Here is a 230,686-nt window from a genome sequence, read left to right as displayed (position 1 = left end):
TACCGGAAGTGGTTGTTTCACGTGAAACAGCGGCCATCGTTGCAAGTTCAGCAACCGGATTCGGGTGAATTCCGCCCCGTCCTGGTGCGTATCCCGGCCCAGCAACTGATCGTGCTGACCCCAAAGACACAAACGGGGGAATCCGTTGTGTGGAGGCTTCGCTACTGGTCACTGGGACACACTCACTCTCGTTCAGCTTTTTGCTGCCGTTGTCTAGCCTAACCGCTTCGCCCTGTAGACCAAGGTTACCGGGGCCCGGCGCTAGGCAATCTTTTGGGACTTATTTACAACGATGCGGACCACGGTGGTGGGCTCCTCCAGGAGATGCTCACCCACCGTGACCACGGACGTCTGGACGCCACCGAGTTTCCTGATGACCTTAGCGGCTTTTTCAATTTCCTCGCCCGCGCTGCGGCCCTTGATAGCCACAACCTCACCCTTGCCGCCAAGCAGGGGAATAGTGAGTCCAGCCAGGTTACTCAGTGCTGACACCGCACGGGCGGTCACCACATCGGCATTCACATGCCCCACGGCGAGCTCCGCCCGCGTTCGCATGACCGTCACGTTAGCCAAGCCAAGGTCATCCACCACTTCCTGGAGCCAGATCACCCTGCGCTCGAGAGGCTCAATCAGGGTCAGTTCCAGGTCCGGACGGGCGATGGCGAGGCACAGTCCGGGGAGGCCTGCACCGCTTCCGACGTCGGCAACATGGCTCCCGTGGGCGATCTCACTTTCGATGACTGCGCAGTTCAGGACGTGCCGGCTCCACAGCCGCGGGATCTCACGCGGGCCGATGAGCCCACGCTCCGTTCCAGAGGTAGCCAGGTGCTCAACGTATCGCTTAGCGAGGTCCAGCCGGTCGCCGAAGATCTTCTCTGCGGCCAGCAGTTCAGCTGCCGTGATATCAACCATGATTAGCTGTTCAGCAATTCTCTAGTCAGCGGATACAACGATGTGGCGGCCAGCGCCTTCACCTTCGGATTCACTGACCAGACCAAGGTCAGCTACGGCGTCGTGGACAATTTTGCGTTCGTAGGCGCTCATCGGCTCGAGGGCCACGGCTTTGCCGGTCTCCTTGACCGAAGCGGCGGCATCCTCAGCGATTTTCTGAAGGTGTCCGGCACGCTGCTGGCGGTAGCCATTGATGTCCAGCACCAGGCGCGAACGGTTCTCGGTGGCAGACAGGACAGAAAGGCGGGTCAGTTCCTGCAGCGCTTCCAAGACCTCTCCGTCTTCGCCCACGAGGCTGTCCAGGCTGTCCGATTCCTCTTCGGCCACGATGGAGATGTAGGTGCGGCCGTTGCGGACCTCAATGTCAATGTCGCCATCGATGTCAGCGATATCCAGAAGTTCTTCGAGGTAGTCGGCAGCAACATCGCCCTCTTCTTCCAGGCGGCTGGCCGTTGAGCCCTTCGTGGAAGTGGCATCACTCACGGACTCGTCGCGGTCTTCGGTGACCTCGTCGGAAAGGGCGTGTTCGGTGCTCTCGGCTGACATTACTTCTTCTTCCTGTTCTTGCGTTGTGGCTGAATGCGCTGACCCTTGGCCTCGATGATTGCAGCGGCAGCGGCGGCCTCTGCTTCGGCGTCGGCCTTCTTCCCGCCCAGGATGGGCAGGGCCGGCAGGCCCTTGGCCGCACGGCGCTCGGCCAGTGCCTTGGCGGCAGGGGATCCCGGCGTCGGCATCCGTCGGATGACAAAGAATTGCTGTGCCATGGTCCACAGGTTGGTGGTGGTCCAGTAAATCAGCACACCGATGGGGAAGTTGATGCCGCCCACGCCGAACACGATCGGCAGGATGTACAGCATCATTTTCTGCTGGCGCATGAACGGGCTGGCCATGGCTTCTTCAGACATGTTCTTGGCCATGATCTGCTTCTGCGTGATGAACTGCGAGGCCGTCATGGCCAGGATCATCACGATCGACAGGACATAAACGGCAACTACGTTGCCCTCGGGGTTGTGCAGCAACGTAGCTGACAGCGGCGCTCCGAAGATGGTGGAGTCATCAAACTGCAACACCTGTTCGTGGCTCATCGCGCCGATGCTCTTGCCCTGGTCACGGGCCGTGCTGATGCCGGAGAGAACCTGGAACAGCGCGAAGAAGAACGGCATCTGAATCAGCATGGGCAAGCAGGCGGAGAACGGGTTGGTGCCGTGCTTCTTGTACATGGCCATCTGTTCCTGCGCCATTGCCTGGCGGGAGAGCTGGTCGGTCTTGCCCTTGTACTTGTCCTGGAGTTTCTTCAGGTCCGGCTGCAGCAGCTGCATGCCGCGCTGGGCTTTAATCTGCTTGACGAACACCGGGATCAAAGCGGCACGGATCACCAGCACCAGGCCGATGATGGAGAGCGTCCATGTCCAGCCGGAGGCCTCCGGCATGCCGATGGAACTCAGGCCCTCATGAAAACCCACCATGATGATGGACACAAGCCACTTGAACGGAAACATGATTGTTTCAAAGAAGTCCATACGATATCCCTATTCGTCAGGCCGCAAGGCGGCCTTCTCCATCAGTCTGAGCAGCCAGGTACTTGTCCGGGTTGTTCAGCACAACAATTGTGGGGGTCCGGTTTTCAGGCCATTCCCGGTGGCCGGCGGGGACATGGTCCACGCCGCCGGCATTCCACGGGTGGCAGCGGGCGAGGCGCCGGACGGCAAGCCAACTCCCTTTGACTGCACCATGGACAGTGATTGCTTCAAGGGCGTATGCCGAGCATGAAGGGAAGAAGCGGCAAACCTGGCCGTACAAGGGGGAAATCACCTTGCGGTAGGCCTTGAGCAGCAGAATGAGGATGTTGCGGGGCAGGTTCCAGATGACCTTGCCCAGGGTGACGGCAACAGGCTGCAGGAAATGGACGACGGCGGCAGTCACGTTATGCACGCTGTGTCCCTTCCTGTGTTGTACCGGTAGAACCGTTAACAGCAGCCCGCGGAAGGCGGCTGCCCAACCGGCTCACCGTCGATTCCAGCGCGGCGTTGTAGTCCGCCAACAACTGATCCCAGCTGGCGGCCGCGGACGCAGGCAGAGCCCGGACCACTATGGCGAACCCGGTACCGTACTCGCGTAGCGAGGCAGCACCGGCTTCCCTCAGTCTCCTCTTAACGAGGTTCCTGACCACAGCGTTCCCGACACCTTTGGAAACGATAAACCCGATCCGGCTGGGTTCGTCGGCAGCGATAGCTGCCGTATATAACACTACGTTCCGGCGCCCATTGCGGACACCGGAACGTACGGTTGTTGAAAAATCGGATGCAGTCCTCAAACGGTTACGGGTGGCCAGCACCTTAAACTCGCAAAGAAATGTAAACCGACGAGTCAGTTATTTAGGCCGACAGTTCGGTGCGGCCCTTGCCACGACGGGCTGCCAGGATGGCACGGCCGGCACGGGTACGCATACGAAGGCGGAAGCCGTGCTTCTTGGCTCGACGGCGGTTATTCGGCTGAAAAGTCCGCTTGCTCACGTTAGTTACTCCAGTGGATCAAAGGTGCGCCCACCCGATCAGTAAAGGGGAAGAACTGGCCGACGCTAAGTTTTGTAATGCACGCTTCCCCCGGCTGCTCGAACGCGGTGCGTCTGAGAGATTCAGATGGGGCCAAAAAGCGGACACAAAGGACTTCACAACGTTAGGGCAAATTACGCCCGAGAGTCAAACCGGGATGGCCCGCGGTCCTTGTCCCCAGCTGTGGTTAACCATCCACAACAGCCTGTGGATGAACTGGCTCACAGGGCCCTTTTTAGAACCACACTGGTGTAATTATCCACAAGCTACTTCCCAGCTATCTTCTGGCGTTTTGATCCCCTAGAGTGGCTCAGTAGCCGATTATCCACGGACTGTGCATAACCCTGTGGATGAAGCTGGACCAGCATCCTGGTTCCGGACTTGGGGCTGCAGGTAATGCAGGCAAAGCAAGTTTTGAGGAACTGATTGATGACAGTAGACGAAGCCAACCACGCCAATACTGTCGGAAGTTCCTGGCGGCGCGTTGTCAGCCTGCTGGAGCAGGACGACCGCGTTTCACCACGGCAGCGGGGCTTTGTCATCCTGGCCCAGGCCCAGGGCCTGATCGGTTCAACCCTTCTGGTGGCCGTCCCCAACGAACTCACCCGCGAGGTCCTGCAGACGCAGGTCAAGGATGCGCTGGACGACGCACTGCACAACGTTTTCTCCGAGGACATCCGCTGTGCCATCGACGTGGACACCGATCTGGTGCCCATCCATGAGGAGCCGGAACTCGTCGTCGAGCCGTCCTTCACGTCCGACCAGCTGATCGAGCAGAAGCCGCAACCCATGCTGCCGAGCACCTCCCACGAATTCGGGCGGCTGAATCCCAAGTACGTGTTCGATACTTTTGTCATCGGCTCGTCCAACCGTTTTGCCCACGCGGCCGCGGTGGCCGTTGCCGAAGCGCCGGCCAAGGCCTACAACCCGCTCTTCATCTATGGTGACTCGGGGCTGGGCAAAACCCACCTCCTGCACGCCATCGGCCATTACGCCCGCCGCCTCTACAGCGGCATTCGTGTCCGGTACGTGAACTCTGAAGAATTCACCAACGACTTCATCAACTCCATCCGCGACGACGAGGGTGCGAGTTTCAAGACCACGTACCGCAACGTGGACGTGCTGCTGATCGACGACATCCAGTTCCTGGCAGGCAAGGACCGGACGTTGGAAGAGTTCTTCCACACGTTCAATTCCCTGCACAACAACAACAAACAGGTGGTCATCACCTCGGACCAGCCGCCCAAGCTCCTGGCAGGGTTCGAAGACAGGATGAAGTCCCGCTTCGAGTGGGGCCTGCTCACGGACATCCAGCCGCCGGAACTTGAAACCCGAATCGCCATTCTCCGGAAGAAGGCGCTCAGTGAGGGCCTCTCCGCGCCGGACGACGCCCTCGAGTACATCGCTTCCAAGATCTCCAGCAACATCCGCGAACTCGAAGGCGCCCTCATCCGCGTCACGGCGTTCGCGAGCCTGAACCGGCAGCCGGTTGACGTTGCCCTGGCAGAGATGGTCCTCAAGGACCTCATCACCGATGACGGCGCCCAGGAGATCACCTCCAGCCAGATCCTCACGCAGACCGCCGAGTACTTCAAGCTCAGCATGGAGGAACTCTGCAGCAAATCACGCACCCGAACACTGGTGACGGCCCGCCAGATCGCGATGTACCTGTGCCGCGAGCTCACGGACATGTCGCTGCCCAAGATCGGCCAGGAGCTCGGCGGCCGCGACCACACCACGGTGATCCATGCGGACCGCAAGATCCGCGAACTCATGGCCGAGCGCCGTGTGATCTACAACCAGGTCACCGAGCTCACCAACAGGATCAAACAGCAGCAGCGCGACTCCTGACCCTCCGCCTCTATACCTTATTAACAGGTGCATGTGGATAACCCTGTGGACAGTTAAGGGGACAAGTGCGGTTAATGGGCTTAAAACCCTTAACCCATCTGTGGATCAGCGAAACCGCCAAAATTCTTATCCCCATCCACACCCTGTTTAAAACCTGCTTCACCCACAGTCCATGAACAGGGCTTAACCGCCGGATCCTGCGGCGAGACGGGGTTATCCACAGTTTCCACAGCAGTTATTAACACTACTAATCCCAAAAAATTGATTTCCCTCAAACAACAATCTGGATCCACACGACGAACCTGCCAGGGCCTGGCGGCCCAGGACAACCGGGATCCTTGCCGGGGATGGGTTAATCCCGGATCTTCCGGCTAAGCTGTCAGCAGCGCTCCCATCCTCGGGTTTCTTTGTGGTTCAGCAAGCGCGGACCATGCAGGTTCAGGAGTTTGGGGCACCCACTTTTGGAACTCCACGATGGAGTTCCCGGTTCAGACATGGCAGCAGCAATGAAAGGCGGCACCCTTCCGTGAAGTTCAGAGTCGATCGGGACGTCCTGGCAGAAGCCGTCACATGGACAGCCCGCTCGTTGTCTCCGCGGCCGCCAGTACCGGTCCTTTCAGGCCTGCTCCTCAAGGCTGAGTCCGGCACCGTAAGCCTTTCGAGTTTCGACTACGAAACCTCTGCCCGGCTTGAGATCCCGGCTGACATCGCGGTGGAAGGCACCATCCTGGTATCGGGCCGTCTCCTGGCAGACATCTGCCGCAGCCTGCCTTCGGCCCCGGTTGACGTGGAAACGGACGGCAACAAAGTCACGCTTACTTGCCGCCGCAGCAGTTTCCACCTGGCCACCATGCCGGAAGCCGAGTACCCGCCGCTGCCGTCGTTGCCCACGATCAGCGGTACAGTTCCCGGCGATGCCTTCGCCCAAGCTGTTTCCCAGGTCATCATCGCGGCCAGCAAGGATGACACCCTCCCCATCCTGACCGGCGTCAGGATGGAAATTGAGGATGATCTCATTACTCTCCTGGCCACCGACAGGTACCGGCTGGCCATGCGCGAAGTCCCATGGAAGCCCGTCACCCCGGGAATTTCCACCAGCGCGCTGGTCAAGGCGAAGACCCTGAATGAAGTTGCCAAGACACTGGGCAACAGCGGTGACATCAACCTGGCCTTGGCGGACGACGACAGCCGGCTCATCGGCTTCGAAAGCGGCGGCCGCACCACCACATCTCTGCTGGTGGATGGCGACTACCCCAAAATCCGTTCGCTTTTCCCCGACACGACACCCATCCACGCCACCGTGCAGACCCAGGAACTGGTCGAAGCCGTGCGTCGTGTGTCCCTGGTGGCCGAACGCAACACCCCGGTGCGCCTGGCCTTCACCGAAGGCCAGCTGCACCTCGACGCCGGAACCGGCGAGGATGCGCAGGCCTCTGAAGAGCTCGAGGCACAGTTGTCCGGTGAAGACATCACTGTTGCCTTCAATCCCCACTACTTGGTGGAAGGGCTGAGCGTCATTGAAACCAAGTACGTCCGGTTCTCCTTCACCACCGCGCCCAAACCAGCGATGATCACGGCCCAGGCGGATGTCGACGGCGAAGACCAGGACGACTACCGCTACCTGGTCATGCCGGTCCGCCTCCCCAACTAGCAGCCTCCCACCCAACTAGGTAGCAGTAGATGTCGTTATGAGGGTTCAAAACGACATCTACTGCTACCTAGTTGGGATGACGTCCCCGCAGCCACACCACCAGCGCAGAAAAGAGATCCACCGTGCATATCGGACTGATCGGCCTTGGCAAAATGGGTTTCAACATGCGCGAACGCCTGCGCAAGGGTGGAATTGACGTCACCGGCTTCGACCGCAATCCGGACGTCACCGATGTTTCCTCGCTGGACGAACTCATTGCCGCCGTCCCGACACCCCGGATTATCTGGGTCATGGTCCCGGCCGGCGATATCACCGATGCAGTCGTCACCGAACTCGGGGCCAAGCTCGACGCCGGCGACCTGGTGATCGACGGCGGCAACTCCCGGTTCACCGAGGACCAGAAACATGGTGCCGCGCTGGCCGAAAAGGGCATCCGGTTTGCCGACTGTGGTGTCTCCGGGGGCGTGTGGGGCCTCCAGAACGGCTACGGCTTGATGGCCGGCGGTGACGCGGCCGACATCGAACGGGCCCTCCCGGTCTTCGACGCACTCCGCCCGGAAGGCGAACGGGCCGACAGCTTTGTGCATGTGGGCGGGGTCGGCGCCGGACACTACGCGAAGATGGTCCACAATGGCATCGAGTACGGCCTGATGCAGGCCTACGCCGAGGGCTATGAACTGCTCGCGGCCAAGGACATCGTCAACGATCTTCCCGGGACCTTCCGCGCCTGGCAAAAGGGAACCGTTGTCCGGTCCTGGCTGCTGGACCTCATGGTGAAGGCCCTTGACGAAGATCCAGGCCTTGCCTCCATCGATGATTACGTAGAAGATTCCGGCGAGGGCCGCTGGACCGTCGAAGAGGCGATCGCCAACGCAGTGCCTGCCCCTGCCATCACGGCAGCACTTTTTGCCCGTTTCTCCTCGCGGGAAGACAATTCCCCCGCCATGAAGATGGTTTCGGCGCTGCGCCACCAGTTCGGCGGGCATGCCACCCGCCCTGCCAAATAGCTCCAATCCCCGGGACCCGAGGGTTTCGAGAATCCTGAAGACCGCGTGTACCTAGAACACCTCTCACTGACTGACTTCCGCAGTTACGCCCAGGTTGACCTTGCCCTGGAACCTGGCGTCACGGTGCTGGTGGGATCCAACGGGATTGGCAAGACCAACCTGATGGAAGCCATCGGCTACCTCGCCACCCTCAGCTCGCACCGTGTCAGCGCAGACGGTCCGCTGCTGAGGTTCGGTACGGAGCGTGCCCTGGTCCGGGCCCGGCTGGTCCGCGAAGGCCAGATCACCGTGCTCGAACTGGAAATCAATGCCAGCCGTGCAAACCGTGGCCGCATCAACCGCAGCAATCCCGTGCGTGCGCGGGACATCCTCGGGATCTGCCAGACCGTGCTCTTCGCCCCCGAAGACCTGGCGCTGGTCAAAGGTGATCCGTCCAACCGGCGCCGGTTCCTCGATGAGCTGCTGGTCAGCCTGGTTCCGCGGCACGCGGCAACCCGCAGCGACTATGACCGTGTGCTGAAGCAACGCAATGCGTTGCTGAAATCTGCGAGGGCCGGCAAGTTCACCGCCGGCCACGAAGCCACTCTTGACGTGTGGGACCAGCACATGGCCAGGGCCGGCGCCGAGCTGCTGCATGCCCGGCTGGAACTGGTAGAGCGGCTTCGTCCGCACTTGGCCAGTGCCTATGCGCAACTCACGGACGGTTCAAAGGTTGCCGACGCCGCCTACCGCTCAAGCCTGCAAAACATGATGGACGACGACGGCGGCGCAGCACCGGGTGCTGCCTTTCCGTCCGCTACGGGCGGACCGGTTCAGGAAGACCTCCGGACGCTGACGGTGGAAGAACTCACCGAAGCGTACGTCCGGGCGTTCGCCGCGTCCCGCCGCAAGGAACTTGAGCGTGGCATTTCACTGGTGGGCCCGCACCGCGACGAGCTGGAACTTGTCCTGGGCGAGGCTCCGGCCAAGGGGTACGCCTCGCACGGCGAAACATGGTCCATGTGCCTCTCCCTCCGGCTGGCGTCCTACTATGTGATGCTCGACGACGCCCGAACGGGCGGGTCCGCTCCCATCCTGATCCTCGATGATGTTTTTGCCGAACTCGATGTCCAGCGGCGGCGTAAACTGGCGGCAATAGTCTCCGGTGCGGAACAGGTGCTGGTGACTGCCGCCGTCGACGCCGATATTCCGGAAGAACTCTCCGGCCGGCGGGTGAAGGTCATCCCGGGAGGAATCGATGAATAAGGATGAAAACGGCGGCCTCCAGCCCGGCCGGGATCCCGACAACATCGACGCGCCGCAGGCGGCGCTGAATCGGATGCGCGAAGCAGCAGCGGCACGCGGCGAGATCCGCCGCAAGGCACCACCCGCCGCCGGTGCCGGCAAGACAAAACGTGGCGGCATCCGGGACACCCGAGGTTTTAGCCAGTTCCACTCCACCGGCCGTGATCCGCTGGGCCTCGGCAAGGTGGTGGGACGCCTGGTGGCCGAACGCGGCTGGACCTCGCCCGTTGCTGTCGGGTCGGTGATGGCCGAATGGGCCACCCTTGTGGGGCCGGAAATCTCCGCGCACTGCACACCGGAGAGCTTTACGGACACCACTTTGCACGTTCGCTGCGACTCAACGGCCTGGGCCACCCAGCTTCGCCTTCTCAGCATCAGCCTGCTCGAGAAGTTCCGCACCGAACTTGGTGACGGCGTGGTGACCAGCATCCACGTCCTGGGCCCGTCGGCGCCCAGTTGGCGCAAGGGAGGGCGAAGCGTTAACGGCCGCGGCCCCCGCGATACTTACGGGTGAGCCTGCGAGTTCCGTGCCGCCGTCGTCGACTATTGAATATTCGCCCAAGGGCGTGTAGGGCGATGCAACGGCCGTGGGGTGTATAGGCACCCGGAGACCGGACCGCTGGGGCGCCCAAGGCGGGGTCAACGGCCTGACAAAGGCACATTGCCTGCCGCCGAGGCCCTCCGAATGCGGGTGAACGCCGCGATCCACGATAGAATCGCAACAGATAACTGGGCGCCGGTGAAACGTTGACTGAGTCCGTTTTCCGCACGCTTCCCGCTGGCGGATCGCGGTTCCGCATGTCAGCTAACTCGCCAGCGCCATCAGTTTGTGCCTGTTGGCCGAAGCTTTCCCTGGGGGAAGGACTCCGGCCGGCCATCATCGAAAACAGAGGAGTCGACAGCGCCTGTGGCTAACGACAATACAGATATCCAGGCAGTGGAACCCGCAGTTGAGGATGCCCGTACCCCCGACACCCCGGCAGACGCTGTGACCCCCCGTGAATACGGTGCAAGTGACATTACCGTCCTTGAAGGCCTCGAAGCCGTGCGCAAACGCCCCGGCATGTACATCGGCTCGACCGGTCCGCGCGGCCTCCACCACCTGGTCTATGAAGTGGTGGACAACTCTGTAGATGAGGCTTTGGCCGGTTACTGCACGCACATCGAGGTAGTCCTTCAGGCCGATGGCGGCGTCAAGGTGGTGGACGATGGCCGTGGAATCCCCGTGGACATGCACCCCACCGAACACAAGCCCACCGTTGAAGTTGTGATGACAATCCTGCACGCGGGCGGCAAGTTCGGCGGCGGTGGTTACGCGGTATCCGGCGGCCTGCACGGTGTGGGCATCTCCGTAGTGAACGCACTTTCCAGCCGTGTTGACACCGAAGTTCGGCGCCAGGGACACGTCTGGCGGATGTCTTTCGCCGACGGCGGCAAGCCCCAGGGCGGCCTTGTCCAGGGCGAGGAGACGGACCACACCGGAACCACGCAGACCTTCTACCCGGATGCCGGCATTTTCGAAAGCACTGAGTTCGATTTTGAGACGCTTCGGGCCCGCTTCCAGCAGATGGCCTTCCTGAACAAAGGCCTGCGCATTACGCTGACCGACGAGCGCACTTCCCCGGAGGACAACGACGGCGACCTGGACCTGGACGCCGTGGTCACCGAGGGCGAAGTCACCGCAGAGCACCGCACCGTGGTCTACCAGTACGACGACGGCCTGCTGGACTACGTCAAGCACCTGAACTCCGGGAAGAAGGTCGACGTCGTCCACGAGGACGTGATTGCCTTCGAAACCGAGGACAAGGATCGGCGTATCGCGCTGGAAATGGCTATGCAGTGGACCAACGCGTATTCCGAAAGCGTCCACACCTACGCCAACACCATCAACACCCACGAGGGCGGAACGCACGAAGAGGGCTTCCGCGCCGCCATGACCTCGCTCATCAACCGCTACGCGCGGGAGAAGGGCATCATCAAGGAAAAGGACGACAACCTCACCGGCGATGACATCCGTGAGGGCCTGACTGCCGTTATTTCAGTCAAGCTTGCCGAGCCGCAATTCGAGGGACAGACAAAGACCAAGCTGGGCAACTCCGAGGTCAAGGGCTTCGTCCAGCGCGTTGTCACAGACGGACTCGGCGACTGGCTGGAGCGCAATCCGGGTCCGGCCCGTGACGTTATCCGTAAGGCAATTTCCGCGGCCCAGGCCCGTATGGCGGCCCGCAAGGCACGCGACAACGCCCGCCGCAAGAGCCCGCTCGAGTCCTTCGGCATGCCTGGAAAACTTTCGGACTGCTCCTCGAAGGACCCGGCAAGGTGCGAGGTCTACATCGTGGAGGGTGACTCCGCGGGTGGTTCCGCCAAGCGCGGCCGCAACCCGGAAACCCAGGCGATCCTGCCGCTCCGCGGCAAGATCCTGAACGTTGAGCGGGCACGCCTGGACAAGGCCCTGGGCAACGCCGAGGTCCAGTCCATGATTACTGCCTTTGGCACCGGCATCGGCGAGGACTTCGACCTCAGCAAGCTCCGGTACCACAAGATCGTGCTGATGGCCGATGCCGACGTCGACGGACAGCACATCACCACGCTGCTGATGACGCTCCTTTTCCGGTACATGCGTCCCCTCATCGAGAACGGTTACGTCTACCTGGCCCAGCCGCCGCTGTACCGCATCAAGTGGTCCAATGCGCCGCACGACTACGTCTTCAGCGATAAACAGCGCGATGCCAAGCTGCTGTCGGGGCAGGCAGCCGGACGCCGCATTCCGAAGGACAACGGCATCCAGCGCTACAAGGGCTTGGGCGAAATGGACTACACCGAGCTCTGGGACACCACCATGGACCCGGACAACCGGACCCTCCTGCAGGTCACCATGGACGATGCCCTGGCTGCGGACCAGATCTTCTCCACCCTGATGGGCGAGGACGTTGAATCACGCCGAAACTTCATCCAGCAGAACGCCAAGGACGTCAGGTTCCTGGATATCTAGCGGTACTCCCGACTGATATTCCAGAACTGACATATACCTGAAACGGAAAATATAGACGATGAGTGACGAGACACCCGAGAACCAGGCGGAATCCGCCGATCTTCCGGAAACCGTGCTTGAAGGCGATGTGCTGATCGACCGCGTAGAGCAGGTGGACCTGCAGACCGAAATGCAGCGGTCCTATCTCGACTACGCGATGGCCGTTATTGTGGGCCGCGCCCTTCCTGACGTGCGCGACGGCCTGAAGCCGGTACACCGCCGCGTGCTGTACGCGATGTTTGACGGCGGGTACCGCCCGGACCGCTCGTTCAACAAGTGCGCGCGTGTGGTGGGCGAGGTCATGGGCCAGTACCACCCCCACGGCGACACCGCCATTTACGACGCCTTGGTCCGCCTGATCCAGGACTGGACCATGCGCTACCCGCTGGCGCTTGGGCAGGGAAACTTCGGTTCCCCTGGCAATGACGGTGCTGCCGCCCCGCGGTACACCGAAACCAAGATGGCGCAGCTGGCCATGGAGATGGTCCGGGACATCGATGAGGAAACCGTCGATTTCCAGGACAACTACGACGGCAAGAACCAGGAACCAACCATCCTGCCGGCGCGTTTCCCCAACCTGCTGGTCAACGGTTCCTCAGGCATCGCCGTCGGCATGGCCACCAACATCCCGCCGCACAACCTGCGAGAGGTCGCCGACGGCGTCCAATGGTACTTGGCGAATCCGACCGCCAGCCGCGAGGAACTGCTCGAAGAGCTGCTGCTGCGGGTTAAGGGACCCGACTTCCCCACCGGGGCCACGATCCTGGGGCACAAGGGTATCGAGGACGCTTACCGCACCGGCCGCGGATCTGTCACGATGCGGGCTGTGGTCAACGTTGAGGAACTCCAAGGCCGTACTTGCCTGGTGGTTACCGAGCTGCCCTACCAGGCCAACCCGGACAACCTGGCCATCAAGATCGCCGAACTGGTCAAGGACGGCAAGATCTCCGGCATCGCGGACCTCCGCGATGAGACGTCCGGCCGTACGGGCCAGCGCCTGGTCATCGTGCTTAAGCGCGATGCCGTTGCCAAGGTAGTGCTGAACAACCTTTACAAGCACACCGAACTGCAAAGCAACTTCTCCGCGAACATGCTGGCCATCGTGGACGGAGTGCCGCGCACGCTCAGCCTGGATGCCTTCATCCGGCACTGGGTGACCCACCAGCTGGACGTTATCGCCCGGCGCACGAAGTACCGCCTGCGCAAGGCCGAGGAAGAAGCACATATCCTGCGGGCGCTGCTCAAGGCCCTGGACATGCTGGACGAGGTCATCGCTCTCATCCGGGCCTCGAACACCACGGAGGCGGCCCGCGACGGGCTGATGCAACTGCTGGACATCGACGAACTGCAGGCACGGGCCATCCTGGACATGCAGTTGCGCCGCCTGGCAGCCCTGGAACGCCAGAAGATCCAGGACCGGCACTCAGAACTCGAAGCGCTGATTGCTGAGTACAACTCGATCCTGGCCTCGGAGGAGCGTCAGCGCGAGATCATCAGCACCGAATTGGCTGAGATCGTGGCCAAGCACGGTGATGACCGCCGCACGAAGATCCTGATGGGCTTCGACGGCGACATGTCCATGGAGGACCTGATCCCCGAAGAGGAAATGGTTGTCACCATTACCCGTGGCGGCTACGTCAAGCGGACCCGCAGCGACAACTACCGTTCGCAGCAGCGCGGCGGCAAGGGCATCAAGGGCGCCCAGCTGCGCGGCGACGACGTGGTGGAGCACTTCTTTGTAACCACCACGCACCACTGGCTGCTGTTCTTCACCAACCTCGGCAGGGTTTACCGGGCCAAGGCTTACGAACTGGTGGAGGCGGGCCGCGATGCCAAGGGCCAGCACGTCGCCAACCTGATGGCTTTCCAGCCGGACGAACACATCGCCCAGGTACTGGACCTCAAGGACTACCAGCACGCGCCCTACCTGGTCCTCGCAACCAAACGTGGACTGGTCAAGAAGACCCGGCTGGAGGATTACGACACCAACCGTTCTGCCGGCGTCATTGCCATCAACCTCCGGGACGAGGACGAACTGGTGTCCGCCCAGCTGGTCTCCGAATCGGACGACCTCCTGCTCGTCTCACGCAAGGGCCAGTCCATCCGGTTCACGGCCACCGATGACGCACTGCGGCCGATGGGGCGTGCCACGTCCGGCGTCACCGGCATGAAGTTCCGGGAGGACGACGAACTGCTGGCCGCCAACGTGGTCACGGACGGCTCCTTTGTGTTCATCGTGACCGAGGGCGGCTACGCCAAACGCACGGCCGTGGAGGAATACAGGCTCCAGGGCCGCGGCGGCCTGGGAATCAAGGTTGCCAAGCTGGCCGAGGAACGCGGTGACCTCGTGGGAGCCCTGATTGTCCAGGAGGAAGACGAAGTCCTGGTAGTCATGGAAGGCGGCAAGGTGGTCCGTTCCTCCGTGGCTGGCGTCCCTGCCAAGGGCCGCGACACCATGGGAGTGATCTTCGCCAAACCTGACAAGAATGACCGCATCATCGAAGTGGCCCGGAACAGCGAACGCGGTCTTGAGGGCGATGAATCCTTGGAGGATGACGTAACGTTGGCTGAAGAGGACGGATCCCCCGAGGGGTCCGCAGGGTCAGCAGCAGTGGCAGAGACAGCACCGGCCGTTGAGTCAGAGGACGCCTCCGGCGACGCTGAGCCGAACGAAGACTACACCGGAGGTAACGAGTGAGTAATCCCGACTCATATCCCAAGCAGAACAGCAATGTTCCCGGCGGAACGGGGCAGCCCGCGGCTGCCCCCCGAGTAAACGCCCCCGTTCGTCCCCAGCAGCGCCCTGCGGCTCCGGCAGGCCTGCCCGGCCAGCGCCCCGCGGCAGCAGGCCAGCGTCCGCAGGCCCAGCCCGGGCAGGCCCAGCCTGGACAGGGCCAGCGCCCGGCTCAGCGTCCCGCCACGGCAGGGCAGCGACCCGCGCCTGGCGGTCCGGGACTGGTAAAGCCGGCCCCCAAAGCCAAGGTCAGGCGTGCGCGCCTGCTGGTCAGCAAAGTTGATCCCTGGTCCGTCCTGAAAATGGCGTTCCTGCTCTCTGTGGCCTTGGGAATCGTTACGGTCGTTGCGGCCATCGTGCTCTGGACGGTCCTGGACCTGACCGGCATCTTCGACCAGGTGGACAGTCTCTTGGGCACCCTCGCCGGGTCCGAAGGCGGGGGCTTCGAATTGAAGAAGGTTGCGTCGCTGGGGCAGGTTGCCTCCTTTGCCACCATCATCGCCGTAGTGAACGTGGTCCTGCTGACCGCGTTGTCCATGTTGTCTGCAGTGCTGTACAACATCTCCGCCACCCTGGTGGGCGGTATCGGCGTTACCCTCACGGACGACTGAAAATCCCATAATTCCGGCGGACTTTTTGCTCGGAATGCCTCGATTTGAGATCGGGCCGGGATGTGCTGTACAGTCATATCTCGGCCCGATGAGGCATCGGGGCGTATAGCTCAGGCGGTTAGAGCGCTTCGCTGATAACGAAGAGGTCCCAGGTTCAAGTCCTGGTACGCCCACGGAACCTGTGCAGGTTTCAGGAAAGGTTCAGTCCTCCGGTTGGTGGACTGAGTCGGAACGGGGTGCATGTGAAGAAGTTGCTGGTTCTTGCAGCTGCGATCGCAGGCGTCCTGCTCTACCGGAAATCACAGGAATCCGAGGCCCGGAAAACGGTCTGGAGCGAATCAACCGATACGGTTGATTAGCACGGATTCCCGGATCGGGAGCTGGCAAGAGGCTCTCAGGTTCTAGGGTATGATTGACGGGTTGCTTCTTATGGGGGCATGGCGCAATTGGTAGCGCACCTGCTTTGCAAGCAGGGGGTTCGGGGTTCGAGTCCCCGTGCCTCCACCATATGGAAAGTCCCGGACAGCGGAAACGCTGTCCGGGACTTTTTGGTTAACTCGAAAAAGTAGGGTTGGACAGTGAACTTCTTCATCGCGGCACTCGGCGTGCTGGGCGTTGCCTCGTCCGGTCCGCTGATCGCGGCCACCCTCGGTGCCACCACTGTCAGCGCCCTGGCCATCGCGTTCTGGCGCAATGCCATAGGCGCGGTGGTGATGGCCACACCCACCCTCGTGCGCGAACCGCGGCAGTTCGGGGCCATTTCCGGCCGGGAGTTCCGCTGGTCGCTGCTTGCCGCCGTCGCCCTGGCCCTGCACTTCGCGTGCTTCATCACCTCACTGCAGCTGACCTCCGTGGCCGCCGCGACTGCCCTCGTGTGCCTTCAATCCGGTTGGATTGCTGTCTTCCAGCTATTTCGTGGCACGAAACACCGCTGGCCCGTCCTGGCCGGCCTGGGCATAGCTTTCGGCGGCGTCGTTGCCATCACGGGTTTTGATATGGGCAGCTCCCCCGAGGCGCTCTTGGGCGACCTGCTGGCGGTGGCCGGCGGGGCCCTGGCCGGGCTGTACACGCTGGCGGGCGGCAAGGCGCGGCAAAGCATGACCACAGGGACGTACACGACGCTCTGCTACGGCATGTGCGCCGCACTGGTGGCCGTCCTCGCCCTGTTCAGCGGACAACCCCTGACAGGGTTCGACGCCGGCGGCTGGCTGGGGATTATCGCCATCACCGTGTGTGCGCAATTGGTGGGCCACACAGCCTTCAACCACCTGCTGGCCACGATGAGCCCGTTGCTGGTCTCGATGATCATCCTGTTGGAAATCCCCGGCGCTGCGGTGCTGGCGGCCGTCTTCCTGGACGAAACCCTCCCGGCCGGAACCTATGCAGGGTTGGCGCTGATCCTGGTAGGACTGGCCGTCGTGGTCCTGGGACAGCGGTCCGGGAACGCCCGACGGCGGCGCCTGGATTCAGAGGACGGCACCCGGGACGGCGAACCGCCGCCGGACCGCCTCGCGGAGCTCGGAACGGACTGACCGTTAGGACCGTACCGAAGGTGCTTACTGGCCGCCGCGGCGGACCGGCTGAGCCGTGTTGACGGTGTGGATGGCACGCAGCAGCTTGGCCGGGAAGTAAACGGAGAAGAAGACCACCATGGGGGCCTTGAGAGCCATTTTCTTCACGTTGTGGGCCTTGTACGTCCGGTCGAAACGCGTCACGTAGTAGCGGTAGTCGCGGGGTGAATCTTCCAGCCGGCGGGCAGACATTCCGGACACCATCTGCGGCCAGTACTGCACTTTAAGTTCGTGGTCGGCAAGATGCAGGGACAGATCGATGTCCTCATGCATCTCATCCTTCTCATCACGGCAGGTCTCGGACCGAATGGTTTCCCACGCCGAGGCCCGAAGCGCCATGTTTGAGCCAAAGAGAAAGTGGTATTGGTGCTTGGCGAGCTTAAGCATCAGCTGGCGCATTTTGTCGTCGGCTTTGAGGCCGAACCGGCGCATTGGCATGTCGTAGTAGACCACCGGGCCCGTGGCCGCTTGGACTGAGGGGTCCTGGAACGCCTTCTGGACCTGCTCCACCCAGTCCGGCTCCACGACCGAGTCGGCGTCGATCCGGCCCAGAATGTCACCGGTTGCATGGTCCAGGCCAAAGTTGCGGGTGGGAATCAGCCCCTGGTCGCGGTCTTGGCTCAGCAGGATGATGGGGCTTTCCGGATATTCCAGCTGCATCTGCTGCACGATTGCCGCGGTCCGGTCTGTGGAGAGGTTGTCCACCACGATGATCTCGTGCGCCGGGACCGATTGGTAAACGGCAGCGATGAGGCACTGCCGGATCACACTTTCCTCGTTGTAAGCCGGGATGACAATGGACACGCGGGGCAGCTGTGCTGCGTCGTTCAAGGCATCCCCAGAGGATTTATCGGCTGACATCAGTTCAAATTTAGCATCGATCGGTGACCGCCCCACGGGCTGAAGGCTCAAGTCCGGACAAACACTGGGAAAACACTGAAGGGGCCCCGCACCAGGCGGGACCCCTTCAGCTGACGGCGCAAAGCGCCGGGAACTGCTAGACGGTGTCCTTGTCCGCGGATCCGTTCATGTTGGAGGCGATGTTCTTCATCGCGGTCTTGGCATCGGTTGTTGCCTTCGCGGCAGCGTCCTTGGCGTCCTCGGCGACGTGCTTGGCTTTGTCGGCTGCATCTTCAGCAGCCTCCTTGGCATCTTCCGCGACATCCTTGGCCTTTTCCGCAACGGCCCCTGCAGCTGAGGCAGCAGCGGCTGCCACGTTGCCGACGGCGTCGGCTGCGGTTTCCTTGAGGTCGTTGACCGTGGTGGCGGGTACCGGGGCGGGAGTGGGCGTCACCGGAGAAGGGGTTTTCCACGGATCTTCAACCGGCTTGGAAGCCTTCCACGCGGCAACACCAGCGGCCACGGCGGCGGCGATGATGCCAAAGACCAGCCAACCGCGTTTCTTGGGCTTCTCAGGCTGGGCGATCTGCACGCCTACCACCTTGCCGGCTTCATGCGCGGCTGCCCTGAGCTGGGTCCCTGCCGTGTGGGCCTGCTCCTGGATGGAGTGCACAACTCCGGAATCGGCAAGACGCTGGGCTACGGCGTCCACGTGCAACGGAGCATTCTCCAGCGTGCGGTGAACAGCTTCGGACGCCTGGCCGATCTGGTCCGAGAGGCGTGGCAGGTACTCCACCACTACGCGGTCGCGGGCGTTCAGGATCACTGGTGTGGCTTTGTCCAGCGCTTCGTGAAGGCGCGGAGTGGTGCCTTCAACAGCATCGTGGATCTTTGGGGCCAGGTGGGCGAGCCCGTCCTGGATCCGCGGCGTTACTGTTGCTACGCCGTCGGCAAGGTTGTGGGCGGCTGTCTTAAGCCCTTCCTGGATCTTGGGAGATGCGGTATCCAGGCCATGCTGCAGGCGGGGAACGGCCCAGTCCACTGCTGCTTCCACGCGGGGGGCTGCCCAGTCCTTGGCGTTCTCTACCGCGCTGTTGACTGACTGCTCAAGGTCACGGGCAATACGATCCGATTTCTTCACAACTACCTCCCGATTAATGTGACGGTTCTGTTGTTAGCCTACGTGGATTGACCTTCACCGGCTATTCTTGGCCCGGAATTCAGGCTGATTTCACCCAGCGCGGAACTGCCGTCCACACCCGTGCCGCTTTGGCGGGCCGTGAAAGAATAAGCGTTATGACTGCCATCGCAACCGCAAAAGCAACCATCCACACCAGCCTCGGCGACATCGTCGTGAACCTCTTCGGGAACCACGCCCCCAAGACGGTCAAGAACTTCATCGGCCTCGCCACGGGCGAGCAGGCCTGGACCCACCCGGAAACCGGTGAGGACAAGACCGGTACCCCGCTGTACAACGGCACCATCTTCCACCGCATCATCAAAGATTTCATGATCCAGGCCGGCGATCCCCTGGGCCGTGGTGTGGGCGGACCCGGCTACAAGTTCGACGACGAAATCCACCCCGAGCTCAGCTTCAACCAGCCCTACAAGCTGGCCATGGCCAACGCAGGCATCCAGATGGGCAAGGGCACCAACGGATCCCAGTTCTTCATCACCACGATCCCCACCGACTGGCTGCAGGGCAAGCACAGCATCTTCGGCGAGGTGGCTGACGAGGACTCCAAGAAGGTCGTCGACGCCATCGAGGGTGTCCGCACCGGCATGGGCGACCGCCCGGTCGAGGACGTCACCATCAACAGCATTGACATCGAACAGCTCTAACAAGCACCAATGAGTTACGGAATCCCGGCGGCGGAGCCGTCAGCGCAAGTTCCGGTCTGCCCCCGGCACCCGGACCGGCCCTCCTATGTGCGGTGCCAGCGCTGCGGGCGCCCCGCGTGCCCTGACTGCCAGCGCGCGGCCGCCGTCGGGTTCCAATGTGTTGACTGCGTCAACGAAACAGCACGTTCGACGCCGGCCGTCAGGACCGTCTACGGCGGTACGGTGACAACCGGCAAGCCCATCGTCACGTACGGAATTATCGCCGTCTGTGCGCTGATGTACGTCCTGCAGTGGATAGTGCCCGGCGGCGCCGTATACGAACAGTTCGCGTACAACAATGTGTTCGCGACGCCCGCCTACGGCGCGTTTGAGCCCTGGCGCATGCTGACGGCCGCGTTCCTGCACTCTCCAGATTCAGTCCTCCACATCGTGCTGAACATGTATACGCTGTGGATTTTCGGGCAGGCCCTCGAACCGCTTCTGGGCAGGGTCCGCTTTCTGGCGGTTTACCTGATCTCAGCCGTCGGCGGTTCGGTGGGCTATCTGCTCCTCAATCCGCTGCTGGTCCCAGGCCAGCAGCTCGCCGGAGTGGTCGGGGCATCCGGTGCCATTTTCGGACTCTTCGGGGCGATGCTCCTGGTCCAGCGGCATCGGGGCGGGGAAACGCGACAGCTATGGGTGCTGATAGCCATCAACGGCGTCATCGGCTTCCTGATCCCCCAGATCGCCTGGCAGGCCCACTTGGGCGGCCTCATCACCGGGGCGTTGTGCGCTGCAGTGGTAGCGTACACGCCGCGCGGCCCGCGTCAGGGCCTGCTCCAGGCAGCTGGCCTGGTGGCCGTTTTTGGGCTGCTGATTCTCGTGAGCTGGGTCCGCGTCACGGCGGGCTGATTTTGGCGCTGTAGCCGCTCTTACCGAAGACCCCGGTGTCCCTTGGACACCGGGGTCTTTTTGTGTCCGGAATGCCGACGGAGGTTTTCCACAGGGTTTATCCACATTGTTGGTAACTTACACGGGTGTAGTTCAAGGCCGGATCCTGCCAGAAGCCTGCAACGGCGCACTGGCTGGCACGCAAGGGTCGGCGTACGTCCACAGTTGTGGATAACTGCTGGGGATGTCCCTGTGGTTAAGTGGACAATCACGCTCTTTGGAGCTGCATCTGTGGATATCGCTGGCTTTCTTGGGCTGGAGAGGCGCTGAGCAAGCATAAACGGCGGGATTTCAACATGGTTATTCACAGTGTTAATAACTCACACGCGTGTAGTTCATGGTCGACGCGAGGCTCTGCGGAGCCTCTGCGGGGAAATAACCGTGTGTACTCATGCATGTTGTCCACATCTGTGGATAAGTTGTGGGTAGTCGTGTGTTAGCAAGTGGATAACCACGCGGATCGGCGCACCGGTAAGTTCCGCCGCCGACGCAACCCAGAATCAGGAGGGCCCATGGGCCGCAACACCGCAAACATCTTCCTAGACAAGCAGCACCCGGCCGTGTGGCGATCGTTGAACGGCCTGGGACTCAAGGCACGCGAGGCAGCGGCCACCGCCGGAGTGGATGAAAAGATCATTGAACTGATGTACGTGCGCATTTCGCAGATCAACGGTTGCGCGTTCTGCCTGGACATGCACGTCGGCGATGCCGTGGAAAACGGCGAATCCCCCCAACGGCTTGCGGTACTTCCCGCGTGGCGGGACACGGCCCTGTTCACAGACCGGGAGCGTGCTGCCCTGGCGCTGGCCGAGAGCATCACGGAACTCCCGGATCCGCGCTCACGGGAGGTAGAGGAAGGCTATGCCCGGCGACACCTCACCGCGGATGAGTTCTCAGCGGTCAGCTGGCTGGCGATCACCATGAACGCGTTCAACCGGGTCTCCATAACTAGCCATCATCCAGTACGCCGCCAGGAGTAAGGGTTCCAGCGCGGAAGCGGACTTGCTGCGGCCACGGTGTCCCGCCCCGTCTGTGGGGAGAGCCGAGTCTTATCCACAGCTAATCCACACTGTTAATAACTGCCTCGCCAAAGGCACTGTTCGCATAAACCTTGATTGAGGGCATCTGCGGGCCCTTTCGGCAAATCGCCGGGCGTCAGTTATTCACATTGTGGATAACTTTAGGAACAGCTGGGGAGAACTCGCAGGCACGGACTTATTCGCGGGCATCCAGCCATACCCCGGATGATCCTCGGCGGTGGCTGTCCAGCAGGTGCGTGTCCACCATGCCGATCGCCTCCATCAGCGCGTACATCGTAGTAGGCCCCACGAAGGAGAAGCCCTTCTTGCGGAGCGCCTTGGAGAGCGCAACCGATTCCGGGGACTGGGTGGGGATATCGGAATGTGTGAGCGGCTGCGGCGTCTCAGGGGGCTGGAAGCTCCAGACGAAGTTCACGAGCCCGCCTTCGCTGCGCAGGGCGATGACCGCCTTCGCGTTCGTGATGGCGGCCCGGATTTTGAGCCGGTTCCGGATAATCCCGGGGTCCTGCAGCAGCCGCTCCACATCGTCTTCAGTGAAAGTGGCTACGATATCCGGGTCGAAGTGGTGGAACGCGGCGCGGAAAGCCGGGCGTTTCCGCAGGATAGTGGCCCAGGACAGGCCGGCTTGGAAACCCTCCAGGCTGATGCGTTCGTAGAGGCCCTGTTCGTCCCGGACCGGCAGGCCCCACTCGGTGTCGTAGTACTCCCGGAGGAGGGGATCAACGGCGGCCCAGGGCGGACGGAAGAGTCCGTCGTCGCCAAGAACGGTGCCGCCAGGGCCGGGGATCATACTCCGGACGCTACGAACGCCAGCGGGTGGTCATCAGGAAGCCAACGATGGCGATGCCGAACCCGGCGACGATATTCCATGATTCCCAGGCCTTGACCGGAAGCTGGCCTTCGCTGATATAGAACGTGATGATCCAGAGCAGCCCGATGATCATGAGGCCGAACATGACAGGCTTGAACCACACGGGGTTCGGCTTGTACGCCTGCGTGGACGAAGCCGCCTGGGCCGGGGTGGAAGTCTTCTTGCGTGGCTTGGACTCGGGCACGTGCTCTCCTTGCGGCTGAGGCAAGCTCGGCGACCCGGGCTTGATATCCTGCAAGAAGGAAATTGCCAGCGGTCTGCGCGATCTTGGTCAAATCTGGATTCTTACTAGCAGCCAATTCTAGCCGTAGTTCAGGGCCAACCAGCGCCCGTGGTGACCGCCCGGAGGAGAACGCGTGGTATTGCAGGAGAAGGCGAGGACCGGCACTGCGCCGGGGCCCGGCGTCGTGATTCTGCGTGGGACTGTCCAGGTGCTGGGCGAGCTGCTCATTACGGCGGGCATCGTCCTGCTGCTTTTTGTGGGCTGGCAGCTGTGGTGGACCAACGTGGAATCGGACGCCAGGCAGAGCGCCATCATCAAGGAATTCGCACAGGATTTCGGCGCGGATGCGCCCACCAGTTCGCCCTCGGCACCCGGCGCCGTGAATTACGGAGCACCCGTAGTCTCTGCGGCCCCCGGACACGCCGGAACCATCGGCATCATGTACATTCCGCGCTTCGGTGCGAACTACACCCGGCCCATTGTCCAAGGCACTACCGGTGATGTGCTGGATACCCTGGGGCTGGGCCACTACAGCAACACTGCAATGCCCGGGGCCGTGGGGAATTTTGCGGTGGCCGGCCACCGGCAGACACACGGCGCAGTCCTGGACAGCATCCACACCCTGGTACCCGGGGACAAAATCTACGTCCAGACCAAGGATGGCTACTACGTGTATGTCTTCCGCAACAACCAGATTGTGCTGCCATCCCGGACCGATGTACTGGAACCGGTGCCCACTAGGCCCGGCCTCACACCCACCGAAAGCTTCCTCACCATGACAAGCTGCAACCCGCGCTTCGGCTCCCAGGAACGCATTATCGCCTATGCGCTCCTGGACAGCTGGCGGCCTGCCTCGGCGGGCCCCCCGGCTGAGATAGCGGCCCAGGTGGCCGCCGCGATCGGAGAGGGCTGATTATGTACGCCTGGATTTTCCGGCACCTGCCGGGCCCCCTGTGGCTGCGGATCGCCACTTCGGTGCTGCTTGTCTTCGCCGCCCTGGTCCTGATGGCCCAGTTCCTGTTCCCCTGGATGTCCACTTTCACCCCATTCACCGACTCAACGATTGGTTCTGCAACCCAGCCATGACCACAACCAAGATCCTGGTCGTAGACAACTACGACAGCTTTGTATACACCCTGGTGGGATACCTCCAGGAGCTCGGCGCCGAGACCACCGTGGTGCGCAACGACGATGTCACGCTGGCAGAAGCCATCGAAATGGCAGGAACGCGCGACGGTGTCCTCATATCGCCCGGCCCAGGCAACCCGGCGGAAGCCGGAGTCTGCATCGAACTGATCAAGTGGTGCGGGGACAACAACAAGCCCATGTTCGGTGTCTGCCTGGGCCACCAGGCTTTGGCCGAGGCTTACGGCGGCAAAGTAACCCATGCCCCTGAGCTGATGCACGGCAAGACCTCTTTGGTGGAGCACCACGGAACGAGTGTTTTTGAAGGGCTCCCCTCCCCCGTGACCGCCACCCGGTATCACTCGCTGGCAGCCGTCCGCGACACCATCCCGGACGTCCTGGAGATCACTGCGGAAACTTCTACCGGCGTGGTTATGGGCTTGCAACACCGTACGGCGCCGCTGTGCGGCGTGCAGTTCCACCCTGAGTCCGTGCTGACGGAGGGCGGCTACCAGATGTTGGGCAACTGGCTCGAATCGCTGGGCATGGCCGGTGCTGCATCACGGGCCGCCAAACTGAGTCCGCTCATCCAGCACTGACCAATAGGCGCTGCTGACCGGCGCAGTGCAGCCGGACTGGCACATCTGGCCCCGCGTTCCATGAAGGGACGCGGGGTCAGCCTTTTTTGGTGGCTGACGGGGTGGGAGTCGGCGTCGGTGTGGGGGTTACCGGCGGTGGCGGCTCCTTGGCCACCACGATGTTGATGGTCTTCCCCTGTTCGACAGCGGCGTTGACGGGATCGCTCTGGTCCGTCACCCGGCCGGCTTCGACCTGGGAGTTTTCCACTTCCTGCACATTCGGAACAAGGCCCAGTTCCTTCAAGGCAGTTTCGGCCTCGGCACGGGTACGGCCGCGCAGTTCCGGCATGGCCACCTTCCCGGTGGAGACCACAATCTCCACGGTGCTGCCGACGGCCACCGATTGTCCGGGGGCGGGGCTGGTGGTGATCACAATGCCGGCCGGTACGGTGGCGCTGTTGGCCATAGTGGTGGTCGGGGCGCCCACCAGGCCGCTTTGCCGCAGGACGTCCCGGGCTGCTGCCTCAGTCTTCCCGGGCAGGTTCTCTGGCACCTTGACCGCGCTGGGGCCATCGGAGATGTTCAGGATTACTTCGGAATTGGGATCAAGCGATGTTCCGGCTGCCGGGTCCGTTCCGATTGCTGTCCCCTTGGGAACGGTATCGTGCTGGGCCCGTTTGATCTGTGGGCGCAGGTTGGCCCCGTAGAGCTCTTGCAGGGCCGCGGACTCTGTCATGGCGGCCACTACGGGGATCTCCACCTTGGGGGCTGCTGGGGCTGGCCTGTTTACGGTGTTGTAGAGCCACAGGCCGCCGCCGGCAAGGACCAGCAGTGTGAAGATCACCAGGGTGACTATCCAGGCACGACGACGGGACTTCTGCCGCGGACTCCGCTCCCGTTCCGGCGGGAGGCCGAGAGGAAGCTCATCCGCGTCCGGCGGCTCGTAGGCTCCGGCAGCTCCGGCCGCTCCGGCCGCTCCGGCGGCCAGGGAGTTCCCGTTGGAGTGGTTGTTGGACGTTGCCCGCAGCCGGCCGGTGGGGGCGTCGTCCAGGAAACTGGCGCCAGTGAAAGCGAAGGCCTCGGTGGCGGGCGTACGTTCCGGCGTCGGAACGTGGTCGTTCGGATCCGTCGGCGCCTCGGTTGCCGAAACGTCCGGAACCGGCACTCCAGCCCGGGCGGCGCGAAGGGCACGCCGGAATGCCGCCGCGTCCTGGAACCTGTCAGCCCTGTTCTTGAGCAGGGCCTTGGCCAGGACACTGTCCAGCGCCGGCGACACCTCGGGATTAACGCTGCTCGCAGGTTCCGGGATCTCCCGGACGTGCTGGTAGGCGACTGAAACCGGACTGTCCCCAATGAAGGGCGGGCGGCCCGTGAGCATTTCGTACAGCAGGCAGCCGGCGGAATAGAGGTCGCTGCGGGCGTCCACGGTTTCACCACGGGCCTGCTCCGGCGAAAGGTACTGCGCCGTGCCCACTACGGCCTGTGTCTGGGTCATGGTGGCCGACGAATCGGCGATAGCCCGGGCGATGCCGAAGTCCATCACCTTGACGGAGTTGGTGCCCTCGCAGCACATCACGTTGGCCGGTTTGATGTCCCGGTGCACGATGCCGGCCTTGTGGCTGTACTCCAGTGCCGCGAGCACGCCCAAGGCGAACTCGATGGCCTGGTCAATGCTGACTTCCTTGGCCCTGATGAGGTCCCGGATGGTCTTGCCTTCCACAAACTCCATCACGATGTAGGGAACGCGGATGCTGTCTTCCGTTCCGTCCGGAACCGTGTGCTCGCCGGTGTCGTAGATGGCAACGATGGAGGGATGGTTCAATGCGGCGACGGCCTGCGCCTCGCGCTTGAACCGTGCCTGGAATTGCGGATCCCGGGCCATGTCGGGGCGGAGCAGCTTGATGGCAACGGTCCGGCCCAGCCTGGTGTCCACCCCCCTGTGGACATCCGCCATTCCGCCGCGCCCGATCAGCCCGCCGAGTTCGTAGCGGCCGCTCAGGACACGCTGGTTATCCACCGGGAGGCTGTCCTCACGGTGCGACGGCGTACGGGGCGTGTCAGTCACTGGGCGTCCCGGAGGCTACGGCTTGCAGGTGGCGGGCACGCCCGGCAGCTGGCCAGTGGTGCAGTCGGGCAGGGCGGTCTCGCTGGCGGTAGCCTTCGGCGTCGTGGTTGGAACCGGAGTGGCCGTCGGGAGCGGTACGGCGTAGATGATGGTGACAGCCGTGCCCTTGGGAACGGTTCCGGTCGGGTTGATTTCCAGTACCGTTCCGGCCGTCTCAGCACTCTGCTGCGGAAGGACGGTCACCGAGAGGCCCAACGCTTCCAAGGAGGACTGGACCTGGCGGTAGTCCTTGCCCAGGTAGGCCGCGGAAATGATGTTTACGGTTTCGGGCGTCGGGGTGGGCGTGGGCGTTGGCGGTGGCGTCGTCAAGGTGGGAGTGGGCGATGCGGACGTTGTTGTCGGACTTGGGCTACTGGATGTCGTGCTGGGCGCGGAGCTGGTGGGATTGCTCGGAGGGAACAGGATGCCTTGCTGGGACAGGAAGAAACCGACCAGCGCGAAGAGCACCAGCAGGATCAGGGCGATCAGGGGCCAAGTCCAAGGGCTCCGGCCCCGCCGCTGGGGCTCGTCGGCAGGTTCGTCGTCGTACGTCTCTTCTTCCTGGACCCAGGAGCGTTCTGCAGCAAGCGCATCGGCCCGCGACAGCGTACCGGCGGCTCCAGTGCCGGCGGCGTTGGCAGCAGCAGCGCCTGCTGCGGCACCGCCTGCCGCACCTGCGGCAGCGGCACCCAGTACCGGCAGTGCGGAGGTGGACGTGGTGGAGCTGTCCTTCTGCCCGCCGATGATGCCCGTGGGCGCGGTGGCAACATTCACCGGGGCCGTGATGGGGCCGGTGGCAGCTTCGAACAACAGCATTCCGGGGACGGCGGCGTGTGCGGCGCTGATGTCGCCGTTGCGGATAGCCTCGGCGGCCTCGGACAGCTTGATGGCGTTGGCCGGCCGGTTCTTGGGATCCTTGGCCAACATGGACATCAGGAGGGCACGGACCGGTTTGGGCAGCGTATCGGGCAGCGGCGGCGGGGCATCGTTGACCTGCGCCAGGGCAATGGCGATCTGGGATTCGCCGGAGAACGGCCGGTGCCCGGTAAGGCACTCGTAGCCGATCACTCCGAGCGAATAGATGTCCGAGGCACCAGTGGCGGTCTGGCCTGTTGCCTGCTCCGGGGCGAGGTACTGGGCCGTGCCCATTACCTGCCCGGTCTGGGTCAGCGGGACCTGGTCGGCCAGGCGGGCAATGCCGAAGTCGGTGACCTTGACCCGGCCGTCGGGAGTGATCAGCAGGTTGCCCGGCTTGATGTCGCGGTGGACCAGTCCCTGGGCGTGGGCGACGGACAAAGCCCGGGCGGTCTGCGCGATCATGGACAGGGTCCGGTCCGGGGACAGCACCTGCTCGTGCTCGATGATGCTGCTCAGCGGCTGGCCCGGGACGAGTTCCATCACGAGGTAGGCGGAGCCCTCTTCCTCGCCGTAGTCAAAGACATTTGCGATGCCCACGTGGTTCAGGAGCGCGGTGTGGCGTGCCTCAGCACGGAACCTCTGCAGGAAGCCGGGGTCGCCGGTGTATTCCTCCTTGAGCACCTTAATGGCGACGATTCGGCCCAGGACCTGGTCCTTGGCTTTCCAAACCTCTCCCATGCCGCCGATCGCAATCCGCGTGGTCAGCTGGAATCTGCCGCCGAGGGTGATTCCTGTTGTAGGCCTCACTTATTCAACACCGCCTCAAAAATCTTCTTCGCGTTCGGACTGGTTAGCTGTGCGCCGGTGGTGATGTCTACGCCTTCCATGACGATCGTGACACCCACCTGCGGGTTGTTCGCGGGGGCAAAGCCCGTGAACCAGGAGTTGTTCAGGCCATTGCCCAATTCCGCCGTACCTGTCTTGCCGGCCACCTGAACGCCGGGAACGGCCGCGCCGCGGGCGATGCCCTCGCTCACCGCACTGGTCATCCATTCGGTGATCTGGTTGGCGATGTCGGGCGTGGTTGACGTGCGCAGAGGCGTCGGCTGGGGTTCTTCCAGGACGCGGAGGTCCGGTGAGCGAAGGGTCTTGACCAGGCTTGGGCTCATCTGGACGCCATCGTTCGCTATTGCCGCCGTCATCAGCGCAATCTGGAGCGGCGTTGCCCGGACGTCCTTTTGGCCGATAGCGGACTGGGCCAGCCCCGGTTCGTCCAAGTTATCGGGGAAGCCCTGCAGAGCGTAATCAAGTTTCAGCTGGTCCCCCAGACTCTCGCCAAAGCCGAACTTCTTCGCCTGTTCGGCGATGGCGTCGCGCCCCAGGTCCAGGGCGATGCTGGCGAAAGGCGTGTTGCATGACTGCTGCAGGGCGAAGGCGAAGGAAGCCGTGTCCCTGGTGTAGCAGTTGCCCCCCGCGTAGTTGGGGAGCTTGTACGAGATGCCGGTGAAGGGCATCTCCGCAGGGTTGGGTAGCTGGCTGTCCTTGTTGTACTTGCCCGAATTCAGGGCCGCGGCGGTGTCAACGAGCTTGAAGACAGAGCCGGGGGCGAGGAGCTCGCCGGTCGGGCCGCTGACGGACTGGTTCAGGTTGATACCGGGGACCTTGACGAGCTCGTTGATATTCGTGCTCTCAGCAGTGGGGTCCTGGGTGGCGATGAGGTTGGGGTTGTAGGAGGGCTTCGACACCATGGCCAGGATGGCACCGGTCTTGGGGTTGGTCACCACAATGGAACCGCGCTGTCCGTCCGGAATGAGGTCGTAGGCGAGCTGTTGGATCCGAGGATCGATGGTCAGCTCCACCGATGCGCCCTTGGGCTGGTTTCCGAGGAACAGTTGGCCTATCCGGTCCAGGAACTGCTGGTCGGAGCTGCCGGCCAGCTGGTCATTCATCGCAATTTCCAGCCCTGTGGCTCCATAGTTTTGAGAGAAATAGCCGGTGATGCCTGCATAGAGTTCGGGCTGGGAATAGGTGCGCTGGAACTTGCACGTCTCCGAGCCTTCAACCGACTCGGCTATCGGCGTGCCGCCCACAATGATGGCACCCCGGTCATTGCAGTAGTCCTGCAGGATGGCGCGCTTGTTCCAGGCGTTGGCCTTGAGGTCGTCCGCCCCGATCACTTGCACGTAGCTCAGAGCACCGAAAATCAGTGCGAACATCGCGATCGCGGCGACCCATGAGTTTCGTATTGCCTGGTTCACAGGTGCTTCACCGCCTCGGTTGGTGTGTCAATGCCGTTGGATTCTGCGCCCTTGGCAGGCGGCAGCGGTGTGGTGTCCACTGGCCCCCTTGCCGTGTGCGAAATCATGAGCAACAGGCCCACGATGATCCAGTTGGCGAGCAACGAGGAACCGCCTGCGGCCAGGAAGGGCGTGGTTAGGCCGGTGAGTGGAATGAGGCGCGTGACGCCGCCTATCACCACGAAGCACTGCAGCGCGATGGCAAACGACAGGCCGCAGGCGAGGAGCTTACCGAAGGCGTCGCGGGTGCCCAGGGCTGCCCGGAAGCCGCGCGTGAAGAGCAGCAGGAACATCATGACGATGGCGAACAGCCCGATGAGTCCGAGCTCTTCACCGAACGAGGCGATGATCATGTCGCTGTTGGAAAAGGGCACGAGGTTGGGCCGGCCCTGTCCGAGACCCGTCCCTACGAGGCCACCGTTGGCCATGCCAAAGAGGCCTTCAACAATCTGGAAGCTGCCGCCGAACTGCCGTCCATAGACCTCGTCGGTGAAGGCGTTGAGCCAGCCATCAATGCGCAGGCCAACGTGGGAGAACACCTTCGAAGCCACAAAGCCGCCGCCCAGGATGAGTGCTACGCCGATCACTACCCAGCTGATCCGGCTGGTGGCCACGTAGATCATCACGATGAACAGGCCGAAGAACAGGACAGAGGAACCAAGGTCCCGCTGGAAGATGAGCACGCCGATGCTCACCAGCCAGGCGGTGATCATCGGACCCATGTCCTTGAACCGAGGGAATTGCAGCGGGCCGATCTTCCGCCCCGCCAGCAGGATCAGGTCCCTGTTTGACGAAAGGTAACCTGCGAAGAAGATGGCAAGCGTAATCTTGGCAATTTCGCCCGGCTGAAAGGTCCATGGGCCGAGTCTGATCCACACACGGGCGCCCAGGATTTCGCCGGCTGTGATTCCCGGTACCAGCGGCAAGACGAGCAAGAGTGCGCTGGCTGCCAGGGAAATATAAGTGAAGCGACGGAGGACCCGGTGGTCCTTGAGGAACCAAATGACGGCGATCGCCACGGCCATAGCGACCAATGTCCAGCGGAGCTGGTCGTTGCCGGTGTCGTCGCCGGGCCCGTCCAGTCGGTGGATCATGGCGAGGCCGAGACCGTTTAGCGCTACAACAAGGGGAAGTATCACCGGATCGGCATATTTCGCCCGGATCCGCAGGACCACGTGGAACGCCAGTGCGGCAGCGGCGAGCAGGCTGGACTGGAACCAGAAATCGGTATCAAACGCCTTTTCCTGATCCACACCGACCAACATGTTGGCGCCGATTCCCACCGACAGGGCAAGCAACAACAACAGCAGTTCGACGTTCCGCCTGGGTTTGGGGATAGTACTTAGCTGGCTCATGGGGTGCCCTCGCAGGTGACGGTAGGACTTGGTGAGGGCGACGTGGGAGCCGGCGCTGCTGCCGGATCCGACGGAGAGGGTGCGGGCGCTGCCGTTTCTGTGGGTGCCGGTGCGGGCGGGGTCGTTGTGGCGCCGGTAGTCGGCGACGGGCATTCGTCAGCCGGGGAGGTAGTGCCCGTCCGCTCAAGGTTCTTAACGATCCGCTGGGCGTCGTAAAGGTCCCGCGCCGGGACGGTCTGGCGGACTCGCTGCTGCGAGAACGGCGGCAGCGAGTCCATCCGGATTTCCGTCACGGCTTCAAGGCTGGAGAGCTGGATAGGGCCGAGGCGCTGGGAGACTCCGTTGTAAATGGCGACCCGGGAATCGTATTCGCCGATGTAGTAGCGCGTCTGTGTCCACGCGTAGCCGAGCCAGAGCCCGACTGTGAGGACCACCAGGACCGAGGCCGCGATGGACCATGTGACCCAGCGGCGAGGCCTCGGCTGAAGGAAGGATTCATCTGCATCGACGGACTGCTGGTCGGCTTTGTGCGTCAGCACCGTGGCCGCGCGTCGGGCCACCGTACGGCCGGCGATAGTGGGAATGGAGCCGGACTCTGCCGCTGCGGCTGCGGCGCCCACAAGTTCGTGCGGGCGGGAGGCCAGTTCCTCCCGGAGGACTTCGGCGGAGAGATGTTCGCCGAGGTGCGGGTCTGTGGAATCGGCGCTTTCGCCCTTGCCGGACTGCCCCGCATCAGCTTTGGCTTCGTCCGGGTTTTCGGCGTCGGCCCTTCCTGCATCAGGCTTTTCTTCGTCAGATTTCCCTGAGGGGAGCGCTTCTGCCGGTTTGGGCTCGGCCGCGTCCCCGGCAGCAGGTGGCTGCTGTGCCGCCGGACCGGCGGGCTCGCTGGGTGTGACGACTGCGGTGACTGACGCGGGAGGGATGATTTCCACGGCGGCGGTACTGACGTCGTCGCGCGTTTCCTCCGCTATTTCCACCATCACCACCGTGACGTTGTCAGGTGAGCCGGCTTCCAGCGTCAGGTTAACGAGGGTCTCGACGCATTCGCGGAGGTCCTTCGTCTCCCGGACCGTCCGTTCCACTACGTGCCCGGCAACGTAGTTGAGGCCGTCCGAGCAGAGGAGCCAGCGTTCCCCGGGCTTGACGTCCAAGGTGTCGAGGTCGAGTTCCGGGCTGGCGTCGACGTCGCCGAGAACGCGCATCAGGACGTTTTTGTGCGGATGCGTCTCGGCTTCCTCGGGCCGGAGCCGGCCCTCATCGATGAGCCGCTGCACAAACGTGTGGTCGACGCTCACCTGCTCGAAAACGCCGTCGCGAAGGCGGTAGGCGCGGGAGTCCCCGATATGGGCGAAGTGCAGTTTGCCTTCGGCAAGGAGCAGGGCGGTGACGGTGGTTCCCATGCCGGCGAGCTTGGGATTGATGTGGACCAGCTCGGACAGGAGGGAATTCGCTGTTTGGATTTCATCCGCAAGCACGGTCCCGGCGTCGCCGTCGTAATCTCCGTGATCCAGGTGCAGCATGTCCAGGACGGTTGCGGCGGAGGCAACGTCACCGCCGGCGTGGCCACCCATGCCATCAGCGACGACGGCAAGGTGGCGGCCCACGTAGGCGGAGTCGTCATTCTTGGCGCGGATGCGGCCCACGTCCGAGCGGGCTGCATAACGCATGATGAGGGGCCGCTGCGCGGGCTGTGCCTCGTCTGCGGGAATTTCTGGATCGGCCATGGCTATGGCCTCAATTCGATGACCGTCTTGCCGATCCTCACAGGTACGCCAGGCTCAACGGGCAGGGCGCGGGTAAGTTGCTGGTCCGCCAGGTACGTGCCGTTGGTGGAGCCCAGGTCCTCTATGAACCATCTACTGCCCTGCGGGAAGAGCCGGGCGTGACGGCCGGAGGCGTAGTCGTCTTCAAGCACCAAGGTGGCTTCCTGGGCCCGGCCGAGGAGGATGGGACTGGCCGCCAGGGGGATGGTGGTGCCTTTGAGGGGTCCTTCGGTGACCACGAGCTGGTGTGCCTGCTGCTTCACGGGCTGCGGCGGGGCATCGGCCAGTTCAGGGTTCTTCCGGACCTGGCGGGCAGTGGGAGTTCCAACGGCGGCCTTGCGGCCCACCATCAGGTCCCGGCGCATTGCCGACACGATACTGAAAATCAGCACCCAGAGCAGGAGCAGGAAGCCGAAGCGGAGGGCGGTAATGGTCAGTTCGCTCATGGGCGGCCACCAGAGGTGGCGGGGAGCAAGCGGAAGATGATCTTTGTCCGTCCCATCGTGATGGTGGAGCCGTCGGTAAGTTCGGTGCTGCCTGCGACCTTGTGCCCGTTAACATAGCTGCCGTTGGTGGAACCCATGTCCACGGCGCTGGTAACCCCGTTCGCCGTGCGGATCTCGAGGTGGCGGCGGGACACGCCGGTGTCGTCAACCAGGATGTCGGCCTCGGAGGACCGGCCCAGGATGATCGAAGGGGCATTGAGCGAGTAGCGCTGGCCATCGATGTCCAGGACTGGCTGCAGGCGGGTGGGCTGGCGGCTGGGGGCGGCCGGGAGATTAGGCCGGGGCGCTGGGCTGGCAGGTGCCCCGCTTGATTTTTCGGTGGAGGACTTGATCTCGAAATCGCCGGCCCGCAGCTCTTCGAAGCGGCGGAATGAGATCCGCACGGAGCCCTGGAGCGTGTAGCCCTGACTGCGGACATGGTTGATGACGACGTCGCACAGTTCCTCAGCCAGCGGAGTGCCCCATTCCTGCGCCCGCTTGAAATCGTCCTCGCTGAGCAGGACGTCGAAAACGTTGGGGGCGAGGGTCCGGCCGGCGGCAATGGTGATCGCCTTGTGGTCCACCTCGCGGCGAAGCCGGCTTGCGATCTCAACTGGCTCGACCTGCGCCCGGGAACCAGTGGAGAAGACACCGCGAACGGCCTTTTCGATGCCGCGCTCGACCTTGTCCAGCAAACCCATGGTCCTCCTCCTTTCCCCCCGACTGCGGGGCAGTTTTCGTTCCGGAACTCAACCAGCAACACAGATCACTGCGTATCGGCAGGCCCGCCGACGGCAGGCACTACTACATCAGATACTACTGGGCAGGCCTGTGAATGACCTTAATCCACAACGGCCCGGCCTGCGGAAAAGTTCGTTCCGGGCGATCTGCGCGCGGTCAGAAAGGGTTCATTGCCGGTGGCTCCCGTGGCCTTGATACATGCCTGGATCGGCCGCGTAGGCCAGGCTGCCGACCTCAATTGGTGTTTTGCCGCCGATGTCCGTTATGCTTGATCTCGCTGCTTTTACATGGTGCGGAACCGGGAAACCGGTCGCAATTCATGGAAAAGAAGTTGCGCGCGAGTGGCGGAACGGCAGACGCGCTGGCTTCAGGTGCCAGTGTCCGAAAGGGCGTGGGGGTTCAAATCCCCCCTCGCGCACGCAAATAAAAGAGCCCCGGTCTTAGGACCGGGGCTCTTTTGCGTTCAGAGAACGGCAGCGCGACGACTTATCCCCGCCGCACGGTCATTTCCCCTGGAATCGCGTGGGGGATTGGACCGCGGGGCGGGGATAAGCCGAAGGACAGGTTTCTAGCGGGCTGTGGCCGGCTCCATAAGCTCTTCGCCGGAGGTTGCCTTGCGGGACTCCTGCTCAGGTGCCTTCCCAGGCGAGGACGGGGTGCGGCGTTCCTTGAGGAAGTAGACGAGTCCGGCCGCCAGGGTGGAGGCTGCGGCAAGTGCGAACAGGCCGGGCACAACACTGCCCGTGGTCTCCTTGATGATGCCGAACCCGAACGGGGCTACAAAACCACCCAGGTTGCCCAGCGAGTTAATGATCGCGATGGCGGGAGCAAGGACCAGAGGGTGCAGACCAGACTGCGGGATGGTCCAGAACAGCGGCGACGCGCTCTTGAAGCCCATGGCGGCGATGGCCAGGAACACGAGGGCCAGGGCCGGGCTGGCGATCGCGGCGGCCAGCGTTCCGACGGCGGCGACCAGCAGCGCGGCCACCAGCAGCGGCTTTTTGGACCTGGCCTTGTCCTGCCATTTGGCGGCGAAATACATCGCGAAGACGGCGCACACCCACGGTATGGAGGACAGGAAGCCAACACTCAGGTCCGTTGTTCCGGGAATCTGTTTGACGATGGTGGGCAGCCAGAAAGTGTTGGCGTAGATGGAGAGCTGCACGGAGAAGTAGATGCCGCAAAGCAGCAGGATCTGCGGGTTGAGCAGCATCTTCCAGCGGTTGATCTTCGCCCCGGAAGTGCTGGCGTGCTGGGCGTCCTCGTCAGCGATGGCGTTGGCCAGGGCGGACTTTTCGCCGACCGAGAGCCACTTGGCGTCCTGGATCTTGGCATCCAACAGGAAGAACACGATGATGCCCACCACCACGGAGAGCAGGCCCTCGAAGCCGAACAGCCACTGCCAGCCGCGGATTCCCAGGACGTCGTGAAGGCTCAGCAGCATGCCGGCGATGGGCCCGGACAGTGCTGCGGCGATGGAGGAGCCCGCGATGAAGATGGCGGTCGCCTTGCCGCGCTGGCCGGCCGGTACCCACCGGGCGAAGTAGAAGATTACTGCCGGGAAGAAGCCGGCTTCGGCGGCCCCCAGCAGGAACCGCAACACATAGAACATCATTTCGTTCTGCACGAACGCCATCAGAAAGGAGACAATGCCCCAGCTGACCATGATCCGTGCCAGCCACACCTTGGCGCCGTACTTCTCCATCATGACGTTGCTGGGGAGTTCAAAGATCGCATAGGCGATGAAGAAGAGTCCTGCCCCGAAACCATAGGCGGCGGCGCCAATTCCCACGTCCGCTTCGAGGTGTTCGTGGGCATAACCGATGTTGGACCGGTTCAGCTGGTTGCACACGAGCATGACAAGCATGATGGGCAGGACCCGCTTGAAAAACTTCTTCGTGGCCAGGGCCACATCCGTGACAGCGGTGTCTACAGACTGCATGGGGAAATTCCTTAGGTATTGCGGTGGGGGCCCGTCCATGGACCCGTTCAACTCCTGTGGTATGAAACACAGCGACTTGGTCCACTGTATTCAGGGAATTCGATGCGCGTCCAAGACACATATCGCATTGTTTGATGCCCTGAGGGCATCGCCACACGTGGACTCCATTTGCGCTCACGGAGACGGACGTACGGAAGCCTTAAACCGGCGTCGGGAATTTGCCAGATGGCTGCGCATCGCGGCGGCGGCGGCGGTTTCATCTCCGTCAGCGATGGCCGCGGCGATGGACCGGTGCTCGTGGATCACTTGGTCAAAGTGGTCACGCGCGTAGTGTTCGACGCCGGTCATCAGCCGGGTGCGCGGCATCGCGATCATGGTCTGGCCCAAGGCCGTCAGGCAGTCCGAGTAGAACGGGTTTCCGGAGGCGGCAGCGATGGCCCGGTGGAATTCGAAGTCGTACTTCATTGCATGGCCGGGGTGGTCCGGGCTGGCGGTGAACTGTTCCAGGGCGGCATTGATGGCCCGGAGTTGGCGTTCGGTATGGTTCCGGGCGGCCAAAGCGGCGGCTTCAGCCTCCACACCCATTCGGAATTCGAGCAGATGGAGGCGGTCCTCCACGCTGGCTACCGGTCGGCTGCCCGGGACTGGAAGAGGGCCGTCGTCGGGCGGGGTGAGTGCGAAGCTGCCCCGCCCGCGTTCGGTTTCCACGAGACCTTCAGCCTGGAGGTGGGTCAAGGCCGAGCGCACCACGGTGCGGCTGACGCCGAATTCGCCCATCAGCGCGTTCTCGCTGGGAAGCTTGTCGCCGGGCTGGATGACGCCGTCCACAATGCGGGTGCGAAGGTCGGCGGCGAGGTCCGCGGTCAGGTTCCGGCTCATGCGTTCAAGGTTACGCGCCGAACTCCACGGTCTCGGTGGTCCAGGCCCGGGCCTGGTCACTCAGGGTCACGCCGAGGCCCGGGCGGTCCGGAACGATCATGCGCCCGTCCTTCGTTTCGAGGCGTTCGTTGAACAGCGGGTCTAGCCAGTCGAAGTGCTCCACCCAGGGCTCGCGGGGGTAGGCGGCGGCCAGGTGCAGGTGGATCTCCATGGCGAAGTGCGGGGCCAGCCCTAGCCCGCGTTCATCGGCGAGGGCGGCGAGGCGCAGGAACTGGGTGATACCGCCGACGCGGGGTGCATCCGGCTGGATGATGTCGCAGCCGTTGGCGTTGATCAGGCCCTTGTGCTCAGCAACGGAGGCCAACATCTCGCCGGTGGCGATGGGGGTATCCAGCACATTGGCCAGGTGGGCGTGGCCCTCGAAATCGTAGGCGTCCAGGGGTTCTTCGATCCAGACAAGGTTGAATTCCTCCAGCTGGCGGCCCAGGCGCAGAGCGGTGGCGCGGTCCCACTGCTGGTTGGCGTCCACCATGAGCGGGACGTCCCAGCCGATGTGCTCGCGGATGCCGGCAACCCGGCGCAGGTCTTCCTTGCTGTCGGGCAGGCCCACTTTGATCTTGATGCCGCCGATGCCCTCGTCGAGGGACTGCGTGGCACGGGCCTTGACCTCTTCCAGGGAGGCGTTGAGGAAGCCGCCCGAGGTGTTGTAGGTCTGGACGGAGTCGCGGTAGGAGCCCAACAGCTTCGCCAGCGGAAGTCCAGCGCGCTTGGCCTTGAGGTCGTAGAGGGCGATGTCGATGGCGGCCAACGCTTGGGTGGCAACGCCCGAGCGGCCCACGGAGGCGCCGGCCCAGAGGAGCTTGGTGTAGAGCTTGCCGATGTCGTTGGGGTCCTCGCCGATGATGCCTTCGGCGACCTCCTTGGCGTGGGCGTACTGGGCGGGGCCGCCGGCGCGCTTGGAGTAGCTGAAGCCGATGCCGCTGTGGCCCTGCTCCGTGGTGATCTCGGCAAAGAGGAAGGCGACCTCCGTCATGGGCTTCTGGCGCCCGGTGAAGACCTTGGCATCACTGATCGGGACAGCGAGCGGAAGTCTTGCAGTGGAGAGTTTTACATGGCGGATGAGGTCGACGGTACTCATTGGTGCTCCTCGAAAGCTGGCTGTCAGGGCTGCATTGCCCGCCTACTTAGAATACAAGTATAAAACTTGTATTACAAGTAGCTGACGGGTGGCAGCTACACCAGCCAGGCGACAACCAGCAGCGCGCCAACGCTCAATACCGTGGTGCACAGGATGACATCCCGGGCTACGCTCATTCCGCGGCCATAGGGGGAGGCGAAGAGGAACACGTTCTGGGCCGTGGGCAGCGCGGCCATGATCACGCTTGCAAGCAGGTGCTGGCCGTCCAGTCCAAAGACAAAGCGGCCCAAGGCCCACACAACGAGTGGCATCCCGGCGATCTTCAGGAACGTTGCAACGAGGGTTTCTACCCGGCCATCGCCCTTCTGCAGTGGAGCGCGGCCCGCAAGGGAGAGGCCGAAGGCCAGCAGCACCATGGGCACGGCACCTCCGGCCAGCATGTCGATTGGCTTCTGCAGCAGGTCCGGCGCGGTCCAGCCGGTGAGGGCGACGACGACACCCAGTCCGGAGGCGATGATCATGGGACTTGCGAACGGCTGTAACAGCACCTTTTTCCACGAGACCTTGGAGCCTGAGGCAAGCCCCAGGACAGTGAGGTAGAACGGCGCCAGAACCAGGAGCTGGACCAGGAGCACGGGGGCCACATGCTGCGCAGTCCCCACTGCATAGAGGGACACCGGAATGCCGATATTGTTGGCATTCGCATAGCTGCTCGCCATGGCCCCGACGGCGGTCTCCGCCGCCGGACGGCGGAAGAACAGGAAACTCGCCAGCCAATAGAGAAGCCCCACTATCGTTGCTGAGAGCAACGCGAGCGGGGCATCTGTTCCCAAGGCGGCGCGGATGTCGCTTCCGGCCACAACGGTAAACAGCAAGGCCGGATTTGTGATGTAGAAGGCCGTCCGGGTCAGCGCGCCCTGGACTTCGGGCCCCAGGATCCGCAGCCGGGCGGCGAAATAGCCTACGGCAATGACAGCGGAGACGATCAGTATTCCGGAGACAACGCCACCCAAGAGTGCGCCCTTCTATTTAAGAGGTGATTCCGCACGGCCGCCTCCTGTTGCGAAAAGAGGGCCGGCCGTGCGGAAGCTTGGTGGTTGAAACGTCCTACCGGACCAGGCAGGGGCGCTTCGGGTCGAAGGACCAGCCTTCGATGTAGTACTGCATGCCGATGCTGTCGTCGCGGGCATCGAGCCCGTGCTGCAGGTACAGCTCGTGCGCCTTGTCCAGGGCCTCGCGGTCCAGCTCGATGCCCAGGCCCGGGGCGTCCGGAACCTCGATGGCGCCGTCGCGGATCTGCAGCGGGTTTTTGGTCAGTCCCTGCCCGTCCTGCCAGATCCAGTGCGTGTCCAGTGCGGTGATTTCGCCCGGGGCAGCTGCGCCGGTGTGCGTGAACATTGCCAGTGAGATATCGAAGTGGTTGTTCGAGTGCGATCCCCAGGTCAGGCCAAACTCGTTGCACAGTTGCGCCACGCGGACGGAACCGGACATGGTCCAGAAGTGCGGGTCCGCGAGCGGGATGTCGACGGCATTGCTGCGGATGGCGTGCGACATCTCCCGCCAGTCCGTGGCGATCATGTTGGTAGCGGTCTTCAGGCCGGTGGCACGCCGGAATTCAGCCATGACCTCGCGGCCGGAGAAGCGTCCCTCGGCTCCGCACGGATCCTCCGCATACGCAACGACACCCTGCATCCGCTTGCCGAGGCGAATGGCGTCTTCCAGGAGCCAGCCCCCGTTCGGATCAAGGGTCACGCGCGCCTCGGGGAAGCGCTTGGCGAGGGCGGTGACCACATCCACTTCGTCGTCGCCGGAGAGTACGCCGCCCTTGAGCTTGAAGTCGCTGAAGCCGTAGCGCTCCTGGGCGGCTTCGGCCAGGGCAACAACAGCCTCCGGCGTCATGGCCTCCTGACGGCGCAGCTTCTCCCAGCGATCCGACGGCGCCTCCTCCACGAGATACGGAAGGTCAGTCCGGGCGGTGTCTCCTATAAAGAAGAGGTATCCGAGCGTCGGCACAGAGGCGCGCTGCTGGCCGTCGCCGAGCAGTTCAGCGACGGGGATGCCGAGGAACTGGCCGTGAAGGTCCAGCAGGGCGGATTCGACGGCGGTGACGGCGTGCACGGTGGTCCGCAGGTCAAAGGTCTGCAGGCCGCGGCCTCCGGCGTCACGGTGGGCGAACTCTGCCGCAATCTCCCGTAGCAAGGACCGGTAGCGGGCCACCGGTTGGCCGGTGATGAGCGTCCCGGCTTCCTCGATGGTGCCCTTGATCTTCTCGCCGCCGGGAACCTCGCCGAGGCCGGTCCGGCCCTCCGAATCGGTAACGATGACCACGTTGCGGGTAAAGAACGGTCCGTGGGTGCCGCTGAGGTTCATCAGCATGCTGTCGTGGCCGGCCACCGGGACCACTTCAATCCTTGCGATGGTTGGCTGGGTGCTCATGCGTTGACCTCTGCATCTGCCGCAACCACGGTGCCGTCGATACGGCGGTTCAGGTGCCAGGGGTTGGTGTCCTGCAGGGATGCGGGGAGGAGTTCCTGCGGGAGGTTCTGGTAGGAGACCGGGCGGAGGAAGCGGTTGATCGCGAGGGTGCCTACTGAGGTGGTGCGGGTGTCCGAGGTAGCCGGGAAGGGGCCGCCGTGGACCATGGCATGGCCTACTTCGACGCCGGTGGGCCAGCCGTTGACGATGATGCGTCCCACTTTCTGCTCGAGGGCTGGAAGCAGGCGTGCCGCCGTCGGGTAGTCCTCTTCCGTGAGTTGCAGGGAGGCGGTGAGCTGGCCTTCGAGCCGGCCGATGGCCTCAATGAGTTCCTCGGTGGAGGAGTATCGGATCACCAGGGACGCGGCGCCGAAGATCTCGGCGTGCAGCACGTGGTTGGAGACGAACTCGCCGATGTGGGTGCCGAAGATGGTGGGGGCAGGCGCGTTTTCGGTGGGACCCTTTGTGCCCTGCCCGACGACGGTGACCCCGTCCGCGGAACCGAGGGCTTCGGCGCCGGCATTCCAGGATCCGGCGATGCCTTCGGTGAGCATCGTCTGGCCGGCGCAGGCGGAGATCGCGCGGCCGACGGCGGCAGCCAGTTTGTCACCGAGCTCACCTTCGGGCGCGAACAGGAGTCCGGGGGAGGTGCAGAGCTGGCCTGAGCTGCCGGTGACGGCAGTGACGTACTGCTGTGCCAGCGCGTCAATTTGTTCCGCGGAGCCGCTGAGCGCGCCGTCGAAGACGAAGACCGGGTTCAGCGAGGACATTTCGGCGTAGACGGGGATCGGTTCGGGCCGGGCTGCGGCGGTGCGCATCAGCGCGATGCCGGCGGCCTGGGAGCCGGTGAAGCCGACGGCCTTGATCGCGGGGTCGGCCACGAGGGCCTGGCCGATGCTGGATCCGGGGCCGTAGATCAGGGAGAACACGCCCGGGTGCAGGCCGGCGTCCGCAACGGCTTTGGCGATGGCCTGGCCGACGAGTTCGCTGGTGCCGGGGTGGGCGTTGTGGGCCTTGAAGACGACCGGGCAGCCGGCTGCGAGGGCGGATGCGGTGTCGCCTCCCGCCGTCGAGAATGCGAGCGGGAAGTTGCTCGCGCCGAAGACGGCGACCGGGCCGAGCGGGATCTGGCGCTGGCGGATGTCGGCCCGGGGCAGGGGCGTGCGGTCCGGGATGGCCGGGTCAATGCGGACGCCGCGGAAGTCGCCCTGGCGGACCACAGTGGCGAAGAGCCGGAGCTGGCCGGTGGTGCGTGCGCGTTCGCCGCTCAGTCTCGCGGCGGGCAGGCCGGTTTCCTGGCCGGCGCGGGTGATGAGTTCCTCGCCGATGGCCTCGATGTTGTCCGCGATTGCGTCCAGGAACGCGGCGTGCGTCTCCGGGTCCAGGGTGCTGAAGGACGGGTAGGCCGCCGCCGCGGCGGAGGTCGCCGTCGTCAGCTGCTCTTCGGTGATCAGCGTGTAGGTCGGTTCGAGTGCCTCGTTCGTGGCGGGGTTGAAGCCAAAGGTTGTCTTGCCGGCGCCGACGACGGGCTGGCCGGCAATCAGGGAATGTCCGGTGAGTGTCACTGTGGTTACTCCTCAGGAGAAGGTGTTCAGGAGACGGTTGATCAGGAGACGGTGGCGATGAGGGCTTTCAGGTCCGCGAAGTCCTGCGGAGCCAGGTTCTGCAGTGGCGGGCGGACACCGCCGGCCGAGCGGCCAATGGCGTCCAGGCCACCCTTGACGATGGAGACGGAGTAGCCCTTCACTCGGTCGCGGATGTCCAGGTATGGGATCACGAAGTCATTGAGCTTCTTGTTCACGGCCGCGCGGTTGTTATTACGGACGTCCTGGTAGAAGTCCAGGGCAAACTGCGGAACGAAGTTGTACATGGCGGAAGAGTAAGTGCTCATGCCCAGTTGGAGCAGCGGGAGCGCGAAGGTTTCTGCCGTGGGCAGGCCGCCGAGGTAGAAGAGGCGGTCGCCGAGCTTGGCGTAAACCCGGGCATCGTGTTCAAGGTCGCCCACGCCATCCTTGAAACCGATCAGGTTCTCGTGGCGGTCCGCGAGGGTGGCCACGGTGGTGTCTTTGTAGATGGCGTTGGCTCGGTTGTAGATGATCACACCCAGCGACGTTGCGCCGCAGATGGCGCTGACGTGGTCAATCAGGCCGCCCTGGTCAGCCTCGGTGAGGTACGGCGGGAGGAGCAGGAGGCCATCGGCGCCCGCTGCCTCGGCAGCCTTGGCGTTCTCGATGGCTTGGGCGGTGGAACCGCCAGCGGATGCGAGCACGGGAACCTGGCCACCTACCTCTTCAACGGCGGTGCGGACCACGCGCTCCGATTCCGACGGCGTCAGGGAGAACCCTTCGCCGGTGCCGCCCGCTGCGAAGAGGCCAGCCACAGGGAAACTCGCCTGCCAGGCAAGGTGCTTGCGGTAGTTTTCCTCATCGAACCGCAGTTGGGCATCAAACGACGTCACCGGGAAGGACAGCAGGCCTTCCTTGAGGGTGTCTGCCAGTTCCTGCGGGGTGTACTTTGCCACGATGTTGTCCTCTGTGTGAATGCCGCTGCCGGCTAAGGGGTGTTGGTTCGTGTCAAGAGTAGGCAGGGTAACTGATGCCTGTCTAAGTGCCTTTTCGTATTGATTGATACCCAAAATGTATCGTCGATCGGTTTGCCGGATCCCCGCGCTACTCTGTCCGGAATTCTAGGTCCTGGAGGAGGCGCCGGAGTGCCGGGTTGGCGACTTTACGGTTCCAGATGGCGTGCAGTTCCACCGGGTCCTCGCTGCTGGGCCCGGCGAGGGGCAGGAATTCGACGCCCTTGATGGCGAGCAGCGTGGCCGAGTGTGGCACAAAAGCCACCCCCCGCCGTGCTGCCACGAGGGAGACCATGGTCAGGATCTGGCTCACGGTGTGGAGGACATTCCCGTGCTGGATGTCATGCATGCGTATCACCAGGTCGTAGAAATAGGCGGCCTGGGTGGGTGAATGCATGATCAGGGGTTCGTCCCGGAGGTCTGCGTCCTCCACGGGCCGGGAAAGCTCCGTCAACCGGTGCCCGGCCGGGACGGCCAGCATCATGGACTCGCGGTAGAGCAGGTGTGAATCAAAGACTTCGCGGTCGAACGGCGGCCGGGCCAGGCCCATATCCAGCTCTCCCGTCAGCAGCCCCTGGATCTGCTCACCCGTGACGAGTTCCTGGAGGTCGATGTCCACCTCTGGAAGGATCGCGGCGATTTCTTCCAGCAAAGGTCCAAGGATGCTGAACCCGCTGGCCGCGGTAAACCCGACGCGCAAGACGCCTGCGCGCCCCGTGGCGATCCTGCGTGCGGTAATCGGCGCCCGGTTGGCCAGTGCCATAAGGCGCTTGGCTTCGTCCAGGAAGGCGATGCCGGCGGGAGTGAGTTGCACCTTCCGGTTGTCGCGTTCCAGCAGTTCCGTGCCGATGCTTTTCTCCAGTTTCTGGATCTGGCGGCTCAGCGGAGGCTGGGTCATGTTCAGTCTTTCCGCGGCGCGTCCGAAGTGGAGTTCCTCCGCGACGGCAATGAATCCGGCCAGTTGGTCAAAAGTAAACATGATGCCTTTCCGGTATCACCCGATGCATTTTAGGGCTTAGACAGGCATCATAGCGGCTCCCTATAGTCGTCACAGCGAGCCAGTGATTCGGTTCACATCACATGCCGGACCCCCGTCCGGAGATTTCCTCAAGGAGTTCCAATGATGCACTTCCCCACCCGCCGCACAATTCTCGGTGCGGCCTCTGCCGTGACGCTGCTGGCGCTGACGGCCTGCGGCAATGTCGCCGGCGGCGCAACAGACTCCGCCAAGTACCCTTCCGGGCCCGTCAACCTCTCGGTAGGCCAGGCTGCAGGTGGCAGCACGGACCTGATCGCCCGCGCCCTTGCCGAAGGCGCCTCCAAGACCCTGGGCCAGCCGATGCCCGTTGTGAATAAGCCCGGTGCCAACGGCGCCCTCGCCACCAAGGAAGTGGCAGGCAAGCCCGCCGATGGACAGGAACTGGTCCTCCTCACAGCATCCCTGATCACCATCACTCCGTTGGCCGTCACCCCGGACGAAGCCGTGAAAATCGACGACCTGGACATCATCGCCGGCTTGTCGCAGGACGATTACGTGCTGGTTGCAAGCACCCAGTCCGGGTTTAAGACGTTCGACGACGTATCCGGCGCCGGCCGCAACGTCACCTTTGGCACCACGGGCGTTGGCACCGGAAGCCAGCTTGCCCAGACCGTTCTCTTAAAGCAGGCGGACGTAAAGGGTACGGATATCCCCTTTGACAGCGGCAAACCGGCCCTGACGGCTGTGCTCGGCAACCAGGTGGAGCTCGCCACTATCCAACTCGGCGAAGCGATGCCGCAGATCGAAGCCGGAAAGGTGGCACCGCTCCTCGTCTTCTCGGAGGAACGCAACAGCTTCCTGCCGGACACCCCCACTGCCAAGGAAGCCGGCTACGACGTACCGGTAGCCCAGTATCGCGCCGTCGCCGCCCCCAAGGGCACGCCCGCGGACGTCAAGGAGAAACTGCTCGCGGCCTTCCAGGAGACCTTCAAGTCGGATGCCTACAAGGAGTTCAACAAGAAGAACATGCTGACCCCGAAGGAGATTTCCGGTGAGGAAGTAGTCGCCGACTGGAAGGGATACGCAACTAAGTACAAGGAACTGGTGGAGAAGTACGACATCAGCCTCAGCGGAACTAAGTGATTCCTGTGAAAGGAACCCCCGCAGTGCCCGCCGGAGGCAGCACGTCAGCTGCCTCCGGCGGGGACACCCCGAGCACCCTCCCCAGCGAAGTTCCCGATGACCTGACGCCAGAGCAACTCGCAGCCCAGTGGGAAGAGGAAAAGCCTCCCGCGGCCGGCGCCCTCGCCAACGCGGCGTCATCGCTGGTGGTCCTTGGCGTCGGAATCGGCGCGGTCATCCTCTCGGTCTCCATGGGGCTGGGAACGCCAGACAAGCCCCAGCCTGGCCTGTGGCCGTTCATCATCAGTTGCGTCATGGCAGCCCTTGGACTCTTCCAACTAATCCTGGGCCGGCACAACCGGGATGCGGAGAAATTCACCCGGATGTCCGCGGCCCCGCTGACCGGCCTGGTGACGCTCGCCGCCATGGTGGCCCTGATGCCGCTGATCGGTTTTGAGCTGCCGGCCCTGGTCCTGTGCGTTATCTGGATGCGCTTCCTGGGCGGCGAAACGTGGCGCTCCACGCTGGTAGTCAGTGCCGCCGTCGTTATTGCCTTCTACGCAATCTTCGTCCTGGCGCTCAACACCTCCATTCCCCACCTCTTCTAGGAGACCCCCGTGGATTTTCTGAATCCCGTTATCAACGGATTTGCGGTTGTCCTGGAGCCGACCAACCTCCTCTACTGCCTGATCGGCGTCGTGATCGGCATGCTGATCGGTGTGCTGCCCGGCCTTGGACCGGCGGCAACCATCGCAATCCTGCTTCCGCTCACGTACAACGTGGAGCCGGTCACCGCCATCATCATGCTGGCCGGCATCTTTTACGGCGCGCAGTACGGCGGCACCATCACCTCCGTGCTCCTGCGGCTTCCCGGAGAAGCGTCCTCGGTGGTCACCGTCTTCGACGGCTACCAGATGGCAAAACAGGGCAGGGCAGGAACGGCACTGGGGCTGGCCTCCATTGGATCCTTCATCGGCGGCACCGCAGCCATCATCGGCCTGACGTTCCTGGCGCCCATCGTGGCAAGTTTCGCCCTGGACTTCGGTGCACCCGAGTACACCGCCCTGGCCATGCTCGGTATCCTCCTTGTGGCCACCATCAGCAGCGGTTCGAAGGCCAAGGCACTCATCGCCGCGGCTCTTGGGCTCCTGCTAGCCACCGTGGGCCGCGACATTTTCACCGGTGAAAGCCGGTTCACGTTCGGCAGCCTGCAACTGGCCGACGGCCTGGACTTTGTGCCGATCGCCATGGGCATCTTCGGACTCGGCGAAATCCTCTACAACCTTGAGGAACGCCACCGGGCCGCCAAGGCGCCGTCGAAAGTCACCAACGTCTGGCCTTCACGCAAGGATCTCAAGCAGGCCTCCGGCGCGATCGGCCGAGGTTCAGTCCTGGGCTTCTTCCTGGGCATCCTGCCCGGCGGCGGTGCCACGATCGCGTCCATGGCCTCCTACGCCATGGAGAAAAAGCGGGCCAAGCAGCCCGAGCGTTTCGGAAAGGGCGCACCCGAAGGTGTGGCCGGGCCGGAAACTGCCAACAACGCTGCCGCGACGTCTTCCTTTATCCCGCTGCTGACCCTTGGCATCCCCGCCAACGCCACCATGGCGCTGATGTTCGGTGCGCTGCTGATCCAGGGCGTCACGCCCGGACCGCAGCTGGTGGAGCAGAACCCGGAACTCTTCTGGGGCGTGGTGAACTCCATGTACATCGGCAACGTCCTGTTGCTGATCATGAGCCTGCCGCTGGTGGGAATCTTCGTGAAGATCCTCCGCGTCCGGGCTGCCATTCTGGCACCCGTCACGGCCCTGATCACCCTGCTGGGTGCCTACACCATCAACAACAGCATGTTCGACGTCACCCTCGTCGTTGTGTTCGGCATCATCGGCTACCTCATGAAGAAGTTCGGTTTCGAGCCGGGACCCCTGGTGCTGGCCTTCGTGCTGGGCGAACTGCTGGAAAGCTCTATGCGCCGCTCGCTGCTAATGTTCGGCGGCGACTCCCTGGGCTTCTTTGGCCGTCCGATCTCCGCAACCCTTCTGGCAGTCTTCGTCCTGGTAGCCGTCCTTCCGGTCATCCGCGGTGCTATCGCCAAGCGCAAATCAATTGCCCCTACGGCTGTCACGCCGGAAATCAAGGAGAAGGTATGAGCATCATCGTCGGATTCGTCCCCACGCCGGCAGGAGAGGCCGCGCTGACGGCAGGCATTGCCGAAGCCAAGCTCCGCAACGAGGACCTGGTGATCGTCAACTCGGCCAGGGAAGGCGCGCTGGTGGACAAGTCAGTGGCACCGGACAATGTCCTGGCACGGGCGGCCAGTCGCGCGGCAGAAGCCGGCGTCATGGCCACCGTGATCCAGCCCCCCTACCAGCACGACCTTGCCGATGAGTTCCTCGACGTCGCCCGTGAGGCCAATGCATCACTGATCGTCATCGGGCTCAGGCACCGGACCCAAGTAGGAAAGTTCATCCTGGGAAGCCATGCCCAGCGGATCTTGATGCAGGCCGACCGTCCCGTCCTCGCCGTCAAGGCGGCCGGCGCCTGGGAAGTACCTCGTTCAGCGCGCCCTTAGCCCCGCAGCGCCCCGAGTCCAGTGATGAGTGCATCGAGCCCCAGGCCGAAGGCTACGTCCGCGGGGCGCTCGTCGCCCCGCGCCGCCAGGCTGCGTACGGCCGCAGTGAAGTGCGGAGTCGCCTCGGCCATGCTGCCGGCGTCGAAAATGTCCGCCGGCGCCGTGACGTCATAGGCCGAGCCGAAAATGAATGACTCCAGGGCCACGATCGCCGACACGATCCGCTCTTCGGGAAAGCCTGCCGCCACGAAACCGGCGCTCACGGTCTCGTACATGGCCAGGGTCTGCGGTGCGTCCGTCACGGGCAGGACCGCGATGACCGGGATCAGCGGAGTGTGCTGGGCAAAAACATCGCGGTAGCTCCACGCCCACGTCCGCACGGCGTCTTCCCACGGCCGCGCCCCGAATCCCGAAACATCCACCAGGGCCGCGAGGTGGTCCTCCACGAGCAGGAGGACATCACGTTTGGAGGCCACATGGTTGTAAAGGGCCGACGGCGCCACGTCCAGTTGGCGTGCCAAGGCAGCCATCGTGAGGCCGTCGTAGCCCTTCTTGCCGATGAGTTCCAGGGCGGCTGCCGTAATGCCGGCTTGGTCCAGCAGGGCCGCCGAGGGGCGGCCGGCCCGGCGTCGTGCGCCCTTTGCCCCGTCAGCGGGTCCCGTGGCGACGCCGGGGGCGGTACTGGTGCCGGCTTTTCCGGCGGTGGTTCCTGGTGCGGCGGCAGCCGGCATGGTGCGGGCCCTTTCGTGGGGGTTCCCCAGCATTATTCCACCCACGTCTTCCCGAGCGCGGCGTGAACCGCTATAGTTCTAATAAATGAATGGCATTCATTTAGTGGCGCGTATCACTGGCGCAGCCACAGAGAGGACATCATGCTGAACCTAAACCGCGACGTCGTAGTCGTTGGAGCGGGACCCTCGGGGTTGACCGCAGCCCGTGAACTGAAGAAAGCGGGACTGACCGTGGCCGTGCTGGAAGCCCGGGACCGCGTGGGTGGCCGCACCTGGACGGACACCGTGGACGGGGCCATGCTGGAGATCGGCGGCCAATGGGTCTCGCCGGACCAGACGGTGCTCCTGGACCTGCTGGATGAACTGGGCCTGAAGACCTATTCCCGCTACCGCAGTGGCGAGTCCGTCTACATCGGAGCGGACGGCAAACCTGTTCGCTACACCGGCGACTCCTTCCCGGTGGACCCGGCCACCGCCGTCGAAATGGACAAACTCATTGCCCTGCTGGACGGACTGGCCGCCGAAATCGGTGCTACCGAACCCTGGGCGCATCCCAAAGCCCGGGACCTGGACACGGTTTCCTTCCACCACTGGCTGCGCGCCAACTCCGACAACGAGGAAGCGTGCAACAATATCGGCCTGTTCATCGCCGGCGGCATGCTCACCAAGCCCGCGCACGCCTTCTCCGCGCTCCAGGCCGTACTGATGGCAGCCTCTGCCGGGTCCTTCACCCACCTCACCGACGAGGACTTCATCCTGGACAAGCGCGTGGTGGGCGGAATGCAGCAGGTCTCCCTGCTGCAGGCGCGGGAGTTGGGCGACGACGTCGTCCTCGACAGTCCGGTGCGAACCATCAACTGGGAGCATGATGAGGACGGCCACCGCGTCACCGTCGTATCCGAGCGGGCAACCGTGAATGCGCGGTTTGTGATCATGGCCGTGCCGCCCAACCTTTATTCGCGTGTTTCCTTCAACCCGCCGCTGCCGCGCCGCCAGCACCAGATGCACCAGCACCAGTCGCTGGGCCTGGTCATCAAGGTCCATGCCGTCTACCGCACGCCGTTCTGGCGCGAGGAGGGCCTTTCCGGGACCGGATTCGGCGCCGGCTCGCTGGTCCAGGAGGTCTACGACAACACCAACCACGGCGATGCACGCGGGACTTTGGTGGGCTTTATCTCGGATGAAAAGGCCGACGCCGTCTTCGAGTTGGGTGCCGACGAACGCAAGCGCCTGGTGCTTGAGTCGATCGCCGGGTTCCTGGGGGACAGGGCGCTGGACCCTGAGGTGTACTACGAATCGGATTGGGGCTCCGAGGAGTGGACCCGGGGCGCATACGCGTCCAGCTACGACCTGGGCGGGCTCCACCGCTACGGAAAAGACCAGCACACCCCCGTCGGCCCCATCTACTGGTGCTCCTCGGACCTCGCCGCGGAAGGCTACCAGCACGTGGACGGAGCCATCCGAATGGGCCGGCTCACTGCCGCCCGAATTGCCGAAGTTGCCCGTGTGGCCGAGCCGGCCGGGGTGTAGCTGTCAGCCCAGTCAGGACTCGGCGGCCCGATTCCAGGGTGGGCGGCCTCGATGAAGGCGGCATACCCTGGGGTGGGCCGACCCCTCGCCTATACGGTCGAAAAGTAGCCGTTCGTGCCAGTCAGGTAGTAGAAAGGGGTGAACCCGGTTCTTTCGCCAGCCGGGATATTGCACCGAACAATTGATGCGTCCTCCAGCCTCAATAAGTGATATTGCACACTTGCCCGGGGTGAGCCGACGGCGTCGCAAATGTCCGATAACCGGCTTGCTCCGCGCAGTGCCAGATGGTCAATTATTTGGGTGCGGACAGGATTGGTGCGGAGCTCGATTGTTTCCCTTGTGATGGGATCTGCAATTCTTGTGCCCGTCATGGTGCCGTTCATCCTGCCGCCTTTCAAAAGTTGAATCGCAATTACACCCCAGCAGTGTTGCGGGCACATGTCATCCGGGTTATTCATGCCGTTCGACTCACGATGGAACCGAGTATGATGGTTAAGCTCGTCGACAGCGGGGGTAGCCCGTAAGAAGGAAACGCCTATGAGTTCGGCGAAGCAGTCCAGCATGCAGCAAACGGGGGCCCTTCGGCAGAAACCGTTGATGAACATGCGGCAGATCCTCTTGATGAATATCGGGTTTTTCGGGATCCAGTACAGTTTCGGGATGCAGCAGACCGCGATTAACCCGGTCTACGAGTTCCTCGGCGCAGACCCCGCCGATCTGCCCATCCTCAACTTGGCAGGGCCGATCACCGGCCTCCTCATCCAGCCCCTCATTGGTGCCCTCTCGGACCGCACCTGGAGCCCTCGGTGGGGGCGCCGCAAGCCGTTCTTCCTCATTGGCGCAATCGGCTGCGCCCTGTGCCTGTTCCTATTCCCCTTCGTCACCGCGGTCTGGATGGCGGTGATGTTGTTGCGGCTCCTGGATGCGAGCAACAACACGGCCATGGAGCCGTACCGTGCGTTCATCGCCGATAAACTGCCTCCTTCCCAGCTCGGTAAGGGCTTCCTGGCCCAGGCGTTCTTCACCGGCCTCGGCATCACCCTGGCCAACATCTCCCTGTTCGTCTTCCAGCAATTCATCCAGGGGGCCACCGAAGCCGGCATCCCGTACTGGGTGGTCGGCTCATTCATGGTTGGTGCCGTGTGCTCGATCGCCACAGTGCTCGTCTCCGTCCTGACCACGCCGGAGATCCCGCCATCCAAAGAGGAGCTCGCGGCATTGCGAGCGAAGAAGGGCGGCCTCGTTCCCGCGGTCAAGGAGATCGCCGAGGCGATTCGCGTGATGCCACGCCAGCTGCGCAAGCTCGCAGTCGTGTACCTGTTCCAGTGGTACGGCATGGTCTGCTACTGGCAGTTCGTGGCTCTGTCCGTTGCCAAGTCAGTGTTCCCGGACAACCTGCAAGGCAAGGAAGATGCTGTCGCCTGGACCGGCCTCGTCAACGGCTGGTACAACATCATCACCTTCAGCGTCGCCTTTGCCCTGGTTGCCTTCGCACGGCGTCGCGGCGCCAAAATGGTCCACTGCGTGTGCCTGTTGCTGGCGGCTGCCGGGCTGGTGATCTTCCCGTTCATCGACAACAAGTTCCTGATCTTCCTCCCGATCATCGGCCTCGGGATCGCCTGGGCCTCCATCATGGGAGTGCCCTACATCATGGCAGTCCGGATGATCCCCTCAAGCAGGTACGGCGTCTACATGGGCATCATCAACATGATGATCGTGGTGCCAATGATGATTCAGTCGGTGACGTTCGGTTGGATCTACGAGCATCTGCTGGGAGCCAACCCGAACAATGCGATCGTGTTCGCCGGTGTGCTCCTCGGTCTGGCCGCGGTCACCATGCTGTGGATCAAGGAACCGCCGATCATCGACGACGTCGACGACGTCACCCACGTCCCGGCGTCCGCGCATTGAGAGAGGCAGCCATGCAATTCTTGGTGGGGGACAAGGTAGTTAGAAGCCGCCATAGTCGGGCTGGAGGAAGCAAGTTGACTACGATGGTCGTAATCCTTCTTTTGAAACGATGCAACCACAGGGGAACTCAATGACGAACGCTCCAGTAACGCTCAACGACAACGGTGCCTGGTGCTGGTTCCAGGATGAACGGGCGCTGATCGATCCCGTGAACAACACCCTGCTGGTGGGCTCCGTCGCCGCACCCGAGGGGCCGGGCGGTGAACACCGCGGCGGCAACATCGAAGTGGCGGTCCTGGACCTGGCCACGGGTGTAAGCCAAGTCCACGTCCTCCACGAGCAGCTCGAATCGGACGACCACAACGCGCCGGCGCTGCTGATCCGTCCGGACGGGCGCTACCTGGCGATGTACGCCAAGCACAAGACGGATAATTACTCCCGCTGGCGCGTTTCGGTCCGGCCGCATGACGCCAGCGAGTGGGAGGCCGAACAGGCCTTCGACTGGACAGAACTCGCAGACGGCCGCGGCGCCACCTATTCCAACCTGCACCGCCTCGCCAACGAGTCACGGACCTACAACTTCGTCCGTGCCATCAACGATGACCCCACCCTGATGGTTTCCGACGACGACGGCGCCACCTGGAGCTACGGCGGAAAGCTCTTTACCCGTCCAAAGGTGGGCTACGTCAACGGCTACACCCGGTACAGCTCCAACGGCACGGACCGGATCGACCTCATCACCACCGACCACCACCCCCGGGACTATAACAACAGCATCTACCACGGCTATGTCCAGGGGGATGCCCTGCACGATGCGGCCGGGCAGGTCATCAGCAAGCCAGTGATCGGGTCCGCCGGCGTCAGCCAGGTGGGGTTGACCACCATCTTCGAGGCGGGCACCGAGCTCGACGGCGATGTCCTCACCCACGGATGGACCGCCGACCTACGTAGGCAGGGAGGCCAGCTTGCCGCGATCATCACCTGCCGCGCCAACGACATCAACGGTGTGCTGAAGCGGGAGCAACGCCTCGACGTCGACGATCACCGCCTGCTGTACGCACGCTTTGACGGCTCGGCCTGGAGCCTCCACCCGCTCGCCGTCGCGGGGCCCGCCCTGCTCCCGCACGAACAGGACTACACCGGGCTGGGTGCCGTGGATCCTCACGACCTTGACCACGTTTACATCTCCGCGCCGGTGGATCCGCGCTCCGGAGGCTCGACGGACCACTACGAGATTTATTCGGGACGGACGTCCGACGGCGGCGCGAGCTGGGACTGGGAGGCCGTCACCTCCGATTCCGCAGTGGACAACCTGCGCCCCATGGTGGTCCCGGGGGACGCAGGCGTGCATGCCCTCTGCTGGTTCCGGGGCTCCATGTGGTCATCCCAGTCGTACAACACGGAGATCGTCGCCGTCGTCACGGAGAACAGGGGAGCTGAGGCCCGGTAGGCGCCTACTGCCGGGCGGTCAGTGCGGCGAAGACAGCCGGGAGCAGGACATCGTTCCTGCCCCACACGGGGTCCAGGATCTCCACGTACCAGGAGTCGGCCAGCAGCAATGCCAAGCTTTCGTTGCTTTCCTCCGCCCAGTCCCGGATCTGATCCTCGGTGACCGGATTCTCACTGGAACCCAACACTGTCACTACCTCGCCGCCGTCGAGCGTTACCGCTATGGACGCACTGCTGGACTCACCGGGGGCGTGGGCCACGGTGACGAGGTCGGACCGGGTGGACAGAGCCAGCAGGTCGGCAGCGGTTTCGGCGCTGCAGAATCCTGTGACGTACTGGCGCTGCGCGCTTTCCCCGGCCTGCAGGCCGGGCTGGGACTCCTTGGTGAAGAGACCACTTCTGTTAAGAGCTGCCAGTTCGACGGCGATGGGTTCAGTTTCGTCGTCATAGCGGACCGTGAAGGTAGCCGCCTGGTACTCACTTTTCCCTTCGAGCCAGCGCGCCGTCAGTTCCCCGGCGGCGTCAAGGGTGGTGGCCTGCCGCCAGGCACCCTTGTCCTCCAGGTTCCTGCCGAACTGGTCACGGACTTCCGCTTCTGTGGGTTCCATCCTCGGATGCTACCGGCGTCTTGTGGCTGCACTCCAGCCACAACGACACAGCACTTAACCTCGGACCTGTGGGCGGTGATTTACAACTGACCCACAGGAGCTGTCAGCGTGAAGGTCGATGCCTTGTCGCCGTAGTCATCGCTGATCTCGATGGTGGTGGGTCCGTTCTTGATGTCAAATGCAATCACTCCACTGTGGACCTGGCCAGCCGGGCTGTCCATCTCGCTCGGCAGGGCACCCTCCTCCAGATATATGCCCTCGCCCTCGTTGCCGTCCGCATCGTAGGCCTCAAAGTTGGCAGGGCTGGGGGAGCTCATTCCAGTGAGCGTCTCCCAAGACACTTCCACCAGAAGGAACCCGCCGTTGTTCGGAGTCATGTAGGACATGGAGGGAATCTCTGTGACATAGAGGGAATCTATGACGGTGACCTTTGCTGTATTGCCGTCGGACACAGTAACCACGAAGGAGTTGGCGTCACCGGAAGGCGGTGCGGGTGCGGCTTCGGTGGCAGCGGTATCCTCCGCAGCGGCCGACTGCGTGGCCGGCGACTTCTGAAGCTGCTCCATCATTGCTGCGGTGGACGCAATGGCAACGAGCCCATACAGGACTCCCACGACCAGCCCGATGAGCCACACGACGCCCGTGACGATCCATGCCGTCTTCTTGCTCTCCGTGTACCCCTCCAGCGGTCGGCCGTCTTTGTCCCTGGCATTGCCGGTCAACGTGATGATCAGGTCAACGATGGACCAGATGCCGAGTCCGCCGGCGGTCAGCAGCTTGGCAATGCCGGTGCCGATCTTGCCCAGGTAAAAGCGGTCCACACCCAGGCTGCCGAGGAGGAGAGACAGGATCCAGGTGGTCATGAAGGACTTGCCCGGACCATTGGTGTAGGGAACGTAGCCGTAAGGGCCTGAACCTGGTCCTGGCTGGTACCCGCCCTGCGGTGCTCCCTGGTACTGCCCTCCAAAACTGGACGGTGCGTTCGGGATCGGTCCGTTCGGGATCGGCGGAGCTCCTGCTCCGGTGTCATTCTGGGGTGAGTTGGGGTAAGGGGGGTGACTCATGTTTGCTGGATCCCGTTCCTGTTGGCCGATGGCGCTCACAGCACGGGGATCCACAATCGGCTGCCCCCAGTACCGATGATGCTTTGAAAATTCTAGACGACGGCCTGCGGTCCCCGCGCATGGTGACCTTAGGTATCCCGTCTACGCGGAGTGACCGTTTCGTCGAGTAGCGCCACCAAGGCGCTACTCCTTATTCCTTAATCCGCGTTCCTACCCTCTGTGAGCCACACCGTGTCGCCCTCAACCCGGTCCAGCTCATCCGCGGCGAAGTAGGCGTGACCGGCCAGGAAACCGGACCTGTCGACTTTCACATAGCCAATCCGCAGCAGCCTCTCTGCGGCATGCCGGGGCAACTTGGAGGACACAGCAAAGCCATCGATCACGCTGTTGACGAGGCCTCCTGTTTCAGGGTCTGTCTGGCCATCCGAGGTCACTGCCTCCGGATCACCCATTTTCAGGTCCTCGACCTTGCCGATCTTCTTCCCATCCGACGCTACGACGTGCATTCCTTCACGCACTTGCTCGATGACCGCCATGACCTTCTCCTTTTGTGCACGCAACCGCTGAGTGCAAGACCAGTTTAAACCTGACGTGTGGCCAGCAATAGGGGCAGGCGAGCAGCATGTGAATGGTGTTGCGGATGGCGCCCACCCACTCCTGGAAGGGGATGTTTCCGGAACGTGTTCGAGCCGGAGGCCTTGTCGCCGATAATCCGGCCCAGAGCTTGGCCGTCGAGCCGACGCTGTTCGTTCTGGTTCAGCGTGCTGACCCTTGTTTATCGGATTCTTGGACCTGCCACCCGAAGTCACCCCCATCGAGGGTGTCAGGATGAAACTTAAGACTTTCCAAAGGTGTGTCTAGGAACGGAATTTCGCATCCCATTCTGACAGTCATTTCGAGTGGCGCCAGACGTCAGGTTGGTGTGTGCCCTAACGGCATGCGCCCTTGGCCGGTGCGTCAGCTTTCTGGGACTTTGAGAGCCCGGCGCGCGCACTCACAGATGAAGCCGCGTTTACCTCCTGCACACCACTGCCTGGTGTGCAGGAGTCAGCTAGGACGGATTAGGCCTTTTTCTTCTTTTTTCCGGCCAGGGGCCGAGCTTTTCCTTGTTCCCGGCTGCCTCGCCCGGGCCAGTGGTGTCGGCGAGGTCGCCCACCTTGTGGACCTTCAGCGAGTTGGTGGAGCCAGCCTTTCCGGGAGGGGAACCGGCAGCGATGACCACGAGGGCGCCGTCGTCCACCAATTCCATTTCCAGCAGGCTGCGGTCAACCTGGGCGGTCATCTCGTCAGTGTGGCCCACCATGGGTACCAGCACCGGCTGGATGCCCCAGGTCAGCGCCAACTGGTTCCACACGTGCTCCACCGGGGTGAACGCGAAGACCGGCTTGATGGGACGCAGGCGGGACAGCCGGCGTGCGGAATCGCCGGACTGGGTGAAAGTACAGATGTACTTCGCTTCCAGCTGGTCGGCGATTTCGACGGCGGCACGGGTGATGGCGCCGCCACGGGTCTTGGGCTTGGTGCCCAGCGGGGGGACGCGCTCCAGGCCGTGGACCTCTGTGGATTCGATGATCCGGGCCATAACCTTGACGGTTTCGATCGGGTACTTGCCCACGCTGGTCTCGCCGGAAAGCATGACGGCGTCTGCACCGTCGAGCACGGCGTTGGCGCAGTCAGAGGCCTCTGCACGGGTGGGGCGCGGGTTGTCGATCATGGATTCGAGAACCTGCGTCGCCACGATGACCGGCTTGGCCCAGCGGCGTGCCAGCTCGATGGCACGCTTCTGCACGATCGGCACTTCCTCCAGCGGAAGTTCCACGCCGAGGTCGCCTCGGGCCACCATGATCGCGTCGAACGCGTCGATGATCTCGTGGAGCTGGTCCACGGCCTGCGGCTTTTCGATCTTGGCGATGACCGGCACACGGCGGCCCTCTTCGTCCATGATCTCGTGCACGCGGACAATGTCGGACGCGTCGCGGACGAACGAGAGGGCAACCAGGTCGACGCCGCGGCGCATGGCCCAGCGGAGGTCGTCCTCGTCCTTTTCACTCAACGCCGGAACGTTGACGGCGACGCCGGGCAGGTTGATGCCCTTGTTGTTGGACACCATACCGCCCACGGTCACGGTGGCGACGACCTTGACGTCGTCGACCTCAATGGCGCGCAGCGCTACCTTGCCGTCGTCGATCAGCAGGGCATCGCCCACGTTGACGTCTTCGGTGAGGCTCTTCAGCGTGGTGGAGCAGATGTCCTTCGTGCCAGGAACATCTTCAGTGGTGATAGTGAAGGTGTCACCCTCGGCGAGGGCGTGGGGACCGTCCACAAAGCGGCCGAGGCGGATCTTCGGACCCTGCAGGTCAGCCATGATAGCCACCGGCTTGCTCAGGTCGGCCGCTGCCTTGCGGACGTTCTCATAGGTGTTGTCATGCACGGAGTAATCGCCGTGGCTCATGTTCATCCGGGCTACGTCAACGCCGGCTTCGAGTACCGCAAGGGTGTTCTCGTAGCTGGCAATTGCCGGGCCGAACGTAGCCACAATTTTTGCGCGTCTCATATACCTACCCTTGTAGTTTGCTGCATGGGTTCCGACACGGAAACGCCCGCCCGCGTTAGCCCGGGCGGGTGTTTCCGCTTCGCACTATCGGGAGTTCAGCTACAGGAGGCTCGTTCCGATGTCTCTGCCGATTTGTCGGAGCAAAGTGGCGGAGAGGCGAGGGTCTTTGGAGGAGTCCAGATCGGTGTAGTCCGCCAAGGTGTAAACCCGGGTGAGGGACATTTCCGACCAGCGGTCTTTGGGAAGCAGTGAGCGGCCGGCGACGGCGATGATGGGGCGGGTGCCTGACCGTCGCGCAACAGCGGCTGGCAGTTTCCCTGCCAGGGTCTGTTCGTCGATGCTGCCTTCGCCGGTGATCACCACGTCACAGTTCTCCTTGCGGGCGTTGAAGTCCAGCAGGTCCAGGAAGTAGTCGGCTCCGGATACCTGTTTGGCGCCGAGCAGCAGGCAGGCGTAGCCGATGCCGCCGGCGCTTCCTGCGCCTTCATGGGCTGCCAGTGACTCCGCGGTGGCGAATCCGGCTTCGGCCATTTTCGTCACGAAGTGCCCCAAGCTGTCGTCGAGGAATGCGACGTCCTCCGCGGTGGCACCCTTCTGGGGGGCGAAGACCGCGGGTGCGCCGTTGGGGCCGCGGAGGGGGTTGTGGACGTCGCTCGCGACGACGAGTTCGGTGTCCTGCAGTTCCGGGAGCGCGGTACGGTGAACGGACTGGATCTGTGCCAACGCTCCTCCGCTGCCGTAGAGCTGGCGCCCCTCGGAGTCGTGGAAGCTGTAGCCCAGGGCGGTGAGCATTCCCATTCCGCCGTCGGTGCTGGCGCTGCCGCCCAGTGCCAGGACGATCCGGGCAGGGTTAAGGCTGAGCGCGAACAGGACGGCTTCGCCGAATCCACGGCTGGAGGAGTTCAATGCCTCCAGTTTGCCTTCGGGCAGCAGTCCGAGTCCGCAGGTGTTGGCCACCTCAACGACGGCGGTGGTGCCGTCGAAAGCGATGCTGGACTGCACGGGTTGGCCGGTGGGGCCGGCAACGGTGTAGCCGTGGCGGGTGAAGCCGGAGGTGACAGCGGCATCGACGCTGCCGTCACCTCCGTCCGCCAGGGGAAGCAGCTCGCAGTGAACCGCTCCGACCGTTCCCCGGACCTCAGCGGCGGAGCGAAGCCCTGCTGCCAGGGCCTGCGCTACTTCGCTGGCTGTGAGGCTGCCCTTGAACTTGTCGGGGGCGATTAGGGTCCGCACGGTCTTGGGGGCAGTAGTTGTGCTCATCTCAGTTACACGGTCTCCGAGCGGATGGGGCGAGAGCCCGCAGGGGCGAGTTCGGCAACCGGGCCTGCGTGCCTGGAAACTGTTTCCTTGGGCCCGTGGTGTCCGTACTCGGTGAGATCGTCATCGATGTCGACGACTTCGTCCAGATGGATCGGGTCCTCGGAGGGCATGGGCTCCACGGTCTCGCCGGCGAAGACCCGGCGGGCGCGGTCTGCGTCAAGGGTGCGGTCCCACCAGGCGATGAAGAGGGTGGCGACAGCGTTACCGGTGAAGTTGACCAGGGCGCGGCATTCGGACATGAACTTGTCGATGCCGAAGATGAGCATGATGCCCGCAGCGGGAATGGTGCCGATGGTGGTCAGGGTGGCGGTGAGGGCGATAAAGCCGCCGCCTGCCACGCCCGCAGCGCCCTTGGAGGTCAGGAGCATGACGGCCAGAAGGCCCAGCTGCTCGCCCAGGGTCAGGTCCGTGTTGGTGGCCTGGGCGATGTAGAGGGCAGCCAGGGAGAGGTAGATTGCGGCACCGTCAAGGTTGAAGCTGTAGCCGGTGGGGACAACTAGGCCCACGGTTTCCTTCTTGACGCCGGCGTGCTCGAGCTTGCGCATCAGGCCCGGGAGGGCGGGTTCGGCGGTGGAGGTGCCCAGGATGAGCATGTATTCCTCCTTGAGGTGGCGGATCATCGAGAAGATGTTCAGCCTCAGGAAGAGCATGATGGAGCCGAGCACGATGACCACGAAGAGGATGGAGGTGATGTAGAACAGGGCGATCAGTCCGCCCATGCTGGTCAGGGAGGAGACGCCGAACTTGCCCACTGCGTAGGCCATGGCGCCGAAGGCACCGATCGGGGCTGCCTTCATGATGAAGCTGAGGATCTTGAACATGACCCCGGTGAGGCGCTGCACGCCGTCCAAGACCGGGGCGCCGACCTTGCCCATGGCATTCAGGGCGATGCCGAAGATGACGGCGATGAAGATGATCTGGAGGATGTTGCCCTCAGCAAAGGGGGCAACCATGCTTTCCGGGATGACCTTGGTGAGGAACTGCCACCATTCCTGGTTGGCTCCGGCGTCGATCAGCTTTGCGGCGGACTCGGAAGTCTCGATGCTGTCCGCATCTGCGTTGACGCCGTCGCCCAGCCGGAAGAGGTTGATGGCGACCAGGCCGAAGATCATGGCCAGGATCGTGCCTACCTGGAAGTAGGTCAGGGCCTTCAGGCCCGTCATGCCGACCTTCTTCAGGTCCGCGACGCTGGCGATGCCGCCCACGATCGTGAGGAAAACGATGGGGCCGATGAGCATCTTCATCGCGTCCACAAAGGTGGTTCCGATGGGTTCCATAGCGATGCCGACACTTGGCGCGAGCCAACCGACGAGAATGCCGATGACGATGGCCGTCAGTACCCAGAAATACAGTTGACGGTACAAAGGTGTTTTGCGGGCCGCCGAAGCTGTCCCGGCGGAGCTGATGTGGTCCATAATTCCTACCTCGTTGTGGAATGTAGCTGGAAGTTCTTGATGAAGGTGGGCATGACGGAGTGGACAGCGGCGGTGTTCTGCCGCCGTCCACTCCGGGATGTACTGACCGCCGGGATCGTCCCTGGCCGGTCAGGCGTTCTGGCTAGACGGCGGCCAGGGTGTTGGTCAGGGCCTTGATGATGGACTCGGTGACGTCGTCGGTGTTGGCGTTCCCGCCGACGTCGCGGGTCAGGTGCCCTGAGCCGGTGGCGGTTTCGATGGCGGCTTCCACTTTGCGGGCTTCTTCATGGAGGCCGAAGTGGTCCAGCATCAGGGCGGCGGAAGCGATGGCGCCGATCGGGTTGCTGATGCCCTGCCCGGCGATGTCCGGGGCGGAACCGTGGACCGGCTCAAACATGGACGGGAAGCGGCGCTCCGGGTTCAGGTTGGCGCTGGCCGCCAGGCCCAGGCTGCCGGCAAGCGCCGAGCCAAGGTCCGAGAGGATATCGGCGTTCAGGTTGGAAGCCACAACGACGGACAGGTCCTCAGGCTTGAGGATGAACTTGGCGCTCATGGCATCAACCAGGACGCTTTCGGTCTGGACGTCCGGGTAGTCCAGGGCCACGCGGTTGAACACTTCGTCCCAGAGGACCATCCCGTACTGCTGGGCGTTGGACTTGGTGACCGAGGAAACCTTCTTCACGGTGCGGGTCCGGGCCAGATCGAAAGCGAAACGCATGATGCGCTCACAGCCCTTCTCGGTGAACAGCGCCGTCTGCAGGGCTACCTCGTTGCCGGGGCCGCGGCCGCTCAGGTTCCGGCCACCCAGGCCGGCGTATTCGCCTTCGCTGTTTTCGCGGACAACGACCCAGTCGAGCTCGGTGTTGTCGGCCTTGCGCAGCGGGGACTGGACACCGGGGAGGAACTTCACGGGCCGGATGTTGGCCCACTGGTCAAAGTTCTGCGTGATGTTCAGGCGCAGGCCCCAGAGGCTGATGTGGTCCGGAACGTTCTCCCAACCCACGGCGCCGAAATAGATCGCGTCGAAGTCCTTCAGCGTCTCCAGGCCATCGTCGGCCATCATCTTGCCCGTTTCCGCGTAATAGCCGCAGCCCCAGGGGAACTCGGTCCAGTCGAAGGCAAACTTGCCGTTGGAGCTCTCGGCCAGTGCGTCCAGGACGCGGCGGCCTGCCGATACAACTTCCTTGCCCACGCCGTCGGCGGGGATTGAAGCGATACGGAAATTCTGGGTGGCGCTCATGTGCCTACCTCCTCGTTGAGTATTTAGCAGTGAGCCTGTTAGCGGGGTCACACTGTTCTTCCTCTTCAAGTAGACGGCCTGCCCCTATGCGGCGTCCAAGACCAAGATCCGATACGCCATATAGGTTTAGCCTATCGACCTTGGTTACAGGCTGGCGGCAGTCTTAGGGGCTGGGGGAGGCGTGGAGTTCTGCCACTGCTAGGAAGGCTCGGGCGGCGGGCGTGAGGTCTTCCTTCCGGCTGAGGACAGCAACGTCCAGGTGGGAGACGGGTTCTATCAGCAGGGTTCTGAGTCCTGATTTGTGGGCCAGGGGCGCCCAGGATGAAGGCATGACCGCATGGCCCACGCCCGCGAGCACGAGGGGGAGGATCGAGGTCCGGTGGGCGACTTCGACCACGATTTCGGTGTCGACTCCGTGGGCCAGCGCGTCATCGACCAGCCAGCGCATCAGGGATCCGCGCTGGCTCGCGATGAGTCGGTGGCCGCCCAAGTCTTCCCGTTGTATCGACTCCCCGAGGCTGAAGGTGTCTGCGTGCGGGTTGACGATGAGGATCAGAGGCTGGCGTTCCAGCTCAAGGACCTGGACTCCGGGCACCCGGATGGGGGTGGGGGAGCCGGCGAGGCCGATCTCCGTACTGCCGGATCGGACAGAGTCAATAACTTCTTCCGGAGTGAAGGCCGCGCTGACGTTCAGCCGGACAGAAGGGTGCAGCCGGGTGAAGCCGGCGATCATGGACGTCAGAGGTTCAATGCCGGGGGAGGGCATGGAAATGATGTCCAGCCGCCCGCTTCGGACCCCGCGCAAAGCCTGCACCGCCGACTGGGCAGCATCGAGATCGCGCATCACCAGCCTGGCCGGCCCGACGAGTTCCTTTCCCGCTTCGCTGAGGACGGCTCGGCGGCCGATGCGGTGGAACAGCGGCACGCCCAGGTCCTTTTCCAAACTCGCGATGGTCTGCGAGAGCGAGGGCTGGGCGATCAGCAAATGCTCTGCTGCGCGGTTGAACCCGTCGTGATCCACGACTGCCAAGAAATACTTCAATTTTCGCGTATCCATGCAACTCCTTACTGGGAATCCCAACCTCGGGTTTTTGGGAGGGGTTGTGCACGCTTCCGTACCCGGACGTCGGAACATCGGCCTAGATAGCCTACGCCTATCAGGCGGATTGCTTCTGGGTCTTGGACGAATCCGTGATGCAGTGGATCTAATGGAACGATATGGCAGCCACTTCAGCACCACAGCGGCCCGAACATCGGTGGGCGCGCCCGCTGAGCATCACGAGGACAGCCGCGCCCCGGTCTGGAGCGAGAAGAACCTGGTGCTCCACATCTGGTACACAGCGCGTTCGGTGGCACCTGCCAGGTGGTCCGGATCCTGAGGAAATGGCCGGTGAACCCGCTGTCCTTCCTAACTGGGGAAACGGTACATCGAACACTCTCGATGATCACTCGAGCATTGACCTTGACAAAAACGAAGGGCCCAGCCACGGCATGTACATCTCGAATCCCCGTACTCCCCACCCCATGCTCTCCAGCGGCCTCCGCAAGGAAATAGGTAACTGGCGCGAGCTGACCCCCGGTGACACCGTCGTGCTCCTGACATCAGATAAGCGAAACCCGCGGATTACCGGAAGTGTGGACGACATCTCCGACGACGGGCGGTACTTGTGGCTGTTGCAGGACAACGGTGCCGGGCGCCCCCTGTTGGACCGGGCCGAGGGATACACCACATTCCTGGACTCAACTCCCTAGCGGAAAGAAACAAATCACCGCCGCTGAAGCATGCCGGCCGGCCCCGGCCGGGGTAAAGGCTGACCCCCGTACCGCGGCACGCCGCGCAGAGCGGGCAGACATTGTCCGACCACTGGAAGGACCGGACAGTGATCGGGACAGATTCACACTGGTGGGATGCAGTGGGATTCCGGTCGACACGATTCTGATGTCTGCGAGACTCCGGGATACTCCGTCTCGCCGGTGTGGTGGCCGCTCTGTCGTAAACGCATCGCTGACAGTGACGCATGTCTTCCCGGCGGCCTGTATAACTAGCAGAAAATAGAGACCCGGCGCGGGCCCCGTCTTTCGGGTGCGTGTTGCGGTTCCGCGCGCCCGCGCCGAGAAATTTATCGCCCCACCCGTTGCCCCTGGAGACTGCTGGTCCCCTGGTGCAAGCCCTCCTATCCCGGCCGTCATTGTCCGCTAGTCACGCGGGGGTACCGGACAGATCCACAGCCTGCCCCTGTCGTGGTGACTCTGGATCTGTCCCGGTGGCGATATTTGTTGTTATTGGCCGATGCCGGTAACCCCGATCATGATCGGGACGATACTGATGATGAGGATGGCACCGAGGATGTCAAAGGCGAATCCAGTGCGGACCATGCGGGTGATGGGAACGGCGCCTGAACCGTAAACAATGGCGTTCTGCGGGGTGGAGACCGGCAGCATGAAGCCGAACGATGCGGCGAAGGTCGCCGCCAGGGCCGGGACAAGAGGGTCTACTCCCATGGCGACACACAACGGGATGACGATGGGAACCACGACAGCGGCAGATGCAGTGTTGCTGGTTGTCTCCGAGATAAGGATGGCCAGGACTGCCGAGAACGCGGTGATCGCTACAACGCTGGTGACTCCCAGGTTGTCGGCCGCAGCCTTGCCGATCGTTTCAGCAAGGCCAGTGGATGAAAGAAGGGCGCCGAAGATGATGCCCGTTCCGAAAAGGAGGATCGTTCCCCAGTCGATCTTTGCTGCGTCGGCCCATGTCAGGGTTGCGCGGCGCTCCTTCCAGTTGGTTGGAAGGATGAACAGCAGGGAAGCGCCGATCACGGCAACGATGCCTTCGTCCAGCCGGTCATCGAGAAAGGTGTAAATTTCGGAATCCGGGCCGGCGATGAGGCTCGCGAATGCCGGAAGCAACCACAGTGTGACGGTCAGGCCGAAAGCGATCAGAGTGTTGATTTCCGCCCGGGACATCTTTCCCTGCTGGGCCTTCTGCTCCCGGATGAACTCATCCACACCTTCAATCCGGCGGATCTCAGGTTTGTTGAGCAGGAACATGGTGAGAGCCAAAACAGCAAACATCGCTACGCAGAGCGGGGCCACGGTGGCTGTCCACTGGACGAAGGAAATCTGAATACCGGTTGCTTCCTCGATGAGTCCGCGGCCGATCAGGTTCGGGGGTGATCCGACAGGGGTCAGGAGACCACCGACGCTGGCGCCATAGGCGAGCATCAGCATCAGTGCTGCGCCCACACGAAGACGCAACGGGTCGAAGTCTGCCTTGACGACGCCGCGGTCCTGCATCAGCTGTGCGATGACGGCCAGGATGCCCAAGGCGGTCGGCATCAGCATCGCCACCGTGGCGGTGTTGGAGACGAACGCCGACAGCAAGCAGGTAATTACACCGAAGGCGATGATCACGCGGTAGGTGGATTTGGCGACACCGGGAATGGACAGGACGGCGAAGGCCAGCCGCTGCGCTATGCCATGTTTGAGCATGGCCGCAGCGAGAATGAAGGCACCGATGAAGGTAAAGATGGTTGTGGAACCGAAGGGCCGCAGGACGTCACTGGCAGGTGCCACGCCGAGCAGAACGACAGCGGCGACACCGATGAGCCCGCCGACCGGGATGGGTACTGGTTCACAGATCCAGAGAATGATGACGCCCAGCAAGACGGCGGCAAGCAACTGCTGGGTGTGATCCATCCCTGTAGGAAGAAGCGCGAAAACAATTGCTACTGCCGGTGCCAGGAAGAATCCCAGCGTCTGCCGGGCCCGCTCGAATTTTTCTTCCCGCGGAGAGAGCTTCTGCTCGCTCAAACTCCTGAAGGTCTTACCGCCCAATAAGGCGGCTCGAACATCCGTCCTTTGAGGTGAGGAATCGGCCGCTGAGGATGCCGTTAGTCTGCTGGACATCGTCGTCCTTTCATCGTTGGGTTTGAACCAACTGTGCATCCGTGACCCGAATCACGTCCAAGACGAATTCCCTACTGACCTGATAGGAAAAACCAATCTCAGCCCTCACCGGCGATCCTTCTACCAGCCCCGCCTCGGAGAAATAGTTGTACCGCCGCTGTTCCCAACCAAAACCAACGCCACACCATATAAGCCAGCGCAAAACGCGGACAAGCAACCACCGGGCAACCCTGCTCGGAGCCGACGAGGCCGTGCTTGCTGATACCCCGGCCGGACGTGGGGGCCACTCTGAGAAGTCCATGGCTGTGGTCAATTCAGGTTATGCACGGCTGAGATTGGGAGCCGTTGGGGTAGCTCCCCGGCAGCAGTAGCGGTGGATAACCTATGAGAATTGTCCCCGGCTGTGGGCGGCGGCAGCAGAATCAATTTCCTGCTGCGTCTGCAGTCCAGGCGGAGCTACACACGAGGGGCGGTGTTCGACCTCGTTCATTCGGAGGGAGGCTCTGCCTGGCCTCGGCGACCCGGCGCCGCGGTGGATTCTCTTTCCAGTAGTTGGGGTCGGGCCGTGGAGTCAGAGACTTGCTCCGCTCCTGACAGCTGTTGTTGAAGTAGATGGAATGACCTGACGCCGAGGTCTTTGAAGTCGGGGGAGACGGTGCTGAGGGAGGGCCATGTGAACTCAGTGAAGGGCTGATTGTCCCAGCCGATGATGGAGACCTCATCTGGAACCGGTACTCCCTTCTCTCTGAGTGCGCGGAGGGCGGCGAGAGCGAGCCCGTCATTGGAGCAGAAGACGGCTGTTATTCCGGGGTCGGCAGCGATCCGGAGTCCTTGCTCGTAGCCGGAGCGCGGGGCCCGGGAGGCTTCAAGTACCGCGGGCGGCTTGATGCCGGCTTCAGTGAGCGCGTCATGCCATCCTTGATATCGCCCCGAGAACTGCGTCAGGGGATAGAGGCCCAGGTGGTGGACTGTTGGATGTCCCAGGTCTAGGAGGCGTTGAGTTGCCTCACGTCCGGCTGCGTACTCGTCGATGAAGGCGTAGGGGAAGCCTGGCTGGCCCGACGAGAACCCGGATGCGGCGACGGTGGGTATGTTTTTGGGCAGTTGTTTAAGCACCTCTGCACCTGATGGATCGAAGTCCAGGACGATGATTCCCGCGAGCTGTTGTTGAAGAGCTATTTCGAGCGCGGCTCTCACGTCCGAGTCTTCTGAGGATTTCACGGCTGATATCACCACGGAGTAGCCCGCTCCCTGGGCTACCTCCTCAATGCCGGCGAGGGTGTTGGCGTAACCGTAGGCAGACGTGCTCGTCGCGAAGATGGCTACCATCGATCGCTCGCCGCTCTTGAGAGCCCTGGCGAGTGAACTGGGGCGGTAGTTCAGTTCTTCGATTGCGGCCAGAACTCTTAGCCTGCGCTCCTCACTGACTGGGATGTTCCCTGTCAGGACGCGTGAGACTGTGGGTACGGAGACCCCCGCAAGGCGTGCGACGTCGGCGATGACCGGCTGGCGGGAATCTTTCGTAATTCTCATGTCAGTCCTCGTAGTCAAAATTGGCATTTGGGCTCATGGTGAAGGTTATCCGGTAGCGCCGCTGCTGGCGTCCAGGTGTTTGCGGACCAGCAACCAGGCCAGAAGAGCAGGGACCAGTCCGCTGCCTATCGGTATCAACGTCGGCAGGCGGAACGCCAGAAGCAGCCACGTGCTCAAGGCGACGACGCAGCCAGCAAGAGGCAGGGCGTTGGCCAGCACCAATCTGCGAACCGCTCCCATCAGCTCCCGATAAGTGGCGTCGTCCTCAGCGAGCATCGACGCGGCCAGCAGCGCCACGTAGGCCGCGGCTCCGATCCCACAGATTGGGACTATCACGCACAGCGCGAGCACTCCGGCAACTCCAGGCGTTGCCAACCAGAACAGTATGGAAAAGGCAGCTGCAGCCATGGCTACGGGGACAACCAGCCCGACGTAGCCAAACCGGGACCAAGCCCACGAAAACTCCCGGAAGAACGAGCGGGCCACTCCGGGACGGTCCTCGATGACCGTTTTGCGCAGCGCCCGCTGCAGCGCAATGGCGGCGGGCACCAGAGTAAAGAGTGGAAGGCTGACGAGAAGGAACAGGATCTGGAGCAGAAGAGTGTCTCCGACCGTCTCTAAACCAGCCATGACGGCTACACTTCGGGGCCTGCGCCTTTGCTGTTCCATAACTTCCATTCACTAACTGCAGCACCGCTGCCGGGAGTGGTTCACATCTCATCATCCTATGGATGTTCTACTGTGACTTGCGTCCCTGATATCGATATCATACACTCATTGCAGCGCCATCCAACGCCGGATGGCTACACCAGGAGGATTTGATATGGCACGTCGACGTGCAGGATTTCTCGCGCTGGCAGTTGCCGGCACTTTGGCTCTCGGAGCCTGTGGCTCCGGCGGTACATCTACTGCCCCAGCTTCCAACCCCGCAGAGGTGACCGGGACTCTTCGTGTCCTGGTCCCGAGCTACCCGGCCAGCAACGAGGGCAAGGCAGCCTTGGAAAAAGTTGTTACTGCTTTCAACGCGAAGTACCCCAAGGTCACGGTCGAACCTGACTTCGCGACCTTCGACACGTTGAACCAGAAGATCTCGACGTCGATCGCCGGTGGCCAAGGCTATGACGTCCTGGTGACCGGAATAGCGTGGGTGCCGCCGTTCGCTGCGAAGAACGTGTTTGAGGACCTGTCCACGTTCGGTGCCACCGCTGAGTCGCTCGGAAAATCGACGAATCCGGCGCTTGTTCCAGCCGCGGAGTTCAAGGGCAAGGTCTACGCTGTTCCACTGATCGCAGGGCCTAAGCCTTTGGCACTGCGGAAATCCCTTTTCGAAAAGGCAGGCCTTGATCCGTCAAAGCCGCCGACAACGATGGCCGAAATCAAGACCGCTGCCGAGAAGCTCACCGTCAAAGACGCTTCGGGGAACATCACTCAGGCAGGCTTTGACTTCTGGGCCGCGCCGGGTGGCTACCGCCAGGACTTCGTCGCCCTGCTCGGGTCACTGGGCAAGCCGTTGTACAACACCGACGGTGAGGCAGAGTTCGCCGGCTCCGAGGGCGTTCAGACCCTTGAATGGATGAAGAGCATGGTGAACAACGTGCAGAAGTACGGTGCGCAGAACGCCGCAAAATCCCCGTTGGTCAACACCGGGGAGGCCGCGATGGGGTTCACCGGCGGGTACATCGACTGCTCCGACAAGGGTGTGGGCAAGGCCGTCTGTGATGACCTTGTCTACTTCAACCTTGACGACAAGGAGCGTTCGATGTTCACGGGCGGGCAGCTTGCCTCGGTAGGCAAGAGCAGCAAGCTGAAGGGCGCGGCCTGGGATTTCATCCAGGAGCTGAGCAAGCCTGAGGCTGAAGCCGGTATCGCTACCCTGAACTTCGCCGTCCCGGCGGGCAAGGACGCTGTGGACTCCGCGGTAGTGAAGTCCAACCCGGCAAGCACGTTCGTGGCCGCGAACCTCGATGATGCCAAGTTTGAGGGCGGAGCCGCCAATTGGCTCGATCTCCGGGGAACGTTCGGTACCAGCCTTGACGACGCGCTGCTGGGTAAGAAGTCAGCCCAGGAAACCCTGACCGCTCTGGAGCAGCAGTCAAAGTGAGCACCCTCAACGACATCACACCAGCGGTGCGCGCGGCAGGGGCGGCCAACACCCGCGCCGCGCGCCCCGCGGGGCGGAAGTCACGGCTCACCCGCAAGCAGTCCCGTGCCGGTTGGCTGCTCTTGGCCCCGGCCCTGCTGCATTCAACGTTCTTTCTCGCCGTACCGGCACTCGCCGCAGTCTTCCTGAGTTTCACGAACTACGATTTCTCGGGTACCTGGCAGATGATCGGCACAGAGAACTACGTCGAGTTGTTCCAGGACGCCCGCTTCCAAGCGGCTTTCCGCAACACCATCCTCTACACCCTCGCCGTTGTGCCCCTGTCCATGGGGTTGGCTTTGGTCATCGCCTTGGGCCTGAACCAAAAGATTCGTGGTCTGGGATTTTTCAGGACGGTGTACTACCTGCCGGTCGTGACCGCCACTGTAGCTGTGGCCTCGGTGTGGCTCTGGATCTACCACCCGGGCGCCGGCCTTGCCAATGCTGTCGGAAGCCTTTTCGGGCTCAACCGCTCCGAGTGGCTGAATGATCCCGCCGTGGCGCTTCCTGCCCTGATGGCTGTCGGTATCTGGCAGGGATTGGGTGCCAAGATGATCGTTTATTTGGCCGCCCTCCAGGGCGTATCGAAGGAGCTGCTTGAGGCGGCAAACCTGGACGGCGCCAACCGCTGGCAGGTCTTCCGCAACGTCGTGTGGCCCGCCCTAGGCCCGGCCCACTACTTCGTACTGATCACAGCAATCGTTCAGACGTTCCAGGTCTTTGACCTTGTTTTCGTCATGACCAAGGGCGGTCCGGTGAATTCCACCACCGTGCTGACCTTCGACATCTACAACAACGCCTTCGAAGGCCTGCGCCTGGGCTACGCGTCGGCCGAGACGGTCATCATGCTCATACTCGTCGCTGCCTTCATCTACCTGGGTGGTCGCTCGCAAAGGAAGAACCAGGATGGTTAAGACGAAACTCACTCCAGGGCGTGTGGTCCTCTACGCCGCACTCTCACTGGGCAGCCTGCTCATGGTTGGCCCGTTCATCTGGATGGTCCTCACCGCGCTCAAATCGACCGGCGAGGTGTCCACATTCTCCTGGCTGCCCCGGGAGTTCCACTGGTCCAACTTCGTTGAGGCCATGGACGCAGCACCGTTCCTGCGGTACTTCTGGAACAGCCTGGTGCTCACAGTCGGGCAGACAGCCCTGACTCTGGTCTTCTGCACCATGGCAGGCTACGCCCTGGCAAAAGCCCCGATCCGTGGCGCAAAGGGAATCCTGAACTATTTCATCGCCCTGATGATGGTTCCCTTCCAAATCATTCTGGTCCCCATGTTCCTCCTGGTGAAGTCCATCCCGCTCTTCGGTGGAAACGACATTCTCGGGATGGGCGGAACCGGGTGGCTCAACACCTGGTGGGCCCTGATCATCCCGTTGGCGATCGCACCGCTCTACACGTTCCTGGCCCGCCAGTTCTACGTCACACTTCCTTCCGAGCTCGCCGATGCGGCGAGGGTTGACGGGCTTGGAGAATTCGGGATCTTTTTCCGGATCATGACGCCCCTGGTCAAGCCCGCTCTGGTCACCATCGGCGTCTTCCAGATCGAGGCAGCGTGGAACAGCTTCCTGTGGCCGCTCATTATGACCAACTCGGATGAGCTTCGGCCCTTGCAAGTGGGTTTGGCGATCTTCTCGCAGGATCCGCTCAACGTTCAGTGGCCCTACCTCATGGCCGGGGCGACTCTCGCCACGCTGCCCATGATCATCCTGTTCATCTTTGCCCAGAAGCGTTTCGTCGAGGGCATGGCCAGCGCAGGGCTCAAGGGCTGACTCCATCCAGACAAGAGGAACAACATGATCACGCCGTCAGCCTCAACGCTGGGCGCCCCGGGTGTACCCCTGGATGTCATCTTGGCATGGCTGGAACAACATCGTATCCATGGCATCGAGCTGCGGCTTGCACCAGGGGAAATCGCTGACCCGGACATGAATACTGCGGCACGGGCCGGCCTCCGGCGCCAAATCAACGCGGCAGGCGTTCAGGTAACGGGCATCGCGAGCTATGTGAAGCTGGCTGCCCCGGGCGCCGATGAAAGTATCATCCGTGGGCTCATCCAGGCCGTCGATTTCGCCAAAGACCTCGGCGCACCGATGGTCAGGGTGTTCCCCGGAGCAGACACCGAACCTGCCGCCTTTACCGAAACCCCGCCCTTGGTGGAATCACGTGAAGAGGTGGATACGCGGGCTGCACGCAGACTCAGTGCCGTCACCTCTTACGCTGCAGACCTTGGTGTGCTGCCGGTTCTGGAGACTCACGATTCACATCCCTCGGGAAGGGATATTGCAGCCATCCTCCGCCGCGTCGACGGCCCGGTTGGGGTGGTGTGGGATGTGCTCCATCCCTGGCGGGTGGGTGAACCACTGGAAGAAACATGGAAAGTGCTGGCGCCGTGGCTAGCAGCCGGCCGCGGCAGCGTCCAAATAAAGGACGCAGATATGCCCGCGAGCAGTACTCCGCTCCCTATCGGCACGGGAACGCTGCCGACGGAAGAGCTTGGGCAGCTGCTGGTCCGAAACGATTACCGGGGACCGGTCACCCTCGAGTGGGAGAAAGCCTGGCATCCCCAGGCAGCGCCACTGGACGTCGCACTGGGCTCCGTCCGGGCATGGCTCGACAGACATTGGGAGAAGGACACTAAGTGAGTGCAGCACTGCACAGCACCGCCGGGCACGGAGTGCCCCGGTTCAAGCCCAAAGTGGCCTTGGCGATGCAGGATGCGGACCTGCGGGACGCCCTGTTTTCCAAACGCCTCCGCCGCCGGCTCGAGGCAATCTGTGACTGCGATTTCAGCATGGTCATCCAGGACTTTGAAGCCACTCCCGATGAGGCCCTTGAAGAAGTTGATGTTCTCCTGACCGGCTGGTTCTCTCCGCGCATCGATGCGGCGGTTCTTGCCCGCATGCCCCGCCTACGGCTCATTGCCCATGCAGGGGGAAGCGTCAAGGGCCACGTCCTGCCGGAATGCTGGGAACGCGGCATCACTGTGACAACGGCTGCCGAGGCCAATGCATTGCCGGTTGCCGAATTCACCCTCGGACTCATCCTCCTGGCGGGAAAGGCAACGATCACCGCCAGCCACCTCTATAAGCAGCGCCAAACCAGGATTGACCGGGAGCTGGAATTCCCGGACGCCGGCAACTACGAGCGGACCGTTGGAATCGTCGGGGCTTCCACCATCGGGCGGCTGGTCCTCGAACGTCTCCGACCCTTCGATTTTGAGGTCACCGTATATGACCCCACGATCAGTGACGCCGAGGCACAGCGGCTCGGGGCGCGCCGGGTAAGCCTGGATGAACTCATGAGCTGCAGCGACATCGTGTCCTTGCACGCGCCCGTATTGCCAGAGACCCTGCATATGATCGGTGCCGCCCAGCTGGCAGCGATGAAGGACGGCTCGACACTGATCAACACGGCCAGGGGTGAACTGGTGGACCACGACGCCCTGGTTGATGAGCTGGAGGCGGGCAGGCTCAACGCTTACCTGGACGTAACGAGTCCAGAACCATTGCCCGCAGGCCATCGGTTGTTCGCCCTTCCCAATGTCCTGCTGACACCCCATATCGCCGGTTCGATGGGCAATGAGCTGCACCGGCTGGCAGCCTACGCACTGGATGAAATTGAACGCTACGCCGCAGGGGAGCCCCAACGGTTCCCGGTCGGCCTAACCGACCTGGTAAGGATGGCATAACAATGGAGAACGGCTATATCGAATGGTCAAACGGGTCTCTGCATCTGGCGCTGAGTACCGGTAAAGAAAGCCCTGTTGGTGTGGCTTATCTGCACCCAGCCGAGGCACCGTCGACAGCATTGGCCTCCGGTCCTGCGCTGGTGGAGATCCTCACCGTAGAGGAGGGAAGAGGCAGAACAAGTCAACGGTATGCCGAATCCGCGGTCGGAAAACGCCTCAGGTACGTCGGCCACTCGACGGGCACGGACGGCACTTGGCACTTCCTCACAGTGCTTCAGCGCGACGCGGAAACCGGGCTGGAAGCAGAAGTTGTCCTCCGTGCTGCCAGCGGCGCCGGAGTCCTCCAGGCCGTGGCCACCATTCGCAACAACGGACGCAGGCCCGTCTCACTCCAGGCCGTGTCCACCATGGTCCTGCCTCTGCTGGCTGGGCACCGTCCTGTCGATGCCGCAGCTTTGCGCCTTGCCTCTGCCACGTCGCAGTGGCTGGGAGAAAACCAATGGACGCTGGAGGAACTGCGGAAGGTCCTGCCTGGTTTGAACCTGGGCCTTCACGGGCAGGACCAGCGGGGCCATCTGCTCCGCGCCTCGACATCATCCTGGTCCACTGGCGGGCCTCTGCCCACGGCGGCTCTGGTCGACGCTGATGACAGGTGGTGCTGGATGTGGCAGGTCGAACATAACGGAGGATGGGCATGGGAACTGAGCGAGACCCGCACTACCCTCGACCTCGCCCTGCTCGGTCCCACAGATGATCAACACAACTGGTTGCACGCCCTTGATCCCGGCGAGGAGTACTCCACCGTGCCGGCGGCCCTGGCCGTCAGCCGGCACGGGCTCCATGGGGCGCTTGCCGAAATGACCGCACACCGCCGGGCGCTCCGTCCCTCTGCGTCAGTGAGCCTGCCCGTCATCTACAACGACTTCATGAACACGCTCATGGGGGACCCCAGCACCGAAAAACTCCTGCCGCTGGTCAAAGCAGCCGCCGAAGCGGGCGCTGACATCTTCTGCATCGACGCGGGCTGGTATGACGACACCAGCGACTGGTGGGACGCCGTAGGGGAGTGGCAACCCTCAGCCGCACGGTTCCCCAACGGCCTATCCGAGGTCACCGACGCCATCAGCTCCTACGGCATGGGTGTTGGGCTCTGGCTTGAGCCTGAAGTGGTCGGCGTCCGAAGCGCCATGGCCGATATCCTCCCCACCGAAGCATTCCTGCAGCGCCGAGGCGTCCGTATCGTCGAACATGGCCGTTACCACCTGGATTTCCGCCACCCTGCAGCAAGAGCCCACCTCGATGACACCGTGGACAGGCTCGTGCAGGACTTCAACACCGTCTACTTCAAGCTTGACTACAACATCACTGCGGGTACCGGAACCGACCTCGGGGCCAGTTCCTCCGGCGCCGGTCTCCTTGGCCACAACCGGGCCTACCTTGACTGGCTTGACGCTGTCAAAGCCCGTCATCCCCACATAATCATCGAGAACTGCGCCTCAGGGGCGATGCGCCAGGACTACGCGCTTCTGTCACGCCTTGACCTTCAGTCCACCTCCGACCAGCAGGACCCGCTGCTGTACCCGCCAATCGCCGCGAACGCCTTCTTCAGTGTCCTCCCCGAGCAGGCAGCGAACTGGGCATACCCGCAGCCCGAAATGAATGATGAAGAAATCCGCTTCACCATGGCAACCGGAATGCTGGGCCGGATGTACCTATCGGGCTTCCTGGACAGGATGGCACCGGACAAGCTGGCCCTGGTCCGCGAAGCCGTATCAGCGCACAAGGCACTGCTGCCGGACATCTGCGCTTCCACCGCTTTTCTTCCCTCAGGAATACCGGGCTGGGACACCGAGTGGCTCTCCGTCGGGCTGCAGGCACCGGACAAGGACCTGATAACCGTGTGGCAGCGCGGCCAGGGAGAGAGCCAGTTGGCGCTTCACCTTCCCCACCGGGCAGGGCAGGAAATCTCCGTTCAATGGGTTGGAAGCGGAAAAGGATTCGACTCCAAGTGGGACCCCTCCGGGCACCTGCTCCTCACGGCCCGGCCATGGTCAGGAACAGCCATGGCAGCAACCTGCACCATAACCGCCGTCTAAAGCCCCGAGGCTACCACCACACCGCAGCCACGCCGATGCGACAGGACCGCGCCCGGAGTCCCCGAGTCCCGTTGCCAAGCGGAAGCCAAACCCATGCTCCGGGCCAAGGGCCTCCCGGCAAGCACCAGGGCAAAGGTTCTTATAGGGCCGGCCTCAATGGTCCGCGCCTTGCACGCTGCGTTCGGGCGGAGGCCACACATGGAAGAAGGAAGACATGTACACACTGGAAAATACCGTCCGGGAGTACGCATGGGGATCGAAGACTTTGTTGTCGGGCTACCTTGACCGTGCACCGTCAGGTGCTCCGGAGGCAGAACTATGGCTGGGCGCCCATCCCGGCGCGCCCTCCATGGCTAAATCTCATAACGGTCATGCCAAACTCAACGACCTGATCGAGACCGATCCGGAAGGCCTGCTGGGAGGCCCCAGCCGGGCAGCCTTCGGTGACACGCTGCCGTTTCTGATGAAGGTTCTCGCAGCCGATTCCCCCCTGTCACTACAGGTCCACCCGACCCGCGAACAGGCGGCAGCAGGTTTCGCAGCCGAAGAAGCCTCCGGTGTGCCCCTGGAGTCGGAAAAGCGCAACTACAAGGACCCCAATCACAAACCCGAAATGATCCTGGCCCTAACGGAGTTCGGGGCTCTATGCGGCTTGCGCCCGGCATCTGAATCCGCCGCGATCTTCGAGCTGCTCGTAACAGCTTTCAGGGACACTGGGGTCGAAGTGCCACCCGTCCTTGAACGAACGGTCGCCGCCCTTTCCGGCCCTGACGGACCTGCATCACTCCGCGCGGCCTTCGTCGAGCTGATCCATGGCGGCACCGAAGTCTGCAGCGCGGTAGAGGCCGTGGCGGGGCTCCTGCGTTCCGGTCTCCCGGAGGGGCCCTTCACCGAGGCCCTGGAAACGGCTCTGCAGCTCAGCGGGACCTGCCCCTCCGATCCTGGTGTTCTGATATCCCTGATGCTCAACAGGGTCTCCCTTCGGCCGGGCGAAGCGGTGTATCTTCCCGCCGGCAACATCCATGCGTACCTCCACGGCCTCGGCATCGAAGTGATGGCTTCCTCGGACAACGTACTCAGGGGTGGGCTGACGGCCAAACACATCGATGTGGATGAACTGCTGCGAACAGTCGACTTCACTCCGTTGCCGGTACCGCGGCTGAGCGCAACCTCAGCCGGTGACGGCCGGAAAGTCTGGAATCCCCCGTTTGAGGAATTCCAACTTCAGGAAATTCAGCAACCACCCGGCAACGGCGGCATCGAACTGCCCTCGGGGTCACCTGCGGTGATACTTGCTGTTGCTGGCGCCGTAACCGTGACCGCCCGGCACGAAAGCCTGCAACTGGGAAGGGGAGACAGCGCGTTTATCAGGGCTGATGACGGGCCCGTAACGCTGAGAGCTGCAGGTCCGGATCCACTGGTGGCATTTGTTGTCACCACCGCAGCAGCACCGATTGACGGCACTTCGATGGCCTTTTCGTCCGAAGAACCTGGTTTACCTTGAACCCCGACATCAGGACTGACATGACCGAGACAGCAGAGTCAAGGCTCATCGCCGCCAACCATCCCGTCGGCAGCACGACCGAAACTTTGATCGGCGTGGACATAGGCGGCACCAAAACCCATGGCGTGCGGTTTGAAAACGGCGTCCCGGTCGCCGAAGCGGTTGCCGGCAGCGCCAATGTCCAAAACGTCAACCAGGAAGTTGCCAAAGCAAACCTCGCAGATCTTTTCACCGAACTTGGCTACGGCAGTGTGCAGCGGGTGTACGCAGGATCCGGAGGAATAGATACAGCTGCTGACGCCGTAGCACTCGAAGCACTGATCACCCCGTTCGCACCCAACGCGCTGATCACAATCGTCCATGACTCCAGACTGCTGTTGGCCGCCGGAGGGGTCAGTACCGGGGTGGCGGTCATTGCCGGGACCGGTTCAGCGGCCTGGGGACGCAACCCGCGCGGAGAAGAGGCCAGGGCCGGGGGATGGGGATACCTACTGGGCGACGAAGGCAGCGGCTACTGGCTCGGCCGTGAGGCCGTCCGCTACAGCCTGCGGAGGATGAACCAGGGCTGTGAACCGGACGCTCTCACTCAACAGCTTCTCACTGCCTGCGATCTGGACCAGCCCGATGAGCTGATTGGTCTGTTTCATTCGGCAGGAACGGGCCGCCGGTACTGGGCCCAGCATGCGCGCCTGGTCGTCGAAGCTGCCGATGCCGGACACCGCCCCAGCCAAAAAATGCTAGACCAGGCTGGACAAGACCTCGCCCACATGACTGCACAGGCCCTCTCACAGCTGGGCATCACCGGACCGGTCATTTTGGGCGGCGGACTCGGCACAAACGTCCCGAGTCTCCAAGCAGCCTTCCGCGAAGCCTTGTCCAAAGACGGGATCACGGATGTTCGGGGCCTTGAGCAAGACCCCGCCTTCGGCGTCCCGTACCTCGTCTCCGAAGACCCGGCGAGATTGCCCTAAGGAAGCAAATCGGTGCTCCCCCGGCGCCACCCCGTCCCCTTTCCAGAACATTCGTCCCCGCCGCAGAGCGCGGCATCAGGAGGCTCACATGCAGTCCGTCCACCTACCACTCCACAACGCCGTTCCGGTCACACCCGCAACAGGTGCCCTCTCACCGCTGTCCCTGGCTGCGGTATCCCTGGCCGGAGGGTTCTGGGGTGACCGCCAGAACCTCAACAGCTCCGCGATCATCCCGCACGCCGTCTCCTGGGTCACGCGCCTGGACTGGGTAGCCAACCTGGAAAAGGCCGCAGGGGGCGAGAAGTACGAGCACCGAGGCCGCGAATTCGCCGACTCGGAAATCTACAAACTCATAGAAGCCATGTCCTGGGAGCACGCCCGTTCCGGGGAAACGGAACTCGACGAAGTCCTGGACGCATTCATCGACAAATTGGCCGCCGCCCAGGATCCAGACGGCTACCTGCACACCCTCTTTGGCCGACCGTGGCAGCAACCCAGATACTCCGATTTCAAGTGGGGCCACGAACTGTACTGCTTCGGGCACCTGATCCAAGCCGCCGTAGCCAACCACCGCGCAACTGGAGCCACAAAACTCCTGAACGTCGCCCGCAAACTCGCCGACCACGTCTGCACCATGTTCGGCGAGCACGGCCTCAACAAGGTCTGCGGACATGCCGAAATCGAAGTGGCACTCGTGGAGCTCTACCGGGTCACCAATGAGCGCCGCTACCTGGACCAGGCGAAAATATTCATCGAACGCCGCGGCACCGGCACCCTGCCCCTCTTCGAATTCGGTCAGGCCTACTGGCAGGACGACCTGCCCGTCCGGGCCGCCACCGTACTGCGTGGCCACGCAGTTCGCGCGCTCTATCTCGCGGCCGGCGCCGTTGACGTAGCTGTTGAAACCGGTGACAGCGAACTGCTGGATGCCCTGAAACTCCAGTGGCAAAACACCGTCGCACGACGCACCTACATCACCGGTGGGATGGGCTCCCACCACATGGACGAAGCCTTCGGAGAAGACTTCGTGCTGCCACCGGACCGCTCCTACTGCGAAACCTGCGCCGGCGTCGCCTCCATGATGTTCAGTTGGCGCCTCCTGCTGGCAACCGGTGAAACCAAATACGCCGACCTCATCGAACGGACTCTCTACAACATCGTCGCCACCTCACCGGCACCAGACGGCAAGACATTCTTCTACGCCAACACCCTCCACCAACGCACCAACGCCGGGACCGCGCCCCTCAACGACGACGGCGTCTGTATCCGTGGTGGGTCCAGCGGACGCGAAGCATGGTTCGAGGTCTCCTGTTGCCCGCCCAACGTTGCCCGGACCCTTGCCAGCCTGGGCGCCTACATCGCCACCAAGGATGACCAGGGCGTACAGATCCACCAGTACGCGGCGTCGCGTATCCAGACGCAGCTGGCATCGGGGCTTTTGGTCCTGGACGTGGACACGAACTACCCCGCCACCGGACGGATTAAGGTGGCCGTGGCCGAATCACCCGATTCCCCTGTAACCCTCAGCCTTCGCGTACCCGCCTGGGCCCAGGGCGCGATCCTGGATACCGGCGACGGCCCGGAACCCGTGAGCCCTGGCAGCGTGTCCGTGACCCGCTCCTTCCAGCCCGGAGAGGAAATCCTCCTGGACCTGCCGCTGGAGCCGCGATTCTCCTGGCCGGACGAACGGATCGACGCGGTCCGCGGATGCGTAGCCGTCGAGCGCGGACCCGAAGTCTTCGCCCTGGAATCTGTTGACCTCCCAGCAGGCTGGGAGCTCGAAGACGCACGAATTGACGCCGCGTCCGGCGTCACGGATAACGAGGGTGCAGTCACCGTGAAACTGGTCGGAGTTCGGCCACCTGCCGAAAGCGATTGGCCGTTCGCTCCGGCCAACAACTCCGACGGGACCGATGGCAGCTTCCAAGCGGACGTGCCACTGGTTCCCTACCACTCCTGGGCCGAGCGGGGGAGCTCCACGATGCGGATCTGGATCCCAACCACTGCCACGTCCTCATAAGAACAGGTCAATGTGACTTGAATTACAAACGGGGGCAATCTAGGCTAGCTCTGATATCGATATCAGAGCTAGCCTGCACCCTTAGCGCAAGCAGGCCCAAGCACAGGCTCGTCGAGGCCGCCCAAACGAAGGCGTTTAAATATGACGAATATCAAGCTGTCCGCACCGCCGGGACCGGTCCGGGCTCCCGGCCCCCCGCCCGGCAAAATATCCGGCGAGCGGGGCGCTGGTCCAGCCGGCGGGCACAAGCGGACCTTCAGGTCCCGGCTGCGTACTGACTGGCCCCTGCTGCTCCTTGCCGCACCGGGTATTCTCCTGGTCCTTGCGTTCCACTATGTGCCGTTGCTCGGGAACGTCATCGCTTTTAAGGACTACCAGCCCTTCATCGGCATCTGGGAGAGCCCCTGGGTCGGGTTTGAGAACTTCAAGGTCCTTTTCAACGGCGACGCGGCCTTCCTGCGGGCGCTGGGCAACACCCTTATCATCCTGCTTCTCCAGGTAGTACTGGTCTTCCCCGCACCCATTGCCTTGGCACTGCTGCTGAACAGCCTGATGTCCAACCACATCAAACAGTGGGTCCAGAGCATCCTCTACCTGCCGCACTTCATGTCCTGGGTGATCGTCGTGGCGATATTTCAGCAGATGCTCGGCGGCGGGGGACTGCTGAATGCGATGCTCCGCTCAGCCGATCTTGCCACCGTATCCATCATCGGCAACCCTGACCTGTTCAAGGCACTGATTACCTCACAGGTGATCTGGAAGGACACCGGCTGGGCAACGATCTTATTCCTCGCCGCCCTGGCCGGCATCGACCAGTCCCTGCACGAAGCCGCCGCGGTGGACGGCGCGTCACCCTGGCGGCGTATCTGGCACGTGACCCTTCCGGGCTTGCGTGGCCTGATCATCCTCCTGCTCATCCTCCGGCTCGGAGATGCCCTGACAGTGGGTTTTGAACAGATCATCCTTCAGCAGCAGCACGTCGGCCTTGAGGTCTCGGAAGTACTGGACACCTACGTCTTCAATAACGGAGTTATTGGTGGCGCCTGGGGGGTGAGCACCGCAGTGGGGCTTGTCAAGGGCGTCGTTGGCCTGGCCCTAGTCCTGGGTGCCAACAAATTGGCCCACATTTTTGGAGAACGGGGCGTGTACCAGTCATGAGCAATCCCACATTGAAAAATTCCAGCCAGTCCAAGCGCAGGTCATCGGCCCGGGCAAGACGCCTGGCAGGGAACGAGCGTCCCATGTGGATGGGAAGGCCCGGTCCGGTAGTCCTTGGACTGAAAGCAATCGTGCTGACTGTTGCGTGCGTTCTGGTGATCATGCCCTTTGTTGCAGTGGTCTCAACCAGCCTTTCGGATGAGGAAACCGTGCGCCAAGCCGGCGGGTTCGTCTTATGGACCGCTGAGCCGACGTTTGCTGCCTATCAGCAGATATTCTCCGGCGGCGTTGTCACCCGCTCGGTATTGGTCAGCACCGGTGTCACGCTGGTGGGTACGATCATCAGCATTGTGACGACCGTGGCCCTCGCCTACGGCCTGGCCAGGCCCAAGACTCTCGGTGCGAAACCTCTGCTGATGACAGTCCTTTTCACCCTTCTGTTCGCCCCCGGACTGATTCCGTCGTACCTGATGGTGAAGGAACTGGGGCTGATTGATTCCTACTGGGCGCTTATTCTTCCGGTCTGCGTGAACGCGTTCAACGTCATCGTGGTGCGGTCCTTCTTTATGGACATCCCGCAGGAGCTTGTGGACAGCGCGCGGATTGATGGCGCATCCGAGTTCGCAATCCTGAACCGGATCATTCTGCCGCTGTCCCGTGCGGTCATCGCCGTCGTCGCGCTCTTTTATGCCGTGGGGTACTGGAACGCGTTCTTCAACGCTGTCCTCTACCTCAATGACAACGCCAAGTGGCCGCTGCAGCTGGTACTGCGCACCTTCGTGGTGCAGGGCCAGACCTACCAGCAGTCCCTGGACGGTTCCGTCCCGCCGCCGCAGGCCGCACTGCAAATGGCAATCCTCGTGGTTTCCATCGTGCCGATCCTTATCGTCTACCCGTTTCTGCAGAAACACTTCGCCAAGGGCATGCTCACCGGAGCAGTCAAGGGCTGACACCTGGGGGCCAAGCCTCCAGACCAAACTTCAAAGGAGAAAAGACATGAACGATTTCAAACCAACCCGCCGTGGTTTCCTCAGTGCAGCCGTCCTGCTCGGCGGGGCGGCGGGAACCGGGCTGCTGTCCGCCTGTGGTGGAGGCTCGGCCACCGGCACTGCCAGCGCCAACACCCGGGTGATCCTGCCGTCCTACTTTCCCTCTTCCCTGGTGGAGGCGGACCTTCCGGGCAAGGGTGCAGCGATCCAGCCGGGCTTCTTCAAGTACCCCCTCGACAAGCTGAAAAAAACGGTAGAAAAGGCCCCTGGCAGCGGGAGCACTTTCAGCTTCCTCACCCTGACCTTCGGAGCCGTTGGTACACAGAAATCACAGAACCAGTACTGGCAGTTTATGAACAAGGAGCTGAACGCCGACGTGGACGTGCAAACGACACTGGCGGATTCATATCTTCAGAAGGTGCAGACAGTCATCGCCGGCGGGCAGGTACCCGACCTGGTCACGTTCGGCAGCAACTACCCGATCCCGCAGACGCCCGCACTTCTCAAATCCAAGTTCACCGACATCACCGGGTATGTTTCCGGTGATGCCATCAAGGATTACCCGAACCTGGCCAACATCCCCACGGAAGCGTGGCAGGCGACCGTCTTTAACGGCGGTATCTATGGTGTCCCGTGCCCGCGGCCTACTGGCGGGGCACCCATCCTGGCGTACACCGACAGCTTCGAAACAGCCGGCGTGACCGGTGCCCCGGGAAATCTTGAGGAGCTGCGTGAAGCCCTGAAAAAGGTCACCAACCCCGGTAAGTCCCTTTGGGGTGTCTCAAACCCCTTCTCCGCCGCCTACTACGGCCGTCTGGGGAACGGTTCTCCGAACAACTGGCGCGAAGAAAACGGCAAGTTCACCCACGAGATCGAAACCGATGAGTTCGAGGCCGCGCTGGCCTGGGCTGCCCAGGTGAAGCAGGACGGGTCCATCCACCCTGACGGCATCACCGTCGAAGACGGCAACCGGCTTTTTGCCGCAAGAAATGTAGCTACCACGCTCGGGAGCGCCACCGGCTGGCCCGGTGTCTACGCTGCCGCGGTTAAGGCCGGCGCCAAAATTGCGCCCTGGGTGGCGCCCGCCGCCGAAGGAAAAAAGGCCGTCCTTCACGCTGGCAGCCCTTACGGATTTTTCACCGCCTTCGCTAAGACGGAGGACGCAGAGCGCGTCAAGGAAATGCTCCGGATCGCCAACTACATCGCCGCCCCCTTCGGCAGCCAGGAGCACCTGAACGTCACTTACGGCGTCAAGGATCTTCACTGGACGGACAAAAACGGTGTTATCACCCCTACGGACCTGGCCAAGACCGAAAAGGGCATCAGCTTCGGCTACCTCAGCAACGCCCCCATTCCGCAATTCAACCCTGGCTTCGAGGACGGAACGAAGCTGATCCACGGATTCCAGACCAAGACCGAGCCTATGCTTGTGACGGATCCCAGCCTGGTTCTGTTCTCCGATACCTGGAGCAACAAGAAGGCGCAGCTAAACACCCTGATCACCACGGCCATCAATGACGTGGTGCTGGGCAGAAAACCAGTTTCGGCCATCAAATCCGAACTGGTTCCGGCATGGAAGGCCGCCGGCGGGGACCAGGCGCGCAAGGAATTCGAAGACGTGTTCGCCGCAAAGTAGGGCACACCACCGGAAGTTGCGCGGGGAAGCAGTGACGAGGGCTCGTCAGTGCTTCCCCCGCATTCCTCCTTACATACCCATCTATCCAGCTGGCCCAAACATGACACCGCCAGCCCCTGAACCACGAGTTTGTCCCGGAAGGACCCCATGTCATCCGCTACTGGCCTGAGCGCGCAAAAACATCCCGGCCGCGGCCAAGACGAGGACTACTGGCAGGACTTTGTGGATTTCGGTGACCCACGTTCCGAAGCAGCCCACGGGTTCAGCAGCGAGGCGAGCATCGTTATCGGCGGCCAAACCCGCGACGGGGTTCGCGGGCTGCCGCCAGGAAGCGACGCAATACTCCAAGGCAATCCAGGTCAGCCCGGCAGGATCGCCCTGCCGCTTCAACCGGCAGCGACCAGGCTCGCTGACCTGCGCTTTATGATGGCCGTGGACCCATACCAACAGAACTACCTCACAGTGAAGTTCTGGGGTGAGGACTCGTCCCCCTACAAGACCCTTGTGCTGGTAAACGGCGAACAGGCCACCTACCGTACCGTCGGGGATTACGAACCCATCAATGTTGGAACGCGGGGCGGCCTGCCCGGCCATTTCTTCCACTCAACAGCGGCGTTGCCCCTCAGTTCAACCACCGGACAAGGAATCGTTGAAATCACGCTGAGGACGTACGTCCTCTCTTACCGGACCCTTGCAGGACAAACCGGTTTCGAGAAGGCCACCGACATCTCCCGCCGGTTCTTCTCTGCCGGCACGCACACCGTCCCTGCGCTGCCGCCATCAACGTTGATGCCGGATCCGGGCACCACGGCGGAAGCCCCAGGGCCGGACCCTGCGTGGAAACCCGGCCGCCCGTCTCCCGAGGAGGAGACCGCCACAATCGAGGGGTTCCGCCGGTGGCAGGTGAATCACTTCACCGCCCTGGAACGCGTGGCCGATGCGGGGAAGCCGCTGCCGATCAGCAGATACGAGGATGATCTCCGCTTCTATGCGGAGGCACTCCTGATGGACTGGTCATCAACCGGGACACCGGAGCGGAAGCGTCAGGGACTCAAACGCATCTTCGCCTCGATCGACCACTACACCCGTGAATACTACGGAAACGTTTTGCTGCTGGGAACCGGCGGACATCAATCAGACTGGGGCGGCTACTACGCCGCGCTGGGTGAAGCGCTGTATATCGTCGAAAACCTCATAGCCGACCAGGAGGTTTTAGGCGCCGAGGAGTTTGCCTCGTTCCTGGACGAACACTTCAGTACCGGCAGCCACGAAGGACGGACATCCATCGCCGACGCAGGCTGGGATGACGGCCCGCTGACCCGCAGGGCTGCATGGGAAAGGGTCCTGAAGGCAAATTTCGACTTTGCCCGCTCACGGCTGAGCTACATTTACAACCAGGTGATGTACACGTACGAAGGCGCCTGGAAGGCCCACGAGGGGCTGCGTATCATCGACTCGCCCTTCTACCAGGGACGGCAGCGCAGTCACCGGATTGTCCGCGAGTTCCTGGGCATCGAGCCATTCCTCGGTGAGGAAGTTTTGCTCGGCCCTGACGGCAGAAACCTCGATGTGCATCACTCGCTCTTCCATCACGACGACAACGCTGAATACACCGAGGACTACGTCCGGATCATCATGAAAGGCCTCGCTGCGAGCAAAGTCGACGATGACGGCAACCAGGTCCGCCGGATGCCGTACGGTCCGCACTACTATGGGCTCACTCTGGCCGGCCTGGTCCGGGAAAACGGCTACGTCGGAGTGTATGGGGAGTCCACCAACTACTTTCCCTGCTGGTTCTTCAGGACACTCGACCACGCAGGTGATGAGAACATGAACGACGACATCCTCAAAGTAGCTCTGAAGAACCTGCACGCCCGGGGCTTTACCCGCTATCAAGGCAGGACCGAAGCCGGGCACCGGGTCATGTTCATGGAGCAGGTCGTTGATGACCGGAACAGTGACTACCCGGGCAGGCCCGCGTACGGGACCGACGAGGATTCCGGTGCCGCACTGCGCTACGCCGCGCTGGAAGAATTCATGGCCCGCAACCCTGACCGATACTCCGGCAAGGTTTGGGAGGAGTATCGCGAATACGCCAGGGAAGCCACCGGCTACGCCCAGCAGCAGCTGCTGGATGGCCAATTCTTCGATTCCTTCGCCCGCCGCTGGATCGATCGGAAACTCAAATACGATCTCCGGATCCAGGAAACCTTCCGGTTCATGACCGGCGGCAGGGCAGACCTCCTCGGTTCTGCAGGGGCCGGCCGCATCCTGCCGCATTCGCAACTCACCATGCTGACAGTGGCCGAACGGCATGAACTCGGCATTGAAGAGGGGTGGGACAACTCTTCCTTTGCCTGGGTGGACATAGACAACCTGCTCGTTTCGGCACGCGACGCCGACACCCACATCTTCGCTAACCTGCTGGAAAGAAATGCAGGCTTCTCCGGCGCCAGCCGGGCGCACCTGCAATACAGGGGAACGGAACAGCTGCTTCAATTCCAGGCTGAGGCCGACTTGCCGTACAGCTCCGTGGCACTCCGGGGTGCAACCCGGGAGGAGTACCGGCAGAAAGCGGCGGATGAAGTCATTGAGGCCCGTCCCTTCGCCCTGACAGGGGAACTCCTGCCTGTTGCTGCCCAGCCGGGGGTGGGGGAGATCCAGCGTGACAACTTCGTCGAGGACAATCCCTACTCTGCGTACCCGGAAGTTGTCACAGCGCACCTGGGGGAGTACTTCATCGCCATCAATACCACCAGAAGCGATTACGGAAACCGGCGCGCTGTGATCGTCAACCTGCCACGGGAGTGTGATCAGCATCGAGTTCAGGACCTGGTCTCCGGTGAATGGCTGGCAGTAACAGGCGGACAGCTGCCACTGGGCCCGTTGTCGGCGGTCGTGCTGAAAATAGGTATGCGACCCCGTGGCGCAGCGACGGTACCCGGGCGCGTGCCAGCGGTCATCGCCACTGCTGGTGCGGGCAAGATTGGTCTCAGCTGGAAACCCGTTGCAGGAGCGACCGGTTACACCGTGACCCGGACGCTCGGCGACGCTGCGCCGGAAATTATGGCGGCGGGTGTCCGGGGGACTGCCGCGGTTTTCAATGCAGTCGCGGGCGAGGCTGTATATACAGTCACTGCTGCCAATTCCAACGGGTCGGGGGTTCCCTCGCAACCTGTGCAGGGCTCGGCCTTGCCTGCCGGTGCCCCGGCCGGACTCGCCATCTGCCTCATCGGTTCTGGAACCGACGCATCAGTGTCTTCGGCAGGGAACCACTATGAATTCAGCGACGTCATCGCCACCGGCTTCGCGCACGGCGACGACGCAAACCTATATCTTCGCGGCAAACTCGACTCCTTGGCCGCCGCGACAGATTTGGTCAACGGGTCGGTGCAGCTCACGGCCCGGCTCTCACGCGCTTCGGCAACGACGGGAGTGCTGATACGTGAGAATCTCACGGCCCATGCGCGCTACGTCTTTTTCGGAACCAGCGACGATGGAAGATTGGTCTTTCGCACCCGCAGCCTGGACACGAGGGAAGACTTTGGGGCAGGAAACCCCGGCGATGACGCCGGAGGCGGTGAGACGCGGAGCCCCTGCAGCAGGGACCTTGGGCCTCTACGGCTTGATCTCTGGCCCTGGCTGCGGTTACAGCGCGACGCCGTTGGTCACCAGATCACGGCGCTGGTCTCAGCGGACGGACATCACTGGCACCGGGTGGCCAGGGACATCGTACCGATGCCGGACATTGTTCACGTGGGTGTTGGCGTCACGGCGGACGCGGTGTTCGACGACCTCGCCGTCTGCGATCTCGAAGACGACGCGCCCGCTCTGACGGCCGCATATTCGCGGACCAACATAGAACTCGCGTGGACCAAGCCACGGGACCTGACTGTTTTCAATGTCTACGGGGTCGACGCACACGGCGCCACAACGGTCATTGCCCGGGACCTTTGGCAGACGTCGCTGGTTCTTCCTTCACCCTGCCCCTTTTTGACGTGCAGAGTCGTCGGCGCAGGGCCTTCCGGCCGAACAGTCAGCAGCTCCGAACTGATCCTGGATCACATTGGGACGCCACGGGCGACCCCGTAATAGCGGCAGGTCCTTAGAACCTGGCGACGTCACTCGTTGGCATCCGCTGCCCTGACGCACCCCACGACCCCGGTGGCAGCGGAGCCCCAGGGACGGGAAACTTGCTGAACCGGCCAACACTGGCACCTGGTAAATACACACGCCAGACAAGGAAGCAGGGTTGCGTGCCCCTGCGTGCACGTCTCGAAGAACTCTAGAAAGGCACCGGGAGCCTCTATGGCCGCTGGTCTGTGTGGAGACTCCTGCGAGCGGCAGTGTATGGCGGATGCTGGATCTTGGCCGTCGACTCAGTATCTTTCGTGCCCAATCCTTCCTGGGACCGGCAGAGGAAACGTTGGTTAAGTCCGCCTCTGCCGGTTATGGGGTCGTGGCGTCAGGGGGTTTTCAGAAGGACCAGTGCCTGGTGTCCGCTGACTGTCACGGCGGTTCCGCTGACGGAACCGTTTTCGGGGGGAGTAGCAGCTGCCCACTGCCCTGACAGGTCAAGATTTGCCTGCGCTGAGGGGTCGCCGCTGTTGAGGACGACGATGGCCCGCTCTCCCGTGGGTGCCACGAGTTCGTAGGCTTTCATGGTCGCGGAACCCGTCGCGTGCTCAATGGTTTCCAGCGGTTTCGAATCTGTGGCCTTCGGGCGGAGCAGGACAGCGTGATCGGTACCGGCAGGTTGGCCAAGCTGCAGCCACTGCTGGTTTTTCTGCGGCCAGTCGCCTGACACCCTGCCTTCGCCGAGCGCAATTGACGGTTGTGCAGTGCCGAGCAGGTGAACATCCAGGTCCACGCCCTGATATCCGTGGGCAGTCAGCAACCCGGGAGCCTGGTCGATCGAGGTGGTCAGGGTATGGAGGTTGAACCGGCTCGGGGCAGAGGACTTGACGCGGTCCCAGACAAGGTATGCACCGAACGCGCCCTTGAGCTGGATGACGTTGCGCTGGTAGTCAGCGGCCCCGGGCGTTGCACCGCCCGTCTGAACCAGGTCCACCTTTTCAGAGTAATAGCGGACAGGTGTTTGCACCTGGGGCGCTGTTCCTAGCCAGGTCCCATCCGTCGCCTGGAACTGGACAACATTGTGGGCCGCGGCGCTGTTGAACCAGACGTTGTCACCGTTGAAGTAGCCTCCTGTCCCTGAGTCCAGGGCAAGCGGTACCGACTTTCCCCAAAGGGTAAAGCCGGAACGGTCATCATGGTTGTGTCCCAGGGGGCGGGGAGTGTTGGACATGATCAGGTAGTTTTCGTCAGGTGTTCCCACCTTGTCACGCAGGATGTCGTACCCGACGCTCGTCACGGCCGACGAAGCGAGGTTTGGATCCTTGGAAGGCAGAGACGGATCGGTGTTCAACAGCGGCGGCAACGCCCACGGGTTTGCGCCGGTGTCCCTCAGGGGTGATCCAGCTCGCTTCCACGTCCACTGCATCGTGGCTGCCAGATCCGGGTCGGAGTCCTTGTACAGGGCAGCATTCCAGCCCAAGATCCGGTAGGGCTTTTCGTTGTAGTCAGCGTCGCCGATGGCAGGCATAAGTACTGTCCCCGGGGCCTTGGTGTTGGTTGAGTCTGCAGGGGTCTGGATGTTCACCAGGAAGGAGAACATCTTCTTCAGTTTGGCGTCATTGACGAGGTCGGACCCGCCGGCGCGCTTGAGTGCCTGAACGAAGGGAACCAGCCTAACCAGCGGAGCTGCGTGGTAACGGACGGTTTCGGGGAAGGCACCGTCCTCGCCCACGACGGTATCAAGGGTCCATTCCACCTCCCCTTGGGCATGAGCGCGGTACAGCGGGGACGACGTCAGGTTCGGCAGCGCCATACTGACCAGTCCGACACCAATGGCCCGGTCAAGGTTCCAGTTGGAGATGCGTCCCGCCTCGGTGGAGCGGTTGTAGTAAGTCTGGTTCATCTGGGTGTCCTGCATCCAGCCGAGCCGGTCAGTGAGCCATGCACGGTCAGTAGCGCTCATTGATTTGGAATTTATGACCAGATCCAGCGCCTGCGCGTAGCCACCCATGGCGCGGCCGAAATGAACCGCCCCGTACCCGTCCTCGCCGTTGGGCTTTCCACCGGTTGTCAGGGCATAGTTCATACCCCAAATGGATTCACCAATGAGGTACTTGAGTCCCAAAATTGCCTTTTGGGCCGCTTCCTCGTTGCCAGTAACGAGGTAGACGTTGGCGCTTGCCTGGGCTGCTTCGTTAAGCGGAGAGTCCCAGCGGGTGTGAGTGTCCCAGTTATAGGCAGGAGCCTTGTAGGCCGACCCCACCGGCGTCCCTGCATCGTTGGTGTAGGAGACGCTCCAGGTCAGCCCGCTGCCTTCGATGCTTCCTCGCTGGCTAATCGTGGCCCCGAGGGAATAGCGCGCACCTGCCGTTGCCGGCAGGTCCTGGTTCAAGGTAACGGTAGCTTTATCCGCCGGGGAAGCGCCGGAATATCCCAGGGAAACAGCGCCGTCTACAGCCCAGTCGGTGGTCTTGCCGACTTCTGCTGTTGCCGAGGTTACCGTCCAGGGACTACCGCCGGCGCCAAATTGCTCGAAGCTGTGGTCAGGTACGGCAACGGGCTGGCCGTTGGCCAGCGACGTCAGGGTGATGGCATCGACCATGGTCTGGCCTTTTCCGGCGACATCCAGGGACAGCCGCATCTTGGTTGCCCCGGCCGGAACAGTGAATAGGTTGCTTTGTCCCCGATGCGGGTTGACCAGGTACGCGGGGTCCTTCAGCTGTTCGACGGTCCACTGTTGCGACAGGGCGAGTTGGCGCTGATATTCGTCGCCTACAACGCCACTCTTGACGCGCTCCCTCAGGGCCTGGACTTCCGACTTTCCCAGCAGGAGCGATGGGCGTTCGATGGCTTTGGCATCGATGGCCGGATTGACCACGGTGCTTCTGATGAGAGAAAGGTCGTCAAACCAGGCCCGGCCCTTGCCCTCGAGCCGAACAAATGCCCGCGCCTCCGTCGCGGCTGCAGGGGGAAATCCCTGCAACCCGCTGGCGTGCCAGCCGGTGGTTCCGCTGACCGGTTCCGTCCGTTGCTCGCTGAGGGTGCGTCCGTTGGCGTCCAAATACTTTAGGCCTGCAGTAGCGGTCCCGCCTGCCAGTTCGGTCTTCAGCGCGGCCGAGAAATCGTAGCCGGCGAGACGTTCGACAGGGATAGGGGAGGACTCCAGAACCGACTGGTCACCCTCGGACTTGTTGGTGATGGTGAGGGAGTTCTGCCCTGTTTTCGCTGTGCTGGAGTCCGTACCGGCGGTGTTGCCTTCGGCCACGCCCGAGACTGTGTCCATCCGGGCAATGGAGACGTCGTCGAACCATGCTGTCCCGCCGTTGTACAGGCGGTAGTCGATCCGGACCGAGACTGCACCGGCAGGTGCTGCCACGACGGATTCGACGTAAGTCCAGTCGGCTGTGGAGACAGTGTTCTGAACGACCCGGTCGCCGCCGATCGTTTGTCCGTTTGCGTTCCGAAAGATCAGCAAAGGCCGGATATCTCCGGGGGCGGCGTTTTGACCTTTAACCCAGAAGCCGAACTTGTAGGTTCCGGGGGTGATCGGGACGTAGTTGATCTGCTGCCAGTCCCCGATACCGCCGGGGACTCCGTCGATGCGAAGCGATTTAGTCCCCGTGTGGGCAACAGTGTTGTCCCACACCATGGTTGCCTTGGCGGCAGAGTAGTTGAAAGTCTTCCAGTTTTCGGGAGAGGTCGTCCCTGATTCTGCTGACGGGTTAGAAACTGCCAGTGGAGTCCACTGCACCGATGCCTGGCTCCAGCCCGTCGGTGCCTGCTGCTCAGCGGAAGCGGTTGCCTCAGCACCACCGTTAGGGACCAGTTCCCGCTGCTGGCGAACGTCGGGGGCGATGTCGTCTACGTCGACGGCACCCGGGCCAACGACGTGCAGCGAGACCTCGACGGTCTTAGCATCGGCCGGGGTTGCAGCTGTAAGGCTCAGCTCCGACCATTCCCCAGGCTTCATGCCGGTCGCCGGGGAATTCTGCTGGCTGATTTCTTTGCCATCCACTGCGAGAAAGCGCACACGCAACTTAGCGTTCGGCGAACCCTCTGCGGGACGGACCATTGCGCGGTAGAACACCACATTAGTGGTCTTTTCAAGCTTCACCTGCGGGGCGGTAAGCGACGTCGCCTCCGTGGCAGAGATCGACCTGATCCTGGCCCCTGAAGCTCCCGTACGCGCGGAGGACTTCTCAGTCGTCACGGTCCCGGGTCCGCTTGCAGTCCAGCCGGCCGGAAGAGAAGGCTGGGCACCATCCTCAAAGGTGCCACCTGGAATGCTGAAGCCTGCGGAGGTGTCTGTCGCGGGCGCCTGCGGGAAAGCAGCAACAGCACCCACAGCGGTTGCAGGCGCAATAAGTAGAGACAGCGCTAAAGCGGTGCCAATTGGGCGGCAAATAGCTGGGTCTTTCAAAGGTGAACCCCTTCGTTCTGTTTCTTGAGCAGCGTCCTGACCAGGAGCAAGGGCCTCATGTTGCGTCGCGCAAGATGATGCAGATCACTGATATCGATTTCACAATAGGGTATCGGTGTGGCTTGCACAATAGCGATCGCAAGAAGATTCCCGCCCGAGCTCAGCTCTGCGGCGCGCCGCCGAGGCTAAACTTTGGGCACCCCTTGGCGCCTATTTCCACTTGAATAATCCGGATACGCCTGGCGAGCAGGCAACATGCGGCGCCAAAGTACTCGGCCGCAATCGGCAGGCGGTGAGGGTCAGGCCACCCTTTCGATCGACCAGTAAAGGGTCGTGGCGCTGTTCAGTGACAGGCGTGAGAAGTCGCTCATGGCACATTTTCCGGTAGATAGGGTTGAGGCAGTGAACCGCCTGCTGGCCAGTCAGTTCTAATCCCCGAAGTTGTGGTCTCCAAGAGCCCGGCTCAGGGCGCTAGACAGCCCCCTTGGGACCATCCCCCGCGCATTTCGGGACGCCGATAACCCACGTTACGTAAAGAAACGCGTCGGCACCCGGGACGCTACCCCCGACTACAACACGGTTTGTGCCATATTTATCCCGTGCTTCCCATTTCCGAAATCTGGCGAATCAGCAGGACCGTGGATGAAAGCTGGCGCAGCCCGGTAGCCGATTCCGTTGCAGCGGCCTGGGGCTTGCCGCCGGGCTCCGCCCGGTGGCTGCGGTCGAGTGCCACCCACGTCTTCGTCATCCCGGCCCCGGACGGCAACCAGCCGCCTGCCTATCTGCGATTTGCCCGGGAAGGGTCCACTGCCGCAGCGAAACTGGCCAACTCTGTGCCGCTGCTGGCTGGCTGGGCCGGCCAGGGGCTGGGTGCCGTGGCGCCGATCCCGAGCAACAACGGCCAGCTTTCTGAAGCCGTCGAGACCCCGGACGGCCGGGTCGTTGCGATGCTTGTGCCCGCGGCCGAGGGGGCGGAATTTGCCGTCGAGGACCTTTCCGCCGGGCACGCAGTCAAGTGGGGAGCAGCGCTGGCCGATCTTCACTCCGGCGGAAATGGAGCTCCGGAGCCGGCACCACCCAGGGTGGACACGCTGCCAGTTCAGGAACAATCGGACGGGACGCTCCCGGGAGGGTTAGCTAAGGATCCATTGAGATGCGCCATCCGGTCCGTCGAGGACGAAATCGCAAAACTTGACCCGGACCAGTACTCGCGCGGCATCTGCCACGGTGACTTTGAATTGGACAACATCCGGTTCGGTCCCGGGGGAGTAGCGTTCTTCGACGCCGATGAGGCTCACCACGGCTGGTTCGCCGCCGACGTCGCACTTGCCGTCCGGGACCTGACGGGAACCACCCTGGGCTCCAGGGAACGGCCTGAGTTGTTGGCAGCATTCCTGGCGGGTTACCGCAGCCGGCGAGCCTTCACGCCAGCCGAGGAGGCCAGCTTGCCCCTGCACTCGCTGGCCGCATCCGCTCGCATGATCGGGCAACTGGAGGGCGTCTTGGATGCGGGCGATGGTGAGCGGCCCGATTGGGTCCGGGAACTGGACGCTTCACTGCGGGAACATCAACGCTGGCATCGGGACCGCCTCCTGCGGAACCGGATCTGACCAGTCAGGCAATCATTCAGCGGGCGCCGGAATTCCCGCCGCTTTTTCGGCCTCGGTCAAGGCCAGGCGAAGGCGCGCTACGGCGGGTGCATACCCCTGATGCGGGACGGCCCGTAGCTGCTCGGCTTCCCGCATTGCCCTGATCACTGCCGCGGTTTCGGGCTGCCGGACGTCGGTCATGGCCGGGTAATCGATGCAATAGGCCGGATCCAGCTCATACCGGCTCCACCGTTCCAGCAGCGTGCTGTGTTCAGCCTGCGCTGCCGTGTAAAGCGGCTGCTCCTGCCGGCGCTGGCGCCGAGTAGTCTGCCACGCCATGATTCGAGGATGGCTCCGGTAGGCCGCCACCCCCGTTGCTCCGCCCACAGCGGCCAGCACGATCCCTGCCCACGGCGAGGCCAGCGTGGGAATGAGGATCGCGGGGACCGCCACTGCCGAGCCCATAAATACGTCCCAGAACAAAGTGTCGGAGGCGCGGCCGGCCGGCTCCGGCGCAGAGTGCAGGCGCACGGCAAAAACCGTCGCCGCCACCGCGCACGCCAGCACAGCTCCCCAGAACAACAGCTGCCAGGTTCCCGAAAGGACGGATTCTAATAAGGCGGGCACCGCGGCACCTCCCAGCGTCAGGCCCGGCCCAGGACTCCGGGATCCTTCTTCCATTGCAACCCCTGCGGGCAGCCGGGTCAATGGGTAGGGCGCGGGCAGTGCTGCGGGCTGGCGGAGCTCCCGGATCGAACCTACTCAGCGGCGGCGCCGCCGCGTAGCGTAGGACCATGCGACTCAAAATGTGCAGCATCCACGTCAAGGACCCCGCCGCCGCCCACACGTTCTACACGGAAACCCTGGGTTTCGAGACCCTGATGGCCATGCCCGAACACAACCTGTTCATCATCAAGGACCCAGGCTCCGACGCCGGGTCGGTGGGACTCCTGCTGGAGCCCAGTGACAACCCCATCGGGGCGGACTACATGAACGCCGTGCACGACGCCGGGCTCCCGGCCATCGTCCTGGGCGTCCCCGATGTGCAGGCGGAGTACAACCGTCTGGTCGCCGCTGGCGTCACCTTCCAGGGTCAACCGTCCGAGGACCCCTCCGGCATCAGCGCAGTGTTCGACGACGGCTGCGGAAACTTCGTGCAGCTGCACCAGGACTGACGCCTGCCTAGCCCACCTCCGGACACAACAGAGGCTTGTTCGCGGATCCGAACCACGAAGGTCCGGATCCGCGAACAAGCCTCGGATGCGCGGGGCGAAACGGACTACTCGGCCTTGGCGCGTGCCTTTTTGGCGTCCTTCTTGGCTGCCTCGTCCTTGACCCGCTGGGCTTCGGCGCGGACGGCCGCATGCGTAGCGCGCTCGGTGACCAGCCACGCCGGGGGCGCCTGAAGCAGCGCGGTGATTTCCGCCGTCGTGAGCGCTTCCTCCACACCGCCGCGGGCCAGGCCGCTGATGGAAACGTTCAGCTTCTGGGCCACCACGGGGCGCGGGTGCGGCCCGTTGCGCCGGAGTTCGGCCAGCCACTCCGGCGGGTTGGCCTGGAGCTCGGCGAAATCGGCGCGGGTGATGGTCGAATCCTGGAACTCCTGCGGTGTTGCGGGCAGGTAGATGCCAAGCTTCTTGGCAACGGTGGCCGGCTTCATGGACTGGGAGTTTGCAGAGGTCATGCTTCAAGGGTATCCGGGCGGGCGGTACTGTGAAGACGTGCCCGCTGACAATGAATCCCCGCAGAACGCCGCGCCCTCCAATAACAGCCCCGCTGACTCGCCGGAGGAAGAGGCTCCGCGGGTGCTGCGCTTCGCCTACGTGGCCGGCGTGACGCCGGGCAAGTGGATCCGCCGCTGGGAAGAGCGTGTGCTGGATATCCCGCTGCAGTCTTTTATGTCCGACGACGGCGCGCAGCTGGAAGTGCTGCGTGACGGTTCCGCGGACCTCAGCTTCGTCCGGCTCCCCGTGGACCGCGAAGGCCTCAGTGTGATTCCCCTGTATGAGGAGCAGCCCGTAGTGGTCGCCCCCAAGGGACACGAGATCTCGGTGTTTGAGGAAGTGGCGCTGGCGGACCTGGCCGAAGAGACGTTCCTGGACGTGGCCGAACTCGGCGGAGCGGAAATGGCCATGCAGGTGGTGGCCTCCGGGGCGGGCCTGGTCATTCTGCCAATGTCAGTGGCGCGCCACTTCAACGTCAAGGACACCGTTGCCCGGCGCCTGACTGGTGCGCCCGCCACGGAGATCGCCGTGGCCTGGCCCAGCGAATCCACGGACGAGATCATTGAAGAGTTCATAGGGATTGTCCGTGGCCGGACGGCGCAGAGTTCGCGGCAGCCTTCAGCCCAGCAGGAAAAGCCGAAGCGGGAACCGAAGCCGGACCGGCGGGGACCTGCAGTCAAGAAGCCCAAGGTGGCGCAGCGGTATGCCCCGAATCCGGACAAGGGCCGGGGCAAGGGCTCCCGGAAAAAGGGCAAGCGTTAGAGTTCCAGAGCCCCAACCAGCGCATAATCGGCCACCGGCCAAGGGGAGATAATAAGCATACTTGCAATTCACATGGTAAGCATGCTTATTGTGGAGGCGGAAGCGGTGCACCAGAAGAGGTGCCACCACGCCCAATCCGCCATCCACAGGAGGCCGCGGTCGATGAGCAGCAATCTTGATCCAGATGCCCGGAACAGCTACCGCCTGCTGACACTGGCCGCGCGAATGGTCCAGCGGCGGCAGGACGATGCCCTTGCGCCGCTGGGCCTGACCCGCGCCGCCGTCATCGCCCTCGAGGGTCTTTCGGCCGGGCCGCTCAACCAGGAACAGTTGGCAGCCGCGGTACACGTGCAGAGCCAGACCTTAGGCCGGGTCCTGCTCCGGCTGGAGGGGACGGGCCACATCACGCGGACGCGGCAAACCGTTGACCGCAGGCAATTCAAGGTTGAACTCACCGAAGTTGGCGCCGCCGCCCTGGCTGCGGCAGCGCAGGCTGAGATCCGCGCTTATCCCCAGGACCCGGCCATCGGGTGGAAAGTCCTCCGGGAGGAACTTGCCAAGCTGGTAGGTTCGCTGCCGAGTCCGGACCCGGATTCCGCCGTCGTGCGGTTCCCTGAGCCGGAAGACCGGCATCCCCGCAGCGCGGGAGACCATGCCGCCAAGCTCCATGGGGTGGACAGTCCGAATGTCGAGCATCGGCGCGGGTGAGCTGTGCTGAGCCGAACGGGAGCGGCCCCGGCCATGAGCGCGGCCGGTTCGGCGGGTGGGGGACCTGCAGCTAGGCCGGGCAGGCTTCCTTCAATGCTGTAACCGACTCAGCCGGAACTTGGTCTCCGGCTTCGGCGATCTGGCCCAGCGGGGTTGTGATGTCTGAGGGGACGCCGGCTGTTTCGGCGGCGGCCACCAGCCCGCCAAGTACTGCCTTGTCCTCCACGCTGACCAGGCCATCCTGGATCACCGCGCAGATTTGCCTGGTGACCTCATCCGCCGCGGCGGTGGCCACCTTCGAGGCGGCGTCGCTGGCTGCTGTTTCGGCAGCCTCCTGCACGGATCCGCAGCCGGCGAGGACAAGCATCAGGGGGACGGCGGACAGGGCGGCAAGGCAGCGTTTCATTCCTCCAGCCTAGCGGCCCAGGAAAATTCGTCCGATTCAATATCGTTGGATTGTTGAACAATCCGAGGATTTAGGGCATTCTTGGTAGAGCACACCCATGAGATGAGGATCACAATGGCAAGCATCGACCTGAACAGTGACGTAGGTGAATCGTTCGGACGCTGGACGCTCGGCGATGACTCGGCCATGTTCCGCTCTGTCAGCAGCGCGAACGTGGCGTGCGGCTTCCATGCCGGCGATCCCAGTGTGATCAGGGCAACGTGCCGCAAGGCCGCGGCCGCGAACGTGGTCATCGGCGCGCATGTGGGCTACCGGGACCTTGCTGGCTTCGGCCGCCGCTTCCTGGACATCAGCCCCGGCGAACTGGCGGACGACGTCGTCTACCAGATCGGCGCGCTGCAGGCGCTGGCCGCTGCGGAAGGCGCCCAGGTCCGGTACGTCAAGCCCCACGGCGGCCTGTATAACGCCATCGTCCATCACACTGCCCAGGCGCAGGCAGTGGTGGACGCCGTGAAGTCCGTGGACCCGGGACTTCCCATTCTTGGCCTTCCGGGCTCCGAGGTGCTCCGGCTCGCCGAAGCAGCAGGGCTGCGGCCGGTCACTGAAGCCTTCGCGGACCGGGCCTACAACCCCGACGGCACCCTGGTTTCCCGCACCCTGCCCGGCGCCGTGCTTGAGGACCCTGCGCAGGTGGCCGAGCACGTGCTCCGGATGGCCACCGAATCATCCGTCCGCACCGTCGACGGGTCCGTCCTGAAGATCCACGCCGAAAGCATCTGCGTCCACGGCGACTCCCCCGGCGCCGTGGAGATGGCCATCGCGGTCAAAGACGCGCTTGCCGCCGCCGGGGTCACGATCTCGGCCTTCGCCGGAGCGGCCGCGTGATTCCGATGGAAACAGTCAGTAAAACCAGCGCGGCAGCCCGTGTCCTCGCCGTCCGGCCGGTAGGCACGACGGCGGTTCTCGCCGAACTCTCCGGGCTCCATGACGTGCTGGCCCTGCAGGCACTGCTCCTGGAAGAGCCGCTGCCCGGCCAGGTGGATGTCCTGGCCGCCGCCGAAACCGTGATGGTCAAGGCGGACTCGCCCGCGGCCGCACGCCGGATGGGCAGCCTGCTGCTGGGCATGGACCTGACGGTCCAATCCCACGCCGAAGGCAAGCTGGTGCAGATCGATACCGTGTACGACGGCGAGGACCTCGCCGAAGTAGCGCGGCTCACCGGCCTCAGCGCTCACGGCGTCATCGCCGCCCACACCGGACAGATCTGGACCGTGGCCTTTGGTGGCTTCGCCCCGGGCTTTGGCTACATGGTGGGGGAGAACCAGGTCCTTGAAGTTCCACGCCGGAGTTCGCCCCGGACCGCCGTCCCGGCAGGCTCGGTGGCCCTGGCGGGCAACTACTCCGCCGTATACCCGCGGAAGTCCCCGGGTGGCTGGCAACTGATCGGCCGGACCGCGGCGCACATGTGGGACCTCAGCCGCGAGCAGCCGGCCTTGGCCGCGCCAGGCGACCGCGTGCAGTTCCGGGCGGTGCGGGAGCTCGTTGAGGTTGCCCCTCAGTCAACTGCTTCCGACGCCGCTCGCCGCGAAAACGCCACCACGAACGCCACTGGAACCCAGTCCGGCCTGCGGATCCTGTCACCGGGACTCCAAAGCCTCATCCAGGACCTCGGCCGTCCCGGCCACGCCGGCCTGGGCGTGTCCTCCGCCGGAGCCCTGGACCGCTCTTCCCTGCGCCGCGCCAACCGGATCGTGGGCAACCAGCCGTCGGCCGCCGTCGTCGAATCCGTTGCGGGCGGGCTGCGCGTGCAGGCGGTGGGGGACCAGGTCCTGGCAGTCACCGGCGCGCCGTCGGCACTGACTGTTGTGACGCCGTCGTCCGCTTCCGGCGAAGCCGCACCGGAAGATGATCAACCGGAGCAGGTTCGCACCGTGCCCATGGCCACGGCATTTGCCCTGCTGGACGGCGAGATCCTGACCATCGGGGCGCCGGAGCGCGGCTTCCGCACCTACCTCGCTATCCGCGGCGGGGCGCTGGCCGACGCCGTGCTCGGAAGCCGGTCCACGGACACCATGTCCGGGATCGGGCCTGCGCCGCTGGCCGCCGGGCAGCTGCTGGGCGCGGGCGCTGCCACATCCTCCAACGTGGTGGGCAACCCCGAACTGCAGCCTGATTTCCCGGATACCGGCGTCACAGTCCTGGACATCGTCCCCGGCCCGCGCGATGACTGGTTCGACGACGCCGCGCTGGAATCGCTCTGCAGCCAGGACTGGGCCGTAACGCCCCGCTCCAACCGGGTGGGTATGCGCCTGGACGGCCAGCCGCTGAACCGGAGCCGGGATGGTGAACTGCCCAGCGAAGGAACCATGGCCGGCGCGCTCCAGATCCCGCCCGAGGGCCAGCCCGTGCTTTTCCTGGCCGACCACCCCATAACGGGCGGCTACCCGGTAATCGGCGTGGTGGTGGACCACCAACTTGACCTGGCCGCCCAGGTGCCGATCGGCGGCTCCATCCGCTTTCGCTGGGCTCCCGGCCACGGGCGTCCCACCAGCTATTCCTCTCCCAAAACTTCCCAGACAAAAGTGAGCAACTGATGCGCAAGGTCCTGATCGCCAACCGCGGAGAAATCGCCGTCCGCATTGCCCGCGCCTGCGAGGACGCAGGCCTGGAATCCGTAGCGGTGTACGCGGACGTGGACGCCGACGCCATGCACGTTGGCGCCGCCACCGAGGCCTACAGTCTGGGCGGCAACGCGCCGTCGGAAACCTACCTGGACATCCCCAAACTGTTACAGGCAGCCGCGGCTTCCGGTGCTGACGCCATCCATCCCGGCTACGGCTTCCTGTCCGAGAACGCTGGCTTTGCCCAGGCCGTTTTGGATGCTGGCCTGACTTGGATCGGCCCCACGCCGGAGGCCATCCGGCAGCTTGGCAACAAGATCACGGCGCGTGAGATCGCTGTCCGAGCCGGGGCTCCGCTGGTGGCCGGCAGCGACGGACCGGTGGCCACGGCCGCCGAGGCACGCGAGTTCGCCGAACAGCACGGCCTCCCCATCGCCATCAAGGCGGCCTTTGGGGGTGGCGGGCGCGGGCTGAAAGTGGTCCGGGAGCTGGACCAGATCGAGGAATCCTTCGACTCGGCAGTCCGCGAAGCTGTGGTGGCCTTCGGCCGCGGCGAGTGCTTTGTGGAGCGGTACCTGGACCGGCCCCGGCACGTGGAAGCGCAGGTCCTGGCGGACCAGCACGGCAACGTGGTGGTGGTGGGAACCCGCGACTGCTCGCTGCAGCGCCGACACCAGAAACTCGTTGAAGAGGCGCCCGCACCGTTCCTGACCGAAGCTCAGACCCGGCAAATTTACGACGCCGCCAAGGCAGTCTGCCGCGAAGCCTCCTACTCAGGGGCCGGAACGGTGGAATTCCTGGTTGCCGCAGACGGTACCGTCGCCTTCCTTGAGGTGAACACCCGCCTGCAGGTGGAGCACCCCATCACCGAGGAGACCACGGGAATCGACCTCGTCCAGGAGCAGCTCCGCATCGCCGCCGGCGAGCCGCTGCGTTTCGCTTCCGATCCCGCACCGCGCGGCCACTCCTTCGAATTCCGGCTCAACGCCGAGGACGTGGGCCGGGGCTTCCTCCCGTCACCCGGTACGATCACCAGCTTCAGCGGTCCCACCGGTCCGGGCATCCGGCTCGACTCCGGAGTCCGTTCCGGCTCCATCGTGGCGCCACAGTTCGATTCCCTGCTGGCCAAGCTGATCGTCACCGGCGCCGACCGCCAGCAGGCGCTCCGCCGTGCCCGCCGCGCCCTCGCAGAAATGCAGATCACGGGCGTTGCCACCGTCCTGCCGTTCCACCGCGCGGTCGTCCAGGCTCCGGACTTCACCTCCGAAACCGCCCTCGGCATCCACACCCGGTGGATCGAGACGGACTTCGCCGATTCGATCGCGGCGGATCCGGAGTTCGGCACGTCCGTTCCGGATGGTGAGCGGCGCACCATTACCGTCGACGTCGACGGCCGGCGCCTCGCCGTCGGCCTTCCCGCGGTCCTGCTGGATGGCTGGGCGCGGTCCGGCGGGGCTGTGCCCGACGGGGTTTCTGTTGCCTCCTCGCAGGGGGCGGCCGACGGCGGTGCTGCCGCCACCTCTGGGGATCCAGGTGAGCTCCGCGCGGGCATGTCCGGCACGGTGGTGAAGTGGCTCGTGGAGCCTGGAGCCGAGGTTGCTGCGGGGGATCCCGTGGTGGTGCTTGAGGCCATGAAGATGGAAACCCAGGTCGCCGCGCACCGTGACGGTAAGGTCACCGACGTCAGGGCCAAATCCGGTGGGGTAGTGATGGCCGGAGCCGTGCTGGCGCTGATCAGCTAACAGCTGGAGGTTTTTGTCCAGGTACGGCGGGCCGGCGGCCCCGGAAGTCCCCGTAGCTGGACAAAAACTCCGATGGACAGGGGTCAGCGCAGGCTGGCCGCCGGAGCTCCCAGGATGCTGTCCAGCAATCCGTTGCGGAACTTGCCTTCGGGATCGTGCCGGGCTGCCAGGGCGCGGAAATCGGCGAACTTCGGGTACAGCGCTTCCCAGTCGTGGCCGGCTGGCGTAAACAGCTTTCCCCAGTGCGGCCGGGCCCCGAACGGGCGGAGGAGTTCCTCCAGCTCGGGAAGGACAGCCTCCACCTCGGACTGCAGCGGCTTCCACGTGAAGTGCAGGGCCACGCTCTGCTGCCGGTAGAAGGGGCTGAGCCAGAACTCGTCCGCGGCCCCGGTGCGGATTTCGGAGACGAACAGCAGCGGCGCCAGCTTGGCCGCGAGGCTGCGGATGGCCTGGATGGCGGCCGGTCCGTGCTCCAGGGGCAGGATGTATTCGCTTTGGAGTTCCTCGCCGTTGCTGGGCGTGAATTCGTGGCGGAAATGCGGCAACCGGTCCAGCCAAGGGCCGGGTTCGTCCAGCTGCACCGTGCAGTTTTCGCCGGACATTCCGGGCAGGGGGTGCCGGGCTTCCACGGCCGGGGTGGCGCCGAAGAGTTCGGTCAGGACCGGCTGGGAGTGGAGGGCCTTGAGCCACACCTGGCTGATGGCGTCACCGGCGTAATCGGTGAAGAGGCTGACGCTGTAGGCGCTGGAGACCAGTGCCGGGAAGTCGGCCAGGGCCCGGTCCCACGGCAGGTTTTCCAGGACCCGCTGCCGCATCTGAAAGCTCGGCCGCACGGACAGTTCCAGGCTGGTGACGATGCCCCGGGCACCGAGGCCCACCACGCTGCCCAGGAACTCGTCCCCGTCCTCGCGGGACAGGGACACCTGTTCGCCGGAGGCGCGGACCAGGTCGATGCGTTCGACGGCGCCGGCCAGGGAGGGGTTCTCCACGCCCGAGCCGTGCGTCCCGGTCTGGATGGCGCCGGCCACCGAGATATGTGGCAGGGAGGCGAGGTTGTGGATCGCGACGCCGGACTTTTCCAGCGTGCGGCACAGGGCTCCGTAGCTGATACCGCCGCTGACCCGGACGGTCTGCCGCGCCGAGTCCAGCTCGATTTCCTGCGGCAGGGCGTCCAGGAGGACGTGCACGCCGTCGGTATCGCCTACGCGGTTGAACGAGTGCCGCGATCCGAGTGCTTTTACCCGGCTGGCGCCGGCCACCACCTCGGCGAGCCCGGCCACTGAGGCCGGTCGTTGGACGTCAGCGGAGGAGTATTCGAGGTTTCCTGCCCAGTTCTTCATTGGATCGCTTTCCGGTGGAGGGTATGGCTTCCACGCTACTTTGCTCACGAAAGTTGTCAAGGATTTCGTAAAGTTTCTCAGAATCTGGCCAGCGCGGAGTGCTGGTGCTTCAGTTTATATCGTTGTAAATTGGCCCGATGACACTCGCGCAGACACCTCCTATGGGCTGGAACAGCTGGGACTGCTACGGCACCACCGTGACGGAAGAGGAGGTCGTGGCAAACGCTGCCTTCATGGCCGAGCATCTTCTGCCGTACGGCTGGGACACCGTGGTGGTGGACATCCAGTGGTATGAATCTGCGGCCCGTGCCGGCGGCTACAACGACGGAGCCGCGCTGGAGTTGGACGGCTTCGGCCGCCAGTTGCCCGCCGTCAACCGGTTCCCGTCTGCGGCGGGCGGCCGGGGCTTTGAGCCGCTCGCGGAGCGCATTCACGGGATGGGCTTGAAGTTCGGGCTGCACATCATGCGTGGCATCCCCCGCCAAGCCGTCCGGGACAGGCTGCCCGTTGAAGGCACCAATGCCACGGCGGACCAGATCGCAGACACGTCCTCCACGTGCGAGTGGAACACCGACAATTTTGGCCTCAACCATGATCATCCCGGAGCGCAGGCCTACTACGACTCCCAGCTGCGGCTGTTCGCGGAATGGGGCGTTGACTTCGTCAAGGCCGACGACATGCTGGGGCCATACTTCGCCGCGGAGATCGCCGCCTATCAGCGCGCCATTTCACGCTGCGGCCGGGACATGGTTCTCAGCCTGTCGCCTGGCCGGGTGCTGTCCCTGGCCCACCTGGAGCATCTTCGCGGCAACTCCCAGATGTGGCGGGTGTCCGATGACCTGTGGGATGTCTGGGAGGACGTCGAAGCGCAGTTCGCGCGGATGGCCCGCTGGGCGCCGCACCAGCGCGAGGGCGCCTGGGCGGATGCGGACATGCTGCCAGTGGGGCGGATCGCCCTGCGCGCCGAACGCGGCACGGCACGGCTCAGCCGCCTGACCATGGATGAGCAGCGGACTATGTTGACGCTCTGGTGCGTATCGCGTTCGCCGCTGATGCTTGGCTGCGACCTGCCGTCGTCGCCGCCCGAAACGCTGGCCCTCCTGACCAATACCGATCTGCTCGACGTCCTCAACGCGAGCCGCAACAACCGTGAGTTGCTCCGCGATGGTGACCTGGTGCTTTGGGCAGCGGAAAGCACGACGTCGGAGGACCGGTTTGTCGCGGTGTTCAACACCGGGACGGCGGACCTGGTCCGGATGATTCCCGTGGGCGACCTGGGCGTGGGTGCCTTGTCCGGAGGCCGGGCACGCGAAGCATGGAGCGGGGACGAGGCCGCCCTTGGCTTTCAGGACGGCCTGCCCGCTCTTGAGGTGAAGCTGCCCGCCCACGGTGCGCAGCTGTACCGCTTCCCCGGTTAGTCCTGCTGCCAGTGCCGCGGCGCAGACAGTCCCCGCGGAAGCAGGGTGGTTCTGCTGCCCCGGGCCGAATTGAGCTGGGGTTGGGTGAGGAAAAGCGCAGCGCTGAGGTCGGCGCCGTCGAACCTTGCATCCCGGAGGTCCGCGCCCAGCAGGTCCACGCCGGCCAGGTCGCTTGTGCGAAGGTCTGCCGCTATCAGGCACGCTCCCCGAAGGTCCGCGCCACACAGCTTCCGGGTTCGCAGGTTCGCTCCCGCCAGGTCGGCCCCGGGTTTCAGGGCGGAGTCCAACTGGTCCGTACCGCCGGCGAAGTAGCCAGCGCGGACTTCCTCGCTGACCTCCATGAGCATTGTCCTGACGGCTGAATGGAGGCCTTCGAGGTCACAGGCGAGCAGCGCCGCCAGCGGACCGCGGGCCAGGTCCGCGATGGCCGTCCGGAGCCCATGCGCCGCCCCGGCCGTGTCGGCGTCGAACGTTCTTTCCTGTGCTTCGGCCAGGTGCCAGAGCATTTCGTGCAACTGCCGCACGACCCTAAACGCCGCGAACATGTCCTGCTGCGATTCCGGGGCGTCACGCCAGCTGATGCCCGCGAACAGCTGTTGGGACACCGCTTGGCCAGCCCCAAAGCAGTCAAAAACCGTGCAGCCACGGAATCCCCGCGGCCGCAGCCGGTCATGGATGGTGCAGGAAAAATCCTGGTCCAGGTTCGGGCAGGGGGTGGCGGCGGGCTTGTCGATGGCGAAATCCGCGGACCGCGCGAAGCCGAAGGCCGTGCAGCACAGCGCGAAGCAGTTGCTGCAGTCCGGGCGGAGGCTGTCCCGTTCCGGGGCGGGGATGCTGGATGGGCGTTGTGAAGTGACGTTCATGGGTTCTCCCAAAGTTGGTTCCGGTGTGTGCGGGGAGAAGGGGAACTCGTGATGAGTTCCCCTTGCGGGCGCGCGGAATCAGCACTCCTGGACGGGAAGGCCGCGGGAGTTGCGGGAAGCTGCGGGAACTCTGGGTCACAGAGACATATGAAGAATCACTGCGGTCCAGACTACTCCAGTGACGCCGGGCCGCCCACTTCCTCGGCAGCTTGGCCAGTGTCCTGGTCGGGGAGAAAAATCTTAGGAAAATCGTTGACAATCGACAGCTTGAGGATTTAGATTCATTGTGAATCAAAAACATTCAGCTCGGTCTAACGGTGCAGATGCTGTCACGACCGAGGCCCTCTCCTGACGCCCCAATGAAGGGACCTATCATGGCTTCAAACACCTTCCGGCCGAAGTACATCTCCTTTGATGTCTACGGCACGCTCATCAACTTCGACATCGATCCCACCACCCGCCGCCTGCTTGATGGCCGCATCTCAGAAGAGCAGTGGCCAACCTTCAAGAAGCAGTTCCGTGGATACCGGTTCGACGAGGTCCTTGGCGATTACAAGCCTTACGAGGCGATCCTTCAGGATTCCTTTGACCGCGTGTGCAAGCGCTGGGGCATTGGGCCGACCCCTGGTGCCGGTGCGGAATTCGCAGAAGCTGTACGCGGCTGGGTTGCGCACGAGGACGTGCCGGCTCCGCTGAAGCTCATGGGCGATAACTACCAGCTCGTGGCGCTGTCCAACGCGGACACCAGCTTCCTGGACATCAGCATCCCCAAGCTCGGGGCCGACTTCCATGCCGTGTTCACCGCCGAGCAGGCCCAGGCCTACAAGCCGCGCTACCAGGCGTTCGAATACATGCTGGACACCCTCAATGCCAAGCCGGAGGACTTCCTGCATGTCGCCTCGCACACCCGGTACGACATGCACCCGATGCACGACATGGGCTTCCGGAACCTCGTTGTGCTGGACCGTGGTTATGACCCCATCACCGTGGGCTATGACTACACAACTGTTAGGTCCCTGGACGAGATCAACAGGAACCTCGGTCTCTGAACCGGTCCAGCCTGTCCGACTCCGTCACCGGGTTCGAAGCCGCGTGTGCCGCCCACGGCCGTTCCGCCGTGGGCGGGGACGCCCGCCTGTTCCGTCCTGACCCGCTGCGGCGCACTCTCTATCGGCACTGCCGCCGGGCACGAGATCCTCAGCTGTGAAGGTCTTCTGGTTTTTTCCTTCGACTATTGAAAGCGTGAGATGAATCCTTCTGTTGATCCCAGCGCACTTCACACCGGCCTCGCCCGGGCAAACGGGGCGGGCGTCAATAGCGACTCTGCTTTTATTGCTGCCGTCGCATCGGAGAGTGGACTCCTTGCAGGGCAGTCCCAGCTCGCTGACTCGACTGTCTTGGAGCTCCTTGAACAGTCCTACGGCCTGAAGGGGACGCTTGCCCGGATTCCCACCGAGAAGGACGAGACTTTCCGGCTCCGGGACCGCGAAGAAACGTATCTGGTGAAGGTGTCACCATCGGATGAGGATCCGGTGATTGTCCAGCTGCAGACGGCGTGCATGGAGTATTTGGAGCTGACCGTCCCTGAACTTCCAGTCCAACGCCTTGTTAGGAGCCTTGGCGGAGAGCCGCAAGTCCTCCTCCCGCCACCAGGAGGACCTTTTAATCGGGTACTTCGGGTGATGCGCTTCATGCCCGGAGATTTGCTGTCCAGTCAGGAGGCGTCGGCCGGGCAGCTGCAGTTGGTGGGCTCAAGCCTTGCTCGTCTGGGCCTTGCCTTGCGGGACTTCGATCATGCGCGTGCCGACCGTTTGCTCCTCTGGGACCTCAAGCACTTTCACCGGATGCGGCCGCTGCTTGCCTATGTCGAGGAGAAGCAGAAACGCTCCCTTGCTGAAGGAATTTTCGATCAGTTCGACGAGACAGTCGTCCCGCGGCTGGGTTCCCTGACTTCCCAGGTTGTGCACGGGGATTTCAGCCCGTTCAACGTCCTTATCGACCCGGACAGGCCGGACTACGTGAGCGGGATCATCGACTTCGGAGACGTCGTGCGCACGCCGGTGATCTTCGACCTCAGCGTCATGATGGCCAACCTGCTGGGAGCAGACCCGGGCAGCCCCTGGGAGCACGCACTGCATGTCATGGATGGTTATCTGAGGATCCGTCCGCTGCCCGTTCGGGAGTTGGAGGCCCTGATCATCTCAGCGCAGGCCCGCCTCCTCCTGCGGGCCCTGATTACGCAGTGGCGGGCGAGTCAATTGCCTCAACGGCGCGATTATCTGCTCTCCCACTCCAAGCAGGACTGGGACCGGCTGGCCGCCACCGCCGCTGTGCCGGCACCACAACTGCCCTTCGCACCCTGAACCAGATTCACCAGCTTTCCAGGAGAGAATCATGAACACGAGTCCCCAAACCATCCGTAAGCCTTCCAAGGCCATGGTCAATGGCTTTGATCCCGGCCGCCTTGGTGAGCTACCGGATCAGATGCAGAAGAACATCCGACGCCGGGACGAGAGCCTCGGACCCGGGTACCGGCTTTTCTATGACACCCCGCTGGAGGTCGTTCGCGGCAAGGGCGTGAAGTTGTTTGACCGGGACGGGAGTGAGTACCTCGACGTTTACAACAACGTCCCCTCGGTCGGCCACGCCCACCCACGGGTTATCGCCGCGGTCCACGAACAGATGCAGACGCTGAACACCAACACTCGCTACGTCCAGGAATCCATCCTTGATTACTCCGAACAGCTCCTGTCCACGTTCCCGGCCGAGCTGGGCCATGTCATGTTCACCTGCACCGGGTCCGAAGCCAACGATCTCGCTATGCGGGTGGCCAAATACGCCACCGGCAACCAGGGCATTATCGTCACCTCCGGCGCGTACCACGGCCTGACCGCCGAAGTAGCGTCATTCTCGCCCTCCTTGGGTGTCGGTGTGCCCTTGGGCGCGAATGTGCGGGTCATTGATGCCCCGGACGCCCTGCGCTACTCATCGGACCAAGGGTCTCTGGAGGATCACCTGAGGAATCAGGTGCATGCCGCCATCGCCGACCTTCACCGGCACGGCATCGGACTGGCGGCCTTTATTGCCGACAGCATTTTCTCCTCCGACGGTATCTTCGCCGGCCCGGCAGGCTTCCTCCGTCCCATCATCGAAGAAGTTCACGCCGCCGGCGGCCTGTACGTCGCCGATGAAGTCCAGCCCGGCTTCGGCCGCACCGGCGAGGAATGGTGGGGCTTCCAACGCCACGGAATCGTCCCGGACATCGTGACCATCGGCAAACCCATGGGCAACGGCATCCCCGTGGCGGCAGCAATCTTCAAGCCCGAACTACTGCAGGAGTTCGGCAAGAACATCCGCTACTTCAACACCTTTGGCGGGAATTCCGTAGCCATCGCGGCCGCTCAAGCCGTCCTGGACGTGATCTGCGAGGAATCACTCATAGAAAACGCCCTCAAGGTGGGCGGAAAGATCCTCACCGGACTCAAGGACCTCAGCCAGGGCCTGGAACAGGTCGCAGAAGTCCGCGGAAGCGGCTTCTTTATAGGCGTTGATCTCGTCACCGACCGGTCCACCCTCTCACCTGATGGGGAGGCCGCCGCCGGCATCGTAAATGCCCTCCGGCAGGACCGGATCCTCATCTCGGCCTGTGGTGCCCAGGGCAACGTCCTGAAACTCCGTCCGCCCATGCCCTTCTCCAGCAACGACGCCGACCGCCTGCTCGAAGGAATGGGCCGCGCCTTCAAAACACTGCGCTAAAACCAGGACGCAACGGGGGAGCCTTGCTAAGCATGCTCACTCATTCTGCGGATTACATCAGCGGAAACCACTGAAGGGAAGCACCATGAAGACCATGAACAAGATCCAGACGGCCGCCGCGGGGCTTGCTGTCGTGCTGGCGATGAGCGCCTGTGGCGGTGCGGCTACGGGAACGTCGGAGACGGAAGTTCGGAAGACCCAGAACACTCGTGACGTTTCTGAGGGTGTCCAGCCGGATCCGGCTGCGGTGGCGCTGCTGCCGGAGGCCTACAAGGCCAAGGGTGAACTGACTGTGGCGATGGATCTGAGCTCTCCGCCGATGACGTTCCTGGCGGAGGACAACACCACCCCGATTGGCGTGAACCCGGACCTCGCCCGCCTGGTGGCCAAAAAGCTGGGGCTGAAGCTGAAGTTTGAGAACACGGCGTTCGACACGATCGTTCCCGGTATCGACGGCGGCCGGTACGACTTCACCGCCACCACGATGTCCGCCACTGAAGAGCGGCTGAAGGTCATGGATATGATCAACTACCTCAAGGGCGGCTCGGCCGTGGCGGTAGCCAAGGACAACCCGCTCAAGCTGACCAACGACTCGCTCTGTGGCAAGAACATCGCGGTGACCAAGGGCTCCACCCAGCAGTTGAAGCACCTGCCGAACGTCTCGAAGTGGACCTGTGAGGAAAAGGGCCAGCCGGCCATCAACGCCATCACACTGCCCAACGTCCAGGAGGCCCTGACGCAGTTGGACTCCAAGCGCGTCGACGGGGTTTTCTACGATGCCAGTGCCCTGGCCTGGGCCAACGATCAGCAGCCCAACCATTTCACCATTCTGGAGCCGAGGATGGACACCCGTACGAACACCAACGTCGCCATGGGTGTGAAGAAGGGATCACCGTTGACACCGGCCCTGCAGAAGGCCATCCAGTCCGTCCTGGAAACCCCGGAATACAAGGAGTCCCTGGAGTACTGGGGCCTGGGCGAGTCAGCCATCACTGAAGCCGCGATCCGCTAGCGGTGTTTCGCCCTGAACCTCATTAAGGTTGGCCTATGAGTAGCACTCCCACGGCACGCGACTACAACAAGGCTTCGGTCCTGGACGCGGTCCTTTCCGAGGCCCCTTTGACGCGCAACAGGCTGATCGAGGTGACGCGTCTGAGCCAGCCGACGGTGTCCCGGAAGGTGGATGAGCTTCTTGTTGACGGATTCGTAGTCGAGCAGGGAGTCGATGCGGTTGTGCGCCGCGGTCGGCGCTCGACGTATCTGGATGTACCCGGCACGGCGGGGCACATTGTCGGGATCTCTTTCGGGGCGCGAACCACTTGCGTCCTGGTGACGGACCTGAGAGGTCGCGAGGTCAGGCACGTCGTTGTTCCCAGCCTCGAGGGAGCCGATGTTGGACCCATTGCCGAGTGGCTGGTGGGCGTGATTGAGGAGACCCGTGATTCCGCAGAGGGGCCATTGCGCCAGGTCGTCGCCGCGCTGCCCGGTCGTGTCCCTAGTGGCCCTAACTGGTCCGTGACACCGGAATCAAGGAAGACTTTCCTGGATTCTCTTGAAGACCGGTTGAAGGCTCCCGTGACGCTTGAGAGCGATGCCAATGCATCGCTCCGAGGGATCCTTAAGGACGATCCGAGCATAGGGAATGCTGCTTTGTTCATGCTTAGTACGGTGCTGAGCTTCGCCAGTTGTACTGGTCAGCAGATCGTCCAGGGGCGGACCCCTGCTTTCGGCGATCTTGGTGGTGTTCTCTTTTCGGGCGTTGGGAGCGAGACCCTCGATGGGCTACTGAGCACAAGCGGTCTCCTCCGATTCGCCCAGGGGCGGGGACTGGACCTGGAGGGCATCGAAGCACTCTGGGCCCAACAGCAGGAAGCGGCGTCCCACGCGGAAGTGGTGGACGCGTTTACGACGGCGATCGTCACCGCTGTCGGTGCCGTTGCCGTGACGCTGGACCCCGAGTCCGTGTATTTTGTGGGTCGCTTGAGCCCGCTCGTGGACATGGTTCTTCCCGAGGTGCGGAGGCGGCTGGCGCAAAGCCTTCCCGTCGTTCCGGAGATCAGGGTCGTGACGCAAGTGGTTGGACTATCGGTGGCCAGGGGAGCGGCGCATGCCGGATTGGCTCTGGCCCACTCCCGGCTCCGGGAATCGATGCTTGAGGCCCGTCTCGAGGGGCAAAGGGGTAGCTAACGACTTTCCGCAGCAACTTTGTCCGTCCTGTCTACTGCGAGTCGGCCGTCGACCGGACGGATGCCGATCCTGGTCCCTTCACTGCCGTTGCCGCGGATCACGAGGCCGAATCCTTCCGCGGAGCCGGGAACAAACGTGGCCTCAATGAGCTGCACTGCGGCGCCGCCCCCGGGTGGAGGCCTTCGACGTCGAGCCCTGTGTACGCAACCGTGCGGGCAGTTGTTCATCCAGCCGATCGTGAGGAGTCGACCGCAAGGAGTCATGGACTGCCCGATAAGAACGTACCTCCTCAGGGGTAGATACTCCGTGTGATCCGAGACGATCCTGGTTCAGAACACAGGTGGCTCGGATCGTCACCCGAGGGATATCCGGGGACTCCCTGCAAACATCCTCGAAACGAGGACCCTAGACGGGGGGTGGGTTCGAGCACGTCGCACGCCAGGCCGGCACTGGAGCGACCTTTGAGGGAAGGTCACCGACTGATGCATTAGCGGTTTTGCGCCCCAGCCGTTCTCGGTGGCAAGTATCCAATCCTGAGGAGCTTCCGACAATTCAGTGCACTCCCACGGGTCAAGTGTCATGCTCACCATCTTTCACGACTAATCGAAGCTGGCAATCCCTGCATCCCGATAGAGGATCGGCTTACGGGCAGTTCCTGCCTTCGCGCCGGCATCAAAATCCTTGGGGCTCTGGTCCGGGGCTAGACTGGGGCCGGTAAGGACGGATTGGGGGATCCAAGGTGGCGCACGCCGCTGTTCCGCTGGTCGGTCGCAACCATCGAACCCGTAGGAACGACCGTGACCTTCTTCCAGGACTACTCGATCCCGGCGCTGCCTCCCCGCCCACGGACGCCGCAGTTCACGCCGCCTCCCTGGACGGCGCCACCCCGCTACGAACTGCCCGCCGTCGTCCCGGTGAGTCGGTTCGTCCACAAATCCCCGACCTTTGTGATGTCCGTTGAAGCCATCAAGGTCTACTCCACGGGATGCATCATGGACATGAACTGGATTCTGCGCCGCACCGACCAGGGGGACCGGAAGTGGGCGGAAATCAATGCCGTCTTTCACCGACCGGCGCCGCAAGTGCGCGATGGGGGCATTTCTGCCGACTCCATCCTCCTGCTCGGAGTCCAGTTCCCCGACGGCACCAAGGCCAGCACCTCATCCCTGACGATGTACGGGCACAGGCCAATGGACCAGGAACCTAGCGGCCCGGTCTTCGAATACCGGCCCAAGGGCGGCAATGGCGGGGAAGATGACATGTCAGCAAACGCCGCACTCTGGCTCTGGCCGCTACCGCCGGCCGGGGACCTGCGCCTGGTCGCCCAGTGGACCGACATGGGCCTGCCCGAAAGCTCCATCATCCTCGACGGCCGTCAGCTTCGAGAGGCCGCTGCAGGAGTCCAAAAGTACTGGCCTGAGGAAGACGTGCAGGGATGAATCCACTCAACAACCCGGTCCTGCTCGTGGTCTTCGCGGCCGTCTTCTTCTACGTCCTCTACGGCGTCATTCGCGCCGCTGTCCGCGACGGCATCCTCCAAGCCGACGAGCGGCGGGAGAAGGCACGTCTCGAGCTCAATAGCGGAGAACGGGGATGAGCGCCCGGGCGTGGCTCACGGCCCCCCAACGGCACCGAGATCCTGATTCTCGTTGTGCTGCTTTGGGCCGGCAGCTGGCTCCTGGGCCGCGGGCGGGACCTGCAAAAGGCAAGGCTATTGAACCACGTCGGGCCCGGCCTCCTCAGTTGCAGATGGCAGGAACTGCCGTAGCCACGTGGTCCTGCCACCCGGACTTGGAATAGGAGGCGTCCGGTAAAGGGATCCCTCACCGGGCAGGTGTTTGAGCATCTTGTTCAGCTCGGGCCGACTGGCCCTAGATCCACTGACTCCATGATCGGTGAAGATCCGGTGGCAGCCGGCGGCCTTCAAGGCCACATGCTGCAGGTCCGAGTTCTGGTCGGTGGTGCTGACTCTGGCGTATCCGATACTGCCCAAACCGACTCCTCATGGCGCATCAAAGGCATCTTTCTCTTTTGTTGAGAATAGATCAGTTGAGACACATTGTTGAGACGACGCACGGTTGGCTGGAACCGCTGGAAGGCAGGGTTTCGAAAATAGTTGACGACCAGCTCGTCCGGTCTTGGTAAAGGATCCTTTGATGAGACCTCATACCGCCCCCTTTACGGCAAGTCATCGGCTGGCCTTGCGGGACCGGTATATCGGCGGGGTTGGCTTGTGTGCGGGAATGCATCGTTTTCGCCATGGTGAATAGCCGGGTATTTCCATGGGTGCGGATTTCTTGACTTCTTTGCGGTCCCATCAAACGCGCAGGCGACGCCGTATGACCGCTTAGCGTGAATTTCCGTACCGATCCTCCTCAGACCCCGCATCAGAGCAGGTGTCCCTGCTTACGGAATCGGTACGCCTGTGAAGGCTGTGATTGCCCCCTTTACAGCCACAACAGCTGCCGGCTTGACTGCCTCCCCGCCGATCTTGATCAGGCCGGCCCCCATTTTCGACAAAAAGTCTTTGACAGCTTGTCCCGGCTTGTTCCCGTCCTTCTGGAGGGCTTCGCCCAGGGACTGCCTGTCGTGTTGGGCAAGACCAAGTTTTTCCAGCGCCAACATCAGGGCCTCTGAATCGCCCTGCTTGATTGCGACATTCTGCGTTACGTTTTCGCCCATCCCCACCGTGTTAGTGCCGCCGTGTATATGGGTTTCGAAGTGAAAGCTCACTTTTCTCTCTACCTCCTTGTTTTGAACTGTCGGGCCACCCGACTGTCCGGCATCGGGAACATCGGCCTGCAGGTCGAGAGCAAGTTGCAGTGCCTTGTTGCGGACGGCATCTATCACGCCATGTAGCAGGGGCTGGGACACTAGTTGCTTCGCTGAATGAACTTCGTGCATTTCCAGACTCGGTGCCTTGTGTTCGTTCGACCAGCGGCGGAGCTGCATCACGGCGTTAGTCGGCCAGGGCCTCCCCATAGGTTCCTTCGACCTAGTCATTTCCTCCAGTGACGCCAAGGACTGGTTGAGGTACACATAGAAGAATGCTTGGCGGAATTCCCGCTCGTCGGGAACTTCATGTTCGGCAAGGTAGTACTTTTGCGAGCTTTGATATGGGCCAACGAACAGAACTTCCACGGGCGTGCTGAGCGGACCTCTGTATGAGGGGTACCGCTCCACAGGTGTCTTGCCATATCCGTTTAGCTCGCCGTTGACCCATTCCTTGATGGGCTCCGACTGGAGCCGGCTTCCCACGACCAGGAACTTGCGCAGGGCGTTTGATGTCGAGAGGGAATCTTCGGTGAGCCCGTCGATCAGCTGGTCAAGGATGGTCATTCAAGCTTTATACCAGCCCCAAGGAGGGCGGTGCATGATGGCAGCTACGGACCGAATCCGGGTCCTCGATCCTGGCGAGGTGCCTGGTCGTCGTAACGTCGGTTCTGGTCACGACGGTCCTGTTCTTCTGCGCGGCGGGCCTTGATCTGTTCCAGGGCTTCCTTGACCGCTTCCGGGTTCTTGGTTTCTGGATCCTGGCCGTGCCGCTTTGCGCGGTTCTCGCGGACCTTTCGGGCGAGGGCGGCCATGCGTTCGGCGCGTTCCTGTGCGGGACTCAGCTGCGCTTCTGCGCCGCGTGCTTGCTGCAGGTGGTCCACAACGTCTTCTGCCGGCGTCGGGGTCTCCTTGACGACGGCCTCAACGTGGGCGGCCTCGGCCATGAGTGATGCGTCAGCTCGCGACAAGGGATCGTTTGTTGAGATTGCCTAGGGCGTTTTCGCTGCCCTAAATGTCATCCAGGTGCAGCAGCCGTTCGACTCGCAGGCGTTTGACTCCACGATTCCGGGCAGTACGCTCGCTGTGACAGTCCCAGGCGGGCTACTGACGCTACTGACAGAACCGGCCGAGTTATGGCAGGATCAAAGCACTGTTAGGGCACACCAACCTAGGGTCCGTAGCAGATTACTTATCGGTGGCCTTCCTAGGGGGCTGAGCAGCGTGGTAGGCCCGCGACCTGAATTGCTCAAGGTGACTACTGAAGGGGCCCTTCCGAAGCGAGATCGGAGCCCAAGGCCACCCTTCAGCAAACTTCTTGCGCCACGGCGGCACTAGGCAAACACCTATTCCATGCTGCCAATAGGAGCTCCTATGACCTTCGATCTTCTGCCCCTTTCCCTTAGCCTGTTCATCCTCGGGTGTTCGAGGCTATTGCCGCCCTTCGTTCTCTGCCTGGTCGTGCTGGCCAGAACGGGGAAAACTAAGGGGTTCCGGGATGTAGCAGCGGTCTTCGGACCGGTCGCTGGCGTCCGCCGTGGGACGGGCGTCCAGCGGTAGCTATAAATGCATAGAGTCTTGTAACTAACGATGGATACAGCGATTCAAGCAAAGGTTTGGAGACACTCCCTCAAGCGTCTACGAACTATGCAGCAGGCTGGCGAAGTGCGATGCATGCTTCAAACGGCAAATCGCTTCTACACTGATTACGTGACAGAGGAGTCGGCTAGGCCTTCGGGAAAAACAGCACCAGGGCATCGAACTCGGGACGATCGACCCGAGTTGTACAAACTTGCCTATGAAGAGGGCAAGAGAACTGTTGACGACCAGTTGGCGGAACTCGACTCAATGCGGCAGCGTTCCGTCCAGTTTCTTGCTTTTGTGGGAGCCGCCAGCGCATTCCTAGTTGGTACCAGCCTTAGAGTCGCAGATCGTCCATGGACCTTTTATTTGGTTGCTGTTATAGCTTCGGTGTTTACCCTCCTGACTGTTGCTCTGTGCATTTCTTTGCTTCTGGCCACCCGACGACCGTGGGCCGGTGGTGGGCATGATTGGAGCTTCCGACTATCCCCAAGCGCGCTGGTGAGGTGGATCGAACCTGACGTGCGTCCACCAAGTGAATCGGACTTCTACAGAGCCCTGGCGGAACGATACGAGGGGATGGCGGAGGACAACAGCGAAGGCCTCACCAAAGTCCGGAGTCGATACATTCTCTTTCTAGGGGCAGCGGTCCTGCAGCTGACTCTATGGCTTGTGCTGGCATGGTTGTATGGGTAGGGCATCAGAGGGGCCACCGAAAGATGAACCGAGAGAGGACGTGCCCCTAACGGAGCCGTTGGAGGATGGCCCCTGGGAGCCTCCCAACGACCCTGTTCGCAAAGGCCCACGTTTCAACGTCGCCGACTGGCACAGCGCTGTGACGACCGCGGCCCCGGCCCGCGTTAAGCGCGGCATGGCTGAGATGCTCAAGGGCGGCGTCATCATGGACGTCGTCAACGTCGAACAGGCCCGCATCGCCGAAGACGCCGGTGCCGTGGCAGTGATGGCGCTGGAACGCGTTCCGGCCGATATCCGTGCCCAGGGCGGCGTGTCCCGCATGTCCGATCCTGACATGATCGACAAGATCATCGACGCCGTGTCCGTGCCGGTCATGGCCAAGGCCCGGATCGGCCACTTCGTCGAAGCCCAGATCCTGCAGTCCCTGGGCGTGGACTACATTGACGAGTCCGAGGTCCTGACCCCGGCCGACTACATCAACCACATCGACAAGTGGAACTTCACCGTTCCCTTCGTCTGTGGCGCCACGAACCTGGGTGAGGCGCTGCGCCGCATCAACGAGGGCGCGGCAATGATCCGGTCCAAGGGCGAGGCCGGCACCGGCGACGTCTCCAACGCCACCGGCCACATGCGCCAGATCCGCGCCGAAATCCTCAAGCTCGCTGCCCTGCCCGAGGATGAGCTCTACGTCGCGGCCAAGGAACTGCAGGCCCCGTACGAACTGGTCAAGGAAATCGCGACCACCGGCAAGCTTCCGGTGGTGCTCTTCGCCGCCGGCGGCATCGCCACCCCGGCGGACGCGGCGATGATGATGCAGCTCGGGGCGGACGGAGTGTTCGTCGGTTCGGGCATCTTTAACTCCGGCAACCCGGCCCAGCGCGCCGCCGCCGTGGTCAAGGCCACCACCTTCTTCGATGACCCCGACGTCATCGCCAAGGCCTCCCGCGGCCTGGGCGAAGCCATGGGCATCAACGTCGACGAGATCCCGCAGCCCCACCGCCTCGCCGAACGCGGTTGGTAAACCAGCTAGGGAGAGTCCTTGCTGCCATTCTTCGAGGGTGTCCCGCTTCTAAGGAAGTGGCACACAGCCGTTCGCATCAACCTAGCCAAAGCTCGACCTGACATCGACGAGCCTGCATCCGTCAGGGTCGGGCGTGGCTAGCGGCAGATACCATTATCGGTCAGCAGGACGGCAAAATCCGCTCGGAGAATCGGGAGCGCCTCACTCGCGTCCTCGCCGAGGAGCTCGTCGAGAGTCCAGACCGCGAAGTAGGGCTGTCTGGGAAGCAGGATGCCGAGCCTGCGAATGCCCAGCGAATCGTCGAGGTCGAGGAGTGTATAGCCAAGCAGCTGGAACAGCGTGTCCCTGATCCATGGGCTAGTGATCTCCTCCCGCGTCTTTAACTCCACGAGCAAGTCACCGACAGCCCAATCAGCGTCTGCCCCTCCTACTGCCACGCTTGCGAGGAAATGCGGGTTGGGCACGTAGTCGTCGCCCGCCTCGATGCCGCGGTTCCACTCATCCAGGAGCGGCCCGACCGCGTCGCGCATGATTGCGATATCGACGACCAGCGAGTCGTCGATGCTCATCATGAGGTCGACGGCGTTTTTCGCTCGCTTGATCCGTCGGCCCAGTTCACCTGAAAGTGCCTCATGCGGCCCTATCCGCGCGATACTCTCGCACCAAGCGAGATAAACCGACGCCCTGGCGAGGCTCAGCGGGTGGCTGTCCCGCTCCTTCCAAGTGAGATAAGCGAAGCCTACGGCCTGCTCCAGCATCTTGTGGATGTGCTTTCCCCTATGGACGACACTCGGATCGGCAGCAAGAAGGTCGAGCCCTCTCTGAGCCATCGTGTCCACGAAGTTGAAGCCGGGCAGCTCCATCCGAATGCGATAGTCGAGAGCCATGCCCGCCACGATCGCGTGGCCCTGACGGTCCTTCACCGCTTCGGGAATGGGGAGACGAGTTCCAAACGAAATGAGCTCGTCGAAGCCGAACGACGAGGCCACCGCGCGGCCCCGGTGACCTCGGGTTCCAGCTAGTGCGAGCTGCGGGGCACTCTCGTAGATGAATTGCCGAATCGGCGATTCCTTGCTGCTGAGGTGGCTCGTAAGGGACATGGTGCGACCCTATCGCGGGCCTTGCCTGGTCGTCGGCATGGCCGATTCAAAGGTTTAGGCTCCTACACGGCCGGGAATAGGACCGAGGATTTACATCCGAGCCCGGTAGGACGGAACCTTACCCCTGGAGGCGGTCGCGCTGCATTCGATCGATCTGTCGATTCAGCCAGTATGACTTCGGCCTGTTGATCCAGAATCGCAGCCAAGCCTGAAAAGCACCGACGCCGCCGGGACGACAACCACGTTCACCTACGATGCCGCCGGGAACAGGCTCACAGCCTCCAGGCCCCTTACCGGCACGGCCCAGTCAGCCGTCGTGACGAACACGTACGGCGATTCAGCTCATCCGGGAGACGTCACCTCTGTCACGGATCCGAACGGGCACGCTACCACATTCGTCTACGACACTTACGGCAACAGGACTTCGGTCACTGACGCTCTGGGCAGGACCATGGGCACCGCCTCCGACATCCTCGGCCGAAAAACTTCCACGACCACCCCGAGCGGCAAGACCACGACATACGCCTACAACACTGCTGGTTTCCTGGAAACCGTTACTGACCCGCTCGGGAAGGTCTCGACGTTCGCCTACGACGCGGCCGGGAACAAAACCTCAGTCACCGACCCGTTGGGGCACACGACCACCTACACCTATGACGCCCTCGGGAGGCACACGGTGACTACCGCGGCCGATAACACCACGACCTCCAGCGGCTACGACAACGACGGGAACCTGACTTCCCAAACAGACCAGAATGCCCACACCACCAGCTACACCTACGACGCCAGGAACCGGCTCACCTCCTCCAAAGACGGGCTGAACAGAACCACCACCTACGCCTACGACGCCGCCGGACAGCTCACCGGCAGGACCGACCCCTCCGCCAGGACCACCACCATCAGCTACAACACCGCCGGAGACAAAACAGGCATCACCTACTCTGACGGAGTCACCCCCAACGAAACGTTCACCTACACAGCCCTGCACCAGCCCGCCACGATGACAGACGGAACCGGGACTACCATTACGCAGCCGAGACCTACGAGGAAGAGACCCAGATCGTCGAGGAGACCTTCCGTCGCAATACTGTCGACTGCTTCGTGATCACCTGCCCGTCGTCCGATGACCTGCCACTCCCACTTTTCCTGCTCGAGCGCCAGATTCCATTCGTCGTGTTCGGAAGGCCCTGGGGTTTGCCAATGTCGGAATGCTGGTGGGTCGATGTCGATGGGGCCGCCGGTCTCGAGCAGGCGGTGAACCACCTGGTCGAGCTCGGCCACCGACGCATCGCCTACCTCGGTTGGGAGAAATCGGCCGGCTTGGCCGAGGATCGCGAGTCCGGCTGGCAGCGCGCCATGGGCTCGCACGGTCTCCCCACGCGCGGGATGATTGTGCGCGGCCCGGACGACGTCGAGACCGGGCGCCGGCTAGCCGGGGAACTACTCGACCGGCAGACACCGGCGTCAGGGATCATCTGTCCAAGCGACACCATGGCAATCGGCGCAATGCGCGCGTGCCGGGAACGAGGACTCGAACCCGGCCGCGACGTCGGCATTACCGGCTACGACGACAGCCTCGGTTCCCGCGTCGTCACGCCCGGGCTGACAAGCATCGCACAGCCACTGGAAACCGCCGCGAAGCACACCGTCCGCCTGCTGCTGGACCTGCTCAACAGCCCCGACAGCAAACCCGAACAGGTGCTGCTGCGGCCCTCACTCGTCGTACGCGAGAGCACGATGCCACGATGACACCCGGGGAAACGGGAACCCGTTTCCCCGGCCGCCTTGGCCGACCTTCCTCGGCAACGGCTTGCCGTGGCCGCCAGACGGCGGTCGAGACGCGGAGCTTCGCGTTCGACGATCCGGACACTGGAGGAGACCAGACAGTGGCGAGCTTCTCCAAGTGCGCCCTGCGTGCCCGGAACGCCAGACCGCGGACGTCATGTCCGGCAACGCACGGTACATCAAAGGCTGCGAAGTTCAGGCGGCCGCCGGACCACACCACAACTTCGCCGGCAAGGATGCAACCTCCAGGAACCATTTCTGGTGCGACGGCCTGCAGCTCCGGAAGCGAAGCTCCGACGGTATCCCTTAATCGGGACTAGACATGCATTCAGCATAAGACTCAGAAAATGTCGATGAACCTGTATTCAGCTACCTACCCAGGTGACAGAGTGCAGTGAAGGTACCCGTCCCATTTGGGTTCCGTGTAGATCGCGCCTGGCAGTGCGCCGGGTGACGGGAATGTCTTGACGAGTTTCGCCAGGGCAACAGCAACCGGGGGCTGCAGAGCCGGCGAGATGGACTCGCTCATGGCCCCAGCCTAAAGGACGGGTCGTTCATACCTCTCGGGGCCGTCTTGGGTACCCTCGGCGGTGTACTTCTGGGTGCGCCTTATCGTTTCCGCCATGGCCCGCACGGACTCCGTAGACAAGGCGGACCTGGACACGCCAGTATTCGACGCTGACCAGGTTACAGCTGCCAACTACGGCCGCGCTCCTGGTGTTCCACCAAACTGGACGAACCGGTGGAACGAATGGATTTTCATTTCGTTAGTGCATCCCCGGCCTGTCAGGCGGCTTTGACCAGGGGTAGTTCGTCCCAGTGGGTGGTGTAGCGCGGGGAGCGCATGCCGCGTTTCATGCTCCAGTCGGGTCCGCCGCGGATGCCCGCGTGGCCCAGTCCGATGGAGCCGCGTCCGTAGCGGCGGACGATGTCTTCAAGGAGGGGTCCGATGTTGCGCTCTTCGTGCGGGTTCTCGAAGATTTCCAGGGGTTTCTGGGTTCCGGTGGGCCTAAGGTCCGTCACCATGATCCCGGCGCGGGCGTACTTCACGCCCTCGTGGATGGCGGGTAGCAGGGCGTGCGCGGCCTTGGTCAGGATCACCGGATCCGCGGTGGGCATGGGCAGCGGTACGCAGACCGACGGAAAGGAGGTGTCCTTCGCGTTGAAGTGCGAGGTGCCGGCGAAGGCTGTGAGGACCTTGGCCTGGAGGTGGTGTTTGGCCAGCCGGGCGCTGGCCTGCTGGCCGTACACGCTGAGGACCTGGCGCAGGCCGGCGGCTGTGGTGATCGGGGTGGAGAACGAGCGCGAAAAGATGAGCTGGTCCCGGCCCACGCGCTCCTCCTCCATGGGAATGCAGGGGGTGCCTTGCAATTCCAGGACGGTCCGCATCAGCACTACCGAGAATTTGTCGCGGATCCGCACGGGGTCCGCCCGGCTGAGATCGAGGATCGAGTGGATACCCATCGCGTTCAGCCGTTTGGTCAGGCGGGTGGCAACGCCCCAGAGTTCGACGACGGAAAGGCCCGCCATGAGTGCCTCGCGCCGACCTGCCGGCACCGAATCCCAGCGGCAGACGCCGTCGAACGCGGGGTTGTGCTTGGCCCATTTGTTGGCGAGCTTGGCGAGTGTCTTGGTGCGGGCGATACCAACACAGACGGGGACGCCCACGTTCCTCGCTGCGGCGGCTTTCATGTCCCGTCCCAGCTGGAGGAGTGCCGTGGGAGAGCCTTTGACGCCGAGGAAGGCCTCGTCGATGCTGTAAACCTCCAGCCACGCGGAGTACCGGCCCAGGAGTTCCATCACGCGGGCGCTGATGTCGCCGTACAGCTCGTAGTTGCTGGACCTGGCAATCAGCCCCCATTCTTTCGCCCGCGGGGCGATCTTGAACCACGGCTCCCCAACGCCGATGCCCAGGGCCTTGGCTTCAGGGGAGCGGGTGACGGCGCATCCGTCGTTGTTGGACAGAACAACCAGCGGTTTGCCCTCGAGGGACGGGTCAAAGGCGCGCTCTGCGCTCGCGTAGAAGCAGTTCACGTCCACGAGGGCGATTTCCTGCATCTGCCGCATCAGCGCCGGTTTAGACACGGGACCGGCCGCCGTTCTGGGTAGAGTTTCGGATATGGATACGGGGGTGACGGTTCGTCGGGCGCGCGTTGATGACGCTGCCGAGATGGCGCGCGTGCATGTGCGGTCGTGGCGTGAGACGTACCGCGGGGTAATGGCCGACCGTGTCCTCGACGACCCGGAATTGCCCTCCACCCGGGAACGCTTCTGGACCGTCGCCCTCAGCGACGAGCGCTACCAAGCGAACCGCGTCGCGGTGGCCGAACGCAACGGCGACGTGATCGGGCTTGCAATGGCAGGGCCACCCCAGGACTCCGGAACGCAGTGGGGCACGCACCTCTACGTGCTGTACGTCGTTGCGGCTGAGCATGGGACCGGCGCCGGGGCTGCCCTCCTGGACGCCGTCGTCGGCCCTCACGATTCGGCGGCGCTGTGGGTTGCCGATCCGAATCCCCGGGCGCAGGCGTTCTACCGCAAGCACGGGTTCGTAGCGGACGGGACCGTGAACGTGGACGACGGCGTGCGCGAGATCCGCATGGTGCGGCTCCTCTGAGCTGTGCTGCTTACTGAATTTCCGCGAGCTAGACATGGTGGAGGCACCTGGTGGCCACGCCCCAGATGGTGAGCTCACTGAGGCTGGGGACGCGGATGTCCGGGTAGCGGGAGTTCTCTGCCTGCAACACCACACCTGTGGCGGTGATCCGCAGCCGCTTGACGGTCAGTTCGCCGTCGAGGACTGCGATGACTACAGAGCCGTCCTTGGGTTCGAGCGCCCGGTTGACGATGAGTTCGTCGCCATCGCTGATCCCTGCCCGTTCCATCGAGTCGCCGGTTACCCGGACAACGAAGGTGCTGGTGATGTCCTTGATGAGGTGTTCATTCAGGTCGATCCGGCCGTCGAAGTAGTCCTGGGCTGGCGAGGGGTAGCCCGCGGCAACCGCAACCGGGGACATCAGCACCAGCCGCAAGGAGAGGCCCGCATCTATCACACGGGGACCGACAACAACGCCCACAACACACCTTTATTCGAATATATGTTCGATACTTTGAGTGTACAGGCAGGGGGCGACAGTGCGTAGTCTCAACTTGCGCTCCTGACGGACCTGCATGCGAAAGGCGCGCTATCTGATGCGGAATTAGCGCTGCCAAGCGCCTCCTCCTCGGGGACTGATAGTTCGGGATCCTGTGGCAGGTGCGGGACCGACCGCTATTTCTGCCCTCTTTCGGCGAGCCGCTGGAGTTGCCATTGATGCACGTCGGGCAGCCAATCCAACGGGGCCGATGGGCCGATCCGCGGGTCGTCGGGAACACCGCCGTCGAGCAGGTCCTGGACATATGCGCGATCCTGATTGATTCGTACTCCTAGTTGCCCAGCCCCTCCCACTGAACCGTGACCGGGAATGACGGCATCGACGTCGTCTGCCAGGTCCTCGAACAGCCGCAGCGCCTCGAGGTAGTCCCCGAGCGGATCCGCTGTCTCCAGGTCGAGGAACGGCATCAGGATGTCAGAAAGCATGTCGCCGGCGACGAGGACGCGGCGCTCTTCAATCAGCAGCGCCGCGTGCCCCGGGGCATGGGCTTGATGCTCGATGATGCGGACTTTGGGGCCATCCCAAGGAATCTGTTCAGCTCCGGCGGGCAGACCCGTAATTTGACCGAGCAGCTCCATCGGGATCTCTTCGGCGTACTCCGGCGGGAGCCCTTCGGCGATGAGGTCCTGCCAATCCGCTTTCGACAGCACATCGTGGATAGATGCCGCGCAGCGGGCCGTACCGTACCGGGGCGCTGCGCCGAAGGACGTGTGCCAGAGCACGTGGTCCCAGTCCGGATGCGTTGAGAAGCCTGCCACAACAGGCTGGCCCAACTCGCGAACGTCGTTCGCCAGGTCCGCCATTTCGCCACGAGTTATACCGGGGTCGATGAGCAACACACCGTCCCGGCCCTGCACCACAACGGAATTACTCTGGATGAACTCGCTCTCGTGAACGAGAACACCCTCAGCGATTTTCTTCAGCATGAAACGCCTTCCGCTTGTGGTTTTTGAACCAGCTTGTCGAGACGCTATTAGCTGTCGGTAGTGGAGCGCAAGCATCGTTGGCGAAGTGGGTAACCCACGGTCCGGGGTGCTCGATTAGGGCGAGGTGCGGGCCGAGACTATCCGGGTCCGCCAACGGCAAACCTGTATTCCGAGCGCCCATCCCACACAATCAAGAATCTGAATTTGGACGAGCGGTGCGGGGTTTCGATGTGGCGCCATTTAAGGTCAGCTGGGAACTCCAGTAGCCTGCTGGGATGGTTGCGGACGAGCAGGAACTGACAGGTGGAAACGCTTCCGAGAGCGTTGTTCGCATTGGTCACACCGTCCGAAAACCCTGGCTGGAGAACTCAGCCGCCGTGCAGAGTTATCTGAGTGCGCTCCGGTCGTCCGGGGTGGACGTTCCCCAGCCTCTGGGCCGGGACGAACACGGTCGAAGCACAGTGGAGTACATAGAAGGCGAACTCGCAATGGATCATCTGCCGCTCGGGCGGGACGATTTACTGCGGGTGGGTCGGATGATTCGGCAAATCCATGATGCGAGCGAAACAGTGCCGATGCGCAACCCGGGCGACTGGAAGATGCTGCTGCCGGCGGAGAATCCAGACCTGATGTGCCACAACGACCTCGCCCCGTGGAACCTCATCATGGGGGACCGCTGGGTATTCATCGATTGGGATGGTGCCGGGCCCAGCACGCGGTTGTGGGATCTGGCCTACGCCGCTGAGTCGTTCGGCCTGCTGTTCGACGGGCAGCCGGTGGATGACGCCGCCCTGAGGTTGCGGGCACTTGTTGACGGCTACGGAGCCGATGCCGCACTAAGCAAGGCACTTCCGGCGGCCATGGCGAAACGAACTGCGGCGATGTTCGATCTTCTGAAGTCCTCGCATGAGACCGGGGTTCAGCCTTGGGCCGACATGTACGTTAATGGACACGGTGAGCACTGGCGTTCCGCCGCCCACTACGTCGCGCGGAATCAAGCGATCTGGGAACAAGCCCTCGCGTAGCCGTTCAGCGGATGATGCGGTAACGCACGTGTGTGACGAGGCGGCTGCCGCTCACTTCCGTCGGCTCAAGCGTGAGGTTCCCGACGCCGTCGAGCAGCCGTTCACCCGCCCCCAGGGTCATGGGTGCGATGTGCAGCCGCAACTCGTCGATCAGCCCCGCCGACAAGTACTGGCGGGCCGTCTGCGCCCCTCCGGCGATGGCCACGTCCTTGCTGCCGGCGGCTTCCCTCGCCCTGGCAAGGGCCGATTCGATCCCATCGGTTACGAAGTTGAAGGTGGTTCCGCCCTGCATCTGCACAGGCTCGCGCTCCTGGTGCGTGAGAACGAACACGGGGGCGTGATACGGCGGCTCCTCACCCCACCAACCCCGCCATTCTTCGGCCCACGCCCCGGGCCCGGCGAACATGTTCCGACCCATGATGTACGCGCCTGCCGCGAGGATGCCCTCGAGCTCGGGTGCGTTGGCTTCGCGTTCCTCGAACTGCCATCTGTGCAGCAACTCGCCGCCCTCGCCCAAAGGGTCTGTCGGAGTTTGGTTCGGGCCGGCGACGAAGCCGTCGAGGGAGATAGTCAGATCGCACGTGACACGGCTCATGCGCCCATCATGCCACCACCCGGCGGTTCGCGCGCCGGATGGGTCCTCCCTAAAGCTAGGGGTGCCGGACGTCCTGCGGCTGCGGTGCCCCCGCCAGGTCCTGGATCCGTTCCGTTGCCGCCCAGCTCGCGAGCAGGCGCAGCCTTTCATCTGACGGCGATCCGGGCGCTGCGGGGTAGACCGTGAGGGTGAAGCCGGGGTCCTCGGCCAGTTCCATCGCCTCATAGGCAAGCTCGAGCTCTCCCACCACCGGGTGGTGGAAAACCTTCGTGCCCGCGTAGTGGCGCCGGACATTGTGGGCGGCCCAGCGCGTCCGGAATTCTTCGCTGCGGACGGAAAGTTCTCCGACGAGGTCGGCCAGCCGCTTATCAAAGGGGTTGCGCCCGGTCTGCGTCCGCAGGATCGCCACGTTGGTATTGGCCGCCAGATCCCAGTCGGGGTAAAAATCCCGGGCTTTGGGGTCCAGGAAAATGAACCGGCAGTGGTTCCCGGGCCGGGCTGGCCCGCGGTACATCTCCGAGTACAGGGCAAAGCCAAGCTGGTTGGCGGCCACGATGTCCATGTAGTGGTTGCTGATGAAAGCCGGCGCGGTGGTGATGGAGTCGAGCATGAACTGGAGGGTGGGCCGGACCGCGCCGCTTTGGAGGGGGCGCCGTCGGGCCCTGCCTGACGGGCTGGAGGCGCGCGCAAGGTTATAGAGGTGGTCCCGTTCGGCCTCGTCGAGTTTCAGCGCCCCGGCGATGGCGTCAAGGACACTTTCGGAGGTGCCGGACAGGTTCCCGCGCTCAAGCTTTGTGTAGTAGTCCACGCTGACACCGGCAAGCATGGCCACCTCTTCGCGGCGCAGGCCGGGGACCCGGCGTCGGCCACCATAGAGCGTCAGTCCTGCCATTTCGGGAGTGATCCGGGCACGCCGTGAGGCGAGGAACTCGCGCACTTCCATCCTGTTGTCCACCCGTCCACGCTACCCCCGGACCCGCACGTTAGGGAGGTACTGCCAGGACCCGGATAACCGGAACGCTTGCTGGGAATGACGGCGGGCTGCGGCATCGAACTGTCCGGACACGTCAGGGGGCCGGCGGTGGCTGGGGAGCGTGGCCTGGTCTCACCCTGAGGCCATCTCACCGCCGGCCCCGGCATGTATCCCAAACCCCACCTTGGGAGTGAACAGGCAGCCAAGCCCTGTTCACTAAGTCGCACTACTAATCTATTCCCTCGACGCCCGAAGCGCACGGACCACTTTTCGGCGGGTCACTTTTGCGGAGGGTCCGACGGCGGCGCTCAGCCCGTGCGGTCCACCGCCTTCAGAATCGCTTGGCCCAGTTCGCCCGGCTTAGTGAACTGCGGCCAGTGCCCGGTGGGCAGGTCCACGTACTCCACGTCCCGAATGCGGGCGAGTTCGGCGACGAAGGGATGGCCGGCGTCGATCCACTCCGTCAGCAGCGACGACGGGAACTCGCAGGCGATCACCGTGGCCGGGACGTCATACCGCCGCGCATCGTGGAGGTGCTGCTTGTCGTAGGCCACGCCCTTGGGCTCCGGGATGGCCCGTGCCCGGAAGCTGTCCCGGAGTTCGTCCGTCAGGTCCACCAGGTCCTCATCCTCGAAACCGTCCCACGGCGGAAGCGGAATGTCGTCGCCGTCCGCCGGCAGTTCATTATTGATGACGTCCCCTTCACCCAGGGGCCCGCTGTCCACAAAGATGTTCCGTTCGATGCGGTCCGGCCGGGCGTCAGCCACACCGTGGATGATGGCCCCGCCGCCCGAGTGGCCCACCAGCACCACCTTGCCGTCAAGGGAATCCACCTTCTCCACCACGGCGTTGATATGGGTCCGCAGTCCGATGCCCGCCCGCGATGCGTCAGGGGATTCGAGGCCGGGGAGCGTAAGCGGGTGGAGGCGATGGCCGGCCGCGGCAAGTGGGGGAGTGACCTCATCCCACGACGATGCGTCCAGCCAGAATCCGGGTACCAGGATGATGTCCATGACCGAACCCTACCGGTGCTGCTCCGGCCCCTCAAGGGCGATGGCAAGGGTCAAGGAGTCAGCCTGGGACGGAGGCAGGCCCGCGCATCAGCGACCGCAGGTGGTCTCCACGGCAGGGGATTGCAGCATCCACCAGGGCACGGCTGTGCTCGTGGGCGGGGCTGGCGAAGAACGCCTGCGTTTCCGCGACCTCAATCACCCGCCCGTCCAGCAGCACAGCCACGCGGTCGCACATGTACCGGACCACATCCATGTCGTGCGAGATCACAATCAGCGACAGCCGGTGGTCGCGCTGGAGCCGCAGCAGAAGGTTCAGGACAGTGCGCTGGGTCAGCGCATCCAGGGCCGAAGTGGCCTCATCGCAGATCAGCACCCGCGGATCGAGCAGCAGGGCCCTGGCAATCGTGGCGCGCTGAAGCTGCCCTCCCGAGCACTGGCCGGGGCGCCTGTCCAGCATGCATTCGTCCAGTTCCACCTCGGCCATGGCGTCCGCAATCCTGCGGGCCCGGTCCGCGGCAGTGAGCCCCCGCCGCCGCAGGAGGGGCGCCTCCATGCTGGCGCGCAGCGTCATCCGCGGATCGAAGGAGCTGTGCGGCTCCTGGAACACCAACTGGACGGCGGTGGCCTCCGGGGCGCTGCCGGCTTCTGGCAGGTGACGGCTGATGGTGCCGCGGGTGGCCTTTTCCAGGCCGACGACGGCGCGCGCCAGGGTGCTTTTGCCCGAGCCGGACTGGCCCAGGATACCCAGGATCTCCCCGCCTTTCAGCTCCAGGCTCACATCCTCAAGCACGGTGTGCCGGCGCCTGCGCGGGCCAAAGGTCTTGTGCACCCCGGAAAGGGTGAGGACGTCCCGTTCGGCGGGGGCTGGCCGGCGGCGGGAGTCCGGCGCCAACTGCGACGCCGCGAGCAGTTCGCGGGTGTAGTCCTGCTGCGGCGCGGCCAGGACGTCGGCCGTGGGACCGCTTTCGACGATGCTGCCCGCATCCATCACCAGCACGCGGTCGGCGAACGGGGCCACCGAGGCGATGTTGTGGGTGATGTACAGGACCCCGAGTCCGCGTTCCCGGCGCTCGCGGTCCAGGAGCTGGAGTACCTGCCGTTCGAGCATCTTGTCCAGGGCCGACGTCGGTTCATCCGCCAGGAGCAGCTGGGGGCGGCCGGCGAGGGCGACGGCGGTCATGGCGCGCTGTGCCATGCCCCCGGATAGCTGGTGGGGATAGGAACCGAAGCCCCGGGCGGGATCGGCGAAGCCAACCTCGTGAAGCATCTCCACAGCGGTATCCCTGGCTTTCGCCCCGCGCAGGCCCCCATGGATGCGCAGCGGCTCGAGCAGGTGCTGGCCGATGGTCCGGTTGGGGTTGAACATCCGCTTGGGCTGCTGGAAGAGCATGCCCACCTTGCCGCCGCGGACCGTATTGAGGTCCTCCTCTGCGGCGGCCGTGACATCGACGGTGCCTAGCCGGATGGAGCCGGACGTGATGCCAAGCTGAGGCGGCAGCAGCCGCAGGCAGGACAAGGCTGTGAGGGTTTTTCCCGACCCGGAGCCGCCCACGAGTGCCACGAATTCGCCTGCGGCGACGGACAATGACAGGTCCCGGACGAGGGGTGCCGGCCCGGCGCTTCCTGGACCGGTGGCACGGGCTGCCGTGCCGCCGTCGGACTTTCCGGCAGGCCCAAGGTTCCGGACTTCCAAACCGCGGATCTCCAACACGCTGTCCGGGCTGCTCATTTCGCCTCCGCCACGGGCAGCAGCAGGGGACCGGCGGCCATGTGCGCGGCACGCTGCCCCAGCAGGGTCACACACAGGGCAACCGCAAAGATCGCGAGGCCCGGCGCGAGGATCCCCAGCGGGGCACGTTCCGTGTAGGGCTGCGCGGCGGCCATCATGGACCCCCAGTCCGACTGCGGCGGCTGGACGCCGAGCCCCAGGTAGGACAGGGCGCCAACGCTGATCAGCAACTGGCCGAACCGGAGCGTGGCCTGGCCCAGGATGGGGGCGGCCAGGTGCGGAATGACGTGCCGGAAGATAATGAACGACGGCGGGCAGCCCACCACGCGCGCGGCCTCAACGAAACCGCGGCTTGAGACGTCGTAAGCGAGGGTCCGTGCCAGCCGGGCGAACGGCGTCCAGCCGGTCACGGTCAGGGCCAGCAGGAGCGGCCCGAACCCGGTGCCCAGCGTGGCCACGATAAAGAGCGCCACCACCATCTCGGGAACCGCGAGCAGCACGTCGTTGGTCCGGGTCAGGAATTCATCCAACCAGCCGCGCCGGCGGGCACTGAGCACCCCGGCGGCGACACCGAGCACGCACGTCAGGACAGTGGCCAGCGCAGCCACGGACATGGAGAACCGGCCGCCTTCCAGGAGCCGGCTCAGGGTGTCACGGCCCAGGTGGTCGGTTCCCAGCCAGTGCTCGGCCGACGCCGGGGCGAGGCGCGCGGCAAGGTTCTGCTCCGAAGGCGGGTACGGGTAGATCCAGGGTGCAACCAGGACAGCCAGGATGACGACGGCGAGCACCACGGCCGCCGCGACGGCCGCCACCGGGCGCCTTTGTCCCGTCCGCCTACGCATAGCTGCCTTCCACGGCCGGGCTAAGCAGCCGGTGCACAAGGTCCGCGAGCGTGGTCACGGTGACGGCGAGGACCACCACCACCACTACCCCGCCCTGGGCCAGCGGTATGTCGCTGTTGATGACGGCGTCGAACAGCAGCCGCCCCATGCCGGGTACGGCGAAGATGACCTCCACGATCACCGAGCCGCCCAGCAGCCCCGCGAACCACACCGCGAAGAGCGTGGACAGCGGTACCAGCCCGTTGGGCACCACATGCCGGAGGACTGCCTGGGTGTGGCTCAGGCCCCTCGCCCTGGCCGCGGGAACGTGTTCGGCGGCGGCCGCTTCGATCATGCCGGAGCGGACAGCCGACGTGAAGTAGCTGATGGGCCGCAGCGCCAGGGTGACCGCCGGCAGGACCATCGAGGCCGGGCCCGCCCAGCCCGCGGACGGCAGGACGGAGAGTTTCAGCGCGAACACCAGCACCAGCAGCGGCGCCACCCAGTACTCCGGCATGGCGATGAAAGACTGCGTGACGGTAGTGATCACCCTGTCCGTGGCCTTCCCCTGGCGCAGCCCGGCAGCGATCCCCAGCGGCAGTGACACCAGGACGGCGAGGCCCAACGAAAGGACAACCAGGCTGAGCGTCACGGCCAGGGCAGGCAGGACCTGGTCCGCCACCGGGGTCCGGCTGACGTGCGAAAGACCCATGTCGCCGGTGATGATCCGGCCCAGCCAACGGAGATACTGGAGCACCAGCGGATCCTGCAGGCCCAGGCTGAGGCTCAGTGACTGCACGGCGGCGTCATCCACCACGTCCCCGGACACGCGCGACCTGATGATCTTGCGGACGGGGTCCCCGGGAGTGAAATACGGAATCAGGAACACCGCGAAAGAGGACACCACAACGGCCGCCACCAGCGTTGTTGTTCTCTTGGCGATGAAGGGGAGCATGGCTGGGGCAGGTGCCTAGGAGCCCGACTTGGCGGTCTTGGCGGTCAGGACGTAGCGGGACAGCGGGTCCTGCACGTAGCCCAGCACGTTGGTGCGGACCGCATCCGTTGCCTGCTCGTTGACCAGCCACACGTTGACGGCCTTTTCGGCGAGGATGTTTCCCGCGTCGGCGTAGAGCTTGTAGCGCTCGTCGGGGTCCACGGTCTTGGCTGCTTCGGCCACGATCCGGTCATATTCCGGGTCGCAGAAGTGGCTGAGGTTGTACGCTCCGGTGCAGGTGTAATCGGCGGTGAGGAAACCGATTGGATCGGCGATGTCGATCAGGCGGTTTCGCTGGCTCAACAGCATGTCGTAGTTGCCTGCCAGGACAGCGGGCTCTGCCGCGGCGTATTCCTTGGCCTGGATGCTGACAGGGATGCCCACGGCCTTCAGGTTCTCCTGGATGACGGCTGCCACGTCGGCGAACTCCGCCCGCTCCACGATGGCGATGATCTCCAGCGGCCGGGCCGCGGTGTAACCGGCGTCGGCCAGCAGCTTCTTGGCGGCATCCACGTCCTGTTTCGGGGCTTCCTGCTTGTCGCCGGCCCAGGGTTCAGACGGAGCAAAGACACCCTTGGCCGGGAGGGCCGCACCCTCGTACACGCTGGCCGCCAGCGACTCGAGGTCCAGCGCATCGCGGATAGCGGTCCGGACGTCCACGTTGTTCAGCGGTTCCCTGCCGTTGTTCAGGTACAGGGTGGCCGTGCGCGGCGAATCCGCCTTGTTGACCTTCACGCCGTCGGCGTTCTCCAGTGTGGCCAGGCTCGCAACGGGAATGGAGAGGGAAATGTCGGCCTCTCCGGTCTGGACCTGGGCCGCCCGGGTGGCACCGTTAGTGATGAAGCGGACCTCGGCGCCGGCGAGCTGCACGTCGCCGCCCCAGTAGTCCTCATTCCGTTCCAGGGTAAGGGACTGCTGTGACACTTCGGAGGCCGGGACGAACGGCCCGGTGCAGTGCCCGAACGGATTCAGGTTTTCTCCGGCGTACGCGGCCGGGGCAAGGATGCCGGCGTTAACGCTGGCCAGCCGGTACGGGACCAGCGGGCTCTCGGTGGGAGTGGTGATGCGGACGGTGTTGGCGTCCACCGCGGTGACGGCGCTGACCATTTTGCTGTTGAAGGCGCGAGCCGGGACGGTGGCGGCGAGGACGTGGTTCAGGGCGCCAGCCACCGAATCTGCTGTCAGGGCTGTTCCATCCTGGAATTTCACGCCTTCGCGGATGGTGAAGTCCCAGTCGAGGGGGCTGGACTGGGACCACTCCGAAGCCAGCATGGGAACCACTTCGCCCTTGGCGGCGTCGTAGCTGGTCAGCGTCTCAAGGCAGCCGGAGAGTGACAGGACGTACGCAGCATCGGATTCGAGCGCCCAGTTGGCCACGGGTGCGCGGAAGTTGTCCACCACAATCCGCTGGTTGGTGTCGGCCGTGGGGGTCGCAGTGCCCTGTTGGGCCTGGCCACCGCTGAAACCGCAGCCGCTCAGTGTCAGGAGGGCGGCAACGCCCAGGGTGATCCGGGATCGGTGGAGTGGACGCACGAAAAACCGCCTAGCAGGACCCGAGGGGACGTCGGGGAAAAATGTGGACTACTTAGGTTAGCCTTGCCTGCCGCGAAAGGGCTAATCCCGCACGGCGGGCCACCGTAATACTCCAGCGCCCAATACACGCCGCAGTATTCCGGTGGCCCGCTCGCACCGCCCTCCGGGCAGTTCCGCGGCAGTTACGGCTTGACGGAAAGTCCGACGGCGTCGGTGGCCACTTTGCCGTGGGCATTCTGGAATATGGCGCGCACCTGCAGTCCGGCCTGTTCCGGGACTGCAGTGAACTCCAGAGTGGACCGGTAGCTGCCCTCGTCCGTCCGCCGGGTGGCAGGTTGGGTCCCCGTCCGCTCCCAGGTGGTGCCGCCGTCGGACGATACCTCCCATACCGCCACCGGCCCGGGTGTTCCGGTGGCGGTGGCAGTGAAAGTGGCCGTCTTGCCAGCTTTGACGGCCGCAGCCTTGGGCTGTTTCTGGACTGCCGGAAGTTCCACGCCCTGGTCGAACTCCGGCCAACCGTCCACCCAATTGATCTTCTGCAGGCCGAGCGTGGGGAAGTAGGGGATGTCCTCGTTGGAGCCGTCGTAGTAGTGGAAGGCCAGGTAGTCGCCAAAGACCGACTGTCCACCTGGTCCGGTGATGGCTCCATGCGAATCGAGCACCACCGACCCGCCGCCGCCGAACATGTCGCGGCCCTCCTTGTCCAGATAGGGGCCCTTCACCGAGGTGGAACGGCCTACCGCCACTTTGTAAGTGGAGTCGGCGCCGCGGCAGCAGGAGTCGAAGGAGACAAACAGGTAGTAGTACCCGTCGTGTTCAGTGATGTACGGCGCTTCGACGGGGTTGCCGGGCATAAAGCGGTCCGCGATGTTCACGGTTTGCGCCTGCCAGCCCTCCACCGGCTTGCCGGTAGGCCACTCGAGCGGGACCAGGAAGATGCCGTACCAGAACGATCCGATCGCCATGTAGGGCTTGCCGTCGGCGTCTTCGATGATCCCGGCGTCGATCGCGTTGAACGTCTTGCCGGGGTTGTTCGGGTCAAGGCCGGTGGCCGGGGAGGAGACCACCAACCCCTGGTCCACCCATTCATAGTCGGGATCGCTCGGGTCCAGGGTGGTGTTGGTGGCCAGTGCCGTCAGGGAGTTGTTCCCGCCAAAGCGCGACGCCGAGTAGTACAGGTAGTAGGTGCCGTCATGTTCGGTGATTTCCGGCGCCCAGAGGTTGCCTGGGAGCTCGCCGTCAGAGAAATGCTCATCGATCCAGGCTGGAATCCGGTCCCAGACCGTGCCGGTGTACTCCCACGTGGTTCCTTCATCGTGCGAAGACCAGATTTGGATGGTTCCGCCGTTCTCCCGGTTCAGGAGCCCGGTGGAGTACACGTACCAGGTGCCGTCGTCGGCGATGATCAGGGCGGGATCGTGGATGGGGGAGGTTTCGCCGACCACCGATTTGCCGCCGGGGAGATCGGCGGGCAGCTCCTGGCTGGCCTTTGCCTTGATGGCCGTTGCCTGGATGGCCGGGGCATCCCAGGCCGGTGCGGCGATACTGTTCGTTGCTGGCTGGGCAGGGGCTGACGCTGTGGCTGGAGGCAATGCCAACGCCCCGAGGGCGAGGCCTGTGACCGCCGCCAATCCAGCGGCGCGCACAGCCCAAGAACGTGACTTCGTCATCACGTGGTCCTTCCGAAAGGTTTGTCCGGGAATGGGGTTATGGCGTCGGGGATGCGCCGAGGCCGGATTTATTGCAACGTTGTAACGAAGAATATTCCACGTGTGGCCGCAGGCGTCAAGGGAGTTGGCGGCGGATGAAAAACTTATTGGGCACCACCCCTTGACGGCATCCGACAGGCTGTGTGAAGGTTTCTTACAACGTTGCAAACGAATGGCTCCGGATGCGGGTCCGCCATTGAGGACCACGGGGCAAGCTCTGCACCAGCCAATAAACTTGATCGCTCAACCCAACTCGGAAGGACTGCGTGATGATGAAGTCACGTCCCATGGCCGCTACCCTGGCGCTCTTTACCGCCGCCGGCCTGATGCTCGGCGGATGCTCCGCCCCCACCGGTGGGGACACCGGCGAAAAGAAGCTGACCTTCATGTTCCGCGGGGGTGAGGACGAGAAGAAGGCCTACGAAAAGGCCGTTCAGCAGTTTGAAACGGAGAACGGCGTGGACGTGGACATCATCGTCACCACTGCCGACCAGTACGCCACCAAACTGAAGGCCGCCATCGCCGGCAAGCAGGTTCCGGACGTGTTCTACATCGGCCCCGGCGACGTCCAGGCCTACGTGCAGAACGGCATCGTCAAGGACATCACCGAATACGTGGAGGGTTCGGACACGATCGACCTGGACAACATCTGGGAATACGGCGTGGACAGCTACCGCTACGACGGGAAGCGAGTGGGTGAGGGCTCCATCTACGCCCTTCCCAAGGATGTTGGGCCGTTCTCCTTTGGCTACAACAAGACCATGCTGGAAAAGGCAGGCATTCCCCTGCCGGACAAGGACAAGCCCTACACCTTCGATGAGTTCGTTGCGGCTGCCAAGAAACTCACCGCGGACACCAATGGTGATGGCACCCTGGACCAGTGGGGCACCGGCCTGAACGTCCAGTGGAACCTGCAGCCGTTCGTGTGGTCCAACGGCGGCGACTGGCTCAACGAAGACCGCACCAAGGTCACCGTGGACACTCCGGAATTCGCCCAGTCCCTCCAATGGTTCGCCGACCTGCAGAACGTCCACGGCGTGACGCCCTCTGTGGCCGAAGCGCAGACCCTGGACACCTACCAGCGCTGGATGAAGGGCGAAATCGGGTTCTTCCCCATCGCCCCCTGGGACCTCTCCACTTACCAGAAGCTGGACTTCGACTGGGACGTGATCCCCTACCCGGCGGGTGAATCCGGCAAGACCGCCAGCTGGATCGGCACGCTCGGCATCGCGGTCTCCGAAAGCACCAAGCACCCCGAGGACGCCGTCAAGCTCGTCGAATTCCTGACGGCCAACAAGGAAGCACAGCAGAGCCTGGTGGACGCCGGGATCCAGATCCCCAATCTGAAGGACATGGCGGAGACCTGGGCTGCGGATACCACCACCAAGCCCGCCAACAAGGCCGAGTTCCTTGAGATCGTCAAGGACTACGGCCGCGCCCTCCCGGGCGGCAACACCTACAACGCCGAGTGGTACGACGAACTGTTCACCAACATCCAGCCCGTGCTGGACGGAAAGCAGACCGCCGCGGACTACCTGAAGGAAGCCCAGCCCAGGATGCAGGAATTCCTGGACGCCGCCAACCAGCAAGCCGGCAACTAGCCAGACAGACCGGGTGCCGCGGCCCTGCCCGAACGGGGCCGCGGCACCTTATCCACCAGCCTTTGCGTGCCGCTTGGCGCGCCACCCATCAAGAATCAAAGAGGATCCAGCGATGACAACCATCACGCGCCCGCGACGCTCGCGGCTTCACCGGAAGGAACACCAGGCCGCCCTGCTCTTTGTTGCCATACCGGTGATCGGGTTCCTCCTCTTTACGCTCTTCCCGCTGCTGTTCTCCGTCTACGCGTCCTTCACCAACTGGAACGGCATCTCCGCCCCGGTCTTCAAGGGCCTGGACAACTACACCAAGATGTTCGGGGACCGCTACTTCCTGAAGTCGCTCTGGAACACGCTGTTCATGATGATCGGGATCCCCATCGGCCTGGTCATCTCGCTGGCCCTGGCATTGGCCATGAACCGCAAGATGCGCGGGACCACGTTCTTCCGCACCGTCTACTACCTGCCCGTGATCTCCTCGATTGCCGCCGTCGCCATCCTTTGGCAGTGGGCTTTCAACGGCGACTTCGGCCTGATCAACCAGGGCCTGGGCCTGATCGGCATTGACGGGCCCAACTGGCTGCAGGACACGGGCACGGTGAAGCCCGCGCTGATCATCATGGCCGTCTGGAAGGGGCTGGGGTATTCCATGCTGCTGTACCTGGCTGCGCTGCAGTCGGTGCCGCGCTACCTCTATGAGGCGGCAGCCCTCGACGGCGCCTCCGCCTGGCAGCAGTTCCGCCACATCACTATCCCGATGGTTCGTCCGGTCACGTTCTTCCTGATCGTCACGTCCATCATCGGCGGCTCGCAGATCTTCGTGGAGATCAACATCATGACCCCCACCGGCGGCCCCGAGTTCGAGTCCGCTTCCATCGTTTGGTACATCTGGCAAAAGGCGTTCGACAACCTCCAGATGGGCTACGCCTCGGCCATGTCCGTGGTCCTGGGACTTCTGGTGTTCATCATTACCTTCATCCAGTTCCGGCTCAACCGCCGCAACCAGTTTTCGATCGATTGAGGCAGGCAGCCATGTCCGCACAGAACGTCATCAGCACCCCTCCGCTGGAACCCACCGAAGCCATCCCGGCTACCGGCGGACGCGGCCGCTCCGGCCTGCCGGCCAGGAACGGCCACCGCTCGGCCAAGTCGACACTGAAGCTCGGCAACATCATCACCACGCTCATCCTGTCCGTGGGCGCGATCATCATGATTGCCCCGCTGGCCTGGACTTTCTCCACGTCCCTGAAGACCAAGGACGGCGTGTTCGAACTGCCGCCGCAGTGGATTCCGGACCCGTTCGTGTGGGAAAACTACGCCCGGATCTGGACCGCCGGGCCGCTCCTGAGCGGGATCCAGAACAGCCTGATCGTTGCCTGTTCAGTCACCATCGTTGGCTCGCTGACCTCCGCGCTGGCAGCGTTTGCCTTCGCCAAAATGCGGATGCCCTTCAAGAACGTCCTGTTCCTCGGGCTGCTGTCCGGCCTGATGATCCCGTTCCCCACGCTGATGATCCCGCAGTTCACCATCTTCGCCGGCATAGGCTGGGTGGACACCCTGCTGCCGCTGATCGTGCCGGGACTCTTTGGCAACATCATCATGATCTTCTTCCTGCGCCAGTTCCTGAACAGCGTCCCGGACTCCATCGTGGAAGCCGCCCGCATCGACGGCGCCTCCTACCTGCAGATCTTCTGGACGCTGATCATGCCCGCCATCCGGCCCGCGCTGGCCGCGCAGTTCATCCTCTGGTTCATGGCTGTGTGGAACGACTACCTGGCGCCCATCATCTACCTGAACTCCCCTGGCACGCAGACCCTGCAGCTGGTCATCGCCAACTTCAACGCCCAGTACGCCATCCAGACCGACTACCCCTTGATCATGGCCGCCTCGTTCATAGCGCTGCTGCCCGTGCTGATCGTCTTCATTGTGTTCCAGCGCCAGATCATCGAATCCATCGCCCTGTCCGGGTCCAAGGGCTAGCGCCATGGCCACCGCAGATCTCACCAGTGCTGACGCCCCCGCCTTCGATTCCGCAGCAGACCCTGCCTCCTGGGGGGCCCGGCACGCCCACGACCCCACCGTGGTCCGCGACGATGACGGCACCTACTACATGTTCTCCACTGATTCCGTGGCCAACTCGAAAGATATTCCAGCCGGAGTACATGTCCGGACGTCCGCGGACCTGGCGGAGTGGACATATGCCGGAACCGCGTTGAATGGCGTTCCGAGGCCCGCTGCCGAATGGTCCCAAGCGCAGGGACTCTGGGCGCCTGAGGTGGTCCGCTGGGAGTCCGGGGACTGGCACATGTACTACTCCGCCTCCACCTTCGGCTCCAATACGTCCGCCATCGGGCTGGCTGTAGCGCCGTCACCGGCTGGCCCCTGGCAGGACCGCGGCCTCGTGGTGGCCACCCGCTCGGGGCAGCACTCCCAGAATGCCATCGATGCCGCAGTGACGTTCGACGCCGACGGCGCCCCCTGGCTGACGTACGGTTCATTCTTCTCGGGGATTTACATCCTGCCGCTGGACCGGACCTCCGGACTGCCGCTGGTGAAGGCGGACCTCGGATCCGTCATCGCCCGCAGGCCGAAGTCCGTCGAAGGCGCAGTAGAAGGTGCGTTCATCCTCCGCAGGCCCGAGGATGGCCGGTACGTCCTTTTCGCGTCCTACGATTCGTTGTTCAGTACCTACAACGTGCGGGTGGCCGTGGCAGACTCCATCACTGGCCCATACCGTGACTTCCATGGCCTCGCCATGACGGATGTGGACGCGCTGCCGGCGTCCGTGGGCACCAAGGTGTTGGGCAGCCACCAGTTCGACGGCGGCACGGGCTGGCTTGCCCCTGGCCACAACTCGGTACTCACGCAGGACGGCCCGGGCGGGGGCCCGGAATACTTCATGGTCCACCACGTTCGGTTCGCGGCCGACCCCAGCGAGCATGTGGTGCAGTTGCGGCGCCTATTCTTCAACTTCGCGGGCTGGCCGGTAGTCTCGCCGCAGCCGTTCGCCGGCCGGGAGACCGAGACGTTGCCCGTGCCGGAGCCTGTGGCGGGCACTTGGCAGGTGCTCCGGTTCGATCCGGGGTCAACGGCACTTGTCCCTGCCGTCGCCGCCGAACTGGCCAGCGTTGTTCCCCTCGTCTCGGGCGGGACACCAACTCCCGCCCGATTGCTTATCGCCGGGGTGCAGGACGGATCAGGGCGGGCTGTTGAACTTGATGCTGTGGTGTTCGGGTCCTGGGACTGGGCCCGTAACCGCCCGGCATTGTCCTTTAGCGGAATCGACCAACACGGCGTGGCCTGGAGCGGAACCAAGGGCGGCGCGTCATGAACGACGTTCCGTTGGGGTGGGCCGGACGGGTGATGCAGTGGCTTGCCTTCGCCACCCGCCTGGTGCTGGTCAACGTGCTGTTTGTGGCCGGGACGCTCGCCGGGCTGATGGTGTTCGGCCTCTTTCCGGCCGCCGTTGCCGCCACTACCGTCCTGGGCCGCCTGCGCCTGGGCGGAAAAGATGACGACAGCCAGGGTGGTCACGTGGTCCGGGACTTCGTGACCGTATACCGCTCGCAGTTCTGGCACACAAACCGGGTGGGCAGCATTTTCTGGCTGGCCGGCGTCGTGCTTTACCTTAATGTCCTGACCGCCGGAACAGCGACGGCGTCCGCGGGCGCCAATGGGACTTTGCTGGTTCATGCTGTCCTGCTGGTACTTGCTGCCCTGGCCGGCCTGGGCACCCTGGCTGCAGCCGCAACGTCGGTGGCCCTGTGCAGCCGCTACCGCGACTCCGTCACCAGCGTGTGGCGGACGGCGCTCGTCCTGCCCCTTGTCTCGCCCCTGATGAGCCTGTCGCTGCTGGCCACCATGACGGCCGCCGTCGTCGTCTTCTCCGCAGTGCCGGTGCTGGTGCCGTTGGTGGGGGCATCCCTTCCGCTGCTCCTATCGGGCTGGTTGGTGGGGCGCCGGCTGGCGGCGTTCGAAGCGGCGGAGACAGTCGCGGCCGCCGGACAAACCGAACCCGCACAGGCCATCACGCCGGCCGCCGCCTGAGAATCCCAAGTTCGCCCTTAGAAACGTCAACCCCCCGTTTTTACAACGTTATACAGAACAGGAAAGAACCGTGACCATCACCTCCGCTGCTGCTGAACAGACCCACTTGGCTGTTGTGGCGCCCACCGTCATCACCATCGACCGGTCCGCCGTCGTTGCCCCGGTCAGCCGCCGTATCTTCGGCTCCTTCGTGGAACACCTGGGCCGCTGTGTGTACGACGGCATCTACGAGCCCGGCCACCCCACGGCCAACGAGGACGGCTTCCGGCTGGACGTCATCGAACTCGTCAAGGAGCTCGGCTCCAGCACCATCCGCTACCCCGGCGGCAACTTCGTCTCCGGTTACCGCTGGGAGGACGGCGTGGGTCCGCGCGAGGAGCGACCGGTCCGGCGCGACCTCGCCTGGCACTCCCTGGAGTCCAACCAGGTGGGCCTGGACGAGTTCGCTCGCTGGTGCAAGCTCACCGGCTCCGAACTGATGATGGCCGTCAACCTGGGCACCCGCGGCATCGAAGCTGCCCTTGACCTGCTGGAATACACCAACCACCCGTCCGGCACGGCCCTCAGCGACCAGCGCATCGCCAACGGTGCCAAGGACCCCTACAACATCCGCATGTGGTGCCTGGGCAACGAGATGGACGGGCCGTGGCAGATCGGCCACATGTCGGCCGAGGATTATGGCAAGATCGCTGCCCGCACCGCGTCCGCCATGAAAACGGCGGACAAGAACCTCGAGCTGGTGGTGTGCGGCTCGTCAGGATCCTCCATGCCGACGTTCGGCGAATGGGAACGCGTGGTCCTGGAGCACAGCTACGACTACGTGGACTACATCTCCTGCCACGCCTACTACCAGGAGCGCAACGGCGACCTCGGCTCCTACCTCGCCTCCTCGCTGGACATGCAGTACTTCATCGAAACCGTGGTGGCCACGGCGGACCACGTCAAGCACAAGCTGAAGAGCAAAAAGACCATCCAGCTCTCTTTCGACGAGTGGAACATCTGGTACCTGGACGAGCACCAGGCCTCCGACGAGGTCAACGAGGAATGGACCCACGCGCCGCGCCAGCTGGAGGACACCTACTCCGTGGCCGACGCCGTGGTGTTCGGCAACCTGCTGATCACCCTGCTGAAGAACCACGACCGCGTGGCAGCGGCTTCCCTTGCGCAGCTGGTCAACGTCATTGCCCCCATCATGACCGAACCGGGGGGCGACACCTGGCGCCAGACCACGTTCTTCCCCTTCTCCGTCACCTCCCGGCTGGCCCGCGGCGAGGTCCTGCGCCCGCGCATCGAGGCCGGCACCTACACGACGGCGGTCTACGGCGAGGCTCCGTTGGTGGACGCCGTAGCCACGGCCGACGCCAGCCAGTCGGCTCTCTTCCTGGTAAACCGCAGCCAGACCGAGTCCATCGACGTAACCGTCAACGTCTCGGACCTCAACGCCACGGTGATCACCGAAGCCGTGACCCTGCATGATGCGGACGTCTACGCCAAGAACACCCTCCAGGACCAGAACCGCGTTGGCCTGAAGCAGCTCCAGGGCGCCGTCCTTGAGGAGGGCACGCTGACGGTGACCCTGCCGCCCGTGTCCTGGTCCGCCGTCGCGCTTGGCTGACGTGCTTTCCGAGCCGAGTGATTCCGCTGCCGGCCGCCCAGCTGTTCGATTCACAGCGCGGCGGCTGGCAGCGGTGCTGGCCGCCGTCGTAGTCCTTGTCCTGACGGCCTGCGGCACCTCTCCGGGCGCGGCGCCTGAGGTGAAGCCCGCCGAACTCACCGGCGACCTCTTCACCCACGACCCCGCGCTGGTCAAAGGCGGGGACGGCGAGCCGTGGTTCATCTACTCCACCGGCAACGGGCAAGTGGCGGACGGCAACATCCAGATCCGGCGCTCCGATGACGGCGTGGAGTGGGAGTACGCCGGCGAGGTCTGGCAGGAGAAGCCAGCCTGGCTGGCCACTGCGGTCCCCGGCGTGGACAACCTGTGGGCGCCGGAACTCTATGAACACGACGGCACCTGGTACCTGTATTACTCGGCGTCCACGTTTGGAAAGAACCTGTCCGTGATCGCGCTGGCCACGAACACCACGCTGGATCCGGCCGACCCCGCGTACGAGTGGGTGGACCGCGGGCAGGTTATCTCCTCCAAGGGGGAGCGTTTCAACGCCATTGACCCCGGCATCGTGGAAGACGAAAACGGGACGCCCTTCATGGCTTTTGGATCCTTCTGGACCGGACTTCAGCTGGTGCAGCTCGAATGGCCTACCGGCCTGCGCGCCGATGCCGCGGATCCGATAACGATCGCCGACCGGAAGGTCCCGCCGAACGCCATCGAAGCGCCCTACATCCTGCCGCATGATGGCCAGTACTACCTGTTCTTCTCCCGGGACTTCTGCTGCCAGGGCCTGGAAAGCACGTATAACATCGCGGTGGGACGTTCGGACAGCATTATCGGCCCCTATGTGGATGCGGAGGGCAAGGAACTGCTCGACGGCGGCGGGACCCCTGTGTTGGCCACAGATGGCGGGCGCGTGGGGCCGGGCGGCCAGTCCGTTTCCGGGGGCATTCTCGCCTTCCACTACTACGCCGAGGAGCTGGACGGGGCGTTCCGGCTGGGGCTGGCCGATCTTGAGTGGAAGGACGGGTGGCCCAAGGCGAGCTAAGATCCGCGTGCGTTCCTGCCCGGTTGCTTTCGCCCGAAGCAGCTGAATCAGGCCGCGCCACGGCGTGTCGCGCGTGGAAAGCGCTTCACCGGCGGGGCCGCCAAAAGCAACTGGGCAGGAGCGTACAGCCGGGGGTCATGGACGAGCTGTTCCAGGCCTGCCCACCTACGCCCGGCTTGCGCCCGCCGTCGATTCGCGGGCCACAATCCGGAACGCCGTCTCGATCTCCCGTGGCGGCATGCCGTTCGGTTCCTTGATCCGCTCCATCAACATCCGGATGGCGGTCTCGGCGATTTCCGTACGGCCGGGATCGACGGTACTCAACGTCGGCAGGCTGTACCGGGTTTCGTCCAGGTCATCGAAACCGATCACGGCGACGTCGTCCGGGACACGGAAGCCCGCCTCCTGCAGGACGCGGACGGCACCTTGGGCCAGGGTGTCGTTGAGACCAAAGACGGCATCAAAGGAGGCGCCGCGGTCCAACAGGTCATGCATGGCGGCCGCGCCATTGGACCGGTGCCAGTCCACCACGTAGGCCACGATTCCGTCGTCGTATGGAATGCCCCGGGCCTCGAGGGCATCCCGGTAGCCCCGCAGCCGGAGGCCAGCAGAGCCGATCACTTCCCCCTCGTGGGCCCCCACGACAGCGATCCGCTTCTTTCCTAGGTCCAGCAGGTGTTCGGTGGCAGCCCGGGCGGCGGTGACATTCTGCATGGTGACGTGGTCGGACGCGCTGCCGAAGATGCGCTCGCCGAGCAGGACAATCGGCACCTCGGCCTTGATCAGGTGCGCGTCCTCCTGGCCGAGGGCGAGCGGGCTGAAAATGAGGCCATCGGACATCTTGAGCCGGGGGCTGGCCATCACTTCAAGCTCGCGCTTCCGGTCTGCGCCGGTCTGTTCTATCAACACCACCAGGCCGTGCTTCGCTGCGGCTTCGATGACGGCGTCGGCCAGTTCGGCGAAGTAGGGCAGGCTCAGCTGGGGCAGTGCCAGGGTGATGGCGCCGGTCTGCCCCGAGCGGAGGCTGCGTGCTGTGAGGTTGGGCCGGTAGCCGAGTTCTTCAATGGCCTTTTCAACCCTGGCGCGCGTAGTATCCCGGACGTGTGGGTGGTTGTTGATCACGTTGGAGACGGTCTTGAAGGACACCCCTGCCACACGGGCCACGTCGTGCAGCGTTGCCGCCATCCTGCCTCCCCCGGGTGTTGTTCTGGGCCACGCGGCCCATCACGGATAGTTTACAACGTTGCATCGCCTAAGCGGCCCCTTCCCTGCGTTGCTCTATCACTTCCGGTTCCTAACAGGCATGTTTGGCAGCCATGAGTGACAGAGCAACGCGGAATGTTTAGCGCCGCTTCCGCTTGGAGCGCTGCTCCTCCCGCCGCTCGGAGGTGTCTCGCTCCGCGGAGCGTTGCGATTTCCCGGCCACCACTACCTTCTGGTGCCACTCGCGCTGATACGCCCGACGGGCTGCGGCGTCGGTGCGCCGGGCCAGGGCGGCGAGTTCGCGCTGGAGTTTCCCGTAGCTATGCCAGCGCCGTTCGTCCAGCGTCCCGTCCGCCAGGGCAGCCTGCACGGCGCAGCCCGGTTCGCGGTGGTGGGCGCAGTCCGAAAACCGGCAACGGCTGGCCAGCTCCTCCACGTCGCCGAACATTTCGCCCAGGCCTTCATCGGCGTCGAACAGTCCGAATCCCCGGACGCCCGGGGTGTCCATGAGGACGCCGCCATTGGGCAGCGGCACGAGTTCACGTGATGTGGTGGTGTGCTTGCCCTTGAAGTCGCCGGAGCGGACCTCGCCGGTGTGCTGCACTTGGTGGCCCACAAGGGCATTGATGAGGGTGGACTTGCCAGCGCCCGACGGGCCCAGGAGGACCAGCGTGCCGTGCGGCGGCAGGTGCGCCAGGAGCGCGTCGATCCCATCGCCGTTCTCGGCCGACGTGGTGACCACGTCCACGCCGGCCGCCTGCAGGATGACCTTGCCGACGACGTCGTCCGCCACGTCCGCGAGATCGGCTTTGGTGATGATCACCAGCGGAACCGCGCCGGAATCCCAGGCAGCCACGAGGGTGCGTTCCAGGCGGTTGTGGGTAAGCGGCCGGTCCACGGGGACCACCACGCCCACCACGTCCATGTTCGCGGCGAGCACCTGCGCCTCCGAGGAGTCTTCAAAGGCGCGCTTGCGGCTGAGTTCGGACCGGCGCGGAAGGATCCCGGTGATCTGGCGGTCGCCGGCCCGGTTGGGTCCGATCCACACCCAGTCGCCCGTGACCGGCACGCCGGCGTCGAGCGGGTAGGGCAGGTGGAGCAGTTCGCTTCCGACGGCCGTGAGGACCAGGTTGCGGTCCACACGGACCACCCGTCCGGGTTCGTGGTCATGCTGGGTTTCGGGGTCGTGGGAGTCGAAATACTGGGCGATGGAAGGGGAGTAGCCGTAACGTCCGGGTCCGTCGTGGCTGGAGTCCTGGCTGGAGTCGTGGCTGGAAAGGGATGCGGCAAAGCTGTGCAGGCTGGTGCCTGACGAATTGTTCAAGGTGAGTCCTCGGGAGAAGTCCCCAGGCACCTGGGTGGGCGGCAGTCCTGCGGCCGGAACCTGTGGTGCGCGCCTAGGCGGTGCGGAGGCGGGGGAGCGGGGTGATTGGTTTGATGGGTGCGGGGCGCCCTGGGCGCGCGGCTGTGACAGTCATCAAAACCACCTCCGTTCTCTACCGGTGTCCGGATTCCTTCACGGACTCTCGGTTGTTGAGTGTAGCCCGGTGCTGGTTGTGTTGGGTAGGGGGAGACCGACAGGTCGCCAATCTATTGACGGTCCGTGTGATGCAGGCTACAGTTGACCCAGTTATACGAATAACTACCTCATTACCTAAGGCCCGAGGAGGTGCCCATGGCTGGATCACGGCCCAAGTCAGGACCGACGATGCATGACGTCGCGGCCGCCGCGGGAGTTTCACAGGCAACTGTGTCCCTGGTGCTGAACTCGGCTGCCGGGTCACGCTTTTCCGAGGATACCCAGAAGCGCGTACGGGATGCCGTGCGCCGGCTCGGCTACCGCACCAACGCCCATGCCAAGGTTCTCCGTGAGGGTGTGGCCGGCATGATCGGGTTCATCGGTGACTCCGTGGCTACCACTCCTTTTGCCGGAGCCATCATCGAAGGTGCCCAGCAGCGGGCATGGGAGGACGGGCTCCTCCTGCTTACGGTGAATACCGGGGGCGACAAGGAGCTCGAGGCTGCTTCCCTGGACACGATGCTCTCCTACAAGGTTGCAGGAGTGGTCTACGCCGCCATGTATCACCGGCGGCTGGATGTCCCGGAGGTGCTGGCTGATGTTCGATCCGTAGTGCTGAACTCCCAGGACCGTGCTGGACGGGTCCCGAGTGTCGCACCGGACGAAGTCAAGGGCGGATATGCGGCCACCAGCCGGCTGCTCAAAGCTGGTCACACCCACGTGGGGATGATCAATATCGAAACCCTCGAAAGTGGGCTGCCTGCTGCTGTTGGCCGATATGAGGGATACTGCGCGGCACTTATGGACGCGGGGCTGGACGTTGATCCGGGCCTGGTCCGGTTCGGTCAGGGCGGTGAGGTGCATGGCTACAAATACGCGATGGAGCTGCTCACTTCCCAAAACCCGCCCACAGCGATTTTCTGCGCCAATGACCGCGGCGCCTGGGGTGCCTACCAGGCGGTGTCGGACCTGCGCCTATCTGTCCCCGGGGACGTCTCTATAGTCGGGTTTGACAACCAGACGACCATCGCGCCGCACCTTCGCCCGGGATTGACCACCTTTGAATTGCCGTTCGTCGCCATGGGCCGTCGTGCGGTTGATCTGATACTCCAGGATGCGGAACCCGACGGCCGGGTCGAGCTAATGGACTGCCCTCTGATTGAACGGAATTCAGTGACTCATCCTAAGGAGATGCCATGAGCCGCACCATCCCGGCCCGACGCGGGCGTCCTGTTGCGGCACCGTTGCCGCAACGAAAAAATTCTCTTTCGCTCCGCCTGAAGAGGATTTCCCGTGCCTGGCAGTTATACGTATTACTTGCCCCGGCGATCGTCTATATCCTGGTCTTCAAGTACTGGCCGATGTACGGCGTTCAGATCGCATTCAAGAACTACAACCCGGTGGACGGGTTCACCGACAGCCCCTGGGTGGGCCTGACGCACTTCATCAGGTTCATGAACTCCTACCAGTTCGGCCAGGTCGTAGGTAACACGTTGTGGATCGCAGTTCTCGGCCTGCTGGTGGCCTTCCCGATCCCGATCATCCTCGCGTTGCTGGTCAACCAGCTCCAGAGCGAGAGGTTTAAGAAGTTCACCCAGACAGTGCTGTATTCGCCTGCTTTCATCTCCACCGTCGTGGTGGTGGGCATCATGTTCGTGGTCCTCTCGCCCAGGTCTGGTCTCGTGAACAATGCGATCCAACTCGGCGGCGGTGAACCGATCTTCTTCATGGGCTCCGCAGAGTGGTTCCGCCCCATCTACGTCATCTCGGATGTCTGGCAGAACGCCGGCTTCTCCATGATCGTGTACCTTGCGGCATTGGCCGCCATCGACCCGGCACTGCATGATGCGGCCAAGGTCGACGGCGCCTCGAAGCTGCAGCGCATCCGGCACATCGACCTGCCGGGCATCATGCCGGTGGTGACGATCCTGTTCATCCTGGCCATCGGAAACCTGCTTAACGTCGGTTTCGAAAAGGCGCTGCTGATGCAGACGCCGCTGAACCTCTCGACCTCGGAGATCATCCAGACCTACGTCTACCACGCGGGCCTGCAGCAGGCGCAGTTCAGCTACTCGGCCGCCATCGGCCTGTTCAACTCCCTCCTTAACCTGGCGCTGCTGCTCGTGTTCAACACGATTGCGCGCCGGGCCAACCAAGCGACCCTGTGGTGAGGCCGACATGTCCCTGATAACCAACCCCCCGACCATCGAGAACCCGAAACGGACCATGAGCGTGGTCCGTCCCAAGCAGTCGCTGAGGGACAGGTACGGCGACCGTGCGTTCAACGTCGCCGCCACTACCGTCCTGCTGCTGTCCATCCTCGCCGTCGTGTATCCGCTGTACTTCATCGTCATCGCCTCCATCAGCGACCCGAACGCCGTCTATGAAGGCAAGGTCTGGCTGTTCCCCTCCGGCGTGACCACCGAGGGCTACGAACGGATCTTCGCCGACAGCCGCATCTGGAACGGCCTGGGCAACACAGTCATCTACACCGTGCTCGGCACCGCTGTCAGCGTCAGCACCATCCTGTGCGGGGCCTACGCACTCTCCCGCAAGGACATGCCGGGCCGGAAGTTTCTGATGCTCCTGTTCGTGATCACCATGTTCTTCGACGGCGGCCTCATCACCAAGTACCTTGTGGTCCGGGACCTGGGGATGCTGGACACTGTTTGGGCAGTGGTCCTGCCCGGTGCGGTGGGCGTGTGGAACCTGATCATCGCCAGGTCATTCTTCGAACACACCATCCCCAACGAACTGCGCGAAGCCGCCCAGATGGACGGGGCCACCGACTTCAAGTTCTTCTTCCAGATGGTGCTGCCCCTGTCCAAACCACTGATCATGCTCATGATCATGGTTCACGTCGTAGCCCAGTGGAACTCGTTCTTCGACGCACTGATCTTCCTCAATGACGACTCCAAGTACCCGCTACAGCTGGTGCTCCGGAACATCCTCATCCAATCCGATGTCTCCTCCGCCGGAACCACCGGCGGCGACATCGAATCCTATGCGGCAGCGCAACGGATCGCAGAGCTCACCAAGTACGCCATGATCGTCGTCTCGAGCCTGCCCCTCATGATTGCCCTGCCATTCATGCAGAAGCACTTCACCAAGGGCGCCATGATCGGCGCCGTCAAATAACCGCACCGCCCACCAGTAACCCCCAGATGCAGTATCCCCACCTCAGAATAGGAAAGACCATGGCATTCAGCCGCAAATTCGCCGCCCTCGGCACCGTCCTGGCCGGAACATTGATGTTCACCGGCTGCTCCGGCGGCTCAGGCACCACGGAGATCAAAGACGCCTCCTCGGACTTCGGTTTCCAGGAAACAGGCTTCCCGATCGTCAGCAAGACACTGGACCTCACGTTCTCCGGCACGAAGTCAGCGCTTGCCCCGGACTACAACACCATGACCGTGGTGAAGGAATGGGAAAAGGCCACCAACGTCCACGTCAACTGGGAGAACCTGCCCGAAACAGTCTTCAAGGAAAAGAAGAACCTGATCCTCGCCAGCGGTGACCTCCCCGACGCCTTCTTCAACTCGGGGCTGACCGATTCTGAAATAGCCACCTACTCCGCCAGCGGCACCCTCATCCCACTCGAGGGGCTTATCGAGAAGAACGCGCCCAACCTCTCCAAACTGCTCTCGGAACGGCCCGATATCAAGGCTGCCATCACCTCTTCCGACGGGCACATCTACTCCCTGCCCTCCATCGAGGAACTCGGCCTGGTCCAGTTCCCCAACGAACTGGCCATCAACACTACCTGGCTGAAGAAACTCAACATTCCGATGCCGAAAACCATCGATGAGTTCCACGATGCTCTGCTGGCATTCAAGACCCAGGACGCGTCCGGCACCGGCAAGACCATCCCGTTGAGCTTTATGCCCGGCTCCTGGTGCGGGGACATCGTTGACCTGATCGCCGCCCTCGGCGGAGTGCCGGACAACATGGACCACCGCATCGTCCAGGACGACAAGGTCATCTTCACCCCCACCCAGGACGGCTACAAGAAAGCCATCCAGACCCTGCACGAGTGGTACAAGGAAGGTTTGATCGATCCTGAGTCCTTCTCCCAGGACGACAAGGCCTACCTGGCTAAGGGCAAGGCCGCCACGGAAAACCTCGGTTCCTTCGTCTGGTGGGAAATTCCCGAAATGGTCGGCGCGGACCGCGCCAACAGCTACTCCCTGGTCCCCGCCCTTGAGGGTGTCGACGGAAAGCGCCTGGTCAGCCAGTCCAACAACCAGGAAATAGCACGCGGCGCCTTCGCCATCACGCGGACCAACAAATACCCGGCCGCGACCATGCGCTGGGCAGACAACCTGTATGACCCCATCCAGTCAGCCCAGGCCAACTGGGGACCGATCGGTGAAACCCTGCAAAAGGACGCCAGTGGCATCCTGACCCAGATCCCCGCCCCGGCAGGGACCAGCGAGGGCGAACGGCGCCAAAAGGTCGCCCCGGGCGGCCCGAAAGCCAACACCGCAGAGAACTTCAAGAACGTCGTGGCCCCTGAGCCGAGGGCAGCCCAGCGCCAGAAAACCGTAGAAGAGAATTACAAGCCCTTCGCCGCCAACGACGGATACCCGCCCGTGGCGCTGTCCACCGAAGAACTCCAGCAGATCGGCACCATCGAATCGGACGCCGCGTCCCTGGTCAAGCAGAACATGGCCAAGTGGATCGTCTCCGGCGGCATCGAGCAGGAATGGGACGGCTACATCTCCCAGCTCGAGAACATCGGCGTCGACAAAATGATCGAGGTCTACCAGCAGGGCTACGACCGCTACAAGACCAACTCCTAACACCGACAAACGGGTGGGCCGGCACACCTGCCGGCCCACCCCACCCGGGGAAACCCCGCCAGTTTCCCAGCCAGACCCGCACAAGAAACGAGACGCCACCCCCATGACTGCCGCGACCACCACGACAGCCGACACCTTCCGCCCGGTCATGCACTACGCCGCCCGGAACACCTGGCTCAATGACCCCAACGGCCTGATTTTCCATGACGGCGTCTACCACCTCTACTACCAGAACAATCCGCTGGATAACGTCTGGGGAAACATGTCATGGGGCCACGCCACTTCCCCGGACCTGGTCACCTGGACCGAGCACTCCGTCGCCATCGCCTGCGATGAGCACGAGGACATCTTCTCCGGAAGCATCGTTTTTGACCGGGACAACACCAGCGGACTGGGCACCGACTCGGCCCCGCCCCTGGTCGCCGTCTACACCAGCGCCTTCAAGTCCGGCTCCGCGCATGAGGGGCTTCAGGCCCAGTCGCTCGCCTTCAGCCTCGACGGAGGCTACACCTGGACGAAACACGCTGGGAACCCGGTACTGAACCGCGGATCGGCCGAGTTCCGTGACCCCAAGGTCATCAGGTACGACGGCGGCGCAGGCAGTTACTGGGTCATGGTTGCCGTGGAAGCCACGGACTTCCAAATTGTGCTCTATAAGTCCCCTGACTTGAAAAGCTGGGAGCCTCTGAGCACCTTCGGCCCGGCCAACGCCACCGGGGGTGTCTGGGAATGCCCGGACCTGTTTCCCCTGCCCCTCGACGGCGATCCGGAAAACCTCCAGTGGGTCCTCACCGTCAACCTCAACCCTGGTGGCCCCAACGCTGGCTCCGCCGGGCAGTATTTCGTCGGAGACTTCGACGGAACCACCTTCACCTCGGCCACCACCGTCACCGAGGGCCCCCAGGACCCCGAGCGGCTGGGCGAGTACCAGTGGCTGGATTGGGGCCGGGACTACTACGCCGCCGTCTCGTTCAGCGACACCCCCGACAACCGCCGCCTCATGATCGCCTGGATGAACAACTGGGAATACGCCAACCAGATCCCCACCTCACCCTGGCGCAGCCCCATGACCCTGGCCCGCGAAATATCCCTCCACACCATCGACGGAAGACCCCGCCTCATCCAACAGCCTGCCGGGGACTTCGCCGCGGTTCCCAGTGCCGGCCCGTCATTCACGCTGGAAAGTGCGGAACTCTCCGATTGCACGCGCGTCCTTGACGGGGCGGCCGGCGCCGTCCAGCGGATCGATCTGACCTTCACACCCGGAAGCGCGGAGGACTTCGGGCTGATCGTCCGCGCCAACGGTGCCCACGGAACACGCATTGGCATCCGGCCGGCACATGGCACGCTCCATGTCGACCGTCGGACATCCGGAAACACCAGCTTCCACGAATCCTTCCCCTCCATCGACACCGCCCCCATCAGGGCGATCGAGGGTTCCTACCGGCTCACCATCTTCGTGGACCGCTGCTCCCTCGAAGTCTTCGCCGAGGAAGGCCAGGTCACCATGACGGAACTGATCTTCCCCGCACCGTCGAGCACCGACGTCGCCATCTACGCCCTCGGCGGTACTGCCACCGTCGAAAGCCTGGACATCACCCAATACGCGTAAACCCAGCTGAAGGCATCCGATGCACGGCCCGGATGCCTTCAGCCCGGAGGCAGCTGGCCTGAAACGTGTCAAGCTGTTCAATTACAGTAGGCCCATGAAGACTCTCCGTGTTTTTGTGCCCACACCCCTGCCCGAGGAACTGTGCGAGCTCATTGAGCGGACCGAGCCTCGAGTGGAGATGGTCCGCGACCAGGCGCTGCTCCCGCCCCAGGGCCATCCCGGCGACCACCGGGGCGACGAAAGCTTCACGCGCACCGCGGAAGAGCAGGTCCGGTTCGAGAAGCTGATCGACTCTGCAGACGCGCTGTACGGCGTACCGGACCAGTCGCCATCGCAGCTCAAGCGCACGGTTGAGGCGAACCGACGGCTGCTGTGGGTCCACACCACTCCTGCTGGAGGCGGCGGCCAGGTGCGCGCTGCCGGCCTGAGCCAGGAGCAACTGGAGCGGATCGCCTTCACAACGTCGGGCGGCGTCCACGCGCAGCCCCTCGCCGAGTTCGCAGTATTTGGTGTCCTGGCCGGGATGAAGGATCTTGCCAGGCTCCAGAACGATCAACGGAACCGGACCTGGGGTGAGCGCCGCACTCTCAGCCAAATGTCCTCCGCCACTGTCCTTGTGGTGGGCCTTGGGGGCATCGGCAGGGCCGTGGCGGGAAAGCTGGCGGCCCTGGGTGCGCGGGTCATCGGCGCCCACCGCAGGCAGGTCGATGTGCCGGGGGTTGAGCTGATCCTCCCCATGGAAGAGCTTGCTCAGGCCGTAGCCGGGGCGGACGCTATCGTTCTCTGCCTTCCAAGCACGACGGCGACACACCGGGTTGTCAGCCGAACGGTGCTGGAAAGTGTCAAGCCGGGAGCCACGCTCGTCAATGTGGGCAGGGGAACCACCGTGGATGAGCCAGCCCTGGTTGAGGCCCTTGCTGAAGGCAGGATCGGTTTCGCCGCCCTCGATGTCTTCGACACCGAGCCGCTTCCGGCGGACAGCCCGCTATGGGAAATGCCGAACGTCCTCGTCAGCCCGCACGCCGCGGCAATCAACGACAATGAGGAGCGGCTCATCGCCGAGTTATTCGCCACGAATGCGACACGGCTTCTGGACGGCGAGCCCCTCCGGAACCGGGTCAACACCGTCGAGTTCTACTAAGCCATGGCCTCAAGGGTAGGGATCCGGGAAGTCGCAGCGCTCGCGCAGGTGGCGCAAGGCACTGTTTCGCACTTCATCAACCATCCGGACAAAGTGTCCGTGGAAAAGCGTGAGCGCATCCAGCGCGCCATCGACGAACTGGGCTTTGTGCGCAATGACGCTGCATCGCAGCTCCGCCGTGGCAGCAGTGCAACTATCGCCTACATTGCCCCGGACATCAGCAACCCCTTCTTCGCCACTATTGCCGAGGGCGTGGAGCAGCGTGCCGCAGCCGACGGACTTTCGGTCTTCCTGGCCAACTCCAACAGGAGCCGGGAGCGGGAAGACGCCTATCTGGAAATGTTCCAGGCTCACCGCGTCCGGGGGCTGCTGGTGGCATCGCATGGTCCTATCGAGGACCGCCTGGCCCACATCCGCAGGCTTGGCACTCCCAGCGTCCTCGTGGGGCAGCGTGCGCTGGCCAGCGAACAGCCGTCCGTGTCAGTGGACGACGAGTTGGGCGGATATTTGGCAGCCAGGCACCTCATCGAGCAGTCGGCCCGGCGCATCGCGTTCGTCGGAGGGCCTCTGGGAGTGCCGCAGATCTCGGACCGGATCGAGGGTGCCAGCCGGGCGGTGCGCGAATGCGTCGATGCCACCCTTGAGGTGATCAACGTCGGTAGCCGGACCCTTGCCGTGGGTCGGGAGGTGGCAGCTGAGATCGCCAAGCGATCCCCGGAGCGCCGGCCCGAGGCGATTTTCGCCGCCAACGACCTCCTGGCCCTGGGCCTGATGCACGGACTCGTGGTGGATAACGGGCTGGGCATACCGGCCGACACCCTCCTGGTCGGGTATGACGATATCGAGTTCGCGGAAGCCTCGGTGATCCCTTTGACGTCGGTCAGGGCTCCCCACGAGGAGTTCGGCATCGCGGCGGTAGATCTCCTGCAAGCGGCCATTGCCAAGGACACCGAATCTGCCAAACAGATTGTCTTTAAGCCGAAACTGATGGTCCGGGCCTCCACCCTCGCCTGAGGCTGCTACATCGCGGAGGCTTCCTGGACCAGCAGGGGAACGCGGTCGACGGCGGCTGCCGCACTTTCGAAGTGATGCGCACCGCTCCCGATCTCCACGGCGTCGCACCCGGGAAGCTGCACTGTCGCCGTCGCACCCGTGGGCACCGTGACCTCCACACGCAGGCTCCCGCCGTCGATCTTCCAGGCGATGGCCGCCCGCCCATACGGCGTCTCATGTTCCGCGGAAGCATGCTTGAGCCCGCCGCCAGGCTGCGGCTGGAAAACGATATGCCGGTAGCCCGGCGCTCCCGGCGCCAGCCCGGCCACCACGCGATGGAGCCAGTCGGCCACGGCTCCCAGGGCGTAATGGTTGAACGAGGTCATCTTGCCGGGGTTCACTGTGCCATCGGGCAACATGCTGTCCCAGCGTTCCCAGATCGTGGTGCCGCCCTGCATGACGGCGTACAGCCAGGAGGGCGCCTCTTCCTCAAGGAGGAGGCTGTAGGCGGAGTCTGCATGTCCGGTGACTGTGAGGGCATCGGAGACCAGCGGCGTACCCACGAAACCCGTGGCGATTCGGTGCCCGGCCTCCTCTACGAGTTCGGCGAGGCGGCGCCCCGCCGCCTCAATCCCGGCGTTGGGCAGCAGCTCAAACCCGATGGCCAGCGAGTAGGCAGTCTGGGCATCGCTGGTCATGGCTCCGTCAGGGCGGACATAGGCGGCCGCGAACGCGCGGCGGACATCCGCGGCCAGCCGGGCGAACCGTTCCTCGTCCTCGGACCGGCCCAGAACCGCTGCCATCCGGGCCATGCGATCCGCGGAGCGGGCGAAATACGCCGTGGCCACGAGGTAGCGGTCGGTGCGGGCATCGGCCGGATCATGCGGCGGGGCGGAGGGATCGAGCCAGTCGCCCAGCTGGAATCCTTCATTCCAGAGCCGGTCTGGCCCGGCAAGCCGCTCCACCAGTTCCACCCAGCGTTTCGCGCTGTCGTACTGCGCAACCAGGATCCCGGGATCGCCGAAACGTTCGTACAAAGTCCACGGCGTAAACGTCGCGACGTCACCCCAGGCCGCGCCGGGGCGAATGGGAGTCCACATCTTGTGCGCCGGAATGACCGGGACGTACCAGGGCACCGTTCCATCGGGAAGCTGTTCCGCGGCCACATCCTTCAACCAGCTGGAGAGCATGCCGGAGACGTCGTAGAGGTACGAAGCGGTCGGTGCAAACACCTGGATATCGCCGGTCCAGCCGACGCGTTCATCCCGCTGCGGGCAGTCGGTGGGGATGTCCAGGAAGTTTCCCCGCATGCTCCAGACCACGTTCTCATGGAGCCGGTTGACGCTCGCGTTCGAGGTCTCGAACCAGCCCGTGCGCTCGAGGTCGGTGTGGTAGACGCGGGCGATGACGTCGCCGCGGGCGACGGCAGCCTCGAGGTCGCCGGGCCAGCCGCTGACCTCCGCATACCTGAACCCATGGAAAGTGAACCGCGGCTCCCACTCCTCCAGTGGCCGTCCGGCCATGACGTATTCGTCGGTTGACTTCGCACTGCGCAGCGGCCGGGTATAGAGCTCCCCCTCCTGCAGCACCTCTGAGGTGCGGATGAGGACAGAGTTCCCCGCCTCGCCGGAGACCCGGATGCGGAGCCTGCCCACGAGGTTTTGGCCGAAATCGAGGACCTTCTTGCCGCTTGGTGTGGTCATAACCATCGCAGGGGCTACCTCCTGCGTGCATCTGACCGGGGGTCCCTCCGGAGCCACGAGCGTGCCGGGATCGCGGTGTGCTGCGACGACGCGGTGCCAGCCGGCGTCGTCGAATCCCGGCCGGGACCAGCCATCGAGCTCAAGCCGTGCGTCGTACAGCTCGCCGTCGTAGTTTCCGCTGCGCACGATCGGGCCGGGGGCCGCCCGCCAGGAGCCATCCGTGGCGATGACGTCCACCGAGCCGTCGCGGTACCGGACTTCGAGCTGGGCGAGCAGCGAGAGATCTGTGCCGTAGAGGTTCTGGAAACCGCCGTACCAGCCCAGCCGCCCCCGGTACCAGCCATCCCCAAGCCAGGATCCAATAGCGTTGGCGCCGGAGGCCATGTGCCCGGTGACGTCGTAGGTGTAGTACCGGAGCCGTCGGTTGTAGGTGGTCCAGCCGGGCGACATGGCGTCATCGCCCACCCGCCGGCCGTTGATTTCGACTTCGTAGAGCCCATGAGCGGTGACATAGAGGCGGGCGGAGGCGACGTCGTCGCGCACGGTGAACTCCCGACGCAGCAGTGGCGGGCGCCGTTCGTCCGACGCCGGATCCTCCTCCGAGCCGGCGCCGATGGCCATGGCCTTCCAGTCGCCGGGTTCCAGCAGCCCCGCTTCCACGGTGCCCGGTTCACTCCACTCCGAGCGGGTTCGGTCGGCGCCCGTGACACGGATCCTGACGGTTGCCTGCTCGCGGGAGCTGAGTGGCGGGGAGGGCCAGGGCTGCAGGACTGAACCGGTGGAGCCGAAGGATGGTGAGGTGTAAATGGCGCCTCCACGTTCCACCCGCACTTCGTAGGAGGCCTGCGTCCAGCCGGCCGCCGCCTGGGTTTTCCACGAGAGCCGCGGCGTGGCGACGCCGGTGCCGAGGGCCTGGCGGTGGTGTTCGAACGTTGGTGCACCAACGGTGATGCTCATAAATACTCCTGATGGGTGGGCCTCTCGGCCCGCGTCCGGATGTGCGGAAGCTGGGAGGTGGGGAATATGTGCCGTGTCCTGCCCATCATTCCGCAGTTCTTGACACGTTTCAAGAGTTTCGCTCTCAGACCCTTGTTTCGCTGGATTATCTGTTGATACGGTTCAATAACCGCCGTCCCGCATTCCGGAGCGCACAATCCCCACCTGAAAGGACCACCCCATGACGCACCCCTGCTACGCGGTGCTCGAGGTAGTACTGGCCGGACCGGACGAACCAGTTCCCGCGGATCGTGTGCCGTTCTGGACCGCCTTTGAGCACGAGTCCGGGGAGGTCAAGAGAGTGCCTGGATTCTGGGACGGCGCAAACCGCTACCTGGTGCGTTTCGCCCCGGAGCGGGAAGGAAGCTGGACCTGGAGCACACGTTCGGAGGCCGCCGGACTTTCCGGAATGACGGGCACTATCACCGTAACGGCCCCGGCACCCGCGGAGCACGGGCCGGTCAGGGTGGCCGGCACGTTCCATTTCTCCCACGCAGACGGCACTCCGTTCCGCCCGGTCGGGGCCACCGTGTACAACTGGCTTCACCAGCCCGAGGATCGGTTCGCGGCGACGGTCGACTCACTGGCTGCGGCCGGTTTCAACAAACTGCGCTTTATGGTCTTTCCGCAGGCGGGCGGCTATGTGGAACATTTCCCTGAGCTGCTGCCGTTTGAACGCGGCGCCGACGGCCGCCACGACGTGACCCGCCCGGTGGTGGCCTTCTTCCAGCGTCTGGATGCCGCCGTCGTCCTTCTGCAATCCCGGGGGATCCAGGCCGACGTGCTGATCTACAACGCCTATGACAATGGCCGCTTCGGACTCGACGGACTGACTGAAGCCGAGGATGCCCTGTACCTGCGCTACCTCGTCGCGCGGCTCTCCGCCTACTCCAACGTGTGGTGGTCGCTTTGCAACGAGTTCGACATCCTCGACCGTCCCACGGCGAGATGGGATGCGGCCGGGGAACTGCTCGCAGCCACCGATCCCCACGGCCATCTGCGGTCCATCCATAACTGGATGCGCTTCTATGACTACAACCAGCCGTGGGTCACCCACGCCTCGCTCCAACTCGGACAAGCGACCGAGGACTTCGGTCGCGCTTCGCTGTTCCGTGACGCCTACCGCAAGCCGGTGGTGCTCGACGAAATCAAGTACGAGGGCGACGTCCCCGAGCGGTGGGGGCAACTCACGGCCCGGGAACTGGTGCACCAGTTCTGGATCAGCGCCGTGTCGGGCTGCTATGCCTCCCACGGCGAGAGCTTCGTGCTCGACGACGGCAGCCTCCATATCGTTGAGGGCGGCCTTCTGCGCGGGAAGAGTCCGGAACGGCTCGGTTTCCTGCGGAAGTTGCTGGACGAGGTGGACGGAGACGGCCTGGATCCCATCGACAACTGGTGGGATGCGGCGTTCGTCGCCGGCATTCCCCGGCGAGAGTACTTCCAGTATCTTGGCCGCTCAGCTCCAGCATCGTGGACGTTCCGGCTGCCGAATACGGGCATGGGAATCCAGCTGGAGGTGGGTGACCGCTTCGAGGTTGACGTGATCGACACCTGGAACATGACCATCAAGCCGGCAGGCCGGATCTTTGAGCTGACGGACGTCCAGCGAAATGATGCGTTCGCCGCGGACTCGGAACCGGTCCAGCTGCCTGAAGGCGAGGCGCTCGCGCTGCGCGTCCGCCGGGTCCCGCAACCTGCCGTTGCGGACTGAAAGGGACTGCAGATGCGCCGATATTGGGAGGACTTCCCCCCGGGGTCCGGTCGCCGCGAACCCCGCGCGGATACGGTCAGCGACGCACGCCGCCTGAGCCTGAACGGAAGCTGGCGGTTCAAACTGTCGCCGACGGCGTTGGGCACCGGCGACGGATTTATCAAGCCCGGGTACGACGACACCGGCTGGGACACCATCCGCGTTCCCTCCCACTGGGTCCTGGAATCGGTCACACCCCTGGCCGGCGGACCCGCCCGGTCGCTGCGCGGCACGGACGAGGGCCCGCTGTACACCAACACTGCACTGCCCATGCCCCTTGACCCGCCGCGGGTCCCCACCGAAAACCCCACCGGCGACTACCGGCTGGTCTTCGACATGGCCGAGGACTGGGGCCGGGCCGTGCTTCGGTTCCAGGGAGTGGACTCCTGTGCGAAGGTTTGGCTTAACGGCGTGGAGCTTGGCTTTTCCACCGGAAGCCGTTTGCCTTTCGAGTTCGACGCCCCCGTGCTTCCGGGCGAGAACGTACTCGCCGTGCGTGTCCATCGCTGGTCCTCAGGCACCTACCTTGAGGACCAGGACATGTGGTGGCTGCCCGGCATCTTCCGGGACGTCGAGCTGATCGAACGGCCCGGCGGCGCGATTGAGGACTACTTTGTCCACGCCGGCTTCGACCACCGGACGGGGCAGGGCACGCTCCGGGTGGATGCCTCAGCCCCTGCCCGGGTGGAGATTACTGAACTGGGGATCAGCATGGCCGCTGGCGAATCCGCCACTGTGCCCGTGCAGCCGTGGAGTGCCGAATCGCCCCGGTTGTACCGGGGAACGCTCGCGTCGGAGGGCGAGACGGTTGAGTTGAGGATAGGATTCCGCACGGTTGCGATTGACGACGGCGTCCTCCGCGTCAACGGCAAGCCCGTGTTCTTCCGGGGAGTGAACCGCCACGAACACCATCCGGACACCGGGCGGACGCTCGACGGGGAAACGATGGTCCGCGACATCATGCTGATGAAGCAGCACAACATCAACGCGGTACGCACCAGCCACTATCCGCCGCACCCGGAGTTCATTAGGCTGTGCGACGAGTACGGCCTCTGGGTGGTGGAGGAGTCCGACCTGGAGACGCACGGCTTCATCTACGCCGGCTGGGAGGGCAACCCGCCGGCTGATCCCCGCTGGCTGCCGGCGATGCTCGACCGTACGCGCCGCATGGTGGAGCGGGATAAGAACAGCCCCAGCGTGGTGGCCTGGTCCCTGGCGAACGAAAGCTGGGCAGGCGGGAATTTCGACGCCGTGGAGGCCTGGATCCGTGACCGCGACCCGTCGCGTCCCCTCCATTACGAGCGCGACCCCAGCTACCGCAATTCAGACTTCGCATCGCTGATGTACCCGTCGCTGGAGCTCCTGGAGCAGATCGGCCGGCGCGAGGATCCCCGGCCTCAGGGAATTAACGACGACGACGATGCGCGCCGCCGCTCCCTGCCGTTCCTGCTGTGCGAATACGCCCACGCGATGGGCAACGGCCCCGGCTCACTGCTGGACTACCACCGCATCCTGAAGGCACACGAGCGGTTCTGCGGCGGTTTTGTCTGGGAATGGATTGACCACGGCTTCACGCACCGTGATACCGCTGGCCACGAATTCATCATGCACGGCTCGGACGTTGATTACCGCCCGAACGGGGGCCGCTACTGCCTGGACGGGCTGGTGTTTTCGGACCGGACGCCGTCGCCCGGCTTGGCCGAGCTGAAGAAGGTGCTCCAGCCTGTGGAGATCTCCGTCGGTGAGGCGATCTCGATCCGAAACGATTACGACACCATCGGGCTCCACCATCTCACGTTCACCTGGCGACTCGAACTGGATGGCGCCCCGCGCGGCACCGGCGTCCTGGACGTCCCGGCCGTCGCCGCAGGGGAAGGAGTCACGGTGCAGCGCCCGGTTGCCCCCGCTGAGGAACCCGGCGAGTGGTGGCTTACGGTCGAGGCGGCCCTAAAGGAAAGCACGGCGTGGGCTCCGGCCGGACACATCGTGGCTTGGTCCCAGGGGGCGTTGGCCATCCGTCCAAGGCCGCACGCGGTGGAGCCGGGGCGCGCGATGTTGGGCAGGCAGCCCGCGTTGCCCGGTGGCGAACTGCTGCTTGGCGACGCGGCGTTTGATGCGGTGACCGGACAGCTCACGCGGATCGGACAACTGAAGCTCGACGGCCCGCAACTCGACGTGTACCGGGCTCCCACCGAAAATGACCGCGGGCAGGGGGGCAACAATAACCTCGCGGCCGTATGGACCGCCGTCGGAATGGACCGGATGCAACACCGCACCGACCGGATCGAGGCCGACGGCGAACGCCTCCGGGTAGCTGGCCGCTGCGCCGCGGCCACCCACCCGCACGCCATTGAGTACCTTTTCGATTGGATCGGGGACGGCACCGGGCTCCGGCTGGAGGTTTCAGTGGATTTTGTGGGGCCTTGGGCAGATACGCCGTACCAGCAACGGGACATCGTCCTGCCACGGCTGGGACTCCGGCTTGGCCTGCCCGGCGCCTACCGCGAGGTGCGCTGGTTTGGGCGCGGACCGGGGGCGTCGTACGCCGATTCCCGGGAGGCGGCCGCCGTCGGGACGTTCGCGTCGAGTGTCGACGCCCTACAGGTGGGCTATCCGGTACCCCAGGAAAACGGCAACCACGTGGAAACGCGGTGGCTGGAGGCCTCAGGGGCCGGGCTGCCTACCCTGCGCGTTGAAGGGGACCCGCTGTTCGACTTCACGGCACGGCGGTGGACCAGCGAGGCGCTTGAGCGTGCCCGTCATCCCCATGACCTGGCCGATTCCGGCACGGTCTGGTTGAACGTTGACCAGGCACAGCTCGGCCTGGGATCCGCGGCGTGCGGGCCATCCATCCCCGGCCAATACCGGATTCCCCGCGAAGCGACCAGCTGGAGCGTGAGCTTCCAGGCGTAGGCTTAAGCTGGCACACGCCTGGAGCCCAGCGCAATGAAGGCAGCACTGCCTCAGCTGAACCGGAAGTTTGCCCGGTAGCTCGCACCGTCGGCCAGCTTGAAGGTCAGTTGCCGGCAGGTGTTTTTCCAGGCCTTGTTGGTCTTCCAGTTGTAGGCGTACTGGCCGGTGGCCGTGTCGTAGCTCAAGGTATTTGCACCGGGGGACAAAGCGGTCTCCTCAATCAGGTCCAACGGGGCGGAGGGATCACAGCCGATTTGCGCAGTCGTCGGGTAACCTGCTGCCAGGATGTCCAGGCCGCGGTCGCCGTCGAGGGAGAACCGAATCGGAACGACGCTGCCGGCCTTCGTGGCGTTGAGCGTTGGCAGCGCGTCCACAGGTGCAGCAAAGCCGCTGAATTGCCAGACCACCCGGTAGGACAACATCTTCACTGCCATGTTCCCGGCGGTGTCTGTCGCCGTAACCGTGAAACTCTTCTCACCTACCACCGATGTGTCGATTGCAGTGCCGCTGGCGACTGTACCTGTGCATGAGGCGAGCCCCGAGCCGGCGCTTTCATCAGCACAGGCGTAGGAGGCGTTCAGGACCGCCCCTTGGACCACCTCAGAACCGTCAATCGGAGAAGCTATCGTGATCGTGGGATCGGTCGTGTCGCTTGGTTCCGCGGCGGCAATGGCGATTGTGAGGCTCGGCGTGAGCGCGGCGGGGCTGATGCCGTTGGCGGCCCTGACGGTGAACGTGTATTCCCCGGCCGCCGCCGGTGTTCCCGAGAGGACACCTGAGGCCGTGTCCAGGGTAAGCCCCTCAGGAAGGGACCCTGCAAAAACGGTGAACCGCGGCGCCGGGTTACCCGATGCGGTGAAGGTATACGAGTATGCGGTCCCGATCGTGCCGGTGTCCGGGGGCGTGGCCGCAGTAAATACGGGGGCGGTCGCATTCACGTTGATGACCGATAAAGTATGGGAACTGTGGTTGGCGACGTAGGCTGTCAACCCGTCGGGTGTGAACGCAACACCGGTTGGAGAAAACCCGACCGGGATCGTGGAGGTCACCGTTCCCGAAGCCACAGTGATGACCGACACCGTGCGGGAAGCGGTGTTGGTGACGTAAGCAATCGATCCGTCCGGGGTGAACGTAACGCGGAACGGAGCTGTCCCAACCGGGATCGTGGACGTCACCGTGCGCGATGCGACATTGATGGCCGACACCGTTTCGGCATTGTTATTAGTGACGTAGGCTGTCGTTCCGTCCGGGGTAAATGCAACACCACGCGGATTCGCCCCGACCGGGATGGTGAAGGCCACGGTGCCCAAAGCCACAGTGATGACCGACACCGTGCTTGAAGCGTAGTTGGCCACGTAGGCTGTCGACCCGTCAGGGGTGAAAGCAACATCATACGGCTGCGCCCCCACCGGGACCGTGGAGATCACGGTGCCCGAAGCCACAGTGATGACCGATACCGTGCCGGAACTGAAGTTGGTGACGTAGGCTGTGGACCCGTCAGGGGTGAAAGCAACACCTAACGGAGTTATCCCGACAGAGATCGTTGAAGTTACGGTGCCCGAAGCCACATCGATGACCGACACCGAGCCGGAACCGGAGTTCGTGGCGTAGGCTGTGGACCCGTCAGGGGTGAAAGCAACACCGCGCGGTTGCGATCCCACGGCAATCGTGGAGGTCACGGTGGATGACGCCACATCGAGGACCGAGACCATATTGGCGGAGAGGTGGGTGACGTAGGCTGTCGACCCGTCCGGAGAGACTGCGACACTTAACGGCTGCGGCCCCACGGGGATCGTGGACGTCACCACGCCCATGGCAGTTGCCGGGACACTGCCGACCAGCAGGAGCATTGCCAGGATCATGCTGATGGCCGCGCATCGCCGGGGCAATCTTACAAGGAGCCGCATCAGGTCCTCCTGTGGGTGGAGTGCGGAATATGGCGGTGGGCCCAAATGACGGCTCAGTCGGGAGCTTATAGGCCTGACCGCCTCCGGGTCACCAGTGGACGGTACCTGTCTTTTACGCCGGGAATACTCGGTTACCGTACGACGGGATCCGCTGACATCCCTTCACTTGTCTCGGACGGCCTGGGCGCCGAACCCAAGGTCCGGATCAGCTCGAACAGGTCCACCGGACCCACCTGGCCGCCCTTGAGTAGCATTTCGGTGCCATCCAGCCACGGTGTGGGAGACGCAACCCTGCACAGGACCACGTTGCCCACCGGATTTGCCGCAATGGATAGGGACCGGGCGCCGAGCTGCCGGAGGACGTGGCTGGACGTGTCCCCCCCGCAGACGATCACCCGGCTGCGGTCGCCTTCGCGGAGGGCGGCTTCGATGACACCCGACAGGCGCGCGGAGAGCGTCTCAACCAGGCTGCCGCCGTCGCTGGATGCTGCAGGGCTGCCGGTGGTGACCACCACGCTGCGGCCCGCGGAAAGCTCAGTGATGACGTGCTCCTTCAGCGGACCGTCATCGTGTGCCGACAACGCGAGGACTGTCCATCCACGGCGGCGGGCGTGGTCGACTTGACGTGATGTCTGGGGTGACTGGGAGCCCGAGACGGCCAGTACCGGTCCATCAGCCCTCAGTTCATCGACGCTGTCCGTCCGGGAAGTGTCACCGCGGGAGATAGCGGCCGCGAGTCCACGGCTGAACCCGCCGGAGCCGATCACGAACTGCGGGGCGTTGGATTGTGAGTTTGCCACGACGGCTTGGGAGACCAGTTCAATGTGCACGTCCGTCAAAGCGTCGAGGACCGTGGCGGCCTCGGTCCGCTCCGCCAGCTTGCGGGCGATGCCCGGCGCATCCGTGTACTCCGGAAGGTGCATGGAGCCCACGGGAAGGCGGGTCTGGAGCGAGAGGTGCAGTGCGAGGTCCGATTCGCGCATTGGCGTCACCGGATGCCGGGACATCGTCGGCTGGCGGTCAAGGCGGTACACCTGCCCCTCCTCTGCAGCGAAATGGTGGCCGAACGCCGTGTAGCGGCCGAAGTCGGGCTGCGCAAAAAGGGCCGGCACGGTGGCGGGACCGAACACGTGCCGGGCAATCTCGATGACCCGGCCAAGGCTTCCGACGGTTGGTGACGAGTCAGCTGTGGAACAGGCCTTGTACTGCACGATCTGCGGCCGGAGCGCCCGGAGTGCCTCAAGCACCGGCCGCACCTCGGACTCGATCTGGCCCGTTGGCAGGGACCGTGCCACCCCGGCCACACCGACGGCGTCCACCTCCTCGGCCGCTGCCCGAAGCTCGGCAGGGCCGGGGAGCCCCAGGAAAAGCCGGCTGGTCCACCCGGCCCGCCTGAGTTGCAGGAGCACATCCACGCTCCCGGTGAAATCGTCGCCGTAGAAGGCGAACTGCAAGTCAGCCACGTGGCGCTCCGAACGTCTCGGCGGCACGGCGGAACTCGGCTGAAGCGGCGAGGGCTGTTGCCATCTCTTCGCCGCGTCCGGCGGAATCCCACGCGGCACGCATGCTCTTCACCCCGGCGGCCGGACCGTCGGGGTGGCCGTGGATTCCGCCGCCGGCGAGAACCAGCAGGTCATCCGTGCCGGTGGCCGCATAGGTTGCGTGGGCGAGGCCCGCCCACTGTCCGGACGATAGCACAGGCACTGTGGGGGTCTGCCCCAGGAGGGGTTCGCGGACCGCCGCGATCGAGTCCAGCACTTCGGCGTCGTTTTCGTAGAACTTGTTGCTGATGCCGTTGGTGTGAAGGTGGTCCACGCCGGACAGCCGGGCCAGCTTCTGCCATGCCCGGAAGGAGAACCCCAGCTGATCCGACCGGCTGATCGCCCCAAACATCGCCCGGTGCCCGTGGATGGGTACCGTTGCGTGCCGGCGCAGGAACTCTACCCCGGCCAGGCCCACCATGTTGATGCAGGCCATCACGCAGGTGCCGCCAGCCTCGACTACGAGGTCGTGGTTGGCTTCGAGCCGGCCGATGTCGTCGGTGATGTTAAAGGCATACATCGGCATCACGCCGGTGCGGTCGGCGTGCCGCTGCAGTACCGGCATGACTGCCCGTACGCGTTCAGCCAAGGGAGCGGAAGGACCGTTGCCCTGCAGTTCGTCGTCCTTCATGAAGTCGACGCCGGCACTGGCCAGTTCCGCCACTACTTCGGCGAGCTCTGCGGGGCTGAGTCCGATGCTGGGCTTGATGATCGTTCCGATCATGGCCCCGGAGGGTCGGGACATCAGCCGGCGGGTTCCTTCCACGCCGAAAGCGGGCCCGGGATAGCGCTCCGAGAAGGCCTCGGGAAGGTCAAGGTCCATCAGCTTGATCGCGGCGAGTTCCTTGATCTCGAACAGGTTGCCGGCGACGGCGGCCTGCAGGTTCGGGAGTGAGGGGCCAAAGTTTGCCAGCGGGAACCGGAGCCGGACCCTGCCGCGGCGGCGTTTGGCCGGATCTCCGACGGCGCCGGGCAGCGGGGAGGAGCCATTCAGCGGGATCTCCTCAAGGTCCACAACCTGGGCGGCGAATCGGGAGCGCAGGTCGTCGGACTCCCGTGCCACCCTGATGAACGTACCGGTGGACTGCTCGCCGGCAAGTACTTCCGCAGCGTGCTGGAGATCGAGTGATGTCTCGATGTGATAGGTGGCAACAACGTGCTGTGGCTTCGCATCCACCGCTTCCTTGACGGACTGATTCGTGGCGAGGCCGGGCGTCACTGTGGGGGTCATTTTCGTCACCATGCCAGCGGGAGCCAGACGGACATTTCGGATGCTCCGCGGTTGCCCCAGGTGAAGTAGGGAATCAGCCGCACCCGTGCCGTGGCGAGTTCGGCGCCGTCGACTTCGGCATAGAGTCCTTGGCTCGCCGCGGGCGGCAGGACCACCGCTTCGCACTCAAGGGCAACGATCCGGCGGCCGTCGATGTCGAGCTCCACCGGGGTGAAGTCCGTTCCACGCCGCAGCGCGACCTGCTCTAACAGGACACCCTCCGGGAGGTCCTGGCTTTCGAGGCAGTACACCACCGGACCGCGGGTCACCGCGACCTGGTTGGAGATTTCCTCAGCGAGACGGTGTCCGCGCACCATCTTGACCGGCATCGGCAAGGCAAGGGAGACGGTATCGCCTGCTTGCCACTCGCGGTCGATCGTGGCGTACGTCCCGGGTTCGCCCGCTGCCGCCGGTTCGCCGTTGACGGTGATGGTGGCTCCTTCGCTCCAGCCGGGGATCCGCAATTTCAGTGGAATCCCGCCGTCCGTCACCGACGTGACGGTGAAGTCGATGCGTTCCCCCCAAGGTTGCTCAGACACTTCCTGTAGTCCGAATCCTCGGCCCTCAAGCTCCACCTGGACGTTGGCGCTGCCGTAGAGGTGGACCCACAGGCCTTCTGACGAGGTGGACATCGCGCGTTCATGGAACTGGGCCAGGGTGCGGGCGATGTTCGGGGGGCAGCAGAAGCAGCTCATGTATTCCGCGCGAACGCGCTCGTCCGACGCTGGCGGCTCGGGCACCGGGCGCAGGGCGGTTTCTCCGGGCATACGGAGGGGGAAGGGCAGTTCGCGGACCTGCCGGAGCGGGTTGGTGTAGAAGTAACGCGTGCCGTCGAGGCTAATGCTCGCGAGAAGGCTGTTATAGGCGATGCGCTCGATGACGTCGGCATAGGCCGCATCGCCGGTGAGCGCCAGCATCCGCTCACTCCAGAAGATCATGCCGATGTTCGCGCAGGACTCGTTGTGGGCAGTGGTGTTCGGCAGCTGGAAAGGGCGTCCGTAGGCCTGGTGCACCCGGCTGATCTGGCCCTGCTCCGGGTTGCCGTCCGGCGATGCGCCGTCGTACAGCGCACCGCAGCCACCGGTGATGTAGAGCTTCGTGTCGACGACGTCCCTCCAGAGGCGTTCGAGCACGTCAGTCAGCTCGGGGTCGCCCGTCTCGGCAACAAGGTCCGCCAGCCCGGCATACAGATAGTTGGCCCGCACTGCGTGGCCCGCCACGACTTTCTGCTCGCGTACCCGGACCCGGTCCTGATTATCGTCGCCGCCCTCAAAGTCGTCCCGCACGGCGACGAACGACTCTGCCAGTCGAAGGTAGCGTTCATTGCCGGTGGCGCGGTAGAGCTCAATGACCGCCATATAGTGCGAGGGGCAGATCGCGCTGCGCGCGAGCTGGTCCGTGTGGTTGGTGGCCAGGTCTTCGAGGAATCCGGCGGCCCGCTCGGCGGCGTCGAGCAGGACGGTGCTGCCAGTGACCCGGTGGTGGCGTACTCCTGCGGTGATGAGGTGGCCGAGGTTGTACGTCTCGAAGTTGAAGCGGTCGGCCAGGGCCTGCGCCTGCTCGTGGTTGCGCTCGGCAATGCGCGTTGGTGTGTGGAGGTATCCGTCGCCGCGCTGAACGGAGGCGATTTTCGTTGCGATGTCATTGATGCTCGCTTCGAGGGCTGCATCAGGCGACGTCTCCAGGAGGCTAATGGCGGCCTCGAGCCACTTGTAGAGGTCCCCGTCGAGGAACGGCGGGCCTTCGTGCTGGCCTTCGGCATCGCCCGCCGCGATGAGGAAGTTCCGCCAGCCCGGGCTGACGTCCGGGTTGCTGAGTGAAGCCCACATGCCCGGCACTGTCACGGTCCGTGTGCGCTCAAGCTCACCGCCCCAGAAGCCGCCGGCCCACACGACATTTGCTGCGTCGAGCGCTGTGAGCGGTGCATGGTGCCGCTTCGCTGTACTGCTTTTCATGGTGTCGTCCTCATCGTCGAATCCCTTGCCAGGTGGCTGCCTGCGTCCGCTGCTGATTATTATCTCAAACTCGAATGAATATTCACAATACGGGAAGAATGTGATACGCTCAACACGAACGAGGGGCTGAATAATCTCTCACTCCTGATTGAAAACGCATCGATCAGAGGTTCGCTGCCACCGAATGGCAGCCGTCAAGGAGGACGTCATGAAAGCAATCCGCAGTCGTCGAGTGATGGTGGCAACGGCCGTCGCACTCGCACTTACGCCGCTCTCTGCATGTGGCGGATCACCACAGGATGCCGGCAGCACGGCCGGGAGCACCGGCACCGACCCCAGCAGCTTCACCATTCTGACGGCGAACGAGAACAAAGCCCTTCCGGCCACCCTTGATGCGCTGGCCAAGGGCGCCTGCTCGGCAGAGAACGCGGCGCTCCCGATTGAACACCAGAAGGTCGCACAGGCCGACGTCGTACAGAAGGTCACGCTTCTTGCCGGCCAGGGCGCCCTGCCGGCCCACTTCATCGCGGGCACCGCCATGGTCCGCCCGGACGGGGACCTGGGTAAGGGCAGCCTGGTGCTGGATTACAAGGAAGCGCTGGAGAAGCTGGGCGCCGGGGAGCAGCTTCTGCCCGCGGCCGCCGCCACGGTGGAGAACGTCTACGGCGGCATGGTCTCCCTGCCGTACCAGTACAACGTCGAGGGAATTTGGTACAACAAGCAGATCTTCGCAGCCAATGGCATCGAGGAGCCCAAGACCTGGGATGAACTGAAGGAAGCCCACGCCAAGCTTGCCCAGGCAGGCGTCATGCCGATGACCCAGGCCGGTGCCGCGGGTTGGCCGCTGACCCGTCTCATGGGCATGTACATTTTCCGGAATGTGGGTCCGGATGCGATGAAGGATGTCAGGGATGGAAAGGCCAAGCTGACCGACCCCAAGTACGTGGCAGGGGCAAAGGCCTTGGCGGAACTTGCTTCTTCCGGCGCCCTGGGCGAGGGCTTCTCCACCCGCGACGCCGATACGTCCACGAACCTCTTCCTCACCGGCAAGGCAGCCATGACCTATGACGGCAGCTGGCTGCTGAGCTCCATCAATGACCCCAAGCGGAACACCATTGGTGATACCAACATCGGCTTTATGGCCTTCCCGGCAGTCGAGGGCGGTTCAGGCAGCATTGACCAGTTTGCCGCCAACGCGGGCGCTGTGATGGCGATGTCACCCAAGCAGTTCGGGCCGAAGGTCGGTGAATGGCTGAAGTGCATCTCGGAGAACTACGGCGCCCAGGCACTGAAGGACTCCGGCACTATCTCGGGGTTCAAGGTCAACGAGGACGTCAAGGAACTCCCGGTCATGACCTCGCAGATCCAGGAGAAGATCACCGGACTCAAGGATCCCGTGCTCTGGTTCGAGGCGCTGCTGGACCCGAAGAGCAACTCACTGGCATCGACCAACGTCTCCCTGCTCACCACCGGCCAGATGTCGGCCGAGGACTACATGAGCGCCCTTCAGAAGAGCGTTGACGCTGCTCGCTGATTCGGTTTGGCCCGGCCGCCCACTCCGGGTGGCCGGGCCTTCTGCCGACGAAAGGTTTGAACTATGAACTCGGTGTTCGGAGACCGCAAGACGATTATCATCCTCTTGGCTCCAGCCCTCCTGCTGTACACACTGCTGAAGATTGGCCCCGTGGCCTGGTCCCTCGGCCTGTCCTTCTTTGAGGGGAACACCCTTCGCGGCTTCGAGTTTGTTGGAGTCGAAAACTTCACCAAGTTCTTCACGGACGAGGCAGCGCTGCAGTCCCTGGGGGTCAGCGTGTTCTTCGCGATCGTCGCCACCGTAGGCCAGATCCTGCTGGGGTACATGCTGGCCCTCCTCTACGTCTTTGTCCTGCGCAAAGGTTCATCGCTGCTCCGCACGATCGTCTTTTTCCCGGCGATCCTGCCGACGGTCGCCGTCGCCCTGCTGTTCCGCAGCTTTGTGGCCGTGGGCGACAACCAGGGCCCCGTCAACGACCTCATCAACTTCTTTGGCGGAGAGAGCGTGGAGTTCCTCGCCACCACCTCGGGAACCATGGCCACCGCGCTCGCCATGACGCTTTGGGGTTCCATGGGCTTCTACGCGATCCTCCTCTACGCAGGACTGCTCGACATTCCCGACGAGATTCTCGAATCGGCGAAGCTCGATGGCGCCAACGGGCTCAAGCTGGTGCGGCACATCGTGGTGCCGCTGTCATTGCCCATTCTGCTGTCCTCGATCATCTTCAGCCTCAACGCGACGCTGAAGGTCTTCGACAGCCTGCTTGCCCTGAACAACGGCGGCCCCGGAACCTCTACCGCGCCGTTGACCCTTTACATGTACCGGACAGCATTCGAGTATGCGGAGTATGGCTATGGCAGCACCATCGCCCTGGTCCTGACGCTCCTGTGCCTTGTCTTCACCCTCGCGATTTTCCGATCGTCCCAACGCAAGGCGGAGGACTGAGATGACCGTCCAACCACAGCTTGAAAACCCGCCCGCCGTGCCGCTGGTGCGTTCGGAACAACCCCTCCGCGACCGCCGTCGGGCCCGCCGCGCCATTAAGCGCCTTCCCGTGTGGATCATCGTCACGATCGTGGTGGTGGTGGTGCTTTACCCGCAGGTCTGGATGGTGCTTGGTTCGTTCAAGACGCAGTCCGAGTTCCTGTCCAACCCGGCGTTGTCGCTGCCCGAGAACTGGATTTTCGACAACTACACCACCGCCCTGAACAACGGCAACGTGTCGCGGAACTACCTCAACAGCATCCTGGTGACGATTCCGTCGGTGGCGCTTATTGTGCTGATCGGCGTGGCGGCAGGCTACGCCCTGGAGGTGCTGGTCTGGAAGGGCCGGAAGGGCACGCTGCTCTACATCCTTGCCGGCATTATGGTTCCGGGGCAGATGATCCTGGTGCCGCTGTTCACGGTGTACTTCCGGGCGGGGCTGACGGACTCGCTCTGGCCGCTCATCATCACCTATACGGTGATGGGCCTGCCGCTGACCACCTTCCTGATGGCTGCCTATTTCAGGTCCATCCCGCGAGAGATCTTCGAGGCCGCCACTGTTGACGGCTCCAGCCCGCTGCGCTCCTTCTTTGTGATCGGGTTGCCGATGATGCGCAACTCGATCCTGACCATCGGCCTGGTCCAGTTCTTCAGCGTGTGGAATGACCTGCTCATCGCGCTGACCTTCACCACCAGGCCGGATCTGGCCACCATCCAGGTGGGGCTGCTGAGCCTTAGCGACCAGTACGGCTCGACGCAGTACGGACCGCTTTTTGCGGCTGTGAGCATCAATATCGTGGTGTTGTTGATCGTGTTTGTGTTCCTCAACAAAAAGATCATGGCCGGCATGGCCGCCGGTTCAGTGAAGGGATAGGCGACCGAATGAGTGAGACCCCCAGGATTGCCCTGCTGCACACGGGTGCGGTGGTGATCGGTCCCGTGATGGAACTGGTCAAGCGGGAACTGCCCGGCGTCACGGCCATCAACTACCTGGACGACCGTATCGTGGCTGACCTCAGCGACCCGGAGATGTCCGGTTCGGTGCCGCGCCGCGTCGCCGGACTTGCGAAGGCGGCGGCAGATGCCGGCGCCGAGGCCATCATGCTGACGTGCTCGTCCATTTCCGAACTCGCCGCGTCCGTTTCGGCTGAGGTGGGCATCCCCATCCTGCGCATCGATGAGGCCATGGCCGACGAAGCGGTGGCGACCGGTGCCAGGATCACCGTGCTGGCCACCCTCCCGACGACGTGCGGGCCCACCTCCCGTCTCATTGCCGAGCGGGCCAGGGTAGCCGGGCTTACGCCCACCATCCGGAGCGTAGTGGTCGAGGGTGCCTTTGCGGCTGTCGCTTCGGGTGACCGCCCAAGCCACGACCTCAAGGTCGCGGCGGCTATCCGGGATGCCGCAGAAGACTCAGATGTGGTGGTCCTGGCCCAGGCATCGATGGCAAGTGCCGCCGACGGCTGCGAAGTGGCGGTACCGGTGCTGACAAGCCTGGAATCGGGCGTCAGGCGCCTTCACCAGTTGCTCGCGTCGCTCCCTGCTAAGCGGTGAGCTCCCGGTTTTCGGTTTCGGCGCCGCTGGTCTCTTCTCCGACGAGGGCCTCAGCGGTGTGGATGTCGGTGATGAGGACGTTGACCCAGCCGCCGGCCAGGGCTCCGCGGATGGGTTCGCGCTTGCGCAGGCCACCGGCAATGCCAATGCGGCGGGGGATGGATAGGAAGTTCTCCACCGGAATCGAGATGGTGCGTGCAGCAAGGTCACCCGTGACTGCCGTCCCGTCTGCGGTGAAGACGTGGTGACAGATATCGCCGACGGCCCCTTCGGTCAGCAGCCGTTCGCGGTCCTCCGGGGAGAAGGCGTTTCCACTTTCGGCCAGCAGGTTGGACGGTTCGATGCTGCCGATGCCCACTATTGCCATGGTGAGTTCGTTCCAGCGCCGCGCCACCTCGGTGAGCGCGGCTTCCTGGAGGAGGCTGTCCCTGATGGCGCGGTCAGCCACCACGCCGGGGGCGGGAACGTAAACCGGCTCCGCGCCGAGCATCCGCGCAAACTCGCCGACCAGCCGCTGGGCCATGTTCTGAACTTCGGGGGTGCCGATCCCGCCAAGAAGCTGGACAACCTGGGTGGCGCCGCCAACGTTGAAAGGCCGCATGCGGTCCACGAGGGCGAGCAGCGTCTGGCTCCACGAGGAGATGCCGATGCGGTCCCCGCCGCCGAGAGTAGCTTCGAGGTAGCTGCCTGCTGCCGCCCCGAGCGCAGAATGGACGGCCCGTTCGTCGTCGTCGCTCTCGATATCCACGACCACAGCTTCCAGCAGACCGAACTTCGCCTCCAGGCGCTCCTCGAGATCCGAGTAGACGCCGGGGGAGACCATGACGGTGGTCCGGACGATTCCCTGGGTGACCGCGCGCTTCAGCAGGCGGGAGACCTTGGCCTGGGAAATGTTCAGCGCTGTGGCGATGTCCGCCTGGCGGATCCCGCGCTCGTGGTACATCCGCGCCACCTTGGTCAGGAGGCGGACTTGCCCGTCAACGGGGGCGGCGCTTCGGCCATTTGCCACGGGAGGCTCCGATCAGGGATGGCGGTTCTGCAGGAGGCGTCCCCTTGATCCCAAGAGCTGGAACAATCCATGCAGATTTATAAAGAGTGTATCATAATTCGGAAGTGATAGATTATGCAAGTGTTGCACCGTGATGGCACGGCAGACCGAGCGGACGTGAAGTCCGGCGACCGCGACCTGGCGTCCTCGCTCAGCGCGGCGCTAGCTGGTGGAAGCGGCGATTTGCCGGGACAAGGACACCGTCCGACGGCGGGCGCGGACGTTAGCGTCGAGGTCTTCGATCGCGTTGTGGCCGGCGTCGATGCCTCCCACTTCCTGCTCACGCCGGCGGCTGTGGTGCGTGCACGCTCGCTTGAGGATGTTTCGGCCGCTTTCCGTTACGCCCATGACCACCATCGCTCCATCACGCTCCGCTCCGGGGGAACCAGCCTGTCCGGCCAGGCGTCGGGCGAGGATCTGCTGATCGATGTCAGGGGCGCTTTCCGGGACATCCGCGCCGCAGTTGACGGCAGTACTGTCGTCGTCCAGCCTGGCGCCACCGTCCGCCAGGTCAACGCGAGGCTCCTCCGTCACGGCCGGAAGCTCGGGCCCGACCCGGCCAGCGAGATCGCGGCAACTGTGGGCGGCGTGGTGGCGAACAACTCCAGCGGCATGGCGTGCGGCACGGAGTTCAACTCCTACCGGACACTACGCTCACTGAGGTTCGTGCTGGCGTCCGGAACGGTGGTGGATACCTCCCTTGCGGACGCGGACGAAAGGCTGGCCGCTGCCGAACCGTCCCTGCACTCCGGCCTCGCCAAACTCCGCGACGAAATCATGGCCGACTCCGAGCTTTCGGCGGAGATCCGGCGCCAGTACCGCGGCAAGAACACGATGGGCTACGGACTGAACTCGTTCCTCGATTTCGACGCGCCGGTGGAGATCCTGGCCCACTTGATGGTGGGGAGCGAAGGCTCGCTGGGCTTCATTGCCGAGGTTGAATTCGATACCGTGCCGATTTCACAGTGTGCGGCCACCGCCCTGGTGATCTTCGATGACCTGGATCAGGCCACGGGCATCCTGCCCGTCCTCGTGGGTACCGAGGCTGCCACCATTGAGCTGCTGGACGCCGCGTCGCTGCGTGTTGTTCAAAACGATCCGGCCACCGCAGACATCCTCGCCAGTGTGGACATCGCCTCCCACGCTGCTCTCCTCATCGAGTACCAGGGGCAGGATGACGACGAACTCGACGAGCGTCTCGGGAACGCGCGCGCAGCCTTGGTGACTGCCGGTGCCCCGTCGTTTGAACCGACCGCCGACCCGAAACAGCGGGCCCATTTATGGCATGCGCGGAAGGGGCTGTACGCAGCCGTTGCCGGCGCCCGGCGACCCGGCACCACGGCACTGCTGGAGGACATTGCGGTGCCTGTCCCATTGCTCGCGCCGACCTGTGCTTCCCTCCAACGCCTTTTTGCGCAGTACGGGTATGGCGACGCCGTGATCTTCGGCCATGCGAAGGACGGCAACATCCACTTCCTCATCACCGAAGATTTCACGGCCGACGGCGCGGTTGAGCGCCAGCGGGCCTTCACCGAAGACCTGGTGGAGCTGGTCCTGGACGCTGGCGGCACCCTCAAGGCCGAGCACGGCACCGGCCGGATCATGGCCCCTTTCGTCGAACGGCAGTTCGGCCGGCGGCTCTACCAGGTCATGCTGGAGGTCAAGCGGCTCTGTGACCCTGCCGGGATCCTCAACCCGGGTGTGCTGATCGTCGACGACGCAGAATCGCACCTGGCGCACCTGAAGCTGACTCCCGTCGTTGAGCCGGAAGTGGACCGTTGCGTCGAGTGCGGCTATTGCGAGCCGGTGTGCCCCAGCCGGGACATCACCATCACGCCGCGTCAGCGCATCGCGGTCCGCCGGGCCCGGGCTGCAGCTAGCGCCCGGGGGGACGCCGCGCTCGACACGGAACTCGCGCGCGGCGAGACCTATAACTCAGTGGAGACCTGCGCCGTCGACGGGATGTGCCAGACAGCGTGTCCGGTGTCGATTAATACGGGCGACCTTGTCCGGCGCCTGCGCGAACAGGACGCTTCGCGGTTCACCCAGGCAGCAGGCCGCGCAGTTGCCGGACAGTGGGAGCCGGTCACGCGGGTGGCAGCGACAGCCCTGACCGTGGCGGCGTGGCTGCCGGCTCCCCTCGTCCGCGGGGCCAGCGAAGCAGCACGCGCCGTACTCGGCGCCGATGTGGTGCCGCGTTGGACCGGCGACCTTCCTGCCGGCGGCAGCAGGCGCGCCCACGCGGACCGTCCAGCGGCTGGAAAGCCGGCGCAGGCGGTGTTCTTTGCCTCCTGCACAGGTTCCATGTTCGGGCCCGCGGAGGGCGGCGTCGGAGCAGCCGAGGCGTTCCGCCGGCTGTGCGCCCGGGCGGGTGTCGCCGTCGTCATTCCGCCCGGCGTTGACGCCCTGTGCTGCGGTACGCCCTGGAAGTCCAAGGGCCTGGCGGACGGGTTTGCCGCGATGGCCGAGAGGACCGTGGCCAGCCTGATGGCAGCGTCCGACGGCGGGAGGTTGTCGGTGGTGACCGACAATTCGTCCTGCACGGAGGGCCTGCTGCATGCGCTCGCCAAGGTTTACGGGTCCGGTGAACCCGTGCCGCTGCGGGTCATCGATTCCGTGGACTTCGCAGCCGCCGAACTGCTTCCACACCTTCGGGTGCAGGAACCGGTGTCCTCGTTGGTCCTTCATCCCACGTGCGCGAGTACGCGCCTCGGGACCAACGAGGGACTGCGCACGCTTGCCGAGGCTGTTTCCGGTAAGGCCGTCGTGCCGGATTCCTGGGCCTGCTGCGGGTTTGCCGGCGACAGGGGAATGCTGCACCCGGAACTTACCGGCTCTGCCACCAGGGCCGAGGCGGCAGAGGTGGTTGGCGGAGACTTCGAGGCACATGCCTCCTGCAACCGCACGTGCGAGATTGGCATGAGCCGCGCCACCGGCAAGGAATACCGGCACATTCTCGAAATCCTTGAGGAGCGGACCAGGGCCTAGCCGCCCGCGCTCCAGATCCACGAACAGAAGGGCTTGATATGCACATCGCAGTCACCGGCAGCTCAGGCAAGCTGGGGCGGGCCACCGTTGACCGGCTTCGCACGGAGGGGCACACCGTCGCGGGATTCGACCTCACGGGCACTGCCGGCACGGGATTCACCCGCGTGGACCTCGCCGACTACGGGCAAACGCTGGACAGCCTGATCGGCGTCACTGCCCGTCACGCAGGGCTTGACGCGGTGGTGCACCTCGCGGCCATCCCGGTGAACGGACTTGTTCCCGACGCAGCAACTTTCCAGAACAACATGACCGTCAGCTTCAACGTGGTTCACGCGGCCATGCGGGCAGGCATACGCAGGATCGTCACGGCCTCAAGCATCACCGCCATGGGATTCCCTTTCGACGAACCGCCTGCCGCGCTGCCCATCGACGAGGCCACGACAGCCGCGAACAACACCTACGCCTTGGCTAAGGTGGCGGAGGAAGCGATGTGGGCGCAACTCGTCCGCTGGGAGCCGGGCATGAGCATCACTTCGCTCCGGTTCACCAATGTGGTGGCTCCGGGCGAGTATGGCACCTTCGCGAACGCTCCGGATCCCGCGTATCGGCGTGACCTGCTTTTCAGCTACGTCGATTCAAGGGACGGGGCGGCCGCCGTGGCCCTCGCCCTCGAACACGCGGCACCTGGCTTTGAAATCTACGACGTTGCGGCCTCGGATACGGGAAGTGCAATCCCCACCGCCGAGCTTGCCGCCCTCCACTTTCCGGGCGTTCCGCTCCGCCCGGAGCTGGGGGAGTTTGAAACGCTGATGTCCATCGATAAGGCGCGCAGCCGGCTTGGATACAAACCCGAGCACCTGTGGCGGGACGAATATGCGTTACACGAAGGAAGGGGAGAGGGCCATCCGTCATAGGTGCCCTTGACCTTCCGCGTCGCCATCACTAGGTTATCGCTTATCGATATTATCGATAGTCAATAACTTATTGGGGGAAATCATGAACGAGGCCATGGGCGACGCCCAAATAACGCCACGCAACAAGAAAGTGGTGTCCAGGGCCGAGGCTCTATGGGTGATGTTCGCAGCCGCCGTCGCTGCCATTGCCGCTACTGCTGCGGGCGTCTCCAACATCATGGCCTACTTTGCCGGCCCTGTGACGCTGACCTTTCCCCTGGCCACCACGCACCAGGCCGCCACTGGGCTGCGCCTCGGAGCGGAAGCACATTTCGCCTCCATCGAAGCCACCATCCCTGCGCTGCCCCTCACCGAGGCCACCCTCCTGGCGTGGGCGGGGGTTCTGAACCTCGTCGGTATCCTGGCCGTCCTTGCCCTGCTGTTCGTGCTCGCATTCCGGCTTCGGGGCGAGAATCTGTTCACGGCCGGCTCCGTGTGGATCATCGGAGCGTGCGGGGTGGTACTGGCCGTGGCCGGCACGCTTGGCCAGGGTCTTGACTCCGCCGGCCGGCACCGGGTGGCCCAGGCTATCGGCGCGAACCAGGGCGGCGCTGGGGAAAGCATCATGTTCAGCGCAAATTTCAACGTTGGGCCGCTCATGGCCGGGATTGTGCTGATCCTGGTTGCCGCGGTCTTCCAGTTCGGCGGCCGCCTGCAGAAAGACACCGAGGGCCTGGTCTGATGCCAGCGGAAGATTCCACGGGCATTCACTGCCGGCTCGACGAGTTGCTGGAGCAGCGCGGAATGACGCTGACCGAACTGAGCAGGCGCGTTGGAGTGAGTCTAGTGAACCTGTCCGTGCTGAAGAATGACCGGGCGAAGGCGATCAGGTTCTCCACGCTGACAGCCATCTGCCAGGTCCTGGACTGTGAGGTAGGGGAACTGCTGGTCACGGAACTCTGATGGCGAGCTGCCTAAAAAGGATGAAATGATGACGGACACGTCTGCAGATGCAGAAGACCAGTGCGAACTCCGGACCGAGCATGGTCCGCTCGATCGCTTACGGTTGACCCGGACACGGCCACCACGGTCGCGTGGTCCAGTCCGGTCTACTTTATGTGCCCGCTGGCCCGTAGCTTCTGCTTACAATCGATGTAAGCCACCTATCAAGGGAACCATGAAGAAACTCACTACGGCCGTGCTCGCCGCTGCGCTCCTCGTCTCTGCTTCCGCTTGTGCCGCACCGACGCAGCTGACCACAGAACAGACCTGCGAACGGATCAGGATCGTTGGTTCGGACACCAGCGCCAACGCCGGCAAGACCGGAATGATCATCCTCGGCAACCGCCTGCGTCCCATCCTGAACGGGGCATCGGATGACCTCAAGCCGTCCGTTCAGGCGATTCTCGACTACACGGATGAATCTGCCAAGGAGAGCCCGGACGAGGGAAAGCTCGCGGGGATGCAGGAGGCCTACCAGAAGGCCGGAACCACTTTCTCCCAGCTCTGCCAGTAGCCCTTAGGCGGACTCAGTCCGCAAGCGACACGGCAGCTCGTTTGCAGGACTCGCCGCCCAGCTGGCGAGCAGTTTGAGGCGCTCGTCGCTGAGCTCCAGCTCGCCGACCACCGGATGGTTCAGCCGCTTGGTGCCGGTCCGGTGGAACCGGGACGTTGTGCTTGGCCAGCGCTTGCGGAATTCATCGCTGCGGGTGGCGAGTTCACCGATCAGGTCCGTGAGGCTTTTGTCGTGCGGGCGACGGCCGGCATGGTTGCGGAGGATGGCGACGACGTCGTTCGCCACCTGCTCCCAGTCCGCCCCCGGAGCGGCGCCCGTTGAGGTCCGGCAGTCCTGGACCTGCGGTGGATGATGTATTCGGCCACCACTACGTTGATAACCCAGGCCAGTCCCATGAGCAGCGCCCGGATCAGTTCACTGGGCGGACCCGCCAGCAGGATCCACGGGGCGATGACCAGCGCCTGCGTGCCGGCCCCAGGGCAATGGCGTAGGCACGCGTCATCCATACACTGTGCCGGACGAAGTCCCTCCTGCGGATCGCGAGGACGCCCATCACCATGCTTACCAGCATCGCGGAGCCGAAGAGAAGGCGCAGCGGAACGTCCGTGTCGCCGTCGGGAAGCGGATAAAAGGCGGACATCCACAGGCCGGTCAGGGCCGTTAGCAGTCCGGCGGGGATCAGGATAAGTCCCGCAGTGCGATGCCACCCGCGCTTGCCCCGAAGGGAGGGAACGAACTGGAAGGCGCCGAGGAGGCTGTAGACCGTCACGCTGATGATGTGGATCACGACCGGGACGGGGGACGCGAAAAACCGGGCGTTCTGGGGTGTAATGGCGGCACCGCCGGTCAGTTCCGTCATCCGTACGGCGCCGGCCGCAACCGGGATGAGGCTGAGGAGGATCAGCCCGACGGGCACGGGCCACTGCGCCCGGCGTCGTCGTGTCGTCGGAGTGGCGGGCGAAAATAACGTCGTCATTTCGGTTCCTCTGAATCTATGGTGTACGGCGTACACCTAATGCGCCTAACGGTAGGTGTACGGCGTACACTTGTCAAGGGAAAATGTGTAAGGAAGGGTGGTCCGGATGACCCAGCAGCTGGAAACCTCGCGCCGGATCCCACTGAACAGGGGCCGCGTGCTGGAGGCCGCCGTCGCGCTCGCCGACAAGGCTGGCCTCGATGCGCTGAGCATGCGCCGGCTCGCCGAGGACCTCGGAGTGGTGCCGATGGCGCTCTACAAACACGTCGCCAACAAGGATGAACTCCTTGACGGCATGGTGGACGCCGTTATCGACGAGATCGCCCCCGTCTCCGCCGACGCCGGCTGGAGGGACGCCGTTCGGCTTCGCGTGCTCTCCGCCCGCCAGACGCTGTTGCGGCATCCTTGGGCGCGTCACGCGCTGGAGACCCGCACCAATCGAACCCCCGCGGTCCTCACGTACACGGATGAAGTCATCGGGATGTTCCTGGCCGGAGGCTTCTCCGTTGATCTCACGCATCACGTGATGCACGCGCTGGGGAGCCGGATGTGGGGCTTCACCCAGGAACTGTTCGACGACGCCGCCGGCCGCGGCGCGGAGGCTGCGGTACCTCCCGAAGCGCAGGCCGCCATGGTTCAGGAGATGGCGGAACGGTATCCGAACATCCTCCAGGTCGCCACCGCGGCCCAACACGACGACGGCTCCGTGGTCAGCTACGGCTGCGACGACCAGTTTGAGTTCGAGTTCGCCCTCGACCTGATGCTGGACGGCTTTGAACGCCTGCAGCGGCTGGAGTGGAGTTCAGCGGCCCAGAAGCGGGGTGGGAAGTAATCAGCGCGGCCGAGGCAACCCCTGTCGCCGGATCAGCTCACTACCTGGTCATTGAGCCGTTGAGTCGACGTGGGATGCCGCACGATTCTTCCCGCAGTTCTGGCGGCAGGAGCGTGTCCGGCGCGTTCTGGTAGGTCACTGGTCGAAGCCATCGTTTGATTGCCGCGCTCCCCACGGACGTGTGCCCTGAATTCGTGGTTGCAGGGTAAGGGCCGCCGTGGGTCATCGACCACGAGACGGCGACTCCCGTGGGCATGTCGTTGAAGACGAGCCGCCCGGCACGGCTCGTCATGGCTTGGGCGATGGGCTGCAGTGCGTCCGTTTCTGCCTCTTCACAAAGCAGGGTTGCTGTGAGCTGTCCACCCATTGACCGGAGAGTGTTAATGACCTGTTGCTGGGTGCTGTACCTGACGATGACCGCCGCGGGTCCGAAGGCCTCCTCCAGCAAGGGACCCGTGAGCCGGCCTATGTCGACGCTGACGAGGTGGGCGCCGGCCGGACCGCCCTGCTGGCTGTCGACAAGGACTGATACTGCCCCGGCAGCGTTCCAGTCCTCGACGCTATCGTTGAAGCGTTGCATGATGCCTTCGTTCAGCATGGCCAATGCTGGTGCTTTCCTCACCGCTTCCGCGAGACTGGCCACCAAGGCGTCGCCAGCCTCGTAGGGAATGAAGATGAGGCCCGGCTTGGTGCACAATTGCCCGACGCTGCTGGTGATGGACGATGCCAGTTGGGCTGTGATCCCACGTGGTCGCGCCTGGGCTGCGGCCGCTGTTACTACCAGCGGGTTAAGGCTACCCAATTCACCATAGAAGGGGATCGGCGAGGGGCGGGATGACGCGAGATCAAAAAGGATCCGCCCTGCTGTGGTGGATCCGGTGAAGCCGACGGCTTGGATGTTCGGATCCATAACCAGGTTGCGCCCCGCTTCCATTCCCGAGACAAGGGCAATGGTGCCGGGCGGCATGCCGGACTTGGCCGCTGCCAGCTGGATCGCCTCAAAGGCCAGCTGGCTCGTGTGCGGATGTCCGGGATGGACTTTGACGACGACGGGACACCCTGCGGCGAGGGCGGAAACAGTATCTCCGCCGGGCACCCCGAAAGCCAGCGGAAAGTTGCCCGCCCCGAAGACTGCCACAGGTCCGAGCGGAATCCGCGTGAGGCGCGTATCCGGTGTGGTGGCCGTCGCATGGTCGATGGCGGCCTCCAGGTACCCGCCGTCGTCGAGTACTTCCGCAAAAAGGCGTGCTTGCCGCGCAGTCCGCGCTAATTCGATGGAAAGGCGACTGGCGGCAAGCGAGGTTTCCCTCGCAGCGGCGCCCTCTAACGCTTCCCGGTTTTGCTCCAGTTCGTTAGCCAGCTCGTTAAGGAAAGCCGACCGCTGAGATCGGAGAGAGCCACCGAGTTCGGCAGCGGCATCAGCCGCTGCCGAACATGCGGCGGTCACTTCAGCCGGAGTGGAATCGGCCACAGCCGAGGTCCTGAGAGGGTCAGCAGGGTGATCCGTCGCCGGGTTCATCCCTTGACGGCACCGGCACTAAGACCCTGGACAAGGAACTTCTGCACGTAAGCAAACAGGAGGACCACCGGGATGATGGCGATGACCCCGCCTGCGGCGAGGGCCCCAAAGTCGGCACCGAATTCTCCGAGCAGATAGCTGAGCCCGACGGGCACGGTAAAACGGTCCTGGCTGCTGATAAACATGATGGCGAAAAGGAAGTTGTTCCAAGCGCTGATGAAGGCAAAGGAACCTACAGCAACGATTCCCGGCTTCAGGAGCGGCAGGACCACAAGCCGGAAAGCCTGGATTCGAGTGCACCCGTCCACCCACGCGGCTTCCTCCAGTTCCATGGGAACATTCCGGATAAATCCGGCCATCAGGATCAGGGACAGCGGAAGGTGGAACACGGTATCAGAGATGATGAGGCTCCACAGGCTGTTGGTCAGGCCCACCGCGTTGAAGATCTCAAACAGCGGGATCAGCATCATGGCTCCGGGAACGAACTGCGTGCAGAGCATGGCTACCAGGAACAATGCTTTTCCGCGGAACCTGAACCGGGCCAGGGCATAGCCACCGAGCAGCGCGATGACGGTGGAGCAGAGCAGGCTCATCACAGCGACGAACAGGCTGTTCTTGAAGTAGATGCCGAATCCCGAGCCGTTCCATACCGTTTCGAAGTGCTCGAAAGTGATTGGCCACGGCACCAGTGAGGTGGAACCGGTAGGCCGGAAGGCAAACAGCAGCATCCAATAGAAAGGAACGAGCGTAAAGATGAGGAACAATGCCAACGGAAAGTAGGTCAGCACGCGGTCGATGCGGCGTGCCCGCTTCTTCAGTGGACTGACGGGGCGGGCCTCCTGCGCGCTGTCAATGTCTGCCAGTGCTCTGGCCGATGGTGCCTTGGGAAGCAACGAGGTCATTTCTCATCCTCTTTGGACTTGGTGATACGCAGGTAGACCAGCGAGAAGAAGGTCAAAATTATGAACGCGACGACGGTGAGCGCAGAGCCGTAGCCGAAGTCCCTGTCATGGATGGCAGTCTGGGCCACGTAAAGAGGCAGCGTGGTAGTGGAGCTTGCCGGACCACCACCGGTCAAGGTGTAGAGCAGATCAACATTGTTGAACTCCCACACGGCCCGGAGCAGGGTGGCGATGATGACCGCCTGCCTGATGTGCGGCCAGGTGATGGACAGGAACTTCCGGACCGTGCCGGCGCCGTCCACCTCCGCGGATTCGTAGAGCTCAAGGGAGACCGATTGCAGGTCCGCCAGGATAAGGATCGCAAAGAACGGGATGCCCTTCCACATCTCGGCGAGGACTACGGCCCAAAACGTCGTCCCACTGCCTGAAAGCAGCGATACTCCGTACTCGCCAATGCCGATGTCGGCGAAGTAGCGGCCAATACCGGTTGAAGGGTTGTAGATGAGGATCCAGATGGTGGTGGTCAGGATTCCGGAGACGGCCCAAGGGGAGAACACGAGGGACCGGGCAAGCCCTCGCCCGATGAACGTCTTATTGATCAGGAGGGCCAGGGCGAGGCCAAAAATGAACTGGAGGCCTACTTCCACTGCCACCCATTGGACGGTAAAGGTCAGGCTCCGCCAGAAAAGGGGATCAGAGCCCATGGCAACGAAGTTCTCCAGCCCGGCGAAGCCGTCGTTCCAGGGTTGGGTCACATTCGAATGCTGGAGGCTGTAGTAAAAGACACTGCCCACCGGGTAGACGAGGAAGACCAGAGTCAGGACAGCGGCCGGGGCGATGAGGAAATAGGGGTAATAACGTCGCAGTTTGGCATGCCGGCTCGGATGCTTGGACCGGGCAGGCCGAGGGGGTGCTATGACTGACATTGGGCTACTTCTTCAGGTATTTTTGCTGGGCTTTGGTGAGTTTCTCCGCTGCCTGGGTCAGGAACTCCTTCACTGAGAGCTCGCCCTGGAGAACACGCTGCCACTCCGGAAGCATTTCAGTGGTGGTGATCGAGTTGAACTCAGGCAGGTAGAAGGGCTGCTCAAGCACCACGGCGTCCTTGTTCTCGACTGCCTTGATGGAGGTCTGCATGGCGGGGTTCTCAGTGACCCAGGGTTCCTTGGCGACTTCGAGGTTGCCGGGGAGATAGCCCGATTTCTGTGCCCAAAAGCTGTTTCCTTCAGCACTCATGGTGTATTCGAGGAACTTCCACGCGGCTTCCTGGTGCTCGCTTGCCTTGAACATGGCGAAACCCGTAGTCATCCGGCCGGAGAGGACGGACTTGCCCGATTTGGACGGGAAGGGAGCCACGGCTGCGACCTTGTCCGCGCCAAGGGCTGCGACGTGGGTGGGGTAGGACCCGATGCTGTGGCTGAGCATGGCAGCGCCTCCGGCGCCAAACTGGGCAACCATGGTCTTGAAGTCCGCGGTCAGGTCGCTTTCGGCGGTGTCTTTGCCGTACAGGTCAACGTAATCTTGTGCCGCGGCGATAACAGCCGGATCGTCAAGCGTGGATGTCCCGTCTTCGCGGAAAAACCTGTCCACGCCGGCTTGCGGGTAGACCATCTGGACGAACTGTGAAAAGAATCCATTCCCTCCCCTCAGCGTGTAGCCGAATTTCCCGGCGGACTTGTCTGTGAGTTTGTCGGCTGCGGCATAGAAGTCGTCCCACGTGGTGGGCGTGGCCAGCCCGGCGTCCTTGAAGAAGTCCGCCCGGTAGTAGATGACGTCCGCAAGGCTCGTGGCGGGAGTTAGGTAGAGCTTCCCATCCGGCGACGCGGCCTTAGAGGATTTGGTCATTGCCTGCGAGACCTTGTCATCCCAGCCGCCGCTCTCGAATTTCTCATCGAGCGGGGCCAAGGCACCTTGGGCCACGAGTGCTGAAACGTCGGACGCCTTGGGCGTAACGATGTCCGGAGTCGCCTTCGTGGCAATCGCCGTGCTGATCTTCTGCATGTAGGAATCCGTGGGAAGCCCAAGGTAATTGACTTTGATAGTGGGATTCTTTGCCTCAAACATGCTGATGAGCTTCTTGAGGTTCTCAGTACGTTCCGGGCGTGTGTCGGTGTCCCAAAGTTCGAGCACCACCTCGCCACCCTCGGCGCTGCTGCTGCCGCCGGACCCGCACGCCCCAAGAGCCATGGAGCTGGCGAGGACTGCGGCCAAGGCCAGTGCTGCCCTCTTCTTACCAGTCCTGATTGCCGATGGGCCCTGGTTCATACGCTTCATTGCGTTCCTCTCGTTAGGCGCCGGCCGGAGAAACCGGTGAATCGCCGCTGTCATACATCATATACTACATACGATACACCTGATATGATGGGCAGCATGGAAAGGAATTATTGTGATCACTGAATCCACGCCCAGCGGTCTGCTGCCAGCCTCGTCCCGGACCGGCCTTGTGGTGGAGGCGCTTCGGCGGTCCATCCTCACTGGCGAACTACCTGCCGGGCAGCCCCTGGTTGAGACCGAACTGGCCCGCCGATTCGGCATTTCCAAAACTCCCGTGCGGGAGGCCCTGAAGACGCTCGTCGGCGCAGGCCTGGTCACCATGAGCGAATACAAGGGCGCCACTGTGCGGGTAGTGGATGAGGAGATGGCCCGCAGCGTCTTTGATGTCCGCTCCCTTCTGGAACCGGTGGCCGTCGCGCGGACCATTGAACGCGGCTTCGACGTAGAGCTTGCACAGGAAGCGCTGGACCGTGCCTCGTCGTCAGTCGATGAAGCTGAACGAAGCCTGGCCAACCGCGACTTCCATCAGCTGCTGTATTCCAACTGCGGCAACCCTGTCCTCGTGGACATGCTGGACGGCCTGCGCGAGCAGACCGCCCTGATTTCAGTCAATGCCTGGATCCAGCAGCCGTCGTGGGATGAGGAGGCGGCCGAGCATGCCGAGATTCTCGCTGCGGCGCGCAACGGCGATGCCGGCCGGGCAGCGGAGCTGGTCCTCAACCACATCAACAGTTTCGAGGTCCGAGCAGTCGGACAGATCGCTGGCAGAAAACGATGACATTCTCCGAGCTCCGGACAGCTCTTGCAGACGTGGTTGCGATTCCCGTGACCCCCTATCGGAGCGGCGCCGTGGATGTCGCTGCGTTCAAGAAGCTGCTGCGGCGGCTGGTGGACAACGGCGTCACCACCATCACGCCCAACGGCAACACCAGCGAGTTCTACGCACTGACTGCCAGGGAACGCCATCAGCTCATCGAGGCTTCGGCTGAGGCGGTTGGCCCGGAAGCCTACCTGCTTTTGGGTGTCGGCCACGACGTGGACTCTGCCATCGCCGATGTCCGGGCCGGCGTGGCAGCTGGAATCCGCATGGCGATGATCCACCAGCCGACCCATCCCCATGTCTCTGCTGCAGGCTGGGTGGAGTATCACGCCCGGATCGCCTTAGCCGAGCCGGACGTCGCCTTCGTGCTGTACATCCGCAATGAGTGGGTGACAGCAGCAATGCTGGTTGAGCTCGCCGGCCGCTGCCCGAACGTCATCGGCATCAAGTATGCGGTGCCTGACCCCGCGCAGTTTGCCCGGATCCGGGATCTGGCCGGCGCCGACCGGTTCGTCTGGATCGCCGGACTGGCGGAACCGTATGCCCTGTCCTACGCGGCCCACGGTGCCACTGGTTTTACTTCCGGCCTTGTCAACGTGAACCCGCAGCTGTCCCTCTCCTTGCGGGACGCCCTGCGCGCAGGGGACTACCGGCTGGCAGGAGTGCTGCTGTCCCGGATATCCAGGTTTGAGGAGCTGCGGGCTGAGGACAGATCGGCCAACAACGTGAGCGTGGTCAAGGAAGCGCTGTCCCAGCTGGGCCTTTGCGAGCGGACCATCAGGCCGCCCAGCCACGAGCTCAGTGAAGGCGCCCGCGAAGAGATCGCCGGTATCCTGGCGGACTGGAGCACCGTTAACGACCTCTTCGCGGTGGGCGCCCACACGGACACGGCAGTGAACGCATGAAGATCACCGGGTTCAAGACCTTCATGCAGCGTGTGGGCAACCGGCCAAGGCTGCTCTTGCGCGTGGACACGGACGAAGGCATTTCTGGCTGGGGCGAGGCATACAACCACGGCCCGGACTGGGCCCTCGTGCCAGTGCTGGACTACCTGTTTGAACAGGTCAAGGGCGACGACCCCCGCCGCGTGGAGTATGTGACCCAAAAGCTTATCCGCAAGGCGCGCTTCCCCCAGGGGGCGATTGGCCTCGCCGCGATCTCCGCCGTCGACCATGCGCTCTGGGACATTGCGGCCAAGGCACTGGACGTGCCTGTGTATAGCCTTCTAGGCGGGACTGTGCGCGACAGGGTTTCCGTCTACGCCGGCGTCTACTCGGCGCCGGACCCAGCTGAGTGCCGCGCCGTGACCGAGGAGCTGAACGAACGGTACGGCTTCACGGCCTTCAAACTCAGCCCGTTCCGGGGCGACATCCACAACCGCCGGTGGGGCCTCGTCGTGTCCGAGACGGCGAATTATTTCGCCGCCGTCAGGGAGGCCTGCCCCGATGCCTGGGACTTCGCGTTCGACGCCCACGCGAAGATCTTCGAGCCTTTCCAGGCCATCCAGCTGGGCAACGCGCTCGCGCCGTACCAGCCGCTGTTCTTCGAGGAACCTATCCGGCCTGAGTTTTTCCCTGCCTGGCACCGGTTGCGCGCCGAACTCCAAGTGCCACTTGCCACCGGCGAAAGCCTGTACTCGCCCAACGAGTTTCTGAGCCTGCTGTCCGGAGGCGGGGCAGATATCGTCCAGCCGGATATTTGCGTGGTGGGCGGAATTTCCCAGATGCGCAGAATCGCAACCATCGCCGAGGCGCACTTCGTCACGGTGGCGCCGCATAACCCGATGGGCCCGCTGGCGGTTGCGCACAACCTCCACTTCGCGGCAGCGTGCAGCAACTTCTCCATCCTTGAGTACAAGCTGGAGGAGACCACCTGGTGCCCGGACCCCTACCTTCCCGTCGACGGCCATCTCGAACTTCGGCCTGACCGATCCGGCTGGGGAATCGACATCGATGAGGCGGCCCTGAGCGAGCACGACTACATCCACTGGGAACGCCAGCTGCCCACCAGGCCCGACGGCTCCCTCGCGTTCTGCTGAGCAGCGCCGGCCTGGCGGTCCCGCTTCAGGCGGCCTACGCGTCCTGCAGCGGGCGCCGGGCCAGCCAGGCCGCGACGATGGCGCCGGAGATGTTGTGCCAGAGCGAGAAAACGGCGGACGGCAGGGCAGCCAGGGGCGAGAAATGGGCGGTGGCCAGCGTGGCCGCCAGCCCGGAGTTCTGCATGCCCACCTCGAACGCGAGGGCGCGCCGTGCCTTGTCATCCAGCCGGCCCACCTTCCCGGCCAGGTAGCCCAGGCCCAGGCCGAAGCCGTTGTGCAGCACCACTGCCAGGAACACGATGCCGCCTGCAGCGACGATTTTGCTTGAGCTGCCGGCCACCACTACGGCAACGATCAGGGAAATCACGACGGCGGACGCCCAAGGAAGTGCGGGGAGAACTTTCGCCACGAGCTTCTTGAGGAAGAGCCGGGCGAGGAGGCCTGCGACGACGGGGAGCAGCACGGTCTTGACGATGTCGCCCACCATGGCGCCGGCGTCGATCTGTAGGTAGGAGCCAGCGAGGAACAGCACCAGGAGCGGCGTGACGATGGGTGCAATGAGGGTGGAAACCGAGGCCACCGCCACGGAGAGGGCCACATCGCCCTTAGCCAGAAACGCCATCACATTGGACGCGGTCCCGGACGGCGCGCAACCGACCAGGATGAGCCCCACCGCCAGTTCAGGTTCGAGGTTCAGTGCCACGGCAATCAGCCAGCCCGCGCCGGGCATGATCACATAGTGCGCCACGATCCCCAGCACTACGGCCCAGGGGCGTTTGGCCACCGCGGCGAAGTCCGGCGGGGTGAGTGTCAGGCCCATGCAGAACATGATGATGCCGAGCAAGTACGGCACGCTGGGACCCAGGGGCTGGAAGGCTCCCGGAATGAAGAATCCCAGCACACCTGCCGCTACTACCAGGAGCGGGAAGACGGTGACCGCGATCCGGGCGATCTTGGCTTCCGCGGCCAACGCAGCATTGACGGGCGGCTCGACAGGGGGATTCTGGGATTTTGTTGCCTCAAGCATCCAATCATGCTGGCACTGCCGGGCGTCCGGTGCCAGTCGGTGACCCGGCACGGTAACAACCCAGGCCGTCTGTTTGTGGGTTTCTGCCCGGTACGGCGCGGAGCAGTGCGATACTGAGTTTTGCATCACATCGGCGTCTGGGGGAACTCGAAACATGGTTCTGGATACGGCAACCCTCAGGGTGGCCTTTGGCCTTATGGCTTTGGTGCTGGGACTCCTGTTCTATTTTTCGGCATACCGCATCACGCGCTCGCCCTACAGCGGCTGGTGGTGCCTGGCGCTGGTTTTTTTCCTCGCCGGATCCGCGGCTTTCCTCCTGGACGGAACGGCGCATCAGTGGTGGGCCAATCCGCTGGGAAACGTGTTGCTGGTCCATGGCGGGGTGGCGGTCTGGGCGGGCGCCAGATCGCTCCGGGAGGTCCGCCCGCGGCGCTTGCTTTTCACAGTGGTACCACTGGTTACCCTCGTGGCTTCAGCACTCGACAATCCTGCGACCAACACTTGGTCAGGTGGTCCCGTTTTCCTCGGCTCGATGTGCCTGACGATCGGGCTCGCGTCGCGGGAGCTTTGGCGGCTTGAACCCGGATACTCCCTGGTCAGGGTCCCGATGGCGGCAGCCGCGGGAGGGCTGTCTGCGTTCTACTTCGGTCGGCTCGTCTTCTTCCTGCTGGAGGGTCCGGGCGGCCCCACCTTCGACACGTACTTCGGGTCCGAAGTGACCACGCTGGTCACCATGGTGCTGCTGGTAGTGGTGTCCTTCAGTATGGCGGCGCTCAGCAGCGAACAGCAGACCCGTGCCCTCCGAATGGTAGCTACCCGGGACGACCTCACCGGACTCCTTAACCGCAAGGCCTTCATTGAAATAGCTGACGAACACCTTGCCGACCCTGCCGTCACCCGGGCAACCGGGGCCCTCATTCTCGCCGACCTGGACCACTTCAAGGCCGTCAACGACACCTATGGCCACGCCGCAGGCGATGTGGCCCTTCAGGCTTTCGCCGCAGCCTGCCGGGAAACCGTGCGCTCGACCGACCTGGCTGGCCGGTACGGCGGGGAAGAGTTCATTCTCCTCATCCCCGGAGCCACAGCCGACCGCGCCGAACGGATTGCCGACGCGATCAGCCAGCGGCTCGCGGATTCCGCCCATCGGGAGGGGCCAAGGATGCCCACGGCCAGTTACGGCATCGCCACGTACGACGCCGGGACGCCAGGTTTGGAGGCCCTGATCGCCGCCGCTGACGCGGCACTTTACGAGGCCAAGTCGCAGGGCCGGAACCGCACCGCCCGTAGCGACACAGCGCACTGACGGGCGCCGGTTCAGTGGCCAGCGGTGAGCTTGCCCGCCAGCCGTTCCCGCATCTGGATGCTGGCCGAGTTCAGTCCGATCAGGTCCACATCCCGGCCGTGCCGGCGGTACTTTTCTGTCACGGCGTCCAGCACTGCAATGGTGGAAGCGTCCCAGAGGTGTGAAGCGTGCAGGTCAATCACTACCCGGCTGATCTCCGGCTCCGCGTCCATCGCGTACTCGAACTGGGTGTAGAGGTCGTTGGAGGAAGCGAAGAAGAGCTCGCCGTCCACGGTGTAGGTTGCCACCGACTCGCCGTTCAGCTCCACGATGGTGCGCTCGACCGTCACGAAGTGCGCCACCCGGCGGGCGAACATGGCCATCGCGGCCAGCACGCCTGCGCCGACTCCGATGGCCAGGTTATGCGTGGCTGAGACGACGGCCACGGTGATCACCATGACGGCCGTTTCGGACTTGGGCAGACGGCGAAGGGTCCGCGGAGCAATGGAGTGCCAGTCGAAGGTGATGGCGGAAACAAAGATCATCACGGCCACCAGCGCGGCCATGGGAATGAGCCCCACTACGTCGCCCAGCGCTACAACCAGCACGAGCAGGAAGACGCCGGCCAGGAATGTGGACACCCGGCTCCGTGCTCCTGAGCCCTTGACGTTGATCATGGTCTGGCCGATGACGGCACAGCCGCCCATGCCGCCCAGGAAGCCGGTAACGATGTTTGCGACGCCCTGGCCCCAGGATTCCCGGGTTTTGTTGGAGCGTGTGTCCGTGATGTCGTCCACGAGTTTTGCGGTCATCAACGATTCCAAAAGCCCCACCAGGGCCACGGACAGCGAGAACGGGGCGATGGTCTGGAATGTCTCCCAGGTCAGCGGCACGTTGGGGATGAACAGCGAGGGCAGGCTCTCAGGCAGCTGGCCCTTGTCCTGGACGGCCGGCACGTCCACCCCGGCTACTACCACAAACGTGGTGAGCAGGACGATGGCCACGAGCGGTGAGGGTACCGCCGTCGTTATTCTCGGCAGGAGCACCACGATGACCAGGCCCACTGCCACGAGCGGATAAACCATCCACGGCACGCCGATCAGCTCGGGGACCTGGGCCATAAACACCAGGATGGCGAGGGCGTTCACGAACCCCACCATCACAGACCGCGGGATGAAACGCATCAGCCTCGTCACACCAAGGACCGCCAGCAGGATCTGGAACACCCCGGCCAGGATCACCGCCGCTATGAGGTGGTCCAGGCCGTGGCTGCGCATCAGCGGTGCTATCACCAGTGCCACGGCGCCGGTGGCCGCCGAAATCATGGCGGGCCGGCCGCCCACAAAGGAGATGGTGACGGCCATGGTGAAGGAGGCAAACAGTCCGATCCGCGGATCGACCCCGGCGATCACCGAGAACGCGATGGCTTCAGGGATGAGGGCAAGGGCCACCACCAGTCCTGCCAGTGCCTCGGTCTTGAGCCGGCGGGGGGAGCGGAGGGTGGCCCTGACGGACTGGAGCTGCAGGGGCTGCATGGATCCCTATTTCTTGGTCTGGCGGTAGCGCTCGATCTGTTTCAGCCGCCGCAGGAGGCTGTCGCGCCGGGGGTGCGGAACGGCGTCGGGCGCCTCGGCGGTGAGGTCAATGTGCTTGGTTCCGTACTGCCACAGCAGGAGGTCATCCAGGAGGCGGTCCGGTCCGGGGGAGTATCGGTGGTCCAGTGCTTTGCGGACCTCGGTGATCCGGTTGGCGCTGAGCAGGCCGGCTAGCTGCACGGTCTGGTTGAGGCCGTGTGCCGCCATGAGTTCGGCGGCCCAGCCCCAGTCATCATCAACTTTACGGTCCACGTGCGGCAGCAGGGTCCGCCAGACATCCCGGATGCGGTTGGGAGTGAGCTGGGCCGCGCCTTCGCCTTCGAGGTCCCAGTAGCTGCGGACTTCCTCATAGCGTTCGTGCAGGTCCGCGAACGCGCTCTCCACGGTCTCCAGCATGGCGGCCGTGGCCGTGAACTGGCGGTCGAAGTGCGGCGTCCAGGCGCGGGGGTCCTCGGCCTTGAAGCGGATATCGTGCTCGATCTCGCTCCAGGCGTGCGCAAAGACGGTCCGGATCTGGCACTCGAAGAAGTAGCTGCCGTTGGGCTGGATGTCCGGGTTGAAGACCTGCTGGTACTCCTTGACTGCCTCGTTCTGGATGGTCCGCAGGATGAGGTGGCGGCTGGAGTAGCCGTACGTGCCCGACTCGATGGAGCCGATGTCCTTCTCGCGGTCGCCTCGGCAGTCGAACACGCTGCGCTGGCGCTTGATCAGATTGGCCACTAAAGCGTTTTCGGCCGGCAGCTTGGTGATGACGCGGACACCCACCATGTCGTTCAGGGTCCGGAACGGGTCCGGGAACTTCAGGACTGGCGGGCCGCCAGGTTCCAGGGGTTCCTCGATGCGGGAAATCTTCTCCCGGAACGACTCAACGCTCTTGGTGCGGCCGGTGACAAAGAGCGGGGTGACTTCGGTGTCCTTCAGCATGTCGCGGAGGATGTAGAGAACGTCCTTGGTGACCAGCTTGAGCGCAGGCCGGACGCGCTCGTAGATCTCCACGTTCTCCTGCACGGATTCGCGGAGGCTGACATCCAGGCTGTCCCAGTTACTCGGCATGGCTCCAGCTTACGGCGGGGTTCCGACAGCGGCGTCCCGGCGCTCACGGTAGGCTCGGGCACATGGCTGGGCTGCGGCGTCGGGCCCCTGACCGCCGCATGTTTGCCAGGCACGCAGGGGACCGTCTCCCGCGGGAGAGGGCGCAGTGCAGCGGCATAAGTACCAGTACGGTGAGGATCCCAGCCAGTGGGGGGAGTTGTATCTCCCGGAAATGCCCGACGGCGGTGCGGACCGCGGCGTGGTGGTGGTCATCCACGGCGGCTACTGGCGCTCGCAGTACGGTGCGGAGTTGGGTGAGCCCCTGGCCAGGGACCTGGCTGCTCACGGAATTGCCGCGTGGAACCTGGAATACCGACGGGCCGGTAATGGCGGCGGCTGGCCCAACACTTTTGCTGACGTACTCGCCGGGATCGACAAGCTCGCGGACCTCGCCGCCGGCCATTCCCTGAACCTGGACCGCGTCGTGGCACTGGGCCACTCGGCAGGCGGACACCTGGCGGTGTGGGCTGCGGGGCGCGACCGGCTGGCCCAGCTGGGACTGCCCGACGCCGACCGTCAGGTCCCGCGGCACGACGGCGCCGGTGCGGTGCGCCTGACCGGCGTGGTCAGCCAGTCCGGGCTTCTCAACCTGGCTGAGGCGGAGAAGCTGGACCTCAGCAATGGTGCCGTGTGCAACCTGCTGGGCGGGTCGTCGTCGAAGTATCCGCTGCGGCTCCGCTATGCCGATCCGATGACCGCGATCCCGCTGGATATCCCTGTCCACGTGGTCCACGCCGTAGGGGACGGGGACGTACCGCTGAGCCAGGCTGAGTCCTATGCTGCTGCCGCCAGTGCGGCCGGCATGTCCGTACGGCTCACCAAGGTGCCGGGGGACCACTACGACCTGATCGATCCCAGGTCTGCCGCATACAGGCAATGCAGGGAAATGGCGCGGTACTTGCTGAGCTGATCCGGCCAGTTTTTGTGGACGTTCGCGGCAGGGAATCTGCCGCTATGCCAAAAGGATTTTTCTCAATCCCGCATTGTGTGACGGGCCCCAGCACTAACCGGCCAGCCGGACTTCAAATGTGATGCTTGACACCTCTCAAGCGATGGATCTATATTGTTGCCAAGTCGTTTTAGCAAAACGATTTTTCACCCCAAGCATCTCGCCCTTTCCGTTCGAGAGAAAGTGAGTCGACAGCGATGTCCACTCGAAAGACCATCAACAGGTTCGCCACCATCGGCGGCATCTGCACCGCCGTCGCACTGGTAGCCACCGGCTGCGGCGCAGGGGGCCCGACATCCACGGGTAGCGCCGGCACCAGCACCGTCAACGTCCTCGTGGAGGCTGGCGGCCACGCCGAACTGACCGGCGTTGCCGAGCAGTGCAAAAAGGACGCGGGAGTCGACGTGAACTTCGTCGAACTGCCCTACGACGGCATGTTCAACCGCCTCTCCAGCGAATTCTCCTCCGGCAACGTCTCCTTCGACGTTGCAGCCCTGGACTCCGTCTGGCTGCCCAGCTTCAAGGACGCTGTCCAGCCCATTGACGAGATCTTCACCGACGAGGCCAAAAAGGACATCTTCCCCGCCCTCGTCAAGGAAGCGAACGTGGACGGACATTTCATCGGCCTGCCCGCCTGGACCAACGCAGAGATCATCCTCTACCGCAAAGACCTCTTTGAGGACGCCAAGAACAAAGCAGACTTCAAGGCCAAGTACGGTTACGAGCTGACCGCCCCCACCACTTGGAAGCAGTACCAGGACATCGCGGAATTCTTCACCAAGGACGGCATGTACGGCACCGACGTCAAGGGCGCGGTGGAAACCGAATGGCTCGCCCACGTCCTGCAGGCGGGCTCCCCTATGGTCCTGGATGAGGACAACAAGGTGGTCATCGACAACGACGCCCACAAGGAAGCACTCGATTTCTACGTCAGCCTTTCCAAGTCCGCCCCGTCCGGCGCCGCCCAGGTGGATTGGGCTGCCGCCCAGAACCTGTTCAACCAGGGCAAAACGGCAATGACCCGCTTCTGGGCACACGCGTACAGGCAGATCCCCAAGGATTCGCCAGTTGCCGGCAAGGTGGGCACCGCGCCCATGATCGCCGGATCCGCCGGTATTGGCGGTGTCCCGGGACCGTGGTACCTCACAGTCCCGAAGGCCACCAAGAACACTGAAGCGGCCAAGAAGTTCATCAAGTGCGCCTACGACAACAACAGCATGGGTATCGAATCCAGCCTCGGCCTGGCTTCCCGTATCTCCGCGTTCGAGAAGTACCAGGACAAAGAGGGCTACGAGAGCTTCGGGCCGTTGATCGAGACCCTGAATGGTAAAGCGACGGCCACCCGCCCCGCGACTGAAAAGTGGCAGCAGATCGTAGACACGGTACTGGTTCCCATGCTCCAGAAGGCCGTGGCCGGCGGGGACTCCGCCACCCTCCTCGCAGACGCCAAGAAGCAGATCGAGGACCTCCTCAAGTAAGACCCCCGTGGCCGGCACCTGCCGATACGGCACTCGTAGTCCGGTGCCGGCCACGGTCCCAACCAGCGGAAGAGAAAACCGTGCGTATCTCCGATCGCCGCTTCGCATTGTTCCTGATGACACCAGCGGCGCTGTTCCTGGCAGTTTTTGTCGCCTTCCCGCTGTTTCGCCTCGTAGCGGACAGCTTCTTCAAGATCTCGCCGATCGCCGGCGGCCCCCGCGACTTCGTGGGCCTGGATAACTACTTCCGGGCCTTCGCCTCGGAAGCCTTTATGGGCGCAGGTTGGCGGACCCTGGCCTACACCCTGGTGGTGGTCACCCTCGAATTCGCCCTCGGGCTGGGCATGGCGCTGCTGTTCACCACCCTCGGGCGCAGCTCACAAATCTGGCGGACCGTGTTCATGTACCCGCTGATGATCGCCCCGATCGTTGCAGGCCTCCTGTGGAAGTTCCTGATGATCGATAACTTCGGGCTCATCGGAACCCTCCTGCACCAGGCCGGCATCCTGTCCAACCCCAATCAGATCGGCTGGCTGTCCGATCCCAACATTGTGCTGTTCTCGGTGGCCATTCCGGACATCTGGTTGACCACGTCCTTCATGTGCCTGGTCCTCTTTGCCGGCCTGCAGAACATTCCCGGTGACCTGATCGAAGCAGCGCGCCTTGACGGTGCACGCGCACCGGCTCTGCTGTTCCGCATTATCCTGCCCCTGCTGCGGCCGGTCATCGCCGTCGCCCTGGTAGTCCGCGGAATCGACGCGGCCAGGGCTTTTGACACCATCCTTATCCAAACCAACGGCGGACCACAGTCCGCCTCGGAAACCATGAGCCTGCTGATCTACCGGACCATGATCCGCTTCGGTGATCCCGGGCTGGCAAGCGCCATGGGCACCCTCTATCTGCTGGCCATGCTCGCCGTTGCATTCGTCGCGGTGTCCACCATCTGGCGGCCAGGAAAGGACAACTGATGCGCGTCGCTGAACGAATCAGGCCCGACGGCGGGAAGTCGCGTGCGGTGACTGCCGAGAATTCTGTGCCAACCACGCATGCCGGTGGCCGCAAGCGCCGGGGCGTCAATCGCGAAGGCCTGGAGGCCGGCCGCCGAAGCACCAGGGCACTGCTGTGGATCCTCCTCGCGGTAGCTATGGTGCTCTACGGATTCCCGTTCCTGTACCTGCTCTTCACGTCCTTCAAGACGCCGATCGATACCATCGCGGTGCCGCCCACCATCCTTCCCCGGGAATGGACGCTGGAGAACTACACCAACGCACTGGGCCGCAACGGAGTCCTCGCCTCCTTCATCAACAGCACCCAGACGGCCATCATCAGCACCGTGCTTTCGCTCGTGCTGGCGGTCCCGGCGGCCTACGGCATCACCCGCTACAAAACCCTCAGCGGCAGGATCTTCATCATGGCCGCCCTGGTGACCCGCATGGTGCCGCCGGTGGCGATCGGTATTCCGCTGGCCTCGATGATGGCAGCCGTTGGCCTGTCAGATACTCCCATTGCCCTTTCCATAGCCCACACCACCATCTCGTTGCCGCTCTCGATCTGGCTGATGTCCAGCTTCTTCGAAGCGGTGCCGCAAGACTTGGAGGAAGCCGCGACCGTGGATGGTTGCAGTCGGCTCGGAGCCCTGTGGCGGGTGGTGATCCCGGTGGTCTCCGGCGGTATCGCCGTCACCGCGATCTTCGCCTTCCTGGCCTCCTGGAACGAGTTCCTCTTCGCGCTCCTGATGACAGCGATCCGCTCCCAGACAACGCCGGTGGTGATCGCGAACTTCCAGACCCAGTTCGGCCTGGACTGGGGCTCCATGACCGCGCTGGCCGCCGTCTACTCCATCCCGGTCATCCTCCTCACCCTTCTCTTACAGCGCAAGATCGTCGCAGGCATGACGCTCGGCGCGGTCAAGGGCTAGCGATGGCAACGAGTAGCCTACTGGTAACCCTCAGGGGCATCGCAGACCATAAGGACGTGGGAGACAGATGAGCAACAAGAACATCGGGATCAAGGACGTGGCCGTCGCCGCCGGTGTGTCCGTGACAACTGTCTCCCACGTCCTCAACGACGTTTCCTACGCTCGAATCAGCCCGGAGACCAAGGACAAGGTCAGGAGCGTTGCGGAGCAACTGGGCTATGGCCCCAACCGCCTTGCCCAGGCTCTTCGCACCCAGAGGACCGGCATGCTGGGCCTGGTCAGCGAGGATATCGCCACCACGCCCCACGCCGGCCGGATCATCCTCGGCGCTGATGAGGCCGCCAAGGCCCGGGGTTATAACCTCATGATCATCAACACCTCCGGTTCGGCCAGTTTGGAATCCAGGCAGGCCGACGTCGAGGCACTGTTGGATCGCCGGGTGGACGGAATCCTCTACGCCACGATGTACCACCGCAATGTGGAACTGCCGGCCAACCTCGGCAGCGTGCCCTCCGTCCTGGTCGACTCGGTGGCCATTGGCGGAAATATCACAGCGGTGGTCCCGGACGAAGACGGCGGTGCACGTGCCGCCGTTGGCGCGCTCCTGGAAGCAGGGCACACGCGGGTGGGCTTCATCAACAACACCGACGATGTCCCGGCAACCCGTCAGCGGCTCCAGGCTTTCCGGGCCACTCTCACCGAAGCAGGGCTCGACGGCGACGCGGCACCTGTCGAGTCCGAGATCTCCGAGGTGCAAGGCGGCTATGAAGCGGCCCGGCGGATCCTGGCACGCGAGGACCGGCCAACCGGCTTGTTTTGCTACAACGACCGGATGGCGATGGGAGCCTACCGCGCCGCTGCGGAGTTGGGACTCAACATCCCTAATGACCTTTCAGTCGTCGGCTTCGATGACCAGGTTTTGATCGCCGCCAACCTCCACCCCGGCCTTACCACCGTGGCCCTGCCCCACTACGAGATGGGTGCGTGGGCCACCGAGCACCTGATTGACGCTGTCGAGGGGAAGACCGACCTCACCCTCATGGCACTCCACCCGACCATTCTGAGCTGCCCCTTGGTGCGCCGTGATTCCATCGCGGCTCCCCGGCAATAGGCAGCCGTCCCCTTCCACTTCCCCAGAGGAACGCCAGACATGACCAGTGCCCTTGATGCCGCACGCCCGGAAACAACCCCTGCCGTAACCTCGCGGTTCCGGCCTGCCATCCACTTCACGGCAAGGGATACCTGGCTGAACGACCCCAATGGCCTGGTTTTCTACGACGGCCTGTACCACCTCTTCTTCCAGAACAACCCGTACGGGAACGTCTGGGGAAACATGTCCTGGGGCCACGCCACCTCCCGTGATTTGCTGCACTGGACCGAACACCCTGTTGCCATTGCCTGCGACGAGACAGAGGACATCTACTCTGGCAGTGTGGTAGTCGACTACGGCAACACGTCTGGTTTCAGCACGGCCGACGAACCTGCCCTCGTAGCCATTTACACCAGTGCCTACAAAGCCGCATCCGAACACAGCGGCACGCAGGCGCAGTCCCTGGCTTACAGCACAGACGCAGGAATGACGTGGCGAAAATACGAAGGCAACCCAGTCCTCACCAGAGACTCCGCGCACTTCCGCGATCCCAAAGTCTTCCGCTATGACGGGGACGAAGGTGCCTGCTGGATCATGGTCGCCGTCGAAGCGCAGCACCAAAAGGTGGTCTTCTACCGTTCGGAAGACCTCAAGTCCTGGGACTTCCTGAGCGATTTCGGGCCGGCCAACGCCGACGCCGGGGAATGGGAGTGCCCCGATCTTTTTCCCCTGGCGGTGGACGGGGACCCGGAGAACATCAAATGGGTCCTGATTGTAAACATCAACCCCGGCGGAGTAGCAGGAGGTTCCGGCGGCCAGTACTTCGTCGGCCATTTCGACGGCGTCCGCTTCGTTCCGGACGCCGGTTCACTCGCGGCGCCTGCCGGGGTGTCCGCCATCGCCGACCCTGAGGCGGCTGCTGCCGCCCTGCGGCAATGCCAATGGCTGGACTGGGGGCGCGACTGCTACGCCTCCGTATCCTTCAGCAACGCCCCGGATGGCCGGCGCATCATCATCGGCTGGATGAACAACTGGGACTACGCCAACGATCTGCCCACCGCCCCCTGGCGGTCCTCGATGACCCTTGGCCGCGAAGTGCGCCTCGCAGCAGTCAACGGCTCTGCGCGCCTGATCCAGCAACCGCTCCTGGCCAGCCTCGGCGAAGGAGAAGAGCTGCCTGCTGCCAAGGACCAAATGAACGCAGAAGCCTTTGAGCTGCGGAATTCGGCCCTCCGGTTGCCGGATGCGGTGCCTGGTAGCGCCCAAATCATCGAGGCGGAGATACAGCCAGGAAGCGCCGAACATTTTGCTTTCCGACTCTTCGGAAGCCGTGACGGGAGCAAGGGCGCCCTCCTCAGCTACGACACGACCAGCGCCCAGCTCATCCTTGACCGCAGGCAGTCAGGCAACACAGGATTCCACGGAAAGTTTCCATCCGTGGCATCAGCCCCGCTGGTACTTGATGACGGCGTGCTTAAGCTGCAGATCGTCGTCGACCATTGCTCGGTGGAAGTCTTCGCACAGGGCGGCAGGGTGGTCCTGACTGACCTCATCTTCCCCGAAACCGAAAACTCGGAGAACTGGATATCGGCTGAGGGCGGCTCAGCAACAATACTGAAACTCGCGGTCTCGACACTCACCTAGGGGAAGAACCTATGTCAAGCAACAACTACTACGACGTGACGACGTGGCCGGTCGGCAATCCGTCCGAGGACGTCGGTGAAGTAATCAACAGCATCATCGCCGACATCAAGGACCGGCAGACCGTCACCGATGCGAACAACGGAGGAAAGCCGGGCGCGGTGATCTACATTCCGCCGGGGGACTACCACCTCCGTACGCAAGTGGTGATCGACGTCAGCTTCCTTCGAATCCAGGGCTCGGGACACGGCTTTACGTCCTCAAGCATCCGGTTCAACGTTCCCGAAGACGAATGGCCCAACTTGCATGAGCTGTGGCCAGGAGGCAGTCGCGTTATTGTCGACATTCCCCTGGGAGAAGGCCGGGAGGAATCCAAAGGAGCCGCCTTCTACGTTGAGCGAAGCGGGAGCCCGCGAATCAGTTCGGTCGAGTTCTCCAACTTCTGCATCGACGGGTTGCACTTCAACTCGGATGGCTCGGGAATGCCTTCGGAGAACACCTACGTCAACGGCAAGACCGGTATCTATGTGGCGAGCGCCAATGACTCATTCCGCGTCAATGGCATGGGGTTCGTCTATCTTGAGAACGCCCTCACCATCTACAAGGCGGACGCCCTATCCATTCACGACAACTTCATCGCTGAGTGCGGAAGCTGCATCGAACTGCGGGGGTGGGGACAGGCATCAAAGATCACCGACAACCTGGTGGGAGCAGGCCCTAAAGGCTATTCGATCTACGCAGAGAACCATGGCGGGCTCCTGATAACCGCGAACAACGTCTTCCCCCGTGGTGCGAGCAGCGTCCATCTCAGCGGCGTCACGCGTTCAAGCGTCTCCAACAACCGTTTGCACTCGTTCTACCCAGGGATGGTGATTCTCGAAGCCGACAGTTCGGAAAACCTCGTGGCCACGAACCACTTCTTGCGTGACCATGAGCCCTGGACGCCGTTCCTGGGAGTGGACAACGGACTGAACGAGCTCAACGGACTTCTCTGTGTCAGCGGCAGCAACAACTCCGTGATCGGCAACCACTTCTCCCAGATCATCGACTCAGAGAGCATCCGGCCGGTAGGAGCGATGCCTGTCATCATCCGGCTGCTGGCCGGGTCGGGCAACTTCGTCTCCAACAACCACGTGGTGGCGATGGACGTTCACTCCACGTCAAGCGACTCCTGCTTCGAGGCTCAAGTGGACGCTCTGTTGACCACCCAGGCTTCGGAGGGGCTTCCCGTTACGGCCGTGATGGTCGATTCCGAATCAGTTCGGAATACGATCCTGGATTCCGGAACTGAAGCCCAAGTTATCGCCGATAGGGCTGTGAACGCCTTGAGGACCACGCCCACGGTTGGTTTCACAGAACAAACCTCAGAAGCTCTGGACCCCCGCCTCAGCACTCCGGCGCCGCCGCAAAGCAGCCCGTAATGGTGGCCGGGATGGGTGATGGCGGGTGTCCGGGACCAGCTTCTCTGGCAGAGTATGACCCATGCTCACTGTAATCGGCGAGGGCCTTGTTGACGTTGTCCAGCGCGCCTCCGGAATCGAAGCCCACGTGGGCGGCAGCCCCCTCAATGTCGCGGTAGGGCTCGCCCGCCTGGACCACCCGGTCCAGTTCATCGGCCGCTATGGCCGCGACGCATATGGTGATTCCGTCGCTGCGCACCTTCGCGCCAGTTCAGTGATGCTGCCGCAGGGACCGGACGACCTCCCCACCAGTGTGGCCACCGCCCTGATAGACGACGACGGCGCCGCCACCTACACTTTCGACCTCACCTGGGAACTCCCAGGGCTGGCGGACCGCCTCGCTTTTATGCTGCAGGGCACCACCCTGCTGCACACTGGATCCATCGCCACGATGCTGGCGCCGGGCGCGAGCGCGGTGCTCGCCGCCGTCGAATACGCACACCCGCGCGCCACCATCAGTTTCGATCCCAACTGCCGGCCCAGCATCATCACCGACGTGGATTACGCACGGAACCAAGCGGAGAAGTTCGCCGGCCTGGCGGATGTGGTCAAGGCCTCCGACGAGGACCTGGAGTGGCTCTATCCCGGGGTTGACCCGCTGGACTCAGCCCGCCGCTGGCTGACCCTCGACGGTACGGAGGGGCCGGCGATGGTGGTGGTCACCCGCGGCGCTGCGGGCCCCTGGGGCATCACGGCGGCTGGCGAAGCGGTGTATCCCGCGCCCGAAGTAGTGGTGGCAGACACCGTTGGCGCCGGCGACTCCTTTATGGCGGCGCTGCTGTCCGGGATCGTGGACCGTGGGCTGGACGGTGCGCAGAACCGGAAGGACCTGCGTGAGCTTCCGGCCGAGGGGTTGGCCGACCTCCTTGCCCACGCCTCCCGTGCGGCCGCGGTCACCGTGTCGCGGCCCGGCGCCAATCCGCCCACCCGCGCGGAACTGAACGCCGTCCCGGGGGAGTAGCCCCGGGTGCCCGAGGGGGCCGGGCAGCCGAGGCAGACATCCGTCCCGTGGATACCAGCTATCTCAAATGCTTGATTCCCCGATAGCCCAAGCCTTGCCAAAGTGAGGGAAGTCACTTGGCGCCCATATCAGCGCCGTCCCTTAGTGACCACCAAGAGGCTAAGGAAAATTCAATGGAGAATACTCAGCTCAAGGGCACCGAAACCAGGAACGAAACGTCCGGTCCCGCGCCGTCGCGGACGGCCGGACGACTCCAGGCGACCCTCCTGGTTGCCGGCAGTTGCATGCCGGTGCTGGGGGCCGTACTGCTTGCACCCATCCTCCCCACCCTGAACCAGGCGTTCGCGGACACCCCTGGCGTTGCCATTTTGGTGCCGCTCACCCTGACCCTGCCAGCACTGTTCGTGGCGCTCTTCTCGCCCCTGGCCGGCTATGTGGCCGATCGCGTGGGGCGGAAGCAACTGCTGGTCTTCGCCATGCTCGCCTATGCCGCCTTCGGCACAGCACCGCTTTGGCTGACAACCCTGGAATCCATTGCCGTGTCGCGGGTCGGCGTCGGTATCGCTGAAGCCGCCATCATGACCTGCTGCACCACCCTCATCACGGACTACTACTCAGGCGAGCAGCGGAACAAATACCTTGGGCTTCAGACCATGGTCAGCGCGCTCGCGGCCACTGCCTTCTTCGCTCTCGGCGGCGCCTTGGGCAGCATCGGCTGGCGGACGCCGTTCTGGCTGTACGCGGTCAGCGCAGTCATCGTCATCCCCATGGTCTTCAAGCTCTGGGAGCCGGCAAAGAGCCAGCGCACGACGGCGGCCAAAACGCCGGTGCCGTGGCGGCAGATCGGCGCCCCGGCCGCGGTGACACTCTTCGGCGGAGTCGTTTTCTACGCACTCATCGTGCACTTGCCGTACGTCATCACCGGGCTGGGTGTGGGCGATGCCGCCCTTATCGGACTGGCGGCAGCCATCGCGTCCCTCGCCACCGCCGCAGGAGCCATCTCCTTCCGCTACCTGGCAAAGCTGGGCACGCGGAACCTGCTGGCACTCGCGTTCGGGCTGGCCGCCGTCGGGCTCTCCCTGGTCTCGGTGGCGGGCAACGTGCCACTGGCGATCGCAGGGGCAGTCATCGCCAGCGCCGGAACGGGTGTGCTGTTGCCAACCCTGCTCACATGGGCCGTGAATGGCCTCGAATTCCAGCAGCGTGGCCGGGGGACAGGCATCTGGACGGGGACGCTGTTCATCGGCCAGTTCCTGACGCCCATCGTCCTCGGAGCAGCCGCCGCAGCACTGGGCAGCCTGGGCTTCGCGTTGGGGGCACTGGGAATCGCGTGCGCGGTGGCGCTGCTGGCGGTCCTGATCCGGGGTCCGCGGATGGTGCCCGTCAACCTCTAAAGGACTCTGGTCCATGTGTGGATAACCTATGGGTATGAAGAACCTGGACCTGAACCTGTTGCCCCAGCTGCAGGTCCTGCTGGAGCTGAAGAACGTTTCCCGTGCCGCAGAGCGGCTCCAGCTGAGCCAACCGGCCACCAGCGCGGCCATGGCCAGGCTCCGGCGGCATTTCGACGACGAACTCCTGGTCCGGAACGGCCGCACGTACGATCTCACGCCCTTCGCGCATTCCCTGGTCCCGCTGGTTGATGAAGCCATGCTCCACATCCAGCGGGCCACGCGCGTCCGGTCCGGTTTCGATCCCGCCACCAGCGAGCGGGAGTTCATCATTGCCGCCTCGGACTACGCGGCGGCGCTGATCGTTGGGCCGCTGCGGGGCATCCTGCGGGAGGAGGCCCCCTCCGTGTCAGTGGATTTCGTCCCTACTGCCGGTTCCAGGTTCCAGGGCCAGATGGCTGACTATTCGAAAATCGACTTGCTCGTGGGGCCGACGGGCTACCACATGCAGGGCGCCAGCAAGCAGTTGTTCCGCGACAGCTTCGTTGCCGTGGCTGATACCGGTAACCCGCTGCTCCGCCAGCCCCGGCTGACCCTGGCGGACCTGGTGACGGTTCCCCACGCCGTCGGCTATTTTGGGGAGGGAATCAGCACTCCTGCCGACAAGCTGTTCGAATCAAGCGGGGTGCAGCGCCGGGTAGCCGCAGTAGTGGCAGGGTTCCTGTCCCTGCCGTTGCTGGTCGAGGGAACTGATTTGGTGGCGGTGGTGCCACGCATGTTGGCAGCCAGGGCGCAGCGCGGGGCCGAGATCGTGGTGCTGGAGTTCTCCGAGGGGGCCGAAGCTTCCCTGGTGGAAGCCATGTACTGGCATCCGTCCCAAACGGAGGACCCGGCAAGCGTCTGGCTGCGCTCGGTGGTCCAGCGTGCGTGCTCCAGGCTGCACGAACTCTTCCCGGTCACGGCCCACCCGGTGCCCATCACCCTCCCAACTAGGTAGCAGTTGATGTCGTTTTGGGGGCCCAAAACGACATCTGCTGCTACCTAGTTGGGATTGGGGGGGACGGGTCAGCGCATCGCGTCCGAGACTGACTTGGCGCCACCGTGGCCAGACTGGCCGCCGTCCACCGGAATCTCTGCGCCCGTCACGTAGGACGACAACGGGCTCAGGAGAAACAGCACGACGCCGGCTACCTCCTCCACGCTTCCAGTCCGGCCCAGCGGGGTCTCGGCCAGCGTGGCCTGCTTGAATTCCAGCTTGGCGCTCGCCGTCATGGGCGTTTCGATGAAACCCGGGTGGACGGTGTTTACCCGGATGCCGCGCGGGCCAAGTTCCATGGCCGCCACATGGGACAGTCCCCGCAGGGCCCACTTGCTGGCGGTGTACGCCACCGGATAATGCGCCGTCAGGCCTGCAACGGAGCCCACGTTCACAATCGCAGAGCCGCTGGCCATCAGAGGCGTGAGGGCCTGGATTCCGAGTAGGGCTCCGGCGACGTTCACTTCATGGACCCGCTGCAGGTCAGCCACCAAGACATCGAGCAGCCTGCTCCGCTGGGTGATCCCGGCGTTGTTGACCAGTCCGTCCACCTGCCGCCCCTCGGACCGGATCCAGTCAGCGAGGCCGGCCCAATGCGAGGCATTGGACACGTCAAGTTGCCGGTACAGCAACGCGCCCGCCGAGGCTGGAGGCAAGGCCAGCTCAGCCGGCATCTCCGCCGCGAGGTCAGTGGCGATGACCAGCGCCCCGGCTTCCGCCAGCAACCGGGCCTCGGCAGCACCCTGGCCCTGCCCGGCGCCGGTGACAACCACCGTCCGCCCCTCAAGCTGAAGGGATAGCACGCTAAATCCCGGACGTAGCGGCAGAGGCAACCCGGTTGCGTGGGCGGGGACGGGCCGGAATGCGGGTCACAGCTTCACGCCGTGGGCCTACGGTGTTCTCGATGCTGCCGATCCCTTCGATCGTCATGCGGACAACGTCGCCGGTCTTCAGCGGCGGGGGAGTCTTCGCGCCGTTCCGCCCCCAGAGCTCGGCGAGGCAGCCGCTGCCGCACGTTCCGGATCCCAGGACATCCCCTGGCCGCACCACGGAATCCTGGGAGGCGTAGGCAACGAGTTCGGCGAACGGCCAACCCATGTTGGAGAGCAGGTCCTGCCCGATGGTTTCGCCGTTCACTTCCACGGCCATGGAGATAGGGAGGAATCCCTCGGCGTCGTGCCGGTCCTCGAACTCGTCCGCGGTGACAATCCAGGGCCCCAGCGTGTTGGCGAAGTCCTTGCCCTTGCACGGGCCGAGGCTGACCTTCATCTCGCGGCGCTGCAGGTCGCGTGCGGACCAGTCGTTGAGGATGGTGTACCCGAAGATGTGCTCGTGTGCCCCTTCCGCCGTCAGGTTCCGGCCGTCGCTGCCGGGAACACGTCCGACGACGGCGGCTACCTCCGTTTCAAAGTCCAGCTCCTCACAGCCCGCCGGAATACCGATCACCTCGCCGGGGCCCGTCACCGTGTGCGGATTCGTGAAGTAGAACGTGGGTGCCTCGTACCATTCGGGCAGAACGCCGGCCACGCCGTCGATGCTCTTCCGAACGCCTTCGACGTGTTCCTCGAACGCCACAAAGTCCCGGATGGTGGCGGGGACCAGGGGGGCGACCAGTTGCACGTCGGCCAGCGGGACGGGCGTGGCGGAACCGATGGTTTCCCTGGCACGGGCCAGGGTTTCGGCAAGCCCGGCTTCGAGCAGGGTGTTGACGCCCTGGCCTGCGGGCAGTGCGTAGCAGTGTCCGTCATCGACGAAGCCGGACTGCGTCGCGCCGTCGTGGTTCCAGCGTGCGATCTTGACCATTCGCGTGTTCCTTAGGCTGTGGGATGGGCGGTGAAGACTGACGCGGGCGTGATGCCCAGCGCGGCGGCGTTACGTGCCAGGACCTTGGCTTCGTCGGCCGCGGACAGGCTCGCCGCACGCACTTCGGCCGCCGGGCTGTCGGAGCCCATATCGAACGGATAGTCCGAGCCCAGCAGCACCTGCTCCGGCCCGGCGGCCGCAACCAGTGCCCGGAGTTCGGCCGCGCTGTGGACCAGGGAGTCGAAATACAACTTCTTCAGGTACCACGACGGCGGGTGGGCGCAGCCGTGCGCTTCCGGCCGGACCTTCCAGGCGTGGTCGGACCGGCCAAGGCTGGTGGGAAGGTAGCCGCCGCCGTGCGCGGCCAGCACTTTCAGGTCCGGGTGGCGGTCCAGGACGCCGCTGAAGATCAGGTGGGAGAGCGCCACCGCATTTTCGGCTGGCTGCGAGACGGTGTTGGCGAGGTAGTAGCGGTCCAGCCGTTCATCCAGCGAGCAACCGAAAGGATGCAGGAAGACAAGGGCGCCGAGCTCTTCGGCCCGGCTCCAGAACGGTTCCAGCCGTGGATCGGACAGTTCAACGGTGCTGCGGTCCGGATCGTGCGGGGTGGCGGCGAACGAGCCGATCTCGACGCCGAGCAGCCCGCATTCCAGGACTGCGTGCTCCAGCGCTTCGACCATCAGTGCAGGATGCTGCAGCGGGACCAGACCCAGGCCGTTGAGCCGTTCCGGGGCGCGGTCCACGAACTCACGGACGGCTTGGTTGGCTTGCCTGGCCACCTGCAGGGACAGTTCGACGCCGGCGAAGTAGTAGAAGTGCGACGGCGACGGTGAGACGAGCTGTACGTCCACACCCTGACTGTCCATGTCCGCCAACCGACGGTCCAGATCGGTCAGCTGCGGCCAGCGTTCCTTGATCATCCGGCCCGAAGCGGCCAGGGATTCGGGTCCGTTGCGCCGCACTTCCAGGGCCTGTTGGGCGCCGAAGCCGCCGGGGTCGGCTTCGGCAACCAGCTGTTGCAGAGCCGGGAGGAGGATGTGGGCGTGGACGTCAACGGTGCGGGCCGGATCACTAACGGGATGCGCGCTCATGCGGGTTCCTTCAGCATGGTGGACAAGGAGTGCATGAGGCCGGGCACATCGGCGTCGCGGACGCCGTCGAGCATCCACTGGCCCAGCTGGACGGAGGCGTTGACCACTGCTTTGGCACGTTCCAGACGGCGGTCGGTGAACTCCTTCCAGAGAGTTTCGGTGACGTCCTCGGCATTGATGAGCAGTTCAGCCAGGACGGCCGCGTCCTCCAAGGCCATGGCTGCGCCCTGCGCCACCGTCGGTGGGCAGCTGTGCGCGGCATCGCCGATGATGACGGTGCGGCCACGGTTCCAACGGCCGTCCACCAGATGGGTGGTGAACCACGTGTAGTTGATGCGGGCGCTGTGGTCCAGATTGGCGCGGATCTCGTTCCAGGGGCCGCCGTACGCTGCGGCGAGTTCGGTCATGATGCGAGGGCCGTCCTCGTGCTTGCGCTCCTGGGCCTCCTCCACCAGGTAGGCGTAGATGGTGTCCGGCCCTGTAGGGCAATAACCGGCGATGAAGCAGGGGCCGCCGTAGGTCAGGTCGGTGCGGACCACGTCCGCGGGCCGCTCAACGAAGGCGCGCCAGATGCCCATGCCGGTGGGCTGGGGCTCGACGTCGATGCCAATGGCCTTGCGGACGGCAGAGTGCAGGCCGTCGGCACCAATCAGGAGGTCGTAAGTGGCGGTGTCGCCGTCGGCGGTGCTTACGGTGACGGAACGGCCGTCGTCCGCTATCCCTGTGACGGTTTTGCCGTAGCTGATGCGGGCACCGGCCTGCTCGGCCCGTTCGCGGAGGATGGCGGTGAGGTCGGGGCGGTACATCCCCAGGGTGGCCGGCAGGTCGTCGCCGCCAGTACGGATGTCCTCCAGTACGGCGATGACGGTGCCGGCGGGGTCCGGGGCGCGCAGGCCGAGGGTGCTGAACGGGTAGCCCTTTGCCTCGATCTGCTCCCAAACACCGAGCTGGCGGAAGATTCGCAGGGCGTTCCCCTGCAGCGTGATTCCCGAGCCGACGGTCTGCGGGGTTTCGGCCTTCTCGAGGATTTCGACGTGGACTCCGGCGTCGGCCAGCAGGATGGCGGCGGTCAGTCCCGCGGCTCCCGCTCCGACGATTCCGACGTTCTGTACTGCTGCCATCGCTGACTCCTTTGTGTTGACGGCGTTACTGCTGGTGTTTGTTTGCTGCTGTTAACTGAAAGCTACCGGACTGTGTTTACCGGACGGCGATCGGGTTGACTGGGGAGCCCACGGCTCCGGTGATGGGGAGCGGCGCGGCGGTGAGCAGGAAGTCGTACCTGCCATCCGATGCGCATGCTTCCGCCAGGCCGTCCGGGTCCCACATTTCACCCAGGAACAGCCCCAGGTTGGGGATGGCGATCTGGTGGAGTGGCTGGAAAGCACCATCAAACTCGTTCGGACGGACTTCGAAGCCCCAGGTGTCGGTGGCGATTCCGGCGATTTCGCTGCGGTGCAGCCACGGCGCGGTGCTGAAGGACAGGCCCGGGGCAGACCCGCCGGCGTAGTCGCCCCAGCCGTCGCGGCGCACCCTGGTGTGCTGCCCGGTGCGGATCACCACGATGTCGCCGCGGCCCACCTTCGAGCTGGGTCCCTGCAGTTCAATGGTCCGCTCGAGGTGTTCCGGGGTGATGGCGAAACCGTCCGGCAGTTCGCCGTCGTTCCGTCCGAGCTCCGGCCCGAGGGCCCGACCGACGTCGAGCAGGACGCCGCGCGTGACGATTTTGGCCGCCGCGGTTTCGATGCCGGTCACCAGGTCGCCCTCAGAGGTGACCACGTCGCCGGCGGCCCGGCCGTTCCAGGCCTTGCCCTGGTCGAAAATGTGGCCCAGCCCGTCCCACTGCGTGGAGCACTGCAACGGCATGGCGATGACGTCGTCCGCGCCGCCGAAACCGTGCGGGAATCCCTGGTTGCCGCGTTCAGCGTCCACTCCAGTGTCCGTCATGGTGTGGACGGGGTTGGTGCGGCGCCGCCAGCCCTTCTGTGGGCCGTTGGTGTCGAACGGCTGGGACAGCGAGAACGCCTCACCGCTTGTGACGAGGGCCGCAGCTTCGATCCGCTTGGCGGCGTCAATGAAGTTCAGTGTTCCCAGCACGTCGTCGACACCCCAACGGCCCCAGTTGTTGTGGGCTGCGGCCATGGCGCGAATGCTGCCCAGCGGGTCTTCACGCCGGATCACCGGAGAATCGTTTGATTCCCCGGTGCCCGTTTTGTCCGCCTGAGCGGTGTGCTGCGAAGTCACTGGACCTCGTCCTTGCAGTGGATCAGCTGGGTGCCCAGGCCGGTGATGGTGCCTTCCATGACGTCGCCGTCCTGGAGCAGCCGGCCCCAGTGCTGGCCGTTGCCGGCGGGGCTTCCGGTGAGGACCAGGTCGCCCGGGCGAAGCGGCATGATCTGGGAGGCCTCGCTGACCAGCTTGGCCACCCCAAAGATCATGTCTGAGGTGGATTCGTCCTGCATCGGCTTGCCGTTGAGCTTCAGCGTGACCTGGACGTCCTGTGGGTCGCCGAAGAACTTGGCGGGCACCAGCAGGGGTCCGGTGGGAAGGAAGCCGGGGGCATTCTTGGCGCGGTACCAGTCGGAGCCGATCGCGGGCATGTCTTTGCGGAAGACGTACTCGCGGGTGGTGATGTCGTTGACCATGGTGTAGCCGAAGATGTAGTCCAGTGCCTCCTCCGGAGTGACCCGGAACGCCGTCTTGCCGATGACCGCTGCCAGTTCCAGCTCCCAGTCGTGGGATGTGGAGTAAGAGGGCAAGGTGAGATCGTCAGTGGCGGACGCGATCGCCGTCGGCAGTCCGATGAAGAAGTACGGCGTGCCCTGGCCCGCGCGCTTGTCCATCATGGCGGCGGTTTTGGCGCGCACTTCCTCCTCGTCCTGGCCCGGTTCGCGGTGCGCGGCTGCCAGGTCGATCACGTGCTTGCGGTAGTTGGCTCCGGTCTGAAGCACCTGGACGGGTTCCACCGGGGCAAGGATTTCGACGTCGGCGGCTGCCAGGCCGGTGTCCCCGCCTGCCGATGCGGCAAGGGTGTCCAAGTGGTCTTCGGTGGTGTCCCAGTGCTCGATCAGGGAGTTGATGTCGCCGTCAAGCGGCAGGACCCGGCCGCCCACCAGCAGGCCGACCCGGGCCTTGCTGTCACCGGATTCCTGGAACCGGATGAGGGAATATGTCGCTTCAGGCATATTCCTTTAGCCCCGTCCCTGCTTGGCATACGGGTTCAGGAGCGCTTCCTTCATCTCCGGGGATGCCCCTTCTTCGGTGGCGGTGAAGCCTTCGGCCGGAGGGAAGGACTCGGTCATGGAGTGCGGCATGGCGCCGTTCTTGTAGAAGTTGTTGGAGCCCAGGGACGGCTTCCAGGTGTTGGCTTCCCAGTCCGGGACGTAGTTGCGGTAGCCGCCGGAGTTGAGCTCCACCCGGAGGCCCGAGGGATCGCGGAAGTAAAGGAAGTTTTGCTCGCCCACGCCGTGGATGGAGGGGCCGTATTCCATCGGGGTGCCGTTTTCCATCATGACGTCCGCGGTCCGGAGCAGGTCCTCGGTGGCATCTACCCAGAAGGCGATGTGGTTGACGCGGCCGGCGCGGCTGGAGGTGTCCAGGACTACGCCGAGGTCATGGGACTTTTCGTTCGTGGTCAGTACCGAGAACACAGTGATTGGTGCTTCGTCCAAGTCAACGAACGCCATGACGCGAAAGCCCAGGGCCTCGTTGTACCACTTGGCGAAGCCCCGCACATCGGAGCTAGCCACGGTCACATGGTCCAGGAAGCGGGGTGCTGCGGCGTGGCTGCTGCGGCGCTCGGGGCGGTCGGGGTAAGTGGATTCGAAGCCGGGCTCGGCGACGAACTTCTCGACGTCATAGAAGAGGCGCATCCGGTGGCCGTAGGGGCCGGTGAATTCGTAGGCCTTGCCGTAGCCGTGGCCGCCGGCGGTCCAGGTGCCCTGCACGCCTGTCGCTTCGACGCGCTGGGCCGCAGCCTCGAGGGCCGCCTGGGAGTTTGTCCGCCAGGCCATCCGGCCAAGGGATGCTTCAGGGCCTTCGGTAATGACAAGGCTGTAGCGGTAGTAGTCGCCCCAGCAGCGCAGGTAGACGTTGCCGTCCACGCGGTCAATGATGCGCATGCCGAACTTTTCCTCGTAGAACCGGGCTGACGCTTCGACGTCTGGGCTGGTGATCTCGAGGTGGGCAAGATGGGAGAGGGGAGTTTCCACGTTGAAGTCCTTCTGGGTTGCTGGCTGCGGTCGGTTTGGTGCAGGTCCTGTAACCACTGTGAACCAGCTCATGTATTTGGTGAAGAGGCGTTTACTGATATCTGGCATTTGTCTGGCAGATACACCGCAGCTGTTTCTGACTATCCGCGGGGCAAATACCACGTAGAACCGATCTGCCGTTCCTCGGAAGGAGCGTCCCTGCGAAACTCGACAGAAACGCCCTTCCGGAAGGACCTCCGTGCCTGTTCCCCAACTCCGCCTCGCTGGCAAGACCGCCGTCATCACCGGAACGGCCAGCGGCCAGGGCAGGGCCGCGGCGCTGGCCTTTGCCGAGGCGGGAGCCTACGTGGTCGGCTGCGATATGGACGACGACGGCGCCGCTGCCACCGTTGCGGCGGTCACCGCATCGGGTGGCCGGATGAGCAGCAGCCGCGTGGACCTCACGGACGAGGCCGCCGTCGCTTCCTGGGCGCAGGACGTGGCAGCAACCCACGGACAGGTCCATATCCTGTATGCCAACGCTGCAGTCACCCGCTTCGCCCCGCTGGATCAGCTCACGTTCGCCGACTGGAAGTGGAATGTGGAGCATGAGATGGACGTGGTGTTCCTGCCGGTCAAATACTTCTGGCCCCAACTGATCCAGACGCCTGATGCCGCCATCGTGCTGGTGGGATCCACAGCAGGTGTCACCGGGTCCATGACCAATGGCCGGCTTGCCCACACGGCCACCAAGGGAGCCGTGGTGGCGATGACAAAGCAACTGGCGGCCGAAGGGGCTCCGCACGGGCTGCGGGTAAATGCCGTCAGTCCCGGAATGATCCGCACTGCGGCCACCGAAGGCAACCTCCTCGCCCCGGACCACCCCATGCGCACTATCGCCGGCAGCATCCCGTTGGGCCGGATCGGTTCGCCGGAGGAGGTCGCCAGATGCGCACTGTTCCTTGCCTCCGACGAAGCGTCGTACGTGACGGGCGCCAACCTGATGGTGGACGGCGGCTGGTCGGCGGTCCTTCCCGGTTAGCGGGTTTAGTAGAATCTCAACAAACTTAGGTGTGAAAGTGACAGAATGCTGTTACGCTGGATTTTGCCCCTACAGAGAGTGAGCAATGATGCTTCTCGAGCGAGACCTCATCCAGTCCGTCGGATTCCGCAATGTCACCGAGGACGGACGTGTTACCGGTTTTCAGTTCCGGCTCCGCATGCCGTCCTACCGGGGCATGGCCGCCTCCCTTATTGACGGGGTTGCGGTTCGTGTGGGCGACATCATCGACGTCGGACCGGACGTTCCGCTCTGGACCTTCGGGGAGCGGACCTACACTCTGCACCAACTCTGGGGAAGCGACGGCGTCCGCTGGCCGCTGGAGGAGGCCGCAGTGGTCACTGTCCCCCTGGAGGGCGGCCTGCCGCAGGGCATCCATGAGCTTTCCATCGAACTTCGCCTGCGCATGTCCTACATTCCCCTCGAGCACCAGCCCACAGTGCACCGCACCAGCCGTAAGGTGACGCTCTCGCCTGAAATCGGCGACGGCACTTTCCGCTACGGCGTCTCGCTCTACAGCTTCATGGGCGATTACGGAACGGTCATGGACCTGGAAACGGCGCTCGCAGCAGTCGCGGACGTGGGCGCCACCGGCGTCGAAATCCTCGGTGAGGGGCACGTTCCCCAGTACCCGGAGCCTTCTGCGGCCTGGATCGACAACTGGTTCAGCCTCCTGGAAAAGTACTCCCTGGAGCCCACGAACTACGGTTCCTGGATTGACACCCGGCTGCACCCGGGGAGGGCCATGACTGTTGCCGAGGGCGCCGAGGCGCTGCAGCGGGACCTGCGGCTCGCCCACCGGCTGGGTTTCGGCTTCGTGCGTCCCAAGATCGGCGTCGTCTCCAGCGATTTGGTGCCCGACCCGATCTGGACTGAATCCGTGGAACGCTCCCTTGACCTGGCGCATGAGCTGGGAGTCATCATTTGCCCCGAGATCCACTCACCGACGCCCATCAGGCACCCCGTGGTGGAGGACTACATCGGCCTCATCGAGCGGACCGGCACCAAGAACTTTGGCCTGCTCATCGACACCGGTATCTTCCAGGACCGCCCGATTCCGCTGCGGGAGGGCGAGACCCGCGAAACTCGGCCGCCCTTCCTGGACGGTATCGGTGTTGATCCGGCCGACTTCGCCGGCATCGCCCCCTACGTTGTGTTCATCCAAGCCAAGTTCCACGACATTAACGACCAGCTCGAAGACCAGCAGATCCCCTGGCGGCCCGTCCTCCAAAGCCTCAAGGACGCCGGCTACACCGGCTACCTCTCCAGCGAATACGAAGGCGAACGCACACCTTGGCGCTCCATCGAGCAGGTTCGCCGCCAACATGCCCTGATCCGGCGCATCGCCGGCGAACTTGCCTGACCCACCTCACCCGACCTCTCCACCAGCAAAGAGAGAAACCATGCCAAACGGACTTCTTGACGATTCCAGCCTGCGTACGCACCCCGAAGGCTTCGCCCTGGCACTGACCATCCCGTGGTACCGCAGCCTCTGGCTCTCCTCGGTGTCCTCGCTCCGGCTCATGGTCGATGGCCACGAAGTTCCTTCCGAGGAGCTTTCCCTGGAACTTGGAGGCGTCCGCTATGCGCTGGCGGACCTGCCGGCCCAAAGCGACACGCTCTGGTACCTCCAGGAGCATCCGCTGCTCATCGCACCGAGGGACACCCCGCTGTCCCTCGGTGAGCGGCACCAGATTCAACTCATGGGGGAACTGCGGCTGCCCTACATGCAGATTGCACCGGGCCAGGACGGTGGTCCCGGCATATACGTCCCGAACTTCGTCAACCAGACCCTGGAGCTCGCTGTGACGGACAGCGCAGCGCCTGCGCCCGAACTCACGACATCCCTCACGCCGGCTCCACCAAAAGCCGAGGATGATCCCTTCTCGCTGGGACTCACGCTCTACTCGGCAAGCGCGGAATTCCGGGCCGGCTGGTATGACTTCGACGGCCTGCTCAACCGTGTGGCTGAGCTGGGCATCGGTCCCGGGATCGAAATCGTGGCCTCCCAGGTCCTGCCCACGTATCCCAAGGTGACAGATGACTTCGCCCGCTCGTGGCAGGCGGCCTTCGACAAGCATGGCTTCGTGGCCAGTTCTTTCGGAGCCAACCTGGACATGGGCCGCCGCCGCGACCGTGACATGACTCCGGATGAGGAATACGAGTTCACCCAAACGCTGTTCCACGGCGCCAAGAGGTTGGGCTTCCCCCTTGTTCGCATCCAGAGCGCCAAGCCTGAGCTGCTCCGACGGCTCCTGCCGCTCGCCGAGGACCTTGAGCTCAAGCTTGCCTATGAGATCCATGCGCCGCTGGGGCCCAACTCGCCGGAGATCATGAAAGTCCGCGATGTCTACGCCGACCTCGACTCCCCGCTCCTGGGCTTCGTGGCTGACTTCTCCTCCACCATGCACAGCATGTCCCCCACGCTCCTGCGTGCTGTCCGCCGGGCCGGCCTGGACCACGAAGCCGTCCAAACGCTACAGGCGATCTGGGCCACCGACGCGCCGATGCGCGCGCGGCAGGAGGATTTCATCGGTTATCTCCGCGGACGGGACTTTGATCCTGCCCGCCTTGGTTCCTTCGCCCATTTGGCCTTCAATATGCATGGCCATGTCAGCCCGAAGGAGTGGGCGGACATCATGCCCCAGATCATGCATGTCCACGCGAAGTTCTACGACATTGACGAGCAGGGCAATGAGCCCGCGATCGACTACCCGGAACTGGTCCGCGTATTTGTCGAAGGGGGCTACCGGGGCTTCTGGTCCAGCGAGTGGGAAGGGCATGCCTTCGCCGAGCTTGGTGAAGTGGATCCGCTGCTGCTGGTGCGGAAGCAGCACGACCTCATCCGCAGCAGCATGCGGGCTGCGCTCATGAGTGCCTAAGTGCCCCGCCTGGCCAGTAATGGCCCGGTGGAAGGCTGATGCCCGGCTGGTGAAATCCAGCCGGGCATCAGTGTTTTAAGGCACGTTTTTTGCTGCTGCGGCAGCCACGATTCCGGCCGCCTCTTCAAAGAGGCTACGCATCCACTCATGTTCCGAATCCCGGTTGTGCACGGGGTGCCACCACAGGGCGTTGACCAACGGGGTCGCATCAAAGGGCAGCGGCAGTACCCTTATTCCGCCCAGTTGAAGGGCGAAGGGAGCAAGTGCCGCCTGGATGAGTCCGATCCGCTGTGTTCCGACGACGAAGTGGGGCAATGAGAGGAAGCTCTCCACCACCACTTCAACCCGGGGTTCTATGCCCAGCTGCTGGATCTGGCGTTCGGCCGAGGTGAATGCCGAGCGTGACTGGTAGGACATGACCCAGGGAAGTTCTGCCACGTTTTCCATGGTGACCTGATCGCCGACGGCCTCGTTGGACGTGGAAACGACAGCCACCCAGCCGTCCCTCCAAAGGTCCAGGTAGGGGAGTCCGGTGAGGAACCCGTGGGGCAGCACCATACCGTCCACTGAGCGCAGGCGGTTGGCGGCGTCTTCGACCACCATTGGGTTGTGGAGCATGTACCTGAACCGGACGCCGGGGGCCCGCTCGGCAGCGAGTTCGGAGGCGACGCGGCCGATGGTGGTGAAGCCGTAGTCCGAGCCGTAGATGGAGAACTCGCGTTCGGACTCGGTGGGCTCCCACGTGGCCTGGCTCTCGAACACCCGGCGGGCGGCCTCAAGCGCGGTTGTGGTGTGTTCGGCCAGGCGCAGCGCAAAGGGTGTGAGTTCGTAGGCATTGCCGCGGCGGGCCAGGATGGGGTCGCCGAAGTGGGAACGGAGCCGTGCGAGCGAGGCGCTGAGGGCCGGCTGGCTGAGGTGAAGCCGTTCGGCCGCCCTCGTGACGCTGCGCTCAGTAATCAGGGCATCAAGCGAAATGAGTAGGTTGAGGTCCAGCCGGGAAAGAAGGGCGGAATTTGTCACGGCGCGGCGATCCTTCGAAGAGGAAATTCAGTCAGGCCAGTCTATCAGTGCGGTCGATATCCATAGGAAATTCCATCATTGTTCTTGATGCGCCTGAGGGAAGTCCGCGGCACGACTTGGCGCGCCCCGCTCCTTCCCTGCCGATATGCGCGCCTCGGCGGAACTTATGTCTCGTATAGCAAAGACTTATGTGCTTTTTCGGCACATCTCCTGCATACTGATGAGTGACCGGGGTCACGGCTCCCGGATTTTCGACAACGAAGTCAGAAAGGCTGGACATGACACAGCACAGTCGCTTTTCGGGCCTGAAGGTCGGCGCCCTCGCCGTCCCCACAGCCGCAGCCCTCATCCTTACCGGATGCTCCGGTTCCACCGGAGGCAACACTGCCACGGCGGGAGCCCAGGAGTTTTCCCTCTCCTTTGCCACCTCTAACACCATCGAGAGCCCGTTCCAGACGCTGGGCGAGAAGTACATGGAAACCCACCCGGACGTGAAGATCACCTTCAACCCGCAGCCGAACGATTCCTACGACCAGACCTTGCGGACCCAGCTCCAAGCCGGCAATGCATCCGACGTTGTAGTGACTTCTCCCGGTTCGGGCACCGGCCGCAGCATCCTGCCGCTGGTTCAGGCCGGATTCCTGGAGCCTCTGGATGATGCCGCAAAGGCACTCGTGCCCGAGGGCAGCGAAGCCCTCTTCGGCACGGATGGAAAAGTCTACGGCCAAGCACCGGAAATCACGGTGGTTGGTTTGGTGGCCAACGAAACAGCCGCCAAAGCAGCTGGCATTTCTGACTTCCCGTCAGACTTCGCGGCCCTCGAGGACGAATGCAGGTCGCTCGCATCCGCCGGCAAGTCGTTCATCGCACTCGCCGGCTCCGCTGCTCCAAACACCGGCCTGATGGCAATGTCCCTGGCTGCGTCCCGCGTCTACGCCGAGGACCCGAAGTGGAACGAAAAGCGTGCCGCCAAGGAAACCACCTTCGCCGGGTCTGCTGGGTGGAAAGCCTCCCTTGAGGCGGTCACCAAGCTCAATGATGCGGGCTGCTTCCAGAAGGGCGCTGCAGGTGCCGGGTTCGACGCGATCACCAAGGGCCTTGCCAGTGGAACATCGGTTGCCGGCTTTATCCCGGGCCCCAGCTGGAAGCAGTTGAAGACCGCGGCCGCCGACTCGGATTTCGCTGTGCGCGCGCTCCCGGCGGAGAACGGCTCGGACAAGGGCTTCGTTTACGCCAGCGCGAACTACGCGTTCTCCATCAACGCAGCGTCCAAGAACAAGGATGCCGCCCAGGCGTTCCTCGACTGGGCTGCCGAGCCTGAGCAGACCAAGGCCTTCGCGGAAATCGACGGTGCCCTGCCTGTCACCGGCCTGGACAACTACGATTTCAGCGCAGGTGCCTACGAGAACGTCGGCGATCTCATCCAGGACGGAAATTACGGCCCGCTGCCGAACAGCCAGTGGCCCAACTCCGCCGTCTATGACGCCCTCGCAACCGGCGTCCAGGGTCTGATCACCGGACAGAAGAACGCTGACCAGGTACTTCAGGCCATGGACGCAGCCTGGGGACAGTGACAGTTTCAGATCACCAAAGTTCCGACCACTCAAAGGGACAAGCAAGGATTACCATGACTGCGACGATGCAACCGAAAAGCGAAGCAGCTAAAGCACCCCTGCGAGGCAGGCGCGTTCCGGGGACGGGCGGGAAGACCCGTCCCCGGGGCGCGGGCCTGCAGTTGGGACATTGGTGGTGGGCGTTGCCCGGGATTGTCCTGGTTATCGCCATCCACTACGTGGCAACGGGTATCGGCGGCTTCTTCGCATTTACCAACTGGACGGGCATCGGCTCGTTCAAAATTGTGGGCTGGCAGAACTTCGAGGCCATCTTCAAGGACCCCACTAAACTCGGCGCCCTGACGAACACGCTGTTTCTGGCCTTTGGGTCGGTCTTCCTCGGCAACGTCGGCGGTCTTGTTATCGCCCTCGGCCTCAACCGAATGCTGAAGACACGGTATATCCTCCGCACCCTCTTCTTTATGCCCGTGGTGCTCAGCCCGCTGGCCACTGCCTACGTCTGGAAGTACATCTTCGACTTCGACGGCCCCATCAACGTCTTCCTCACCTCGATCGGCGCCGGCGACCTCGCCAAGCCATGGCTCGCTGACCCAGAGTGGGCCATCTGGACAGTCCTGGTAGTGCTTGTCTGGGGGTCCACCGGCTTTGCCATGGTGATCTTCATGGCCGGACTTGCCAGCGTCCCGGTGGAAGTCGAGGAGGCAGCCGCCATCGACGGCGCCAACCTGTGGCAGCGCTTTACCAACGTCACGCTGCCGGCCATCCGCCCCGCTATCGCCATTGCCACAACATTGGGAATCGTCCAGGGGCTGCGGGTCTTCGATCCCATCATGGCCCTGACAAACGGAGGACCTGCCGGCGCAACCGAAACCCTGGCCACCCAGGTCTACAAACAGGCGTTTGCGCTCGGCAACTTCGGCGGCGGTGCCGCCCTTGCCCTCGTGCTGGCCGCCATCATCCTGTTCTTCGCCGTCATCCAGCAACGGCTGACGCGATCGAACCCGGAGGACTAAGAATGTTCCGCTACACCAAACTCACACTGCTCCGCGAGATTGGCCTCTGGGCCCTGGCGCTGACCTTCCTCGCCCCGTTTTACTTCCTGGTGACCACCGCCCTGAAGCCGGACAGCGAGATGTACACCACCTCGCCACTGGCGCTCCCGAAGAACCCGGACTTCAGCAACTTCGTGGCCGTCCTGACGGCCCAGGGCAACTCCAACGTGGTGATGGGCCTCGTGAACAGCATCATCATCACCGCCGGAAGCATCGTCGGGCTGATCGCCCTGGGTTCGATCACCGGCTACGTCATCTCCCGCAGCACCCGCCGCTGGAGCAAAGGCATGTACTACCTCTTCCTGATCGCGATCATCCTGCCCGGCCAGCTCGGTGCGGTGCCGCTTTACATGGGTGCACGGTCCCTGGGCCTCACCGGCTCTGCGTGGGGCCTGATTATCCTGTACACCGGCATGCTCCTGCCGTTGTCCATCTTCCTTTATTCAAACTTCTTCCGCGGGTTGGGTACCGACTATGAGGAAGCGGCAACCATTGACGGCGCCAGCAGGTCGCAGATCTTCTCGAAGGTGGTGCTTCCCATGATGGCTCCCGCCACGGGGACAGTGGTCATCTTCGCGGGCCTCATCGTGTGGAATGACTTCTTTACTTCGCTGATCTTCCTGGGCGGCTCCGCCAACCAGACGCTGCCGGTGGCGATGTACTACTACATCGGGTCGCTGGTCTCGGAGTGGAACTCGATCTTCGCGATTGTGATCGTGTCCATGATCCCCATCCTGGTGCTGTTCCTTTTCGCGCAGAAAAGGTTCATCCAAGGCTTCTCCGGCGGCCTGAAGGGCTGACGCAACGGCTGGTAACCGCGAATCGCTTGAAGCGTTTCGTGGCGATTTTCTACACCCTAAAACCCCTAGATTCCAGGAGATACCCATGTTCCAACTTTCGCCGAATATCGATCTTTTGTTTGCCGAAGCGGGCGAAAGTGCCGCGGATCGGGTCCGTGCGGCAGCAGCCGCAGGCTTTGACGCCGTCGAGATGTGGGGCCCCACGGGCAAGGACATTCCGGCCCTCAAGGCCGCCCTGGAGGAGACCGGCGTCCAGCTCACCGCCCAGCTCGCCGAGCCCCGCATGCAGTTCATGATCCCGCCGCGGAACCACGAGCCCTTCTACGAGGGGCTGGACGCGGGCGTCGCCGTCGCCCAGCAGCTCGGTTGCCCCCGCATTGTGGTGGGCAGCGGCACCGGATTCGGCGGACGCAAGCGGCAGGACCAGCTCGACGAACTGATCGAGATTTTCACCCGCGGGGTGGCCCACATCGAAGGGTCCGGCATCACCCTGGTTCTCGAACCGGTTAACGTCCGCGTGGACCATCCCGGCGCCCTGCTTGACCGGACCTCCGAGGCGGTCTACATCGCCCGGGGAGTTGACTCGCCGAACTTCGGCGTACTCTACGACCTCTACCACTCCACCGTCGAAGGCGAGGATGTCGCCGTCGAGCTCGCCAACGCAGGTGACCTCATCCGCTACGTTCAGATCGCCGACACTCCGGGGCGCGGGGAGCCGGGTTCCGGATCCATCGACTGGCCTGCCCGGCTCGCTGACCTGCGGACCAGTGGCTACACCGGCCCCATTGGGCTGGAGTACTACCCCACCATCGACTCGGCAAAGTCGGTCCGCTACATCCAGGAACTGGTGGCCGGATCGTGAGCCACAGGAGGTACCCCGGCTCCGTCGACGTAGCCATTGTCGGCAGCGGCCCGACGGCGTCAGCCTACGCGAGGATCCTCAGTGAGGAAGCGCCGGGCGCCAGCATCGCCATGTTCGAAGTGGGTCCAACCGTCAGCAATCCGCCGGGCGCCCACGTGAAAAACATCGAGGATGCGGAGCGACTCAGCTTCGCCCAGCGTGCCTCCGAAGGACCCGGGGCCGGTGCGAAGACGGTGAACTCGCCCGGCGCCGTGAAAAGCGGTGACCGGCTCGCCCGGCCGGGAACTTTCCTCCTGCAGGAAGGCTTCGCCTTTCCGGGCGAAGATGGACTTCCCGTTGCGGCCATGTCCAGCAATGTGGGCGGCATGGCCGCACACTGGACCGCGGCATGCCCCCGCCCGGGCGGGAGGGAACGCATCGATTTCCTCCCGGATCTGGACAGCCTCCTGGACGACGCCGGCCGGCTGCTTGGCGTGACCACCCACGCCTTCGACGGCGCGCCGTTCTCGGAAATCGTCCTGGAGCGACTCTCCGCCGCGGTGGACGAGGGGCGGGAGCCGGACTTTCGTGTCCAGCCAATGCCCCTCGCCGTCCACCGGCGCAAGGACGGCCGCCTCGTGTGGTCCGGCGCCGACGTCGTCCTTGGCGACGTAACCCGCGAAAACCCCAACTTTGAGCTCTTCGACGAGTCGCTGGTGACGCGCGTGCTGCTTGAGGACGGCAGGGCTGCCGGCATCGAAGTCAAGAGCCGGCGCACAGGCGAAACCCATCAGGTGGCCGCCCGCGTGGTGGTAGTGGGCGCGGATGCGCTGCGTACGCCGCAGCTGCTGTGGGCTTCCGGAATTCGGCCCGACGCGTTGGGCCGGTACCTCAATGACCAGTCGCAGGTGGTGTTCGCCAGCAGGCTGCGCGATGTTACGGCTGGCAACGGGTTGGCGCGTGCCGCCGGTGCGCTCCAAGGGCAAAGCGGCGTGGCCTGGGTACCCTACACCGACGAGATGCCCTTCCATGGCCAGATCATGCAGCTGGACGCCTCACCTGTTCCGGTGGCCGAGGACGACCCCATTGTCCCGGGCTCGATTGTGGGACTGGGGCTGTTCTGCGCCAAGGACCTCCAAAGGGAAGACCGCGTGGCCTTCGACGACGCGTCCCTGGACGCCTATGGGATGCCCGCCATGCGCCTCCACTACCGCCTGACGGAGCGGGACCGGGACGTGCTGGAGCGCGCCAAGCAGGAGATTGTCCGACTGGGCAAGGCGGTGGGCGAACCCCTCGACGAACGTCCGTTCGTCCTCCCGCCGGGAGCGTCGCTGCACTATCAGGGAACCACCCGGATGGGCGCAGCGGACGACGGCGGGAGCGTGTGTTCGCCCGACAGCCAGGTCTGGGACGTCCCCGGCCTCTTTGTGGCCGGCAATGGCGTCATCCCTACGTCCACGGCGTGCAATCCCACGCTGACGGCTGTGGCCCTTGCGGTCAAAGGCGCACGAAAAGTCGCCAAAGACCTCAACAGTCCTTTACTTATGTCTGAATTAGACAATAGAATGATTAAATAATGAAGAAGTGGCCGATGGTTGCATTTCAGCGCCAGGCAAAGACAAGGAGGTCTCGATGATCGCCGACCGCATAATCGAGCAAGGAACACTCACCACCGAGGGCGGACGCACCGCCATAGAGGTCCGTATCCCGTGGTACCGCGCCCTGCCGGGATCGTGCATTGCAGGTGCCGCGCTGACAATCGACGGAGTGAGCGCCCCGGAGGACTCACTTCGCTGGACCATGAACAACCGGACCTTCAGCTTCCAGGAGCTCGTCGATGAGACCGGCGAATGGTGGTTTCCCCTGGACTCGGCCGTCCTGTCCGGCGACCTTCCTGTGGCAGATGACCAGGACGAGCACGAGGTACGGGTGGACCTGAAGCTCTATATCCCCTACATCATCACCGACCACGGGGTGCTCCACATCGAAGAACACGACACCAAGACCATGAAGGTGGCACAGCGATGACCAGCCTCGGCACGCCGATCCAGGGCGTCACCCTTTACAGCTTTACCCGGGCCTTCCACGCCCGGCAGTACGACCTCGACGGCCTCATCCGCAAGGTGGCGGCCGAGGGCTTCGGCCCGGGGCTTGAGGTCATCGGATTCTCCAGCCTCCGGGGCTTCCCGGACCACATCGACGATACCTTCGTTGGGCAGTTCCGCGACCTGGTCGCCGAAGTGGACCTGGTCCCCACCTCCCTTGCCGTTAACGTCGATACCGGCATCCGCCGCGACCGGCTCATGAACCACGACGAGCTCGTCGAGTACATGCGCAAGCAGATCGAAGTAGCCGCCCGGCTCGGCTTCCCGATCGCCCGGGTGCAAATCTCGCTGACTCCCGACGCCATGGAAAGCCTGCTGCCCGTAGCCGAGAAGTACGGTGTGACCCTGGCTCTCGAGGTCCACGCGGACCAGCACGGCGCCCACGAGCGTGTCCTGGCCCTCCGCGACCGCTACGAAAAGCTCGACTCCCCACTGCTTGGTTTCACCGCCGACTGGGGCGCGACCGTCACCGGCTTTGCCCCCTCGCTGCTGGAGGCCTACCGCCGGCGCGGCGCTTCTGAGGAGCTGCTCCGCCAGGTGGTTGAACTCTGGAACGGTTTCTACGCCGAAGGGCCTCCCAACACCCAGAAGGTCCATGGTGAGCGCTTCGGTGCCTTCATTGGCCTGGCCGCACGCAGCGGCCGGCCGGACCTCGGCATTGACTTCGCCATTAATGGAACCGGACTTTTTGGTCCGGCCCCCATCGATACCTGGCTGGAAATCATGCCGTGGGTCCGCCACGTGCATGGCAAGTTCTTCGGCATTGACGAGCACGGCGAGGAGCCCTCGGTTCCCGTGCGTGGCCTGGTCCGCCAGCTCGTCGAAAACGGCTATTCCGGTGCGATCTCCAGCGAATACGAAGGCTGGCACTGGAACAACTGGCAGGATCCGTTCGAGATCATCCGCGGCGAGCAGGCCGTGCAGCGTTCAGCAGCTGCCGACGCCGGCTCTGCCATGATCACCGATCCCGCCGAGGCCCGCCGCATCCTCAACAGCCACCTCGCCCAGCCCGTCCGCGGCTGAAACTGAAGGAACAAGACATGTCAGAAGGCATCGCAGGCTCGGGAATCGAGCTTGGCATCACCCTGTATTCGCTCACCTCTGAGTTCGCCGCCGGGCTCTACACCCCGGAGACGTTGATCAAGGCAGTTGCAGACGAGGGTCTCGGCCCCGGGGTTGAGTTCAACATTGCGCAGATGCTGCGCACCTACCCCGACGTCGACGACGACTTTGTGCGCCTGTGGCGCGACAGCATGGACCGCTACGGCCTGACCCCCAGTGCAGTGGGCACCAACCTGGACATGGGCCGCCGCAAGGAACGCGACATGACCCCCGAGGAGGAGTACGACTTCTTCGCCAGGCAACTGCACACGGCCAACCGGCTCGGTTTCCACAGGGTAGTAATCCGCTCCGCCGGCAAGGAACTGCTCCGGAAACTGCTTCCCTTGGCTGAGAAGTACGACCAGAAGCTCGGCTACGAAATTCACGCACCCCAAGGCCCGAACGACCCCAAGATCCTGCAGATCCGGGAAATGTACGAGGAACTCGGAAGCGACCGGCTCGGCTTCACCGCCGACTTCAGCTCCACCATGCACAGCCTGTCGCCCACCCTGTTCCGTACCCTGACCCAGATGGGACTGCCCAAAGAGCACTTCGCTGTCATGCAGGAAATCTGGCGCAAGCCCCTACCCATGCAGGAGCGCAACCAGGAGTTCGAGGACTATCTGAACGCCAACAACTTTGATCCTGCACGCCTGGGCCCGTTCACCCGCCTGGCGTTCAACATGCACGGCCTGGTTCCCCCGGAAGAGTGGCTGGACATCATGCCGCAGATCTTCCACGTTCATGCCAAGTTCTACGACATCGACGAGCACGGCAACGAGCCCGCCATGGACATTCCGCGGATCGTGCGGCAATTCGTCAAGGGCGGCTACAAGGGCTACCTGTCCAGCGAGTGGGAGGGGCATGCGTTCGCTGACCTCGGCGAATCCGATCCGATCGACCTGGTCAAGAAGCAGCACACGCTGATGCGCCGTGCCGTCGAGGAATCCGTCGTCCCAGCCTAAGGAGAACGCCCATGACTGCCACCAATGGCGAAGTCACCACTGAGGTTGAGCAGTTGCGCCGTGAACTCGACGAGGCTCTCCGCCTGGCCCGGCGGGCCAACGACAGGGGCGACCTTGAGAATCTGTTCAATCGCTACATGTACCTGCACAATGCCTTCGAGGACGAACAAATCATCCCGCTGTGGGTGAAGCCAGGAACGCCGGGCGTGCGGGCGAGGTACACCAACGCGGGGCAGTACACGGATTACGAGAGTGTGGTCCGCTACCACAAGGGGCGTCCGTCCCCTGTGGGCAAGCTGATCCTGCACTACACCACGACTCCGGTCATCGAGGTAGCCGCCGACGGCAAGACGGCCAAGGGCGTCTGGATCGTCACAGGCAACGAGTCAGGACTCACGGACCCTGAAGTGGCCAAGGAAAGCCCCGACTACATGTACTCGCCCGGTGAGGTACAGGGCAAGAAGGTCTGGGCCCACTGGGTCTGGTGCAAGTACGCGGTGGACTTCCTACGGCAGGACGGTGAGTGGAAGATCTGGAAATTCCGCTGCTACGAGCTCCTCCGGGCGCCATTCGAGGAAAACTGGATCAGCTTCGCGGAAAAGAACCAGCATGCCTTTGCCCTGGACCTGATGTACTTCGGCGACGACGGCAAGCCGGTCTTTATGCCTCCCGCCGATGAACCCGTGCCCACGGAGTACCACCCCTACAGCCCATCAACACGGCAGACGCTGGATCCCGCGCCTCCTGTTCCCCACGACACCTTCGTCGACACGTTCAAGTAAGGAAAGCCATGGCAACTCACAACTCCCTGTTCAAGGACACCGATGTCCGCAGGCACCCAGAGGGCATTGCGGTGTCGGTGCAACTGCCCTGGTACCGCAGCCTTTGGCTGTCCGCCGTTGACGACGTCGCCGCGACAGTCAACGGCGTGGAGATCCCCAAGGAATCCCTTCGCCTCGAGCTCCAGGGCCAGTCCTATTCCATCGCCGAACTCCCGGAGCAGTGGGAGACGCTGTGGTTCGTCGCGGACCGGCCCGATGTGATCATTCCCCTGGACCGCGTCCCTGAGGCCGGCGAGGAGATCGACGTCGAAGTCATCCTCACCCTCCGCCTGCTCTACATGCAGATCGCTCCCATGCGTTACGTGGGCAACCGCGTCGCCGTGGAACGGAAAGTCGTGCTCGCATGACCACCCTGCGCGTGGCCATGATTGGCTACGGCTTTATGGGCGCCGCCCATTCCCAGGGCTGGCGCACCGCCCCGCGCGTATTCGGCCTGCCTGCCGAGACGGAGATGGCGGTTATCGTGGGCCGCAACGCCCAGGCTGTCGGTGAGGCAGCCCGAAAATGGGGCTGGGCCGAATCCGCAACCGACTGGCGGCAAGTCATCGCCCGGGAAGACATCGACATTGTCGATATCGTCACCCCCGGTGACTCCCACGCCGAGATAGCCATCGCGGCGCTCGAGGCCGGAAAGCACGTGCTGTGCGAGAAGCCGCTGGCCAACACGGTGGCGGAGGCCGAGGCGATGGCCGACGCCGCCGCCACCGCCGCCGCCCGGGGCATACGGGCCATGGTGGGGTTTACCTACCGGCGCGTTCCGGCGGTGACGTTCCTTCGCGACCTCATCGCCGAGGGCGTGGTGGGCAGGATCAGCCATGTGCGGGCTTCGTACAGGCAGGATTGGCTCGTGGACCCGGAGATGCCGCTGGCCTGGCGCCTGCAGAAGGAGCACGCCGGCTCCGGGGCGCTCGGGGATATAGGCGCCCACGCGATCGACCTGGCCCAGTTCGTCACCGGGCAGAACCTCCAGAAGGTCTCAGGGGTCGTCGATACGATCATTAAGGAGCGGCCTGTGCTGGATTCCGGTTCAGGCCTGTCGGGCATAGCCGGCGCAGGGTACGGGCCAGTCACTGTGGACGACATCGCCATCTTCACCGGCCGGTTCGAATCCGGAGCGCTGGCGTCGTTCGAGGCATCACGGTTTGCGACCGGACGCAAGAATGCACTGGCAATTGAGGTCTCAGGTGACAAGGGAGCCCTGGCCTTCGACCTTGAAGACCTCAACAGCATCCAGTTCTACGACCGCACAGTCCCAGCGGACCGGCAGGGTTTCCGGAAGATCCTGGTCACTGAAGCCGAGCATCCCTATGTCTCCGCCTGGTGGCCCGCAGGCCACATGCTCGGCTACGAGCACGGGTTCTCGCACCAGGTCAAGGACCTGGTTGAAGGCATCGTGGGCGGCACTGACCCGCATTCAACGTTTGCTGAGGGACTGCGGGTGCAGCGCGTGCTCGACGCCGTCGAGCGCAGCTCCGAGAATGACTCTGCCTGGACCAGTGTCGGCGCCGACGCTGCAGTGCCGGCTCGCTAAGGAGGGAAAGAACATGGCTCGACCGATTACCTTGTTTACCGGCCAGTGGGCCGACCTGCCGTTCGAGGAAGTGGCCCGGCTCGCCGGCGAGTGGGGCTACGACGGACTGGAAATCGCCTGCTGGGGTGACCACCTTGATCCCTGGCGCTGGAACGACGACGCGTACGTGCAGGGCAAGCTGGACGTGTTGGAACGCAACGGCTTGAAAGTATGGACAATTGCCAACCACCTCAAGGGCCAGGCCGTGTGCGATGACCCCATTGACGAACGGCACCGTGGCATCCTGCCGGACATCGTTTGGGGCGACGGCGACCCTGAAGGTGTCCGACGCCGGGCCGCCGAGGAAATGAAGAACACCGCGAGGCTGGCCGCCAAGCTGGGCGTGGAGACTGTGACCGGGTTTACCGGCTCATCGATCTGGAAGTACGTTGCCATGTTCCCGCCCGCCACAGAGGCGATGGTGGAGGCAGGCTACCAGGACTTCGCGGACCGGTGGAACCCGATCCTGGACGTCTTCGACGAGTGCGGCGTGCGCTTCGCCCATGAGGTGCATCCGTCGGAAATCGCCTACGACTACTGGACGACGGTCCGTACCCTCGAAGCCGTCGGGCACCGCAAGGCTTTCGGCCTGAACTGGGACCCGAGCCACATGGTTTGGCAGGACATCGACCCGGTAGGCTTCCTCTGGGATTTCCGGGACCGTGTCTACCACGTGCACTGCAAGGACACGAAGAAGCGCCTGTCCAACGGCCGCAATGGTCGTCTGTCATCCCACTTGCCGTGGGCCGATCCGCGCCGTGGCTGGGATTTCATCTCCACGGGGCACGGCGACGTGCCGTGGGAGGATGCCTTCCGCATGCTCAACTCCATCGAGTACGTCGGCCCGTTGTCCGTCGAGTGGGAGGATGCGGGCATGGACCGGCTCGTTGGAGCGCCGGAGGCCCTGGGGTTCATCCGCAGGCTCTCCAGCTACGAGCCCTCCGTCGCCGCTTTCGACGCGGCATTCAGCACGAAGTAATCAAAAACAGGTCAGCGGCCGGTCCCGGTAAGCCGGGGCCGGCCGCTTTGCTGTGTTTGCGCGCCGGGCACGGCTTCGGTCAGGCGGCGGCTCCCTTACCCAGCGCACCGGCACCCGAAGCACGGGCACCCGAAGCACGGGCACCCGAAGCACCGGCAGCCAGCGCGGTGGTGGCGAGGGCAAGGTGCCGTCGGGTGATGTCGGTGGGGTCATCCTGGAGCCACTCGTGTCCGCCCCATTCACTGGTCAGAGTACCGGCAAAGCCGTTGCCGCCAAGGAGTCCGCCCAGGTCGCGGAGCGGCTGCGATACGCGTCCGTCAGCGTCTTCCAGATCCCAGAACTTCAGGTGGAAGCCGCCAACCAGCGGAAGGATGCTCCGGAGGTCTGAGGCGTCGCTGCGGCCGAAGCGGATGACCAGGTTCATGAAGAGCGTGTGGACGCGTGGCGGCACGTTTCCGGACTGGAGCAGGGCCTTCACGGCGTCGAGCGTGGCAGGGTTCCGCCATTCGTCCGCCAGCCGGGTTACCAGCTCACCGGGTACGCCGCCGCGGCGGAGTTCCTCAAGGTAGCTGGCGGGCAGGGCCGGCATGAGCATGCTGATGTCCACGAGGACCCGCACATGATCGTCCGCCAGCCCTGCGATCGTTTCCAAGGCCGGGGCTATGGCAGGGCTGTCAGGAGCCTGCTGCCCTTGAATCTCCTCGTACAGCACCAGGTCGAGCTCGTGCAGCAGCGGCTGCACCAGGGCCAGCAGCTCGGCGCCGGCCTGGCCGATCGGCAACCGGACACCGGCAGCCCCCACCCGCCGGGCCGCTTGGAGCTGGGGAACCAGGAAGTCCAGCCGCTCCTGGGTGGACCGTTGCTGGGTAGCTGAGAGGAAGTCATCCAGGCTCGCGCCCACAATGCTGACCCTTCCACCCACCTGGTCCAGGGCATCGCGAAACTCGTCCACCTCGGCATCCCGGGGCTCCGGAAAGGACCGCCACAGCAGTCCGGGCTCCAGTTCGACCGTATCGGCCACGCCGTCGGCGACGATGCCGGTGACTATGTCCTGGGCCGGTCGGCGTGCCGCCGTGATGTCAGGAGTCCAATTGAAGGCACTTGCGCAGAGGGTCCAGGTTTGAGGAATTCCAGTGGTCAAGGGGCACCTTTTCAAATATGCGTGTTAATGACAAACTTATGTCACTTTTAGGATAAAGGATGGAAGTCATGCTGCAAACAGCTCTGCGCGATGATGCGCTCACCACCACTGCGGACGGCTTTGAACTGCGGATTGGACTGCCCTGGATCCGCTCCATGCCGCTGTCCAGCGTGTACGGCCTTGCCGTCGAGGTCGACGGCGTGCGGTTCGGTCCGGAGGATCTTGCGGTGCATCTTGGGGTGCGGGACGTGCTGGCGGGCTCATTGCCGGAAGAGCACGGCTGGTGGTTCGTCCAGGACCGCCTCGTTGTGGCTGGCAGTGGCCGGCTCGCCGCTGGCGCGCATGCCGTCTCGGTGGACTTTCAGCTTTTGGTGCCCTATCTCCAGGCGCGGCCGGGCTCGCCGCTCATTCTGCCGTTCCATCTCGAAGCGGAACTGGAATCCGGGCGGCATGCCGTCTCGGACGTGACCAGGGACGTGGCCTGACGCTTGTGGCCACGTCCCGGATTTCGACGGCGATATTACTTCTGGGAGGCGGGTTCGCCCGCGGCAACCCAATCGTTGAACATCTCCCGGACCATCGGTTCGAGGGTGGTGGGCCACCAGTCTCCACCGTCCACCGCTTCGCCGAGGTCTGCCGGCGTCGCAATGGTCACGCTGCCGGTGGCAGCCCACTCTGAACTGCTCCCCGAAAGTTGGACTGAGAAATCAGTTCTGACTTTCGGGGAGCAGTTCTATGCATGGAAGAAGTACGTTGTCCGAGGAGCAGCGC

203 protein-coding genes, 3 tRNA genes and 1 pseudogene (1 of these 207 cut by a window edge) are annotated in these 230,686 nt (G+C 63.8%); 119 read left to right on the top strand and 88 right to left on the bottom strand.

The features are described 5' to 3' along the window. From ACFC25_RS09285 to rpmH, 7 genes are all read right to left on the bottom strand, one after another. Positions 1 to 172 carry the 5' portion of a ParA family protein gene (locus ACFC25_RS09285; RefSeq protein ID WP_337345169.1) on the bottom strand. Its footprint begins 896 nt before the window's first position, so only the first 172 of its 1,068 coding nucleotides appear in the window; it begins with the start codon at positions 170 to 172; its stop codon lies beyond the left edge, outside the window. Positions 173 to 261: 89 nt separating this feature from the next. Next, on the bottom strand, positions 262 to 912 hold the full coding sequence (gene rsmG, locus ACFC25_RS09280; protein ID WP_337345170.1) for a 16S rRNA (guanine(527)-N(7))-methyltransferase RsmG: 651 nt from the start codon (positions 910 to 912) through the stop codon (positions 262 to 264). 21 nt (positions 913 to 933) lie between these two features. Then, positions 934 to 1,497 carry a R3H domain-containing nucleic acid-binding protein gene (locus tag ACFC25_RS09275; RefSeq protein ID WP_337345171.1) on the bottom strand — a complete coding sequence of 188 codons (564 nt, stop codon included), beginning with the start codon at positions 1,495 to 1,497 and terminating at the stop codon, positions 934 to 936. Further along, positions 1,497 to 2,471: a membrane protein insertase YidC gene (yidC, locus tag ACFC25_RS09270; RefSeq protein WP_337350458.1), complete on the bottom strand. Its 975-nt coding sequence runs from the start codon at positions 2,469 to 2,471 to the stop codon at positions 1,497 to 1,499. The genes ACFC25_RS09275 and yidC overlap by 1 nt, the downstream gene beginning before the upstream one ends. A gap of 16 nt (positions 2,472 to 2,487) precedes the next feature. Next, a complete protein-coding gene (gene yidD / locus ACFC25_RS09265) occupies positions 2,488 to 2,883 on the bottom strand; it encodes a membrane protein insertion efficiency factor YidD (protein WP_337345173.1) in 396 nt (131 codons plus the stop codon). After that, positions 2,876 to 3,286, bottom strand: coding sequence for a ribonuclease P protein component (gene rnpA, locus ACFC25_RS09260; protein WP_337345174.1), 411 nt, complete (start codon positions 3,284 to 3,286; stop codon positions 2,876 to 2,878). The genes yidD and rnpA overlap by 8 nt, the downstream gene beginning before the upstream one ends. A 40-nt stretch (positions 3,287 to 3,326) precedes the next feature. After that, a complete protein-coding gene (rpmH, locus tag ACFC25_RS09255) occupies positions 3,327 to 3,464 on the bottom strand; it encodes a 50S ribosomal protein L34 (protein ID WP_003800212.1) in 138 nt (45 codons plus the stop codon). Between the two features lie 468 nt (positions 3,465 to 3,932). On the opposite strand from rpmH, the gene dnaA reads away from it, so the two are divergent. The 12 genes from dnaA to ACFC25_RS09195 all read left to right on the top strand — a co-directional run bounded on the left by dnaA (position 3,933) and on the right by ACFC25_RS09195 (position 17,204). Beyond that, complete coding sequence (gene dnaA, locus ACFC25_RS09250; protein WP_337345175.1) at positions 3,933 to 5,354, top strand: chromosomal replication initiator protein DnaA; 1,422 nt, start codon at positions 3,933 to 3,935, stop codon at positions 5,352 to 5,354. Between the two features lie 526 nt (positions 5,355 to 5,880). Then, positions 5,881 to 7,005 carry a DNA polymerase III subunit beta gene (gene dnaN / locus ACFC25_RS09245; RefSeq protein WP_376044880.1) on the top strand — a complete coding sequence of 375 codons (1,125 nt, stop codon included), beginning with the start codon at positions 5,881 to 5,883 and terminating at the stop codon, positions 7,003 to 7,005. Between the two features lie 122 nt (positions 7,006 to 7,127). Next, the gene (gene gnd / locus ACFC25_RS09240) at positions 7,128 to 8,012 is read left to right on the top strand and encodes a phosphogluconate dehydrogenase (NAD(+)-dependent, decarboxylating) (RefSeq protein ID WP_376044879.1); all 885 of its coding nucleotides are present in this window, start codon (positions 7,128 to 7,130) and stop codon (positions 8,010 to 8,012) included. Between the two features lie 45 nt (positions 8,013 to 8,057). Next, positions 8,058 to 9,257 (top strand): DNA replication/repair protein RecF, encoded by a 1,200-nt coding sequence (gene recF / locus ACFC25_RS09235; protein ID WP_337345178.1) that lies wholly within the window; start codon positions 8,058 to 8,060, stop codon positions 9,255 to 9,257. Next, the gene (locus ACFC25_RS09230) at positions 9,250 to 9,810 is read left to right on the top strand and encodes a DciA family protein (protein WP_337345179.1); all 561 of its coding nucleotides are present in this window, start codon (positions 9,250 to 9,252) and stop codon (positions 9,808 to 9,810) included. The genes recF and ACFC25_RS09230 overlap by 8 nt, the downstream gene beginning before the upstream one ends. 393 nt (positions 9,811 to 10,203) lie before the next feature. Then, positions 10,204 to 12,288 (top strand): DNA topoisomerase (ATP-hydrolyzing) subunit B, encoded by a 2,085-nt coding sequence (gyrB, locus tag ACFC25_RS09225; protein WP_337345180.1) that lies wholly within the window; start codon positions 10,204 to 10,206, stop codon positions 12,286 to 12,288. 58 nt (positions 12,289 to 12,346) lie between these two features. Further along, complete coding sequence (gene gyrA / locus ACFC25_RS09220; RefSeq protein WP_337345181.1) at positions 12,347 to 15,025, top strand: DNA gyrase subunit A; 2,679 nt, start codon at positions 12,347 to 12,349, stop codon at positions 15,023 to 15,025. Further along, entirely contained in the window at positions 15,022 to 15,672 is a 651-nt protein-coding gene (locus ACFC25_RS09215; protein ID WP_337345182.1) for a DUF3566 domain-containing protein, read from the top strand. The genes gyrA and ACFC25_RS09215 overlap by 4 nt, the downstream gene beginning before the upstream one ends. Positions 15,673 to 15,771: 99 nt before the next feature. After that, positions 15,772 to 15,845, top strand: a tRNA-Ile gene (locus tag ACFC25_RS09210). A 63-nt stretch (positions 15,846 to 15,908) separates the two neighbouring features. Continuing rightward, positions 15,909 to 16,031, top strand: coding sequence for a DLW-39 family protein (locus tag ACFC25_RS09205; protein WP_376044878.1), 123 nt, complete (start codon positions 15,909 to 15,911; stop codon positions 16,029 to 16,031). Positions 16,032 to 16,103: 72 nt separating this feature from the next. Beyond that, positions 16,104 to 16,179, top strand: a tRNA-Ala gene (locus ACFC25_RS09200). Between the two features lie 71 nt (positions 16,180 to 16,250). After that, on the top strand, positions 16,251 to 17,204 hold the full coding sequence (locus tag ACFC25_RS09195) for a DMT family transporter (protein ID WP_376044877.1): 954 nt from the start codon (positions 16,251 to 16,253) through the stop codon (positions 17,202 to 17,204). A gap of 24 nt (positions 17,205 to 17,228) precedes the next feature. On the opposite strand, the gene ACFC25_RS09190 is transcribed toward ACFC25_RS09195, so the two are convergent. Together ACFC25_RS09190 and ACFC25_RS09185 are read right to left on the bottom strand one after the other, a co-directional pair. Next, on the bottom strand, positions 17,229 to 18,104 hold the full coding sequence (locus ACFC25_RS09190) for a glycosyltransferase family 2 protein (protein WP_337345184.1): 876 nt from the start codon (positions 18,102 to 18,104) through the stop codon (positions 17,229 to 17,231). Positions 18,105 to 18,240: 136 nt separating this feature from the next. Then, positions 18,241 to 19,224, bottom strand: a complete 984-nt coding sequence (locus ACFC25_RS09185; RefSeq protein WP_376044876.1) for a hypothetical protein — start codon at positions 19,222 to 19,224, stop codon at positions 18,241 to 18,243. Between the two features lie 155 nt (positions 19,225 to 19,379). Here ACFC25_RS09185 and ACFC25_RS09180 point away from each other — a divergent pair, with 155 nt between their 5' ends. The 3 genes from ACFC25_RS09180 (at position 19,380) to ACFC25_RS09170 (ending at position 21,835) form a co-directional block, all read left to right on the top strand. Continuing rightward, positions 19,380 to 19,925 (top strand): peptidylprolyl isomerase, encoded by a 546-nt coding sequence (locus ACFC25_RS09180; RefSeq protein WP_066288542.1) that lies wholly within the window; start codon positions 19,380 to 19,382, stop codon positions 19,923 to 19,925. 9 nt (positions 19,926 to 19,934) lie between these two features. Then, the gene (locus ACFC25_RS09175; RefSeq protein ID WP_337345186.1) at positions 19,935 to 20,816 is read left to right on the top strand and encodes a rhomboid family intramembrane serine protease; all 882 of its coding nucleotides are present in this window, start codon (positions 19,935 to 19,937) and stop codon (positions 20,814 to 20,816) included. A 551-nt stretch (positions 20,817 to 21,367) separates the two neighbouring features. Then, positions 21,368 to 21,835, top strand: a complete 468-nt coding sequence (locus tag ACFC25_RS09170) for a carboxymuconolactone decarboxylase family protein (RefSeq protein WP_337345187.1) — start codon at positions 21,368 to 21,370, stop codon at positions 21,833 to 21,835. Positions 21,836 to 22,070: 235 nt separating this feature from the next. On the opposite strand, the gene ACFC25_RS09165 is transcribed toward ACFC25_RS09170, so the two are convergent. Both ACFC25_RS09165 and ACFC25_RS09160 read right to left on the bottom strand, forming a co-directional pair. After that, positions 22,071 to 22,685, bottom strand: coding sequence for a DNA-3-methyladenine glycosylase I (locus tag ACFC25_RS09165; RefSeq protein WP_337345188.1), 615 nt, complete (start codon positions 22,683 to 22,685; stop codon positions 22,071 to 22,073). A gap of 10 nt (positions 22,686 to 22,695) precedes the next feature. Continuing rightward, entirely contained in the window at positions 22,696 to 22,950 is a 255-nt protein-coding gene (locus tag ACFC25_RS09160) for a cell division protein CrgA (protein WP_337345189.1), read from the bottom strand. 172 nt (positions 22,951 to 23,122) lie between these two features. Here ACFC25_RS09160 and ACFC25_RS09155 point away from each other — a divergent pair, with 172 nt between their 5' ends. The 3 genes from ACFC25_RS09155 to ACFC25_RS09145 are packed head-to-tail and all read left to right on the top strand — an operon-like array spanning position 23,123 to position 24,713. Beyond that, positions 23,123 to 23,902, top strand: coding sequence for a class E sortase (locus ACFC25_RS09155; RefSeq protein ID WP_376044875.1), 780 nt, complete (start codon positions 23,123 to 23,125; stop codon positions 23,900 to 23,902). Positions 23,903 to 23,904: 2 nt separating this feature from the next. Next, positions 23,905 to 24,075 (top strand): hypothetical protein, encoded by a 171-nt coding sequence (locus ACFC25_RS09150; RefSeq protein ID WP_337345191.1) that lies wholly within the window; start codon positions 23,905 to 23,907, stop codon positions 24,073 to 24,075. Further along, positions 24,072 to 24,713 carry an aminodeoxychorismate/anthranilate synthase component II gene (locus ACFC25_RS09145; protein WP_337345192.1) on the top strand — a complete coding sequence of 214 codons (642 nt, stop codon included), beginning with the start codon at positions 24,072 to 24,074 and terminating at the stop codon, positions 24,711 to 24,713. The genes ACFC25_RS09150 and ACFC25_RS09145 overlap by 4 nt, the downstream gene beginning before the upstream one ends. 76 nt (positions 24,714 to 24,789) lie before the next feature. Here the strand turns inward: ACFC25_RS09145 and pknB are convergent, their stop codons facing one another. The 7 genes from pknB to ACFC25_RS09110 are packed head-to-tail and all read right to left on the bottom strand — an operon-like array spanning position 24,790 to position 34,255. Next, positions 24,790 to 26,757: a Stk1 family PASTA domain-containing Ser/Thr kinase gene (gene pknB, locus ACFC25_RS09140; RefSeq protein ID WP_376044874.1), complete on the bottom strand. Its 1,968-nt coding sequence runs from the start codon at positions 26,755 to 26,757 to the stop codon at positions 24,790 to 24,792. A gap of 15 nt (positions 26,758 to 26,772) precedes the next feature. Beyond that, positions 26,773 to 28,461: a protein kinase gene (locus ACFC25_RS09135; protein WP_376044873.1), complete on the bottom strand. Its 1,689-nt coding sequence runs from the start codon at positions 28,459 to 28,461 to the stop codon at positions 26,773 to 26,775. Further along, entirely contained in the window at positions 28,458 to 29,912 is a 1,455-nt protein-coding gene (locus tag ACFC25_RS09130) for a penicillin-binding protein 2 (RefSeq protein ID WP_337345195.1), read from the bottom strand. Before ACFC25_RS09130 ends, ACFC25_RS09135 begins: the two co-directional genes overlap by 4 nt. Further along, positions 29,909 to 31,306 carry an FtsW/RodA/SpoVE family cell cycle protein gene (locus ACFC25_RS09125; protein ID WP_337345196.1) on the bottom strand — a complete coding sequence of 466 codons (1,398 nt, stop codon included), beginning with the start codon at positions 31,304 to 31,306 and terminating at the stop codon, positions 29,909 to 29,911. Before ACFC25_RS09125 ends, ACFC25_RS09130 begins: the two co-directional genes overlap by 4 nt. Beyond that, positions 31,303 to 33,030: a protein phosphatase 2C domain-containing protein gene (locus tag ACFC25_RS09120; protein WP_376044872.1), complete on the bottom strand. Its 1,728-nt coding sequence runs from the start codon at positions 33,028 to 33,030 to the stop codon at positions 31,303 to 31,305. The genes ACFC25_RS09125 and ACFC25_RS09120 overlap by 4 nt, the downstream gene beginning before the upstream one ends. A 2-nt stretch (positions 33,031 to 33,032) precedes the next feature. Beyond that, positions 33,033 to 33,515, bottom strand: a complete 483-nt coding sequence (locus ACFC25_RS09115) for an FHA domain-containing protein (protein ID WP_337345198.1) — start codon at positions 33,513 to 33,515, stop codon at positions 33,033 to 33,035. Continuing rightward, a complete protein-coding gene (locus ACFC25_RS09110; protein ID WP_337345199.1) occupies positions 33,512 to 34,255 on the bottom strand; it encodes a DUF3662 and FHA domain-containing protein in 744 nt (247 codons plus the stop codon). The genes ACFC25_RS09115 and ACFC25_RS09110 overlap by 4 nt, the downstream gene beginning before the upstream one ends. A gap of 375 nt (positions 34,256 to 34,630) precedes the next feature. Between ACFC25_RS09110 and ACFC25_RS09105 the strand changes: the two genes are divergently transcribed. Beyond that, positions 34,631 to 34,713: transfer RNA gene (locus ACFC25_RS09105), tRNA-Leu, on the top strand. A 150-nt stretch (positions 34,714 to 34,863) separates the two neighbouring features. Here ACFC25_RS09105 and ACFC25_RS09100 read toward each other — a convergent pair. From ACFC25_RS09100 to ACFC25_RS09065, 8 genes are all read right to left on the bottom strand, one after another. Further along, positions 34,864 to 36,237, bottom strand: coding sequence for an MFS transporter (locus ACFC25_RS09100; RefSeq protein WP_376044871.1), 1,374 nt, complete (start codon positions 36,235 to 36,237; stop codon positions 34,864 to 34,866). Between the two features lie 174 nt (positions 36,238 to 36,411). Beyond that, complete coding sequence (locus tag ACFC25_RS09095; RefSeq protein WP_376044870.1) at positions 36,412 to 37,116, bottom strand: FadR/GntR family transcriptional regulator; 705 nt, start codon at positions 37,114 to 37,116, stop codon at positions 36,412 to 36,414. Positions 37,117 to 37,126: 10 nt separating this feature from the next. Beyond that, positions 37,127 to 38,254, bottom strand: a complete 1,128-nt coding sequence (locus ACFC25_RS09090; protein WP_376044869.1) for a mandelate racemase/muconate lactonizing enzyme family protein — start codon at positions 38,252 to 38,254, stop codon at positions 37,127 to 37,129. A gap of 95 nt (positions 38,255 to 38,349) precedes the next feature. Continuing rightward, complete coding sequence (locus tag ACFC25_RS09085) at positions 38,350 to 39,267, bottom strand: AEC family transporter (protein WP_376044868.1); 918 nt, start codon at positions 39,265 to 39,267, stop codon at positions 38,350 to 38,352. Positions 39,268 to 39,361: 94 nt separating this feature from the next. Continuing rightward, positions 39,362 to 40,690, bottom strand: coding sequence for an enolase C-terminal domain-like protein (locus tag ACFC25_RS09080; RefSeq protein ID WP_376044867.1), 1,329 nt, complete (start codon positions 40,688 to 40,690; stop codon positions 39,362 to 39,364). Next, the gene (locus ACFC25_RS09075) at positions 40,687 to 42,294 is read right to left on the bottom strand and encodes an aldehyde dehydrogenase (NADP(+)) (protein WP_376044866.1); all 1,608 of its coding nucleotides are present in this window, start codon (positions 42,292 to 42,294) and stop codon (positions 40,687 to 40,689) included. The genes ACFC25_RS09080 and ACFC25_RS09075 overlap by 4 nt, the downstream gene beginning before the upstream one ends. A 41-nt stretch (positions 42,295 to 42,335) precedes the next feature. After that, positions 42,336 to 43,250, bottom strand: a complete 915-nt coding sequence (kdgD, locus tag ACFC25_RS09070) for a 5-dehydro-4-deoxyglucarate dehydratase (RefSeq protein WP_337345206.1) — start codon at positions 43,248 to 43,250, stop codon at positions 42,336 to 42,338. Between the two features lie 148 nt (positions 43,251 to 43,398). Then, positions 43,399 to 44,286 (bottom strand): LysR family transcriptional regulator, encoded by an 888-nt coding sequence (locus tag ACFC25_RS09065; RefSeq protein WP_337345207.1) that lies wholly within the window; start codon positions 44,284 to 44,286, stop codon positions 43,399 to 43,401. Between the two features lie 141 nt (positions 44,287 to 44,427). Here ACFC25_RS09065 and ACFC25_RS09060 point away from each other — a divergent pair, with 141 nt between their 5' ends. Genes ACFC25_RS09060 through ACFC25_RS09045 form a run of 4 tightly spaced genes read left to right on the top strand, consistent with a single transcriptional unit; the run spans position 44,428 to position 47,977 of the window. After that, positions 44,428 to 45,429, top strand: coding sequence for a Bug family tripartite tricarboxylate transporter substrate binding protein (locus ACFC25_RS09060; protein ID WP_376044865.1), 1,002 nt, complete (start codon positions 44,428 to 44,430; stop codon positions 45,427 to 45,429). A 5-nt stretch (positions 45,430 to 45,434) separates the two neighbouring features. Continuing rightward, positions 45,435 to 46,016: a tripartite tricarboxylate transporter TctB family protein gene (locus ACFC25_RS09055; protein ID WP_337345209.1), complete on the top strand. Its 582-nt coding sequence runs from the start codon at positions 45,435 to 45,437 to the stop codon at positions 46,014 to 46,016. Between the two features lie 9 nt (positions 46,017 to 46,025). Further along, positions 46,026 to 47,555, top strand: a complete 1,530-nt coding sequence (locus tag ACFC25_RS09050) for a tripartite tricarboxylate transporter permease (protein ID WP_376044864.1) — start codon at positions 46,026 to 46,028, stop codon at positions 47,553 to 47,555. Continuing rightward, complete coding sequence (locus tag ACFC25_RS09045) at positions 47,552 to 47,977, top strand: universal stress protein (RefSeq protein WP_337345211.1); 426 nt, start codon at positions 47,552 to 47,554, stop codon at positions 47,975 to 47,977. Before ACFC25_RS09050 ends, ACFC25_RS09045 begins: the two co-directional genes overlap by 4 nt. On the opposite strand, the gene ACFC25_RS09040 is transcribed toward ACFC25_RS09045, so the two are convergent. Further along, the gene (locus ACFC25_RS09040) at positions 47,974 to 48,741 is read right to left on the bottom strand and encodes a TetR/AcrR family transcriptional regulator (RefSeq protein WP_376044863.1); all 768 of its coding nucleotides are present in this window, start codon (positions 48,739 to 48,741) and stop codon (positions 47,974 to 47,976) included. The genes ACFC25_RS09045 and ACFC25_RS09040 overlap by 4 nt on opposite strands. A gap of 108 nt (positions 48,742 to 48,849) precedes the next feature. Here ACFC25_RS09040 and ACFC25_RS09035 point away from each other — a divergent pair, with 108 nt between their 5' ends. From ACFC25_RS09035 to ACFC25_RS09025, 3 genes are all read left to right on the top strand, one after another. Then, entirely contained in the window at positions 48,850 to 50,238 is a 1,389-nt protein-coding gene (locus ACFC25_RS09035) for a flavin monoamine oxidase family protein (protein ID WP_376044862.1), read from the top strand. Between the two features lie 537 nt (positions 50,239 to 50,775). Further along, on the top strand, positions 50,776 to 52,149 hold the full coding sequence (locus ACFC25_RS09030; RefSeq protein WP_376044861.1) for an MFS transporter: 1,374 nt from the start codon (positions 50,776 to 50,778) through the stop codon (positions 52,147 to 52,149). 130 nt (positions 52,150 to 52,279) lie between these two features. Then, positions 52,280 to 53,599, top strand: a complete 1,320-nt coding sequence (locus ACFC25_RS09025) for a BNR-4 repeat-containing protein (RefSeq protein ID WP_376044860.1) — start codon at positions 52,280 to 52,282, stop codon at positions 53,597 to 53,599. Positions 53,600 to 53,603: 4 nt separating this feature from the next. Here the strand turns inward: ACFC25_RS09025 and ACFC25_RS09020 are convergent, their stop codons facing one another. From ACFC25_RS09020 to ACFC25_RS08985, 8 genes are all read right to left on the bottom strand, one after another. Continuing rightward, positions 53,604 to 54,206: a DUF6919 domain-containing protein gene (locus tag ACFC25_RS09020; RefSeq protein ID WP_337345216.1), complete on the bottom strand. Its 603-nt coding sequence runs from the start codon at positions 54,204 to 54,206 to the stop codon at positions 53,604 to 53,606. Positions 54,207 to 54,286: 80 nt separating this feature from the next. After that, the gene (locus ACFC25_RS09015; RefSeq protein ID WP_376044859.1) at positions 54,287 to 55,270 is read right to left on the bottom strand and encodes a TM2 domain-containing protein; all 984 of its coding nucleotides are present in this window, start codon (positions 55,268 to 55,270) and stop codon (positions 54,287 to 54,289) included. Between the two features lie 197 nt (positions 55,271 to 55,467). Further along, entirely contained in the window at positions 55,468 to 55,806 is a 339-nt protein-coding gene (locus ACFC25_RS09010; RefSeq protein ID WP_376044858.1) for a hypothetical protein, read from the bottom strand. Positions 55,807 to 56,321: 515 nt separating this feature from the next. Further along, positions 56,322 to 57,824 (bottom strand): pyruvate kinase, encoded by a 1,503-nt coding sequence (gene pyk / locus ACFC25_RS09005; RefSeq protein WP_376044857.1) that lies wholly within the window; start codon positions 57,822 to 57,824, stop codon positions 56,322 to 56,324. A 99-nt stretch (positions 57,825 to 57,923) separates the two neighbouring features. Then, complete coding sequence (locus ACFC25_RS09000; RefSeq protein WP_376044856.1) at positions 57,924 to 59,084, bottom strand: glycerate kinase; 1,161 nt, start codon at positions 59,082 to 59,084, stop codon at positions 57,924 to 57,926. A gap of 5 nt (positions 59,085 to 59,089) precedes the next feature. Further along, a complete protein-coding gene (gene dctA / locus ACFC25_RS08995) occupies positions 59,090 to 60,559 on the bottom strand; it encodes a C4-dicarboxylate transporter DctA (RefSeq protein WP_376044855.1) in 1,470 nt (489 codons plus the stop codon). Between the two features lie 142 nt (positions 60,560 to 60,701). Beyond that, positions 60,702 to 61,799 (bottom strand): tartrate dehydrogenase, encoded by a 1,098-nt coding sequence (locus tag ACFC25_RS08990; protein ID WP_376044854.1) that lies wholly within the window; start codon positions 61,797 to 61,799, stop codon positions 60,702 to 60,704. A 163-nt stretch (positions 61,800 to 61,962) separates the two neighbouring features. Beyond that, the gene (locus tag ACFC25_RS08985; RefSeq protein WP_376044853.1) at positions 61,963 to 62,856 is read right to left on the bottom strand and encodes a LysR family transcriptional regulator; all 894 of its coding nucleotides are present in this window, start codon (positions 62,854 to 62,856) and stop codon (positions 61,963 to 61,965) included. 151 nt (positions 62,857 to 63,007) lie between these two features. On the opposite strand from ACFC25_RS08985, the gene ACFC25_RS08980 reads away from it, so the two are divergent. Together ACFC25_RS08980 and ACFC25_RS08975 are read left to right on the top strand one after the other, a co-directional pair. Further along, positions 63,008 to 63,178, top strand: coding sequence for a hypothetical protein (locus tag ACFC25_RS08980; RefSeq protein WP_376044852.1), 171 nt, complete (start codon positions 63,008 to 63,010; stop codon positions 63,176 to 63,178). A 4-nt stretch (positions 63,179 to 63,182) separates the two neighbouring features. Beyond that, positions 63,183 to 63,551: a hypothetical protein gene (locus ACFC25_RS08975; RefSeq protein WP_376044851.1), complete on the top strand. Its 369-nt coding sequence runs from the start codon at positions 63,183 to 63,185 to the stop codon at positions 63,549 to 63,551. 528 nt (positions 63,552 to 64,079) lie between these two features. Here the strand turns inward: ACFC25_RS08975 and ACFC25_RS08970 are convergent. The 3 genes from ACFC25_RS08970 to ACFC25_RS08960 all read right to left on the bottom strand — a co-directional run bounded on the left by ACFC25_RS08970 (position 64,080) and on the right by ACFC25_RS08960 (position 67,871). Further along, on the bottom strand, positions 64,080 to 65,612 hold the full coding sequence (locus tag ACFC25_RS08970; protein WP_376044850.1) for an SLC13 family permease: 1,533 nt from the start codon (positions 65,610 to 65,612) through the stop codon (positions 64,080 to 64,082). 582 nt (positions 65,613 to 66,194) lie between these two features. Continuing rightward, positions 66,195 to 67,241 carry a LacI family DNA-binding transcriptional regulator gene (locus tag ACFC25_RS08965; protein WP_376044849.1) on the bottom strand — a complete coding sequence of 349 codons (1,047 nt, stop codon included), beginning with the start codon at positions 67,239 to 67,241 and terminating at the stop codon, positions 66,195 to 66,197. Positions 67,242 to 67,286: 45 nt separating this feature from the next. Further along, entirely contained in the window at positions 67,287 to 67,871 is a 585-nt protein-coding gene (locus tag ACFC25_RS08960; protein WP_376044848.1) for a DUF624 domain-containing protein, read from the bottom strand. Between the two features lie 193 nt (positions 67,872 to 68,064). On the opposite strand from ACFC25_RS08960, the gene ACFC25_RS08955 reads away from it, so the two are divergent. The 13 genes from ACFC25_RS08955 to ACFC25_RS08895 all read left to right on the top strand — a co-directional run bounded on the left by ACFC25_RS08955 (position 68,065) and on the right by ACFC25_RS08895 (position 87,542). Continuing rightward, entirely contained in the window at positions 68,065 to 69,342 is a 1,278-nt protein-coding gene (locus ACFC25_RS08955) for an extracellular solute-binding protein (protein WP_376044847.1), read from the top strand. Then, positions 69,339 to 70,295: a carbohydrate ABC transporter permease gene (locus ACFC25_RS08950; RefSeq protein ID WP_376044846.1), complete on the top strand. Its 957-nt coding sequence runs from the start codon at positions 69,339 to 69,341 to the stop codon at positions 70,293 to 70,295. Before ACFC25_RS08955 ends, ACFC25_RS08950 begins: the two co-directional genes overlap by 4 nt. Then, positions 70,288 to 71,157: a carbohydrate ABC transporter permease gene (locus ACFC25_RS08945; protein WP_376044845.1), complete on the top strand. Its 870-nt coding sequence runs from the start codon at positions 70,288 to 70,290 to the stop codon at positions 71,155 to 71,157. Before ACFC25_RS08950 ends, ACFC25_RS08945 begins: the two co-directional genes overlap by 8 nt. 24 nt (positions 71,158 to 71,181) lie before the next feature. Continuing rightward, complete coding sequence (locus ACFC25_RS08940) at positions 71,182 to 72,030, top strand: sugar phosphate isomerase/epimerase family protein (RefSeq protein ID WP_376044844.1); 849 nt, start codon at positions 71,182 to 71,184, stop codon at positions 72,028 to 72,030. Beyond that, complete coding sequence (locus ACFC25_RS08935; protein WP_376044843.1) at positions 72,027 to 73,076, top strand: hydroxyacid dehydrogenase; 1,050 nt, start codon at positions 72,027 to 72,029, stop codon at positions 73,074 to 73,076. The genes ACFC25_RS08940 and ACFC25_RS08935 overlap by 4 nt, the downstream gene beginning before the upstream one ends. Before the next feature lie 80 nt (positions 73,077 to 73,156). Beyond that, entirely contained in the window at positions 73,157 to 75,172 is a 2,016-nt protein-coding gene (locus ACFC25_RS08930; RefSeq protein WP_376044842.1) for a glycoside hydrolase family 36 protein, read from the top strand. Positions 75,173 to 75,386: 214 nt separating this feature from the next. Then, positions 75,387 to 76,676: a mannose-6-phosphate isomerase, class I gene (gene manA, locus ACFC25_RS08925; RefSeq protein ID WP_376044841.1), complete on the top strand. Its 1,290-nt coding sequence runs from the start codon at positions 75,387 to 75,389 to the stop codon at positions 76,674 to 76,676. 20 nt (positions 76,677 to 76,696) lie between these two features. Further along, positions 76,697 to 77,647: an N-acetylglucosamine kinase gene (locus ACFC25_RS08920; RefSeq protein ID WP_376044840.1), complete on the top strand. Its 951-nt coding sequence runs from the start codon at positions 76,697 to 76,699 to the stop codon at positions 77,645 to 77,647. Positions 77,648 to 77,735: 88 nt separating this feature from the next. After that, positions 77,736 to 79,667, top strand: a complete 1,932-nt coding sequence (locus ACFC25_RS08915) for a glycoside hydrolase family 127 protein (protein WP_376044839.1) — start codon at positions 77,736 to 77,738, stop codon at positions 79,665 to 79,667. A 141-nt stretch (positions 79,668 to 79,808) separates the two neighbouring features. Beyond that, positions 79,809 to 80,825 (top strand): ABC transporter permease, encoded by a 1,017-nt coding sequence (locus ACFC25_RS08910; RefSeq protein WP_376044838.1) that lies wholly within the window; start codon positions 79,809 to 79,811, stop codon positions 80,823 to 80,825. A gap of 83 nt (positions 80,826 to 80,908) precedes the next feature. Then, positions 80,909 to 81,775 carry a carbohydrate ABC transporter permease gene (locus ACFC25_RS08905; RefSeq protein ID WP_376044903.1) on the top strand — a complete coding sequence of 289 codons (867 nt, stop codon included), beginning with the start codon at positions 80,909 to 80,911 and terminating at the stop codon, positions 81,773 to 81,775. A gap of 46 nt (positions 81,776 to 81,821) precedes the next feature. Next, the gene (locus ACFC25_RS08900) at positions 81,822 to 83,450 is read left to right on the top strand and encodes a hypothetical protein (RefSeq protein ID WP_376044837.1); all 1,629 of its coding nucleotides are present in this window, start codon (positions 81,822 to 81,824) and stop codon (positions 83,448 to 83,450) included. A gap of 147 nt (positions 83,451 to 83,597) precedes the next feature. Then, positions 83,598 to 87,542 carry a hypothetical protein gene (locus ACFC25_RS08895; protein WP_376044836.1) on the top strand — a complete coding sequence of 1,315 codons (3,945 nt, stop codon included), beginning with the start codon at positions 83,598 to 83,600 and terminating at the stop codon, positions 87,540 to 87,542. Positions 87,543 to 87,915: 373 nt separating this feature from the next. Here the strand turns inward: ACFC25_RS08895 and ACFC25_RS08890 are convergent, their stop codons facing one another. After that, positions 87,916 to 91,737 carry a heparinase II/III family protein gene (locus ACFC25_RS08890; RefSeq protein ID WP_376044835.1) on the bottom strand — a complete coding sequence of 1,274 codons (3,822 nt, stop codon included), beginning with the start codon at positions 91,735 to 91,737 and terminating at the stop codon, positions 87,916 to 87,918. An 809-nt stretch (positions 91,738 to 92,546) separates the two neighbouring features. Between ACFC25_RS08890 and ACFC25_RS08885 the strand changes: the two genes are divergently transcribed. After that, a complete protein-coding gene (locus tag ACFC25_RS08885) occupies positions 92,547 to 93,557 on the top strand; it encodes a phosphotransferase (RefSeq protein ID WP_337345221.1) in 1,011 nt (336 codons plus the stop codon). Between the two features lie 12 nt (positions 93,558 to 93,569). On the opposite strand, the gene ACFC25_RS08880 is transcribed toward ACFC25_RS08885, so the two are convergent. Beyond that, positions 93,570 to 94,163: a hypothetical protein gene (locus tag ACFC25_RS08880; RefSeq protein ID WP_376044834.1), complete on the bottom strand. Its 594-nt coding sequence runs from the start codon at positions 94,161 to 94,163 to the stop codon at positions 93,570 to 93,572. Between the two features lie 167 nt (positions 94,164 to 94,330). Here ACFC25_RS08880 and ACFC25_RS08875 point away from each other — a divergent pair, with 167 nt between their 5' ends. Further along, the gene (locus ACFC25_RS08875; protein ID WP_337345223.1) at positions 94,331 to 94,711 is read left to right on the top strand and encodes a VOC family protein; all 381 of its coding nucleotides are present in this window, start codon (positions 94,331 to 94,333) and stop codon (positions 94,709 to 94,711) included. Between the two features lie 104 nt (positions 94,712 to 94,815). Here ACFC25_RS08875 and ACFC25_RS08870 read toward each other — a convergent pair whose 3' ends face one another. Continuing rightward, positions 94,816 to 95,220 carry a DUF5997 family protein gene (locus tag ACFC25_RS08870; protein ID WP_337345224.1) on the bottom strand — a complete coding sequence of 135 codons (405 nt, stop codon included), beginning with the start codon at positions 95,218 to 95,220 and terminating at the stop codon, positions 94,816 to 94,818. 37 nt (positions 95,221 to 95,257) lie between these two features. Here ACFC25_RS08870 and ACFC25_RS08865 point away from each other — a divergent pair, with 37 nt between their 5' ends. Both ACFC25_RS08865 and ACFC25_RS08860 read left to right on the top strand, forming a co-directional pair. After that, the gene (locus ACFC25_RS08865) at positions 95,258 to 96,022 is read left to right on the top strand and encodes a LysR family substrate-binding domain-containing protein (protein ID WP_376044833.1); all 765 of its coding nucleotides are present in this window, start codon (positions 95,258 to 95,260) and stop codon (positions 96,020 to 96,022) included. A 162-nt stretch (positions 96,023 to 96,184) separates the two neighbouring features. Then, complete coding sequence (locus ACFC25_RS08860; protein WP_337345226.1) at positions 96,185 to 96,730, top strand: MarR family transcriptional regulator; 546 nt, start codon at positions 96,185 to 96,187, stop codon at positions 96,728 to 96,730. 70 nt (positions 96,731 to 96,800) lie between these two features. Here the strand turns inward: ACFC25_RS08860 and ACFC25_RS08855 are convergent, their stop codons facing one another. After that, positions 96,801 to 97,136 (bottom strand): hypothetical protein, encoded by a 336-nt coding sequence (locus tag ACFC25_RS08855; RefSeq protein ID WP_376044832.1) that lies wholly within the window; start codon positions 97,134 to 97,136, stop codon positions 96,801 to 96,803. A gap of 114 nt (positions 97,137 to 97,250) precedes the next feature. Between ACFC25_RS08855 and ACFC25_RS08850 the strand changes: the two genes are divergently transcribed. From ACFC25_RS08850 to ACFC25_RS08840, 3 genes are read left to right on the top strand one after another with little or no spacing between them, the layout of a single operon-like run. Continuing rightward, positions 97,251 to 98,021: a LamB/YcsF family protein gene (locus ACFC25_RS08850; protein WP_376044831.1), complete on the top strand. Its 771-nt coding sequence runs from the start codon at positions 97,251 to 97,253 to the stop codon at positions 98,019 to 98,021. A gap of 5 nt (positions 98,022 to 98,026) precedes the next feature. Next, positions 98,027 to 99,730 carry a 5-oxoprolinase/urea amidolyase family protein gene (locus tag ACFC25_RS08845; RefSeq protein ID WP_376044902.1) on the top strand — a complete coding sequence of 568 codons (1,704 nt, stop codon included), beginning with the start codon at positions 98,027 to 98,029 and terminating at the stop codon, positions 99,728 to 99,730. Next, positions 99,730 to 101,499, top strand: a complete 1,770-nt coding sequence (locus ACFC25_RS08840; RefSeq protein ID WP_376044830.1) for an acetyl/propionyl/methylcrotonyl-CoA carboxylase subunit alpha — start codon at positions 99,730 to 99,732, stop codon at positions 101,497 to 101,499. Before ACFC25_RS08845 ends, ACFC25_RS08840 begins: the two co-directional genes overlap by 1 nt. Before the next feature lie 83 nt (positions 101,500 to 101,582). Here ACFC25_RS08840 and ACFC25_RS08835 read toward each other — a convergent pair whose 3' ends face one another. Continuing rightward, entirely contained in the window at positions 101,583 to 102,839 is a 1,257-nt protein-coding gene (locus ACFC25_RS08835; RefSeq protein ID WP_376044829.1) for a D-arabinono-1,4-lactone oxidase, read from the bottom strand. A gap of 137 nt (positions 102,840 to 102,976) precedes the next feature. On the opposite strand from ACFC25_RS08835, the gene ACFC25_RS08830 reads away from it, so the two are divergent. Then, entirely contained in the window at positions 102,977 to 104,257 is a 1,281-nt protein-coding gene (locus tag ACFC25_RS08830) for a glycoside hydrolase family 27 protein (protein WP_376044828.1), read from the top strand. Here ACFC25_RS08830 and ACFC25_RS08825 read toward each other — a convergent pair. Beyond that, positions 104,254 to 105,120: a pentapeptide repeat-containing protein gene (locus ACFC25_RS08825; protein ID WP_376044827.1), complete on the bottom strand. Its 867-nt coding sequence runs from the start codon at positions 105,118 to 105,120 to the stop codon at positions 104,254 to 104,256. The two genes, ACFC25_RS08830 and ACFC25_RS08825, sit on opposite strands and share 4 nt — an antisense overlap. Positions 105,121 to 105,494: 374 nt before the next feature. Here ACFC25_RS08825 and ACFC25_RS08820 point away from each other — a divergent pair, with 374 nt between their 5' ends. From ACFC25_RS08820 to ACFC25_RS08800, 5 genes are all read left to right on the top strand, one after another. After that, entirely contained in the window at positions 105,495 to 106,169 is a 675-nt protein-coding gene (locus ACFC25_RS08820) for a haloacid dehalogenase type II (protein ID WP_376044826.1), read from the top strand. A gap of 198 nt (positions 106,170 to 106,367) precedes the next feature. Continuing rightward, a complete protein-coding gene (locus tag ACFC25_RS08815; protein WP_376044825.1) occupies positions 106,368 to 107,483 on the top strand; it encodes a phosphotransferase in 1,116 nt (371 codons plus the stop codon). 31 nt (positions 107,484 to 107,514) lie between these two features. Next, positions 107,515 to 108,876, top strand: a complete 1,362-nt coding sequence (locus ACFC25_RS08810; RefSeq protein ID WP_376044824.1) for an aspartate aminotransferase family protein — start codon at positions 107,515 to 107,517, stop codon at positions 108,874 to 108,876. A gap of 85 nt (positions 108,877 to 108,961) precedes the next feature. After that, the gene (locus ACFC25_RS08805) at positions 108,962 to 109,888 is read left to right on the top strand and encodes an ABC transporter substrate-binding protein (protein ID WP_376044823.1); all 927 of its coding nucleotides are present in this window, start codon (positions 108,962 to 108,964) and stop codon (positions 109,886 to 109,888) included. A 35-nt stretch (positions 109,889 to 109,923) separates the two neighbouring features. Next, on the top strand, positions 109,924 to 111,063 hold the full coding sequence (locus ACFC25_RS08800; protein WP_376044822.1) for an ROK family transcriptional regulator: 1,140 nt from the start codon (positions 109,924 to 109,926) through the stop codon (positions 111,061 to 111,063). On the opposite strand, the gene ACFC25_RS08795 is transcribed toward ACFC25_RS08800, so the two are convergent. Continuing rightward, on the bottom strand, positions 111,060 to 111,290 hold the full coding sequence (locus tag ACFC25_RS08795) for a GH32 C-terminal domain-containing protein (protein WP_376044901.1): 231 nt from the start codon (positions 111,288 to 111,290) through the stop codon (positions 111,060 to 111,062). The two genes, ACFC25_RS08800 and ACFC25_RS08795, sit on opposite strands and share 4 nt — an antisense overlap. Positions 111,291 to 111,860: 570 nt before the next feature. On the opposite strand from ACFC25_RS08795, the gene ACFC25_RS08790 reads away from it, so the two are divergent. Together ACFC25_RS08790 and ACFC25_RS08785 are read left to right on the top strand one after the other, a co-directional pair. Continuing rightward, positions 111,861 to 112,502, top strand: coding sequence for a hypothetical protein (locus ACFC25_RS08790; RefSeq protein WP_376044821.1), 642 nt, complete (start codon positions 111,861 to 111,863; stop codon positions 112,500 to 112,502). Beyond that, positions 112,499 to 112,660: a hypothetical protein gene (locus ACFC25_RS08785; RefSeq protein WP_337350506.1), complete on the top strand. Its 162-nt coding sequence runs from the start codon at positions 112,499 to 112,501 to the stop codon at positions 112,658 to 112,660. Before ACFC25_RS08790 ends, ACFC25_RS08785 begins: the two co-directional genes overlap by 4 nt. A gap of 114 nt (positions 112,661 to 112,774) precedes the next feature. Here the strand turns inward: ACFC25_RS08785 and ACFC25_RS08780 are convergent, their stop codons facing one another. The 3 genes from ACFC25_RS08780 to ACFC25_RS08770 all read right to left on the bottom strand — a co-directional run bounded on the left by ACFC25_RS08780 (position 112,775) and on the right by ACFC25_RS08770 (position 114,806). After that, positions 112,775 to 113,056 carry a recombinase family protein gene (locus ACFC25_RS08780; protein ID WP_376044820.1) on the bottom strand — a complete coding sequence of 94 codons (282 nt, stop codon included), beginning with the start codon at positions 113,054 to 113,056 and terminating at the stop codon, positions 112,775 to 112,777. Between the two features lie 413 nt (positions 113,057 to 113,469). Beyond that, positions 113,470 to 114,402, bottom strand: coding sequence for a hypothetical protein (locus ACFC25_RS08775; RefSeq protein ID WP_376044819.1), 933 nt, complete (start codon positions 114,400 to 114,402; stop codon positions 113,470 to 113,472). A gap of 44 nt (positions 114,403 to 114,446) precedes the next feature. Then, positions 114,447 to 114,806, bottom strand: a complete 360-nt coding sequence (locus ACFC25_RS08770; RefSeq protein ID WP_376044818.1) for a hypothetical protein — start codon at positions 114,804 to 114,806, stop codon at positions 114,447 to 114,449. 1,346 nt (positions 114,807 to 116,152) lie between these two features. Between ACFC25_RS08770 and pdxS the strand changes: the two genes are divergently transcribed. Beyond that, positions 116,153 to 117,133, top strand: coding sequence for a pyridoxal 5'-phosphate synthase lyase subunit PdxS (pdxS, locus tag ACFC25_RS08765; protein ID WP_376044817.1), 981 nt, complete (start codon positions 116,153 to 116,155; stop codon positions 117,131 to 117,133). A gap of 137 nt (positions 117,134 to 117,270) precedes the next feature. On the opposite strand, the gene ACFC25_RS08760 is transcribed toward pdxS, so the two are convergent. Continuing rightward, entirely contained in the window at positions 117,271 to 118,233 is a 963-nt protein-coding gene (locus tag ACFC25_RS08760; protein WP_376044816.1) for a hypothetical protein, read from the bottom strand. Positions 118,234 to 118,441: 208 nt separating this feature from the next. Between ACFC25_RS08760 and ACFC25_RS08755 the strand changes: the two are divergent. The 4 genes and pseudogenes from ACFC25_RS08755 to ACFC25_RS08740 form a co-directional block, all read left to right on the top strand. Next, positions 118,442 to 118,513: pseudogene (locus ACFC25_RS08755) on the top strand (hypothetical protein); the annotation flags it as partial. A gap of 36 nt (positions 118,514 to 118,549) precedes the next feature. After that, positions 118,550 to 119,338, top strand: coding sequence for a hypothetical protein (locus tag ACFC25_RS08750; RefSeq protein WP_376044815.1), 789 nt, complete (start codon positions 118,550 to 118,552; stop codon positions 119,336 to 119,338). After that, positions 119,335 to 119,982 carry a substrate-binding domain-containing protein gene (locus ACFC25_RS08745; protein WP_376044814.1) on the top strand — a complete coding sequence of 216 codons (648 nt, stop codon included), beginning with the start codon at positions 119,335 to 119,337 and terminating at the stop codon, positions 119,980 to 119,982. Before ACFC25_RS08750 ends, ACFC25_RS08745 begins: the two co-directional genes overlap by 4 nt. 154 nt (positions 119,983 to 120,136) lie before the next feature. Then, the gene (locus ACFC25_RS08740) at positions 120,137 to 120,328 is read left to right on the top strand and encodes a hypothetical protein (protein ID WP_376044813.1); all 192 of its coding nucleotides are present in this window, start codon (positions 120,137 to 120,139) and stop codon (positions 120,326 to 120,328) included. 63 nt (positions 120,329 to 120,391) lie between these two features. Here ACFC25_RS08740 and ACFC25_RS08735 read toward each other — a convergent pair whose 3' ends face one another. Beyond that, on the bottom strand, positions 120,392 to 120,547 hold the full coding sequence (locus ACFC25_RS08735; protein WP_376044812.1) for a hypothetical protein: 156 nt from the start codon (positions 120,545 to 120,547) through the stop codon (positions 120,392 to 120,394). Between the two features lie 257 nt (positions 120,548 to 120,804). Then, positions 120,805 to 122,085 (bottom strand): Y-family DNA polymerase, encoded by a 1,281-nt coding sequence (locus ACFC25_RS08730; RefSeq protein WP_376044811.1) that lies wholly within the window; start codon positions 122,083 to 122,085, stop codon positions 120,805 to 120,807. A gap of 64 nt (positions 122,086 to 122,149) precedes the next feature. On the opposite strand from ACFC25_RS08730, the gene ACFC25_RS08725 reads away from it, so the two are divergent. After that, complete coding sequence (locus ACFC25_RS08725) at positions 122,150 to 122,635, top strand: GNAT family N-acetyltransferase (protein WP_376044810.1); 486 nt, start codon at positions 122,150 to 122,152, stop codon at positions 122,633 to 122,635. A 28-nt stretch (positions 122,636 to 122,663) separates the two neighbouring features. Here ACFC25_RS08725 and ACFC25_RS08720 read toward each other — a convergent pair whose 3' ends face one another. Then, on the bottom strand, positions 122,664 to 123,095 hold the full coding sequence (locus ACFC25_RS08720; protein ID WP_376044809.1) for a LexA family protein: 432 nt from the start codon (positions 123,093 to 123,095) through the stop codon (positions 122,664 to 122,666). 194 nt (positions 123,096 to 123,289) lie between these two features. After that, on the bottom strand, positions 123,290 to 124,099 hold the full coding sequence (locus tag ACFC25_RS08715; RefSeq protein WP_376044808.1) for an MBL fold metallo-hydrolase: 810 nt from the start codon (positions 124,097 to 124,099) through the stop codon (positions 123,290 to 123,292). A gap of 275 nt (positions 124,100 to 124,374) precedes the next feature. On the opposite strand from ACFC25_RS08715, the gene ACFC25_RS08710 reads away from it, so the two are divergent. Further along, entirely contained in the window at positions 124,375 to 125,124 is a 750-nt protein-coding gene (locus ACFC25_RS08710; protein WP_376044807.1) for a phosphotransferase, read from the top strand. Positions 125,125 to 125,128: 4 nt separating this feature from the next. Here ACFC25_RS08710 and ACFC25_RS08705 read toward each other — a convergent pair whose 3' ends face one another. From ACFC25_RS08705 to ACFC25_RS08670, 8 genes are all read right to left on the bottom strand, one after another. Next, the gene (locus ACFC25_RS08705) at positions 125,129 to 125,719 is read right to left on the bottom strand and encodes a dihydrofolate reductase family protein (protein ID WP_376044806.1); all 591 of its coding nucleotides are present in this window, start codon (positions 125,717 to 125,719) and stop codon (positions 125,129 to 125,131) included. Between the two features lie 55 nt (positions 125,720 to 125,774). After that, on the bottom strand, positions 125,775 to 126,674 hold the full coding sequence (locus tag ACFC25_RS08700) for a helix-turn-helix transcriptional regulator (protein ID WP_337350522.1): 900 nt from the start codon (positions 126,672 to 126,674) through the stop codon (positions 125,775 to 125,777). Positions 126,675 to 127,000: 326 nt separating this feature from the next. Next, entirely contained in the window at positions 127,001 to 127,705 is a 705-nt protein-coding gene (locus ACFC25_RS08695; RefSeq protein ID WP_376044805.1) for an alpha/beta fold hydrolase, read from the bottom strand. A 58-nt stretch (positions 127,706 to 127,763) separates the two neighbouring features. Further along, a complete protein-coding gene (locus ACFC25_RS08690) occupies positions 127,764 to 129,434 on the bottom strand; it encodes an ATP-binding cassette domain-containing protein (protein ID WP_376044804.1) in 1,671 nt (556 codons plus the stop codon). Continuing rightward, entirely contained in the window at positions 129,431 to 130,276 is an 846-nt protein-coding gene (locus ACFC25_RS08685; protein ID WP_376044803.1) for an ABC transporter permease, read from the bottom strand. The genes ACFC25_RS08690 and ACFC25_RS08685 overlap by 4 nt, the downstream gene beginning before the upstream one ends. Then, a complete protein-coding gene (locus tag ACFC25_RS08680) occupies positions 130,269 to 131,210 on the bottom strand; it encodes an ABC transporter permease (RefSeq protein ID WP_376044802.1) in 942 nt (313 codons plus the stop codon). Before ACFC25_RS08680 ends, ACFC25_RS08685 begins: the two co-directional genes overlap by 8 nt. A 15-nt stretch (positions 131,211 to 131,225) precedes the next feature. Beyond that, positions 131,226 to 132,782, bottom strand: coding sequence for an ABC transporter substrate-binding protein (locus ACFC25_RS08675; RefSeq protein ID WP_376044801.1), 1,557 nt, complete (start codon positions 132,780 to 132,782; stop codon positions 131,226 to 131,228). 182 nt (positions 132,783 to 132,964) lie between these two features. Further along, positions 132,965 to 134,452: an arabinan endo-1,5-alpha-L-arabinosidase gene (locus ACFC25_RS08670; protein WP_376044800.1), complete on the bottom strand. Its 1,488-nt coding sequence runs from the start codon at positions 134,450 to 134,452 to the stop codon at positions 132,965 to 132,967. Positions 134,453 to 134,760: 308 nt separating this feature from the next. Between ACFC25_RS08670 and ACFC25_RS08665 the strand changes: the two genes are divergently transcribed. From ACFC25_RS08665 to ACFC25_RS08635, 7 genes are all read left to right on the top strand, one after another. Continuing rightward, entirely contained in the window at positions 134,761 to 136,092 is a 1,332-nt protein-coding gene (locus ACFC25_RS08665) for a sugar ABC transporter substrate-binding protein (RefSeq protein ID WP_337345254.1), read from the top strand. A gap of 112 nt (positions 136,093 to 136,204) precedes the next feature. Continuing rightward, positions 136,205 to 137,110: a sugar ABC transporter permease gene (locus tag ACFC25_RS08660; RefSeq protein WP_337345255.1), complete on the top strand. Its 906-nt coding sequence runs from the start codon at positions 136,205 to 136,207 to the stop codon at positions 137,108 to 137,110. Positions 137,111 to 137,121: 11 nt separating this feature from the next. Continuing rightward, the gene (locus ACFC25_RS08655; protein WP_337350528.1) at positions 137,122 to 138,069 is read left to right on the top strand and encodes a carbohydrate ABC transporter permease; all 948 of its coding nucleotides are present in this window, start codon (positions 137,122 to 137,124) and stop codon (positions 138,067 to 138,069) included. 4 nt (positions 138,070 to 138,073) lie between these two features. Next, a complete protein-coding gene (locus tag ACFC25_RS08650) occupies positions 138,074 to 139,420 on the top strand; it encodes an arabinan endo-1,5-alpha-L-arabinosidase (protein WP_376044799.1) in 1,347 nt (448 codons plus the stop codon). Next, positions 139,417 to 140,136, top strand: coding sequence for a YesL family protein (locus ACFC25_RS08645; RefSeq protein ID WP_376044798.1), 720 nt, complete (start codon positions 139,417 to 139,419; stop codon positions 140,134 to 140,136). The genes ACFC25_RS08650 and ACFC25_RS08645 overlap by 4 nt, the downstream gene beginning before the upstream one ends. A 70-nt stretch (positions 140,137 to 140,206) precedes the next feature. Beyond that, on the top strand, positions 140,207 to 141,751 hold the full coding sequence (locus ACFC25_RS08640) for an alpha-N-arabinofuranosidase (RefSeq protein ID WP_376044797.1): 1,545 nt from the start codon (positions 140,207 to 140,209) through the stop codon (positions 141,749 to 141,751). A 1-nt stretch (position 141,752) separates the two neighbouring features. Further along, a complete protein-coding gene (locus ACFC25_RS08635) occupies positions 141,753 to 142,796 on the top strand; it encodes an arabinan endo-1,5-alpha-L-arabinosidase (RefSeq protein ID WP_376044900.1) in 1,044 nt (347 codons plus the stop codon). Between the two features lie 165 nt (positions 142,797 to 142,961). On the opposite strand, the gene ACFC25_RS08630 is transcribed toward ACFC25_RS08635, so the two are convergent. Beyond that, entirely contained in the window at positions 142,962 to 143,981 is a 1,020-nt protein-coding gene (locus ACFC25_RS08630; RefSeq protein ID WP_376044796.1) for a LacI family DNA-binding transcriptional regulator, read from the bottom strand. 157 nt (positions 143,982 to 144,138) lie between these two features. Then, on the bottom strand, positions 144,139 to 145,323 hold the full coding sequence (gene rsgA / locus ACFC25_RS08625; RefSeq protein ID WP_376044795.1) for a ribosome small subunit-dependent GTPase A: 1,185 nt from the start codon (positions 145,321 to 145,323) through the stop codon (positions 144,139 to 144,141). Between the two features lie 351 nt (positions 145,324 to 145,674). Here rsgA and ACFC25_RS08620 point away from each other — a divergent pair, with 351 nt between their 5' ends. The 7 genes from ACFC25_RS08620 (at position 145,675) to ACFC25_RS08590 (ending at position 154,087) form a co-directional block, all read left to right on the top strand. After that, positions 145,675 to 146,718 (top strand): LacI family DNA-binding transcriptional regulator, encoded by a 1,044-nt coding sequence (locus ACFC25_RS08620; protein WP_376044794.1) that lies wholly within the window; start codon positions 145,675 to 145,677, stop codon positions 146,716 to 146,718. Beyond that, entirely contained in the window at positions 146,715 to 147,689 is a 975-nt protein-coding gene (locus ACFC25_RS08615) for an ABC transporter permease subunit (protein ID WP_337345261.1), read from the top strand. Before ACFC25_RS08620 ends, ACFC25_RS08615 begins: the two co-directional genes overlap by 4 nt. A 7-nt stretch (positions 147,690 to 147,696) precedes the next feature. Next, the gene (locus tag ACFC25_RS08610; protein WP_376044793.1) at positions 147,697 to 148,656 is read left to right on the top strand and encodes a carbohydrate ABC transporter permease; all 960 of its coding nucleotides are present in this window, start codon (positions 147,697 to 147,699) and stop codon (positions 148,654 to 148,656) included. Between the two features lie 59 nt (positions 148,657 to 148,715). Next, the gene (locus ACFC25_RS08605; RefSeq protein ID WP_376044792.1) at positions 148,716 to 150,320 is read left to right on the top strand and encodes an ABC transporter substrate-binding protein; all 1,605 of its coding nucleotides are present in this window, start codon (positions 148,716 to 148,718) and stop codon (positions 150,318 to 150,320) included. A gap of 103 nt (positions 150,321 to 150,423) precedes the next feature. Further along, positions 150,424 to 151,932: a glycoside hydrolase family 32 protein gene (locus ACFC25_RS08600; protein WP_376044791.1), complete on the top strand. Its 1,509-nt coding sequence runs from the start codon at positions 150,424 to 150,426 to the stop codon at positions 151,930 to 151,932. A 94-nt stretch (positions 151,933 to 152,026) separates the two neighbouring features. Continuing rightward, on the top strand, positions 152,027 to 153,073 hold the full coding sequence (locus tag ACFC25_RS08595; RefSeq protein WP_376044790.1) for a D-2-hydroxyacid dehydrogenase: 1,047 nt from the start codon (positions 152,027 to 152,029) through the stop codon (positions 153,071 to 153,073). Between the two features lie 3 nt (positions 153,074 to 153,076). Further along, entirely contained in the window at positions 153,077 to 154,087 is a 1,011-nt protein-coding gene (locus tag ACFC25_RS08590; protein WP_376044789.1) for a LacI family DNA-binding transcriptional regulator, read from the top strand. A 5-nt stretch (positions 154,088 to 154,092) separates the two neighbouring features. Here ACFC25_RS08590 and ACFC25_RS08585 read toward each other — a convergent pair whose 3' ends face one another. Further along, positions 154,093 to 156,726 carry a family 78 glycoside hydrolase catalytic domain gene (locus ACFC25_RS08585; protein WP_376044788.1) on the bottom strand — a complete coding sequence of 878 codons (2,634 nt, stop codon included), beginning with the start codon at positions 156,724 to 156,726 and terminating at the stop codon, positions 154,093 to 154,095. 220 nt (positions 156,727 to 156,946) lie between these two features. Between ACFC25_RS08585 and ACFC25_RS08580 the strand changes: the two genes are divergently transcribed. Then, positions 156,947 to 158,476, top strand: coding sequence for a DUF4038 domain-containing protein (locus ACFC25_RS08580; protein ID WP_376044787.1), 1,530 nt, complete (start codon positions 156,947 to 156,949; stop codon positions 158,474 to 158,476). Positions 158,477 to 158,488: 12 nt separating this feature from the next. Beyond that, the gene (locus ACFC25_RS08575; RefSeq protein WP_376044786.1) at positions 158,489 to 161,428 is read left to right on the top strand and encodes a glycoside hydrolase family 2 TIM barrel-domain containing protein; all 2,940 of its coding nucleotides are present in this window, start codon (positions 158,489 to 158,491) and stop codon (positions 161,426 to 161,428) included. Between the two features lie 50 nt (positions 161,429 to 161,478). On the opposite strand, the gene ACFC25_RS08570 is transcribed toward ACFC25_RS08575, so the two are convergent. The 4 genes from ACFC25_RS08570 to ACFC25_RS08555 form a co-directional block, all read right to left on the bottom strand. Next, entirely contained in the window at positions 161,479 to 163,335 is a 1,857-nt protein-coding gene (locus tag ACFC25_RS08570) for a PxKF domain-containing protein (protein ID WP_376044785.1), read from the bottom strand. A gap of 131 nt (positions 163,336 to 163,466) precedes the next feature. Further along, positions 163,467 to 164,798 carry a four-carbon acid sugar kinase family protein gene (locus ACFC25_RS08565; RefSeq protein ID WP_376044784.1) on the bottom strand — a complete coding sequence of 444 codons (1,332 nt, stop codon included), beginning with the start codon at positions 164,796 to 164,798 and terminating at the stop codon, positions 163,467 to 163,469. Further along, positions 164,791 to 166,107 (bottom strand): RuBisCO large subunit C-terminal-like domain-containing protein, encoded by a 1,317-nt coding sequence (locus ACFC25_RS08560; RefSeq protein ID WP_376044783.1) that lies wholly within the window; start codon positions 166,105 to 166,107, stop codon positions 164,791 to 164,793. Before ACFC25_RS08560 ends, ACFC25_RS08565 begins: the two co-directional genes overlap by 8 nt. 5 nt (positions 166,108 to 166,112) lie before the next feature. After that, entirely contained in the window at positions 166,113 to 168,101 is a 1,989-nt protein-coding gene (locus tag ACFC25_RS08555; RefSeq protein WP_376044782.1) for a glycoside hydrolase family 127 protein, read from the bottom strand. Positions 168,102 to 168,309: 208 nt separating this feature from the next. Here ACFC25_RS08555 and ACFC25_RS08550 point away from each other — a divergent pair, with 208 nt between their 5' ends. The 4 genes from ACFC25_RS08550 to ACFC25_RS08535 all read left to right on the top strand — a co-directional run bounded on the left by ACFC25_RS08550 (position 168,310) and on the right by ACFC25_RS08535 (position 172,173). After that, a complete protein-coding gene (locus ACFC25_RS08550) occupies positions 168,310 to 169,635 on the top strand; it encodes an ABC transporter substrate-binding protein (RefSeq protein ID WP_376044781.1) in 1,326 nt (441 codons plus the stop codon). Positions 169,636 to 169,698: 63 nt separating this feature from the next. Further along, entirely contained in the window at positions 169,699 to 170,580 is an 882-nt protein-coding gene (locus tag ACFC25_RS08545) for a carbohydrate ABC transporter permease (protein WP_376044780.1), read from the top strand. A 1-nt stretch (position 170,581) separates the two neighbouring features. Continuing rightward, positions 170,582 to 171,493 (top strand): carbohydrate ABC transporter permease, encoded by a 912-nt coding sequence (locus tag ACFC25_RS08540; protein WP_376044779.1) that lies wholly within the window; start codon positions 170,582 to 170,584, stop codon positions 171,491 to 171,493. Positions 171,494 to 171,501: 8 nt separating this feature from the next. After that, positions 171,502 to 172,173 carry an aspartate/glutamate racemase family protein gene (locus tag ACFC25_RS08535; RefSeq protein ID WP_376044778.1) on the top strand — a complete coding sequence of 224 codons (672 nt, stop codon included), beginning with the start codon at positions 171,502 to 171,504 and terminating at the stop codon, positions 172,171 to 172,173. On the opposite strand, the gene ACFC25_RS08530 is transcribed toward ACFC25_RS08535, so the two are convergent. After that, the gene (locus tag ACFC25_RS08530; protein WP_376044777.1) at positions 172,163 to 173,182 is read right to left on the bottom strand and encodes a sugar-binding transcriptional regulator; all 1,020 of its coding nucleotides are present in this window, start codon (positions 173,180 to 173,182) and stop codon (positions 172,163 to 172,165) included. The genes ACFC25_RS08535 and ACFC25_RS08530 overlap by 11 nt on opposite strands. Positions 173,183 to 173,302: 120 nt before the next feature. On the opposite strand from ACFC25_RS08530, the gene ACFC25_RS08525 reads away from it, so the two are divergent. The 5 genes from ACFC25_RS08525 (at position 173,303) to ACFC25_RS08505 (ending at position 178,618) form a co-directional block, all read left to right on the top strand. After that, positions 173,303 to 176,209: an FAD-binding and (Fe-S)-binding domain-containing protein gene (locus ACFC25_RS08525; protein ID WP_376044776.1), complete on the top strand. Its 2,907-nt coding sequence runs from the start codon at positions 173,303 to 173,305 to the stop codon at positions 176,207 to 176,209. Between the two features lie 38 nt (positions 176,210 to 176,247). Further along, the gene (locus tag ACFC25_RS08520; protein ID WP_376044775.1) at positions 176,248 to 177,123 is read left to right on the top strand and encodes an NAD-dependent epimerase/dehydratase family protein; all 876 of its coding nucleotides are present in this window, start codon (positions 176,248 to 176,250) and stop codon (positions 177,121 to 177,123) included. A gap of 82 nt (positions 177,124 to 177,205) precedes the next feature. Then, positions 177,206 to 177,844, top strand: coding sequence for a hypothetical protein (locus ACFC25_RS08515; protein ID WP_376044774.1), 639 nt, complete (start codon positions 177,206 to 177,208; stop codon positions 177,842 to 177,844). Further along, positions 177,844 to 178,065, top strand: coding sequence for a helix-turn-helix transcriptional regulator (locus tag ACFC25_RS08510; protein ID WP_337345266.1), 222 nt, complete (start codon positions 177,844 to 177,846; stop codon positions 178,063 to 178,065). The genes ACFC25_RS08515 and ACFC25_RS08510 overlap by 1 nt, the downstream gene beginning before the upstream one ends. Positions 178,066 to 178,279: 214 nt before the next feature. Beyond that, positions 178,280 to 178,618, top strand: a complete 339-nt coding sequence (locus ACFC25_RS08505; protein ID WP_337345267.1) for a hypothetical protein — start codon at positions 178,280 to 178,282, stop codon at positions 178,616 to 178,618. Between the two features lie 3 nt (positions 178,619 to 178,621). Here ACFC25_RS08505 and ACFC25_RS08500 read toward each other — a convergent pair whose 3' ends face one another. Together ACFC25_RS08500 and ACFC25_RS08495 are read right to left on the bottom strand one after the other, a co-directional pair. After that, on the bottom strand, positions 178,622 to 178,903 hold the full coding sequence (locus ACFC25_RS08500) for a hypothetical protein (RefSeq protein WP_376044773.1): 282 nt from the start codon (positions 178,901 to 178,903) through the stop codon (positions 178,622 to 178,624). Between the two features lie 124 nt (positions 178,904 to 179,027). Then, positions 179,028 to 179,594 (bottom strand): DUF2306 domain-containing protein, encoded by a 567-nt coding sequence (locus ACFC25_RS08495; RefSeq protein ID WP_376044772.1) that lies wholly within the window; start codon positions 179,592 to 179,594, stop codon positions 179,028 to 179,030. Positions 179,595 to 179,700: 106 nt separating this feature from the next. Here ACFC25_RS08495 and ACFC25_RS08490 point away from each other — a divergent pair, with 106 nt between their 5' ends. Next, positions 179,701 to 180,426, top strand: coding sequence for a TetR/AcrR family transcriptional regulator (locus ACFC25_RS08490; protein WP_376044771.1), 726 nt, complete (start codon positions 179,701 to 179,703; stop codon positions 180,424 to 180,426). Between the two features lie 40 nt (positions 180,427 to 180,466). Here the strand turns inward: ACFC25_RS08490 and ACFC25_RS08485 are convergent, their stop codons facing one another. From ACFC25_RS08485 to ACFC25_RS08470, 4 genes are read right to left on the bottom strand one after another with little or no spacing between them, the layout of a single operon-like run. After that, positions 180,467 to 181,945 carry an aldehyde dehydrogenase (NADP(+)) gene (locus ACFC25_RS08485; protein ID WP_376044770.1) on the bottom strand — a complete coding sequence of 493 codons (1,479 nt, stop codon included), beginning with the start codon at positions 181,943 to 181,945 and terminating at the stop codon, positions 180,467 to 180,469. Further along, positions 181,942 to 182,847 carry a carbohydrate ABC transporter permease gene (locus tag ACFC25_RS08480; RefSeq protein ID WP_376044769.1) on the bottom strand — a complete coding sequence of 302 codons (906 nt, stop codon included), beginning with the start codon at positions 182,845 to 182,847 and terminating at the stop codon, positions 181,942 to 181,944. The genes ACFC25_RS08485 and ACFC25_RS08480 overlap by 4 nt, the downstream gene beginning before the upstream one ends. Further along, positions 182,844 to 183,773, bottom strand: coding sequence for a carbohydrate ABC transporter permease (locus ACFC25_RS08475; RefSeq protein ID WP_376044768.1), 930 nt, complete (start codon positions 183,771 to 183,773; stop codon positions 182,844 to 182,846). Before ACFC25_RS08475 ends, ACFC25_RS08480 begins: the two co-directional genes overlap by 4 nt. A 4-nt stretch (positions 183,774 to 183,777) precedes the next feature. After that, positions 183,778 to 185,121 carry an ABC transporter substrate-binding protein gene (locus tag ACFC25_RS08470; protein ID WP_376044767.1) on the bottom strand — a complete coding sequence of 448 codons (1,344 nt, stop codon included), beginning with the start codon at positions 185,119 to 185,121 and terminating at the stop codon, positions 183,778 to 183,780. 112 nt (positions 185,122 to 185,233) lie between these two features. Between ACFC25_RS08470 and ACFC25_RS08465 the strand changes: the two genes are divergently transcribed. Genes ACFC25_RS08465 through ACFC25_RS08455 form a run of 3 tightly spaced genes read left to right on the top strand, consistent with a single transcriptional unit; the run spans position 185,234 to position 187,979 of the window. Next, the gene (locus ACFC25_RS08465; RefSeq protein ID WP_337345274.1) at positions 185,234 to 185,899 is read left to right on the top strand and encodes a GntR family transcriptional regulator; all 666 of its coding nucleotides are present in this window, start codon (positions 185,234 to 185,236) and stop codon (positions 185,897 to 185,899) included. Continuing rightward, entirely contained in the window at positions 185,896 to 186,846 is a 951-nt protein-coding gene (locus ACFC25_RS08460; protein WP_337345275.1) for a dihydrodipicolinate synthase family protein, read from the top strand. Before ACFC25_RS08465 ends, ACFC25_RS08460 begins: the two co-directional genes overlap by 4 nt. After that, positions 186,843 to 187,979, top strand: a complete 1,137-nt coding sequence (locus ACFC25_RS08455) for a mandelate racemase/muconate lactonizing enzyme family protein (RefSeq protein WP_376044766.1) — start codon at positions 186,843 to 186,845, stop codon at positions 187,977 to 187,979. The genes ACFC25_RS08460 and ACFC25_RS08455 overlap by 4 nt, the downstream gene beginning before the upstream one ends. A gap of 34 nt (positions 187,980 to 188,013) precedes the next feature. On the opposite strand, the gene ACFC25_RS08450 is transcribed toward ACFC25_RS08455, so the two are convergent. Next, positions 188,014 to 189,006 (bottom strand): bile acid:sodium symporter family protein, encoded by a 993-nt coding sequence (locus ACFC25_RS08450; RefSeq protein WP_337345277.1) that lies wholly within the window; start codon positions 189,004 to 189,006, stop codon positions 188,014 to 188,016. Between the two features lie 154 nt (positions 189,007 to 189,160). On the opposite strand from ACFC25_RS08450, the gene ACFC25_RS08445 reads away from it, so the two are divergent. Further along, positions 189,161 to 190,312 (top strand): GGDEF domain-containing protein, encoded by a 1,152-nt coding sequence (locus ACFC25_RS08445; RefSeq protein WP_337345278.1) that lies wholly within the window; start codon positions 189,161 to 189,163, stop codon positions 190,310 to 190,312. An 11-nt stretch (positions 190,313 to 190,323) separates the two neighbouring features. On the opposite strand, the gene ACFC25_RS08440 is transcribed toward ACFC25_RS08445, so the two are convergent. Together ACFC25_RS08440 and ACFC25_RS08435 are read right to left on the bottom strand one after the other, a co-directional pair. Further along, positions 190,324 to 191,826, bottom strand: a complete 1,503-nt coding sequence (locus ACFC25_RS08440) for a SulP family inorganic anion transporter (RefSeq protein ID WP_376044765.1) — start codon at positions 191,824 to 191,826, stop codon at positions 190,324 to 190,326. 6 nt (positions 191,827 to 191,832) lie between these two features. After that, on the bottom strand, positions 191,833 to 192,939 hold the full coding sequence (locus tag ACFC25_RS08435) for a (p)ppGpp synthetase (protein ID WP_337345280.1): 1,107 nt from the start codon (positions 192,937 to 192,939) through the stop codon (positions 191,833 to 191,835). A 145-nt stretch (positions 192,940 to 193,084) separates the two neighbouring features. Between ACFC25_RS08435 and ACFC25_RS08430 the strand changes: the two genes are divergently transcribed. The 10 genes from ACFC25_RS08430 (at position 193,085) to ACFC25_RS08385 (ending at position 204,863) form a co-directional block, all read left to right on the top strand. Further along, on the top strand, positions 193,085 to 193,888 hold the full coding sequence (locus ACFC25_RS08430) for an alpha/beta hydrolase (protein ID WP_376044764.1): 804 nt from the start codon (positions 193,085 to 193,087) through the stop codon (positions 193,886 to 193,888). 236 nt (positions 193,889 to 194,124) lie between these two features. Beyond that, positions 194,125 to 195,405, top strand: coding sequence for a sugar ABC transporter substrate-binding protein (locus ACFC25_RS08425; protein ID WP_337345282.1), 1,281 nt, complete (start codon positions 194,125 to 194,127; stop codon positions 195,403 to 195,405). Positions 195,406 to 195,485: 80 nt separating this feature from the next. Beyond that, entirely contained in the window at positions 195,486 to 196,373 is an 888-nt protein-coding gene (locus ACFC25_RS08420; RefSeq protein WP_337345283.1) for a sugar ABC transporter permease, read from the top strand. Further along, on the top strand, positions 196,373 to 197,323 hold the full coding sequence (locus ACFC25_RS08415) for a carbohydrate ABC transporter permease (protein WP_337345284.1): 951 nt from the start codon (positions 196,373 to 196,375) through the stop codon (positions 197,321 to 197,323). The genes ACFC25_RS08420 and ACFC25_RS08415 overlap by 1 nt, the downstream gene beginning before the upstream one ends. A gap of 67 nt (positions 197,324 to 197,390) precedes the next feature. Then, on the top strand, positions 197,391 to 198,434 hold the full coding sequence (locus ACFC25_RS08410; RefSeq protein WP_376044763.1) for a LacI family DNA-binding transcriptional regulator: 1,044 nt from the start codon (positions 197,391 to 197,393) through the stop codon (positions 198,432 to 198,434). Positions 198,435 to 198,473: 39 nt separating this feature from the next. Continuing rightward, positions 198,474 to 200,057 carry a glycoside hydrolase family 32 protein gene (locus ACFC25_RS08405; RefSeq protein ID WP_376044762.1) on the top strand — a complete coding sequence of 528 codons (1,584 nt, stop codon included), beginning with the start codon at positions 198,474 to 198,476 and terminating at the stop codon, positions 200,055 to 200,057. An 11-nt stretch (positions 200,058 to 200,068) separates the two neighbouring features. Beyond that, complete coding sequence (locus ACFC25_RS08400) at positions 200,069 to 201,475, top strand: NosD domain-containing protein (RefSeq protein ID WP_376044761.1); 1,407 nt, start codon at positions 200,069 to 200,071, stop codon at positions 201,473 to 201,475. Between the two features lie 61 nt (positions 201,476 to 201,536). Next, positions 201,537 to 202,475: a carbohydrate kinase gene (locus ACFC25_RS08395; protein ID WP_376044760.1), complete on the top strand. Its 939-nt coding sequence runs from the start codon at positions 201,537 to 201,539 to the stop codon at positions 202,473 to 202,475. Between the two features lie 173 nt (positions 202,476 to 202,648). Then, positions 202,649 to 203,869 (top strand): MFS transporter, encoded by a 1,221-nt coding sequence (locus tag ACFC25_RS08390; protein ID WP_376044759.1) that lies wholly within the window; start codon positions 202,649 to 202,651, stop codon positions 203,867 to 203,869. Positions 203,870 to 203,903: 34 nt separating this feature from the next. After that, positions 203,904 to 204,863, top strand: coding sequence for a LysR family transcriptional regulator (locus tag ACFC25_RS08385; protein ID WP_376044758.1), 960 nt, complete (start codon positions 203,904 to 203,906; stop codon positions 204,861 to 204,863). 68 nt (positions 204,864 to 204,931) lie between these two features. Here the strand turns inward: ACFC25_RS08385 and ACFC25_RS08380 are convergent, their stop codons facing one another. The 7 genes from ACFC25_RS08380 to ACFC25_RS08350 all read right to left on the bottom strand — a co-directional run bounded on the left by ACFC25_RS08380 (position 204,932) and on the right by ACFC25_RS08350 (position 212,004). Further along, positions 204,932 to 205,705 carry an SDR family NAD(P)-dependent oxidoreductase gene (locus ACFC25_RS08380; RefSeq protein ID WP_376044757.1) on the bottom strand — a complete coding sequence of 258 codons (774 nt, stop codon included), beginning with the start codon at positions 205,703 to 205,705 and terminating at the stop codon, positions 204,932 to 204,934. Between the two features lies 1 nt (position 205,706). Continuing rightward, positions 205,707 to 206,705 (bottom strand): fumarylacetoacetate hydrolase family protein, encoded by a 999-nt coding sequence (locus tag ACFC25_RS08375; RefSeq protein ID WP_376044756.1) that lies wholly within the window; start codon positions 206,703 to 206,705, stop codon positions 205,707 to 205,709. 11 nt (positions 206,706 to 206,716) lie between these two features. Next, complete coding sequence (locus tag ACFC25_RS08370) at positions 206,717 to 207,796, bottom strand: amidohydrolase family protein (RefSeq protein ID WP_376044755.1); 1,080 nt, start codon at positions 207,794 to 207,796, stop codon at positions 206,717 to 206,719. Then, a complete protein-coding gene (locus tag ACFC25_RS08365; protein ID WP_376044754.1) occupies positions 207,793 to 208,917 on the bottom strand; it encodes an FAD-dependent oxidoreductase in 1,125 nt (374 codons plus the stop codon). The genes ACFC25_RS08370 and ACFC25_RS08365 overlap by 4 nt, the downstream gene beginning before the upstream one ends. 76 nt (positions 208,918 to 208,993) lie before the next feature. After that, entirely contained in the window at positions 208,994 to 210,037 is a 1,044-nt protein-coding gene (locus ACFC25_RS08360; protein WP_376044753.1) for a cyclase family protein, read from the bottom strand. Then, a complete protein-coding gene (locus ACFC25_RS08355; protein WP_376044752.1) occupies positions 210,034 to 210,978 on the bottom strand; it encodes a fumarylacetoacetate hydrolase family protein in 945 nt (314 codons plus the stop codon). The genes ACFC25_RS08360 and ACFC25_RS08355 overlap by 4 nt, the downstream gene beginning before the upstream one ends. A gap of 6 nt (positions 210,979 to 210,984) precedes the next feature. Further along, positions 210,985 to 212,004: a VOC family protein gene (locus ACFC25_RS08350; protein ID WP_337350579.1), complete on the bottom strand. Its 1,020-nt coding sequence runs from the start codon at positions 212,002 to 212,004 to the stop codon at positions 210,985 to 210,987. Positions 212,005 to 212,242: 238 nt separating this feature from the next. On the opposite strand from ACFC25_RS08350, the gene ACFC25_RS08345 reads away from it, so the two are divergent. From ACFC25_RS08345 to ACFC25_RS08335, 3 genes are all read left to right on the top strand, one after another. Then, on the top strand, positions 212,243 to 213,025 hold the full coding sequence (locus tag ACFC25_RS08345) for an SDR family NAD(P)-dependent oxidoreductase (RefSeq protein WP_337345298.1): 783 nt from the start codon (positions 212,243 to 212,245) through the stop codon (positions 213,023 to 213,025). Positions 213,026 to 213,113: 88 nt separating this feature from the next. Beyond that, the gene (locus ACFC25_RS08340; protein WP_337345611.1) at positions 213,114 to 214,406 is read left to right on the top strand and encodes a DUF6379 domain-containing protein; all 1,293 of its coding nucleotides are present in this window, start codon (positions 213,114 to 213,116) and stop codon (positions 214,404 to 214,406) included. 40 nt (positions 214,407 to 214,446) lie between these two features. Beyond that, entirely contained in the window at positions 214,447 to 215,925 is a 1,479-nt protein-coding gene (locus tag ACFC25_RS08335; RefSeq protein ID WP_376044751.1) for a DUF6379 domain-containing protein, read from the top strand. Between the two features lie 75 nt (positions 215,926 to 216,000). Here the strand turns inward: ACFC25_RS08335 and ACFC25_RS08330 are convergent, their stop codons facing one another. After that, entirely contained in the window at positions 216,001 to 216,945 is a 945-nt protein-coding gene (locus ACFC25_RS08330) for a LysR family transcriptional regulator (protein ID WP_337345300.1), read from the bottom strand. 278 nt (positions 216,946 to 217,223) lie between these two features. On the opposite strand from ACFC25_RS08330, the gene ACFC25_RS08325 reads away from it, so the two are divergent. The 12 genes from ACFC25_RS08325 (at position 217,224) to ACFC25_RS08270 (ending at position 228,774) form a co-directional block, all read left to right on the top strand. Next, the gene (locus ACFC25_RS08325; RefSeq protein WP_376044750.1) at positions 217,224 to 218,519 is read left to right on the top strand and encodes an ABC transporter substrate-binding protein; all 1,296 of its coding nucleotides are present in this window, start codon (positions 217,224 to 217,226) and stop codon (positions 218,517 to 218,519) included. A gap of 53 nt (positions 218,520 to 218,572) precedes the next feature. Continuing rightward, a complete protein-coding gene (locus tag ACFC25_RS08320; RefSeq protein ID WP_337345302.1) occupies positions 218,573 to 219,532 on the top strand; it encodes a sugar ABC transporter permease in 960 nt (319 codons plus the stop codon). Between the two features lie 2 nt (positions 219,533 to 219,534). Further along, positions 219,535 to 220,371 (top strand): carbohydrate ABC transporter permease, encoded by an 837-nt coding sequence (locus tag ACFC25_RS08315; RefSeq protein ID WP_337345303.1) that lies wholly within the window; start codon positions 219,535 to 219,537, stop codon positions 220,369 to 220,371. A gap of 85 nt (positions 220,372 to 220,456) precedes the next feature. Next, on the top strand, positions 220,457 to 221,233 hold the full coding sequence (locus ACFC25_RS08310; protein ID WP_337345304.1) for a TIM barrel protein: 777 nt from the start codon (positions 220,457 to 220,459) through the stop codon (positions 221,231 to 221,233). After that, positions 221,230 to 222,789, top strand: a complete 1,560-nt coding sequence (locus tag ACFC25_RS08305; RefSeq protein WP_376044749.1) for a GMC oxidoreductase — start codon at positions 221,230 to 221,232, stop codon at positions 222,787 to 222,789. The genes ACFC25_RS08310 and ACFC25_RS08305 overlap by 4 nt, the downstream gene beginning before the upstream one ends. A gap of 55 nt (positions 222,790 to 222,844) precedes the next feature. Further along, positions 222,845 to 223,240, top strand: coding sequence for a DUF6379 domain-containing protein (locus ACFC25_RS08300; protein WP_376044748.1), 396 nt, complete (start codon positions 222,845 to 222,847; stop codon positions 223,238 to 223,240). After that, positions 223,237 to 224,340 (top strand): sugar phosphate isomerase/epimerase family protein, encoded by a 1,104-nt coding sequence (locus ACFC25_RS08295; RefSeq protein ID WP_376044747.1) that lies wholly within the window; start codon positions 223,237 to 223,239, stop codon positions 224,338 to 224,340. The genes ACFC25_RS08300 and ACFC25_RS08295 overlap by 4 nt, the downstream gene beginning before the upstream one ends. A gap of 17 nt (positions 224,341 to 224,357) precedes the next feature. Further along, entirely contained in the window at positions 224,358 to 225,383 is a 1,026-nt protein-coding gene (locus ACFC25_RS08290) for a TIM barrel protein (RefSeq protein ID WP_337345308.1), read from the top strand. Between the two features lie 11 nt (positions 225,384 to 225,394). Further along, positions 225,395 to 226,165: a nuclear transport factor 2 family protein gene (locus tag ACFC25_RS08285; protein ID WP_337345309.1), complete on the top strand. Its 771-nt coding sequence runs from the start codon at positions 225,395 to 225,397 to the stop codon at positions 226,163 to 226,165. Positions 226,166 to 226,173: 8 nt separating this feature from the next. Then, a complete protein-coding gene (locus tag ACFC25_RS08280) occupies positions 226,174 to 226,572 on the top strand; it encodes a DUF6379 domain-containing protein (RefSeq protein ID WP_376044746.1) in 399 nt (132 codons plus the stop codon). Further along, on the top strand, positions 226,569 to 227,756 hold the full coding sequence (locus tag ACFC25_RS08275) for a Gfo/Idh/MocA family protein (protein ID WP_376044745.1): 1,188 nt from the start codon (positions 226,569 to 226,571) through the stop codon (positions 227,754 to 227,756). The genes ACFC25_RS08280 and ACFC25_RS08275 overlap by 4 nt, the downstream gene beginning before the upstream one ends. A 13-nt stretch (positions 227,757 to 227,769) precedes the next feature. Continuing rightward, the gene (locus ACFC25_RS08270) at positions 227,770 to 228,774 is read left to right on the top strand and encodes a sugar phosphate isomerase/epimerase family protein (RefSeq protein ID WP_376044744.1); all 1,005 of its coding nucleotides are present in this window, start codon (positions 227,770 to 227,772) and stop codon (positions 228,772 to 228,774) included. A gap of 79 nt (positions 228,775 to 228,853) precedes the next feature. On the opposite strand, the gene ACFC25_RS08265 is transcribed toward ACFC25_RS08270, so the two are convergent. Next, entirely contained in the window at positions 228,854 to 229,915 is a 1,062-nt protein-coding gene (locus tag ACFC25_RS08265; protein WP_376044743.1) for a restriction endonuclease subunit R, read from the bottom strand. Between the two features lie 68 nt (positions 229,916 to 229,983). Here ACFC25_RS08265 and ACFC25_RS08260 point away from each other — a divergent pair, with 68 nt between their 5' ends. Then, on the top strand, positions 229,984 to 230,400 hold the full coding sequence (locus ACFC25_RS08260; protein WP_376044742.1) for a DUF6379 domain-containing protein: 417 nt from the start codon (positions 229,984 to 229,986) through the stop codon (positions 230,398 to 230,400). Positions 230,401 to 230,435: 35 nt separating this feature from the next. On the opposite strand, the gene ACFC25_RS08255 is transcribed toward ACFC25_RS08260, so the two are convergent. Then, positions 230,436 to 230,570, bottom strand: coding sequence for a hypothetical protein (locus tag ACFC25_RS08255; RefSeq protein WP_376044741.1), 135 nt, complete (start codon positions 230,568 to 230,570; stop codon positions 230,436 to 230,438). Positions 230,571 to 230,686 lie beyond the last annotated feature (116 nt).

The organism is Pseudarthrobacter sp. NPDC055928 (genome assembly GCF_042270935.1).
Classification (GTDB): Bacteria; Actinomycetota; Actinomycetes; order Actinomycetales; family Micrococcaceae; genus Arthrobacter.
The sequence above is the reverse complement of the archived record's forward strand: the minus strand, read 5'-3'. Positions and strand labels throughout refer to the sequence as shown.

Coding starts and splice junctions, on each gene's coding strand:
- ACFC25_RS08340 (WP_337345611.1), top strand. CDS start 213,114: ATGCTTCTCGAGCGAGACCTCATCCAGTCCGTCGGATTCCGCAATGTC.
- ACFC25_RS08610 (WP_376044793.1), top strand. CDS start 147,697: ATGTCCCTGATAACCAACCCCCCGACCATCGAGAACCCGAAACGGACC.
- ACFC25_RS08270 (WP_376044744.1), top strand. CDS start 227,770: ATGGCTCGACCGATTACCTTGTTTACCGGCCAGTGGGCCGACCTGCCG.
- ACFC25_RS08960 (WP_376044848.1), bottom strand. CDS start 67,871: ATGGCTGGTTTAGAGACGGTCGGAGACACTCTTCTGCTCCAGATCCTG.
- ACFC25_RS09025 (WP_376044860.1), top strand. CDS start 52,280: ATGACGAACGCTCCAGTAACGCTCAACGACAACGGTGCCTGGTGCTGG.
- ACFC25_RS08440 (WP_376044765.1), bottom strand. CDS start 191,826: ATGCAGCCCCTGCAGCTCCAGTCCGTCAGGGCCACCCTCCGCTCCCCC.
- ACFC25_RS08805 (WP_376044823.1), top strand. CDS start 108,962: ATGAAGACCATGAACAAGATCCAGACGGCCGCCGCGGGGCTTGCTGTC.
- ACFC25_RS08435 (WP_337345280.1), bottom strand. CDS start 192,939: ATGCCGAGTAACTGGGACAGCCTGGATGTCAGCCTCCGCGAATCCGTG.
- ACFC25_RS08800 (WP_376044822.1), top strand. CDS start 109,924: ATGAGTAGCACTCCCACGGCACGCGACTACAACAAGGCTTCGGTCCTG.
- ACFC25_RS08900 (WP_376044837.1), top strand. CDS start 81,822: ATGAACGATTTCAAACCAACCCGCCGTGGTTTCCTCAGTGCAGCCGTC.
- ACFC25_RS09170 (WP_337345187.1), top strand. CDS start 21,368: ATGGGCCGCAACACCGCAAACATCTTCCTAGACAAGCAGCACCCGGCC.
- ACFC25_RS08680 (WP_376044802.1), bottom strand. CDS start 131,210: ATGCTCCCCTTCATCGCCAAGAGAACAACAACGCTGGTGGCGGCCGTT.
- ACFC25_RS08260 (WP_376044742.1), top strand. CDS start 229,984: ATGCTGCAAACAGCTCTGCGCGATGATGCGCTCACCACCACTGCGGAC.
- ACFC25_RS08585 (WP_376044788.1), bottom strand. CDS start 156,726: ATGAGCATCACCGTTGGTGCACCAACGTTCGAACACCACCGCCAGGCC.
- ACFC25_RS09120 (WP_376044872.1), bottom strand. CDS start 33,030: ATGGCCGATCCAGAAATTCCCGCAGACGAGGCACAGCCCGCGCAGCGG.
- ACFC25_RS08515 (WP_376044774.1), top strand. CDS start 177,206: ATGAACGAGGCCATGGGCGACGCCCAAATAACGCCACGCAACAAGAAA.
- ACFC25_RS09090 (WP_376044869.1), bottom strand. CDS start 38,254: ATGAGTACCGTCGACCTCATCCGCCATGTAAAACTCTCCACTGCAAGA.
- ACFC25_RS08860 (WP_337345226.1), top strand. CDS start 96,185: ATGAGCAGCAATCTTGATCCAGATGCCCGGAACAGCTACCGCCTGCTG.
- ACFC25_RS08490 (WP_376044771.1), top strand. CDS start 179,701: ATGACCCAGCAGCTGGAAACCTCGCGCCGGATCCCACTGAACAGGGGC.
- ACFC25_RS09180 (WP_066288542.1), top strand. CDS start 19,380: ATGACTGCCATCGCAACCGCAAAAGCAACCATCCACACCAGCCTCGGC.
- ACFC25_RS09065 (WP_337345207.1), bottom strand. CDS start 44,286: ATGTTTACTTTTGACCAACTGGCCGGATTCATTGCCGTCGCGGAGGAA.
- ACFC25_RS08300 (WP_376044748.1), top strand. CDS start 222,845: ATGATCGCCGACCGCATAATCGAGCAAGGAACACTCACCACCGAGGGC.
- ACFC25_RS08555 (WP_376044782.1), bottom strand. CDS start 168,101: ATGAAAAGCAGTACAGCGAAGCGGCACCATGCACCGCTCACAGCGCTC.
- gyrA (WP_337345181.1), top strand. CDS start 12,347: ATGAGTGACGAGACACCCGAGAACCAGGCGGAATCCGCCGATCTTCCG.
- ACFC25_RS08915 (WP_376044839.1), top strand. CDS start 77,736: ATGCAGTCCGTCCACCTACCACTCCACAACGCCGTTCCGGTCACACCC.
- ACFC25_RS08410 (WP_376044763.1), top strand. CDS start 197,391: ATGAGCAACAAGAACATCGGGATCAAGGACGTGGCCGTCGCCGCCGGT.
- ACFC25_RS08840 (WP_376044830.1), top strand. CDS start 99,730: ATGCGCAAGGTCCTGATCGCCAACCGCGGAGAAATCGCCGTCCGCATT.
- ACFC25_RS08505 (WP_337345267.1), top strand. CDS start 178,280: ATGAAGAAACTCACTACGGCCGTGCTCGCCGCTGCGCTCCTCGTCTCT.
- ACFC25_RS08520 (WP_376044775.1), top strand. CDS start 176,248: ATGCACATCGCAGTCACCGGCAGCTCAGGCAAGCTGGGGCGGGCCACC.
- ACFC25_RS09040 (WP_376044863.1), bottom strand. CDS start 48,741: ATGCTGGGGAACCCCCACGAAAGGGCCCGCACCATGCCGGCTGCCGCC.
- ACFC25_RS08615 (WP_337345261.1), top strand. CDS start 146,715: ATGAGCCGCACCATCCCGGCCCGACGCGGGCGTCCTGTTGCGGCACCG.
- ACFC25_RS09010 (WP_376044858.1), bottom strand. CDS start 55,806: ATGGCGGTCATCGAGCAAGTGCGTGAAGGAATGCACGTCGTAGCGTCG.
- ACFC25_RS08650 (WP_376044799.1), top strand. CDS start 138,074: ATGGCCACCGCAGATCTCACCAGTGCTGACGCCCCCGCCTTCGATTCC.
- ACFC25_RS08785 (WP_337350506.1), top strand. CDS start 112,499: ATGAATCCACTCAACAACCCGGTCCTGCTCGTGGTCTTCGCGGCCGTC.
- ACFC25_RS08975 (WP_376044851.1), top strand. CDS start 63,183: ATGGCCGGTGAACCCGCTGTCCTTCCTAACTGGGGAAACGGTACATCG.
- ACFC25_RS09080 (WP_376044867.1), bottom strand. CDS start 40,690: ATGAGCACCCAGCCAACCATCGCAAGGATTGAAGTGGTCCCGGTGGCC.
- dnaA (WP_337345175.1), top strand. CDS start 3,933: ATGACAGTAGACGAAGCCAACCACGCCAATACTGTCGGAAGTTCCTGG.
- ACFC25_RS08630 (WP_376044796.1), bottom strand. CDS start 143,981: ATGGCGGCAACGCTGCACGACGTGGCCCGTGTGGCAGGGGTGTCCTTC.
- ACFC25_RS09000 (WP_376044856.1), bottom strand. CDS start 59,084: ATGAGCACAACTACTGCCCCCAAGACCGTGCGGACCCTAATCGCCCCC.
- ACFC25_RS08965 (WP_376044849.1), bottom strand. CDS start 67,241: ATGAGAATTACGAAAGATTCCCGCCAGCCGGTCATCGCCGACGTCGCA.
- ACFC25_RS08990 (WP_376044854.1), bottom strand. CDS start 61,799: ATGAGCGCCACCCAGAATTTCCGTATCGCTTCAATCCCCGCCGACGGC.
- ACFC25_RS08910 (WP_376044838.1), top strand. CDS start 79,809: ATGACGAATATCAAGCTGTCCGCACCGCCGGGACCGGTCCGGGCTCCC.
- ACFC25_RS09150 (WP_337345191.1), top strand. CDS start 23,905: ATGTACGCCTGGATTTTCCGGCACCTGCCGGGCCCCCTGTGGCTGCGG.
- ACFC25_RS08760 (WP_376044816.1), bottom strand. CDS start 118,233: ATGTCCCTTACGAGCCACCTCAGCAGCAAGGAATCGCCGATTCGGCAA.
- ACFC25_RS08660 (WP_337345255.1), top strand. CDS start 136,205: ATGACAACCATCACGCGCCCGCGACGCTCGCGGCTTCACCGGAAGGAA.
- ACFC25_RS08310 (WP_337345304.1), top strand. CDS start 220,457: ATGTTCCAACTTTCGCCGAATATCGATCTTTTGTTTGCCGAAGCGGGC.
- ACFC25_RS08710 (WP_376044807.1), top strand. CDS start 124,375: ATGGTTGCGGACGAGCAGGAACTGACAGGTGGAAACGCTTCCGAGAGC.
- ACFC25_RS09230 (WP_337345179.1), top strand. CDS start 9,250: ATGAATAAGGATGAAAACGGCGGCCTCCAGCCCGGCCGGGATCCCGAC.
- ACFC25_RS09125 (WP_337345196.1), bottom strand. CDS start 31,306: ATGAGCCAGCTAAGTACTATCCCCAAACCCAGGCGGAACGTCGAACTG.
- ACFC25_RS08920 (WP_376044840.1), top strand. CDS start 76,697: ATGACCGAGACAGCAGAGTCAAGGCTCATCGCCGCCAACCATCCCGTC.
- ACFC25_RS08370 (WP_376044755.1), bottom strand. CDS start 207,796: ATGAGCGCGCATCCCGTTAGTGATCCGGCCCGCACCGTTGACGTCCAC.
- ACFC25_RS08475 (WP_376044768.1), bottom strand. CDS start 183,773: ATGTCAGTCATAGCACCCCCTCGGCCTGCCCGGTCCAAGCATCCGAGC.
- ACFC25_RS08870 (WP_337345224.1), bottom strand. CDS start 95,220: ATGACCTCTGCAAACTCCCAGTCCATGAAGCCGGCCACCGTTGCCAAG.
- ACFC25_RS09095 (WP_376044870.1), bottom strand. CDS start 37,116: ATGAGCCGGAACCTGACCGCGGACCTCGCCGCCGACCTTCGCACCCGC.
- ACFC25_RS09045 (WP_337345211.1), top strand. CDS start 47,552: ATGAGCATCATCGTCGGATTCGTCCCCACGCCGGCAGGAGAGGCCGCG.
- ACFC25_RS08535 (WP_376044778.1), top strand. CDS start 171,502: ATGAGTGAGACCCCCAGGATTGCCCTGCTGCACACGGGTGCGGTGGTG.
- ACFC25_RS08895 (WP_376044836.1), top strand. CDS start 83,598: ATGTCATCCGCTACTGGCCTGAGCGCGCAAAAACATCCCGGCCGCGGC.
- ACFC25_RS08375 (WP_376044756.1), bottom strand. CDS start 206,705: ATGGTCAAGATCGCACGCTGGAACCACGACGGCGCGACGCAGTCCGGC.
- ACFC25_RS08810 (WP_376044824.1), top strand. CDS start 107,515: ATGAACACGAGTCCCCAAACCATCCGTAAGCCTTCCAAGGCCATGGTC.
- ACFC25_RS08735 (WP_376044812.1), bottom strand. CDS start 120,547: ATGAGCGAGTCCATCTCGCCGGCTCTGCAGCCCCCGGTTGCTGTTGCC.
- ACFC25_RS08705 (WP_376044806.1), bottom strand. CDS start 125,719: ATGAGCCGTGTCACGTGCGATCTGACTATCTCCCTCGACGGCTTCGTC.
- ACFC25_RS08455 (WP_376044766.1), top strand. CDS start 186,843: ATGAAGATCACCGGGTTCAAGACCTTCATGCAGCGTGTGGGCAACCGG.
- ACFC25_RS09275 (WP_337345171.1), bottom strand. CDS start 1,497: ATGTCAGCCGAGAGCACCGAACACGCCCTTTCCGACGAGGTCACCGAA.
- ACFC25_RS08470 (WP_376044767.1), bottom strand. CDS start 185,121: ATGAAGCGTATGAACCAGGGCCCATCGGCAATCAGGACTGGTAAGAAG.
- ACFC25_RS08670 (WP_376044800.1), bottom strand. CDS start 134,452: ATGACGAAGTCACGTTCTTGGGCTGTGCGCGCCGCTGGATTGGCGGCG.
- ACFC25_RS08295 (WP_376044747.1), top strand. CDS start 223,237: ATGACCAGCCTCGGCACGCCGATCCAGGGCGTCACCCTTTACAGCTTT.
- ACFC25_RS08485 (WP_376044770.1), bottom strand. CDS start 181,945: ATGAACCCGGCGACGGATCACCCTGCTGACCCTCTCAGGACCTCGGCT.
- ACFC25_RS09030 (WP_376044861.1), top strand. CDS start 50,776: ATGAGTTCGGCGAAGCAGTCCAGCATGCAGCAAACGGGGGCCCTTCGG.
- ACFC25_RS09175 (WP_337345186.1), top strand. CDS start 19,935: ATGAGTTACGGAATCCCGGCGGCGGAGCCGTCAGCGCAAGTTCCGGTC.
- ACFC25_RS08655 (WP_337350528.1), top strand. CDS start 137,122: ATGTCCGCACAGAACGTCATCAGCACCCCTCCGCTGGAACCCACCGAA.
- ACFC25_RS08560 (WP_376044783.1), bottom strand. CDS start 166,107: ATGACCCCCACAGTGACGCCCGGCCTCGCCACGAATCAGTCCGTCAAG.
- ACFC25_RS08495 (WP_376044772.1), bottom strand. CDS start 179,594: ATGACGACGTTATTTTCGCCCGCCACTCCGACGACACGACGACGCCGG.
- ACFC25_RS09115 (WP_337345198.1), bottom strand. CDS start 33,515: ATGAGCGAACTGACCATTACCGCCCTCCGCTTCGGCTTCCTGCTCCTG.
- ACFC25_RS08905 (WP_376044903.1), top strand. CDS start 80,909: ATGTGGATGGGAAGGCCCGGTCCGGTAGTCCTTGGACTGAAAGCAATC.
- ACFC25_RS08850 (WP_376044831.1), top strand. CDS start 97,251: ATGGCAAGCATCGACCTGAACAGTGACGTAGGTGAATCGTTCGGACGC.
- ACFC25_RS08945 (WP_376044845.1), top strand. CDS start 70,288: ATGGTTAAGACGAAACTCACTCCAGGGCGTGTGGTCCTCTACGCCGCA.
- ACFC25_RS09100 (WP_376044871.1), bottom strand. CDS start 36,237: ATGCAGTCTGTAGACACCGCTGTCACGGATGTGGCCCTGGCCACGAAG.
- ACFC25_RS08540 (WP_376044779.1), top strand. CDS start 170,582: ATGACCGTCCAACCACAGCTTGAAAACCCGCCCGCCGTGCCGCTGGTG.
- ACFC25_RS08980 (WP_376044852.1), top strand. CDS start 63,008: ATGGAACGATATGGCAGCCACTTCAGCACCACAGCGGCCCGAACATCG.
- ACFC25_RS08280 (WP_376044746.1), top strand. CDS start 226,174: ATGGCAACTCACAACTCCCTGTTCAAGGACACCGATGTCCGCAGGCAC.
- ACFC25_RS08405 (WP_376044762.1), top strand. CDS start 198,474: ATGACCAGTGCCCTTGATGCCGCACGCCCGGAAACAACCCCTGCCGTA.
- ACFC25_RS08830 (WP_376044828.1), top strand. CDS start 102,977: ATGACACTCGCGCAGACACCTCCTATGGGCTGGAACAGCTGGGACTGC.
- ACFC25_RS08685 (WP_376044803.1), bottom strand. CDS start 130,276: ATGCGTAGGCGGACGGGACAAAGGCGCCCGGTGGCGGCCGTCGCGGCG.
- ACFC25_RS08545 (WP_376044780.1), top strand. CDS start 169,699: ATGAACTCGGTGTTCGGAGACCGCAAGACGATTATCATCCTCTTGGCT.
- ACFC25_RS08275 (WP_376044745.1), top strand. CDS start 226,569: ATGACCACCCTGCGCGTGGCCATGATTGGCTACGGCTTTATGGGCGCC.
- manA (WP_376044841.1), top strand. CDS start 75,387: ATGTACACACTGGAAAATACCGTCCGGGAGTACGCATGGGGATCGAAG.
- dctA (WP_376044855.1), bottom strand. CDS start 60,559: ATGGACCACATCAGCTCCGCCGGGACAGCTTCGGCGGCCCGCAAAACA.
- ACFC25_RS09015 (WP_376044859.1), bottom strand. CDS start 55,270: ATGAGTCACCCCCCTTACCCCAACTCACCCCAGAATGACACCGGAGCA.
- ACFC25_RS08835 (WP_376044829.1), bottom strand. CDS start 102,839: ATGAAGAACTGGGCAGGAAACCTCGAATACTCCTCCGCTGACGTCCAA.
- ACFC25_RS08645 (WP_376044798.1), top strand. CDS start 139,417: ATGAACGACGTTCCGTTGGGGTGGGCCGGACGGGTGATGCAGTGGCTT.
- ACFC25_RS08290 (WP_337345308.1), top strand. CDS start 224,358: ATGTCAGAAGGCATCGCAGGCTCGGGAATCGAGCTTGGCATCACCCTG.
- ACFC25_RS08820 (WP_376044826.1), top strand. CDS start 105,495: ATGGCTTCAAACACCTTCCGGCCGAAGTACATCTCCTTTGATGTCTAC.
- ACFC25_RS08595 (WP_376044790.1), top strand. CDS start 152,027: ATGAAGACTCTCCGTGTTTTTGTGCCCACACCCCTGCCCGAGGAACTG.
- ACFC25_RS08605 (WP_376044792.1), top strand. CDS start 148,716: ATGGCATTCAGCCGCAAATTCGCCGCCCTCGGCACCGTCCTGGCCGGA.
- ACFC25_RS08815 (WP_376044825.1), top strand. CDS start 106,368: ATGAATCCTTCTGTTGATCCCAGCGCACTTCACACCGGCCTCGCCCGG.
- ACFC25_RS08335 (WP_376044751.1), top strand. CDS start 214,447: ATGCCAAACGGACTTCTTGACGATTCCAGCCTGCGTACGCACCCCGAA.
- ACFC25_RS09190 (WP_337345184.1), bottom strand. CDS start 18,104: ATGTCAGCCGATAAATCCTCTGGGGATGCCTTGAACGACGCAGCACAG.
- ACFC25_RS08395 (WP_376044760.1), top strand. CDS start 201,537: ATGCTCACTGTAATCGGCGAGGGCCTTGTTGACGTTGTCCAGCGCGCC.
- ACFC25_RS08775 (WP_376044819.1), bottom strand. CDS start 114,402: ATGACCATCCTTGACCAGCTGATCGACGGGCTCACCGAAGATTCCCTC.
- ACFC25_RS09145 (WP_337345192.1), top strand. CDS start 24,072: ATGACCACAACCAAGATCCTGGTCGTAGACAACTACGACAGCTTTGTA.
- ACFC25_RS08580 (WP_376044787.1), top strand. CDS start 156,947: ATGACGCACCCCTGCTACGCGGTGCTCGAGGTAGTACTGGCCGGACCG.
- ACFC25_RS08845 (WP_376044902.1), top strand. CDS start 98,027: ATGGAAACAGTCAGTAAAACCAGCGCGGCAGCCCGTGTCCTCGCCGTC.
- ACFC25_RS08575 (WP_376044786.1), top strand. CDS start 158,489: ATGCGCCGATATTGGGAGGACTTCCCCCCGGGGTCCGGTCGCCGCGAA.
- ACFC25_RS08460 (WP_337345275.1), top strand. CDS start 185,896: ATGACATTCTCCGAGCTCCGGACAGCTCTTGCAGACGTGGTTGCGATT.
- ACFC25_RS08985 (WP_376044853.1), bottom strand. CDS start 62,856: ATGGATACGCGAAAATTGAAGTATTTCTTGGCAGTCGTGGATCACGAC.
- ACFC25_RS08665 (WP_337345254.1), top strand. CDS start 134,761: ATGATGAAGTCACGTCCCATGGCCGCTACCCTGGCGCTCTTTACCGCC.
- ACFC25_RS08730 (WP_376044811.1), bottom strand. CDS start 122,085: ATGCGGCAGATGCAGGAAATCGCCCTCGTGGACGTGAACTGCTTCTAC.
- ACFC25_RS08955 (WP_376044847.1), top strand. CDS start 68,065: ATGGCACGTCGACGTGCAGGATTTCTCGCGCTGGCAGTTGCCGGCACT.
- ACFC25_RS08550 (WP_376044781.1), top strand. CDS start 168,310: ATGAAAGCAATCCGCAGTCGTCGAGTGATGGTGGCAACGGCCGTCGCA.
- ACFC25_RS08355 (WP_376044752.1), bottom strand. CDS start 210,978: ATGCCTGAAGCGACATATTCCCTCATCCGGTTCCAGGAATCCGGTGAC.
- ACFC25_RS09165 (WP_337345188.1), bottom strand. CDS start 22,685: ATGATCCCCGGCCCTGGCGGCACCGTTCTTGGCGACGACGGACTCTTC.
- ACFC25_RS08795 (WP_376044901.1), bottom strand. CDS start 111,290: ATGAACAACTGCCCGCACGGTTGCGTACACAGGGCTCGACGTCGAAGG.
- ACFC25_RS08715 (WP_376044808.1), bottom strand. CDS start 124,099: ATGCTGAAGAAAATCGCTGAGGGTGTTCTCGTTCACGAGAGCGAGTTC.
- ACFC25_RS08480 (WP_376044769.1), bottom strand. CDS start 182,847: ATGACCTCGTTGCTTCCCAAGGCACCATCGGCCAGAGCACTGGCAGAC.
- ACFC25_RS08875 (WP_337345223.1), top strand. CDS start 94,331: ATGCGACTCAAAATGTGCAGCATCCACGTCAAGGACCCCGCCGCCGCC.
- ACFC25_RS08940 (WP_376044844.1), top strand. CDS start 71,182: ATGATCACGCCGTCAGCCTCAACGCTGGGCGCCCCGGGTGTACCCCTG.
- ACFC25_RS08320 (WP_337345302.1), top strand. CDS start 218,573: ATGACTGCGACGATGCAACCGAAAAGCGAAGCAGCTAAAGCACCCCTG.
- ACFC25_RS09060 (WP_376044865.1), top strand. CDS start 44,428: ATGATGCACTTCCCCACCCGCCGCACAATTCTCGGTGCGGCCTCTGCC.
- pyk (WP_376044857.1), bottom strand. CDS start 57,824: ATGAGACGCGCAAAAATTGTGGCTACGTTCGGCCCGGCAATTGCCAGC.
- rsmG (WP_337345170.1), bottom strand. CDS start 912: ATGGTTGATATCACGGCAGCTGAACTGCTGGCCGCAGAGAAGATCTTC.
- ACFC25_RS08390 (WP_376044759.1), top strand. CDS start 202,649: ATGGAGAATACTCAGCTCAAGGGCACCGAAACCAGGAACGAAACGTCC.
- ACFC25_RS08365 (WP_376044754.1), bottom strand. CDS start 208,917: ATGGCAGCAGTACAGAACGTCGGAATCGTCGGAGCGGGAGCCGCGGGA.
- ACFC25_RS08695 (WP_376044805.1), bottom strand. CDS start 127,705: ATGGACATCATCCTGGTACCCGGATTCTGGCTGGACGCATCGTCGTGG.
- ACFC25_RS08825 (WP_376044827.1), bottom strand. CDS start 105,120: ATGAACGTCACTTCACAACGCCCATCCAGCATCCCCGCCCCGGAACGG.
- ACFC25_RS08570 (WP_376044785.1), bottom strand. CDS start 163,335: ATGCGGCTCCTTGTAAGATTGCCCCGGCGATGCGCGGCCATCAGCATG.
- ACFC25_RS08855 (WP_376044832.1), bottom strand. CDS start 97,136: ATGAAACGCTGCCTTGCCGCCCTGTCCGCCGTCCCCCTGATGCTTGTC.
- ACFC25_RS08510 (WP_337345266.1), top strand. CDS start 177,844: ATGCCAGCGGAAGATTCCACGGGCATTCACTGCCGGCTCGACGAGTTG.
- ACFC25_RS08690 (WP_376044804.1), bottom strand. CDS start 129,434: ATGAGCAGCCCGGACAGCGTGTTGGAGATCCGCGGTTTGGAAGTCCGG.
- ACFC25_RS08620 (WP_376044794.1), top strand. CDS start 145,675: ATGGCTGGATCACGGCCCAAGTCAGGACCGACGATGCATGACGTCGCG.
- ACFC25_RS08385 (WP_376044758.1), top strand. CDS start 203,904: ATGAAGAACCTGGACCTGAACCTGTTGCCCCAGCTGCAGGTCCTGCTG.
- ACFC25_RS08325 (WP_376044750.1), top strand. CDS start 217,224: ATGACACAGCACAGTCGCTTTTCGGGCCTGAAGGTCGGCGCCCTCGCC.
- ACFC25_RS08590 (WP_376044789.1), top strand. CDS start 153,077: ATGGCCTCAAGGGTAGGGATCCGGGAAGTCGCAGCGCTCGCGCAGGTG.
- ACFC25_RS09020 (WP_337345216.1), bottom strand. CDS start 54,206: ATGGAACCCACAGAAGCGGAAGTCCGTGACCAGTTCGGCAGGAACCTG.
- ACFC25_RS09110 (WP_337345199.1), bottom strand. CDS start 34,255: ATGGGTTTGCTGGACAAGGTCGAGCGCGGCATCGAAAAGGCCGTTCGC.
- ACFC25_RS08600 (WP_376044791.1), top strand. CDS start 150,424: ATGACTGCCGCGACCACCACGACAGCCGACACCTTCCGCCCGGTCATG.
- ACFC25_RS08425 (WP_337345282.1), top strand. CDS start 194,125: ATGTCCACTCGAAAGACCATCAACAGGTTCGCCACCATCGGCGGCATC.
- ACFC25_RS09035 (WP_376044862.1), top strand. CDS start 48,850: ATGCTGAACCTAAACCGCGACGTCGTAGTCGTTGGAGCGGGACCCTCG.
- ACFC25_RS08445 (WP_337345278.1), top strand. CDS start 189,161: ATGGTTCTGGATACGGCAACCCTCAGGGTGGCCTTTGGCCTTATGGCT.
- ACFC25_RS08315 (WP_337345303.1), top strand. CDS start 219,535: ATGTTCCGCTACACCAAACTCACACTGCTCCGCGAGATTGGCCTCTGG.
- ACFC25_RS08450 (WP_337345277.1), bottom strand. CDS start 189,006: ATGCTTGAGGCAACAAAATCCCAGAATCCCCCTGTCGAGCCGCCCGTC.
- ACFC25_RS08415 (WP_337345284.1), top strand. CDS start 196,373: ATGCGCGTCGCTGAACGAATCAGGCCCGACGGCGGGAAGTCGCGTGCG.
- yidC (WP_337350458.1), bottom strand. CDS start 2,471: ATGGACTTCTTTGAAACAATCATGTTTCCGTTCAAGTGGCTTGTGTCC.
- ACFC25_RS08400 (WP_376044761.1), top strand. CDS start 200,069: ATGTCAAGCAACAACTACTACGACGTGACGACGTGGCCGGTCGGCAAT.
- ACFC25_RS08285 (WP_337345309.1), top strand. CDS start 225,395: ATGACTGCCACCAATGGCGAAGTCACCACTGAGGTTGAGCAGTTGCGC.